This window comes from Craterilacuibacter sp. RT1T, from assembly GCF_023502145.1.
In the GTDB taxonomy this organism is placed as follows: domain Bacteria; phylum Pseudomonadota; class Gammaproteobacteria; order Burkholderiales; family Chromobacteriaceae; genus Craterilacuibacter.
Genome location: NZ_JAMFLI010000001.1, coordinates 56,718 through 283,098, shown reverse-complemented (window position 1 = coordinate 283,098; position 226,381 = coordinate 56,718). Strand labels below are relative to the sequence as shown.

At 58.7% G+C, this 226,381-nt stretch carries 228 protein-coding genes, 7 tRNA genes, 1 pseudogene and 3 riboswitches (2 of these 239 only partly in view); of the genes and pseudogenes, 109 read left to right on the top strand and 127 right to left on the bottom strand.

Annotated features, from left to right (window positions below):
* Positions 1-85: the 5' portion of an exonuclease domain-containing protein gene (locus M3P88_RS01450; RefSeq protein WP_249614310.1), read on the bottom strand. 1,319 nt of this gene lie to the left of the window's left edge; only the first 85 of its 1,404 coding nucleotides appear in the window; its start codon is at positions 83-85; its stop codon lies off the left edge, out of view.
* A gap of 241 nt (positions 86-326) precedes the next feature.
* On the opposite strand from M3P88_RS01450, the gene M3P88_RS01445 reads away from it, so the two are divergent.
* The 5 genes from M3P88_RS01445 (at position 327) to M3P88_RS01425 (ending at position 2,105) form a co-directional block, all read left to right on the top strand.
* Positions 327-403 (top strand) — tRNA-Arg (locus M3P88_RS01445).
* A 5-nt stretch (positions 404-408) separates the two neighbouring features.
* Positions 409-483, top strand: a tRNA-Glu gene (locus tag M3P88_RS01440).
* A gap of 31 nt (positions 484-514) precedes the next feature.
* A tRNA-Arg gene (locus tag M3P88_RS01435) sits at positions 515-591 on the top strand.
* Positions 592-595: 4 nt separating this feature from the next.
* Positions 596-670: transfer RNA gene (locus M3P88_RS01430), tRNA-Glu, on the top strand.
* 142 nt (positions 671-812) lie between these two features.
* A complete protein-coding gene (locus M3P88_RS01425) occupies positions 813-2,105 on the top strand; it encodes an L-cysteine desulfidase family protein (RefSeq protein WP_249614309.1) in 1,293 nt (430 codons plus the stop codon).
* A gap of 38 nt (positions 2,106-2,143) precedes the next feature.
* On the opposite strand, the gene coq7 is transcribed toward M3P88_RS01425, so the two are convergent.
* A complete protein-coding gene (coq7, locus tag M3P88_RS01420) occupies positions 2,144-2,764 on the bottom strand; it encodes a 2-polyprenyl-3-methyl-6-methoxy-1,4-benzoquinone monooxygenase (RefSeq protein WP_249614308.1) in 621 nt (206 codons plus the stop codon).
* Between the two features lie 142 nt (positions 2,765-2,906).
* Between coq7 and ppa the strand changes: the two genes are divergently transcribed.
* Together ppa and M3P88_RS01410 are read left to right on the top strand one after the other, a co-directional pair.
* The gene (gene ppa / locus M3P88_RS01415; RefSeq protein ID WP_249614307.1) at positions 2,907-3,440 is read left to right on the top strand and encodes an inorganic diphosphatase; all 534 of its coding nucleotides are present in this window, start codon (positions 2,907-2,909) and stop codon (positions 3,438-3,440) included.
* Between the two features lie 116 nt (positions 3,441-3,556).
* The gene (locus M3P88_RS01410; RefSeq protein ID WP_249614306.1) at positions 3,557-4,207 is read left to right on the top strand and encodes a hypothetical protein; all 651 of its coding nucleotides are present in this window, start codon (positions 3,557-3,559) and stop codon (positions 4,205-4,207) included.
* A gap of 65 nt (positions 4,208-4,272) precedes the next feature.
* Here the strand turns inward: M3P88_RS01410 and M3P88_RS01405 are convergent, their stop codons facing one another.
* Positions 4,273-4,836, bottom strand: a complete 564-nt coding sequence (locus M3P88_RS01405; protein WP_249614305.1) for a phasin family protein — start codon at positions 4,834-4,836, stop codon at positions 4,273-4,275.
* A gap of 296 nt (positions 4,837-5,132) precedes the next feature.
* Between M3P88_RS01405 and minC the strand changes: the two genes are divergently transcribed.
* The 4 genes from minC (at position 5,133) to M3P88_RS01385 (ending at position 7,961) form a co-directional block, all read left to right on the top strand.
* Positions 5,133-5,831 carry a septum site-determining protein MinC gene (minC, locus tag M3P88_RS01400; RefSeq protein WP_249614304.1) on the top strand — a complete coding sequence of 233 codons (699 nt, stop codon included), beginning with the start codon at positions 5,133-5,135 and terminating at the stop codon, positions 5,829-5,831.
* Between the two features lie 32 nt (positions 5,832-5,863).
* Entirely contained in the window at positions 5,864-6,676 is an 813-nt protein-coding gene (gene minD, locus M3P88_RS01395; RefSeq protein WP_249614303.1) for a septum site-determining protein MinD, read from the top strand.
* A gap of 3 nt (positions 6,677-6,679) precedes the next feature.
* A complete protein-coding gene (gene minE / locus M3P88_RS01390) occupies positions 6,680-6,937 on the top strand; it encodes a cell division topological specificity factor MinE (protein ID WP_249614302.1) in 258 nt (85 codons plus the stop codon).
* A 97-nt stretch (positions 6,938-7,034) separates the two neighbouring features.
* Positions 7,035-7,961: a LysR substrate-binding domain-containing protein gene (locus M3P88_RS01385; protein ID WP_249614301.1), complete on the top strand. Its 927-nt coding sequence runs from the start codon at positions 7,035-7,037 to the stop codon at positions 7,959-7,961.
* Positions 7,962-8,340: 379 nt separating this feature from the next.
* Here M3P88_RS01385 and aspS read toward each other — a convergent pair whose 3' ends face one another.
* The 3 genes from aspS to M3P88_RS01370 are packed head-to-tail and all read right to left on the bottom strand — an operon-like array spanning position 8,341 to position 11,075.
* Positions 8,341-10,143, bottom strand: coding sequence for an aspartate--tRNA ligase (gene aspS / locus M3P88_RS01380; protein ID WP_249614300.1), 1,803 nt, complete (start codon positions 10,141-10,143; stop codon positions 8,341-8,343).
* A gap of 46 nt (positions 10,144-10,189) precedes the next feature.
* Positions 10,190-10,834, bottom strand: coding sequence for a DUF502 domain-containing protein (locus M3P88_RS01375; protein ID WP_249614299.1), 645 nt, complete (start codon positions 10,832-10,834; stop codon positions 10,190-10,192).
* A gap of 1 nt (position 10,835) precedes the next feature.
* Positions 10,836-11,075 carry an FmdB family zinc ribbon protein gene (locus M3P88_RS01370; protein ID WP_249614298.1) on the bottom strand — a complete coding sequence of 80 codons (240 nt, stop codon included), beginning with the start codon at positions 11,073-11,075 and terminating at the stop codon, positions 10,836-10,838.
* A 231-nt stretch (positions 11,076-11,306) separates the two neighbouring features.
* Here M3P88_RS01370 and fabI point away from each other — a divergent pair, with 231 nt between their 5' ends.
* The 3 genes from fabI to M3P88_RS01355 are packed head-to-tail and all read left to right on the top strand — an operon-like array spanning position 11,307 to position 14,177.
* Entirely contained in the window at positions 11,307-12,083 is a 777-nt protein-coding gene (fabI, locus tag M3P88_RS01365; protein WP_249614297.1) for an enoyl-ACP reductase FabI, read from the top strand.
* A gap of 10 nt (positions 12,084-12,093) precedes the next feature.
* The gene (locus tag M3P88_RS01360) at positions 12,094-13,026 is read left to right on the top strand and encodes a phosphate acetyltransferase (RefSeq protein WP_249614296.1); all 933 of its coding nucleotides are present in this window, start codon (positions 12,094-12,096) and stop codon (positions 13,024-13,026) included.
* Positions 13,023-14,177: an acetate/propionate family kinase gene (locus M3P88_RS01355; RefSeq protein ID WP_249614295.1), complete on the top strand. Its 1,155-nt coding sequence runs from the start codon at positions 13,023-13,025 to the stop codon at positions 14,175-14,177. The genes M3P88_RS01360 and M3P88_RS01355 overlap by 4 nt, the downstream gene beginning before the upstream one ends.
* A gap of 70 nt (positions 14,178-14,247) precedes the next feature.
* On the opposite strand, the gene rpsT is transcribed toward M3P88_RS01355, so the two are convergent.
* Positions 14,248-14,511, bottom strand: coding sequence for a 30S ribosomal protein S20 (gene rpsT, locus M3P88_RS01350; protein ID WP_124734128.1), 264 nt, complete (start codon positions 14,509-14,511; stop codon positions 14,248-14,250).
* Between the two features lie 129 nt (positions 14,512-14,640).
* Between rpsT and murJ the strand changes: the two genes are divergently transcribed.
* Positions 14,641-16,176, top strand: coding sequence for a murein biosynthesis integral membrane protein MurJ (gene murJ, locus M3P88_RS01345; RefSeq protein ID WP_249614742.1), 1,536 nt, complete (start codon positions 14,641-14,643; stop codon positions 16,174-16,176).
* Between the two features lie 59 nt (positions 16,177-16,235).
* Here the strand turns inward: murJ and M3P88_RS01340 are convergent, their stop codons facing one another.
* The 15 genes from M3P88_RS01340 to M3P88_RS01270 all read right to left on the bottom strand — a co-directional run bounded on the left by M3P88_RS01340 (position 16,236) and on the right by M3P88_RS01270 (position 34,735).
* Entirely contained in the window at positions 16,236-16,583 is a 348-nt protein-coding gene (locus M3P88_RS01340; protein WP_249614294.1) for a hypothetical protein, read from the bottom strand.
* 93 nt (positions 16,584-16,676) lie between these two features.
* Positions 16,677-19,793, bottom strand: coding sequence for an efflux RND transporter permease subunit (locus M3P88_RS01335; RefSeq protein WP_249614293.1), 3,117 nt, complete (start codon positions 19,791-19,793; stop codon positions 16,677-16,679).
* A 10-nt stretch (positions 19,794-19,803) separates the two neighbouring features.
* The gene (locus tag M3P88_RS01330) at positions 19,804-20,904 is read right to left on the bottom strand and encodes an efflux RND transporter periplasmic adaptor subunit (RefSeq protein ID WP_249614292.1); all 1,101 of its coding nucleotides are present in this window, start codon (positions 20,902-20,904) and stop codon (positions 19,804-19,806) included.
* A gap of 17 nt (positions 20,905-20,921) precedes the next feature.
* Complete coding sequence (gene mltA / locus M3P88_RS01325; RefSeq protein WP_249614291.1) at positions 20,922-22,178, bottom strand: murein transglycosylase A; 1,257 nt, start codon at positions 22,176-22,178, stop codon at positions 20,922-20,924.
* A gap of 207 nt (positions 22,179-22,385) precedes the next feature.
* Complete coding sequence (gene trxA, locus M3P88_RS01320; RefSeq protein ID WP_249614290.1) at positions 22,386-22,757, bottom strand: thioredoxin; 372 nt, start codon at positions 22,755-22,757, stop codon at positions 22,386-22,388.
* A gap of 132 nt (positions 22,758-22,889) precedes the next feature.
* A complete protein-coding gene (gltS, locus tag M3P88_RS01315) occupies positions 22,890-24,095 on the bottom strand; it encodes a sodium/glutamate symporter (protein ID WP_249614289.1) in 1,206 nt (401 codons plus the stop codon).
* A 43-nt stretch (positions 24,096-24,138) separates the two neighbouring features.
* Positions 24,139-25,089 carry a class I SAM-dependent methyltransferase gene (locus M3P88_RS01310; RefSeq protein ID WP_249614288.1) on the bottom strand — a complete coding sequence of 317 codons (951 nt, stop codon included), beginning with the start codon at positions 25,087-25,089 and terminating at the stop codon, positions 24,139-24,141.
* 164 nt (positions 25,090-25,253) lie between these two features.
* Positions 25,254-25,778 (bottom strand): pantetheine-phosphate adenylyltransferase, encoded by a 525-nt coding sequence (coaD, locus tag M3P88_RS01305; RefSeq protein WP_249614287.1) that lies wholly within the window; start codon positions 25,776-25,778, stop codon positions 25,254-25,256.
* 117 nt (positions 25,779-25,895) lie between these two features.
* Entirely contained in the window at positions 25,896-26,864 is a 969-nt protein-coding gene (locus M3P88_RS01300) for a peptide ABC transporter ATP-binding protein (protein WP_249614286.1), read from the bottom strand.
* Positions 26,861-27,838 carry an ABC transporter ATP-binding protein gene (locus M3P88_RS01295; protein ID WP_249614285.1) on the bottom strand — a complete coding sequence of 326 codons (978 nt, stop codon included), beginning with the start codon at positions 27,836-27,838 and terminating at the stop codon, positions 26,861-26,863. Before M3P88_RS01295 ends, M3P88_RS01300 begins: the two co-directional genes overlap by 4 nt.
* A gap of 10 nt (positions 27,839-27,848) precedes the next feature.
* On the bottom strand, positions 27,849-28,769 hold the full coding sequence (locus M3P88_RS01290) for an ABC transporter permease subunit (protein ID WP_249614284.1): 921 nt from the start codon (positions 28,767-28,769) through the stop codon (positions 27,849-27,851).
* 10 nt (positions 28,770-28,779) lie between these two features.
* Entirely contained in the window at positions 28,780-29,808 is a 1,029-nt protein-coding gene (locus tag M3P88_RS01285) for an ABC transporter permease subunit (protein ID WP_249614283.1), read from the bottom strand.
* 193 nt (positions 29,809-30,001) lie between these two features.
* Positions 30,002-31,594: an ABC transporter substrate-binding protein gene (locus M3P88_RS01280; RefSeq protein WP_283773053.1), complete on the bottom strand. Its 1,593-nt coding sequence runs from the start codon at positions 31,592-31,594 to the stop codon at positions 30,002-30,004.
* Between the two features lie 286 nt (positions 31,595-31,880).
* Entirely contained in the window at positions 31,881-33,476 is a 1,596-nt protein-coding gene (locus M3P88_RS01275) for an ABC transporter substrate-binding protein (protein ID WP_249614281.1), read from the bottom strand.
* A 137-nt stretch (positions 33,477-33,613) separates the two neighbouring features.
* Positions 33,614-34,735, bottom strand: a complete 1,122-nt coding sequence (locus M3P88_RS01270) for a beta-ketoacyl-ACP synthase III (RefSeq protein WP_249614280.1) — start codon at positions 34,733-34,735, stop codon at positions 33,614-33,616.
* A gap of 286 nt (positions 34,736-35,021) precedes the next feature.
* Between M3P88_RS01270 and iscR the strand changes: the two genes are divergently transcribed.
* From iscR to udk, 10 genes are all read left to right on the top strand, one after another.
* Entirely contained in the window at positions 35,022-35,507 is a 486-nt protein-coding gene (gene iscR, locus M3P88_RS01265) for a Fe-S cluster assembly transcriptional regulator IscR (RefSeq protein WP_249614279.1), read from the top strand.
* A 29-nt stretch (positions 35,508-35,536) separates the two neighbouring features.
* Positions 35,537-36,754: an IscS subfamily cysteine desulfurase gene (locus tag M3P88_RS01260; RefSeq protein WP_249614278.1), complete on the top strand. Its 1,218-nt coding sequence runs from the start codon at positions 35,537-35,539 to the stop codon at positions 36,752-36,754.
* A gap of 57 nt (positions 36,755-36,811) precedes the next feature.
* Complete coding sequence (gene iscU / locus M3P88_RS01255; protein ID WP_124734109.1) at positions 36,812-37,195, top strand: Fe-S cluster assembly scaffold IscU; 384 nt, start codon at positions 36,812-36,814, stop codon at positions 37,193-37,195.
* A gap of 9 nt (positions 37,196-37,204) precedes the next feature.
* Positions 37,205-37,528: an iron-sulfur cluster assembly protein IscA gene (gene iscA, locus M3P88_RS01250; protein WP_249614277.1), complete on the top strand. Its 324-nt coding sequence runs from the start codon at positions 37,205-37,207 to the stop codon at positions 37,526-37,528.
* A gap of 61 nt (positions 37,529-37,589) precedes the next feature.
* Positions 37,590-38,123 carry a Fe-S protein assembly co-chaperone HscB gene (gene hscB / locus M3P88_RS01245; protein ID WP_249614276.1) on the top strand — a complete coding sequence of 178 codons (534 nt, stop codon included), beginning with the start codon at positions 37,590-37,592 and terminating at the stop codon, positions 38,121-38,123.
* 42 nt (positions 38,124-38,165) lie between these two features.
* Entirely contained in the window at positions 38,166-40,025 is a 1,860-nt protein-coding gene (gene hscA, locus M3P88_RS01240; protein WP_249614275.1) for a Fe-S protein assembly chaperone HscA, read from the top strand.
* Between the two features lie 12 nt (positions 40,026-40,037).
* Entirely contained in the window at positions 40,038-40,379 is a 342-nt protein-coding gene (fdx, locus tag M3P88_RS01235) for an ISC system 2Fe-2S type ferredoxin (RefSeq protein WP_124734105.1), read from the top strand.
* Positions 40,380-40,401: 22 nt separating this feature from the next.
* On the top strand, positions 40,402-40,596 hold the full coding sequence (gene iscX / locus M3P88_RS01230) for a Fe-S cluster assembly protein IscX (RefSeq protein ID WP_249614274.1): 195 nt from the start codon (positions 40,402-40,404) through the stop codon (positions 40,594-40,596).
* A gap of 92 nt (positions 40,597-40,688) precedes the next feature.
* Positions 40,689-41,327: a glutathione S-transferase family protein gene (locus M3P88_RS01225; protein WP_249614273.1), complete on the top strand. Its 639-nt coding sequence runs from the start codon at positions 40,689-40,691 to the stop codon at positions 41,325-41,327.
* Positions 41,328-41,399: 72 nt separating this feature from the next.
* Positions 41,400-42,014, top strand: coding sequence for a uridine kinase (udk, locus tag M3P88_RS01220; protein WP_249614272.1), 615 nt, complete (start codon positions 41,400-41,402; stop codon positions 42,012-42,014).
* Positions 42,015-42,086: 72 nt separating this feature from the next.
* Here udk and M3P88_RS01215 read toward each other — a convergent pair whose 3' ends face one another.
* Entirely contained in the window at positions 42,087-43,616 is a 1,530-nt protein-coding gene (locus M3P88_RS01215) for a fumarate hydratase (protein WP_249614271.1), read from the bottom strand.
* A gap of 157 nt (positions 43,617-43,773) precedes the next feature.
* On the opposite strand from M3P88_RS01215, the gene M3P88_RS01210 reads away from it, so the two are divergent.
* The 6 genes from M3P88_RS01210 (at position 43,774) to M3P88_RS01185 (ending at position 49,750) form a co-directional block, all read left to right on the top strand.
* On the top strand, positions 43,774-44,376 hold the full coding sequence (locus M3P88_RS01210) for a TetR/AcrR family transcriptional regulator (protein ID WP_249614270.1): 603 nt from the start codon (positions 43,774-43,776) through the stop codon (positions 44,374-44,376).
* 90 nt (positions 44,377-44,466) lie between these two features.
* On the top strand, positions 44,467-45,561 hold the full coding sequence (nemA, locus tag M3P88_RS01205) for an N-ethylmaleimide reductase (protein WP_249614269.1): 1,095 nt from the start codon (positions 44,467-44,469) through the stop codon (positions 45,559-45,561).
* A 213-nt stretch (positions 45,562-45,774) separates the two neighbouring features.
* Positions 45,775-46,458: a type 1 glutamine amidotransferase domain-containing protein gene (locus tag M3P88_RS01200; RefSeq protein WP_249614268.1), complete on the top strand. Its 684-nt coding sequence runs from the start codon at positions 45,775-45,777 to the stop codon at positions 46,456-46,458.
* A 267-nt stretch (positions 46,459-46,725) separates the two neighbouring features.
* The gene (serB, locus tag M3P88_RS01195; RefSeq protein ID WP_249614267.1) at positions 46,726-47,583 is read left to right on the top strand and encodes a phosphoserine phosphatase SerB; all 858 of its coding nucleotides are present in this window, start codon (positions 46,726-46,728) and stop codon (positions 47,581-47,583) included.
* The gene (locus M3P88_RS01190) at positions 47,580-48,083 is read left to right on the top strand and encodes a PilZ domain-containing protein (protein WP_249614266.1); all 504 of its coding nucleotides are present in this window, start codon (positions 47,580-47,582) and stop codon (positions 48,081-48,083) included. The genes serB and M3P88_RS01190 overlap by 4 nt, the downstream gene beginning before the upstream one ends.
* A gap of 365 nt (positions 48,084-48,448) precedes the next feature.
* The gene (locus tag M3P88_RS01185; protein WP_283773052.1) at positions 48,449-49,750 is read left to right on the top strand and encodes a serine/threonine transporter; all 1,302 of its coding nucleotides are present in this window, start codon (positions 48,449-48,451) and stop codon (positions 49,748-49,750) included.
* A gap of 82 nt (positions 49,751-49,832) precedes the next feature.
* Here M3P88_RS01185 and mpl read toward each other — a convergent pair whose 3' ends face one another.
* The 16 genes and pseudogenes from mpl to ndk all read right to left on the bottom strand — a co-directional run bounded on the left by mpl (position 49,833) and on the right by ndk (position 66,671).
* On the bottom strand, positions 49,833-51,203 hold the full coding sequence (gene mpl / locus M3P88_RS01180) for a UDP-N-acetylmuramate:L-alanyl-gamma-D-glutamyl-meso-diaminopimelate ligase (protein ID WP_249614265.1): 1,371 nt from the start codon (positions 51,201-51,203) through the stop codon (positions 49,833-49,835).
* Positions 51,204-51,352: 149 nt separating this feature from the next.
* Positions 51,353-52,651: an adenylosuccinate synthase gene (locus M3P88_RS01175; RefSeq protein WP_249614264.1), complete on the bottom strand. Its 1,299-nt coding sequence runs from the start codon at positions 52,649-52,651 to the stop codon at positions 51,353-51,355.
* Between the two features lie 34 nt (positions 52,652-52,685).
* Positions 52,686-53,837, bottom strand: coding sequence for an ATP phosphoribosyltransferase regulatory subunit (locus tag M3P88_RS01170; RefSeq protein WP_249614263.1), 1,152 nt, complete (start codon positions 53,835-53,837; stop codon positions 52,686-52,688).
* 92 nt (positions 53,838-53,929) lie between these two features.
* Complete coding sequence (gene hflC, locus M3P88_RS01165) at positions 53,930-54,805, bottom strand: protease modulator HflC (protein WP_249614262.1); 876 nt, start codon at positions 54,803-54,805, stop codon at positions 53,930-53,932.
* 3 nt (positions 54,806-54,808) lie between these two features.
* Positions 54,809-56,032, bottom strand: coding sequence for an FtsH protease activity modulator HflK (gene hflK / locus M3P88_RS01160; RefSeq protein WP_249614261.1), 1,224 nt, complete (start codon positions 56,030-56,032; stop codon positions 54,809-54,811).
* Entirely contained in the window at positions 56,019-57,158 is a 1,140-nt protein-coding gene (gene hflX, locus M3P88_RS01155) for a ribosome rescue GTPase HflX (RefSeq protein ID WP_249614260.1), read from the bottom strand. Before hflX ends, hflK begins: the two co-directional genes overlap by 14 nt.
* Before the next feature lie 84 nt (positions 57,159-57,242).
* The gene (gene hfq, locus M3P88_RS01150; protein WP_249614259.1) at positions 57,243-57,509 is read right to left on the bottom strand and encodes an RNA chaperone Hfq; all 267 of its coding nucleotides are present in this window, start codon (positions 57,507-57,509) and stop codon (positions 57,243-57,245) included.
* Between the two features lie 256 nt (positions 57,510-57,765).
* A pseudogene (der, locus tag M3P88_RS01145) lies at positions 57,766-59,142 on the bottom strand (ribosome biogenesis GTPase Der); the annotation flags it as partial.
* 14 nt (positions 59,143-59,156) lie between these two features.
* The gene (gene bamB / locus M3P88_RS01140; protein WP_249614258.1) at positions 59,157-60,293 is read right to left on the bottom strand and encodes an outer membrane protein assembly factor BamB; all 1,137 of its coding nucleotides are present in this window, start codon (positions 60,291-60,293) and stop codon (positions 59,157-59,159) included.
* A 3-nt stretch (positions 60,294-60,296) separates the two neighbouring features.
* Positions 60,297-60,926, bottom strand: coding sequence for a YfgM family protein (locus M3P88_RS01135; protein WP_249614257.1), 630 nt, complete (start codon positions 60,924-60,926; stop codon positions 60,297-60,299).
* A 16-nt stretch (positions 60,927-60,942) separates the two neighbouring features.
* Positions 60,943-62,214, bottom strand: coding sequence for a histidine--tRNA ligase (gene hisS / locus M3P88_RS01130; RefSeq protein WP_249614256.1), 1,272 nt, complete (start codon positions 62,212-62,214; stop codon positions 60,943-60,945).
* Between the two features lie 40 nt (positions 62,215-62,254).
* The gene (gene ispG, locus M3P88_RS01125) at positions 62,255-63,532 is read right to left on the bottom strand and encodes a flavodoxin-dependent (E)-4-hydroxy-3-methylbut-2-enyl-diphosphate synthase (RefSeq protein WP_249614255.1); all 1,278 of its coding nucleotides are present in this window, start codon (positions 63,530-63,532) and stop codon (positions 62,255-62,257) included.
* Between the two features lie 7 nt (positions 63,533-63,539).
* Positions 63,540-64,355, bottom strand: a complete 816-nt coding sequence (locus M3P88_RS01120) for a helix-turn-helix domain-containing protein (RefSeq protein ID WP_249614254.1) — start codon at positions 64,353-64,355, stop codon at positions 63,540-63,542.
* A gap of 4 nt (positions 64,356-64,359) precedes the next feature.
* Entirely contained in the window at positions 64,360-65,094 is a 735-nt protein-coding gene (pilW, locus tag M3P88_RS01115; protein WP_249614253.1) for a type IV pilus biogenesis/stability protein PilW, read from the bottom strand.
* Positions 65,091-66,185 (bottom strand): dual-specificity RNA methyltransferase RlmN, encoded by a 1,095-nt coding sequence (rlmN, locus tag M3P88_RS01110; protein ID WP_249614252.1) that lies wholly within the window; start codon positions 66,183-66,185, stop codon positions 65,091-65,093. The genes pilW and rlmN overlap by 4 nt, the downstream gene beginning before the upstream one ends.
* A 60-nt stretch (positions 66,186-66,245) precedes the next feature.
* On the bottom strand, positions 66,246-66,671 hold the full coding sequence (gene ndk / locus M3P88_RS01105) for a nucleoside-diphosphate kinase (RefSeq protein WP_124734079.1): 426 nt from the start codon (positions 66,669-66,671) through the stop codon (positions 66,246-66,248).
* 132 nt (positions 66,672-66,803) lie between these two features.
* Between ndk and M3P88_RS01100 the strand changes: the two genes are divergently transcribed.
* Complete coding sequence (locus M3P88_RS01100; RefSeq protein WP_249614251.1) at positions 66,804-67,526, top strand: SPOR domain-containing protein; 723 nt, start codon at positions 66,804-66,806, stop codon at positions 67,524-67,526.
* Between the two features lie 10 nt (positions 67,527-67,536).
* On the opposite strand, the gene zapE is transcribed toward M3P88_RS01100, so the two are convergent.
* From zapE to cmk, 10 genes are all read right to left on the bottom strand, one after another.
* Complete coding sequence (gene zapE, locus M3P88_RS01095) at positions 67,537-68,691, bottom strand: cell division protein ZapE (RefSeq protein WP_249614250.1); 1,155 nt, start codon at positions 68,689-68,691, stop codon at positions 67,537-67,539.
* Positions 68,692-68,714: 23 nt separating this feature from the next.
* Positions 68,715-69,605 (bottom strand): cysteine synthase CysM, encoded by an 891-nt coding sequence (cysM, locus tag M3P88_RS01090; protein WP_249614249.1) that lies wholly within the window; start codon positions 69,603-69,605, stop codon positions 68,715-68,717.
* Positions 69,606-69,742: 137 nt separating this feature from the next.
* Positions 69,743-70,738 carry an ADP-glyceromanno-heptose 6-epimerase gene (gene rfaD / locus M3P88_RS01085; protein ID WP_249614248.1) on the bottom strand — a complete coding sequence of 332 codons (996 nt, stop codon included), beginning with the start codon at positions 70,736-70,738 and terminating at the stop codon, positions 69,743-69,745.
* A gap of 34 nt (positions 70,739-70,772) precedes the next feature.
* Positions 70,773-71,735 carry a D-glycero-beta-D-manno-heptose-7-phosphate kinase gene (rfaE1, locus tag M3P88_RS01080; protein ID WP_249614247.1) on the bottom strand — a complete coding sequence of 321 codons (963 nt, stop codon included), beginning with the start codon at positions 71,733-71,735 and terminating at the stop codon, positions 70,773-70,775.
* A gap of 11 nt (positions 71,736-71,746) precedes the next feature.
* The gene (pyrF, locus tag M3P88_RS01075; protein WP_249614246.1) at positions 71,747-72,493 is read right to left on the bottom strand and encodes an orotidine-5'-phosphate decarboxylase; all 747 of its coding nucleotides are present in this window, start codon (positions 72,491-72,493) and stop codon (positions 71,747-71,749) included.
* 26 nt (positions 72,494-72,519) lie between these two features.
* Entirely contained in the window at positions 72,520-73,680 is a 1,161-nt protein-coding gene (gene lapB / locus M3P88_RS01070) for a lipopolysaccharide assembly protein LapB (RefSeq protein ID WP_249614245.1), read from the bottom strand.
* A 32-nt stretch (positions 73,681-73,712) separates the two neighbouring features.
* Entirely contained in the window at positions 73,713-74,003 is a 291-nt protein-coding gene (locus M3P88_RS01065; RefSeq protein WP_124734072.1) for a lipopolysaccharide assembly protein LapA domain-containing protein, read from the bottom strand.
* Between the two features lie 129 nt (positions 74,004-74,132).
* A complete protein-coding gene (locus M3P88_RS01060) occupies positions 74,133-74,426 on the bottom strand; it encodes an integration host factor subunit beta (RefSeq protein WP_124734071.1) in 294 nt (97 codons plus the stop codon).
* Between the two features lie 8 nt (positions 74,427-74,434).
* Positions 74,435-76,138, bottom strand: coding sequence for a 30S ribosomal protein S1 (rpsA, locus tag M3P88_RS01055; protein ID WP_249614244.1), 1,704 nt, complete (start codon positions 76,136-76,138; stop codon positions 74,435-74,437).
* Between the two features lie 102 nt (positions 76,139-76,240).
* Positions 76,241-76,897, bottom strand: a complete 657-nt coding sequence (cmk, locus tag M3P88_RS01050; protein WP_249614243.1) for a (d)CMP kinase — start codon at positions 76,895-76,897, stop codon at positions 76,241-76,243.
* Between the two features lie 157 nt (positions 76,898-77,054).
* On the opposite strand from cmk, the gene aroA reads away from it, so the two are divergent.
* Both aroA and M3P88_RS01040 read left to right on the top strand, forming a co-directional pair.
* Entirely contained in the window at positions 77,055-78,350 is a 1,296-nt protein-coding gene (gene aroA, locus M3P88_RS01045) for a 3-phosphoshikimate 1-carboxyvinyltransferase (RefSeq protein WP_249614242.1), read from the top strand.
* A gap of 120 nt (positions 78,351-78,470) precedes the next feature.
* Positions 78,471-79,022 carry a cytochrome b gene (locus M3P88_RS01040; protein WP_249614241.1) on the top strand — a complete coding sequence of 184 codons (552 nt, stop codon included), beginning with the start codon at positions 78,471-78,473 and terminating at the stop codon, positions 79,020-79,022.
* A gap of 16 nt (positions 79,023-79,038) precedes the next feature.
* On the opposite strand, the gene M3P88_RS01035 is transcribed toward M3P88_RS01040, so the two are convergent.
* Complete coding sequence (locus tag M3P88_RS01035; protein ID WP_249614240.1) at positions 79,039-79,929, bottom strand: prephenate dehydrogenase; 891 nt, start codon at positions 79,927-79,929, stop codon at positions 79,039-79,041.
* A gap of 90 nt (positions 79,930-80,019) precedes the next feature.
* Between M3P88_RS01035 and M3P88_RS01030 the strand changes: the two genes are divergently transcribed.
* On the top strand, positions 80,020-80,310 hold the full coding sequence (locus M3P88_RS01030; RefSeq protein ID WP_249614239.1) for a DUF4936 family protein: 291 nt from the start codon (positions 80,020-80,022) through the stop codon (positions 80,308-80,310).
* On the opposite strand, the gene pabC is transcribed toward M3P88_RS01030, so the two are convergent.
* The 10 genes from pabC to M3P88_RS00980 all read right to left on the bottom strand — a co-directional run bounded on the left by pabC (position 80,307) and on the right by M3P88_RS00980 (position 88,781).
* Positions 80,307-81,116: an aminodeoxychorismate lyase gene (pabC, locus tag M3P88_RS01025; protein WP_249614238.1), complete on the bottom strand. Its 810-nt coding sequence runs from the start codon at positions 81,114-81,116 to the stop codon at positions 80,307-80,309. The two genes, M3P88_RS01030 and pabC, sit on opposite strands and share 4 nt — an antisense overlap.
* Positions 81,116-82,411: an aminodeoxychorismate synthase component I gene (locus M3P88_RS01020; protein WP_249614237.1), complete on the bottom strand. Its 1,296-nt coding sequence runs from the start codon at positions 82,409-82,411 to the stop codon at positions 81,116-81,118. Before M3P88_RS01020 ends, pabC begins: the two co-directional genes overlap by 1 nt.
* A 90-nt stretch (positions 82,412-82,501) precedes the next feature.
* The gene (gene fabF, locus M3P88_RS01015) at positions 82,502-83,743 is read right to left on the bottom strand and encodes a beta-ketoacyl-ACP synthase II (RefSeq protein WP_249614236.1); all 1,242 of its coding nucleotides are present in this window, start codon (positions 83,741-83,743) and stop codon (positions 82,502-82,504) included.
* A gap of 165 nt (positions 83,744-83,908) precedes the next feature.
* Positions 83,909-84,148: an acyl carrier protein gene (gene acpP / locus M3P88_RS01010; RefSeq protein ID WP_124734062.1), complete on the bottom strand. Its 240-nt coding sequence runs from the start codon at positions 84,146-84,148 to the stop codon at positions 83,909-83,911.
* A 105-nt stretch (positions 84,149-84,253) separates the two neighbouring features.
* On the bottom strand, positions 84,254-84,991 hold the full coding sequence (fabG, locus tag M3P88_RS01005; RefSeq protein ID WP_249614235.1) for a 3-oxoacyl-ACP reductase FabG: 738 nt from the start codon (positions 84,989-84,991) through the stop codon (positions 84,254-84,256).
* A 23-nt stretch (positions 84,992-85,014) separates the two neighbouring features.
* Complete coding sequence (gene fabD, locus M3P88_RS01000; RefSeq protein ID WP_249614234.1) at positions 85,015-85,944, bottom strand: ACP S-malonyltransferase; 930 nt, start codon at positions 85,942-85,944, stop codon at positions 85,015-85,017.
* Between the two features lie 61 nt (positions 85,945-86,005).
* Complete coding sequence (locus M3P88_RS00995) at positions 86,006-86,965, bottom strand: beta-ketoacyl-ACP synthase III (protein ID WP_249614233.1); 960 nt, start codon at positions 86,963-86,965, stop codon at positions 86,006-86,008.
* A gap of 1 nt (position 86,966) precedes the next feature.
* Positions 86,967-88,016, bottom strand: a complete 1,050-nt coding sequence (gene plsX, locus M3P88_RS00990) for a phosphate acyltransferase PlsX (protein ID WP_249614232.1) — start codon at positions 88,014-88,016, stop codon at positions 86,967-86,969.
* A gap of 56 nt (positions 88,017-88,072) precedes the next feature.
* On the bottom strand, positions 88,073-88,252 hold the full coding sequence (rpmF, locus tag M3P88_RS00985) for a 50S ribosomal protein L32 (protein WP_124734057.1): 180 nt from the start codon (positions 88,250-88,252) through the stop codon (positions 88,073-88,075).
* A 25-nt stretch (positions 88,253-88,277) separates the two neighbouring features.
* Positions 88,278-88,781, bottom strand: a complete 504-nt coding sequence (locus M3P88_RS00980; RefSeq protein WP_124734056.1) for a YceD family protein — start codon at positions 88,779-88,781, stop codon at positions 88,278-88,280.
* A gap of 56 nt (positions 88,782-88,837) precedes the next feature.
* Here M3P88_RS00980 and M3P88_RS00975 point away from each other — a divergent pair, with 56 nt between their 5' ends.
* The 3 genes from M3P88_RS00975 to pncB all read left to right on the top strand — a co-directional run bounded on the left by M3P88_RS00975 (position 88,838) and on the right by pncB (position 91,395).
* Entirely contained in the window at positions 88,838-89,422 is a 585-nt protein-coding gene (locus M3P88_RS00975; RefSeq protein ID WP_249614231.1) for a Maf family nucleotide pyrophosphatase, read from the top strand.
* Entirely contained in the window at positions 89,422-90,123 is a 702-nt protein-coding gene (locus M3P88_RS00970) for an SAM-dependent methyltransferase (protein ID WP_249614230.1), read from the top strand. Before M3P88_RS00975 ends, M3P88_RS00970 begins: the two co-directional genes overlap by 1 nt.
* 78 nt (positions 90,124-90,201) lie before the next feature.
* On the top strand, positions 90,202-91,395 hold the full coding sequence (gene pncB / locus M3P88_RS00965) for a nicotinate phosphoribosyltransferase (protein WP_249614229.1): 1,194 nt from the start codon (positions 90,202-90,204) through the stop codon (positions 91,393-91,395).
* 163 nt (positions 91,396-91,558) lie between these two features.
* On the opposite strand, the gene M3P88_RS00960 is transcribed toward pncB, so the two are convergent.
* The gene (locus M3P88_RS00960) at positions 91,559-92,440 is read right to left on the bottom strand and encodes a Rossmann-like and DUF2520 domain-containing protein (RefSeq protein ID WP_249614228.1); all 882 of its coding nucleotides are present in this window, start codon (positions 92,438-92,440) and stop codon (positions 91,559-91,561) included.
* A 77-nt stretch (positions 92,441-92,517) separates the two neighbouring features.
* On the opposite strand from M3P88_RS00960, the gene M3P88_RS00955 reads away from it, so the two are divergent.
* From M3P88_RS00955 to M3P88_RS00940, 4 genes are all read left to right on the top strand, one after another.
* On the top strand, positions 92,518-93,087 hold the full coding sequence (locus tag M3P88_RS00955; RefSeq protein WP_249614227.1) for a LemA family protein: 570 nt from the start codon (positions 92,518-92,520) through the stop codon (positions 93,085-93,087).
* On the top strand, positions 93,056-93,988 hold the full coding sequence (locus M3P88_RS00950; RefSeq protein WP_249614226.1) for an LSm family protein: 933 nt from the start codon (positions 93,056-93,058) through the stop codon (positions 93,986-93,988). Before M3P88_RS00955 ends, M3P88_RS00950 begins: the two co-directional genes overlap by 32 nt.
* Positions 93,989-94,007: 19 nt before the next feature.
* On the top strand, positions 94,008-95,276 hold the full coding sequence (locus tag M3P88_RS00945) for an O-acetylhomoserine aminocarboxypropyltransferase/cysteine synthase family protein (RefSeq protein WP_249614225.1): 1,269 nt from the start codon (positions 94,008-94,010) through the stop codon (positions 95,274-95,276).
* A 617-nt stretch (positions 95,277-95,893) separates the two neighbouring features.
* Positions 95,894-97,045, top strand: coding sequence for a porin (locus M3P88_RS00940; RefSeq protein ID WP_249614224.1), 1,152 nt, complete (start codon positions 95,894-95,896; stop codon positions 97,043-97,045).
* Positions 97,046-97,229: 184 nt separating this feature from the next.
* On the opposite strand, the gene M3P88_RS00935 is transcribed toward M3P88_RS00940, so the two are convergent.
* The 10 genes from M3P88_RS00935 to M3P88_RS00890 all read right to left on the bottom strand — a co-directional run bounded on the left by M3P88_RS00935 (position 97,230) and on the right by M3P88_RS00890 (position 110,373).
* Positions 97,230-97,892: a TetR/AcrR family transcriptional regulator gene (locus M3P88_RS00935; RefSeq protein WP_249614223.1), complete on the bottom strand. Its 663-nt coding sequence runs from the start codon at positions 97,890-97,892 to the stop codon at positions 97,230-97,232.
* A gap of 416 nt (positions 97,893-98,308) precedes the next feature.
* The gene (gene gcvP, locus M3P88_RS00930; protein ID WP_249614222.1) at positions 98,309-101,164 is read right to left on the bottom strand and encodes an aminomethyl-transferring glycine dehydrogenase; all 2,856 of its coding nucleotides are present in this window, start codon (positions 101,162-101,164) and stop codon (positions 98,309-98,311) included.
* Positions 101,165-101,245: 81 nt separating this feature from the next.
* Positions 101,246-101,632: a glycine cleavage system protein GcvH gene (gene gcvH / locus M3P88_RS00925; RefSeq protein ID WP_249614221.1), complete on the bottom strand. Its 387-nt coding sequence runs from the start codon at positions 101,630-101,632 to the stop codon at positions 101,246-101,248.
* 162 nt (positions 101,633-101,794) lie between these two features.
* The gene (gcvT, locus tag M3P88_RS00920; RefSeq protein ID WP_249614220.1) at positions 101,795-102,880 is read right to left on the bottom strand and encodes a glycine cleavage system aminomethyltransferase GcvT; all 1,086 of its coding nucleotides are present in this window, start codon (positions 102,878-102,880) and stop codon (positions 101,795-101,797) included.
* 33 nt (positions 102,881-102,913) lie between these two features.
* A riboswitch (glycine riboswitch) is annotated at positions 102,914-103,024 on the bottom strand.
* A gap of 18 nt (positions 103,025-103,042) precedes the next feature.
* Positions 103,043-103,132: riboswitch (glycine riboswitch) on the bottom strand.
* A gap of 70 nt (positions 103,133-103,202) precedes the next feature.
* A complete protein-coding gene (arcC, locus tag M3P88_RS00915; protein WP_249614219.1) occupies positions 103,203-104,153 on the bottom strand; it encodes a carbamate kinase in 951 nt (316 codons plus the stop codon).
* 93 nt (positions 104,154-104,246) lie between these two features.
* The gene (locus tag M3P88_RS00910; RefSeq protein ID WP_249614218.1) at positions 104,247-105,254 is read right to left on the bottom strand and encodes an ornithine carbamoyltransferase; all 1,008 of its coding nucleotides are present in this window, start codon (positions 105,252-105,254) and stop codon (positions 104,247-104,249) included.
* A gap of 102 nt (positions 105,255-105,356) precedes the next feature.
* Positions 105,357-106,586, bottom strand: coding sequence for an arginine deiminase (locus tag M3P88_RS00905; RefSeq protein ID WP_249614217.1), 1,230 nt, complete (start codon positions 106,584-106,586; stop codon positions 105,357-105,359).
* A 102-nt stretch (positions 106,587-106,688) separates the two neighbouring features.
* Complete coding sequence (locus M3P88_RS00900; RefSeq protein WP_249614216.1) at positions 106,689-108,014, bottom strand: amino acid permease; 1,326 nt, start codon at positions 108,012-108,014, stop codon at positions 106,689-106,691.
* 169 nt (positions 108,015-108,183) lie between these two features.
* Positions 108,184-109,083, bottom strand: a complete 900-nt coding sequence (gene gluQRS, locus M3P88_RS00895; RefSeq protein WP_249614215.1) for a tRNA glutamyl-Q(34) synthetase GluQRS — start codon at positions 109,081-109,083, stop codon at positions 108,184-108,186.
* Positions 109,084-109,194: 111 nt separating this feature from the next.
* Positions 109,195-110,373: a sensor histidine kinase gene (locus M3P88_RS00890; protein WP_249614214.1), complete on the bottom strand. Its 1,179-nt coding sequence runs from the start codon at positions 110,371-110,373 to the stop codon at positions 109,195-109,197.
* A gap of 170 nt (positions 110,374-110,543) precedes the next feature.
* Here M3P88_RS00890 and M3P88_RS00885 point away from each other — a divergent pair, with 170 nt between their 5' ends.
* From M3P88_RS00885 to M3P88_RS00845, 9 genes are read left to right on the top strand one after another with little or no spacing between them, the layout of a single operon-like run.
* The gene (locus M3P88_RS00885) at positions 110,544-111,491 is read left to right on the top strand and encodes a chemotaxis protein (RefSeq protein ID WP_249614213.1); all 948 of its coding nucleotides are present in this window, start codon (positions 110,544-110,546) and stop codon (positions 111,489-111,491) included.
* Between the two features lie 34 nt (positions 111,492-111,525).
* Positions 111,526-112,467, top strand: coding sequence for a chemotaxis protein (locus M3P88_RS00880; protein WP_249614212.1), 942 nt, complete (start codon positions 111,526-111,528; stop codon positions 112,465-112,467).
* A gap of 44 nt (positions 112,468-112,511) precedes the next feature.
* Positions 112,512-112,901 (top strand): chemotaxis response regulator CheY, encoded by a 390-nt coding sequence (gene cheY, locus M3P88_RS00875; protein WP_124734796.1) that lies wholly within the window; start codon positions 112,512-112,514, stop codon positions 112,899-112,901.
* Positions 112,902-112,932: 31 nt separating this feature from the next.
* Positions 112,933-113,670: a protein phosphatase CheZ gene (gene cheZ, locus M3P88_RS00870; RefSeq protein WP_249614211.1), complete on the top strand. Its 738-nt coding sequence runs from the start codon at positions 112,933-112,935 to the stop codon at positions 113,668-113,670.
* A 49-nt stretch (positions 113,671-113,719) separates the two neighbouring features.
* Positions 113,720-115,603 (top strand): chemotaxis protein CheA, encoded by a 1,884-nt coding sequence (locus M3P88_RS00865; RefSeq protein ID WP_249614210.1) that lies wholly within the window; start codon positions 113,720-113,722, stop codon positions 115,601-115,603.
* Positions 115,604-116,827: an EAL and HDOD domain-containing protein gene (locus tag M3P88_RS00860; RefSeq protein WP_249614209.1), complete on the top strand. Its 1,224-nt coding sequence runs from the start codon at positions 115,604-115,606 to the stop codon at positions 116,825-116,827.
* Positions 116,828-116,856: 29 nt separating this feature from the next.
* Positions 116,857-117,525: a tRNA (adenosine(37)-N6)-threonylcarbamoyltransferase complex dimerization subunit type 1 TsaB gene (gene tsaB / locus M3P88_RS00855; RefSeq protein ID WP_249614208.1), complete on the top strand. Its 669-nt coding sequence runs from the start codon at positions 116,857-116,859 to the stop codon at positions 117,523-117,525.
* Positions 117,522-117,962 carry a ribosomal protein S18-alanine N-acetyltransferase gene (gene rimI, locus M3P88_RS00850; protein ID WP_249614207.1) on the top strand — a complete coding sequence of 147 codons (441 nt, stop codon included), beginning with the start codon at positions 117,522-117,524 and terminating at the stop codon, positions 117,960-117,962. The genes tsaB and rimI overlap by 4 nt, the downstream gene beginning before the upstream one ends.
* The gene (locus tag M3P88_RS00845; RefSeq protein WP_249614206.1) at positions 117,959-118,765 is read left to right on the top strand and encodes a uracil-DNA glycosylase; all 807 of its coding nucleotides are present in this window, start codon (positions 117,959-117,961) and stop codon (positions 118,763-118,765) included. The genes rimI and M3P88_RS00845 overlap by 4 nt, the downstream gene beginning before the upstream one ends.
* Positions 118,766-118,843: 78 nt before the next feature.
* On the opposite strand, the gene rpmG is transcribed toward M3P88_RS00845, so the two are convergent.
* Positions 118,844-118,999, bottom strand: a complete 156-nt coding sequence (gene rpmG / locus M3P88_RS00840) for a 50S ribosomal protein L33 (RefSeq protein WP_012696028.1) — start codon at positions 118,997-118,999, stop codon at positions 118,844-118,846.
* A 15-nt stretch (positions 119,000-119,014) separates the two neighbouring features.
* Positions 119,015-119,248 carry a 50S ribosomal protein L28 gene (gene rpmB, locus M3P88_RS00835; RefSeq protein ID WP_124734789.1) on the bottom strand — a complete coding sequence of 78 codons (234 nt, stop codon included), beginning with the start codon at positions 119,246-119,248 and terminating at the stop codon, positions 119,015-119,017.
* A 279-nt stretch (positions 119,249-119,527) separates the two neighbouring features.
* Between rpmB and pyrG the strand changes: the two genes are divergently transcribed.
* The 5 genes from pyrG (at position 119,528) to M3P88_RS00810 (ending at position 125,602) form a co-directional block, all read left to right on the top strand.
* Complete coding sequence (gene pyrG / locus M3P88_RS00830; protein ID WP_249614205.1) at positions 119,528-121,162, top strand: CTP synthase; 1,635 nt, start codon at positions 119,528-119,530, stop codon at positions 121,160-121,162.
* 55 nt (positions 121,163-121,217) lie between these two features.
* On the top strand, positions 121,218-122,069 hold the full coding sequence (gene kdsA, locus M3P88_RS00825; protein WP_249614204.1) for a 3-deoxy-8-phosphooctulonate synthase: 852 nt from the start codon (positions 121,218-121,220) through the stop codon (positions 122,067-122,069).
* 93 nt (positions 122,070-122,162) lie between these two features.
* Positions 122,163-123,446, top strand: a complete 1,284-nt coding sequence (eno, locus tag M3P88_RS00820; protein WP_124734786.1) for a phosphopyruvate hydratase — start codon at positions 122,163-122,165, stop codon at positions 123,444-123,446.
* A gap of 12 nt (positions 123,447-123,458) precedes the next feature.
* Complete coding sequence (gene ftsB, locus M3P88_RS00815) at positions 123,459-123,758, top strand: cell division protein FtsB (protein WP_249614203.1); 300 nt, start codon at positions 123,459-123,461, stop codon at positions 123,756-123,758.
* A 62-nt stretch (positions 123,759-123,820) separates the two neighbouring features.
* On the top strand, positions 123,821-125,602 hold the full coding sequence (locus tag M3P88_RS00810) for a GGDEF domain-containing protein (protein ID WP_249614202.1): 1,782 nt from the start codon (positions 123,821-123,823) through the stop codon (positions 125,600-125,602).
* Positions 125,603-125,617: 15 nt separating this feature from the next.
* Here the strand turns inward: M3P88_RS00810 and M3P88_RS00805 are convergent, their stop codons facing one another.
* On the bottom strand, positions 125,618-125,926 hold the full coding sequence (locus M3P88_RS00805) for an RnfH family protein (RefSeq protein ID WP_249614740.1): 309 nt from the start codon (positions 125,924-125,926) through the stop codon (positions 125,618-125,620).
* The gene (locus tag M3P88_RS00800; protein ID WP_249614201.1) at positions 125,916-126,356 is read right to left on the bottom strand and encodes a type II toxin-antitoxin system RatA family toxin; all 441 of its coding nucleotides are present in this window, start codon (positions 126,354-126,356) and stop codon (positions 125,916-125,918) included. Before M3P88_RS00800 ends, M3P88_RS00805 begins: the two co-directional genes overlap by 11 nt.
* 116 nt (positions 126,357-126,472) lie before the next feature.
* On the opposite strand from M3P88_RS00800, the gene smpB reads away from it, so the two are divergent.
* Genes smpB through guaA form a run of 3 tightly spaced genes read left to right on the top strand, consistent with a single transcriptional unit; the run spans position 126,473 to position 128,899 of the window.
* Positions 126,473-126,949, top strand: coding sequence for an SsrA-binding protein SmpB (smpB, locus tag M3P88_RS00795; protein WP_124734781.1), 477 nt, complete (start codon positions 126,473-126,475; stop codon positions 126,947-126,949).
* 2 nt (positions 126,950-126,951) lie between these two features.
* Positions 126,952-127,296, top strand: coding sequence for a hypothetical protein (locus M3P88_RS00790; RefSeq protein WP_249614200.1), 345 nt, complete (start codon positions 126,952-126,954; stop codon positions 127,294-127,296).
* 25 nt (positions 127,297-127,321) lie between these two features.
* Entirely contained in the window at positions 127,322-128,899 is a 1,578-nt protein-coding gene (guaA, locus tag M3P88_RS00785; RefSeq protein ID WP_249614199.1) for a glutamine-hydrolyzing GMP synthase, read from the top strand.
* Positions 128,900-129,735: 836 nt separating this feature from the next.
* Here guaA and M3P88_RS00780 read toward each other — a convergent pair.
* Positions 129,736-130,479, bottom strand: coding sequence for a hypothetical protein (locus M3P88_RS00780; RefSeq protein WP_249614198.1), 744 nt, complete (start codon positions 130,477-130,479; stop codon positions 129,736-129,738).
* 413 nt (positions 130,480-130,892) lie between these two features.
* Between M3P88_RS00780 and M3P88_RS00775 the strand changes: the two genes are divergently transcribed.
* The 10 genes from M3P88_RS00775 to M3P88_RS00730 all read left to right on the top strand — a co-directional run bounded on the left by M3P88_RS00775 (position 130,893) and on the right by M3P88_RS00730 (position 138,087).
* Positions 130,893-131,210 carry an ElaB/YgaM/YqjD family protein gene (locus M3P88_RS00775; RefSeq protein WP_249614197.1) on the top strand — a complete coding sequence of 106 codons (318 nt, stop codon included), beginning with the start codon at positions 130,893-130,895 and terminating at the stop codon, positions 131,208-131,210.
* 3 nt (positions 131,211-131,213) lie between these two features.
* Positions 131,214-131,600 carry a phage holin family protein gene (locus M3P88_RS00770; protein WP_249614196.1) on the top strand — a complete coding sequence of 129 codons (387 nt, stop codon included), beginning with the start codon at positions 131,214-131,216 and terminating at the stop codon, positions 131,598-131,600.
* Complete coding sequence (locus M3P88_RS00765) at positions 131,597-131,875, top strand: hypothetical protein (RefSeq protein ID WP_249614195.1); 279 nt, start codon at positions 131,597-131,599, stop codon at positions 131,873-131,875. The genes M3P88_RS00770 and M3P88_RS00765 overlap by 4 nt, the downstream gene beginning before the upstream one ends.
* A 75-nt stretch (positions 131,876-131,950) precedes the next feature.
* Complete coding sequence (tadA, locus tag M3P88_RS00760) at positions 131,951-132,685, top strand: tRNA adenosine(34) deaminase TadA (RefSeq protein ID WP_249614194.1); 735 nt, start codon at positions 131,951-131,953, stop codon at positions 132,683-132,685.
* The gene (locus M3P88_RS00755; RefSeq protein ID WP_249614193.1) at positions 132,682-133,314 is read left to right on the top strand and encodes a L,D-transpeptidase; all 633 of its coding nucleotides are present in this window, start codon (positions 132,682-132,684) and stop codon (positions 133,312-133,314) included. The genes tadA and M3P88_RS00755 overlap by 4 nt, the downstream gene beginning before the upstream one ends.
* Positions 133,311-133,712 carry a DUF2721 domain-containing protein gene (locus M3P88_RS00750; protein ID WP_249614192.1) on the top strand — a complete coding sequence of 134 codons (402 nt, stop codon included), beginning with the start codon at positions 133,311-133,313 and terminating at the stop codon, positions 133,710-133,712. Before M3P88_RS00755 ends, M3P88_RS00750 begins: the two co-directional genes overlap by 4 nt.
* Positions 133,713-133,852: 140 nt before the next feature.
* Positions 133,853-135,283, top strand: a complete 1,431-nt coding sequence (locus tag M3P88_RS00745) for a circularly permuted type 2 ATP-grasp protein (protein WP_249614191.1) — start codon at positions 133,853-133,855, stop codon at positions 135,281-135,283.
* A 3-nt stretch (positions 135,284-135,286) separates the two neighbouring features.
* Positions 135,287-136,201, top strand: a complete 915-nt coding sequence (locus M3P88_RS00740; RefSeq protein WP_249614190.1) for an alpha-E domain-containing protein — start codon at positions 135,287-135,289, stop codon at positions 136,199-136,201.
* Complete coding sequence (locus tag M3P88_RS00735) at positions 136,201-136,980, top strand: transglutaminase family protein (RefSeq protein ID WP_249614189.1); 780 nt, start codon at positions 136,201-136,203, stop codon at positions 136,978-136,980. The genes M3P88_RS00740 and M3P88_RS00735 overlap by 1 nt, the downstream gene beginning before the upstream one ends.
* 378 nt (positions 136,981-137,358) lie before the next feature.
* Positions 137,359-138,087 carry a proteasome-type protease gene (locus M3P88_RS00730; RefSeq protein WP_249614188.1) on the top strand — a complete coding sequence of 243 codons (729 nt, stop codon included), beginning with the start codon at positions 137,359-137,361 and terminating at the stop codon, positions 138,085-138,087.
* Here M3P88_RS00730 and M3P88_RS00725 read toward each other — a convergent pair.
* From M3P88_RS00725 to M3P88_RS00710, 4 genes are all read right to left on the bottom strand, one after another.
* Positions 138,072-139,517 (bottom strand): aminotransferase-like domain-containing protein, encoded by a 1,446-nt coding sequence (locus M3P88_RS00725; protein ID WP_249614187.1) that lies wholly within the window; start codon positions 139,515-139,517, stop codon positions 138,072-138,074. The genes M3P88_RS00730 and M3P88_RS00725 overlap by 16 nt on opposite strands.
* Positions 139,518-140,070: 553 nt before the next feature.
* Positions 140,071-140,403 (bottom strand): YmgD family protein, encoded by a 333-nt coding sequence (locus M3P88_RS00720; protein ID WP_249614186.1) that lies wholly within the window; start codon positions 140,401-140,403, stop codon positions 140,071-140,073.
* Positions 140,404-140,435: 32 nt separating this feature from the next.
* Positions 140,436-140,798 carry a YMGG-like glycine zipper-containing protein gene (locus M3P88_RS00715; RefSeq protein ID WP_249614185.1) on the bottom strand — a complete coding sequence of 121 codons (363 nt, stop codon included), beginning with the start codon at positions 140,796-140,798 and terminating at the stop codon, positions 140,436-140,438.
* Positions 140,799-140,887: 89 nt separating this feature from the next.
* Positions 140,888-141,547: a Crp/Fnr family transcriptional regulator gene (locus tag M3P88_RS00710; protein ID WP_249614184.1), complete on the bottom strand. Its 660-nt coding sequence runs from the start codon at positions 141,545-141,547 to the stop codon at positions 140,888-140,890.
* 109 nt (positions 141,548-141,656) lie between these two features.
* Between M3P88_RS00710 and M3P88_RS00705 the strand changes: the two genes are divergently transcribed.
* The gene (locus tag M3P88_RS00705) at positions 141,657-142,589 is read left to right on the top strand and encodes a GGDEF domain-containing protein (RefSeq protein WP_249614183.1); all 933 of its coding nucleotides are present in this window, start codon (positions 141,657-141,659) and stop codon (positions 142,587-142,589) included.
* 62 nt (positions 142,590-142,651) lie between these two features.
* Here the strand turns inward: M3P88_RS00705 and M3P88_RS00700 are convergent, their stop codons facing one another.
* Positions 142,652-144,010, bottom strand: coding sequence for a TrpB-like pyridoxal phosphate-dependent enzyme (locus M3P88_RS00700; RefSeq protein ID WP_249614182.1), 1,359 nt, complete (start codon positions 144,008-144,010; stop codon positions 142,652-142,654).
* On the opposite strand from M3P88_RS00700, the gene M3P88_RS15865 reads away from it, so the two are divergent.
* Entirely contained in the window at positions 144,009-144,134 is a 126-nt protein-coding gene (locus M3P88_RS15865) for a hypothetical protein (RefSeq protein ID WP_283773050.1), read from the top strand. The two genes, M3P88_RS00700 and M3P88_RS15865, sit on opposite strands and share 2 nt — an antisense overlap.
* Before the next feature lie 101 nt (positions 144,135-144,235).
* Here M3P88_RS15865 and hemN read toward each other — a convergent pair whose 3' ends face one another.
* Positions 144,236-145,642 (bottom strand): oxygen-independent coproporphyrinogen III oxidase, encoded by a 1,407-nt coding sequence (hemN, locus tag M3P88_RS00695; RefSeq protein ID WP_249614181.1) that lies wholly within the window; start codon positions 145,640-145,642, stop codon positions 144,236-144,238.
* Between the two features lie 112 nt (positions 145,643-145,754).
* Between hemN and fnr the strand changes: the two genes are divergently transcribed.
* A complete protein-coding gene (gene fnr, locus M3P88_RS00690) occupies positions 145,755-146,501 on the top strand; it encodes a fumarate/nitrate reduction transcriptional regulator Fnr (protein WP_249614180.1) in 747 nt (248 codons plus the stop codon).
* Between the two features lie 46 nt (positions 146,502-146,547).
* Here the strand turns inward: fnr and M3P88_RS00685 are convergent, their stop codons facing one another.
* Both M3P88_RS00685 and M3P88_RS00680 read right to left on the bottom strand, forming a co-directional pair.
* A complete protein-coding gene (locus tag M3P88_RS00685; protein WP_249614179.1) occupies positions 146,548-147,423 on the bottom strand; it encodes a DUF1853 family protein in 876 nt (291 codons plus the stop codon).
* Between the two features lie 4 nt (positions 147,424-147,427).
* Positions 147,428-148,192, bottom strand: coding sequence for an RNA methyltransferase (locus M3P88_RS00680; protein WP_249614177.1), 765 nt, complete (start codon positions 148,190-148,192; stop codon positions 147,428-147,430).
* Between the two features lie 153 nt (positions 148,193-148,345).
* Here M3P88_RS00680 and M3P88_RS00675 point away from each other — a divergent pair, with 153 nt between their 5' ends.
* The 3 genes from M3P88_RS00675 (at position 148,346) to M3P88_RS00665 (ending at position 152,267) form a co-directional block, all read left to right on the top strand.
* A complete protein-coding gene (locus M3P88_RS00675; RefSeq protein WP_124734822.1) occupies positions 148,346-149,134 on the top strand; it encodes an inositol monophosphatase family protein in 789 nt (262 codons plus the stop codon).
* A gap of 110 nt (positions 149,135-149,244) precedes the next feature.
* The gene (gene mutS, locus M3P88_RS00670; RefSeq protein WP_249614176.1) at positions 149,245-151,788 is read left to right on the top strand and encodes a DNA mismatch repair protein MutS; all 2,544 of its coding nucleotides are present in this window, start codon (positions 149,245-149,247) and stop codon (positions 151,786-151,788) included.
* Between the two features lie 101 nt (positions 151,789-151,889).
* Positions 151,890-152,267: a hypothetical protein gene (locus M3P88_RS00665; protein WP_249614174.1), complete on the top strand. Its 378-nt coding sequence runs from the start codon at positions 151,890-151,892 to the stop codon at positions 152,265-152,267.
* Between the two features lie 74 nt (positions 152,268-152,341).
* On the opposite strand, the gene M3P88_RS00660 is transcribed toward M3P88_RS00665, so the two are convergent.
* A complete protein-coding gene (locus M3P88_RS00660) occupies positions 152,342-153,238 on the bottom strand; it encodes a LysR family transcriptional regulator (protein ID WP_249614172.1) in 897 nt (298 codons plus the stop codon).
* 113 nt (positions 153,239-153,351) lie between these two features.
* Here M3P88_RS00660 and aceB point away from each other — a divergent pair, with 113 nt between their 5' ends.
* From aceB to M3P88_RS00630, 6 genes are all read left to right on the top strand, one after another.
* The gene (gene aceB, locus M3P88_RS00655) at positions 153,352-154,947 is read left to right on the top strand and encodes a malate synthase A (protein WP_249614170.1); all 1,596 of its coding nucleotides are present in this window, start codon (positions 153,352-153,354) and stop codon (positions 154,945-154,947) included.
* Positions 154,948-155,274: 327 nt separating this feature from the next.
* The gene (locus tag M3P88_RS00650; RefSeq protein ID WP_249614168.1) at positions 155,275-156,240 is read left to right on the top strand and encodes an ABC transporter substrate-binding protein; all 966 of its coding nucleotides are present in this window, start codon (positions 155,275-155,277) and stop codon (positions 156,238-156,240) included.
* 109 nt (positions 156,241-156,349) lie between these two features.
* A complete protein-coding gene (locus tag M3P88_RS00645; RefSeq protein ID WP_249614166.1) occupies positions 156,350-157,252 on the top strand; it encodes an ABC transporter permease in 903 nt (300 codons plus the stop codon).
* A complete protein-coding gene (locus M3P88_RS00640; protein WP_249614165.1) occupies positions 157,249-158,043 on the top strand; it encodes an ABC transporter ATP-binding protein in 795 nt (264 codons plus the stop codon). The genes M3P88_RS00645 and M3P88_RS00640 overlap by 4 nt, the downstream gene beginning before the upstream one ends.
* A 99-nt stretch (positions 158,044-158,142) precedes the next feature.
* Positions 158,143-158,832 carry an SIMPL domain-containing protein gene (locus tag M3P88_RS00635; protein WP_249614164.1) on the top strand — a complete coding sequence of 230 codons (690 nt, stop codon included), beginning with the start codon at positions 158,143-158,145 and terminating at the stop codon, positions 158,830-158,832.
* A gap of 87 nt (positions 158,833-158,919) precedes the next feature.
* Complete coding sequence (locus M3P88_RS00630; RefSeq protein ID WP_249614163.1) at positions 158,920-159,531, top strand: glutathione S-transferase N-terminal domain-containing protein; 612 nt, start codon at positions 158,920-158,922, stop codon at positions 159,529-159,531.
* 53 nt (positions 159,532-159,584) lie between these two features.
* Here M3P88_RS00630 and M3P88_RS00625 read toward each other — a convergent pair whose 3' ends face one another.
* From M3P88_RS00625 to M3P88_RS00590, 8 genes are all read right to left on the bottom strand, one after another.
* Entirely contained in the window at positions 159,585-161,006 is a 1,422-nt protein-coding gene (locus M3P88_RS00625) for a GGDEF domain-containing protein (protein ID WP_249614162.1), read from the bottom strand.
* A 171-nt stretch (positions 161,007-161,177) separates the two neighbouring features.
* Complete coding sequence (gene xerD, locus M3P88_RS00620; RefSeq protein ID WP_249614161.1) at positions 161,178-162,062, bottom strand: site-specific tyrosine recombinase XerD; 885 nt, start codon at positions 162,060-162,062, stop codon at positions 161,178-161,180.
* A complete protein-coding gene (locus M3P88_RS00615; RefSeq protein WP_249614160.1) occupies positions 162,052-162,516 on the bottom strand; it encodes a methylated-DNA--[protein]-cysteine S-methyltransferase in 465 nt (154 codons plus the stop codon). Before M3P88_RS00615 ends, xerD begins: the two co-directional genes overlap by 11 nt.
* A 92-nt stretch (positions 162,517-162,608) precedes the next feature.
* Positions 162,609-162,977: a 50S ribosomal protein L19 gene (gene rplS / locus M3P88_RS00610; protein ID WP_124734750.1), complete on the bottom strand. Its 369-nt coding sequence runs from the start codon at positions 162,975-162,977 to the stop codon at positions 162,609-162,611.
* Between the two features lies 1 nt (position 162,978).
* A complete protein-coding gene (trmD, locus tag M3P88_RS00605; protein ID WP_249614159.1) occupies positions 162,979-163,746 on the bottom strand; it encodes a tRNA (guanosine(37)-N1)-methyltransferase TrmD in 768 nt (255 codons plus the stop codon).
* Positions 163,746-164,252: a ribosome maturation factor RimM gene (gene rimM / locus M3P88_RS00600; RefSeq protein ID WP_249614158.1), complete on the bottom strand. Its 507-nt coding sequence runs from the start codon at positions 164,250-164,252 to the stop codon at positions 163,746-163,748. The genes trmD and rimM overlap by 1 nt, the downstream gene beginning before the upstream one ends.
* 33 nt (positions 164,253-164,285) lie before the next feature.
* The gene (gene rpsP, locus M3P88_RS00595; RefSeq protein WP_124734747.1) at positions 164,286-164,537 is read right to left on the bottom strand and encodes a 30S ribosomal protein S16; all 252 of its coding nucleotides are present in this window, start codon (positions 164,535-164,537) and stop codon (positions 164,286-164,288) included.
* Between the two features lie 107 nt (positions 164,538-164,644).
* Entirely contained in the window at positions 164,645-167,320 is a 2,676-nt protein-coding gene (locus M3P88_RS00590; protein ID WP_249614156.1) for a bifunctional acetate--CoA ligase family protein/GNAT family N-acetyltransferase, read from the bottom strand.
* Between the two features lie 321 nt (positions 167,321-167,641).
* Between M3P88_RS00590 and nadA the strand changes: the two genes are divergently transcribed.
* From nadA to M3P88_RS00560, 6 genes are all read left to right on the top strand, one after another.
* Positions 167,642-168,559, top strand: a complete 918-nt coding sequence (gene nadA, locus M3P88_RS00585; protein WP_249614155.1) for a quinolinate synthase NadA — start codon at positions 167,642-167,644, stop codon at positions 168,557-168,559.
* A gap of 118 nt (positions 168,560-168,677) precedes the next feature.
* Positions 168,678-169,421, top strand: coding sequence for a 5'/3'-nucleotidase SurE (surE, locus tag M3P88_RS00580; RefSeq protein ID WP_249614154.1), 744 nt, complete (start codon positions 168,678-168,680; stop codon positions 169,419-169,421).
* The gene (locus tag M3P88_RS00575) at positions 169,406-170,074 is read left to right on the top strand and encodes a protein-L-isoaspartate(D-aspartate) O-methyltransferase (protein ID WP_249614153.1); all 669 of its coding nucleotides are present in this window, start codon (positions 169,406-169,408) and stop codon (positions 170,072-170,074) included. The genes surE and M3P88_RS00575 overlap by 16 nt, the downstream gene beginning before the upstream one ends.
* Positions 170,075-170,317: 243 nt before the next feature.
* Positions 170,318-171,220 (top strand): peptidoglycan DD-metalloendopeptidase family protein, encoded by a 903-nt coding sequence (locus tag M3P88_RS00570; protein WP_249614152.1) that lies wholly within the window; start codon positions 170,318-170,320, stop codon positions 171,218-171,220.
* A gap of 62 nt (positions 171,221-171,282) precedes the next feature.
* Positions 171,283-172,227, top strand: coding sequence for an RNA polymerase sigma factor RpoS (gene rpoS / locus M3P88_RS00565; RefSeq protein WP_249614151.1), 945 nt, complete (start codon positions 171,283-171,285; stop codon positions 172,225-172,227).
* A 197-nt stretch (positions 172,228-172,424) separates the two neighbouring features.
* Positions 172,425-173,390 (top strand): histone deacetylase family protein, encoded by a 966-nt coding sequence (locus M3P88_RS00560; RefSeq protein ID WP_124734742.1) that lies wholly within the window; start codon positions 172,425-172,427, stop codon positions 173,388-173,390.
* Positions 173,391-173,441: 51 nt separating this feature from the next.
* On the opposite strand, the gene M3P88_RS00555 is transcribed toward M3P88_RS00560, so the two are convergent.
* Positions 173,442-173,921 carry an Lrp/AsnC family transcriptional regulator gene (locus M3P88_RS00555; RefSeq protein WP_249614150.1) on the bottom strand — a complete coding sequence of 160 codons (480 nt, stop codon included), beginning with the start codon at positions 173,919-173,921 and terminating at the stop codon, positions 173,442-173,444.
* Between the two features lie 169 nt (positions 173,922-174,090).
* Here M3P88_RS00555 and M3P88_RS00550 point away from each other — a divergent pair, with 169 nt between their 5' ends.
* The 4 genes from M3P88_RS00550 (at position 174,091) to M3P88_RS00535 (ending at position 176,249) form a co-directional block, all read left to right on the top strand.
* Positions 174,091-174,870 carry a phenylalanine 4-monooxygenase gene (locus tag M3P88_RS00550; RefSeq protein ID WP_283773049.1) on the top strand — a complete coding sequence of 260 codons (780 nt, stop codon included), beginning with the start codon at positions 174,091-174,093 and terminating at the stop codon, positions 174,868-174,870.
* 15 nt (positions 174,871-174,885) lie between these two features.
* Complete coding sequence (hppD, locus tag M3P88_RS00545) at positions 174,886-175,962, top strand: 4-hydroxyphenylpyruvate dioxygenase (protein WP_249614739.1); 1,077 nt, start codon at positions 174,886-174,888, stop codon at positions 175,960-175,962.
* A gap of 112 nt (positions 175,963-176,074) precedes the next feature.
* A tRNA-Phe gene (locus M3P88_RS00540) sits at positions 176,075-176,150 on the top strand.
* A 23-nt stretch (positions 176,151-176,173) separates the two neighbouring features.
* Positions 176,174-176,249: transfer RNA gene (locus M3P88_RS00535), tRNA-Phe, on the top strand.
* Between the two features lie 77 nt (positions 176,250-176,326).
* Here the strand turns inward: M3P88_RS00535 and M3P88_RS00530 are convergent.
* Positions 176,327-176,929 carry a MarC family protein gene (locus tag M3P88_RS00530; RefSeq protein WP_249614148.1) on the bottom strand — a complete coding sequence of 201 codons (603 nt, stop codon included), beginning with the start codon at positions 176,927-176,929 and terminating at the stop codon, positions 176,327-176,329.
* A gap of 82 nt (positions 176,930-177,011) precedes the next feature.
* Complete coding sequence (locus M3P88_RS00525) at positions 177,012-178,352, bottom strand: THUMP domain-containing class I SAM-dependent RNA methyltransferase (RefSeq protein ID WP_249614147.1); 1,341 nt, start codon at positions 178,350-178,352, stop codon at positions 177,012-177,014.
* A gap of 111 nt (positions 178,353-178,463) precedes the next feature.
* On the opposite strand from M3P88_RS00525, the gene mutY reads away from it, so the two are divergent.
* From mutY to M3P88_RS00480, 9 genes are all read left to right on the top strand, one after another.
* On the top strand, positions 178,464-179,528 hold the full coding sequence (gene mutY, locus M3P88_RS00520) for an A/G-specific adenine glycosylase (protein WP_502798936.1): 1,065 nt from the start codon (positions 178,464-178,466) through the stop codon (positions 179,526-179,528).
* A 21-nt stretch (positions 179,529-179,549) separates the two neighbouring features.
* Positions 179,550-181,751 (top strand): RelA/SpoT family protein, encoded by a 2,202-nt coding sequence (locus M3P88_RS00515; protein ID WP_249614145.1) that lies wholly within the window; start codon positions 179,550-179,552, stop codon positions 181,749-181,751.
* 365 nt (positions 181,752-182,116) lie between these two features.
* Positions 182,117-182,551, top strand: coding sequence for a 50S ribosomal protein L13 (gene rplM, locus M3P88_RS00510; protein WP_124734735.1), 435 nt, complete (start codon positions 182,117-182,119; stop codon positions 182,549-182,551).
* Between the two features lie 10 nt (positions 182,552-182,561).
* Positions 182,562-182,954, top strand: a complete 393-nt coding sequence (gene rpsI, locus M3P88_RS00505; RefSeq protein WP_124734734.1) for a 30S ribosomal protein S9 — start codon at positions 182,562-182,564, stop codon at positions 182,952-182,954.
* A gap of 126 nt (positions 182,955-183,080) precedes the next feature.
* Positions 183,081-184,109 (top strand): N-acetyl-gamma-glutamyl-phosphate reductase, encoded by a 1,029-nt coding sequence (argC, locus tag M3P88_RS00500; protein WP_249614144.1) that lies wholly within the window; start codon positions 183,081-183,083, stop codon positions 184,107-184,109.
* Positions 184,110-184,199: 90 nt separating this feature from the next.
* A complete protein-coding gene (gene erpA, locus M3P88_RS00495) occupies positions 184,200-184,550 on the top strand; it encodes an iron-sulfur cluster insertion protein ErpA (protein WP_124734732.1) in 351 nt (116 codons plus the stop codon).
* A 65-nt stretch (positions 184,551-184,615) separates the two neighbouring features.
* The gene (locus tag M3P88_RS00490; RefSeq protein WP_249614143.1) at positions 184,616-185,491 is read left to right on the top strand and encodes a CheR family methyltransferase; all 876 of its coding nucleotides are present in this window, start codon (positions 184,616-184,618) and stop codon (positions 185,489-185,491) included.
* A 68-nt stretch (positions 185,492-185,559) separates the two neighbouring features.
* Entirely contained in the window at positions 185,560-186,759 is a 1,200-nt protein-coding gene (gene purT / locus M3P88_RS00485; protein WP_249614142.1) for a formate-dependent phosphoribosylglycinamide formyltransferase, read from the top strand.
* A gap of 1 nt (position 186,760) precedes the next feature.
* On the top strand, positions 186,761-187,147 hold the full coding sequence (locus tag M3P88_RS00480) for a group II truncated hemoglobin (RefSeq protein WP_249614141.1): 387 nt from the start codon (positions 186,761-186,763) through the stop codon (positions 187,145-187,147).
* Between the two features lie 34 nt (positions 187,148-187,181).
* Here the strand turns inward: M3P88_RS00480 and folB are convergent, their stop codons facing one another.
* Positions 187,182-187,541: a dihydroneopterin aldolase gene (gene folB / locus M3P88_RS00475; protein ID WP_249614140.1), complete on the bottom strand. Its 360-nt coding sequence runs from the start codon at positions 187,539-187,541 to the stop codon at positions 187,182-187,184.
* Between the two features lie 71 nt (positions 187,542-187,612).
* Here folB and plsY point away from each other — a divergent pair, with 71 nt between their 5' ends.
* Positions 187,613-188,242 carry a glycerol-3-phosphate 1-O-acyltransferase PlsY gene (gene plsY / locus M3P88_RS00470; protein ID WP_249614139.1) on the top strand — a complete coding sequence of 210 codons (630 nt, stop codon included), beginning with the start codon at positions 187,613-187,615 and terminating at the stop codon, positions 188,240-188,242.
* Positions 188,243-188,265: 23 nt separating this feature from the next.
* On the opposite strand, the gene M3P88_RS00465 is transcribed toward plsY, so the two are convergent.
* The 4 genes from M3P88_RS00465 to metK all read right to left on the bottom strand — a co-directional run bounded on the left by M3P88_RS00465 (position 188,266) and on the right by metK (position 192,580).
* Positions 188,266-188,790 (bottom strand): type IV secretion protein Rhs, encoded by a 525-nt coding sequence (locus M3P88_RS00465; RefSeq protein WP_249614138.1) that lies wholly within the window; start codon positions 188,788-188,790, stop codon positions 188,266-188,268.
* 67 nt (positions 188,791-188,857) lie between these two features.
* The gene (gene metF, locus M3P88_RS00460; RefSeq protein WP_249614137.1) at positions 188,858-189,688 is read right to left on the bottom strand and encodes a methylenetetrahydrofolate reductase [NAD(P)H]; all 831 of its coding nucleotides are present in this window, start codon (positions 189,686-189,688) and stop codon (positions 188,858-188,860) included.
* A 71-nt stretch (positions 189,689-189,759) separates the two neighbouring features.
* Positions 189,760-191,160: an adenosylhomocysteinase gene (gene ahcY / locus M3P88_RS00455; RefSeq protein ID WP_249614136.1), complete on the bottom strand. Its 1,401-nt coding sequence runs from the start codon at positions 191,158-191,160 to the stop codon at positions 189,760-189,762.
* Between the two features lie 67 nt (positions 191,161-191,227).
* Positions 191,228-191,291, bottom strand: a riboswitch (S-adenosyl-L-homocysteine riboswitch).
* Between the two features lie 119 nt (positions 191,292-191,410).
* Positions 191,411-192,580 carry a methionine adenosyltransferase gene (gene metK / locus M3P88_RS00450; protein WP_249614135.1) on the bottom strand — a complete coding sequence of 390 codons (1,170 nt, stop codon included), beginning with the start codon at positions 192,578-192,580 and terminating at the stop codon, positions 191,411-191,413.
* Positions 192,581-192,652: 72 nt separating this feature from the next.
* Here metK and M3P88_RS00445 point away from each other — a divergent pair, with 72 nt between their 5' ends.
* Both M3P88_RS00445 and M3P88_RS00440 read left to right on the top strand, forming a co-directional pair.
* A complete protein-coding gene (locus tag M3P88_RS00445; protein ID WP_249614134.1) occupies positions 192,653-193,546 on the top strand; it encodes a lysophospholipid acyltransferase family protein in 894 nt (297 codons plus the stop codon).
* Positions 193,543-194,415, top strand: a complete 873-nt coding sequence (locus M3P88_RS00440) for a lipid A biosynthesis lauroyl acyltransferase (RefSeq protein WP_249614133.1) — start codon at positions 193,543-193,545, stop codon at positions 194,413-194,415. The genes M3P88_RS00445 and M3P88_RS00440 overlap by 4 nt, the downstream gene beginning before the upstream one ends.
* Before the next feature lie 454 nt (positions 194,416-194,869).
* Here M3P88_RS00440 and M3P88_RS00435 read toward each other — a convergent pair whose 3' ends face one another.
* The 18 genes from M3P88_RS00435 to tpiA all read right to left on the bottom strand — a co-directional run bounded on the left by M3P88_RS00435 (position 194,870) and on the right by tpiA (position 210,985).
* A complete protein-coding gene (locus tag M3P88_RS00435; RefSeq protein WP_249614132.1) occupies positions 194,870-195,166 on the bottom strand; it encodes a DUF2818 family protein in 297 nt (98 codons plus the stop codon).
* A gap of 80 nt (positions 195,167-195,246) precedes the next feature.
* The gene (nuoN, locus tag M3P88_RS00430; protein WP_249614131.1) at positions 195,247-196,731 is read right to left on the bottom strand and encodes an NADH-quinone oxidoreductase subunit NuoN; all 1,485 of its coding nucleotides are present in this window, start codon (positions 196,729-196,731) and stop codon (positions 195,247-195,249) included.
* Between the two features lie 18 nt (positions 196,732-196,749).
* Positions 196,750-198,246, bottom strand: a complete 1,497-nt coding sequence (locus tag M3P88_RS00425) for an NADH-quinone oxidoreductase subunit M (protein WP_249614130.1) — start codon at positions 198,244-198,246, stop codon at positions 196,750-196,752.
* A gap of 40 nt (positions 198,247-198,286) precedes the next feature.
* Complete coding sequence (gene nuoL / locus M3P88_RS00420) at positions 198,287-200,332, bottom strand: NADH-quinone oxidoreductase subunit L (protein WP_249614129.1); 2,046 nt, start codon at positions 200,330-200,332, stop codon at positions 198,287-198,289.
* 29 nt (positions 200,333-200,361) lie between these two features.
* Positions 200,362-200,667, bottom strand: coding sequence for an NADH-quinone oxidoreductase subunit NuoK (nuoK, locus tag M3P88_RS00415; RefSeq protein WP_249614128.1), 306 nt, complete (start codon positions 200,665-200,667; stop codon positions 200,362-200,364).
* A gap of 22 nt (positions 200,668-200,689) precedes the next feature.
* Positions 200,690-201,328: an NADH-quinone oxidoreductase subunit J gene (locus M3P88_RS00410; protein WP_249614127.1), complete on the bottom strand. Its 639-nt coding sequence runs from the start codon at positions 201,326-201,328 to the stop codon at positions 200,690-200,692.
* 9 nt (positions 201,329-201,337) lie between these two features.
* The gene (gene nuoI / locus M3P88_RS00405) at positions 201,338-201,817 is read right to left on the bottom strand and encodes an NADH-quinone oxidoreductase subunit NuoI (RefSeq protein ID WP_124734714.1); all 480 of its coding nucleotides are present in this window, start codon (positions 201,815-201,817) and stop codon (positions 201,338-201,340) included.
* A gap of 22 nt (positions 201,818-201,839) precedes the next feature.
* A complete protein-coding gene (gene nuoH, locus M3P88_RS00400) occupies positions 201,840-202,886 on the bottom strand; it encodes an NADH-quinone oxidoreductase subunit NuoH (RefSeq protein ID WP_124734713.1) in 1,047 nt (348 codons plus the stop codon).
* A 3-nt stretch (positions 202,887-202,889) separates the two neighbouring features.
* Positions 202,890-205,217: an NADH-quinone oxidoreductase subunit NuoG gene (gene nuoG / locus M3P88_RS00395; RefSeq protein ID WP_249614126.1), complete on the bottom strand. Its 2,328-nt coding sequence runs from the start codon at positions 205,215-205,217 to the stop codon at positions 202,890-202,892.
* Between the two features lie 3 nt (positions 205,218-205,220).
* Complete coding sequence (gene nuoF / locus M3P88_RS00390) at positions 205,221-206,516, bottom strand: NADH-quinone oxidoreductase subunit NuoF (protein WP_249614125.1); 1,296 nt, start codon at positions 206,514-206,516, stop codon at positions 205,221-205,223.
* Entirely contained in the window at positions 206,516-207,016 is a 501-nt protein-coding gene (nuoE, locus tag M3P88_RS00385; RefSeq protein ID WP_249614124.1) for an NADH-quinone oxidoreductase subunit NuoE, read from the bottom strand. Before nuoE ends, nuoF begins: the two co-directional genes overlap by 1 nt.
* Entirely contained in the window at positions 207,016-208,269 is a 1,254-nt protein-coding gene (locus M3P88_RS00380; RefSeq protein WP_249614123.1) for an NADH-quinone oxidoreductase subunit D, read from the bottom strand. Before M3P88_RS00380 ends, nuoE begins: the two co-directional genes overlap by 1 nt.
* A complete protein-coding gene (locus M3P88_RS00375) occupies positions 208,262-208,855 on the bottom strand; it encodes an NADH-quinone oxidoreductase subunit C (RefSeq protein WP_249614122.1) in 594 nt (197 codons plus the stop codon). Before M3P88_RS00375 ends, M3P88_RS00380 begins: the two co-directional genes overlap by 8 nt.
* A 10-nt stretch (positions 208,856-208,865) precedes the next feature.
* A complete protein-coding gene (locus tag M3P88_RS00370) occupies positions 208,866-209,342 on the bottom strand; it encodes a NuoB/complex I 20 kDa subunit family protein (protein ID WP_124734707.1) in 477 nt (158 codons plus the stop codon).
* Positions 209,333-209,689: an NADH-quinone oxidoreductase subunit A gene (locus M3P88_RS00365; RefSeq protein ID WP_124734706.1), complete on the bottom strand. Its 357-nt coding sequence runs from the start codon at positions 209,687-209,689 to the stop codon at positions 209,333-209,335. Before M3P88_RS00365 ends, M3P88_RS00370 begins: the two co-directional genes overlap by 10 nt.
* 96 nt (positions 209,690-209,785) lie before the next feature.
* Positions 209,786-209,871 (bottom strand) — tRNA-Leu (locus tag M3P88_RS00360).
* 17 nt (positions 209,872-209,888) lie between these two features.
* Entirely contained in the window at positions 209,889-210,239 is a 351-nt protein-coding gene (gene secG, locus M3P88_RS00355) for a preprotein translocase subunit SecG (protein WP_249614121.1), read from the bottom strand.
* A gap of 5 nt (positions 210,240-210,244) precedes the next feature.
* On the bottom strand, positions 210,245-210,985 hold the full coding sequence (tpiA, locus tag M3P88_RS00350) for a triose-phosphate isomerase (protein WP_249614120.1): 741 nt from the start codon (positions 210,983-210,985) through the stop codon (positions 210,245-210,247).
* Between the two features lie 162 nt (positions 210,986-211,147).
* On the opposite strand from tpiA, the gene pstS reads away from it, so the two are divergent.
* From pstS to M3P88_RS00320, 6 genes are all read left to right on the top strand, one after another.
* Positions 211,148-212,185 (top strand): phosphate ABC transporter substrate-binding protein PstS, encoded by a 1,038-nt coding sequence (pstS, locus tag M3P88_RS00345; RefSeq protein ID WP_249614119.1) that lies wholly within the window; start codon positions 211,148-211,150, stop codon positions 212,183-212,185.
* An 84-nt stretch (positions 212,186-212,269) separates the two neighbouring features.
* The gene (gene pstC / locus M3P88_RS00340) at positions 212,270-213,232 is read left to right on the top strand and encodes a phosphate ABC transporter permease subunit PstC (RefSeq protein WP_249614118.1); all 963 of its coding nucleotides are present in this window, start codon (positions 212,270-212,272) and stop codon (positions 213,230-213,232) included.
* Between the two features lie 83 nt (positions 213,233-213,315).
* On the top strand, positions 213,316-214,152 hold the full coding sequence (pstA, locus tag M3P88_RS00335; protein WP_249614738.1) for a phosphate ABC transporter permease PstA: 837 nt from the start codon (positions 213,316-213,318) through the stop codon (positions 214,150-214,152).
* A gap of 9 nt (positions 214,153-214,161) precedes the next feature.
* Positions 214,162-214,926 (top strand): phosphate ABC transporter ATP-binding protein PstB, encoded by a 765-nt coding sequence (gene pstB / locus M3P88_RS00330; RefSeq protein WP_249614117.1) that lies wholly within the window; start codon positions 214,162-214,164, stop codon positions 214,924-214,926.
* A 206-nt stretch (positions 214,927-215,132) separates the two neighbouring features.
* Positions 215,133-216,707 carry an inorganic phosphate transporter gene (locus tag M3P88_RS00325; protein WP_249614116.1) on the top strand — a complete coding sequence of 525 codons (1,575 nt, stop codon included), beginning with the start codon at positions 215,133-215,135 and terminating at the stop codon, positions 216,705-216,707.
* Between the two features lie 215 nt (positions 216,708-216,922).
* Positions 216,923-218,386 carry an inorganic phosphate transporter gene (locus M3P88_RS00320; protein ID WP_249614115.1) on the top strand — a complete coding sequence of 488 codons (1,464 nt, stop codon included), beginning with the start codon at positions 216,923-216,925 and terminating at the stop codon, positions 218,384-218,386.
* Positions 218,387-218,591: 205 nt separating this feature from the next.
* On the opposite strand, the gene recG is transcribed toward M3P88_RS00320, so the two are convergent.
* The 8 genes from recG to dusA all read right to left on the bottom strand — a co-directional run.
* Positions 218,592-220,640: an ATP-dependent DNA helicase RecG gene (gene recG / locus M3P88_RS00315; protein WP_249614114.1), complete on the bottom strand. Its 2,049-nt coding sequence runs from the start codon at positions 220,638-220,640 to the stop codon at positions 218,592-218,594.
* 81 nt (positions 220,641-220,721) lie between these two features.
* A complete protein-coding gene (locus tag M3P88_RS00310; RefSeq protein ID WP_249614113.1) occupies positions 220,722-221,153 on the bottom strand; it encodes a DUF2147 domain-containing protein in 432 nt (143 codons plus the stop codon).
* A gap of 67 nt (positions 221,154-221,220) precedes the next feature.
* A complete protein-coding gene (locus M3P88_RS00305) occupies positions 221,221-222,060 on the bottom strand; it encodes a PhzF family phenazine biosynthesis protein (RefSeq protein ID WP_249614112.1) in 840 nt (279 codons plus the stop codon).
* Between the two features lie 112 nt (positions 222,061-222,172).
* Positions 222,173-222,559, bottom strand: coding sequence for a deaminase RidA (gene ridA / locus M3P88_RS00300; protein ID WP_124734695.1), 387 nt, complete (start codon positions 222,557-222,559; stop codon positions 222,173-222,175).
* Between the two features lie 4 nt (positions 222,560-222,563).
* Positions 222,564-223,751, bottom strand: coding sequence for a radical SAM family heme chaperone HemW (gene hemW, locus M3P88_RS00295; protein WP_249614111.1), 1,188 nt, complete (start codon positions 223,749-223,751; stop codon positions 222,564-222,566).
* Positions 223,748-224,341 carry an RdgB/HAM1 family non-canonical purine NTP pyrophosphatase gene (rdgB, locus tag M3P88_RS00290; RefSeq protein WP_249614110.1) on the bottom strand — a complete coding sequence of 198 codons (594 nt, stop codon included), beginning with the start codon at positions 224,339-224,341 and terminating at the stop codon, positions 223,748-223,750. Before rdgB ends, hemW begins: the two co-directional genes overlap by 4 nt.
* A 98-nt stretch (positions 224,342-224,439) precedes the next feature.
* Positions 224,440-225,510 (bottom strand): ABC transporter substrate-binding protein, encoded by a 1,071-nt coding sequence (locus M3P88_RS00285; protein WP_249614109.1) that lies wholly within the window; start codon positions 225,508-225,510, stop codon positions 224,440-224,442.
* Between the two features lie 90 nt (positions 225,511-225,600).
* Positions 225,601-226,381 carry the 3' portion of a tRNA dihydrouridine(20/20a) synthase DusA gene (gene dusA, locus M3P88_RS00280; protein WP_249614737.1) on the bottom strand. The gene runs 170 nt beyond the window's last position, so 781 of the gene's 951 nt are visible here — the last part of the coding sequence; the start codon falls outside the window, past its right edge; its stop codon occupies positions 225,601-225,603.

Here is a 226,381-nt window from a genome sequence, read left to right as displayed (position 1 = left end):
GGCCGATTTCGGTAATCCGGTCACGGGTGATGTGGCCTCCCGTCGTTTCCAGGTCGACAATTGCGTAAGCTTGTTCAAACAGCATGGGCAGATTCGCTTAAAAACCAAAATATTTTCCAGCCGGTGCGGCTAAAAACAAAGATTCACAAACCACTGACAAATAAGGCATTTTCAACGCGATACTGTCGGTAAATGGCAACAATAAGGTCGTATTCTAAACGACAGCGAACAATTTAATCAGAAAAAGTGTTGACGGAAAAAGAAGGCTTCCGTATAGTTCGCATCTCTCGCAGCAGACAACGCAGCGAGAGACAGCAAGAAACAGTGCACCCGTAGCTCAGTTGGATAGAGTATTTGGCTACGAACCAAAGGGTCGGGCGTTCGAATCGCTCCGGGTGCACCAGCGAAGTCCCTATAGTTTAGCGGTTAGAACACTGCCCTTTCACGGCGGCGGCCGGGGTTCGATTCCCCGTGGGGACGCCAGCATGACTTACTTGTAAAATGTTTTACCTATGCACCCGTAGCTCAGTTGGATAGAGTATTTGGCTACGAACCAAAGGGTCGGGCGTTCGAATCGCTCCGGGTGCACCACATAGTCCCTATAGTTTAGCGGTTAGAACACTGCCCTTTCACGGCGGCGGCCGGGGTTCGATTCCCCGTGGGGACGCCAGAATAAAAATAAGGCCACTATCACTCGATAGTGGCCTTATTGCATTTACGTCCCATTCCTGCACTGCATTTCTGTATACAATGTCCGCCATTTGCCTGCCCGCTCTCCGGCCGGGCCTGTTTTGCACAAGAGGCTGCACACCATGCGCAATCCGACACCACTCTGGGCCGAGTTTATCAAGGCCGTCAAACACGAAGTCATTCCGGCATTGGGCTGCACCGAACCCATCTCGCTGGCACTGGCCTGCGCCATTGCGCGTGAACAGTTAGGTGCCCTGCCCGAACGCATCGACGCCAAAGTCTCCTCCAACCTGATGAAAAACGGCATGGCGGTCACCGTACCCGGCACCGGCATGGTCGGCCTGGCCATAGCCGCAGCAGTCGGCGCCATTGGCGGCGACCCACAAGGCGGCTTGCAGGTACTGAAGAAACTGACCCCCGAACAGGTGGCGGCGGGCAAGGCCATGCTGGACGCCAAGCAAGTCAGCGTCAGCATCACCGATGTGCCCAACATCCTCTATAGCGAAGCAACACTCTACGCCGGGGAGGAATCGGTGCGCGTCTGCATTGCCAACGCCCACACCAATGTAATCCTGATCGAGAAAAACGGTGAAACCCTGTGGCAGGCCGCGAGCCAGGGCACAACCGCAGGCGGGCACTATTCGCTAGGCCAGGCCCGCATGCATGATGTCTACGAATTCGCCACCCAAGTGCCACTTGACGAGATCGAATTCATTCTGGAAGCCGCACGCCTGAACAACGCACTATCGGACGAGGGCATGAGTGGCCGGTACGGCCTGCATATCGGTGCAACCTTGCAGCGTCAGGTCAAGCAAGGCCTGCTCTCCCAAGGGCTGCTGACCGAAATCATGATGCGCACCACCGCCGCATCGGACGCCCGCATGGGCGGCGCGCCCTTGCCTGCCATGAGCAATTCCGGCTCGGGCAATCAGGGCATCGCAGCCACCTTGCCGGTCGTCGTCGTGGCCCGCCACCTGAATGCCTGCGATGAAAAACTGGCGCGGGCACTGATGCTGTCCCACCTGACGGCCGTTTACATCCATAGCAAGCTGCCGGCCCTGTCGGCACTCTGCGCGGTCACAACCGCCTCCATGGGCGCGGCCGCCGGCATGGCCTGGCTACTGGACGGCAAGGAAGAGTCGGTCAATATGGCGATTTGCAGCATGGTTGGCGACTTGGCCGGCATGATCTGCGATGGCGCATCCAATAGCTGCGCCATGAAAGTCTCGACCTCGGCCGCATCGGCCTACAAGTCGGTACTGATGGCACTGGACGATAGCCGCGTCACCGGCAACGAAGGCATTGTGGCGCACGATGTCGACGAGTCGATCAGCAATCTGTGCGCACTGGCCAGTCGCAGCATGCTGGAAACCGACCGCCAGATTATCGAAATCATGGTGCAAAAAGCGCGTTAAACAAAAGGGCGACCCACAATGGTCGCCCCAAACAAGCATCAGATGCGGTAGCTGGCGGCGGTCATCAACTTGGAGGAAAGCTTCATGCCCTGGCGCACCGGCAACGGCAAACGCGCAGCGCCCAGCGCATGCGCCATATCCGCGTGTCTGAGCTCGTCGTCACGCATCTGCGTTACAATAGCCCGGCTTTTGCCATCCTCTTCGGGCAGGCTTTGCAAATGACTATCCAGATGCGCGCCGACCTGATGCTCCGTCTCTTCCAGAAAGCCCAGATTCCAGCGGTCCCCCAGCAAACCCGCCGCCACACCTATCGCCAGCGAGCCGCCATACCATAAAGGATTCAGCACACTGGTGCGCCCGCCAAGCTCGCGGATACGCTGCTCGGTCCAGGCCAGATGCTCGACCTCCTCATGCGCAGCCTCTTTCAAGGCTTCACGGGCAGCAGGATCGCGCGCCGTCAGCGCCTGCCCCTGATACAACGCCTGAGCACACACCTCACCACAATGATTCACCCGCATCAAACCCAGCGCATGCTGTTTTTGCTCGTCACTCAAGGCCACCTCGTCCAGATTTTTACCGGGATGAGGACGCGAACTCAGCGCAGGCGCAAACAAGGTACGCAAACCCTTGTCAAACTCGACAATCAATTTATCAATCATGTGATGCCTTTTTGCCATATCCAATGAACATCATTATACCTTCACAGCACACGCTACGGATGCCTGCGATATAATCGGCCGACAGCAACACGCCTGCATCACGCCCAGCCATAAGGGCATATACAAACAAGGACCCGAGTCGATGAACCTGAACGCAATTTCCGCCGGCAAGGACATGCCGAACGACATCAACGTCGTAATCGAAATCTCCGCCAATGGCGCCCCTATCAAGTACGAACTGGACAAAGACTCCGGCGCGATCTTCGTTGACCGCTTTATGGGCACCGCCATGTTCTACCCGGCCAACTACGGCTTTGTGCCACAGACCCTGTCGCTGGATGGTGATCCGGTAGACGTTCTGGTCGTAACCCCGTTCCCGCTGCCGCCAGGCGTGGTCGTTCGCTGCCGCACCCTGGGCATGATCAAGATGGAAGACGAGTCCGGCATCGATGCAAAACTGGTGGCCGTACCCGTTGAAAAACTGTGCCCGATGTACAGCAACATCCAGAAACTGGAAGACCTGCCTGAGCTGCTGCGCAACCAGATGGTGCACTTCTTCGAGCACTACAAAGATCTGGAAAAGGGCAAGTGGGTCAAGGTACAAGGCTGGGGCACGATGGAAGAAGCCAAAGCCGAACTGGTGGATGGTATCGCGCGTCACCAGCAAGAAGGCTGATAGCCGGTCGCTCCGCTAAAAAAGCCGGCTTTGCCGGCTTTTTTAGCATAAGACAAGCAACAAGCGGAGAACCCCGATAGCCAGACCACACTATCCGTGAAAGAATCCGGCGTTGTTTGAAGACAAGGAAAAATGTGGACATCGTGGCGCACGGCGCAACGCCCGAGCATATCCTCAGGCGCTTGCAGCAAAAAGGCTATACCGTCAGCCGGCAATACGCCGCAGCAACGGGAGCCGCATGCCTAAGCCACCCTGATTTCACCCTTGATCTGTCCGGCCCCACCCCTGCACAGGCCAGGCAGCAAGCCCAGACCGGCGCTTATATTGATCTTGCCGGACACTGGCACCCAGCAGGCCAACATCTGGGTTATGTCCTCTATGCCGGTGGTAGCGATGCTGCCATTACCCTGGCACGCCCTCTTCTGGACGCACTAGCCCCCGTTAGCAGCGCCTGGCTGATGACCGGCCCCGCCGGCAGTGCAACCTTTATGCGCCAATATATGGATGCCCTAGGCTATAGCCTGCACTACGGACAGGCGGCACACGATATGCAGTTCACACCCGCCGATTTACTGCAGCGCCTGCAAGGGCAAGAACAGCTGCTCGAGCGGATCAGACAACTGGCACAGCGCTATCTGGCAAGCCACCCGGCCCCGGCTCCCGCAACATCCAACCTTCCGCCCGACCACAGACAGCCACACTTTGCCCAGGCCCTGGCTCAATGGTTATTACGGTTAAGCGACACATTCCCATCCGGACCCAATTAACAGCCCGTCACAACGACAAAACGGCCCGCAAGGGCCGTTTCCATATCGCAGAACAAAGACTCAGCTTAGGCAGCAGCGCCCGGCTTTTTGCGCGAAACAGCAGCGCCGGTCGCCTTGGCCGTGTTCGCCGCAGCTTCCGCGCTGGCCTCGGCAAAATCGCTACCCATTTTTTTCGCAGTCTTCGATACATTATCAAAAGCAGCGCTCGACGTGGTAATCAGCGTCTTGAGTGCATTAACAGCCACATCGGAGCCGGCAGGCGCGTTCTTGCTCAGCTTGTCCAGCGAAGTCAGTACTGCCTGGTTCGACTCGGAGACATGGTCTTCAAAAAAAGCGGTCAGTTCATTCTGGGTCTGAACGGCAGCATCATACAGATTGCGCGCCACATTCAGACTCTGGTCGATAGCCGGCTGTGCCTGGCTGGACTGATACTCGGCAAATGCCTTTGGATCCTTGATCTCGGCCAATGCCTTGACGGCCTGGGCATTATCGTTCAGCAGCTTGCGCGACAGTTCCAGCTGCAGGCTGGCCATGCGCTCGGCACCGGACAGCACGATGGAAGACAGACGCACTGCCTTATCGAGATTGGCCTGACCGTAGGCTGCAAAATCTTGTGCATTAGTAAACATGGAAGACTCCTCTTTCACAAAAAGTTCAGATCACAACAGCACCACAACCCATCAGCGCCAAACCGATGTTGCGCTGCAACAATGCAAATATTAGTCAGGCACTTGCACCCGGTCAAGGGAATGCTGCACTGCGCAATTACAGCCCCTTATTTTCGATGCATTTGTACAACACCCATCAATTTCACAACAGTAAATCAACAAAACAACATATTGCCAGTCCATACGCGTTGAAAGACCGCTATCAAAGATTTACACTCTGGTAATTGATTAAATCTATGCAGACTCAAGACATCACAATGAGCCAGACGGCCACTCCTCTCGAAATAAAGTCCGCCAGCCTGGACTTGCTGGCACTGCAACTGCGCAATTCCGATCCTGCGCAGATAGAAGCCGAACTGGACCATCGTTTTGGCCAGCGTTTCACCGATCAACATGAGGCTTTTGTACTTGATCTTGAGCTGCTGGCAGAACCTGCCGCACTGGATCTGGCATCGGTACTGGCCAACTGCAGCAAGCGCGGCATCCGCATTGTCGCCCTGCGCCACCCTGACCCGGCGCTGGAAGCACTGGCCCGGCAGCATCACCTGGCCTATACGGCATCGGGCACAGCAAGCCGCCCCCAGGCTCAAGCAAATATCGAGCCGGCACAGGTGGCGCTGCGCCACACCATGATCATCGACAAGCCGGTGCGTGCCGGCCAGCAAATCTATGCCAAGGATGGCGATCTGATTGTGCTGGCCATGGTCAGCGCAGGCGCCGAAGTCATTGCCGATGGTCATATCCATGTCTACGCCCCCCTGCGCGGCCGGGCATTGGCCGGTGCCCACGGCAATACGCAGGCGCGTATTTTTGTCCATGCCATGGAGGCGGAACTGGTTTCCATCGCCGGGGTGTACCGCACCATAGAACAGGCACTACCTGCTTCGATTCAGGGCAAGCCGACACAGATTTATCTGGAAAACGAACGCCTCGTCATTACCGCCATTGGCGAATGACCGGCCGACCATCTTCATCAAGGGATATAGACGTGGCAAAGATTATTGTTGTGACCTCAGGCAAGGGTGGCGTAGGCAAGACCACCACCAGCGCCAGCTTCGCCTCCGGCCTTGCTTTACGCGGCCACAAAACAGCTGTCATCGACTTCGATGTCGGCCTGCGCAATCTGGATCTGATCATGGGCTGCGAGCGGCGCGTGGTCTACGACCTGATCAATGTGGTGAATAACGAGGCTAGCCTCAATCAGGCACTGATCAAGGACAAGAACTGCGACAACCTATATGTATTGCCGGCGTCCCAGACACGCGATAAGGATGCGCTATCGGAAGAAGGCGTAGAGCGCGTATTGAAAGATCTGGCCGATATGGGCTTTGAGTACGTCGTATGCGACTCTCCTGCCGGCATCGAGCGCGGCGCTCTGATGGCACTGTATTTTGCCGATGAAGCCATCATCGTGACCAACCCCGAGGTTTCGTCGGTACGCGACTCGGATCGTATCCTCGGTATTTTGTCGTCCAAGTCCAAGCGCGCCGTCGAAGGACGCGAGCCGGTCAAAGAGCACCTGCTCATTACCCGCTACTCGCCAGCCCGGGTAGAAAAAGGCGAAATGCTGTCGGTGGATGATGTAAAAGAAATTCTGCGCGTACCGCTGATTGGCGCGATTCCCGAGTCACAAAGCGTACTGCAGGCATCCAACTCGGGCACACCCGCCATTCACATGAAGGGCAGCGACGCGGCTGAAGCCTACACCGATGTCGTATCCCGCTTCTTGGGTGAGAGTTGCCCGATGCGTTTTATCGAGCCCCCTAAGGTTGGCCTGCTCAAACGCCTGTTCGGAGGTTAATGGATGTCGCTGATTGATATGATTTTTGGCAAACGCCAGAAAACAGCTTCCATCGCACGCGAGCGCCTGCAGATCATTCTGGCTCACGAGCGCGGCGGTCGTGGCACACCGGACTATCTGCCGGCCTTGCAACGCGAACTGATGGAAGTCATTTCGAAGTACGTTGCCGTCAACCAGGATGACATCAAGGTTCAACTGGAACGTCAGGACAACTTCGAAGTACTGGAAGTTAACATCGTGTTGCCGGAAAAAAACCGCTGACACCGGCCAGGCTTGCGGCCCATGCCTCGGTGCATGGGCATGCGCTTCCTTTTGCCCGCCCTGCGAGGCACGCCCCAGGCGTAATTGACTCTTTTGTATGACGCTAACTGAACTTCGTTATATCGTGGCGGTTGCACGCGAGCGCCATTTCGGGCGCGCCGCCCAAACCTGCTTTGTCAGCCAGCCTACCCTCTCCATTGCCATCAAGAAGCTGGAAGACGAACTGTCGGTCACCCTGTTCGAGCGCGGTGGGCAGGAAGTCGCGGTCACCGAAATAGGTGAACGGGTGGTGGAACAGGCAAGACGGGTACTGGAAGAAGCCGAAACGCTGAAACATCTGGCCGGCGAACACCAGAACGAGCTGGCAGGCCCATTGAAGCTGGGCGTTATCTTTACCATCAGCCCGTACTTGCTACCCAAGCTGATCCCGGCGCTGCGTATTCTGGCACCCGACATGCCGCTCATTCTGGAGGAAAACTATACCGCGCGCCTGGCTGAAATGCTCAAACGCGGCGAAGTTGACGCCATTATTGTGGCCGACCCGTTTGACGAGCCTGGCACCCAATCCTGGCCACTATATGACGAGGCCTTTGTCGTGGCCACGCCCAAGGGACACCCGTGGGAAAAGCGCAAGCACATCAATGCCGATGAGCTGTCACACGAAAGCGTGTTGCTTTTGTCTGCCGGCAACTGCTTCCGCGATCAGGTATTGCAAAGCTGTAGCGAACTATCCATGCGCCAAGCTCAGGCAGGCGGACTAGCCAGTGCGGTGCAGGGCAGCTCGCTTAACACCATACGCCATATGGTCGCCAGCGGCATGGGCATCACCGTATTGCCCGCCACCTCGGTATCCGTCGCAGACGAAGGTCTGCTATCCATTATTCCATTTGCGCTACCGGCCCCCACCCGCCGCGTTCTGCTGGTGGCCCGCAAGCAGTTTTTCCGCAAGCAGGCACTGGACGCACTGCAGCAGGCCGTGTTCCGCTGTGGCCTGGAAAACGTCAGCATGCTGGAAGCCCCTTAAAATCGTCAGCTTGCGTGGGCCAGCCACCCCACGCAGCCTGACTTGGCCACAACTTGCAAATCCTTGGCATGCTGAACCCGATACCCGGCTACACGCGCACGGCTTGCCTCTACTCCGTACGATCCTCTTACCTCAATTCCCGTCCGCTGCGCGGCATACAGGCTAAAGAGGCCAGATGCGACCGGCCTCTTGCATCGCCAGCTCCCAAACGCTCGCGCAGCCTCAAAAACATAGCCACAGACCAAAGCACAGCCTGACGGAACCAGGTCGCTAAGGCATGAATAGCCCGCCACCGCGCCCTCCATACCCCCCCGGCGCAGGGCCTGAATCCAAAAAAAGGGTGCCCCAGGGCACCCTTCTCGGTCTTTACAGCCGCAGCTTAAGCGCTAGGCTCGGCCTTCTGGCGCAGGCGCAGGTTCAGCTCTTTGAGCTGCTTCTCGTCCACGGCATTTGGCGCATTGGTCAGCAGGCACTGGGCGCGCTGGGTCTTAGGGAAGGCAATCACGTCGCGGATCGACTCGGCACCCGCCATCAGCGTCACCAGACGGTCCAGACCAAAGGCCAGACCACCATGCGGCGGCGCACCGAACTTCAGGTTGTCCAGCAGGAAGCCGAACTTGTTCTGCTGCTCTTCCGGGCTGATCTTGAGCGCGGAGAAGACTTTCTCCTGCACTGCGGCCTGGTGGATACGGATGGAGCCGCCACCGATTTCCCAACCGTTAAGCACCATATCGTAGGCGCGCGCGATACAGGCGGCCGGATTGCTTTCCAGCAGGTCATCGTGACCCGGCTTAGGCGCGGTGAACGGATGATGCACGGCCACCCAGCGATCGGCCTCTTCGTCGTGTTCAAACACAGGGAAGTCCACCACCCACAGCGGACGCCATTCGCGCACAAAGAAGCCGCCGGCTTCGCCGCGCTCGTGGCCGATCTTGATGCGCAATGCACCGATCGCCTCGTTCACCACCTTGGCCTTGTCGGCACCAAAGAAGATGATGTCGCCGTTGTCGGCACCGGTACGCGCCATGATTTCTTCCAGCGCAGGCACGGACAGGAACTTGACGATAGGCGACTGCAAACCGCTGGTTTCGTCATTGGTGATCTGGGTCTTGTCGTTGACCTTGATATAGGCCAGACCCTTGGCACCATAAATGGACGCGAACTTGGTGTACTCGTCGATTTCCTTGCGCGAGATGGCTGCGCCACCCGGCACGCGCAGCGCCACCACACGACCGTTTGGCATGTCGGCTGCACCACGGAACACCTTGAATTCTTCGGTCTTCATCAGGTCGGTCAGCTCGGTGAACTTGAGGTTCACGCGCATATCCGGCTTGTCCGAACCGTAGTAGAACATCGCGTCGGCGTAAGTCATGCGCGGGAAAGCACCCAGCTCCACACCCATCACGTCGTTGAAGATCTGGCGCGTCATGCCTTCGGTGATGTCCATGATCTGGTTTTCATCGAGGAAAGACGTTTCGATATCGATCTGGGTGAACTCAGGCTGACGGTCGGCGCGCAAGTCTTCGTCGCGGAAGCACTTTACGATCTGGTAGTAGCGGTCGAAACCGGCCACCATCAACAGCTGCTTGAACAGCTGTGGCGACTGCGGCAGGGCGAAGAATTCGCCCGGATGCACACGCGATGGCACCAGATAGTCACGGGCACCTTCCGGTGTGGAACGGGTCAGCATCGGCGTTTCGATGTCGATAAAGCCCTGTGCATCCAGATACTGGCGCACGCCCATTGCCACGCGGTAGCGCATGCGCAGGTTTTTCTGCATCGGCGCACGGCGCAAATCAATCACGCGGTTGAGCAGACGCACGTTCTCGGAGATGTTTTCGTCGTCGATCTGGAACGGTGGCGTCGCGGCGGTATTGAGGATCTCGATTTCCTTGGCCAGGATTTCGATTTCGCCAGAGATCATCTTGCTATTGGCCGTGCCTTCCGGACGGGCACGCACGATGCCGCTAATGGACAGCACAAATTCGTTACGTGCGCTGTCCGCGGTCGCGAAGGCTTCCGGGGTATCCGGATCGATCACCACCTGCACCAGACCTTCACGGTCGCGCAAGTCGATAAAGATCACGCCGCCATGGTCGCGACGACGGTGAGCCCAGCCCTTGACGGTCACGGTCTGGCCCAGGTATTTGGTATCGATAAGTCCGCAGTAATCGGTTCGCATTATGTTCTGTTTCTTGAAGGGTTGAAGTGGGGTTCGCGCCGGATGCTTATCGCTTCTTGCCGGCCTGCTGGGGCGCGGCTGGCGCCACCATACCCATGGAAATTGCGTACTTGAGTGCCTCGTCGACAGTCATGCCGAGCTCGCGCGTCTCTTTCTTGGCCACCATCACAAAATAGCCCGAAGTCGGGTTAGGAATGGTCGGCACATACACGCCTATATATTCGTCGCCGAGATCCGCCAGCGACTGGCTGACGCTATCGGGTAAAGAGCCGGTCTGAAAAGCCACCGTCCATAAACCCTGATGCGGGAACTGAACCAGCAAGGGTTTCTTGAACGACTGGCCGGTATCGGAAAACAGCGTGTCGCTCACTTGTTTGACGCTGCTGTAAATGCTCTTGACCACCGGAATGCGCGACATCAGCGCATCCCAATAATCGAACAAACGCTGCCCCAATACATTGGCGGCCACCATGCCGGTGCCCAGCAGCACCAGCACCGACAGCACCACGCCCAAACCCGGAATATCGAAGCCGAACAGGCTATGCGGGCGCCAGGCATCCGGCAACAGCAGCAAAGTCTGGTCCAGCGTGCCGACTATCATGTCCAGCACCCACAAAGTCACCGCCAGCGGCAGCCAGATCAGGATGCCGGTGACAAGGTAAGCCCGGAGGGTCAGCTTGATATGTTTCATCTCAGCCACAGCCGCCACAAGCGCCGGTGCCGCAAGCATGTGCGGCGGCAGGCTTGCTACCGTTCTTGAAGTCGGACTCGTACCAGCCCGAACCCTTTAGCTGAAAGCCGGCACAGGTCAGCATCTTGCTGTAATCGGCACTACCGCACGACGGGCACTGGGCAATCGGCTCATCGCTGAGTTTTTGCAAGTGTTCGTGCTGTTTGCCACATTTTTCGCAACGGTATTCATAAATAGGCATCTTTTTTCCCCGAGTCGACGACGACTTGATGCAAAATAACTATATTGCATCGCAACAAAGATATTCGTCCGTAGATGATGGACATCATCCCGAACAAGCGACCCGCTAGCAAGAGCGAAGTTTTAGCCGGGCATTATATCCGATTGCAGGGCAACACAAAAACGCCGCATCAATATAGCGGCAACAATCGCATGCAAGCATAGCGCCCACAACGGCACACAAAGGAAAACCATGAACATCAATAAGCAGTTTTTGGCCGGCAAAAAAGGCCTGATCGTCGGCATCGCCAATGAGCACAGCATTGCCTATGGCTGCGCCAAGAGTCTGCGCGAGGCCGGTGCCGAACTCGCGATTACCTACCTCAATGCCAAGGCGGAAAAATATGTACGCCCTCTGGCCGATCAGGTCGATGCCCGTCTGGTCATGCCGCTGGACGTGGAAGAACCCGGCCAGATGCAGGCGCTGTTCGATGCGATTGCCGGGCAATGGGGACAGCTGGACTTCGTCATTCACTCCATCGCCTTCTGCCCGATGGATGATCTGCACGGCCGCGTCACCGACTGCTCGCTCTTGGGCTTCCAGCAGGCGATGCGCGTTTCCTGCTACTCCTTTATCGAGTTGGCCAAACAGGCTGAACCCCTGATGAAGCAAGGCGGCACCTTGCTGACCATGAGCTATCACGGTGCCGACAAAGTCGTCGAAAACTATAACATTATGGGCCCGGTCAAGGCGGCGCTGGAAAGCACCACCCGCTATCTGGCCCATGAACTTGGCGCCAAGGGCATACGCGTACATGCCGTCTCGCCCGGCCCGCTGAAAACCCGTGCCGCCAGCGGCATTGCCCACTTTGACGCCCTGATCGACGACGCCACCCAGCGCGCACCACAACACCGTCTGGTTGATATCGAAGACGTCGGTGCGACCTGCACCTTCCTGGTGTCCGATGGCGCACGTTCCCTCACCGGCCAGACCATCTATGTTGATGGCGGCTGCAATATCATGGCCTGAGGAATAAAACATGACACATGACGACAATGCATTCGCCAACATCATGGCGCAGGCCCACCGCAACGGCCCGATACCGATGGCGGTGGCTCACCCTTGCAGCCGCGAAGCCCTGCAAGGCGCAGTCGAAGCGGCTGACAATAATATCGCCACCCCGATTCTGGTCGGCCCGGTAGGCAAGATTCGCAAACTGGCCGACGAGATGGAGCTGGATCTGGGCGACTTGCCGATCATCGATGTGCCGCACAGCCATGCGGCAGCAGAAAAAGCGGTCGAACTGGTGCGCAATAGCCAGGCTGACATTCTGATGAAGGGCAGTCTGCATACCGACGAATTTATGCACGAGGTACTGGACCGGCGCACCGGCATCCGCACCGACCGCCGCATCAGCCACACTTTTATCATGAAGGTGGAGAGCTATCCGCGCTATCTGTTCATTACCGATGCCGCCATCAATATCGAGCCGGACCTGACCACCAAGCTGCACATCTGCCAGAACGCCATTGATCTGGCGCATGCATTGGGTATCAGCCAGCCCAAAGTGGCCATTTTGTCGGCAGTAGAAACCGTGACCCCGGAAATCCGCTCCACCATTGATGCCGCTGCCCTGTGCAAAATGGCCGAGCGCGGCCAGATCACCGGCGCTTTGCTTGATGGCCCGCTGGCTTTCGACAATGCCATCTCCCATGCCGCTGCCGACACCAAGGGCATCCACTCCATGGTGGCGGGTGAACCGGACATCCTGCTGGTGCCCGATCTCGTCTCCGGCAATATGCTGGCCAAGCAGCTGACCTATCTGGCTGCCGCGTCGTCCGCCGGCATCGTCATGGGCGCGCGCGTGCCCATCGTGCTGACCAGCCGCGCCGATGACGCACAGGGTCGACTGGCCTCGGCGGCGGTCGCCAATGTGCTGGCGCGCCACCGCCGTGTACGGGATCACGTATGACGCGCGTGCTGCTCGCCGTCAATGCCGGCTCGTCCACACTCAAGTTTCGCGCCTATCAAAGCGGCAGCCAGACCCTGCTGCTGCAGGGTCTGCTGGACCGCTTCGGCAGTGAGCAGGCACAGTTGAACATTCGCGACCCGCATGGCCAAAGCCACAGCCACGCGATTGGCAAGGCGGGACGCGAAGCCGGCGTCGCCGCCATGCTTGCCGCGCTGGCGCAGCATGCGCTGATACCCGAAGGCGTCGTGCACCGCGTGGTGCATGGCGGTGCACGCTATCAGCAAGCAACCGCCATCACGGCTACGGTACGCAGCGAGCTGGAAACTCTGATTCCGCTGGCACCGCTACACCAGCCGGCGAGTCTAGCCGTGATTGATGCGTTTAGCGCACAGAATGCTGCCTTGCCGCAACTGGCCTGCTTCGACACCGCATTTCACGCAGGACAAGACAGTGTAGCCACCCGCTTCGCCATTGCCCGCCACTGGCACGACGAGGGGGTGCGCCGCTACGGCTTTCACGGCCTGTCCTACGCCGCCATCAATCGCCAGCTGCCGGCACTGGGACTCGCGGCAGCACGCACCGTGGTCTGCCATCTGGGCAGCGGCGCCAGCGCCTGCGCCATCCATGCCGGGCGCAGCATTGCCTCCAGCATGGGCTTTTCCGCGCTGGACGGACTGATGATGGGCACCCGACCGGGCAATCTGGACCCGGAGGTGGTGCTTTACTGGCAGGAAAAGCACGGCATGAGTGTGGCCGCGGTCAGGGACGAGCTATACAAGCGCTCCGGATTGCTGGGGGTCTCCGGCATTTCGGCCGATATGCGTGAACTCTTGGCCAGCACGCAGCCCGAAGCGGCGCAAGCCATCGAGCTTTATTGCTGGCGCGCGGCACGCGAAGTGGCCTCGCTGGCGGCGGCCATGGAAGGGCTGGATGCGGTGGTGTTTACTGCAGGCGTAGGTGAACACGCGGCAGAAATCCGGGCGCGCATACTTGCCCGGCTTGGCTGGCTGGGTTTCGAGCTCGACACCCAAGCCAATAATACCCGGCAAACGCGGCTCACGAAGGCAGACAGCCCGCGCCACGCCTATGTCTTGGCTACCGATGAGGAAGGCGAGATGGCCAGGCAAGCGGCCGTTTTTTTTACCCGCTAAACAAAATCGCCCAAAAAGCAAAAGCCCCGCTAATGCGGGGCTTTTGCGTATTCTGTTCGATCGCTTGGGATCAGGCCATAGCCTTGATCTGGGCGGACAGGCGGCTCTTATGGCGAGCGGCCTTGTTCTTGTGGAACACACCCTTGTCGGCGATACGGTCGAGAACCTTTACGGAAGCCTGGAATACGTCTTTAGCTTCGGTTTTGTTGCCGGCTGCGATTGTCTTAAGCACTTTCTTGACTGCGGTACGGAACGCAGTACGCAGGCTGGCGTTATGCGCGCGCTGCTTGAGAGCTTGGCGTGCACGCTTGCGAGCTTGTGCGCTGTTAGCCATGGATCTATCTCCTGATGAGCGGAATCTGAAACCCGCGATTCTAAGTGTTAAGCACTGGTTTTGCAACAACAATCCCGCGCGCGTAAACTGGCGGGCTATTGCCAACAGAATAACAAGTCGTCACTCCCCATGAATCTGCTCAAGGCGCTGGCTACGGTCAGCAGTTTTACCCTGGTTTCCCGCATTCTCGGTTTCGTGCGCGACGCCATTATTGCCCGCGTATTCGGCGCCGGCTTTGCGACAGACGCTTTCTTTGTCGCCTTCAAACTGCCCAACCTGTTGCGGCGCATCTTTGCCGAGGGCGCCTTCTCGCAGGCTTTCGTGCCGGTGCTGGCCGAATACCGCCGCAACAAGACCGAAGAAGAAACCCGCGCCTTTCTGGCCGATATTTCCGGCTTGCTGGGTTTGGTGCTGCTTGTAGTCACCGCGCTGGGCATGCTGATTGCGCCGTGGATTATCTGGGCCTCCGCGCCGGGCTTTGCCGGCAGTCCGGAAAAATTTGCGCTGACGGTGGATTTGTTGCGCATTACTTTCCCCTACATCCTGTTTATTTCCCTCTCGTCGCTAGCCGGCAGCGTACTCAATACCTGGCGCCAGTTTTCGGTGCCGGCCTTTACCCCCACGCTATTGAATGTCTCGTTTATTGCCTGCTCGCTGCTGCTGGCCCCCTACTTCGATCCGCCGGTGCTGGTGCTGGCATGGGCCGTCTTTATCGGCGGCATCGCCCAGTTGGCCTACCAGCTGCCCTACCTGAAAAAGATAGGCATGCTGGTCTGGCCGCGGCTGAATCTGAAAGATGCGGCCGTGTGGCGCGTGATCAAGCTGATGGGGCCGGCCATCTTTGGCGTGTCCATCGCGCAGATTTCGCTGGTGATCAACACCATTTTTGCCTCCTTCCTGATTTCGGGCAGCGTATCGTGGATGTACTACGCCGACCGCCTGATGGAGTTTCCGACCGGCATTCTTGGCGTGGCGCTAGGCACCATTCTTTTGCCCTCGCTCTCGCGTCATGCGGCGGAAAAGTCGCCGGAAGAGTATTCAAAGCTGCTGGACTGGGGCATACGCCTGTCGCTGTTGCTGGCGCTGCCGGCATCCATCGGCCTGGCGGTGATGTCCAAGCCGCTGATCGCCACCTTGTTCATGTACGGCAAATTCTCGGCACACGACGCACTGATGACGCAGCAAGCGCTGATCGCCTACTCGATCGGCCTGACCGGCCTGATCCTGATCAAGGTACTGGCACCCGGCTTTTACGCGCGCCAGGACATCAAGACCCCGGTCAAGGTCGGCATCTTTACCCTGGGCATGACCCAGCTGATGAATCTGGCCTTTATCTGGGAGCTGCGCCATGCAGGCCTCGCACTGGCCATCGGTCTGGCGGCGCTGATCAATGCGCTCACCTTGCTGATCTTGCTGATCCGGCGCGGCATCTATCAGCCACAAACCGGCTGGGGCGGGTTTACCGTCAAAGTCACACTGGCTTCGCTTGTTATGGCAGCGGTCCTGCTGGCACTGGAGCAGTGGCTGCCGGGCAACTGGCATGGCCATGCCTGGCAGCGGGCCATGTGGCTAAGCGGACATATACTGCTCGGTGCCATCGCCTACTTCGGCCTGCTGTTCGCCATGGGTTTGCGTCCGCGCGAATTTATGCGCCGCGAGATGTAAGCGCAGCAGACGCACAAAAGCCGGCACAAAGCCGGCTTTTTTACATCAAGGCGCCACACTTAATCGCGATAAAAACGGCGCCATTCGCTTTGCTTGAGCAGGCTGCGGCATTCATAGCGGTTCAGGCGCTTACCCATAAAACGGCCGCTGTGATAAGCCTGATCCCCCGCTTCGATGGCACGGCGTCGCTCACGCCGCGACATATCATCCACTTCGCGCGCCACCCGCTGACGCGCTCTTTTATAACTCCATTCTTTTTCTTCGTAGCGGTCAGCGCAGTATTTCATCGCGCCGGCAAACGAGCCCAGACGCTGCGGACTGGCGGCGTGTACCGGCGCCGCCAGCACCAGCGCCGTCAGTACACCAGCCAGCACAACGCCAACCTTATTTCCCGGGAACATTTTCATGGTGAATCTTTCTTGCCAAGCCTGAATAATGCAAGAAAGATACTTTACGCTACCAAAAATGGCAAGAAGCTATCTGTTGCCAATTGTTGCGCATTACGCATCCGTCTGAGCCTTGGGCTTGCCTGCCAGCAAACGATGCAGACGCGTACGCAAACCGTCCAGATAGGTATACACCACAGGCACCACAATCAGCGTCAGCAGGGTCGAAGTCACCATGCCGCCGATAATGGCCTGTGCCATCGGGCGCTGCGTTTCCGAACCTTCGCCACTAGACAGCGCCAGCGGCAGCATGCCAAAGATCATGGCCAGACTCGTCATCATAATCGGGCGCAGCCTCACCCTGCCCGCTTCGACGATGGCATCCAGCCGGCTCATGCCCTCGCGCCGCGACTGGCCGATAAAATCGACCAGCAAGATACCGTTTTTAGCCGCCAGCCCCATCAGCATCACGATGCCGATCACCGAGAACATATTCAGCGTCGAGCCCCACAACCATAAGGCGACAAAGACGCCGACAAAAGCCAGCGGCAACGACACCATAATGGTGACCGGCAGGGTAAAGCTGCGAAACTGTGCTGCCAGAATCATGTAAATAAAGATCACCCCCAGCGCCAAGGCCTGCACCGCATAGGACAGCGACTCCTGCATATCCTGTTTCTCGCCCTGCTGCGATAGCGTAATGCCCGGCGGCAGGCGACTCGAGGCCAGCACCTTGTCCAGATCGGCAAACACCGCCGCCGGTGAGCGGCCACTGATATTGGCGCTAATCCCCACCTCGCGCAGCATGTCGACCCTCTCTATCTGGCGCGGACTGTTTTCCGGCTCTATACGGGTCAGCGCCGACAGCGGCACCATCTGGCGCGTCCCTTGCGCATCATTACGCCCGGCCACACTCAGCACATCCAGCAGTTCGCGCTGGCGCTCCGGCTGCGGCACCTGCAAGGTCACATCATAGTTTTCACCATCCGGTGCCTCCCAGGTGGTGACGGTACTACCGGCCAGCAGCGTCGACAGCGTTTCGCCTACGCGCGCCAAATCCACCCCCAGACTTGCCGCCGCATCGCGCTCCAGACTGATGCGCAAACCGGGATCGGCTTCGGACAGGCTGGATTGCACATCACTCACGCCGGGAATGGCGGAAACTTTTTTCACCAGTTGCGCCGCAGTGGCTTCCAGCTCGGCAATATTGCCGCCACGCACACCGACATTCAGCGGCTTGCCGCCACCGCCGTGCTGGCCCGAGGCAGAAACGGCGTCCACTTCGATACCGGCCACGCCCGCAGCGGCCAGGCGTGCTTCATCCATCAGCCCCTCCAGCGCCCGCGTACGGCCGGCCTTATTGCCGACATCGACCGTTAATCTGGCCTCGGTCTTGCCGGCGCCAAAGCGGCCGCCGGCAATCTTGATGGCGATGGACTTGACCTCGGGAATATGGCGCAAACGCGTCTCGACTTCGCGCGCCTTCGTCTCGGTGTAAGCCAGCGTCGCCCCCGGTGCCGTTTTCAACACCACGACAAACTCACCCTTGTCGGCGCGCGGCATAAACTCGCCGCCGATGAGCGGCACCAGCATAAAGCTGCCGACCAGCGCAGACAGCGCCAGCAACAGCACGCTCTTGCGCCAGGCCAGCGCCAGGCGGATCAGGCGCACATACGCCTCGCCCAAGCGGTCCAGCGAAGACTCGAACCAGTCCAGCATCCGGCCCAGCGGCCCCTTATGCTGGTCACCATGGTGGTGCGGATCGTGCCAGACGGAGGACAGCATCGGGTCCAGCGTAAAGCTCACCAGCATCGAAATCAGCACCGCCACCGTCACCGTCAGGCCGAACTGGTGGAAAAACTTGCCGATCACCCCTTCCATAAAACCCACCGGCAAAAACACCGCCACCACGGTCAGGGTCGTCGCCAGCACCGCAAGACCGATCTCGTTGGTACCATCCAGCGCCGCCTGAAAATGGCTTTTGCCCATGGCGGCATGGCGCACAATGTTCTCGCGCACCACAATGGCGTCGTCGATCAACAACCCGATGGAGAGCGACAAGGCCATCAGCGTCATCAGATTAAGGGTAAAGCCCAGCGCCCAGATGGCAAACATGGTGCCGATCAGCGAAATCGGCAGCGTCAGTCCGGTAATCACCGTGCTACGCCAGCTACCCAGAAACAGGAACACAATCAGCACGGTCAGCGCCGCGCCCTCGAACAGGGTCTTTTGTACGTCGGCGAGCGAATTTTTCACATCCAGCGACTTGTCGCTGCTGATGGTGACCCGGGTGCCGGCCGGCATGCCGTCCTTCAATGCCGCCAAGACTTTTTTTACGCCATCGGCCACTTCGACGATATTGGCGCCACGCGCGGCGCGCACATCCACCCCGACCCCGGGTGCGCCATCGATCAGCGCCACGCTGCTCTTTTCCGCCTCGCCATCCCGCACCTCGGCCACATCGGCCAAGCGCACATCGCCGCCGTCACGCTGCGCCACAATCAGGCTGGCAAAGTCGTCCGCGCTTTTTAACTTGCCGGCCAGACGCAAGCTCAGCTCGCTGCTGCCGCGCGTCAGTTGCCCGCCCGGGTAGTCGCGGTTGGCGGCACGAATGGCATCGGCGACCTCGGGCAGGGACAAGCCCAGCGCCTCCAGCCGCAGCGGATCGACATCGATGCGAATCTCGCGCCGTACCCCGCCCACCACCTTGACTTCGCCCACGCCGGACACCGTCTGCAAACGCTTTTTCAGCGTATTGTCGACCCAGCCGGTCAGCGCGCGCGCGCTGACATCCTTGCTATTAAAGGAAATGCTGAGCAAGGGCTCGTCATTGGGATTGAACTGCGACACGGCCGGCGTCTGTATTTCACGGCGAAAGCTGCCCTGCACGCCGGAGACGCGGTCGCGCACTTCCTGTGTCGCCAGATTGGGATCAGTCGACAACTCAAACTCGACCACCAGCGTCGACATGCCCTGCATCGAATAGGAGCGGATATGCTTGATGCCGGCGATGGTATTGATCGCCTCTTCCAGCGGGCGGCTGACTTCACTTTCCACCACCTCGGGCGAGGCGCCCGGGTAACTGGTGGAGACCGCAGCAACCGGAAAACGGATATCGGGAAACTCTTCCACCGCCAGACGCTGCCAGGCAAACAGGCCCAGCACCGTCAAGGCAATCATCAGAACGGCGGCAAAATAAGGATTATTGACGCTAACGCGGGTGAGCCACATGGCGGGCGCCTTAAGGGACAGGAGTGAGTTTGACCGCGTCGCCGGCATGCAAACCCGCCAGCGCCGAACTCAAGACGATTTCACCATGCTGAAGCCCGGCAACGGCGGCCTGACGCTCGGCCATGGACAGCAGCTTGATTTCGACATTGCGCCGCACAAGCTTCCCCTTGCTGACCAGCATCACCCAGGGACGGCTTTCCCGCTCGCGCAAGGCGCCCAGCGGCAGGCTCACCAGCGTATTTTCCTGCGCCAGCACGATGCCGCCCTTGGCAAACTGCCCGGCCTTGAGTACGCCTTGGGGATTGGCCACGCGGATATACACATTGAAACTGCGGGTACCGGCATTGGCCACCGGATTCATGCGCACCACCTCGCCCGTCACCATCTCGCTCCCGCCTTCCAGCTGCAACAGCACGCTTTGGCCTGGCTTGACCTGGGCAATCAGGCGCGAGGGCACACTGGCCACCGCCTCCAGCACCGACAAATCGGCCACCGCCAGCACCTTCTGGTTGCGGGCCACCATATCGCCCGCATGAATCTTGCGCTGGTACAGCACGCCGGAGATCGGCGCACGCAAACGGGTATCGGCCAGGCTGCGCGCCGCGCGCGCCAACTGTGCCGCCTGCGCCTTAAGCTCGCCCTCGCGTATCCGGTAATCGCTTTCCAGCTCGTCTATCGCCAGCTTGGAGATAAAGCCCTGGGCAAACAGCTCGCGCTGCTTATTCAGCTTGATGCGCGCCAGCGCCAGCCTAGCCTTTTGATTATCCAGTTGCGCCTGCTGCTCCTTGACCGACTCGCCCAGGCTTTCGCTGTCCAGAACCGCCAGCACCTGGCCCGCCTTAACCTGCTCGCCTTCGCGTACGCGCACTTCGCGCACCCGCCCGTCAACCTCGGCGGCCATTTCACTGAAATTCAGCGCGGCCAAGGTCGCCGTCACCGGCAGCGTGTCGCGCACCATGCCATGCTCCGCCCGCAGCACATCGCCAGGGCTTAAGCTACGCACCACAACCGGGGCCGAAGCGGCCTGCTTGCTGTGTGTCTCTACGCCTTTTTCGCCACAAGCGCCCAATAGCAGCAAGGCCAGCAAACAGACTCGTCGGTCAATGTGCATCCCATCCCTCTTTTTGATTAAGTGGCCGACGCCGGTGGCGCTACGCCTTTAGGCAGCAATAACCACAAGCTGCCTTTTTGTTTCATCCGCCCGGCGTACATGCCGGCTTCGGTGCCGAAGCCCCAGAAAAAATCGGCGCGGATCGCGCCGCGAATCGCCCCGCCGGTATCCTGCGCCAGCATCACGCGCTTAAGCGGCTGCTCGGACAGGGGCCAGGTAGTGCTCAGAAAAACCGGAGAGCCCAAAGGAATAAAGCGCGGGTCGACCGCAATACTGTAGCCATCGGTCAAAGGTACGCCCAAAGCGCCCAGCGGGCCGCCATCGGCACTGCCCAACACCCGGAAGAATACATAACTCGGGTTCACATTGAATAGCTCATTCATGCGATTAGGATTTTTTTTAATCCAGTCCTGTATACCCTGCATCGAGGCATTGGCCATGGTCAGCTCGCCCTGATCGACCAGATGGCGGCCGATCGAGACATAGGGATAGCCGTTCTGCTCGGCATAACCGACGCGCAGCATACTGCCGTCTTCCAGCTGAATACGGCCCGAGCCTTGAATCTGCAGGAAAAACAGCTCCACCGGGTTTTCTACCCAAGCCAGAATCTGGCTGCCCGCCACCCCCTTGCCGGCGCTGATCTCGCTACGCGAGTGATAAGGACGGAACTGATTACCCTCGATACGCCCCTTCAGGCGGTTGGTACGGCTATCAATGGCAAACTCGGACAGTTTTGCGACCAGCTCGCCCTCCCCCTCTACGACCTGTAGGCGGTTGCCGCCCACTTTACGCAAGTTCAAGCTCGTGCGGCTGCGCTGCGCCGGCGTCACATCCGCCACCACCAAATCCGGCGGCACCCCGTAGACCGGATAAGGTGTACGGGCGCTCTGGCTACGCGAACCGTTGAGCAAGGGTTCGTAATAACCGGTAATCAGCCCCTCGCCGGCACTGCCGTCCAGAATGCGCCAGGCAGAAAAATCCTGTTCGAAATAACGCCGTACGGCGGTGGTGTCGGTCTCGTTAAGCGTCTGCGCCCGGCTACAAGCCTCGCCCCAGCCCGCTCTTTTCTGCAATACGCGGCAGCTGGTGCGCAAGGCTTCCAGCGAGCGCGTCAAGGCGGCATCGTTCCAGCCGGGTACGGCGGCAAGTGACGCCGCTTCATACCGCACATTGCCCTGAGCAGGCGTGGAGCCGGTAGACGTGGATGGCGGCGTCACGCTGGAGCAGGCCGCAAGCCAAAGCAAGGGAAGACCGAGCAGGAATCTTGATTTCATAATGATTTAAGCCGCAACAGGCATGGCATCTGCCACCCGGCTGCATGAATGGGAGAAAGGCGGGATTGTGCCTATCGGCATGCAATGCCACAAGACAAGACACGCCTGTTCCGGCAATAAATAAGACACCAGCCCCATAAAAACAAGGCCGTAAAAAAGCGCCCGCCGTTTTAAACGGCGGGCGCTTTTTGTTTTTAAGCGGCCGGTTTAATCTTGGGCAGCCTGCTCGGCGGCGATTTCGGCGCGCACCTTGTCCATATCCAGATCCTTGACCGCCTGAATCAGCTCGTCAAACTGCGCGGCCCGCATGGCACCGGCCTGATTGAAGACCATAATGCCGTCGCGCATCACCATCAGGGTTGGAATGGAGCGGATATTGAAGTGGCCAGCCAGCTCTTGCTCGCTCTCGGTATCGATTTTGCCGAATACGATCTCCGGGTGCTTGTCAGCGGCCGCCTCGAATACCGGGCCGAACTGTTTGCACGGGCCGCACCACGGCGCCCAAAAGTCGAGGATCACGATGCCCTCGGGCGTCACGGTGTCATTGAAGGTGTCGGCAGTAATATTCAGATAAGCCATCTTGTTCTCCCTTTAAGCATGAAGGGCAAGCCTAGACCGCTGCCCTGATGGCATCACAGATGGGCACAATCCGCAGCGCCACAAGGGCGGCTGCGGATTGTATTTGCCGATCAAAGCGATAAAACGCGGCTATCAGCCCCCGACAAAAGGCAAGGCGAGGAAGAGCTTGATGGTGATGGCGTTGATGATATCGATAAAGAAAGCACCCACCATAGGCACCACCAGGAAGGCCAAGTGCGACGGGCCGAAACGCTGGGTAACGGCCTGCATATTGGCAATCGCCGTGGGAGTGGCTCCCAGACCAAAGCCGCAATGACCGGCGGCCAGCACCACCGCATCGTAGTTTTTACCCATCATGCGGAAGGTAATAAAGTAGGCATACAAGCCCATGGCGGCAGCCTGGGCAATCAGCAGCACAAAGATGGGCAGCGCCAGCGCGGCCAGATCCCACAGCTTCAGCGACATCAGCGCCATCGCCAAAAACAGCGACAGGCTGACGTTACCCACCAGCGACACCTCGCGCTCGAACACCTTGTGTACGCCCATCACCTCCAGCCCGTTGCGCAGGATGACGCCGATAAACAGCACGCAGACAAAGGTTGGCAATTCGAACGGCGTACCCTTGATCAACGCCCCCAAGGCAGTGCCACCCAACAGGCTGATGGCGATCAGAGCCAGCGTTTCAATAAAGCTGAACTGGGTAATCAGGCGCTCTTGGTTGGGCTGTTCGAAACCCTGCGGCTCGTCGTCGGCATTATGCTCGGCCCCCGGCGCCTTGACTTTGCGCATCAGCAAATTGGCAACCGGACCACCGATCAGCCCCCCCAATACCAAGCCGAAAGTCGCGGTGGCAACCGCCAGTTCGGTAGCAGAGGCCAGCTGGTATTTATTGGCAAATACGGCACTCCATGCCGCGCCGGTGCCGTGGCCACCCGACAGGGTGATCGAGCCGGCCAGCAGGCCCATCAGCGGATCCAGCCCCATCAGCATGGCCAGCGAAATACCCAGCGTGTTCTGCACTACCAATAAGCCGGCCACAATCAGCAAGAAGCGCCCGACCATCTTGCCACCGGTTTTTAGCCGCGCAAAATCGGCAGACAAGCCGATGGAGGCAAAAAAAGCCAGCATCAACGGCGTCTGCATGGAGAGGTCAAACTGAACCTGCACCCCCATACCCTGGCGCAGCGCCAGCAGGATAATGGCCACCAGCAAGCCGCCGACCACCGGCTCGGGAATGTTAAACGTACGCAGCAGCGAAGTGCGCGCCACCACCATGCGACCGATCAGCAGCACCAGCGATGCCGCCACCAAGGTTCCGTAGAAATCGAGTTGGATCATTAAATCTCCCTTTAGTAAGACGCGGCCTGCGCGTCAGTCTTGTTCAGACCTCCTGATGCCGGATTTGCCAGCATTGGTGTATTTTTTTGTTGCGAAAATCTTCCGGTACCGAAGACGCGCTGATATCGCGTATCCGGTAGCGTGCAGCCAAGGCCGCATCCAGCGTAAAGCTGCGCAGATTATTGGAGAAATACAGCACCCCGTCCGGCTTAAGCAAACGCATGGCGCCATCGACCAGGCGCGCCTGATCACGCTGTACATCCAGCACTTCCATCATTTTTTTCGAGTTGGAAAAGCTGGGCGGATCCATCACGATCAGATCGAAAGCCTTGCCGTGATAAGCCGCATCCTCCAGATACTGGAATACATCGTCGCGCACGAGTTGGTGCTGCTCCAGATCCAGACCGTTAAGAATGAAGTTGCGGCGCGACCAGTCCTGATAAGTATTGGACAAATCCACCGTTTCCGATGCCACAGCTCCGCCTGCTGCTGCATAAACCGTGAAACTGCCGGTATAGGCAAACAGGTTCAAAAAGCGTTTGCCGGCCGCTTCATCGCGCACCCGGCGTCGCGTATTGCGATGGTCGAGAAACAGGCCGGTATCCAGGTAATCATCCAGATTGACCCAGAATTTTTCACCTTGCTCGGTCACGACAAAGTTATTGCCGAACTGGCCAACTTTTTCATACTGGTCCAGCCCCTTCTGGCGGCGGCGCGTCTTCAGCGAAATACCATCGCGCGCGCAGCCGGTCACACTGGCGATCGTGTCCAGTACCGCGGCAATCCATGCGTGATACTCGGTGTCTTCCATCTGCCAGCCGGTGTCGTACTCTTGCAGATGCACGCGCGTGCCATAGATATCGACGGCAAAGGGAAACTGCGGAATATCCTTGTCGTAGACTCGCCAGGCCTCGGTTGGCTGGCGTTTAGCCCACTTGGCAAGATGCTTGAAATTCTTGGCAAGACGGTTGGCAAAAGGCGTGATGTCGACCATTTTCGTCCCCCTTGGTGTGTACAAAACGCGCCAGTATAGCGCAGCTTGCCGCCAAACTCCCGCCAGCCGGCCTATAGCAGCGCCAACAAGACCATCAGGCAAGACAAAAAAATCGGGCCTGCTATCTTAAAGCAGGCCCGACATCGGTGTGGTACAAGAAAAAATCAGCCCTCTGTCCCGTATAAAGCCACCAGTTTGCGGTAGACCGACTCCGCCACATATTGACGTATCACTTTCTCCCAGCCATTAGGTCCCACCAAGCCTTTAACCATGGTTGACGACACTTCGGCATACTCGCGCGGCGGCAGCAGAAAAACCGTGGTGATATCCGGATGCAGATCGGAATTGATATAGCGCATAGTGCGCTCATACTCATAGTCACTGGCGGTGCGGATACCGCGCACAATATAGTTGGCATCTACGCTTTGCGCGTAATTGACCAGAAACTGGTTCTCGAATACCTCCACCCGCATCTTACCCAGCCCCTGCGTCACTTCTCGCAGCATTTCGGCACGCTCTTCCACGCTGAAAGTGCAGTGCTTTTCCGGGTTGACCCCGATCGCCACCACGACTTCGTCAAATAACTCCACTGCCTCGCGTATCATCCACAAGTGCCCATTCGTCACGGGGTCGAAGCTTCCTGCGTAGACGGCTCGTTTCAACGGCTCAATCCTTTTGCCCGAGGGCATAAATAAACAGATGACTAACTTTAGCGTGCAGCAGCCGGAGGGACAAGGTTTTCTGCTGCAATGCAAAAAAACCCCGCCTCAGGCGGGGTTTGCGTTAACAATAAACCACACTACGGTTTAATTAATCTCTTCGGCGCGGTGGCATGCGACCTGATGCCCGCCCACTTCACGCAACAGCGGCTCTTCTGCCGAACAGCGCGCCTCGGCAAACGGGCAACGCTTATGGAAGGCGCAACCCGATGGCGGGTTCAGCGGGCTGGGCAACTCGCCATGGATCTTGATCTTGATCTTGCGGTCTTCCGGATGGATGGACGGTGTCGCCGACAACAAGGCCTTGGTATAAGGATGCAAGGGTGTCGCGTACAGCGCCTGCTTGCTGCCCACTTCCACGGCCCGCCCCAGATACATCACCATCACATCATCGGCCACATGCTCTACCACCGACAGGTTATGCGACACAAACACATAAGCCGTGCCCAGTTCCTGCTGCAAATCCATAAACAGGTTCAGCACCTGCGCCTGAATGGAAACATCCAGCGCCGAAGTCGGCTCATCCGCCACCACAATCTTGGGCTTAAGCATCATCGCGCGCGCAATCGCGATACGCTGGCGCTGTCCACCGGAGAACATATGCGGATAGCGGTAGTAATGCTCGGGACGCAGGCCGACGATGCTCATCATCTCCTTGACCCGCACCTCGCGTTCGGCCGCCGTCATATGGGTATTGATCAGCAAGGGCTCGGACAATTGGGCGCCAATTTTCTGGCGCGGATTGAGCGAGGCGTAGGGGTTCTGAAACACCATCTGCACCTTGCTGCGCATGGCCTTGATATCGCCCTTGCTACCCGAAGCGACATCCACGCCATCCAATACCAGTGCACCGGCAGTCGGCTCTTCGATCAGGGTCAAGGCACGCGCCAGCGTACTCTTGCCGCAGCCCGACTCTCCCACCACCGCCAAAGTCTTGCCGGCAGACAGATCAAACGAAATACCATTTAGCGCCTTGACCACGGCCTGCGGCTTGAGAAAGCCTTGCGACACCGTGTAATGGCGGGTCAACTCGCGCGCACTCAGAACCGTGCTCATAAAACAGCCTCCTTGGCTAGCAGGGGGAAGTGACAGCGCACCACGCTGTTGTCGATCGCAGTCAGACCCGGGCGCTCGCTACGGCAGCGCTCGGCAACATACGGACAACGCGGCGACAACAGGCAACCACTTGGGCGGTCATACTGCCCCGGCACAATGCCGGGCAAAGTATTCAGGCGCGCCGCGCCCTGGCTGTGCTCGGGAATGGAGGCGAGCAAAGCCTCGGTATAAGGGTGCACCGGCGTACGGAAGATGCCCGGTACTTGCCCCAGTTCGGCCACTTGCCCGGCATACATCACCGCTACGCGGTGCGCGACCTCGGCAATCACCGCCAGATCATGGGTAATCATGATCAGCGCCATATTCTGGCTTTGCTGCAAAGACACCAGCAGCTCCATGATCTGCGCCTGAATGGTCACATCCAGTGCCGTAGTCGGCTCGTCGGCAATCAACAGCTTGGGCTTGCACGCGATCGCCATCGCGATGACCACACGCTGGCTCATCCCGCCGGAGAGTTGGTGCGGGTAGGCATCCAGCCGCGAGGCCGCCGCCGGAATTTCCACCATTTCCATCAGCTCCAGCGCGCGCGCCTTAAGCGCCGCACCGCGCAAACCCTGGTGCACTTTCAGGACTTCCATAATCTGGTAGCCGACGGTATAGCTGGGGTTCAGCGACGTCATCGGGTCCTGAAAGATCATGGCAATATCCTTGCCTACAATCTTGCGGCGCTCGCGCGCACTGATGGTGAGCAGGTCCTTGCCGTCAAAGCGCAGCGTGTCGGCCACGATGCGGCCCTGCCCTTCGAGCAGGCCCATCATCGCCATCATGGTCACCGACTTGCCCGAACCGGACTCGCCGACGATACCGACAATTTCGCCGGCGGCAACCGACAGATCCAGCCCTTCGACCGCATTAAACGGCTTGTCCTTGCTGCCAAACTGCACAGAGAGGTTCTTGATTTCCAACAGACTCATCACGCTCTCCTTAGGCTGCACGTTTGAGTTTAGGGTCAAGCGCGTCACGCAGCCCGTCCCCCATCAGGTTGATCGCCAGCACCGAGAACAAAATGGTCAGGCCCGGCATGGTCACCACCCACCACGCGCGTTCGATGTAATCGCGCGCGGAGGCGAGCATGGTGCCCCACTCCGGTGTCGGCGGCTGCACCCCCAGACCCAAGAAGCCCAGTGCCGCAGCTTCGAGAATGGCCGAAGAAAAACTCATGGTCGCATGCACGATCAAAGGTGCCATGCAGTTGGGCAAAACCGTGACAAACATCAGGCGCAGCTTGCCGGCGCCGGCCACACGGCTGGCGGTCACATAGTCGCGGTTAAGTTCGGTCAAGGCCGAGGCGCGGGTCAGGCGCACATAGCCGGGCAATGCCACCACCGCGATGGCAATAATGGTGTTGATCAGACCGGGTCCCAGAATGGCAACAATGGCCACCGCCAGCAGCAAGGCAGGCAGCGCCATCATCACATCCATCAGCCGCATAATGGCCGGCCCCAGCACCTTGGGAGAAAAGGCCGCCACCAGGCCCAGAATCACACCGGGAACCAAGGATGCCAGCACCGATACCACACCGATAAACAGCGACATGCGCGCGCCGTAGACCAGTCGCGACAGAATGTCGCGTCCCAACTCGTCGGTGCCAAACAGATAAGCCATGCTGCCGCCCTCGCTCCAGGCCGGCGGGGTCAACAGATGGTCGCGGAATTGCTCGATCGGGCTATAAGGTGCGACCCATGGCGCAAAAATGGCGGCCAAAAAAACCACCACCATAAAAGCGAGACCGGCAACGGCGCCCTTGTTAAAGGAAAAGCCCTGCCAGAACTCGCGCAAAGGACTGGGGTAGTGCTGTACCGGCTCGTCGGCGGCCGGCAGGATGGTGCTGTTGTTTTGGCTCATGGCAGCTTCCTTACTTGGCATGACGGATGCGCGGGTTGGCGATACCGTACAGAATGTCGACGACAAAGTTGGTCAGGATCACCAGTGTGGCAACGATCAGGATGCCGTTCTGCACAATGGGGTAATCACGGCGACCGATGGCGTCAATCAGCCACTTGCCTATCCCCGGCCAGGAGAAAATGGTCTCGGTCAGCACCGCCCCGCCCATCAACACCCCCACCTGCAGGCCCATCACGGTCAGGACCGGAATCAGCGCATTTCTGAGGGTATGAACAAAAATCACCCGTGCCGGCGACAAGCCCTTGGCGCGCGCGGTGCGGACATAGTCTTCCTGCATCACTTCCAGCATCGACGAACGCGTCATGCGAGCAATGACCGCCAGCGGGATGGTGCCCAGCACGATGGATGGCAGAATCAGATGCATCAGCGCATCTTTAAAGGCACCGGCGTTGTACTCGGGGTCGGCCGCCTCGGCGCGCCAGGCATCGATCAGCATAAAGCCGGTGTCCGGCGGAATGTCGAACATCAGATCCAGACGGCCCGACACCGGCGTCCAGCCAAGCGTCACCGAGAAGAACATGATCAGCACCAGGCCCCACCAGAAAATCGGCATGGAAAAACCGGTCAGCGCCAGCCCCATCACGCCATGATCGAATAGCGAACCGCGCTTGATCGCAGCCAGTACGCCGGCCAGCAGGCCTAACACACAGGCAAACAGCATGGCGCACAGGGCCAACTCCAGCGTGGCGGGGAATAAGGTGGTGAATTCGGTCCAGACGCTTTCGCGCGTGACCAGCGACTCGCCCAGATTGCCCTGAAACAGATTGGCCAGGTAGTCGAAATACTGGGCATACAAAGGTTTATCCAGCCCCAGACGGTGCAGCGCCTCGGCGTGCATCTGCGGGTCGAGCGAACGCTCGCCCATCATGACCTCGACCGGATCGCCGGGAATCATGCGTATCAGTCCGAAGGTCAGCAAGGTAATGCCGAAAAAGGTCGGAATCAACAGACCCAGACGGCGCAAAATGAAGGTAAACATCGTTTTTCCACTCCCGATGTCCGGCATACCGGCATCGTTGTCAGCCCCCAACGCCAGAGCCTAAGCCCCGGCACTTTAAAATGACCCGATGAAGCTGGCCATAAAACCGCAGCCTGAAGGTGTTGCTCTTAACAGGCGCCATCCCTCAGGCTGCGCCCTGCCGCGACTGCCGGCAGGGATTTAAACGCGATGATTACTTCACACCCACGCCATAGAACGCATTCAGGCCAAACGGGCTGACCTTGAAGTTTTCTACATTCTTGCGTACCGGCTGATTGATCGTCGAGTGGGCAATCGGCGTGATCGGCACTTGCGACTTGAGAATCTCCTGTGCCTTGGCGTACAGCTTGCTGCGCTCGGCGACATTGGTGGTGACCTTGGCCTTTTGTACCAAATCGTCAAACGGCTTGTAGCACCACTTGGAGTAATTGCTACCGGACACCGAATCGCAACCATACAGATTGTTCATCCAGTTATCCGGATCCCCATTGTCTCCGGTCCAGCCGATCAGGATGGCGTCATGTTCGCCCTTCATGGCGCGCTTCATATACTCGCCCCACTCATAAGTGACGATCTTGGCCTTGACGCCGATTTTGGCGTAGTCCGCCTGCATCATCTCCGCCATCAGTTTGGCGTTGGGGTTATACGGACGCTGTACCGGCATCGCCCACAAGGTCATCTCGAAACCATTCGGGTAGCCTGCTTTGGCGAGCAAAGCCTTGGCCTTGGCCGGATCATAGGCGCTGGACTTGATGGCCTTGTTGTAAGACCACTGGGTCGGTGGCAATGCGTTATCGGCCTTTTGCCCGGCCCCCTGATAAACCGCCGTCAGGATCGCATTCTTGTTGATCGCCATATCCAGCGCCTGGCGTACTTCCAGCTTGGCCAGTTGCGGCTTTTTCACGTTGTAAGCCACATAGCCCAGGTTAAAGCCCGGCTTGGAAATAACGGCGATTTTCGGGTCGGCCTTGATCGATGGCAAATCGGCCGGACGCGGATAAACCGTCACTTGGCACTCGCCTTTTTTAAGCTTCTGGGCACGCACCGACGGGTCGGTCACGATGGCGAACACCAGATTGTCCAGCTTGACATCGGCCGGCTTCCAGTATTGCTTGTTGCCGCTGTAACGGATCTGTGCATCCTTCTGATAGCGGCGGAATACGAAAGGACCGGTACCGATCGGTTTCTGATTAAGATCCGATGCCTTGCCCGATTTCAACAACTGGTCAGCGTATTCGGCAGACTGGATAGACGCAAAGCTCATCGCCAGGTTCTGGATGAAAGCCGCATCAACACTCTTCAGCGTAAAACGTACGGTCTGCGGGTCGACCTTCTCGACTTTGCTGATATTGCCGTCCAAGCCCATATCGGTGAAATAAGGGAATTCGGTCGGGTAGGCCTTGCGGAAAGGATGGTTCTTGTCGAGCATGCGCTGGAAAGTAAACAGCACATCGTCAGCGTTAAAGTCGCGCGCTGGCTTGAAGCTGTCGTTGCTGTGGAACTTCACGCCACGACGCAGCTTGAAAGTGTAGACCTTGTTATCCGGGGAAATAGTCCACGACTCGGCCAGACCCGGAATCACCTTGGTACCGCCGCGCTCGAATTCGACCAGACGGTTGAAAACGGTTTCGGCCGAGGCATCGAAATCGGCGCCCGACAGATACTGTGCCGGATCAAAACCACTCGGACTACTTTCCGAGCAATAAATCAGTGTTCCCGCCGCCTGGCTGGCTGCGGCGCTGGCCAGCAAGCCGGCAGCGATCAGTAATTTCCTGGTTTTTTTCATGATCAATTCCACTTCTCTTTTGGATAGGATGGCTGCAGTCTGATTACGCACGCTGCATTCAAAATACATTATTTAATTACAATGAGATTGACAAGTGGTTGCCGCAGAATAATATCAAAAATATGCCATTAGGAATTAAAACCTCGCAATTTAATGCCATAAAAGATAAGCAACTGATTATTATCAATATAACGATTACGAATGATTGCTGTTCTAACAAAACAGCCCCCGGCAAATCATGCAGGGGGCTGGGCAGTTCAAGGGCGCTCGCGCCCTCGCAGCAGACTTACTTCACGCTGACATTCTGGAAGGTGTAGTCACCGAACGGACTGATCTTGAAGCCGTTCACTTCCTTGCGCATAGGCTGGTTGACGGTCGAATGGGCAATGGTCGACCACGGCATGTCACGCTTGAACACTTCCTGTGCCTTGGCATACAGCTTGGTGCGCTCGGCCAGATTGGTCGACTTGCGCGCCGCCAGTACCAGCTGATCGAACTCCTTGCTGCAATAGCGTGCATAGTTGGAGCCACCTACCGCTTCGCAAGTCAGCAGCACGCCGAGGAAGTTGTCAGGCGAGGCGTAGTCACCGGTCCAGCCAATCAGGCCGGTATCGTGCTCGCCGTTCTTCATGCGCTTGAGGTACTCACCCCACTCGTAACTTTGGATCTTGGCCTTGACGCCAATCTTGGCCCAGTCGGCCTGAATCATCTCGGCCATCAGCTTGGCATTCGGATTGTATGGGCGCTGCACCGGCATCGCCCACAAGGTGATCTCGAAACCATTGGGGTAGCCGGCCTTGGCCAATTCTGCCTTGGCTTTGGCCGGGTCAAATGCCGGATTTTTCAGCGACTTGTTATACGACCACAAGGTCGGCGGAATCGGATTGGATGCCTCAATGCCCTGGCCCTGATACACGGCATCAATAATGGCCTTGCGGTTGATCGCCATATCCAGCGCCTTGCGCACCGCCGGATTCTTCAATTGCGGCTTTTCTACGTTGTACGACAGATAGCCGATATTAAAGCCCTGCGAACTCGTCATTTTGAGCTTGGGGTCCGCCTTCATACCGGCAAGGTCGGTCGGCTTGGGATAAGACATGATCTGGCACTCGCCGGCCTTCATCTTCTGGTAGCGCACCGATGGGTCGGTGGTGATGGCGTAGACCAGATTGTCGATTTTGACCGCGCCCTTCTTCCAGTAATCCTTATTGGCGGCGTAGCGGATCTGTGCGTCTTTCTGGTAACGCTTAAGCACGAACGGACCGGTACCGACCGGCTTCTGGTTGATGTCGCCGGCCTTGCCCGCTGCCATCAACTGGCCCACATACTCGGCAGACAACACCGACGCGAACGGCATGGCGATCTTGGCCAGCAAATCGGCATCCGGTTCTTTTAGCGTGAAGCGCACCGTGTTTGGATCCACCTTTTCGACCGAAACAATATTGGCGTCCAGACCGGTATCGGAGGCGTACGGGAACTCGACCGGATAGGCTTTACGGAAGGCGTTGTTCTTGTTGACCATGCGGTCAAAACTCAGCACCACATCGTCGGCGTTAAAGTCGCGTGTCGGCTTGAAGTTTTCGGTGGTGTGGAATTTGACGCCTTTTCTGAGCTTGAAGGTATAGACCTTGCCGTCAGGGGATACGGTCCAGCTTTCCGCCAGACCTGGCTGCAGTTTGGTCGAGCCTTGTTCGAATTCGACCAGACGGTTGTACAGCGGATGACCGGAAGCATCAAAGCTGTTGCCACCGGTATATTGGGCATTATCAAAGCCTTCAGGACTGGCTTCAGAGCAGTAGATCAGCGTGCCACCTGCAGCATGGGCCAACTGGGCACCGGCGATCAGGCCGGCAGCGAGCAAAACACGTGTCATTGTCTTCATGGTTTCTCCTCATGATTCCCGTGTGTGGAAAGTACCCGGCGCATACGCCGGGCACATAGAGAAGAACACTAAGCAACAATGATGTCATTTGCAACAAAATACTTCGCGCCAAATGTATTTTGTATACTTTTGATGAGTCAGATTTTACGCAGCACCACACTGCCCACCGAGTAGCCGGCACCAAAGGAAGACAATACGCCAACCTCACCTGCCGCCATATCGGCGTGGTAAAGGTGAAAAGCGATCACCGAGCCGGCCGAACTGGTGTTGGCATAGCGGTCCAGAATCACCGGCGCTTCGTCCAGTGTGGCCTCGCGGCCGAGGACGCGGCGCGAGATCAGCTGATTCATCGCCAGATTGGCCTGATGCAGCCAGAAACGGCGCACCGATTCCGGCGCGATCGCAAGGTTCGCCAGATGAGACACAATATGCTCCCCCACCATAGGGCACACTTCCTTGAATACCTTGCGTCCCTGCTGCACAAACAGCTTGTCCGGCGCACCAATGCCGGCCTCGTCGCAGCGGTTCAGGAAACCGGCATTATTGCGGATATTATTGGAGAACTGGGTCGCCAGTTTGCAGCCCAGAATCTCGAAGCGCTGGGCTGAAGTGGCCAGATCGGCACGCTCCAGCACCACGGCGGTGGCTGCGTCACCAAAGATGAAATGGCTGTCACGATCGCGGAAATTCAGGTGGGCCGAACAGATTTCCGGATTCACCATCAAGACCGCGCGCGCAGCGCCGGCCGAGATCGCATTGACGGCCGCCTGAATGCCGAACGTCGCCGACGAGCAAGCCACATTCATATCATAACCGTAGCCGGCTATCCCCAAAGCCTGTTGCACCTCGACCGCCATGGCCGGGTAAGCACGCTGCATATTGGAGCAGGCCACAATCACCATATCGATATCGGCAGCCGTTTTCCCGGCATTCGCCAGTGCTTCGCGCGCGGCAGCCACCGCCATTTCGGCCTGGATGGACAGCTCGTCATTGCTGCGCTCGGGCAAATGGGGCGTCATACGCGCAGGATCGAGTACCCCGTTTGCATCCATCAGATAGCGCTGGTGAATGCCGGACGCCTTGATAATGAACTCGGCACTAGACTCGGCCAATGCCGCCACGCGGCCCTCGGCAATCGCGGCCTGATTTTCAGCATTAAAAGCCTGTACATAGGCATTGAATGCGGCCACTAGCTGCTCATTACTGACGGCATTGGGCGGCGTAAACAGACCGGTCCCGCTGATCACAACCTTGTTCATGCAAAAAGCTCCATGGCCGGCACAACAACGCCTGCCGTTATCAATGTTATACACAAGTATTATCTGAGCGATAATACACCACGCCTTGCAATAAACAGCAATAAAACCCTCCCGGAACAGCATTATTCCTAGTAAAATTATCGGGTTTCCAGTCTTCCCCTGCCTTATACAGCGCGCATAAAAACTTTCGCAGTCAATACTTGACCAAAACACTCGGGTATTGGCATAATCCGCTTGGGATTGCGAAACTATATAAAAGCAGCAAAGACAGGGAGAACACCACACCATGCGCCTGACTACCAAAGGACGCTTCGCCGTCACCGCCATGCTCGATCTCGCCATGCGCGAAGCCGGCGGGCCGGTCACGCTGGCCGGCATCAGCGAGCGCCAAGGCATTTCCCTGTCGTATCTGGAACAATTATTCGGCAAGCTCAGGCGCTCTGAGCTGGTTGAAAGCACGCGCGGACCGGGCGGCGGCTACACACTGGCTCGTGAGGCTGAGAGTATTTCAGTCTCCCAAATCATCGCGGCCGTGGATGAGCCGGTCGATGCCACCCAGTGTGGCGGCAAGGAAAATTGTCGTGGCAGCCAGCGCTGCATGACGCACGACTTATGGACCGAACTGAACGCCACCTTATACGACTACCTGTCCAAAATCAGCCTGGGCAGTCTGGTCGACAAGCAGCGCGCCAAAGAAGTCAATGTAATGCAGGACCAACGCGAGTCGCCAAAGCACAGGGCGCATGCCGAGGCCACAACCAGCGCCCTTTAAGCGCCGGCACCCATTCGGAGAATTCAAACATGAGCCAGCTCAAGCTTCCCATTTACCTCGACTACTCCGCCACCACGCCGATAGACCCGCGTGTGGCCGAGGTGATGATTCCCTACCTGACCGAAAAATTCGGCAACCCCGCTTCGCGCAGCCATCCTTTTGGCTGGGAGGCTGAAGCGGCGGTAGAGAACGCACGGGTCGAAGTGGCCAAGCTGGTGGGTTGTGACGCCAAGGAAATCGTCTGGACCTCGGGCGCAACCGAGTCCAACAATCTGGCCCTCAAGGGCGCGGCCCAGTTTTACAAAACCAAGGGCAAACACCTGATTACGGTCAAGACCGAACACAAGGCCATTCTTGACACCATGCGCGAGCTGGAGCGTCAGGGCTTTGAGGTCACTTACCTCAATGTGCTGGAAAATGGTCTGATCGATCTGGAGGCTCTCAAAGCCGCGATCCGTCCGGACACCATTTTGGTGTCGGTCATGTTCGTCAATAACGAAATCGGCGTCATTCAGGACATCCCCGCCATTGGCGAGTTGTGCCGTGAAAAAGGCATCCTGTTCCATGTCGATGCGGCGCAAGCCACCGGCAAGGTTGATATCGATCTGGACAAACTCAAGGTCGACCTGATGAGCTTCTCGGCGCACAAAACGTATGGGCCTAAAGGCATCGGCGCCCTGTATATCCGCCGCAAACCGCGCGTCCGTCTGGAAGCGCAGATGCACGGCGGCGGCCATGAGCGTGGCTTCCGCTCCGGCACCCTGGCCACACACCAGATCGCCGGCATGGGCGAGGCTTTCCGCATTGCCCGCATGGACATGCACGCCGAAAACGAACGCATCCGTATGCTGCGCGACCGTCTGTGGCACGGCATTCAGGATATGGAAGAGGTGTATATCAACGGCGACGTCGAACAGCGTGTGCCGCACAACCTCAATGTCAGCTTCAATTTTGTCGAAGGCGAAAGCCTGATTATGGCGATCAAGGATCTGGCCGTATCCTCCGGCTCGGCCTGTACCTCGGCTTCGCTCGAGCCTTCCTATGTGCTGCGCGCACTGGGACGCAATGACGAGATGGCGCACAGCTCCATCCGCTTCACCATCGGCCGCTTTACCACCGAAGAAGAAATCGACTACGCCATCAAGCTGCTCAAAGAGAAAATCGGCAAACTGCGCGAATTGTCCCCGCTGTGGGAAATGTTCAAGGACGGGGTGGATCTGAATACCGTCCAGTGGGCTGCACACTGACATCGACGGACACGGGCCGGCAAATAGCGGCCCGAACCGGCAACAAGGAGAAATACCATGGCTTATAGCGAAAAAGTCCTCGACCACTATGAAAACCCGCGCAATGTCGGCGCCTTTGAAAAAGGCGACGACACGGTCGGCACCGGCATGGTCGGTGCACCGGCTTGCGGCGACGTGATGAAGCTGCAAATCAAGGTCGGCGCCGATGGCGTGATCGAAGATGCCAAATTCAAGACCTATGGCTGCGGCTCTGCCATTGCCTCGTCCTCGCTCGTGACCGAATGGGTCAAGGGCAAGACGCTGGATCAGGCGATGGCCATCAAAAATACTGAAATCGCCGAAGAACTGGCCCTGCCACCGGTCAAGATCCACTGCTCGATACTCGCCGAAGACGCCATCAAGGCGGCCGTCAGCGACTACAAGCAAAAACACGGTCAATAAGGAGACATCATGGCGATTACCCTGACTCAAGCCGCTGCTGATCATATCCGCAACTTCATTGCCAAACGCGGCAAGGGTCTGGGCATCCGTCTGGGTGTCAAGACCTCCGGCTGCTCGGGCATGGCTTACAAACTCGAATTTGTCGATGTACCCAGCGAAGACGACATCACCTTCGAGAACGATGGCGTGACCGTGTTTACCGATGCCAAGAGTCTGGCCTATCTGGATGGCACCGAGCTTGATTTTGCCAAGGAAGGGCTGAACGAAGGCTTCAAGTTCAACAACCCCAACGTCAAGAACGAGTGCGGCTGCGGCGAAAGCTTTAATGTCTGACAGTGTATCCGGCCACGGCCGGATACACCCATAAACGGGGCTCGCGCCCTGCAGGACTGCCATGAATTCCGACTTTACCCAGGACTACTTTGCGCTGTTCGCCCTGCCGCAGCGCTTCGCGCTGGATCTGGCCTTGCTTGAGCGCAACTGGCGCACCATCGCCGCCGAAGTGCACCCGGACCGCTTTGCCAGCGCGCCGGACGCGGAGCGGCGCCGCGCACTGATGGTGGCGACCCGCGTCAATGAAGCCTATCAGACGCTGAAAAAGCCGATTTCGCGCGCACGCTATCTGCTGTCGCTCGCCGGCGTGGATACGCAGGAAGAAACCAACACCAGCATGCCGGCCGACTTTCTGATGTTGCAGATGGAGTGGCATGAGGCACTGGCCGATGCCAAGGCTGACAGCGATATCGAGGCACTGGAAAAGTTGTCGCGCGAGATTCAGAGCGATATGCGCGAACTGGAAACGGCACTGACACAAGGCATAGACAACGAACACGATCTGGAAGGCGCAGCGGTTTTAGTGCGAAAATTGCGCTTCCTGGAAAAAATCGAGCAGGACACCGGCGACGCCATCGAAGCGCTGCTGTACTAGAAACGCGGGTTTACGCTCGCACGACAAAGACCCGAAGACGCCATGGCCCTATTGCAAATAGCCGAACCCGGCCTGTCAGCAGCACCTCATCAGCATCGCCTCGCCGTCGGCATCGACCTTGGCACCACCAACTCCCTGGTCGCTACCGTACGCAGCGGCACGGCAACCGTCCTGCCCGATGCCCACGGCCGCAGTCTGCTGCCCTCGGTCGTGCGCTATCTGAGCGACGGCCAGAGCGTAGTCGGCATCGAGGCACAAGCCGAGCAAAGCCGCGACCCGCATAACACCATCGTTTCGACCAAACGCTTTATGGGGCGCAGCCTGTCCGATATCGCCGAAGCGGCGTCCCTGCCCTACCGCTTTATCGATACGCCGGGCATGTTGCAGATCCAGACCCATAGCGGCGCCAAAAGCCCGGTCGAAGTCTCGGCCGAAATTCTCAAGACCCTGCGCCTGCGCGCAGAAGCGAGCCTGGGCGGCGAGCTGACCGGGGCCGTCATCACCGTCCCGGCTTATTTCGATGATGCGCAGCGTCAGGCCACCAAGGACGCCGCTCGCCTGGCCGGCCTGCATGTCTTGCGCCTGTTGAACGAACCCACGGCGGCGGCGATCGCCTATGGGCTGGACAACGCTTCCGAAGGCACTTACGCCGTCTATGATCTGGGTGGCGGCACGCTGGACGTATCCATTCTCAAGCTGACCCGTGGCGTATTCGAAGTGCTGTCCACCAGCGGCGATGCCGCCTTGGGCGGGGATGACTTCGACCACCGCATCTATTGCTGGATACTGGCCGAAGCCGGCCTGTCCGGCCTGAATGCCCAGGATACCCGCTTGCTGCTGACCCGCGCACGCGAAGCCAAGGAACACCTGAGCGAACACAGCGATGCCCGCATTACCGCCATTCTGTCCGATGGCCAGGCGCTGGACCTTGTGCTGCTGCAGGACACCTTTCACAGCATCACCCGCACCCTGATCGACAAGACACTACTCCCCATGCGCAAGGCACTGCGGGACGCACGCATCGCGGCGGCCGATATTGCCGGCGTGGTCATGGTGGGCGGCGCCACACGCATGCCGGCCATCCAGCAGGCCGTCGGCCAGTTCTTCGGCCAGCCGCCACTGACCAACCTCGACCCGGACAAGGTGGTTGCGCTGGGCGCCGCCATTCAGGCCAATGTGCTGGCGGGCAATAAGCAGGGGGACGACTGGCTGCTGCTGGATGTGAATCCGCTGTCGCTGGGCATCGAAACCATGGGCGGGCTGACCGAGAAAATCATCCCGCGCAATACCACCTTGCCGGTCGCCCGGGCGCAGGAGTTCACCACCTTCAAAGATGGCCAGACGGCCATGAGCATTCATGTGCTGCAGGGCGAGCGCGAACTGGTGGCGGATTGCCGCTCGCTGGGCCGCTTTGTACTGACCGGCATTCCGCCCATGGTGGCCGGTGCCGCCCGCATCCGCATCAGCTTCCAGATCGACGCCGATGGCCTGCTGTCGGTGTTCGCCCGTGAACTCACCTCGGGCGTGGAGGCCAGCATCACCATCAAGCCGTCTTATGGCCTGTCGGATGACGATATCAGCCGCATGCTGACCGAGTCCATGGACCATGTGCAGGATGATATCCAGGCACGCAAACTGCGTGAGGCCATCGTCGATGCCCAAAGCCTGATGGATGTCACCCGCACTGCGCTGCAAAGCGATGGCGACTTGCTGGACGACACAGAGCGCGCACAGGTCGATACCTGCCTGAATGCGGTAGACAGTGCAATAACCCAGAGCCATACCCGCGCTATCAACGAAGCCACCGCCGCGCTGAACCGCGCGACCGATACCTTTGCCTCACGCCGCATGGATCGCAATATCCGCCGCGCGCTTAAAGGCCACAATATTGCAGAACTCTAAGGACTGACTGTCATGCCCCGTATTATCGTGCTCCCCAACGCCGACCTGTGCCCGGATGGCGCCGTACTGGACGATGTCGCCAACGGCACCAGCATCTGCGATGCCCTGTTGGCCCACGATATCGAGATCGAGCACGCCTGTGAAAAATCATGTGCCTGCACCACCTGCCATGTCATCGTGCGCGAAGGCGGCGAATCGCTGAACGAAGCCGACGAGCTGGAAGAAGACATGCTGGACAAGGCCTGGGGGCTGGAAGCGCAGTCGCGCCTGTCCTGCCAGGCACTGGTCGACGGACAGGATCTGGTGGTCGAGATCCCGCGCTACACCATCAACCACGCCCGCGAACACCACTGAGCCTACGACACTGGAGAGCGCCATGAAATGGTCTGACATTCACGACATCGCTGCCGAGCTGTACGACACCCATCCCGATGTCGATCCGAAAGCCCTGCGCTTTACTGACTTGCACAACTGGGTGGTCGCCCTGCCCGACTTTGACGACGACCACAGCCGTGGCGGCGAAAAAGTACTGGAAGCGATTCAGCAAGCCTGGATAGACGAGGCCGAGTAAGGCCGGCAGCAAGCGAATTTTGATTGACACCCCGTTCTGCACGGGGTGTTTTTTCATCTAGAATGCATTATTTGCCCACAGGAGCCTCCGCCATGTTCAGACTGGTTATCGCCGACAAGAATTTCTCCTCCTGGTCACTGCGTCCGTGGCTGGTTCTCAAAATGCTGGCCGAACCGTTCGAAGAAATTCCGTTGCGCCTGTACCAGCCGGACACACACGCGCACATCCTGAAGTTCAGCCCCAGCGGCAAGGTGCCGGCACTGCTCGACCACCAGTTGTGCATCTGGGATTCGCTGGCTATTTGCGAGTATCTGGCCGAGTGTTTTCCTGCTGCCGGCCTCTGGCCGCGCGAAGCCGCCGACCGCGCCACCGCGCGTGCCATTGCCGCCGAGATGCATTCGGGCTTTAGCGCGCTACGCCAGAACCTGCCGCTGAATGTGGTCGCGCAATATAGTGGCCTGAGCTTTGATGAGGCCACCCAGGCCGATATAAAGCGTATCAGTGAAATCTGGCAATCGCTGCGCCATGACCATCAGGATGGCGGTCCCTTCCTGTTTGGCGGCTTCACCATCGCCGACGCGATGTATGCGCCGGTAGCGCTGCGCTTTGCCAGCTATGGTGTAAGTCTGCCTCCGCTGGCTCAGGCTTACGCCGACCATATCCGGGCGCTACCGGCCATGCAGCAATGGATCGCCGAAGCCAGGGCCGAGCAGGATGGCAAGGATAGTTGATTTTTCCGCCAGGGGACGGCGCGCCATTCATTAGAGTTTGCTAAACTGTCGCGCTTATTCGGGAGCAGCATTATGAGTACACCCTTTATCATCGGCGTGGCCGGTGGCAGCGGTAGCGGCAAGACCACCGTCACCCGCAAAGTCGTTGAAACCATAGGCAGCGACAAGGCAGCCGTCATCATTCAGGACAACTACTATCGCGACCAGAGCCATCTGACGATGGAACAGCGTCTGCACACCAACTACGACCATCCGCACGCCTTTGACTGGCCGCTATTGATCGAACACATCGATGCGCTGAAAAACGGCGTCCCCATCGAGATGCCGATCTACGATTTTGCCAACCATACCCGTGCCCCGCAGACCGAGACCGTGGTCAGCGCGCCGGTCATCGTAATCGAAGGTATTTTTGCCCTGTACGATCAGGCGCTACGCGACCTGATGTCGCTGAAGATCTTTGTCGACACCGACGGCGATGTACGTTTTATCCGCCGCCTGGAGCGCGATATTGCCGAGCGTGGCCGCACCATGGCCAGCGTGATCGAACAATATCTGGGCACGGTACGCCCGATGCACAACCAGTTTGTCGAACCGACCAAACGCTTCGCCGACGTCATTCTGCCGCATGGCGTCAACGACCCGGCCGTCGACCTGATTACCGCACGGGTGGGCAATCTGCTGAAGTAAGGGTCTGCCTTGGGCAGGACACTACGCAAAAAAGCCGGAACGCATTCCGGCTTTTTCTATTTCACCCTTAGATCAGGCCGTCTTGAGCGGAATCTTGTTGCCGATCTTGACGCGCCACTCTGCCGGGCCGGTTGCGTGCACCGACGTGCCCTGGCTATCGACGGCCACTGTCACCGGCATGTCTTTCACCTCGAACTCGTAAATCGCCTCCATGCCCAGATCGGCAAAGCCGACCACATGCGAAGCCTTGATCGCCTTGGACACCAGATAGGCCGAACCGCCCACCGCCATCAGATACACCGACTGATGCTTCTTGATCGCCTCTATCGCTGCCGGGCCGCGCTCGGCCTTGCCTATCATGCCCAAGAGGCCGGTTTCAGCCAGCACCTGCTCGGTAAACTTGTCCATACGGGTCGCGGTCGTCGGGCCGGCCGGGCCAACGACTTCGTCACCGACCGGATCAACCGGGCCCACGTAATAAATAAAGCGGCCAGCCAGATCCACCGGCAGTCTCTCGCCCTTGTTCAGCATATCGACGATGCGCTTATGCGCGGCATCGCGGCCGGTCAGCATCTTGCCGTTCAAAAGCAGCACTTCACCCGGCTTCCAGCTGGCCACTTCCTCGCGGGTGACGGTATCCAGATTGACGCGGCGGCCAGCGGCGTTGTCATACGGAATATCCGGCCAGTCTTCCAGTTTGGGCGCTTCCAGCACGGCAGGACCGCTGCCATCGAGATGGAAATGCACATGGCGCGTGGCGGCGCAGTTGGGGATCATCGCTACCGGCAAGGAGGCGGCATGGGTTGGGTAATCCATGATTTTCACATCCAGCACCGTGGTCAAGCCGCCCAAGCCCTGTGCGCCGATACCCAGCGCATTGATTTTTTCCAGCAGCTCCAGACGCAGCTCTTCTACCCGGGTCAGCATCTCGCCACGGGCGGCTTTTTCCTTGACCAGATGGATGTCCACCGGCCCCATCAGGCTTTCCTTGGCCAGCAGCATGGATTTTTCCGGTGTGCCGCCGATACCGATGCCGAGGATGCCCGGCGGACACCAGCCGGCCCCCATGGTCGGAATGGTCTTGAGCACCCAGTCAACCAGCGAGTCGGACGGATTCAGTGCCACGAACTTGGACTTGTTCTCCGAGCCGCCGCCCTTAGCTGCGCAGATCACCTCAACGTGATCGCCCTCGACAATCTCGTAGTGCACCACGGCCGGGGTATTATCCTTGCTGTTGCTGCGCTTACCCGCCGGGTCAAGCAGCACCGAAGCACGCAGTTTATTGTCCGGGTTGAGGTAGGCACGGCGCACGCCCTCATTCACCATCTCCTGCACCGACAGGGTCGCGTCCCAGCGCACATTCATGCCGACCTTCAGAAAGACCACAGCGATACCGGTATCCTGGCAGATAGGACGATGGCCCTCGGCGCACATGCGGCTGTTGACCAGAATCTGTGCCATCGCGTCTTTGGCGGCCGGGCTTTCTTCCGCCAGATAGGCGGCGTACAGCGCGTCGATAAAGTCCTTGGGGTGGTAATACGAGATGTACTGGAAAGCGTCGGCAATGCTCTGGATAAAATCATCCTGACGGATAGGGCGCATCGGGTTTCTCCATGGTTTGGGCTTCAGACCGTTGCCCCGCAGCAACAGGGCACGGCCTGTTTCATCATTGGCCGCTATTGTAGAATGCCCATACGATATACGTCACGCCTGATTATGGCGCTTGCAATTAGACGACCGGTCTAATAAGATGCGTTTTATGTCCAGACACCCGCTTTACCCTGACACACAGGCCCATATCCTTGATACCGGCGAGATGCTGATCCAGCACCGCGGCTTTACCGCACTCGGCTTATCCGAACTGCTGCGCGAAGCCGGCGTCCCCAAGGGCTCGTTCTACCACTATTTCAAGTCGAAAGAAGACTTCGGCGTCGCCCTGCTTAGCCGCTACTTCACCGATTACGACGATCAATTGCAGCTTGGCCTTGGCGAGAACGCCCCCGGCAACCAGCGCGAACGTCTGCTGGCCTACTTTGCGCGCTGGGTCGAACGCGCCGAGAGCCACGACCACAGCAATACCTGCCTGGCGGTCAAGCTGTCAGCCGAAGTTTCCGATCTGTCCGAGCCCATGCGTGAAGTGCTCAAGCGCGGCATGGATCAGGTCATCGCTCGTCTGGCTCATGCCATTCAGGCTGGCATCGCAGAAGGATCTCTGGCCGCTCACCCCCAGCCGGCAGAACTGGCCGAATCGCTCTACGCCAACTGGCTGGGCATGGCTTTGCTCAGCAAGGTGGCACGCAACAGCACGCCGTTACGCCGCCTGCTAGCCGAAACAGCACACCGCCTGCAGCCTGAACCCTAAGAGATTCCCCCTTAAACCAAACTGCCAGCCATTTTTCGATGTACTGGCACACATAGCAACTAGCCGACCGGTCTAATCAAGGAAAAAAGCATGCAACTCGACAAACTGTTCACCCCGCTGACTATGGGTGCCGTCACCCTGAAAAACCGCGTTTTGATGGCCCCCTTGACTCGCTTGCGTAACACCGAGCCGGGCGATCTGCCAACGTCACTGGCACGCGACTATTATGTGCAGCGCGCCAGTGCCGGCCTGATTATCAACGAAGGCACCCATATTTCGCCCACCGCCAAAGGCTATGCCGGCGCGCCCGGCATTTATAGCGAAGCGCAGGTTGCCGCTTGGTGCGACATCAATCAGGCGGTGCATGCCGCAGGCGGCCTGATGGCCATCCAGCTATGGCACACCGGCCGGATTTCCCACGTCAGCGTACAGCCTGGCGGTGAAGCACCGCTGGCGCCTTCGGCCATCACCGCTCAAAGCAATACCAATATCCGCAATGAAAATGGAGAGCTGGTACGCGCGCCCTGCTCCACCCCGCGTGCCATGGAAACCGCCGAAATAGAAGACCTACTGGAAGACTACCGCCGCGCCACCGACAATGCGCGCCGCGCCGACTTCGATCTGGTCGAAATCCATGGCGCCCACGGCTATCTGCTCAACCAGTTTCTGTCGCCTGAAGCCAACACCCGCACCGACGCCTATGGCGGCAGTGTTGCCAACCGCGCCCGCCTCCTGCTGGAAGTGGTTGATGCCGTCGTCGCCGAATGGTCTGCCGATCGCGTTGGCATCCGCATCTCGCCGCTCGGGGTATTCAATGGCCTATCCGATGTCGATCAGGAAGAAATGGCGATTTATCTGGCGGACGAACTGGCCAAACGCAAGCTCGCCTACCTGCATATCTCCGAACCGGACTGGGCCGGCGGCCCGGCCTATCAGGACAGCTTCCGCCAGACGCTACGCGCGCACTACGCAGGATGCATTATCGGTGCCGGTGGCTACACTGCAGACAAGGCCGAAGCCTTGCTGGAGAAAGGCTATATCGATGCCGCCGCCTTTGGCCGCAGCTTTATCGCCAACCCGGATCTGCCGGCACGCCTGCAAGCTGGCGCCGAACTGAATGCGCTGAACCCGGCGACGCTCTACGGTGGTGGCGCCGAAGGCTATACCGACTACCCTGCGTTGTAAGAGCGTGTTCACGATCTCGCGAGCAAGGGCGAGACAAGGCGAAAACGGCTGAGAAAGCGGAATGTACAGGTGGTATATGAGCATTTCGAAGCTGTTTTTAACGCCGTATCGCCGATGTACAGCAGATCGTGAACAGGTTCTAAGCAACCGTGTCATCAATGCGTCACACCGTGCACGCAAGCTGACACGCCCCCCACTTTGAAGGAGAGCACGATGAAACGCGTTCTGTTTGTTCTGACCAGCCACGACAAGCTGGGTGACACCGGCCATCGCACCGGCTTCTGGATTGAAGAGTTTGCCGCGCCCTATTATCTGCTGCACGATGCCGGCGTCGAGGTGACGCTGGCCTCCCCCTTGGGGCTGCAGCCGCCGATAGATCCGAAAAGCGCCCTGCCCGAATTCCAGACCCCGGCCACGGTGCGCTTCAATGCCGACACCGTGCTGCAGGACAAACTGGCGCATACCCTCACCCTCAAGGAAATCGAGGCGGCCGACTTCGATGCCGTGTTCTATCCGGGCGGTCATGGCCCCTTATGGGATCTGACCAATAACGAAGCCTCCATCTTGCTGCTGCAATCCTTTGACCGTCAGGGCAAACCGATTGCCGCCGTCTGCCATGCACCGGCCGTACTGCTACATGCCAAGAAAAGCGATGGCACCCCCCTCGTCGCCGGGCGTCATGTGACCGGCTTTACCAATGGCGAAGAAGAAGCCGTCGGCCTCACCCACATCGTGCCCTTCCTCTTGGAAGATGCGCTGATCAATGAGGGCGCACTCTACGCCAAGGGCGCTGACTGGGGTGTCTTTACCCAGCAGGACGGCCTGCTCATCACCGGTCAGAACCCGGCCTCCTCCGAAGCCGTCGCCAAGAAACTGCTGGATCAGCTTCACGCCTGAGAGCGTATTCACAATCTCGCGAGCGAGGGCGAGACAAGGCGAAAACGGCTGAGAAAGCGGAATGTACAGGTGGTACATGAGCATTTCGAAGCTGTTTTTAACGCCGTATCGCCGATGCGCAGCAGATCGTGAACAGGTTCTAAGCCGGATAACGCGGCATGGCGCCTTCTCGCCCCATGCCGCTTCCTGCTGTTTTCACGCATGCCTTACCCTGCTCCCGATTTACACATGGCATAATCTGCACACAAACCTACTCGTGTGAGCACCATGTCCTACCACCTTATCGTCCAGGCTCCTCAACTAAACGATCAAGCCTTGCAACAGCTAGCCGGCCTTGCCGGGGCCCAGCACATAGCGCGCCTGTCCGCATCCCGCGCCCGTCTGTCACCCGCCTCCCCCGCAGCGCGCAGCGCGCTGATGGCGGCGGCACAGACACTGGCTGTCGACATTGCACTCATGCAGGATGGCCAGCACTTTTCCGACTTCGGCTTATTGGTGTCGGACATGGACTCGACGCTGATCACCATAGAGTGCATAGATGAAATTGCCGATATGCAGGGTCTGAAGCCGCAGGTCGCCGCCATCACCGAGCGCTCGATGCGCGGCGAAATGGATTTTGCCCAGTCACTGACCGAGCGCGTGGCCTTGCTTGAGGGTCTGGAAGAGGCTGCGCTTATGCGCGTCTACCATGAGCGCCTTAAACTGACCCGGGGGGCCCGCACCCTGCTCGCCGCCTGCAAAACACATGATGTGCGCTTTATGCTGGTTTCCGGTGGCTTTACCTTTTTTACCGAACGGCTCAAGGCGGAACTGGGGCTGGACTATGCCTACGCCAATGAGCTTGAAATTAGCGATGGCCGTTTAACCGGCCGCATCAAGGGCGAGATTGTCGATGCGGCAGCCAAACGCAGTTTATTGATGGAAAAACGCACCGCCTTGGGCTTGCGGCCAGAGCAGGTCATTGCCATTGGCGATGGTGCCAATGATTTGCTGATGCTGGGTGAGGCCGGCATCGGTATCGCTTTTGATGCCAAACCCGTGGTGCGGGCACAAGCCGATATCGCCATCAATCATGTCGGCCTGGAAGGCGTTATCGGGCTATTTGATACAAAGGATGAACGGTGAGACTACCCGAACTGGACACGGTGTCGTTCGATGCAGAACTGCCGCTGGCTCTGGCGCCACACAGCCACTATAACGCCAAGCTGGCACGCGAGACCCGCCTGGCCCTGCGTATTCTGGCCGCCCCAACCGAGCAGCGCAGCGATGCCGACCCGCAACTGCAGCGTCTGGAGGCCAAACTGGATCTGGCACTGGAAGTCGCCCTGCTCTCCCGCCATCCGGACAGTGCCCCCTTGCACCCCTGCCGCCTGGGCCTGAATAGTCTGGCCTGGCATAGCGAGCAAGACCAAAGCCCCGGCGCGAACCTTCTGCTGCAGTTAAGCCCGCATGCCGACTCGGCTCTCACGCTGTTCCTGCCGGCCACGGTATTGGCCTGCCAGAGCGAAGGGCCGCAAGGCTATACGATCACGGCCTCCATCGAGGATGCCTTAAGCGACAACACCCGTCCTTTGTGGGAAAAATGGATTTTTCGGCGTCATCGCGAACAAATTTCCCGACGTTAACAAGCATTCACTTCCGAACAATATAAACTCGTCCTCACCTGCAACCTCCAGACAAACGCTAGTAAACCATACAAATAGCCGCAAACGAACAAGCAAAGTCGTAAATCGAACAAAATAAAAACCATACGACATAAAATGAGCACCCGCATATTGCTTGCGAGTGCTCATTTTTTATTGATCTTAATAAATAAATGATAATAAAATGATCTTAATAAATAGAAACAATTCTAATTACGGGCATAAAACCCTAAATAAGCAGGCGGGCAAACAGCATTGACTGTCAGTAGCAAGTGATACTGACATCCAGCGCAGGCTTTATCGCCAAACAATAGCAACAACCATTTACGCATTACGGATAATCAAACATGACTCACGAAGCCGTCGCTACACCGGACAACAAACCGTCCGGCTCGCATGCCAAAGCCGCTCTGCCTGCTTTCCCGGCCTGGAATAGCCGCGATACGACCTGGATGCTCAGCCTGTTCGGCACCGCGGTCGGTGCCGGCATTCTGTTCCTGCCTATCAACGCCGGTATGGGCGGTTTCTGGCCACTGGTCCTGATGGCGCTCTTGATCGGCCCGATGACCTTCCTCGCCCACCGCGGTCTGTCGCGCTTTGTCTGCTCGTCGGCCAAAGAAGGCAGCGACATCACCGAAGTGGTAGAAGAGCACTTCGGCGTAGGCGCGGGTAAAGCCATTACCCTGCTCTACTTCTTCGCGATCTACCCTATCGTTCTGATCTACGGTGTCGGCATCACCAACACCGTAGACAGCTTTATCGTCAACCAGCTGGGTATGGAATCGCCACCGCGCGCTCTGCTGTCCATCGTGCTGATCATGGGCATGATGTCGGTCATGCTGGCCGGCGAAAAGCTGATGCTCAAGGTGACCCAGTTTTTGGTGTACCCGCTGGTCGGCATTCTGGCCTTTATGTCGCTGTATCTGATTCCTGACTGGAAAATGGATGCACTGATGGTGATGCCGTCCGCTGTCGATGCCTTGGGCACCGTATGGCTGACGATCCCGGTTCTGGTCTTTGCCTTTAACCACTCGCCTGCCATTTCCCAGTTCGCCGTCGCCCAGCGCCGCGAATACGGTGTGCATGCCCGTAAAAAGGCCGACCAGATCCTGCGCAACACCTCCTTCATGTTGGTCGGTTTCGTGATGCTGTTCGTGTTCTCTTCCGTGCTGTCGCTGACCCCGGCCCAGCTGGCGGATGCCAAGGCACAGAACCTGCCTATCCTGTCCTACCTTGCCAACGTACATAACAGCGGCTTTGTTTCCTACTTCGGCCCGCTGGTTGCTTTCGTTGCCATCGTTTCCTCCTTCTTCGGCCACTATCTGGGCGCGGCAGAAGGCATGAACGGCATCATCGTCAAGCAGATGCGCAGCCACGGCAAAACCCCGGACACCAAGAAGATCAACCGCTTCATCCAGGTATTCATGGTACTGACCATCTGGGCGGTTGCCGTGATCAACCCTAGTATCCTGGGCATGATCGAAGCACTGGGCGGCCCGATTATCGCCGCCATCCTGTACCTGATGCCTATGTACGCCATCAGCAAGATCCCGGCGATGAAAGAACATCGCGGCGCGATCAGCAATGTGTTTGTTGTCGTAATGGGTCTGCTGGCGATGACCGCCATCCTGTTCGACTTCATCAAGTAAGCGATATACGGCAGCGCACAGTGCTGATATGAAAAAAGGAGGCTCCGCAAGGGACCTCCTTTTTTACATCGCGCAGCACGCTTTAAGCGAGTGCGGCCAAAAGCTTGCCGTGTATGCCGCCAAAGCCGCCATTACTCATCACCAGGATCTGATCCCCCGCCCGTGCGTCGCTCACGACAGCGGCAAGCAAAGCATCCAGATCATCAAAACTGGCCGCCGCCTCTCCCAGAGGCGCCAGAGCCTGCGCCGGATCCCAGCCCAGATTGGCACCATAGCAATACACCAGATCGGCATCGCCCAGCGAGCCTGCCAGCGCGTCCTTCATGGCACCCAGCTTCATGGTATTGGAGCGCGGCTCCAGCACCGCCAGAATGCGCGCATTGCCGACCTTGGCACGCAGGCCGGCAACCGTGGTCGCGATCGCCGTCGGGTGATGGGCAAAATCATCGTACACGGTCACCCCGCGCACCACACCCTTCACTTCCATGCGCCGCTTCACATTCACAAAGCGCGACAAGGCATCGATCCCCTGCTTGACCGTTACCCCGGCATGACGCGCAGCGGCAATCGCCGCGATGGCGTTAAGCCGGTTGTGTTCGCCTAACAGACCCCAGTGCACCACGCCCTGCAACACGCCATCCAGCTTGACTTCAAAACTGCCGTCACTGTCGACATGGCCTACTTGCCAGTCCGTCTCGCCGCCAAAACGCTCGACCGGTGTCCAGCAACCGCGCGCCAGCACCCGCTCCAGCGCCGCCTCGCGGCCATTGGCCACGATCAGCCCTTTGGACGGCACGGTACGTACCAAGTGATGGAACTGGGTCTCTATCGCCGGCAGGTCGGCAAAAATATCAGCGTGATCGAACTCGAGATTGTTCAGCACGGCCGTGCGCGGGCGGTAATGGACAAACTTGGAACGCTTATCGAAAAACGCGGTATCGTACTCGTCGGCCTCGATCACGAAAAACGGGCTTTCGCTAGCCGGATCCTGCAGCGGCGCGCCCGGCAAGCGGGCCGAAATGCCAAAATTCTCCGGAATGCCACCAATCAAAAAGCCCGGCGCCAGACCCGCATCTTCCAGTATCCAGGCCAGCATGGCGCTAGTCGTCGTTTTGCCATGGGTACCGGCAACCGCCAGTACCCAGCGCCCCTGCAAGACATGCTCGGCCAGCCACTGCGGACCAGAAATATACGGCAGGCCGCGATCGAGAATCTCTTCCATCAAGGGCTTGCCGCGCGTCACCACATTCCCGACCACATACATATCCGGCTCCAGCGCAATCTGCTCGGCGCCAAAACCTTCGATAAGCTCTATGCCCATCGCTTCGAGCTGGCTGCTCATCGGCGGGTAAACATGGGTGTCGCAGCCGGTGACGCGGTGCCCCGCCTGCTTGGCGATGGCGGCAATACCGCCCATAAAAGTGCCACAAATGCCTAGGATATGGATGTGCATGGAAAACGTCGCGTAGATAAGGCCATAAGGCCGAAAAACGCAAGCTTACGCACGAAGCGCGTCGCCCTCAAGCATGCGACGCCCTTCGCTCACGCTGAAAATGCAAAAAGACCCGCCAAGCGGGTCTTTTTGTCGGTGCAAAACAGCGCTTACAGGCCGTAAGGATGTTGCAGCACGATGGTTTCTTCACGGTCAGGACCGGTAGACACGATGGCCACCGGCGCGCCGCACACTTCGGCGATACGGGTCAGGTAAGCCTGGGCATTGGCTGGCAGCTTATCCCAGGTTTTGGTACCGAAAGTCGTTTCAGTCCAGCCCGGCATCACTTCATAGATAGGCTCGCACTTGCTAACCGCATCCGAACCGAATGGCAGAATGTCGATCTTCTTGCCGTCAAGCATATAGCCCACGCACAGCTTGATCTCTTTCAGGCCGTCCATTACGTCCAGCTTGGTCACGCACAAGCCGGTTACGCCATTGATCTGGATGGAGCGCTTAAGCGCGGCAGCATCGAACCAGCCGCAACGGCGCGGACGGCCGGTCACCGAACCGAACTCATTGCCACGCTCGGCCAGAAAAGCACCGATTTCGTTTTCCTGCTCGGTTGGGAACGGGCCCGAACCGACGCGGGTGGTGTAGCCCTTAACAATACCCAGCACATAGCTGAGCATCTGCGGCGCAACACCGGCGCCCGGTGCGGCAGCACCGGCTACACAGTTGGACGAGGTCACAAACGGGTAGGTACCGTGATCGATGTCCAGCAGCGTGCCTTGCGCGCCTTCAAACAGCAGCGGCACGCCGGCGGCATTTTTGTCGTACAGCGTACGCGACACATCGGCCACCATAGGCTTGATGCGCTCGGCAAGCAGCATGGTCTGCTCGAGGATGGCCTCGAAGCTAACCGGATCGGCCTTGTGGTATTGGGTCAGCTGGAAATTGTAGTAATCGACATTTTCCTTGAGCTTGGCCGCAAAAGCCTCGCGGTCGAACAAGTCGATTACGCGCAGTGCGCGGCGCGCAACCTTGTCTTCGTAAGCAGGGCCGATGCCGCGACCGGTGGTACCGATCTTGCCGGCGCCCTTGGCCAGTTCACGCGCCTGATCCAGCGCAACGTGGTAAGGCAGGATCAGCGGGCAGCCTTCGGCGATCTTCAGGCGCTTGTCGACATCAACACCGGCGGCGAGCAGCTCGTCGATTTCCTTGAGCAAGGCTTCTGGCGACAACACCACACCGTTACCGATAAAGCACTCAACGCCGGCGCGCAGGATGCCGGACGGGATCAGGCGCAGAATGGTCTTCTTGCCGTTCACGACCAGGGTGTGACCTGCATTGTGGCCGCCCTGAAAGCGCACCACGGCTTCGGCGTGATCGGTCAGCCAATCGACGATCTTACCCTTGCCTTCATCACCCCACTGGGTACCAATTACCACTACGTTCTTGTTGGACATCGGAAGCAACCTCTTCTTCTCGGTCAAAATGAGTTCAATGAAACGGAACGATCTGCCAGCCTTCGCTCATTGCCACCAGTTCACGGTCGCAACCCAAGGCTTCGGCAGATTCGCCCAGATAATCCAGCACCACGATCTCGCCGCTCGCGCGTAAACGCGCGACTTCGTTGGATGCATCAGGCAACTGGCGTGCCGCCACCCGAATGCCGCGCGCAGGATGACGCGCAGGCAAAATACGTATCAAGTCGCGCAGATCCAGACTGAAACCGGTTGCCGGGCGCGCACGGCCAAAGCGCCGGCCGACATTATCGTAACGGCCGCCACGCGCCAGCGCGTCGGACCAGCCCGGCGCATAAGCGGTGAATAACAAACCGGTATGATAGAAACCGCTGCGCAATTCGGCCAGATCAAAGCTTAGCTCGACCTTACCCTGCAAAGCGCGGGCAATCGCCGACAGCTGCATCAAGCCCAGCTCGATCTCGGGCAGCGACGGCAGACGCGAGCGCGCGATTTCCAGCATGCTGGCCGGACCATATAGCTCAGGCAAGGCAATAAAAGCCGAGCGATAAGGCTCGGCCACGCCGGCCACCAGCTCGCGGATCGTAGCGCCATCCTTGCTTTGCAGCGCGCTAAACAGTTCGCGGGCACTCGCACCATCCAGCGCGGCGGCGGCAACCAGACCACGGAAAATCGCGATATGGCCAACATCCAGGCGGATATTCTCCACCCCGCCCAGGCGCAAGGCGTCCAGCATCAGGCCGATCACCTCAAGGTCAGCCTCAATACCGGCGTAACCATAAAGCTCGGCCCCCACCTGTAAAGGCTCGCGCGAGCTCATCAGACCATTCGGACGCGCATGCACCACACTGCCGGCGTAGCACAGGCGCGTGACGCCGGTACGCTCCGACAGCAAGTGAGCGTCGATACGCGCAACTTGCGGCGTGATATCAGCACGCAAGCCCAACTGGCGACCAGACAGATGGTCGTCCAGCTTGAAGGTCTTAATATCGAGCGCACCATCGTCTTCCGACACCAGTGCCTCGATATATTCGATCAAAGGCGGAGAGACCAGCTCATAGCCTGCGGTGCGGAACTGCTCCAGCATCGCCGCCTTGGCGGACTCCACCTGACGTGCGGTTGCCGGCAGGATGTCGGCAATATGTTCGGGTAACAGCCAGTTGCGCATATTTGAAATCGCTACACAATAAAAGGCGGGAGACACTCCCGCCTTGGCTTCAACGAATCAGCCGGTTGCCCGGCTGATAAAGGATGATATTACTACTTTCCAGCTGCCGCTGGGTTCTTGAAATACTTGAAGAACGCAGAGTCAGGCTGCAAGACCATCACATCGCTCTTGTTCTTGAACGATTCCTTGTAGGCCTGCATGCTACGCCAGAACGCATAGAACTCGGGATTATTGCCGTAAGCCTGGGCATAAATCGCCCCCGACTTGGCATCGCCCTCACCCTTGATCCGCTGCGCATCCTTGTAGGCTTGCGACAGGATGATCTCGCGCTGACGATCGGCATCGGCACGGATACGTTCGGCCTCGGCCGCACCTTCACTGCGCAACTGGCTGGCAACGGTCAAGCGCTCGGAGCGCATGCGCTCGTACACCGACGTGCTGATTTTATCCGGAAAATCGACGCGCTTTAAGCGTACATCGAGAATTTCGACGCCCATTTTACGTGCTTCTGTGTCAGCGCGCTGCTTTACGACCGCCATCACCTGTTCGCGCTTGCCGGAAATCACATCAGAAACATCCTTCTGACCGAACTCGGCGCGCAAGCCGTCATTAATGATCTGCTTCAGGCGTGCCACGGCAGCCAGCTCGTTGCCCCCCACGCTCTTATAGAACTGCTCGACATTGACTACGCGCCACTTCACATAGCTGTCGACCAATACGTTCTTTTTCTCGCGCGTATTAAAGAGCTCAGGTGCTTCGGCATCGATAGTCTGGGTACGCTTGTCAAAATAACGCACATTCTGCAGGAAAGGCACTTTGAACTGTATGCCCGGCTTGGAGATGATGCGAACCACCTCACCAAACTGGAACACCATTGCGTACTGGCGCTGATCCACGGTAAACATCGACATGGAAAGCAGCAACAGGCCCGCGACCAGCGCGACCAGGGTCGGTATCAGTTTATCCATGGTTTACTCCTCGCCCGTAGTTTCAGCAGTCCGCCCGGCGCGGTCTGTCAGGTCACGCCCGCTGCGCACGGGGGCAACGGCAGCCGGCTTGGCCGCCACGGCAGGGGCAGGCACGGCGGCAGGCGCGGCCTGGCCAGGGTTAGCTCCCGGCGTCGCTTGCTGCATCAACTTGTCCAGCGGCAGATACAGAAGATTACCGCCGCCTTTCTGGTCAACCACTACCTTGGAGGTATTGCTCATTACCTGCTGCATCATGTCGTAGTACATGCGATCACGCATGACCTTAGGTGCCTTGGTGTACTGAGACAGTACCGAAGTAAAGCGCGAAGCATCACCTTCGGCATTATCAACCACCCGCTGACGATAACCTTCGGCCTCTTCCATCAGACGCGAGGCCAGGCCCCGGGCTTTCGGAATCACATCATTGGCGTAGGCCTGCCCTTCGTTACGCAGCTTTTCCTTGTCCTGACCGGCCTTAACCGCGTCATCAAATGCTGCGCTTACGGCCTGTGGCGGTTGCACATCGTTGATGTTGACCTTGGCAATACGAATGCCGAGCTTGTAGCGATCCACAATCTGCTGGATTAGCGTCTGGGCTTCGACCGCAATCTGGGCACGCCCCTCGTTCAGCACAAAGTCGACCTTGTTGCGCCCGACCACCTCGCGGATAGCCGTCTCAGCAGCCTGCTTGACGATATCCTTGGCATCCTTTTCCCGTGCAGCATTATTGAACAGGAACTCCTTGGCATCCTTGATATCGTATTGCACCGAGAACTGGACATCGATGATGTTCTGGTCATCGGTCAGCATCAGCGCCTCTTCCGGGATACGGTTTTTAGCACTGCCGCGGTAGCCGATCTCCAGACTGCGCACCTCGGTCAGGTTGACAATCTCGACCTTCTCGAACGGGTATGGCAAATGCCAACCCAAACCCGGTCCGGTCGTACGCGAATAGCTGCCCAGACGCAAAACCACGCCTTCTTCACTGGCATCTACTACATAAAATCCGCTACCCAGCCACAGGGCAGCCGCCACCCCCACGATTGCCAGTGCGCCACCACGGAACATGCCGCTTGGCGAAACTTCGGGGCTAGGGCTACCACCGGCAACAGGTGGCTTGGCGCCCAGCAGGCGCGACAGCTTCTGATTCAGGCGGCGAAAAATTTCGTCCAGGTCAGGCGGGCCGTCATTACCTCCACGGCCTCGGTTCGGGTCAAATTGTGACATCGCAATCGGGGTCTTTTTGGTTAGGTTCTTGGGATAAATCATCTGAAACAAGTAGGGCAATAGCTGTACGCAAGAGTTCCAGCCCTTCTCCTGTCAATGCAGAAACACGAACTGAAACCGGTCGCCCGCTATCATCGTACTCGATTTCGGGCGGCAAACCACGTAAATCCGTCTTATTCCACACTATCAACTGTGGAATCGTATCCGCCGCAATTTCGGCCAGCACCTGATTGACCGCCGCTATCTGCTGCTCGCGCATACTGCTGGCAGAGTCCACCACATGCAGCAACAGATCGGCCTGCACGGTTTCTTCCAGCGTAGCGCGAAAGGCGGCCACCAGCGTATGCGGCAAATCGCGGATAAAACCGACAGTGTCCGACAAAACAATGGAGCAATCCTGATTCAGGAATAAACGCCGGCTGGTGGTGTCCAGGGTGGCAAACAACTGGTCAGCCGCGTAAATACGCGCCTTGGTCAGGCTATTAAACAAGGTCGACTTACCGGCATTGGTGTAGCCAACGATGGAAACCGAGGCAAAACCGGCACGGATACGGCCACGACGCTGGGTATGGCGCTGCTTTTGCACCTGAACCAGCCTGTCCTTCAGCATCTTGACCCGATTACCCAGCAAACGGCGGTCGGTTTCCAGCTGGGTTTCCCCGGGGCCACGCAGGCCGATCCCCCCTTTTTGCCGCTCAAGGTGGGTCCAGCCGCGAACCAGCCGCGTCGCCAGATGTGACAACTGGGCCAACTCGACCTGCAGCTTGCCCTCATGGCTGCGCGCACGCTGCGCAAAGATATCAAGAATCAAACTGCTACGATCTATCACCCGGCACTGCAGCACGCGCTCCAGATTGCGTTCCTGCCCAGGCGACAACTGGTGATTGAAAATCACCACATCGGCTTCGCTCGCCCTTACCAGAGCGGCCAGCTCCTCAACCTTGCCTTTACCGGCGAACAAGGCTGGATCGGGCCGGCTGCGCTTGCCGCGCAGCACGCCTTGAATGCTGACGCCGGCACTTTTAACGAGGTCGGTACATTCCTGCACCCCCTCCTCATAGTCGGCCTCACCAAAATCCAGACAAACCAGAATGGCCTGGTCGCCCTGATCGGGACGATCGAACACGGCTTTCCCGTCTTTAAAAAAGATAGGGGCTGAAGAAAACGCCTGCCGGCGGATCCGTCAGCCCTTATGACAGCAAAAACAGAATCAGCCTTCGGACTGGTTTTCTGCCTTGGTCGCGGCACCCGGGCCATCATGCGGAATGCTGACGGCACGAGCGGGTACAACGGTCGAGATGGCATGCTTGTACACCATCTGGGTCACGGTATTCTTCAGCAGCACCACATACTGATCGAAAGACTCGATCTGACCTTGCAGCTTGATGCCGTTCACCAGATAAATGGAAACTGGCACGTGCTCCTTGCGCAGAATGTTCAGAAACGGGTCTTGTAGCATTTGCCCTTTAGCGCTCATTTTTATTCTCCAAACTTCGTAAATTGTTTTCGTTCAAGATAAACACAACGGTGCCAAAATTCTTTTTAGCATAAAAAATACCGTCGTACTATTTCTTGGTTCGATTCTTGGCTACCGCCTTGCCACCGGTTTTGGCTGCAGGCTTAGCGCCAGGGCGGCCAAACGGCTTGACTGCCACCTTGCCATCAGCCTTGCCTTTGGCCGGCACACGCGCCTTGGCTGGCAGCTTTTCCTTCTCTTTGGCCTGCTCGCGCGCCTTGGCTTCCGCCTTGTTCGCGGCACGCTGTTTCAGCATGCTGAGCTTGCCGCCACTGGCTTCAACCTCATACGGGTTGACGCTGGACTTGTATTGTACCCTGAGCGGCGTACCTTGCAGCTGGAAAGCTTTACGATACAGGTTTTCCAGATAACGAGTGTAGCTATCCGGCACACTATCCAGCGAATTGCCGTGAATCACGATAATTGGCGGATTCATACCGCCCTGGTGCGCATAACGCAACTTAGGACGGGTCAAGCCTATCCGCGGCGGCTGCTGGCGCTCAATCGCCAGTTGCAGCAAACGGGTCAGCTTAGGCGTTGGCAGCTTGCTCATGGCGGCGTTGTAAGCGGCATCAATCGACTTGAATAGCTCCCCCACGCCCTTGCCTTCCAGCGCAGAGATATAGTGGAACTTGGCAAAATCAAGGAAGGCCAGCTTACGCGCGACATCGCGGTGGATCTTCTCTCTTTGCTCGTTGTCGAGGTGATCCCACTTATTCACCGCCACCACCAGTGCGCGCCCGGCCTCCAGCGCAAAGCCGGCAATGGTTGCATCCTGTTCGGACACATCCTGCTGCGCATCCAGCACCAGCACCGCCACATTGGCATCTTCAATCGCCTGCATGGTCTTGATCACCGAGAATTTCTCAATGGTTTCATTGACCTTGCCGCGACGACGCACGCCGGCGGTGTCGATAATGGTGTAGTTGCGGTCTTCGCGCTCGAAATCGATATAGATGCTGTCGCGCGTGGTACCGGCCTGGTCGAACGCAATCACGCGCTCTTCACCCAAGATGGCATTCACCAGCGTCGACTTGCCGACGTTAGGACGTCCGATAACGGCAAACTTCGGATGCTTGCTCGCCTCTTCTTCCGTCGCGTCGGGGAAACGCTCAAGCACGGTTTCGATCAGTTCGCGCACGCCATCGCCATGCGAGGCCGACAGCGCATACGGGTCCCCCAGAGCCAGTTCATGGAACTCGGCGGCAGCCATGGCAGGGCTCATGCCCTCGGCCTTATTCACCACCAGAAAAATCGGCCGCTGGCTCTGGCGCAGACGGTTAGCAATCAGCTTGTCCTGCGGCGTCAGGCCGCTACGGCCATCGACCAGGAACACAATGGCGTCCGCCTCGTCCACAGCCTGCAGGGTCTGGCGCGCCATTTCCCACAGAATGCCATCGTCGACTACCGGCTCAAAGCCGCCGGTGTCGATCACCAGATAGGGCTTGCTGCCCATGCGGCCATGACCATAGTGACGGTCACGGGTCAGACCGGGCTGGTCGGCAACCAGCGCGTCACGGGAACGCGTCAGGCGGTTAAACAGGGTTGACTTGCCCACATTGGGACGGCCAACCAGTGCGATTGTCGGTTTCATTAATTCAGACTTGGTTAATTCAGTACGGCCAAACGGCCGTTGCGACCTTGCACATAGGCAGCGTCACCCAGCGACACAGGCTGGCTGAGGGTTCCTTCGGCTCCGGTACGCGTGCGGCCGATCAGGCGGCCGTCCTCGCTGGCAAGAAGGTGAGCGTAACCTTCGCCATCCAGTACCAGAATATTCTTGCCCAGCATTACCGGTCCGCTGACATCACGGTAGCGCAGGGCATCGTTTTTCCACAAATTGCGTCCGGTCTCGATATCAAACGCCCAGATCGCGCCATCTTCACCGGTGACATAGGCCGCGCGACTGTCCAGCGCCAGCCCCCGGCTACTTGCCACCTCCCGCGCCCAGACCAGATTGCCACCGCGCGCATCAAAGCATGCCACACGGCCCTGATAGGCCACGGCGCAGACGCGGCGACCATCAAACTGTGGCTGGCTGACCACATCGGTCACACGCTCAAGCTCGCTCCCGCCGCGCGGCGAAGCAACCGTAGCTTCCCACAACGGTGCTCCGGACTGCAGATTGTAGACGGCCAGCTTGCCACCGGCTATCCCGGTGACCAGAACCTCCTTGCCTATGGCCAGCATCACCGGCGTGGTGGCGCGTACCATCAAGGAAGGCGGTGCCTGCCATTGCGTCCAGATGGACTTGCCGTCCTTGGCATCAAACGCGGTCAGACGACCATCTGCAGCATGCGTCACCACCAGGCCGGCAGCCAGTACCGGCGGTTCGGACAGTACGCTGGTTAACTTCTGACGCCACAACACCTTGCCCGTTGCGTCCACGGCAAGCAGTTCGCCCTTGTCGTTACCGACAAAATAGCGCCCCTCCCCAGCCGCAACACCGGCGCCCAGTGTTTCGCCCTTCACGCGGAATTCGGCATTTTTCTTGCCGGTTAGAGCGTCAAGCAGCACCACTTCACCATTATTACCACCAGCAGCCAGTACCCCCTGATCATGAGCGGGTACAAATAACCCCTGACTCGCCTCGGGTACTCGGGTCTGCCATTTCAGGTTGAGCGCATGGGTCTGCTCAATTTTGGCAAGCGGGGTCGGCTCGTAAGCTTGGGCGCCTTCAAACCAGCTGGCACAACCAGCCAAAAGCGAAGAAACGGCAACAGCGGCAAAGGTATGGCGTAGCATCAATCAGCTCCCGATCGCATCAATTTTGGCTTGCACGAATTCCCGCATCGGGTCTTCTGCGCTTTGCTTGGCCAGTGCAGCCTTATAAGCATCCATCGCCGCCTTCTGGTCGCCACGGGCGAACAGAACATCCCCCTTCATATCGAGAAAGAAGCTGTCAAAACCCGCCGGATGCTCTGCATTTAGCTCGGCCAGTGCGGCATCATATTGCTTGAGATCCAGCAATACCGCAGCGAGGCGCAGATGAGCAATGGCCAGCACCGAAGCTTCCTTGGTATTGCCAATCACCCATTTAAGCTGGCTTTGCGCCATCGCCAGATCATTTTTTTCAAACGCCAGCTTGGCAGCCAGTAGCGAAGCGCGTGGCGCATAGGATGTCGAGCCGTACTCCTGCTGCAAACTGGTGGTAATCGAACGGATCTTGGCCAGATCACCGCCAGGCGCGGCACTTTCCAGCTGGGCAAATACGGCCGAGGCTTTTTCTGCACGCTCCCCCTGATACAGATGCCAGCCCTTGAAACCAAGATAAGCCGCACATGCAGCCAGCACGGCAGCGGCCAGCCACTTGCCCCACTGTTGCCAGAAGGTACGCATCGTGTCTATCTGTTCCTGCTCCTGCAAGTCGAACGCCATGGCGCCCCTCCCCTATTTATGATTTCAGACGTGCCAGCGTCAGCGCAAGCGCATCCACCGCCACCACTTCCTGTGCCAACTCGGTACGCAGCGGCTTCACCGCTACGGTACCGGCTGCCATCTCGTTCTCACCGACGATCAGCGCAAACTGCGCACCCGAGGCATCGGCCTTTTTCATTTGCGACTTGAAGCTGCCATCGCCCAAATGCTGGACGACCGAGTAACCCGCCTCGCGCAAGCTGCGTGCGACGCGCATGCCGTACATGGCGGCCCCCTCACCCTGCTGGACCAGATAGACATCCACTGCACGCGCCTTGGGCAGCAAATCCTTGGCGGCCAGCAGCAGCAAGACACGCTCCATGCCCATGCCAAAACCGATACCCGGAGCCGGCTTGCCCCCCAGCTGCTCGGTCAGCCCGTCATAACGGCCACCGGCACAGACGGTGCCTTGCGCACCCAGCTCGGTCGTGACCCATTCGAACACGGACTGGTTGTAATAATCCAGGCCACGCACCAGGCGCGGGTTTTCCACGAAGCGGATACCCAGCGCAGAAATCATTGCCTTCCATCCCTCGTAATGGGCACGGGAAGCTTCGCCCAGGTAGTCGATCAGGCGCGGCGCGGCATTCGCCATAGCCTGCAAGGCAGGATTTTTGGTATCCAGCACGCGCAAGGGATTGCTGTACATGCGGCGCTTGCCATCTTCGTCGAGGATGTCCGCATGCTGCTCAAGATAGGCGACCAATGCTTCGCGATGCGCCGCACGTTCTTCCTTATTGCCCAGCGTATTGATTTCCAGCTGCACACTGTCCTGCAAGCCCAGACGCTGCCACAAATCCGCCGTCAGCAGGATGATTTCGGCATCGATATCCGGCCCGGCAAAACCCAGCGCCTCGATACCCACCTGATGGAACTGGCGATAACGTCCTTTTTGCGGACGCTCGTGGCGATACATCGGCCCCTGATACCACAGTTTCTGCGTGGCGTTATACAGCAGATTGTGTTCGACCACGGCACGCAAGGTGCCGGCCGTACCTTCCGGACGCAACGTCAGGCTGTCGCCATTCAGGGCATCGGTGAAGGTATACATTTCCTTCTCGACGATATCGGTCACCTCGCCGATAGAGCGCACAAACAAGGGCGTCGCTTCGACGATGGGGGTGCGGATATTCTGGTAGCCATAATCGGCCAGCAACTTGCGCAACACCCCTTCAAAATATTCCCACTGGTGCGACTCGGCCGGCAGCACATCGTTCATGCCGCGAATCGCCTGAATTTTCTGAGCCATGATCTTTTCTTGTTAAATCAAACCACTGTGGCAGGGCGGATCAAACCGCCGCCCTGATCGGAATCACTTTCGGGCCGGAGGCGTGGCGTTTGCTGCCACCCTCGCCATAACGGCTGGCGACATAGTCATCGACCAGCGCCTTGAATTCGGCGGCAATAGACTCGCCCTTGAGCGTCACGGTTTTCTCGCCGTCCACATACACCGGCGCGACCGGCACTTCACCGGTGCCGGGCAGCGAAATACCGATATCGGCCAGTTTGCTCTCGCCCGGGCCATTGACCACACAGCCCATGACCGCCACCTTCATCTCTTCCACGCCGGGATACTGCAAGCGCCATACCGGCATGGACTCGCGCAAATAGGTCTGGATACTGTCGGCCAACTCCTGGAACACGGTACTGCTGGTACGGCCACAACCGGGGCAAGCGGTCACCAAAGGCACGAAGCTGCGCAAGCCCATGGTCTGCAGCAACTCCTGCGCCACAATCACTTCGCGCGTACGCGACTCGCCCGGCTGCGGTGTCAGCGAGATACGGATGGTGTCGCCTATGCCCTCTTGCAACAGCACCGCCAAAGCGGCACTGGAGGCGACAATACCCTTGCTGCCCATGCCGGCCTCGGTCAGGCCCAGATGCAGCGGAAAATCGCAGCGGCTAGCCAAGTTACGGTAAGCGGTAATCAGATCCTGCACATGGCTGACCTTGCACGACAGGATGATATTGTCGGCGGGCAGCCCCAATTCCATCGCCTTGTCGGCACTCTCCAGCGCCGACACGATCAGCGCCTCGCGCATCACCGCATCCGGCGGCAGCGGCTGGGTCAAGCGTGCATTGTGGTCCATCATGCGTACCACCAAGGCCTGATCCAGGCTGCCCCAGTTCACACCGATACGCACCGCCTTATCCAGCTCCATCGCGGTACGCACCATAAAGGCAAACTTCTCGTCGCCACGCGCGCCCTTGCCCACATTGCCCGGGTTGATGCGGTATTTGGCCAGCGCGCGGGCGCAGTCCGGATAGTCTTTCAGCAGCTTATCGCCATTGAAATGAAAATCGCCCACCAAGGGTACACGGCACCCCAGATCATCCAGCCGCTGCCGCACTTCGGCGACGGCAGCCGCCGCTTCCGGACTATTGACGGTAATACGCACCACTTCCGAGCCGGCCTCGGCCAGCTCATACACCTGAGCGGCCGTTGCCGCCGCATCGGCGGTATCGGTATTGGTCATAGACTGCACCAGCACGGGTGCATCGCTACCTGTGATCAGGTGGCCGATACGAACCTGACGCGTTACGCGGCGGGGAATACCATAATCCATAGATGCCTCAATCCAGCTTGAGCGTGGCGGTCGAGCCACGAATCTTGCCGGTCATATCCACCGGCTGTCCCTTATAGATCACCGTCACATGGCTTGCATTGCCGATGCGGACGCGGTAAGGCGGCGTGCCTGCCAGTGTTTTTTCTTCACCCGGCAGCAGGCTGCCAAACATCAGCTTTTGTCCCTTGGCATCCGTCACCGAAACCCAGGACTCCTGCGTACTGGACAAGCGCAGACCGGACTCAGGCGACACTGCAGGCTCTACCTTGACCGCAACAGGCGCAGAGGCGGCAGGCTTGGCGGCGACGGGTACCGATGCCTGCGGCACTTCTTCCGTTACAACATCGACTGCAGCGGGCTGCTCCACGGTCAGCATGGGACTCAAGTCCCCCGGGCTTGCCGGTGCCTCTTCACTACCCGGCTGGCTCGAGAACCACCAGCCTGCGCTGGCAATGGCACCAGCGGCCAGCAATGCCAGCACAAGGCGGGGGGCACTCCAGCGACTGCCATCCGCATCGCCCTGCTCCACCGATGGCGCAATCGCGACCTCGGCCGCCAGCGGAGGAAAGATATCATCCAGCAAGTGCATCAACGGCACTGCGTCAAGCCCCAGAAAACGAGCGTAATTGCGCACGAAACCACGCACAAAAGTCGGCCCGGGCAAAAATGCGTAATCATCGCGCTCGATGGCCTCAAGCTGACGCACCGACAGTTTCAGACGCTCGGCCACATCCCCCAGACTCAGTTGCTGTGCCTCGCGTGCCTGCTTTAGCTGCACACCGACAGAGACGGTCTCTTCTATTCGCTTATCAGCTGGTTCCATCAGCTCAATTTCCACTCAGATAGTGTTGGGTTTCGACCGAGTCAGGGTAGCTAGCCAAAAGCGTATCACCCAGACGTTTTTCTGCTGCTTTGTCTGCCTGCAAGCGCGCCAGACGCACGCCTAACCACAAATCGGCAGGGCCGGGCGTCGCGACTTCACGACGCAGGCGCTGGTAGTAAAAAGCGGCCAGTTTTGCGTTACTGCCCTGCAGCTGCAGACGCGTCATTTCACGCAAGGCCATCACGTCACTGCCGTTAAAACGCAGCACGGCCAACAAATCGGTATTGGCCTCATCCAATTTGTCCAGTTTCATCAGGCACAGACCGCGATTCAACTGCGCAGTTTGCGGCTTGTCATACAAAGGGTCAGCCAGTGCCCGGGTAAAATAGGTAATGGACTCGGCCGCGCGCGTACCCTTGCACAAAAACCAGCCGTAATTATTATTCACTTCAGGGTTGGTCGCATCAATGGACAGTGCCTTGCGAAAAGCGCCTTCAGCCTCTTTATCCATCCCCAATTGCATCAGCACCAAAGCACGGATCAGCTGGCCATTTTGATAGCTGCTATCGGCCTTGACGGCCTCGTCAGCCGAATCCAGCGCCGCACGCATATTACCGTAACGCATATATTCGACGGCCAGTTGCGCCCGGGTCTGCGCCAGCTCAAGCGAGCTGGCAAATGCCATGACCGGCAGACATAAGCATGCCAGACACAAACCCCAGCGCCGCATTCGCATCATTGCTTGCCTTGTTCAATAATTTGCGTCCACTTTGCCTGGCGACGCGTCTTGTCCTGCACTTGGCCGGCCAACTGCCCGCAAGCGGCATCGATATCATCGCCACGGGTCTTGCGTACGGTCACGACCAGCCCGGCCTCTTGCAGCAACTCGCGGAAAATATGAATCGCGTTATTGCTGGAACGACCGTAACCCGAATTCGGGAACGGATTAAATGGAATCAGGTTGAACTTGCACGGCACATCACGCACCAGCTCGATTAATTGACGAGCATGTTCCGGCCTGTCATTGACGCCGTCAAGCATCACATATTCGAAGGTCACAAAGTCGCGCGGCGCTCTTTCCAGATAGCGCCGGCATGCTGCCATCAGCTCCTTCAGCGGGTACTTCTTGTTGATAGGCACAATCACGTCCCGCAAGGCGTCGTTAGGCGCATGCAGCGACACCGCCAGCGCCACCGGACAATCTTCGCGCAAACGGTCCATCTGCGGCACCAGGCCCGAAGTCGACACCGTCACCCGGCGCCGGCTCAAGCCGTAAGCATGATCATCCAGCATGATGTTCAGCGCCGACACTACATTGTCGTAGTTGGCCAAAGGCTCGCCCATGCCCATCATCACCACATTGGAGACCACTCTTTCCTCTTTCGGCGTCACGCCCAGCGCCTTATTCGCCCACCACAGCTGACCGATGATTTCGGCAGTGCTGAGGTTGCGGTTAAAACCCTGACGCCCGGTCGAGCAAAAAGTGCACTCCAGCGCACAACCGACCTGAGATGACACGCACAAAGTGCCGCGCTCGTTCTCGGGAATGAACACGGTTTCAACACCGTTGCCCGTCCCTACATCCAGCAGCCACTTGCGGGTACCATCGCCGGACTCCTGCCCCATCATCAGCGCCGGCACGCGAACTTCCGCGGTTTCGTGCAGCTTGGCACGCAAACTCTTGGCGATATCGGTCATCGCATCGAAGTCGGACTGTGCCATCTGGTGCATCCAGCGCATCACCTGCTTGGCGCGAAAAGGCTTCTCGCCCATTGCGGCAAAGTGTTGGGTCAGCTGATCCAGATTGAAGTCGAGCAGGTTGGTCTTCATGAGTACCTCAGAAAAAACGGCAGCCACCGAAACAGGCGGCTGCCGTTTCAAAAAACAGAATTAACGCGCGCTGATTTCGGAAGCAGCGAAGAAGTAGGCGATTTCAATCGCGGCATTCTCCAGGCTATCGGAACCATGGACGGCATTGGCGTCGATGGAGTCGGCGAAATCGGCACGAATGGTGCCGGCATCGGCTTTCTTCGGATCAGTCGCACCCATCAGTTCACGGTTTTTCAGGACGGCGTTTTCGCCTTCCAGCACCTGAACCATCACCGGACCGGAAATCATAAAGCTGACCAGATCGGCAAAGAAAGGGCGTTCTTTGTGTACGGCGTAGAAGCCTTCGGCTTCAGCGCGCGACAACTGCTTCATGCGTGCAGCAACCACTTTCAGACCGGCCGATTCGAAACGGTCATAGATCTTGCCGATGACGTTTTTAGCAACAGCATCAGGCTTAACGATGGACAGAGTACGTTCAATTGCCATATAAATCCCCTTATTACCTAAGACAGACGCATTGACTGATCAGAAGTCAGCCTTGCGTCGGGTGAGTGAGACCAATCGAAGAACCACATATTTTACCAGCCTTCTCAAGCCTTTGCTGCAGATAATGAATCCATGACCACTTTGCCACCTTCTGAAAAACAGGCTACGGACGGCGTCAGCCCCAAGACCAAAAAACGCATCGCCATTGCGCTAAGCCTGATCGTGGCGGCACTGGCCGTCATTCCGCTGATGAATATGCTGAAATCCAAACCACAAATCACCGATGCCAGCAGCGGTAAAATCAGCGGCACCTTGCTCCCAGCCCAAACCATAGTGCCCGAGGCGCCCGTTACCGACATTGACACCAGCGCGCCGGCAGCCGAGTCTACACGCCCTGCCAGCCCTGATCTTGCGGCCACACCCGGCATGAGCGCCCTGCCCAAATTAATGGTCGAAGCAAATGTTCCTCCTCCTCACCTGCCCAAGCCGGCCAGCCCCATGCCGAAACAGGCGGCGGCTCCGCTACGCGAGTCGACTGCCGCCTTGCAACACAAAGCTGCCTTGCCAAGCGATCAGCCCAAGCCGCGCGCCGCAGAGCAGGCCGCCCCGGTTACGCCGCCAGCGCCCGCCAGACCACAAGGCAGCTCTTTCGGCTACAACGTGCAACTAGGCTTGTTTTCCAGCCCGGACAATGCCGAGAAACTGATGGATGAACTCAAAAAGCGCGGCATCAATGCCCGCAGCGAGACCAAGGTACAACTAGGCCCGTTCAAGAGCCGTGCAGAAGCAGAAGAGGCCATGGCCGAGCTGCGCAAGCTGGGCTACATTCCGCTACTGGTTCCGCTAGGCCAATAAACCGGCCAGTTCAGGTCTCGACCACGCCGCTGAGGGTGGGTTCGCTAACGAGATGCGGCAGCGACAAATAGGTCTGCGACTGCATCTCGGTCAAACGGCTGGCGGTGCGGAAAAACTCACCGGCATGCACGCCTTCGGTGTAAATGCCTTCCGGCTCGATGGCGGACGAGGCCACCAGCTTGACACGGTGATCGTAAAATACGTCGACCAGCCAGGTAAAACGCCTGGCCTCGGATGACTGGGCCGCACCCAGCTTCGGAATGCCAGACAGGAATACGGTATGGTACTCGCGGGCAATCTCCAGATAATCCGTCTGGGCGCGCGGCCCGCCGCACAAGGTGGCAAAATCGAACCAGATCACACCCAAGGTGCGCCGCTGTGACTTGATGCGCCGACCCAGCACCTCGATCTGCGGCGACAACAAGCCGGCACCGCCAGAAATACGGGTAAACATTGCGTCCAGCCTGGCATGCGCGGATGCATCATCCGGCACCAGAAACAAGGGTTCGCGCACCAGTTCGCGTAGGCGGTAATCATGTCCGCCATCCACATTCAGCACCTTCAACTGCTGCTTGAGCAGGGCGATGGTGGGCAGGAAGTTTTGCCGCTGCAGCCCATTAGGATAGAGATTGTCCGGCGCATAGTTTGAGGTCATTACCATAATCACCCCGCGCGCAAACAGCGCCTCCAGCAGACGCCCCAACAGCATGGCATCGGCAATATCGCTGACGTGAAACTCGTCAAAGCACAACAGGCGCGTCGTACGCGCCATACGCTCGGCCAAGGCGATCAGCGGGTCCTTCTCCGAGGCCAGTTTCTTAAGTTCCTTATGCACGTCTGCCATAAAGTGATGGAAATGCACGCGCTTTTTGCGCGAATAGGGCACACAGGAAAAGAAGGCATCCATCAAAAAGCTCTTGCCGCGCCCCACCCCGCCCCACAGATACAAACCCTGCGGCACCGCAGGCTTCAGCAAGGAGCGGCCAAGGAAGCGGTTGCGTCTTTTTTTAAACTCGACCAGCTGTTGCCATAAATCATCCAGTTGCCCGATGGCGGCAGCTTGCGCCTCGTCACGGATAAAACCTTTTTGCTGGATAGCCTGCTGATACCATGCCTGCGGACTCAACTGACCAGCGACCTCGGGGGAAAATTCGTGTTGCGACATAAAACGGGAAACCTGCGCAAGAATCAGGCAAAAAGCCCGGTGGAAAGATAGCGATCGCCACGATCGCACACGATGGAGACAATCACGGCGTTTTCCAGCGTCGCATTCAGGCGCAAGGCAACCGCCAGCGCGCCGCCGGATGATGGCCCGGCCAGAATGCCTTCCTCGCATGCCAGACGCCGCGCCACCGCTTCGGCCTCGGTCTGCGACACCAGCTGCAAATCATCGATGCGCGAATAGTCGCAAATCTTGGGCAGATAGGCGTCTTCCCACTTGCGTATACCCGGAATCTGGCTACCTGGCTCGGGCTGCACACCGATAACGCGCACCGCCGGGTTCTGCGCCTTCAGATAGCGGCTCACCCCCATAATGGTGCCGGTGGTGCCCATACTGGAGACAAAATGGCTGACCGTTCCGGCCGTATCGCGCCAGATTTCGGGCCCGGTACTGTCATAGTGCGCCTGCGGATTATCCGGGTTGGCAAACTGGTCGAGGATGCGTCCGACGCCCTCCTGCTCCAGACGGCGCGCCTCGTCGATGGCACCGGGCATGGACAAGGCGGCCGGCGTCAGACGGACGTCGGCACCATAGGCACGCATGGTCTGCACCCGCTCCACACTGGAGTTCTCCGGCATCACCAGAATCAGCCGGTAACCCATCATGGTGGCCGCCATGGCCAGGCCAATGCCGGTATTGCCGCTGGTCGGTTCGATCAGCGTGTCCCCCGGCCGGATATCACCGCGCGCCTCGGCGTGGCGAATCATGGATAACGCAGGCCTGTCCTTGACCGAGCCGCCGGGATTGTTGCCTTCGAGTTTCAGCAACAGCACATTGGAAGTGTTGCCAGGCAGGTGTTTGAGCCTGACCAGCGGGGTATTGCCGACAAAGTCTTGCAGATATTTGAATTCGGGCACGGCGCGCGTCTCTTGCCTGATAACAGGCAGCCATTATACCGTCTGCCCCGATAAAATCAGCCGCGATGACAAAAGGGTTGAGAGCCCCGGATACAACAAGGCCCGCCTAACGCGGGCCCTGACTCATACCGCAACGCTTAACGCGTCATCAGGAAGTCGACATAACGGTCTACTCCCTCTTCCACGCTTAGCATAGGCTCGGCGTAACCGGCCTCGCGCAGTTGGGTGATATCGGCCTGGGTAAAGCTCTGGTACTTGCCCTTGAGCGCGTCGGGAAAGTCGATATATTCGAGCACGCCCTGCTCGACCAGTTCGGCCAAAGACAGCGCCGGCTTGCCCTCGTGGCGGCGGCAGGCATTGACCGTGGCAACGGCGACATCATTGAAAGGCTGGGCACGGCCCGAGCCCAGATTGAAGATGCCGCTTTGCTCCGGGTGATCAAGGAAGTGCATATTGACCTTGACCACATCCTCGATCGAGACAAAGTCGCGGCTTTGCATGCCGTCAGCCCAACCATCCCAGCCGCCAAACAGTTTGACCTTGCCGCTGGTGCGGTACTGGTTGAAGTTGTGAAACGCCACCGAGGCCATGCGTCCCTTGTGCTGCTCGTGCGGGCCGTAGACATTGAAATAGCGAAAACCCACTGCCTGCGCGGTCAGGCCTTCGGCCATACGCTGGCGCAAGACTTGGTCGAACAGGAACTTGGAGTAACCATAGACATTCAGCGGGCCTTCAAACTCGCGGCTCTCGCGAAACACTGTACCGCCACCGTACACCGCAGCGCTGGACGCAAACAGGAAGGGAATTTCTTCCGACTGGCAGTAATCGAACAATGCCAGCGTGTACTGGTAGTTGTTCTCCATCATGAATTTGCCATCGTGGTTCATGGTGTCGGAGCAGGCGCCCTGATGCAGGATGGCGCTGATCTCGCCCTCGTACTCGCCTTCCAGCAGCAAAGCCAGAAAATCGCTTTTGTCGAGGTAGTTGGAGATATTGCAATCCACCAGATTCCTGAACTTGTCGCCCTCGGTCAGATCGTCGACCGCAATAATGTCGCTAAAGCCGCGCTCGTTGAGCGCCTTGACCAGATTGGAACCGATAAAGCCGGCCGCGCCGGTAACCACAATACTCATAAGTGTCTCCTGGGCCGGCGTCGCCGCGACCCGTTTAAAGTGCGAACAGTTCCTGCTGCGTACACACGGCGGTGCCCAGCTTGGCCACCACGATGCCGGCCGCGGCATTGGCCAGCGTCACCGCCTGCGCCATGGGCAAGCCTGCGGCCAGCCCTAAGCCCAGTGTTGCGATCACCGTGTCGCCGGCACCGGATACATCGAATACCTCGCGCGCAAACGTAGGCTGATGCAGGGCACCATCAGCCTGGAACAAAGTCATCCCCTCTTCGCTGCGCGTCACCAGCAAGGCGCTGAGCGCCAACTCCGTACGCAGCGCCTCGGCCTTGGCACACAGTTGCGCCTCGTCCGACCAGCGCCCCACCACTTGGCGAAATTCGCTGCGGTTGGGGGTCAGCAAGGTGGCACCGGCGTATTTACTGTAGTCCTCGCCCTTGGGATCGATCAGCACCGGGCAGCCGGCAGCATTAGCCAGCGCGACCATACGCGCCACATGGGTCAAGCCGCCCTTGCCGTAATCCGACAGGATGACCACATCGTGCGCGGCCACAATGGCGGCAAACTCGTCCAGCTTGTCCGCCAATATCTCGTGACTGGGCGTATCTTCGAAATCAAGGCGGATCAGCTGCTGCTGGCGTGCAACCACTCGCAGCTTGATGGTGGTCGAGATACTCGCATCGCGCTTGAGCGACGTTTTGACCCCCGCGCCCAGCATCAAACGCTCCAGCGCATCCGCCGCCTCATCATCGCCCACCACCGACAGCAAGGTGGCCTGCCCGCCAAGACTGGCGATATTACGCGCCACATTGGCGGCGCCACCGGCACGCTCTTCCATTTTCTCGATGCGTGCTACCGGCACCGGCGCCTCCGGCGAGATCCGCGTTGCGTCGCCAAACCAGTAACGGTCCAGCATCACATCACCCACCACCAGCACGCGTGCGCCCTGCAGCCGGTCGCGCAAAACATCTTGGGTCAAGCCCAGCGATTGAATCAATTGCATACGCCGCCTACCTAGACCGTCTGCGCCTGAAACGCACGAATGTCATTATTAATCGCAGCCAGCACGGCCAAAGGATCTTGCGCCTTGGTAATCGGTCGGCCAATCACCAGATAATCCGCCCCGGCCGCCAGCGCAGCCGTCGGCGTCATCACCCGGCGCTGGTCGTCAGCCACCGCATCAGCCAGGCGTATACCCGGCGTCACCAGCTTGAAGTCATCCCCGCAGGCGGCGCGCAAGCTGGCGGCTTCCTGCGCCGAGCTGACCACCCCATCCAGACCGCTGCTTTGCGCTAGCCGCGCCAGACGCAGCACCTGCTCCTTTGGGCTCAGACTGATGCCGATTTCGGCCAGATCGGCCGCTTCCATGCTGGTCAGCACGGTAACACCGATCAGCAGCGGGCGCTGACTGTAAGGCGCAACCGCCTCGCATGCGGCCTCCATCATGCGCCGGCCGCCCGAGGCATGCACATCCACCATCCACACCCCAAGCTCGGCCGCCATCTTGCAGGCATGGGCAACGGTATTCGGAATATCGTGGAACTTCAGGTCGAGAAATACCTGAAAACCACGGGCGACCAGTGCCTCGATCAGGGAACGACCGGAGGCGGTAAACAATTCCTTGCCCACCTTGACGCGGCAAGCAGCCGGATCCAGACGGGCGGCAAACGACAAGGCCGCCGCGGCATCATCAAAATCAAAAGCGACAATAACAGGAGACAACGGCTGCACGGGCAGGCCGGCACAAACCAGCGGATTCATCAGACAACATCCTTGTACAAAATTATTCAGCCTTCGCTGCGGTTGGGACTGAAGCTTTCCCACTCGCCACAGGCGGGGCAATGCCAGAAAAAGGCGCGCGAACGGAAGTTGCAACGGCGGCAACGATGCTGGGTCAGGCGTTGCGCATACTTGAGCACCAGCCCTCGCACCAGCTCGGCATCCGAACGCCCTTCCTGCGTCAGCAAGCCGCCCATTTGCGCTTCGATCAGGCGGTAAGCACCGGTCAGATTGGGGCGCGCATGCACGGCTTCACGCGTCACGCTCAGCGCACGCGCCTCCCCTTCGTAGGTCGCCACCTTCTCGTACAGCAGGTCGGTCAGCTCCAGCTGCGGGAAGGTTTCGCTATAGCCCTTGATCAGCGCAATACCCTCGGCCGGCTTGCCCAGTTTTTCATAGGCGTCAAACAGGCGCTCGGCGGCCATGGAAAGGAAGGCGTAGTTCTGTTTTTCTATCTTCTGCCAGGCCGCAATCGCAGCCGGGTAGTTTTCCAGCGCAAACTCGATATCGCCCAGAATCAGGCTGGCACGAACACACTTACGGTTTACCGCCAGAGCTTCGGCCACATACTCGCGCGCCTTGTCGCTATTGGAGCGATACAGCTCGCCTTGAGCCAGCTCGCAATAAAACTGCGCGACTTCATGCTGGAACGAGTGCGCATCGGTACGCAGTTCGCGCGCGGTTTCGATCGCTTTTAACCAATCCCTATCCTGCTGGTAAATGTCCAGCAACTGCTGGCGCGCAGACAGCCCCATATTGCCGGACAGCAAGCCCTGCAGGATTTCTTCGGCCCGGTCGACCAGACCGGCCTTGTGAAAGTCCTGCGCCAGCTCGAAACGCATGCGCTCGCGCATTTCGGGCGAGATATCGGGCGCATCCAGCAAAGACTGATGCAGGCGGATGGCACGATCATTCTCGCCGCGCTTGCGATACAGCTTGCCCAGCGTCAACGACAAGTCGAACGACTGCGGCTCTTGGCGCACCACTTCGGCCAAGGCCTGCGATGCGACATCGGTTTTGTCGTCAACCAGCGCATCCAGCCCTTTAAAAAAGCCTGCCGGCAAGGCCTTGGCCTGTTTGAGCACCGTGCGCATATCGACACGCGCAGCCAGCCAGCCCAGCGCAAAAAAGGCCGGGAACAGCAATAACCACCAAAGATCTAGTTCCAAAGATAAACCCCGGGGGAAGTCAGGGCGCGCACTCAGTCGGCCAGTGCGTCGCTGGGATCAGCCGACACACGTCCGGCCTGACGGTTTCTCAACTCTTTCTTGAGCTGGGAAAGCTCGCGGCGTACGCGCAAATAATAGGAGAAAGTTGAAATCAGCCCGATCACCGCCCCGGCCACAAAGAACAGCAGCAGGAACAGGATCAGTGGCGCATGCCACGACTGACCGAAAAGCAGTTTGAACTCGACAACGGCACTATTCTGGACGGTAACGGCGACCAGAATGACCAGCAGGATGATTTCGATCAGACGGATAAAATAGCGCATGGGCTCACTCACGACGATTTATGGCCTGAAGTGTAAACGAATCCGCCCCCTGCCCCCAAGCACCACCGCACAAAAGAAAACGCCGCACCATGAAGGTGCGGCGTTTTTTAGAGCAAGTCAAAGCAAGTGTCAGCTTGTCTGTTCGGACAAATCGACACGTTCACGCAGTTCCTTGCCCGCCTTGAAATGAGGCACGTACTTCTCAGGAACGGCAACGCTGCTACCCGACTTGGGGTTACGACCAACCCGCGGCGGACGATAGTTCAAATCGAAACTACCGAAACCGCGGATTTCGATCCGCTCACCCTGAGCCAAGCTGCCGGCCATCGCATCCAGTATGGTTTTGACGGCCAGCTCAGCGTCTTTGGAGACCAACTGAGGATAACGCTCTGACAGCCTCGCAATCAGCTCAGACTTGGTCATGACGCAACTTATTCGTTGTTGCTACCGGACAGCTTAGCCTTCAGCAGCGCGCCCAGGCTGGTGGTACCAGCGCTGACGTTAGCTTCGGAAGTGGCAGTCAGGTTACGCATTGCTGCGGTTTCGTCCTGTGCATCCTTGGCTTTGATCGACAGGCTGATCGAGCGGGTCTTGCGATCCACAGCGATAATCAGCGCCTCGACGGCATCGCCTTCCTTCATCACGGTACGCATGTCTTCGACACGGTCACGCGAAACTTCGGAAGCACGCAGGTAGCCTTCAACATCGCTGTCCAGCGCAATCACGGCGCCCTTGGCATCGATAGTCTTAACCACGCCATTCACCAGCGCGCCCTTGTCGTTCATGGCCACGTAGTTGTTGAACGGATCGCCTTCGAGCTGCTTGATACCCAGCGAGATGCGCTCTTTCTCAACGTCGATGGACAGAACAACAGCCTCGACTTCGTCACCCTTCTTGAAGCGGCGAACAGCTTCTTCGCTGGTTTCGCTCCAGGACAGGTCGGACAGGTGAACCAGACCGTCGATGCCGCCTGGCAGACCCACGAATACGCCGAAGTCGGTGATCGACTTGATGGCGCCGGAGATCTTGTCGCCCTTCTTGAAGTTCTGTTCGAACTCGTCCCAAGGGTTAGCCTGGCACTGCTTCATACCCAGGCTGATACGACGACGCTCTTCGTCGATCTCGAGGATCATGACTTCAACTTCGTCACCAACCTGAACAACCTTGGATGGGTGAACGTTCTTGTTGGTCCAGTCCATTTCGGACACGTGAACCAGACCTTCGATACCCTGTTCGATTTCAACGAAAGAGCCGTAGTCGGTCAGGTTGGTCACTTTACCGAACAGGCGGGTGCCGGACGGATAGCGACGGGACAGACCAACCCATGGATCATCACCCAGCTGCTTCAGGCCGAGGGATACACGGTTCTTCTCTTGATCGAACTTCAGTACCTTGGCTTCAACTTCATCGCCAACGGCCAGAACTTCGGATGGGTGCTTCACACGACGCCATGCCAGGTCGGTGATATGCAGCAGGCCATCGATGCCGCCCAGATCAACGAATGCACCGTAGTCGGTGATGTTCTTGACGATACCTTTAACCACAACGCCTTCGCGCAGGGTTTCCAGCAGCGCCTTGCGCTCTTCGCCCAGGGTCTCTTCCAGCACGGCGCGACGCGAAACAACGACGTTGTTGCGCTTGCGATCCAGCTTGATCACCTTGAACTCAACCTGCTTGCCTTCGTATGGCGTGGTGTCCTTAACCGGACGCACGTCAACCAGCGAGCCTGGCAGGAAGGCGCGGATGCCGTTAACCATAACGGTCAGGCCACCCTTGACCTTGCCGCTGATCAGACCGGACAGGATCTTGCCGGCTTCCAGAGCCTCTTCCAGATCAATCCAGGCCGCCAGACGCTTGGCTTTTTCACGCGACAGCTTGGTTTCACCAAAGCCGTTTTCGATGGCATCGATCGCAACGGTGACGAAATCACCGATCTTGACTTCGACTTCACCGTTGTCGTTCTTGAATTCTTCGACCGGAACCAGCGACTCGGACTTCAGGCCGGCGTTCACGGTTACAAAGTTGGAATCAATGCCGATAACTTCGGCAGTGATCACTTCGCCAATGCGCATTTCCTGGAGTTCCAGGGATTCTTCAAACAGTTGGGCGAAGTTTTCCATAGCGGAGGTAGTCATTAAGATTACTCACACGTGCATGCCTTGCGACACGCGGGGTTAGGGTTGGTCAAACGCCTGGCCGACATCGGACAGACGGGTACTACAAACTCAATGGCCGGATCAGACCGACTGCTCGAACCAGCCCAGCACTGCCGCCACTGCAAGGTCGACTGTCATTTCGCTGGTATCGAGAAGACGGGCATCCGGCTCCTGCCGCAGCGGCGCCACAGTGCGGGCCGCATCGCGTGCGTCCCGCTCGGTGATGTCCTGCAGAATGCGCGGCAGATTAGCAGAATCTTCCTTGCTTATCAACTGTTTATAGCGCCGCTCGGCTCTGACTTCGGCGTCTGCGGTCAGGAAAACCTTGAGGCTGGCATCGGGAAAAACCACCGACCCCATGTCGCGGCCATCGGTCACCAGGCCTGGCGCCACCCGGTAGGCACGCTGGCGCTCCAGCAAAGCGGCACGCACCAAAGGCAGGGCGGCAATGGCGGAGGCACCCATACCGATTTCCTCGGCCCGGATCGCATCGTCCACCGCTTCGCCAGCCAAATACACCGCGCCATCACGAAATTCAGCCGGCAAAGTGCGGGCCAGCGCCGCCACCCCCGCCTCGTCGCTCCAGCTTGTGCCGCTGCGCTGCGCATAAAGTGCCGTCAAACGGTATAGGGCACCCGAATCCAGATAGGCAAAACCCAGTTTTGCCGCAACCAGGGCAGCGACCGTACCCTTACCCGAAGCGGATGGACCATCAATAGTGATGACAGCAATCGTCATGATCGTTTAACTTCTTTCCTGCGGAGCCGCCATCAATGCGCGCTCCGACCTGACTAAAAAGAAGATTCTAGCCCAGCGAAGCACCGGACGGCCACATTCCGGCACCCGCTCGCCCTTACTAACCGGCACCGCCACTACCAGGATTTTGCATCTCGCCATGAAACAGCTTCATCTTGCACCGATAGCCCGTATCGCCGGAACCGTCGAATTGCCCGGCTCCAAAAGCATTTCCAACCGCACCCTGCTGCTGGCCGCGCTAGCGCACGGCAGCACGCGCGTGCGCGGCCTGCTGGACGCAGACGACATCAGCCATATGCTGGGCGCTCTTGGCCTGCTGGGTGTCAAGATCGAACGCCAAGGCGAAAGCCGCGACTTTCTGGTACACGGTGCGGATGGCGAGTTTCCGGTCAAGAATGCCGAACTGTTTTTAGGCAATGCCGGTACTGCCTTTCGCCCGCTGACGGCCGCACTGGCCTTGATGAACGGCCACTATCAGCTGTCGGGGGTTGCGCGCATGCATGAGCGCCCGATAGGCGATCTGGTCGATGCCCTCAAGGTTGCCGGTGCCGATATCCGCTATCAGGGCAGCAAAGGCTATCCGCCGCTGGCCATCTCCCCGGCCCGTATCGACACGCATGCGGTGATTCCGGTCAAAGGCAATGTGTCCAGCCAGTTTCTGACTGCGCTCTTGATGGCGCTGCCGCTCACCGGCAACACGGTCACGGTCGAAGTCATCGGCGAGCTGATCTCCAAGCCCTATATCGAGATCACGCTCAAACTGATGGCGCGCTTCGGCGTCGTGGTTGAACGCAAAGCCTGGCAGCGTTTCACCATCGCCGGCGGACAAAGCTATCTGTCTCCGGGCGAAATCCATGTCGAGGGCGATGCCTCCAGCGCGTCGTACTTCTTGGCGGCCGGCCTGCTAGGCGGCGGCCCGGTGCGGGTGAGCGGTGTCGGGCGCAACAGCATACAGGGCGATGTAAAGTTTGCCGACGCACTCTCACAGATGGGAGCCCAGATCAGCATGGGCGACAACTGGATAGAAGCTGCCGCGCACGGGCCGCTGCAAGCCATCGATCTGGATGTCAATCATATTCCGGATGCAGCCATGACGCTGGCGGTGGCTGCGCTGGCGGCCGAGGGCACAACCACCTTGCGCAATATCGAGAGCTGGCGCGTCAAGGAAACCGACCGCCTGAGCGCGATGGCCACTGAACTGAGAAAACTCGGTGCCACGGTGGAAGAAGGACAGGACTTCATCCGCATTACGCCGCCAGCAAAGCTGACACCCCATGCCGAAATCGACACCTACGACGACCACCGCATGGCCATGTGTTTCTCACTGGCGGCGCTAATGGATACGCCGGTCACCATCAATGATCCGGACTGCGTCGCCAAGACCTTCCCCGGCTATTTTGACGCACTGGCTCAATTGGCAGAAAGCAGGCTCTGAGCCCCGCCACACACTGGCGCCAGCCCTGAAAAACGGCTGGCGCACAAATTCTGTGCGGCAGCGGCGGATGGCAGATGCTTTACTGATAAATACCATCAGGGTTTAACGAGGACATCTGCCATGCTTTTCAATAGCCGCCATAGCTACGGCAGCGTAGCCCGTGCTTTTCACTGGCTCAGTGCACTAGCCGTGATCATTGTGCTTTCACTGGCACAGATCAAAGATCTCTTCCCCAAACAGTCGGAAGCACGGGTCGAGTTGTGGCTGTGGCATATCAACTTCGGCATCATCATTTTCCTGCTGGTGCTGCCACGCATTGTATGGCGCTTGGGCAATAAGCTGCCGGCCATCACCCCGTCTCCCAGCGCACTGGACACACTACTGGCCCATATCATCCACTGGACGCTCTACGCGCTGATGGTCATCACGCCCATCTTCGGCCTGTGGTCCTTGCAGGCCGGCGATGCGACCGTCCACTTATTCAGCCTGCCGCTGCCGCAATTATTCGGTGTCGACGACGCCCTGTCCCACGACATCAAGGAAATACACGAGACGCTGGGCAATGTGGTGTTGTGGCTAGTGCTGGCGCATATCGCGGCCGCACTGTGGCATCACTACCGGATCAAGGACGACACCCTTAGCCGCATGGGCGGACCGCAAAAACCGGACTAAACGGCAAGCTCTGGCATCAGCTGCCACGCACAAAACGCTGATGCCAGGCAAGGCGGGCACTACGCGCCCGCTCGAACAATTGCTGCATGGCGTCGGCGTCGGCATCCGCAATCAGCGTCTGAAGCCCTGCCAACTGCGCCTGATAGTCGGCCAACTCGGCCAGCAGGGCATCGCGGTTAGCCAGTGCGATATCGCGCCACATCTCGGGGTGGGAGCCAGCGATACGGGTGAAATCCCGAAAGCCGGTGGCGGCAAAATCAAAACGGCGCGCCGCATCCGGGTGCGCCGCAATCATGTCGACAAAGGCAAAAGCCAGCACATGCGGCAGATGTGACACGCTGGCAAATACGCTGTCGTGCTCGGCCGCGCTCATTTCATGCACACTGGCACCACACGCCTGCCACAGTTCACGCACAGCCTGCAGCACTGCCACAGCCGTTTCCGGCAAAGGCGTCACCACCACCTTGCGGTTCTGATACAGGCCATATTGCGCCGCCGCCGCTCCCGACAAATCCGAGCCGGCAATCGGGTGTGCCGGTACGCATTGCGCAAGCTGCGCCGGCAGGCAGGCACGCATCAGCGCCGCCACATCGCCCTTGGTACTGCCGGCATCGGTCACGATGGTATGCGCGGGCAGTACCGGCGCCATCGCATGCATCAGCGCGGCCATCTGCCCCACTGGCGTAGCCAGGAGCACCATGTCGGCACGCGCGCAAGCCTCGGCGATATCGTGGCTCACCTCGTCCACCACGCCCAGCTCCAGCGCACGCTGCATATTGGCCGGCGAGCGTCCGACGCCGATCACCCGACCGACCCGGCCGGCATGACGGGCCGCCAGCGCCAGCGAGCCGCCGATCAGGCCGACCCCGGCCACCACCAATGTTCCTATCGCCCCTTGTTCTGCCACGCTATCCCCGTTTTGCCACTGGCACCTTCACAAGTGCGCCATCCGATGATTGAATGCAACCTATGATAAGCGAATTATTGGCAGGCGACGATGGCATCCCTCTACATCTACTACCGGCCGCTTGAGGCTACGGCCGCACTGGCGCAAAAAATAAGCACCATGCAGGCGGCGCTGGCACTGGAAAGCGGCATACACGGCCAGTTATTGCGCCGCTGCGACGATGGCCACACCTGGATGGAGGTGTATCCGGGGATTAAACAGCGCGAAGCATTCGGGCACGCACTGGCACAGCTGCTGGCCTGCCACGGGCTAGACGAAGCCTGTGGCGAACGCCACACGGAATGGTTTGAATGCTGGCCGCTGGCGGGCGCAGAAAATTAAGGCGCGCAGGCAAGGCGCGCCTGCAGGCGCTGCGCCAGCGCAAAATCATCCCACACGCGCGCATCCAACCTTGCCAGCGGCCAGATGCCGATCAGGCTATTGCATAGAAAAACCTCGTCCGCCATCAGTACATCCTGCGGCAACAGGCGCACCACTTTCGGCGAGTAACCCAGCGCAGGCAAGCTATCCAGCAGCCAGGCACGCAGCGCGCCGCTCACTCCGCAGCGATCCAGCGCCGGGGTCAGCACCTCGCCGCCACGAAGCACAAACAGATTGCTCATGGTGCCCTCCACCACATAGCCCTCGCTATCCAGCATCAGCCCCTCGCGTAACGCCGGGTCTTGCCACTCCGAGCGGGCCAGTACGTTCTCCAGCCGGTTCAAGTGCTTGATGCCGGCCAGGCGTGGCTGGATGGCCAAACGCATGGCGCACCAGCGCGCTGCCACCCCCTCTTGCGCACACGCGGGCGGATAACCGCCCCATGCACTCACCGCCACCACCCGGCTACCCGCAGCCGCCATCGGGATGGCGTAGCCGCGCAAGCCCTCCCCCCGGCTGATGGTGACCTTGGCCACCGCGCGCGCCAGGCCGCTTGCGGCGCGCGCAAGCTCGCCCAGCAACACCGCCTCGTGCGGACAGGGCAAGGCCAGCGCCGCACAATCCGCCTGCAAGCGCGCCCACTGCCACGGCCATAGCCGCGGCTGTCCGCCTACCAGCTCCAGCGTGCGATAGATACCATCACCATAAGCCAGCGCGCGGTCATGCACACTCAGGGCGTCGGCGGGTTCGCCATTGACCAGCACCATCAGGCGTGCTCCACGCCCAGCGCCCGCAACAGGCCGCGCGCCTTGTGCCGCGTCTCCTGCAATTCGCGCTCGGGGTCGGAGTCGGCCACGATGCCGCCCCCCGCCCGAAAGCGCAGTTGCTGCTCTTGCTGCATAAAGGTGCGGATCAGGATATTCAGGTCCAGCGTGCCGTCATGGTTCAGATAGCCCAGACTGCCGGTGTAGGCACGGCGTGCGCTGTTCTCCAGCTCGCGGATAATCTGCATGGTGCGCACCTTGGGGCAACCGGTGATGGTGCCACCGGGAAACAGCGCCCGCAGCACCTCCACCGGGGTCACATCGGGGCGGATGCGCCCGCGTACATTGGATTCGATATGATGCACATAGGCGTAGCTGGCAATCGCCATCAGCTCGTTCACTTCCACCGTACCCGGCTGTGAAATCCGCCCCAGATCGTTGCGCTCCAGATCGATCAGCATCACATGCTCGGCGCGCTCCTTGCTGCTGTCAGCCAGACGCTGCTTCAGCGCGGCATCCTCGGCCGCATCCTTGGAGCGCGGATGGGTGCCGGCAATTGGCCGCGTATCGGCCCAACCGTCGCGTACCCGCACCAGACGCTCGGGCGAGGAACTGACAATCTGGGCTTCCCCCAAGTCGGCCAGCGCCGAAAAGGGCGCGGGATTGGCCAGACGCAAGGCGGCATACAGATCGGCGGCGCGGACTTCGGTCGCCAGTTCGGCACGCCAGCCACGCGAAATATTCACCTGGAACACATCGCCTTCGACGATATAGTCCTTCAGGCGCACGACGGCATCGGTATACCAGTGCGGCGGATCTTCCTCCAGCGCAGCCAGCTGTACCGGCCGGGCGGCAAAAGCCGGGCACGCCTGCACCCGCGCCTGCAATGCCTCCAGCAACTCGGCGCTTTCCGCCATCAGCGTCGCCTGACCGCTGCTGCGCTCGAGCAAAACCGCTGCCGGAATACGCGACAATGCAGCTAACGGGAAGCTATCGGCCAGCGCCGGCGCAACCGAAGGCTCGAACTCGGACAGCAAGTCATAGCCCAGATAAACAAACCAGCCGCCGCTAAAAGGCAGCTGTTGCGCCGGCAGGGACGCATCCACCGGCAAGGCGCGCAGATCGGCAACAAAATCCGCCCCCTCCCCGCCCTGATAGATGCGGGTCTCTTGTGGCAGGGCAAACAGAATGTCCCAACCGCTGTCGCCGGAAGACTGCAACAAATAAGGGAACGTGGCCCGGTCGGCGGCATAAAGCGCCAGAAGATCAGGGGCTGAATCGAGTAATCGGCTAAACATGTATCGTCCGCAAGGTGGCGCAGGCTGAAAAAAAGAAAACCGCCGCGAGTGTATCGCAGCGGTTTTTTCCGTCAAGGCCGGACAGTCCGGTCAGATTTTGCGGAATACCAGCGTGCCGTTGGTGCCGCCAAAACCGAAGGAGTTGGAGATGGCCACATCGATCTTCATATCGCGCGCGGTATTGGCCACATAGTCGAGGTCGCAACCGGCTTCGAAGTCCTGCTCCTGCAGGTTGATCGTCGGTGGCGACACCTGATGATGCAGCGCCAGAATGGAATAGATCGCTTCCACCCCGCCCGCGCCACCCAAGAGGTGACCGGTCATCGACTTGGTCGAGTTCACCACCAGCTTATGCGCATGGTCGCCGAAGACAAGCTTGAGCGCAGCGGTTTCGTTGGCGTCGCCCAGCGGCGTCGAGGTGCCGTGTGCATTGACGTAATCAACTTCATCAGCATTGACGCCGGCATCCTTGAGCGCGTTTTTCACGCCGCGTGCCGGGCCTTCCGCATTCGGTGCCGTGATATGGTAGGCGTCCGAGCTCATGCCGAAACCGGCAAGCTCGGCATAGATGGTCGCCCCGCGCGCCAGCGCGTGCTCATACTCTTCCAGCACCAGTACGCCAGCGCCTTCACCCATCACAAAGCCGTCGCGGCCCTTGTCCCAGGGACGGGACGAAGCAGCCGGATCATCATTGCGGGTGGACAGCGCCTTCATGGCGGCAAAGCCGCCAACCCCCAGACGGGCAATCGCGCATTCGGCACCACCGGCCACCATCACATCCGCGTCGCCGTACTGGATCACGCGCGCCGCGTCACCGATGCAATGCGCACCGGTTGTGCAGGCCGACACAATGCCGTAGCTCGGGCCCTGATAGCCCTTGAGAATGGAGACATGGCCGGCAATCATATTGATCAGCGAGCCGGGGATAAAGAACGGACCGATTTTGCGCGGACCGCCCTCGATCAGGGCCACACCGGTATCCTCGATCAGCGGCAAGCCGCCGATACCGGAGCCGATATTGACGCCGACGCGGGTCTTGTCCAGACGCTCGTGCGCATCCAGACCGGAATCGGCAATGGCCTGCAAGGCGGCAGCGATACCGTAATGGATGAAAGCATCCATACGGCGCGCATCCTTGGCAGGAATATATTGGGTGATATCGAAGTCTTTGACTTCACCGGCAATCTGGCAAGCCAGATCACTGGCATCGAAACGGGTAATACGACCAATGCCGCTCTTGCCAGCCAGCAGCGTGGCCCATGCACTAGCCACATCGTTACCGACCGGGGACACCTGACCGAGGCCGGTGATTACGACTCTGCGTTTTGACACAGGGACTCTCCATTGAAAGAGAAAAAAGCTGTCTTGCGTGATCCTGCCACTGTCCCAACTGATACAGGACAGTCAAACACACGTTTGGGCAGTAAAAACTGAAAGACCCCTGCGTGGTGAGCCATGGCCACACCGGCAGAGGTCTTGGGCAATCCCGTGAAGGGATTACTTGTTCAGGTGGGCAGTGACGTAGTCAACAGCCTGCTGCACGGTGGTGATCTTCTCGGCATCTTCATCCGGAATTTCGCACTCGAACTCTTCTTCGAGCGCCATCACCAGTTCCACGGTGTCAAGGGAGTCCGCACCCAGATCGTCAACGAAGGAAGATTCGATCTTCACTTCGGCTTCGTTCACACCCAGTTGCTCAGCGACGATTTTCTTGACGCGCGCTTCGATATTTTCCATTTGTAACCCTTCGCCTTTCTGTTTCGGGACAAGCTGAACCCGAGTATTCTACAAAAAAAAATTAGAGTAGCCCAACTAAAAATTTATGATTCATCATAAATTCATTCAGGGCATCAACATCCCGCCATTTACATGCAAGGTCTGACCCGTGATATAGGCCGCCTTGTCCGATGCCAGAAACACGACGGCATCGGCAATATCTTGTGCATCGCCCAAGCGCCCCAGTGCGATCTGGCCAACCAGAGCCTCACGCTGCGCCTCGGGCAGCGCACGGGTCATATCGGTGTCGATAAAGCCTGGCGCCACGCAATTCACCGTAATGCCGCGACTACCCACTTCACGCGCCATCGACTTGGTAAAGCCGATGATACCCGCCTTTGCCGCGGCATAGTTAGCCTGACCCGCATTCCCCATCACGCCGACGACCGAGGCAATATTGATCACCCGGCCAGAGCGCGCCTTCATCATGGCGCGCAGCACGGCTTTGGATGCCTTGAATACCGACTTGAGGTTGGTATCCATAATATCGTCCCAGTCGCTGTCCTTCATCCGCATCAGCAGGCCGTCACGGGTGATGCCGGCATTGTTGACCAGAATGGCGATGGCACCATGTTGTTTTTCTATCACAGCCACCAGATTCTCGATCGCGTCGTCGGCGGTGACATTCAGCTCCATGCCCAGACCGCCAAACTCGGCCAGCCGTGCCGAAATCGCCACGGCACCGGCTTCCGATGTCGCCGTTCCAATCACGATCGCGCCTTCGCGCGCCAGCGAGTCGGCAATGGCGGCACCGATGCCGCGCGATGCCCCGGTGACCAGTGCCACTTTACCCTTCAAGCTCATAGCATCCCCTTCCCTGCAATATGTCAGAGCAGTTCGCTGCGCGCAGCTTCCAGCGCAGCAGCATCCACCAACGCCAGACAGCGCACACTGCTGTCGATGCGCTTACCCAAACCGGCCAGCACCTTGCCCGGACCACATTCGGCCATCAGCGGCAGGCCATCGGCCACCAGCTTCTGCACCGTTTCGGTCCAGCGCACCGGACTATACAGCTGGCGCGTCAGCGCATCACGAATCTGATCCGCATCCTGATAGCTCGCCACATCGGCGTTATGCAGCACCGGGATGGCCGGCGCATTGATATGCACGCTCTTGAGCGCCACGGCCAGTTGCTCGGCGGCAGGGCGCATCAGCGCGCAATGCGAAGGCACGGAGACCGGCAGCGGCAAGGCGCGCTTGGCACCCTTGTCCTTGCACAGTGCCATGGCGCGCTCGACGGCAGCCTTGTTCCCGGCAATCACCACCTGCCCTGGCGAATTGAAGTTCACCGGCTCGACCACCTCGCCCTGCGCCGCTTCGGCGCAAGCGGCGACGATATCGGCATCCGCCAACCCCAAAATGGCGGCCATAGCCCCCACGCCGGCCGGCACGGCCGCCTGCATCGCTTCGGCACGCAGGCGCACCAGCTTGATGGCTTCGGCAAACGGCAAGGCGCCCGCCGCCACCAAGGCGGTGTACTCGCCCAAGCTATGACCGGCCAGCGCAGCAGGCTGAACACCGCCCAGCTCCTGCCACGCGAGATAGGTTGCGTAACCGGCCGCCAGCATAATCGGCTGGGTATTGACGGTTGCGTTGATGGCGTCGGCCGAATCGGCGTTCAGCATGGCCCACAAATCCAGCGACAAAGCATCGGATGCTTCGGCGAAGGTATGCCGGACAACAGGCAGACCTTCGAAGCCGGCCATCATATTGAGGCTCTGCGAGCCCTGACCGGGAAAAACGAAAGCAAAAGCCATAAACCGCCCCCTTGAAGATGTCGCGCCTAGCGCGCAATGTCCGCCGGCATCGCCGGCAGACTCAGTACGTCAGCAATACGGCACCCCAGGCAAAACCACCGCCTATGCCTTCCAGCAAAACAGTCTGCCCACGCTGGATACGGCCATCGCGTACGGCGGTATCCAGTGCCAGCGGAATCGATGCCGCCGAGGTATTACCCTGCTCGGGCAAGGTCACAATCACCCGCTCCATCGGCAGTTTCAGATGCTTGGCCGTCGATTCGATAATGCGCAAATTGGCCTGATGCGGCACCAGCCAGTCCACCTCGCTCTGCGCCACGCCCGCTTCGGACAGCGTCTTGTTGGCGATATCGGCCAGCGCCTTAACGGCAAACTTGAATACCGCCGGACCATCCATAAACAGATAAGGCATGCCCTGAATCTTGCCGCCGGAAATCTGTGCCGGCGTATTCAGGATGTCCTTGTAACGCCCGTCGGCAGCCAGCTTGGCGTGACGGATGCCGGGCGTATCGGATGCGCCCAGTATCACAGCGCCAGCACCATCGCCAAACAGCACGCAGGTGCGGCGGTCTTCCCAGTCCAGGATGCGCGTCAGCACTTCGGCGCCGATCACCAGCGCCTTGGTCGCCAGACCGGCCTTGATATAGGCATCGGCGGTCACCAGGGCATACATAAAGCCGGCACATACCGCCTGCACATCAAAAGCCGGGCCGCCATGAATGCCCAGCTTTTCCTGCAACAGGCAGGCTACGCTGGGAAACACCATATCCGGCGTGGTGGTGGCAACAATAATCAGATCGATCTCATTGCGGTCTATGCCGGCGCTGGCTATCGCCGCTTCGGCAGCATGCAGGGCAAGATCGCTGGTTTTCTGATCGGGGTCAGCAATACGACGCTCGCGGATACCGGTACGGGAGACAATCCATTCATCGGAGGTCTCCACCCGTTCGGCCAGCGTCGCATTGCTTAGCACCGTAGATGGCAGATAGCTGCCGGTGCCAAGAATGCGGGAATAAATCATATTATGCAGGAACCTGATTCGCTTGGGCCTCGGCGCGCTGTCTGTTCTCTTGGTGCAGCGCGACCTGGTCGGTAATGTGGCCTATTACGTCGGAGTCGACTTCCTCGCAAGCCTGCTCCAGCGCAAAACGGAATCCTATCGCGTCGGTTCCACCGTGGCTCTTCACCACAATGCCCCTCAAGCCCAGCATGCTGGCACCGTTATAACGACGGGTATCGACGCGCGACTTGAAGTGTTTCAGCACCGGCATTGCGGCCAGCGCACACAGGCGCGTCCACCAGGTGCGGGTGAACTCTTCACGCAGGAAAACGGAAATCATGTGCGCCAGACCTTCGGAAGTCTTGAGCGCGACATTGCCGGTAAAGCCGTCGCATACCACCACATCTACCGTACCCTTGTAGATATCGTCGCCTTCGACATTACCGTAAAAATTCAGTTCGGACGCCCGGAACAGCTCGGCGGCCAGCTTGATATTGCCGGTGCCCTTAATCTCTTCGGAGCCGATATTCAGCAAGCCCACAGTCGGACGTGCTTGATGCGACACGCTGGCGACCAGTTCGGCCCCCATCATGCCAAATTGCAGCAGTTGCTCCGGCGTGCAATCGACGTTGGCGCCCAGGTCCAGTACGCAAGTGGTGCCGCGAACGGTAGGCATCAGCTTGGCAATGGCGGGACGGTCGATACCCGGAATGGTTTTCAGGACAAATCTGGCGGTTGCCATCAAGGCACCGGTATTGCCGGCGGAAACACACGCCTGAGCGCGGCCTTCCTTGACCAGATTAATAGCCACCCGCATCGACGAATCTTTTTTGTTCTTGAGTGCAAGCTGGGGCGCTTCATCCATGTCTACGACCTGAGTCGCATGCTGGATCTCGATGCGCGAACGCAACTGCGGCGCGCAAGAATGCAGCCCGGCTTCGATGGCCGTGCTGTCACCCACAAGAATCAAGGTATTGTCGGGATGGTCGTGCAGAAATTGGATGGATGCGGGAATGGTGACCTTGAGTCCAACGTCACCACCCATGGCATCCACCGCTACGGTGATACTCATCAGCGTCTTCGGTAGTCAACTACCTGTTAGCTTGCACAGGCAGTCAAGGTGAACGATTACTCGCTCTTGGCCTTCACAACCTGGCGACCGCGGTAGAAACCGTTAGGGCTGATGTGGTGACGCAGATGACGCTCACCGGTCGTCGCTTCAACAGCCAGCGAAGGAGCGGTCAGGAAATCGTGGGCGCGGTGCATACCACGCTTGGATGGGGATTTTTTGTTCTGCTGAACGGCCATGATTGACTCCTAAAAAATTCAAACTTTATTCGGACTTGGGTTTCTTGAGCGCAGCCAGCACCGCGAACGGATTCGGCTTTCCGGCTTTGCCGTGCTCAAGCAACTCGTCACCGCACTGATCGTGTTTGGGTGACAAGGACAAGCCCATGATGATCTCGTCTTCGACCAGCGCGATCACGTCCAACTCTTCCTCGGCCATAACAGCATCGAGTTCTTCGTTGTCCTCGACAGCGGCAGCCAGTTTCTCTTCGTCCCGGAAGAACGTCAGTACGGCTTCACTCTCTATGGGATATTCCATAGGCTCCAGACAACGCTGACAGATGACATTAACTGTCCCTGTCACCTTGAGCCGGAGAGACGGGCGGCGCGAGCCATCCATAAAGCCTTCAGCCGTAAACTGAACCGCCCCGCTGTTGTCAGCGAGGTTTTCCAGTACACGTTCATCCAGGTCGGCGATGGTGCGGCGACCATTGCGACTTTGGCCATCACGGCCAAACGCGAGCGGATCGATCAAAATCGGGTTAGACATAAACGCGAGATGATATAATTGCCGCCACGGATTTGTCAAAGCAATCAAGCCTCAACATGCAAAAAGCCATCGTACTTGCCTCCACCTCGCGCTACCGGCGCGAAATCGTCGAACGTCTGGGCCTGCCCATCCATTGCGCCGCACCCGTTTGCGACGAAACACCGCTCGCCGGCGAAAGCGCACTGGAAACGGCGGTGCGTCTGGCACGCATCAAGGCCATGTCGCTGGCCGACGCCCATCCCGATGCACTGATCATAGGCGGCGATCAGGTCGCCCTGCTGGACGGCCAGCAGATAGGCAAGCCCGGCAGCTTTGAAAACGGCGTCGCCATGCTGCAATGGATGAGCGGGCGCACCGTCGTCTTCCACTCGGCGCTGGCGCTTTATAACAGCAAAAGCGGCCGTCTGCAGGAAAACGTCGGCCTGACCCGCGTTACCTTGCGCCCGTTAAGCGAAAGCCAGATCCGCCATTACCTGACGCGCGAGCCGGATGCCCTGCACTGCGCCGGCGCAGCCAAAAGCGAGGGTCTGGGCGGTGCGCTGCTGCAAAGCGTCGAATCCGACGACCCCAACTCCCTGATCGGCGTTCCCCTGTTCGCCCTGATCAGCATGCTAATCAACGAAGGCATAGACATACTCTGATGACCGGCACCCTTTACCTGATCCCGACGCCGCTGGGCGATGAAAACACCCCGTGGCTGCCCGAGCACGAACGCCTGCGCGTCATCCACATCACCACCTTTGTGGTCGAGGCCGAAAAAACCGCGCGCAAGCACCTCAAGGCGCTGGGCGTGACGACGCCGATACGCGAGCTGACGCTCAATACGCTGAACGAACACACGCCAGAAGCGGATGTCGCCGCACTATTGCAGCCTTTGCTGGACGGGCAGGATGTAGGCCTGGTATCCGAAGCCGGCTGCCCGGCGGTGGCCGACCCCGGCGCGCAACTGGTGGCACTGGCCCACGCCAAGGGCGTGCGGGTGGAGCCCATGATAGGGCCGTCGTCGATTTTGCTGGCGCTGATGGCCTCCGGCGCCAATGGCCAGTGCTTCGCCTTTCACGGCTATCTGCCGGTTGATGGCGGCGAACGCAGCCATGCCATTCAGGCACTGGAAGCGCGCTCGCGCCAGAATAAGGAGACGCAGGTCTTTATCGAGACGCCTTACCGCAACAACACCATGCTGGCCGAGCTGAGAAAAACCCTCGCGCCATCCACACGCCTGTGTGTAGCGGCCGATTTGACCCTGCCTAGCCAGACCATCGTCAGCCTGCCGCTTGCCGACTGGCCCAAGGACGCACCCGACTTTCACAAGCGCCCGGCCATCTTTATCGTACACGCATAAAAGCAGCGCCGCGCCGGCATACGGCGCGGCCGCTTAAGCCCATCCTTATCAAGCGGACACCGCAGCCCTATGCCGGCCATGCCCCCCATCATCACCTCCTTGCTCGACACCGACCTGTACAAGTTCACCATGCTGCAGGTGGTGCTGCACCAGTTCCCCGCCGCACATGGCGAATACGCCTTTAAATGCCGCAACACTCCGCAGCGCCCGCTCGCTGCACTAAAAGACGAACTCGAAGCACAGCTGGATGCGCTGTGCGCGCTGCACTTCACTCAGGACGAACTGGGCTATTTGCGCAGCCTGCGCTTTATCAAGAGCGATTTTGTCGACTATCTGGAGCTGTTCCATCTGCAGCGGCGCTTTATCCGCGTCAGCGAACAGGGGGATGAACTGCTGGTCAGCATCAAGGGGCCGATGATACAGGCGATGTTCTTCGAGATTTTCGTGCTCGCCATCGTCAACGAGCTCTATTTCCAGCCGCTGGACAATAGCGTCGTACGCGCCGAAGGCCAGCGCCGGCTGCAAGAGAAAATCGCCCGCCTGCAAGCCTTCAGCCAGAGCGCACGCCCTGGCGAGCACAGCCCGCTGCTGATGTCCGACTTCGGCACCCGCCGCCGCTTCTCGCGCGACTGGCACGCCCATGTTGTCGCCAGCCTGCACCGGGAAGTCCCCGCTATTTTTCGCGGCACCAGCAATGTCTATCTGGCGTGGCAGCTGGGCATTACGCCAATCGGCACCATGGCGCACGAATTTTTCCAGGCGTTCCAGGCGCTGGGCGTGCGCCTGCGCGACTTTCAAAAGGCGGCACTGGAAGCGTGGGTGCAGGAATATCGTGGCGATCTGGGCATTGCCCTGACCGATGTGGTCGGCATGGAGGCCTTTCTCGCCGACTTCGATCTTTATTTTGCCAAGCTGTTTGACGGGCTGCGCCACGACAGCGGCGACCCTTATCTCTGGGGCGAGAAGGCCATTGCCCACTATCAGGCACTACGCATTCCGCCGCACAGCAAGATGCTGGTCTTTAGCGATGCACTCAACGTAGACAAGGCGCTGGCGCTGCACCAGCATTTCAGCGAGCGCATACAGGTGAGCTTCGGCATCGGCACCAACTTCAGCAACGATATGGGGCTCACCCCCTTGCAGATCGTCCTCAAGCTGGTCAGCTGCAACGGCCAACCGGTCGCCAAGCTGTCCGACAGCCCGGGCAAAACCATGCCCACCGACGCCACCTTCCTCGCCTACCTGCGGCAGGTGTTCGGGATCAGGGAATAAGAAACGGGAGTGGGGAGTGACGCCGGTTCCCGTTTATCGGGGATTTGGGATTTGGGACCCGTTACCCGCTCCCGGCCCCCTACTCCCTACTCCCTACTCCCTACTCCCTACTCCCTACTCCCTACTCCCTACTCCCTACTCCCTACTCCCTACTCCCTACTCCCTACTCCCTACTCCCTACTCCCCACTCCCCACTCCCCAGCTCCTCACGCAAAGCCTGCTTCTGCACCGCGTCCAGCCTAGCCCCGGCCAGCGTGACCGTAGCCTGCCCCAGCGCGCGATACAAATCGCCCTGTTCCGGTTCCAGCACCGCCAGATGCGACGCCACGGTCGCGACATCACCACGCACAATAGGGCCGGTCAGCGCCGCCTCCGGCCCCAGTGCCAGCGCATTGTCCAGCGACTGGCGCATCAGCGCGCCCAACAGGCACCGTGCAACCGCAGGCTCGATACCCGCCTGGATCGCCACGCCTTCAGCCAGCGCCACCAGCGTCACCAGATAATTGGAAGCGATACTCAAGGCCGCGTGATAGCCGGCCTTGCCCTCGCCCGGCAAATAAAACGCCTCGCCGCCGATAGCCGCCACCAGTTGCGCCAGCCGCTCGCACGCCAAGGCCTCGCCCTCCAGCGCACACAAGCTGCCGGCAAAGGTTTGCCGCGCGCGCTCGGGCTCGGCAAAAGAAAACGCCGGATGCAGGCTGGCGACCTGCGCGCCCTGCTGCGCCAAAGGTGTCAGCAAGGCCGAGGAACAAGCGCCGCTGGCATGAAAAACCACAGTACCCGGGCGCACCACCTTTGCCTCCGCCAGTGCTTGGGCAACGGCAGCAATCGCGCCATCGGGCACCGCAACCAGGGTGAGGTCGGCCGGAGGCAGATCGGTCAGCGTATCCACGGCCTGCACCGCGCCAATAAATGCGGCAGCCTCCAGCGCATGCGCGCGCTCGCGGCACAACACTGCCGCCACCCGATAACGTCCCGAGTCTTGCGCCAGTCGCCCCAGCACCTTGCCCAGCCGCCCCGCGCCCACAATATTCAAGCTCAGCATCGCTCTATCACCCTTGTTTTATTGACGCGCCCCGCGCCGGATATCATCATGGCATGACTAGTTCAAGGAGCGCGATCATGTATCTATGGATTTTGCTGGCGGTGTTTGCCGCCCTGCTGCTATACGCCGTCAGCCTGTATAACGCACTGGTACGCATCAAGCACGAAGTCAGCCGCAGCTGGGCCAATATCGATGTCTTGCTTAAGCAGCGCCACGACGAACTGCCCAAACTGGTGGCGGTGTGCCAGCAATATGCCCAGTTCGAGCAGGCGACACTGACCCGCGTGATGGAAGCGCGCGCCGCCATCCGTAATGCCAGTCGCGGCGGCGACATCACCCGCATCGGCGAGCTCGAAGGCAGCCTGCGGGCCTTGCTCGGCCAGATCTACGCCGTGGCTGAAGCCTATCCCGAACTCAAGGCCGATCAGCAGTTTTCCCTGCTCAGCGAGCGTATCAGTACACTGGAAAACGCCATCGCCGACCGGCGCGAACTCTACAACGAAGCGGTCAATATCAACAATGTCCGCATCGAGCAATTCCCCGATGTGCTGATCGCAAAAGCCATGGGCTTTGCCAAGGCCAGCCCCTTGCGTTTCAGCAGCCAGGACAAGGCCGATGTGGACATTGCCGCACTTTTTGGCCGCTGAACTATTACCCGGCGCAAAGACCGGCGCCTCGCAGCGCCTGAGCGCGCTGCTGGCCTACCCCGTCCTGCTGTGGTGTGTCTGGCAGCTGCGCTTTTTACCATTTTTGCTGCCCGCCGCCGCGCTCATCCTGGTTTACGCGCTGGCCTTATGGCACATCAACTACCGCCGCTATCGCGCCATCGCCGACACCCCGACCGCCCGCGCCCGCAGCGCGGCACTCGGTTACACCGAGCTCTATGGCTATGCGCTGGGTCACGAACAGGCAGCGCTGTTTTCTTCGCTGTCCGGCCGCCCCTGCGTCTGGTACCGCTGGCATAAAGAGTGGCAAGGGCGCAGCGTGCTGGGGAAGCGTAGCGAATCGGCACAAAGCGAAGCCAGCTGGCGTTTACGTGATAAAAGCGGCGGCGAAGTCATCATCCATCCCGAAGGCGCCACCATCCACAGCGCCCACCGCCGCGTCACGCGGGAAGACGGCTGGCGCATCACCGAAGAATGGATAGCCGAACACGACCCGCTCTATGTACTGGGCCATCTCTCAAGCCTAGGCGGCGCCCCGTCCGCCGCCGAGCATCACAGCGATGTCAAAGCGGCACTGGAACAGCTCAAACAGGATAAAGCCACCTTGCTGGCGCGCTTTGATCGCAACCGCGACGGCCAGATCGATATGGAAGAATGGGAAGCGGCGCGGCGCGCCATTCATGGCGAAATCAGCCGCGAACATGCCGAATTAGCGGCTGCCCCGCTCACCCACCATCTAAGCGCGCCCGGCGACGGGCGCCATTTCATTATCAGCCACCGCGCGCCCGCCCACGCCGCGCGCCACTTTCGCCGTCTGGCCTGGCTGCATCCGGCCGCCGCCGGCCTGAGCCTGTGGCTGCTGAACATCATCGCCCGCCATTAACCCTTCCCAAGGAGAAACCATGAAAATAGAAACCCTCGCCGTTCACGCCGGCTATAGCCCGGAGCCGACCACCCATGCAGTGGCCGTGCCGCTATACCAGACCGCCAGCTACGCCTTTGACAGCACCCAGCACGCGGCCGACCTGTTCGACCTTAAGGTGTCGGGCAATATCTACACCCGCATCATGAACCCGACCACCGATGTGCTGGAACAACGCGTCGCCGCACTGGAGGGCGGCATCGGTGCACTGGCGGTCGCCTCCGGCATGGCGGCGATCAGCTACGCCATCCAGACCATCGCCGAAGCCGGCGACAATATCATCGCCACCAGCACCCTGTATGGCGGCACCTACAATCTGTTCGCCCACACCTTCCCGCAACTGGGCATCCAGGTGCATTTCGTCGACCACCGCGACCCGGGGGCCATCGCCCAGTATGTGGACGCGCGCACCAAGGCGGTATTCTGCGAATCGATCGGTAACCCGCTGGGCAATGTGGTCGATTTCGCCGCCTTTGCATCGGAAGCGCACAAGCACGGCCTGCCGCTGATTGTCGACAACACCGTACCCTCGCCTTATCTGTGCCGCCCGTTCGAACACGGCGCCGACATCGTGGTACACAGCCTGACCAAATACCTAGGCGGCCACGGCACCAGCATAGGCGGCATCATCGTCGACTCCGGCAAATTCCCGTGGGGCGCACACGCCCAGCGCTTTGTGCGCCTGAACACCCCCGACGTCAGCTATCACGGCGTCAACTATGTCGAGGCACTGGGCGCAGCCGCCTATATCGCCCGCGCCCGAGTGGTGCCGCTCAGAAACATGGGGGCAGCGATCTCGCCGTTTAACGCACGCGAAATCCTGCTCGGCATCGAAACGCTGGCGCTGAGAATGGACCGCATCTGCGACAACACGCTGAAAGTCGCGCAACATCTGGCCAGCCACCCCAAGGTCGAGTGGGTCGAGTACGCCGCACTGCCGGGCAACCCGTCCAAGGCGCTGGTCGACCAATATATGGGCGGCCGCGCCTCGGGGATTTTGTCCTTCGGCGTCAAGGGCGGCATCGAAGCCGGCGCGCGCTTTATCGATGCGCTGCAACTGATCACCCGTCTGGTCAATATCGGCGACGCCAAGAGCCTGGCCTGCCATCCGGCCAGCACCACCCACCGCCAGCTCTCACCGGAAGAACAACTCAAAGCCGGTGTACGCCCGGAAATGGTGCGCCTGTCCATCGGCATCGAACACAGCGACGACATCCTGGCCGACATCGAGCAGGCACTGCAGGCGTAAACACCTCATCTCAAAGGGTTGAACGCAAGGGGGTCGTCATCACCCGGAGACCCCACACCTGCTGCACCAGCCCATGGCGGGTTACGGCCTACGGCCTAACCCGCCCTACCCCAAATGTATAAACAGCAAGCAATTCCGATCAAACAAAACAACAGCCGGATAATATTTTATTTACATAGCCTTCGCTCGCAACTAGAATGACTTTCGACAGATACGCTTGCTCATGAGTCTTTCTGTTGTTTCGAGATTAGGTATTGCGCCCATCCCCTGCGGATGGGCTTTTTTTGTGCCTGGCATGCCAGCCACCACCCCTCATCAAGCTCAAAAACCGGCATAAAGCGTTAATAAAAATAATAACAGCGGCAAATAAAGCCAAAATAGCCACAAAAACAGCAGAAACAGACATCACGATAGTCACGCCTACACATCAGAATATTTTAATAAACAAATCAATAACTTACATCAGAAAACCAGCAAACACCACCACATAAAAAGCAATCTACCACCCGCAAAGTGTTACAAAAAAGCAACAGTTTGCATTCTAAATGTTGCAAGGCACCCAGCATGGACGTTAGCATTTACTCGCAAATTTCTTCTACGTACAAGGAAGTTTAAACATGAAAAAAGTACTGATCGCTGCTCTGGTTTCCGCTCTGCCAGCTGCTGCTATGGCTGATGTAACTGTTTACGGCATCATCAAAGGTGGTGTTGAATCTGCAGACAACGGCACCACTACCAAGACCCAAATCGACGACTTGGGCTCGCGCATCGGCTTCAAGGGCGCAGAAGACCTGGGCAACGGCCTGAAGGCTATCTGGCAGGTTGAAACTGGTGTCGCTATCGACAACAGCGACAACAGCGGCAACTGGGCTAACCGTCAGTCTTTCATCGGCCTGACTTCCGACTACGGTACTTTCCGTCTGGGCAACCTGTCCAACTTCGGCGACTCCGACATGGGCACCGTTGACCCGTACGAATACGGCAACGAAGCGCTGGGCCTGGGCATCTTCACCCGCGACAACAGCCGCGTGAAAAACGCTGTCCGTATCGATAGCCCGGAATACGCTGGCTTCAAGGCTTCCTTCCTGTACGGCACCAAGGAAGACAAGTCCCGTAAATATGAATTTAAAACCGAAGTAGATGGCACCACTGGCTACTACGATGGTGTTCGCGGCGCAGACACCGATCGTGAAACCTACAACCTGGGCCTGAGCTACGACTACGCCAACTTCTTCGGTAAGTACAGCTACACCTACGAAAACGCACTGAGCGGCACCGTGTACGGCAAGGATACTGACGGCGTCTACGAAGCAAATGTACAACTGCCACATAACCAAAAACATCAGCTGGAAGTTGGTTACGATGCCAACAATCTGTTCGTAGGTCTGGGCTACAAGAACAGCAAAGGCGACTTTAGCGTGACCCCGCTGTCGTTCTACGCTGATACCGCAGTTGCCACCTTCATTGGTGACAACAAGAAGTTTGAATCGCAAGAGTACGCTCTGACTGCTGCCTACACCATGGGTGCCATTACTCCTAAGATCACCTACGCTCAGGGCCTGGACATCAAGTATGATGGCGTTAAGCAAAACAATACCGACTACAAACAAGTCGTTATTGGTGCTGACTACGCACTGTCCAAGCGCACCATCGTTGGTGCCCAATACGGCCAGATCAAGTTCGGCTCCAATGCTGCACTGATCGCCGGCTTGGAAAAAGGCGAAGACACCATCAACGCCTTCGGCGTGAACATGATCCACAAGTTCTAAGCTTAGGCTTACAACGCAAAAAACCGGCGCCTCGCGCCGGTTTTTTTTACGCCTAAATATCGCCAGGCAAACAAAAACCGCCAAGCTCGCGCCAGCGGTTTTTTTTACTCCCTACTCCCCACTCCCCACTCCCGCAAGATGGGTTGCGCTACGCTCCACCCATCCTACGCTCCACCCATCCTACTCACGCCTGTGGCAAGCTGGCCAGATCGTACACCGGGTTAACCGTGTCGGCGCCTTTTTTGGCCAGACGCGCCAGCTCCTGACGCAGGATGGATTGCAGCCACTGTTCGCGCAGCGGCGAGGACTCGACTTCGCGGCTCATGGTGCGGTAGAGCGACATGCCGTGGTAAGTGGTCATCATGGTCAGCGCCATGGCGACGAATTCGCTATTGCCGGCGTAGCGCGGGAAATAGGTGCCGAGCAAGGCGATAAAGCGGTCGCGCTGGCGCAGGCCATCGCGGGCAATCAGGCCGGACAGCTCGGGCTGGGTACGCGCCGCCATCATCAGTTCCATCAGCACTACATAATGCACGTCAGCCACCAGCGAGCGCATCAGGCACACCATTTTATCCTCATCCGAGGCATCCGCCGGCAAGGCCACCAGATCGGCGGCAGCGCGGTCAAACAGCAAATCAATGGTGCTGTTGTACACCAGCTGCATCAGCTCGTTTTTGGTGGCGAAGTGGCGGAACAGCGCGCCTTGCGACAGCTCGGCACGCTGGCAAATGATCTGCACGCTGGCGCCTTGATAGCCCAGCTCGTTAATGCAATCGATGGCGGAGGCCACCAGTTTACCGATGGTGCCTTCGCGGCGGCTTTGTTGGGTTCTTCGTGTCGGACTCATTTTTTTATCTCGCTTTAACGTGTGCGTGCCTGATGTCGCGGATCATAACAGCAAAATACCAAACGGGTAACTTGATGCATGATGCACTCGCTCGCATCCTGCCTGAACGGCATGGGCAACACTAAGACACCCATCCCGTACCAATCAAAACAATCATTAAAATTCAATGACTTACAAAAATCCGTGTGCAATATAGACTGAACAGCACAGCAAGTACAATAGGGGAAACACCCTATCTAATATTTACCAACCCCTTCGTCATGTCGCATTTATCCAACAGCAGCTTACGCTTCAATAAAAAAGCCCGCAAGCTTTAGCTCGCGGGCGCTTTCTTTCACTATAGCAAAACATCACATTCTCGCCACCGGGACAGCTAAGCAGCGAAGAGAAGAATGCACCTGCCCCAAAAGGACAACTTACAAATAATCCGCCGTTGCCGGGCAGCTGCACACCAGATTACGGTCGCCATATACATCATCGATGCGGTTGACCGCCGGCCAGAACTTGTTGTCCAGCACATAAGGCAGCGGGAACAAACCCTGCTCGCGGCTGTATGGGCGCGCCCACTCAGCAGCGATGTCAGCCTTGCCGTGCGGTGCATTGACCAGCGGATTATTGTCCGCCGGCCAGACGCCATCCTCGACCGCCTGCACTTCCGCCCGTATCGCCAGCATGGCGGCGATAAAGCGGTCGAGCTCGGCCTGATTCTCGGACTCGGTCGGCTCTATCATCAGTGTGCCGGCGACCGGGAAGCTCATGGTCGGTGCGTGGAAGCCGTAATCCATCAGGCGCTTGGCAATATCGACTTCGGTGATGCCGGAGGCAGCCTTAAGCGGACGCAGGTCGATAATGCACTCATGCGCCACCCGCCCTTGCCTGCCGCTATACAGCACCGGATAGTGCGGCGCGAGTCGGGCGGCGACATAGTTGGCGTTCAAGAGCGCGTGCTCGGTGGCCAGCTTCATGCCCTCGGCGCCCATCATGGTGATATACATCCACGAGATCGGCAGGATGGAGGCCGAGCCGAATGGCGCAGCGGATACCGCCCCTTGGCCAGCCGCAGCACCCGGCACTTCGCTCACCACATGGTTGGCCATAAACGGTGCCAGATGCGACTTCATGCCGATCGGGCCCATGCCCGGGCCGCCGCCGCCATGCGGAATGCAGAAGGTCTTGTGCAGATTCATATGCAGCACATCGGCGCCGATGTCGGCCGGACGGGTCAGCCCCACCTGCGCATTCATATTGGCGCCATCCATATAGACCTGCGCCCCGTAGCCATGCACCAGTGCGCAGATATCGCGAATGCTTTCCTCGAACACGCCATGGGTAGACGGGTAGGTAATCATCAGCGCACCCAGACGTTCGGCGTGCAACTCGGCCTTGGCTTTGAGGTCGGCGAGATCGACGTTACCCAGCTCGTCACACTTCACCACCACCACCTGCATGCCCAGCATCTGTGCAGTCGCCGGGTTGGTGCCGTGCGCCGATTGCGGGATCAGGCACACAGTGCGCCCATCCTCGCCACGGCTTTCGTGATAACGCAAGATGGCAAGCAAGCCGGCGTATTCGCCCGAAGCGCCGGAGTTGGGCTGCATCGAGATGGCGTCAAAACCGGTAATCGCCATCAGCTGCGCTTGCAAGCCGGCAATCATTTCGTGATAACCCACGGCCTGATCAGCCGGGCAGAACGGATGCAGTTCGGCAAAAGCAGGCCAGGTCACCGGCAGCATCTCGGCTACGGCGTTCAGCTTCATGGTGCACGAGCCCAGGCTGATCATCGAATGGTTCAGCGCGAGGTCGCGGTTTTCCAGGCGCTTGAGATAGCGCAGCATGCCGTGTTCGGTGTGGTACTGGTTGAACACCGGATGACTCAGAATGGCCGACTCGCGCTTAAGCGCCGCCGGAATCGCATCGGCCGCTGCCGCGTCCAGTGCGGCAATATCAGCCGCCTGGCCGGTAAAGAGCGTAATCAGGAAGGCCAGATCTTCGCCACTGGCCTGTTCATGGAACGCCACCGCCAGCACGCCCTCACCGACACGGCGCAGGTTGTAACCGGCGGCAAGCGCAGCGGCGTATACGCCAGAGGCCTTGTCACCCAGTTCGACCTCGACCGTATCGTAGAAGCGGTCATACACCAGCTTGCCGCCGGCCGCCTGAACCGCATGGGCGAAAATCGCGGCCAGACGGTGAATGCGGGTGGCGATGCGGCGCACGCCTTGCGGGCCGTGATACACGGCATACATGCCGGCCAGGTTGGCCAGCAAGACTTGCGATGTGCAGATATTGGAGTTGGCCTTCTCGCGGCGGATATGCTGCTCGCGCGTTTGCAGTGCCATACGCAGCGCGGTCTTGCCGCGGGCGTCGACCGACACCCCGATAATGCGCCCCGGTGCCGCGCGCTTCATGTCTTCGCGGAAGGCAAAATACGCGGCGTGCGGGCCGCCAAAGCCCATCGGCACACCAAAGCGCTGGGTATTACCCACCGCCACATCGGCGCCCATCTCGGCCGGCGACTTGATCAGCACCATGGCCATGATGTCGGCGGCGACAATCGCCACCGCACCGCGCGCCTTGGCCGCGGCAATCGGTGCACTCAGGTCCAGCAGATCACCGCCGGCACCGGGCAACTGGAACAAGGCACCGAAGTAGTCGGCATTGCCCGCCTCTTCCGGGTGGCCCAGCACCAGCTCGAAGCCGAAATACTTGGCGCGGGTGCGGATCACATCCAGCGTCTGCGGCAAGACGCGGCTGTCGATAAAGAAGGCCTCGGACTTGGATTTGGATACCCGGCGCGCCAGCGTCATCGCTTCGGCGGCAGCGGTGGCTTCGTCCAGCATGGAGGCGTTGGCCATCTCCAGACCGGTCAGGTCGATCACCATTTGCTGGTAGTTAAGCAGCGCTTCCAGGCGACCCTGGGCAATCTCGGCCTGATACGGGGTGTAGGCGGTATACCAGCCGGGGTTCTCCAGCACATTGCGCAGGATCACGTTCGGCAGGCGGGTCGGGTGGTAACCCAGACCGATAAACGACTTATTGATAATGTTTTTGTCGGCAATCGCCTTGAGCTTGGCCAGCGCCTCGGCTTCGGTCATCGCGTCCGGCAAATCCAGCTTGCGCCCGAAACGGATGGCGGCTGGCACGGTTTGCCCGACCAGCTCGTCCAGATTGGCGACGCCCAGCGTCGCACACATGGCGGCGCGCTCGGCATCGTCCGGGCCGATATGGCGGCCGATGAATTCCTGATGGTTGAACAGTTGTTCTAGCGACATAGCGCTTCCTTTTTTGGCCGGGATGGGTTGGGCACGGCAAAAAAAACCCCTGACCGGTCATGCGGCAGGGGTTAGGTTGAATCAGGCGCCGATTTCGGCGGCGTAAGCGTCGGCACTCATCAGAGCATCAAGGTCGGCGACATTGGCCGGACGGATGCGGAAGAACCAGCCCTCGGCATAAGGCGCGGAGTTGGCCAGCTCAGGCGTGCCTTCCAGCTCGGCATTGACTTCCAGCACTTCGCCGGCAATCGGGCTGTAGACATCGGATGCGGCTTTGACCGACTCGACCACACCGGCTTGCTCGTCCGCGGCCAGCACGGCACCGGCTTTAGGCAGCTCGACAAACACCACATCACCCAGCAATTCCTGTGCGTGTTCGGTGATGCCAACGGTCACGGAGCCATCGGCTTCCAGGCGCAGCCATTCATGGCTGGAGACGTATTTCAGTTCGGTCGGGATATGGCTCATGGTTGGGGCTCCTGTGTTGATGGGGCGGCGAGTAGGGCGTGGGGAGCAGGGACTCGGGATCGGGGATCGGGGATCGGGGATCCGGGAGCGGGGGAAGTTACTCCCTACTCCCTACTCCCTACTCCCTACTCCCCACTCCCTACTCCCTGCAGCCTGTCTCCCTTACTCGAATACTTTCTTGCCGTTACGTACAAACGGCATCTTGACCACGCGCACCGTCGTCAGGGTGCCACGCAGGTCGACTTGGGCGTGTTCGCCGGTCGCAGCCGGCACGCGGGCGATAGCGATGGAGTGTTTAAGGGTTGGCGAGAAGGTACCGCTGGTAATAATGCCTTCGCCCATGCCCTCGACCACGACCTTCTGCCCTTCGCGCAGCACACCGCGCCCTTCGAGCACCAGCCCGACCTGGCGCATGGCGACACCCCCATCCTTTTGCGCCTGCAGAGCGGCGCGGCCGATAAAGTCGCGGTTGTCTTTCATCGCCAGCGTCCAGCCCATACCGGCTTCCAGCGGCGAAACCTGCTCGTCCATATCGTGGCCGTAGAGGTTCATGCCGGCTTCCAGACGCAAGGTGTCGCGTGCGCCCAAGCCTATCGGCGCCACGCCGGCTTGTTGCAATTCACGGAAGAAAGCATCGGCTTCGGCGGCGGGAATCATGATTTCCAGACCATCTTCACCGGTGTAACCGGTGCGGGCGACAAACCACTCACCAAAAGGCAGGCCCTGAAACACTTGCAGCGCAGCAATGCCCTCGGCCCACTCGGGCTTGACGGCACAGACTTTGGCAATGGCATTGGGCCCTTGCACCGCCAGCATGGCCAGATCGCGGCGCGGACGCAGCGTGACATCGAAGCCGTCAAGATGGGCATCCATCCACGCCAGATCCTTGGCGGTGGTGCCTGCATTGACCACCATGCGGTAGCCGTCTTCAGCCAGATACACGATCAGATCGTCCACCACGCCGCCTTGCTCATTCAGCATGCCGGAATACAGCGCCTTGCCGACAAAACCGAGCTTGGCCACATCGTTGGCGATCAGTTGCTGCAGCCAGCGCTTGGCATCGGCACCCTGAATATCGATCACGGTCATATGCGAAACATCGAACATGCCGGCATCGCTACGCACGATTTCATGCTCTTTCAGCTGCGAGCCGTAATGGATGGGCATGTCCCAGCCGGCGAAATCGACCATCTTGGCGCCGGCGTCTAGGTGTGCTTGATACAAGGGGGTACGTTGGGCTGCCGTCATGGTGATCCTTAACATAGGGGAGATATCAACTATCTACACCCCTCTGTCCGGTCACCTGAGATTTTCCGCAAGCACGCCATCAGCGCGTTGCGTTAGCCCCTTCGGTGGATGCCGCATCGGGCATCGCTCTCCAGAGTCGGTGGGCCAATCCGTGTTACCGGCCCGTATGATGCAGTCCTTTTGCCTGAGCGATTGCGGGTGCGCTTGCGCCTTCGGCGGCGGCATAAAGCCGCTCTCTCCTGCATGATGTCGCGATTATCGGTGGAGATGCGAGAGAAGTAAAGCTGGGAGCAGGGATAGATTCCCACTCCCTACTCCCTACTCAGTACCAGACAATACCGTTGACTTCGGTGGTGATGATGGTACCCGCATTGCCCTTGACGATTTCTTCAATGTCTTCCAGCGCACCGATAACCGCACGCTTGCCGGTCAGGCGGGCAAATTCGCAGGCTGCCTCCACCTTAGGTCCCATGGAGCCGGCGGCAAAGCCCAGCTTGTCCATTTCATCCGGGTGCGCCATCTTGATGGCTTTGGCGTCCGGTGTACCCCAGCCGACAAACACGCTAGCCACGTCGGTGGCGATGACAAAATAGTCGGCTTCGATTTCACGCGCCAGCAGTGCAGAAGACAGATCCTTGTCGATCACCGCCTCGACCCCGACCAGCGTTTTGCCGGTCTCGTCATACATGGTCGGAATCCCGCCACCGCCGGCCGCCACTACCACCACACCTTTTTCGATCAGCCATTTGATTGGCAGCATCTCGAAAATACGCTTGGGCTTGGGACTAGGCACAACACGGCGGTAATAGTCGCCGTCGGCCTTCACCGTCCAGCCCATATTGGCCATCAACTTGTCGCCCTCTTCCTTGGTGTACACCGGCCCCACAAACTTGGTCGGATTGGCAAAAGCCGGATCTTTCGGATCAACCTCGGTCTGGGTCAGGATGGTGGCAATCGGCACCTCGAATGGCAATTCGTTACCCAATTCCTGCTCGATCATATAGCCGATCATGCCCTCAGTCTGCGCGCCCAGCACATCCAGCGGATACGGGGTCACCGTGGCATCCACATGACGGGCATAGGCATCGTTTTGCAGACCCAAAAGTCCGACCTGCGGGCCGTTGCCATGGCACATCACCAGGTTGTGCCCCAAGCGCGTCACCGCTGCCAGCTGCTTGGCTGCAATCTTGACGTTGGCACGCTGGTTGTCGGCGGTCATGGCTTCGCCACGACGTTGCAGGGCATTACCGCCCAAAGCGACTACTACACGCATGATGTTTACTCTCCTAGCCGGCTACGCCCGGCAGCAAGGCAAAACAAAGGCCGACCGCCCTGAGGTCGTGTCGGCCGTCTGGCGCTGAGAAACTCAGCTACCGATGGTGGCAACCATAATGGCCTTGATGGTGTGCATGCGGTTTTCCGCCTGCTCGAAAGCAAGGCAGGAAGTCCCTTCAAACACCTCGTCGGTCACCTCGATGCCGTCGGCAAACTCCGGATACTGGGCAGCAATCTGCTTGCCGACCTTGGTCTTCGAGTTATGGAACGCCGGCAGGCAGTGCAGGAACTTGACGTTAGGGTTGCCGGAAGCCGCCATCAGCGCAGCATCGACACGGAACGGCTTGAGCAGCGCGATACGCTCGCCCCAGCGCTCGATCGGTTCGCCCATCGACACCCACACGTCGGTGTGGATGAAGTCGACACCCTTGACCGCGACTTTGGGATCATTGGTCACGGTCAGACGCGCGCCGGTTTGCTTGGCGATTTCATGACACTGCTTGACCAGTTCGGCATCCGGCTCCAGCCCTTTAGGACCGGCAATACGCACGTCCATCCCCATCAGGCAGCCGATCACCATCAGCGAGTGGCCCATATTGTTGTGGGCATCGCCTACATAGGCATAGGCAATCTGCGACATCGGCTTGTCGCAATTTTCGGTCATGGTCATCACATCGCACAGCATCTGGGTCGGATGCCACTCATCGGTCAGGCCGTTGAATACCGGCACGCAGGAGTACTTGGCCAACTCCTCCACATCGTCCTGGGCAAAACCGCGAAACTCGATGCCATCGTAAAAACGGCTAAGCACGCGTGCCGTGTCGGCAATGCTTTCCTTATGGCCCAGCTGCGAGCTGGAAGGATCGATATAGGTCACATGCGCGCCCTGATCGTGGGCGGCGACTTCGAACGAGCAGCGGGTGCGGGTCGAGGTTTTTTCGAAGATCAGCGCAATATTCTTGCCGACCATGCGCTGTTCTTCATTGCCGGCGTATTTGGCTCGTTTAAGGTCCCGCGCCAGATCCAGCATGTACTTGATCTCACGCGGAGTGAAATCCAGCTCTTTCAGAAAATGACGACCTTTGAGGTTGAAAGCCATTTGATGCTCCTGAAAATAAAGACTGCTATCACGCCCTCCTCCTGCACAGCATAAACATGCCGGAAGAGGGTACATACAACGAAAAAAGAGGAAGTCTGACGCTTAAGGGGTGATGGCGTCGCGCACCAGCGGGCAGGTCATGCAATGGCCACCGCCACGCCCGCGCCCCAACTCGGATGCGGGAATCTCGATCACCTCGACGCCGGCGTCACGCATGCGCTTATTGGTATAGGTATTGCGGTCGTAGGCCACGACCACAGCGCGGTCCAGTGCCACGACGTTATTGCCGTCGTCCCACTGCTCGCGCTCGCGCTGGAAGGCATCGCCGCCGGTTTCGAGTACACGCAGCTTGGACAGCCCCAAAGACTGGGCAACGACTTCAAGGAAAGGCTGGCTATGGCGCTCGAACTTGAGCTCGCCGGGTTTGTCACCCGCAGTAATGCTGGTGCAGACGATTTCGTTCACAACGTCGGGGAAGACGGAAACGAAATCGTAATCGAGGAAGGAAAATACGGTGTCCAGGTGCATGGCGCCGCGGCTCTTGCCCATCTGGCAGGCAATTACCTTGGTCGGGCCATCCGGATGTCCGATCGCATTTTTGGCCACCTGCACGACCGCTTGCGGCGTTGTGCGTTCGCCCATGCCGATCAATGCCACACCATTGCCGATTGGCATGACGTCGCCGCCCTCCAGTGTGGCTGGACCATGATCGACGTCGCTATTACCCCACCAGGAATGCACCTTGCCGGCAAAGTGAGGATGGAAATTGTAGATGGCCTCCATCAGCAGCGTTTCCTGACGCCGCGCCGGCCAGTACATCGGATTGAAAGTCACCCCGCCATAAATCCAGCACGAAGGGTCGCGCTGGAACAGCATATTGGGAACGGGCATGGTGACGAAGTCGGACTGATCCAGATAACCACCGAACAGGCCTTTGGCATCGAAGGGAAGCTCGAATTTGGCGATGCCGCCAACCAGATGATCGGCCAGCAGCTTGGATGGCATTTCGTCCAGCCAGCTTCTGAGATCAGCCAGCATGCCGACCCCGACGGTATTGGGACGGATCTTGCGATCCAGCACCCATTCGCGCGCCAGCTTGTCGTCCATGGTTTCGGCAAGCAAGTCATGCGCTTCCAGCACTTCGATACCACGCGCGCGCATCTGGCCGGTAAAGTAATCATGATCCTGCTGGGCGCGCTCAACCCAGATCACATCATCAAACAACAAGTCGTGACAATTGCCTGGAGTCAGGCGCTTGTGTGCCAGATTGGGCCGGCACACCATCACGCTATGCAGCTTGCCACACTCGGAGTGAACACCAAATTTGCTCATGACGCTTCCCTTTTCCATCACAAAAAAATGGAGACCGGGAAGACCTATCTTGCCCGGCTACCGCCTTGGTTATAGCAAAGCGGTAGCCATAAACCGGACAATTTACTGGGCGTCTGCACGTTCCTTAATTTGCCATACATACACCGGCAAACCGAGCAGCAGCAGGATGATGCCCCACATCACAACTTCAGCACCCGAGCCGTAAATAGCCCACAGCGAATATAGAAAACCGACAGTCGAAAAGGCCAGCGGCGCGATCCAGTCCCGCGCGGAAAATTGCTTGCGACGCTGCAACATCACTGCCAGCAAAGCCATAGCGCAAAAGGCATACGGCAGCAAAGTCGTTGCAGTAGCCAACAAAATCACGAACTCAAAAATCTTGACCCCGCCATCTCCACCGGCATATTTCAAAGCCAGCAGTACGGTCACCAGCGAGCTGGACAGCACCAGGCCGAAGCTTGGCACCCCTTTAGCATTGTGACGCGAAAAAGCCTTGGGAAAGAGCCTGTCCTTGGCTGCCGCTGCCGGGATGTGCCCCTGCATCAGGCACCAGCCATTCAGCGCACCGAAGCAGGCGATAATCGCGCCACCACCGACGGCATAATAGGCCCAGTCACCCCACAGCAAACGCGCAGCATCGGCAAATGGCGCAGGCGAACTGGCCAGTGCATGCGCAGGCATCAAGCCCATCAGCGCAATCGTGCTCAGCATATAAAGACCGGCCGCCAGCAAGGTGCCGATCACCGTGGCGCGCGGAATGGTTTTTTCCGGATTCTGCACATTACCGGCCGGCACCGAGGCCGACTCCAGGCCAAGAAAGGCCCACAAGGTCAGCGCCATGGTCGCCGCCACCGAGCTCATCACCGGCTTGCTTTCCGGATTAAACACCAGATTGTCGGTATTCATATGGATGAAACCGAAAATGGTGACCGCAGCCAAAGGCACCAGCTTGATAAGGGTGGTCACCACCGCGACCACCCCCGAGCTTTTGGCACCGTTCAGGTTGATCAGCGTCACGATCCACACCAGCAAAATAGCGGAGGCACCGGCAAACAGATTGCTTCCGCCTACCGCCGGAATAAATACCTGCAGATAGCTGGCCGCCGCAACTGCCAGCGCGGCATTACCCGCCCATAGTGCAATCCAGTAGCCCCAGGCAATCCAGAAGCCGGCAAAATCGCCAAAGCCCTCATGGATATAAGCATAAGGCCCGCCCTCTTTAGGGATGATGGCGGCCAGGCGGGCAAACACCAGCGCGAGACAAATAGCACCGGCCGAGGTAATCGCCCAGCCTATCAATGAGATGCCGCCATAAGGCGCAAGCGAAGCCGGCAAGAGAAAAACACCGGAACCTATCATATTGCCCAGCACCAGCGCCGTGCACATCCAGACACCCAGCACCCGCTTGTTTTGCTTCACACTACTCATAACTGCTCTCCGCAGGCAGGCTGCATGCAGCCTGTCTTGAAAACTTGTACACCGGTAGGTGCACACAGAATGACCTGACGGGGGCCAGACATCGGCCATGCCCCCAATACGGGATACATGCATAAAGCCGACATAGATTCCCCCTTATAAAAGTGAATGTGTTGGTAAGTCATGCGCCACCGCCAAGCAGTACAGGTCCGGCAGGCACCCGCGATAGCGACCAGTTTTCCCGCGCCCATTGCCACAATGAGGCCAGATCCATCCCGCTTTCGGGTGGCGCATGCCCCAGCCGCGTCAAAGCCTGTGAAAGTTCGGCGGCAGCATGATGGCTATTGATAGCCGGTGCCAGTGTCTGTTTGGACAACTTTTCACCCGCATCATTAACCAGCAAAGGCAAGTGCACATAACGCGGCACCGCCAGACTCAAGGCCTGCATCAGGGCAATCTGGCGCGGCGTAGATACCAACAGGTCGGCACCACGCACCACATCGCTCACCCCCTGCGCCGCATCGTCCACCACCACCGCTAACTGGTAAGCCCAGAAACCGTCCGCGCGCTTCAGGACAAAATCGCCAATCTCGCGCGACAAATCCTGAGCATAGTGCCCTTGCCGCCCGTCAACAAAAGCAACGCGCCCTTCGGACACGCGTAATCGCCATGCGCGCCCTGCTACGCCAGCCGGCAAACCCGTGCGGCAAGTACCCGGGTAAACATAGCCTTCTATGCCGCGCTGCGCATGGGCGGCAATCTGCTGCCGCGTACAGGCGCAGGGGTAGGCATGGCCCTGCGTTGCCAGTTGCGCCAAGGCGTCCTGATAAAGCGCATGGCGCCTGCTCTGGTAAACCACCTCGCCGTCCCACTCAAAACCGAACGACGCCAGTGTGGACACAATCGCATCGGCAGCGCCCGGCATTTGCCTTGCCGTATCCAGATCCTCGATACGCAGCAACCATTCCCCGCCGCGCGTGCGCGCCTCCAGATAGCTGCCCACAGCGGTCGCCAGCGACCCTGCATGCAACAAGCCGGTAGGGCTGGGGGCAAAGCGCCCACGATAAACGGATCCGCTCATAAGGCAATGTGCTTGCAACATGTCAAAGCAACACGACACGCCACTATAAAATACAAAAAAAGGGGGTCTTTTTAACCGAAGTGCCGCACCGAGTAAACATAGAAAGCGGATTTAAGCATTATCCAGCCTGCTTTTTGCCGGCAAATTGAAGCGCATTTCAAAGCGCGCGCCCTCCCACTGGCTACGTCCAACCCAGACTTGCCCGCCCATTTCATCCGCCACTTTTTTAACAATGGCCAAGCCCAAACCCGTCCCGCCTACCCGCCCGGAAAAGAAAGGCTCGAAAATACGCGCACGGATCTCGTCGGCAATGCCGGGACCCGAGTCTTCCACGGCAAAAACCAATACACCCTCGCTTATTTCCAGCGTCAAACCCAGTCGGCCAGCAACCGGGGTATGGGACAAGGCATTTTCCGCCAGCGCGACCCAACTGGAGAGTAAAGCCTTACGCTCCCCTGCCAGCACCACATTCATCTGTGGCGCGCGCATGCAATGCAGCGTCAGCTGCCGCACTTCGCACTGTGGCCGCAACATGGCTTCAAGTTCGTCAAACAGTTCGGCCACCGACACAGGCTCGGTCAGGGTCGAGCTACGGACAAAACCCAACATATTCTGGATCAGCCCCTCCAGCGCACGCAGGCGGTCGACTATTTTTCCGGAAAATCGCTGGCGCTCGGCATCGGGCAAATCCGCATGCTGCAAATTGGCGGCATACAACATCGCGGTTGCCAGTGGCGTTCTTAGCTGGTGTGCCAGCGAAGCAGCCATCCGCCCCATGGACGCCAGTTTTTCCTGTGTAGACAAGGCGGCATGCAATTGATGCAAATGCGTCACATCATGCAACAGCAGCAAACTGCCGTCCGGCAGTACGCACTGCTGGATTGTGATGCGCCGTGTAGATGTAGCAGCCTGCACTTCAAAAGTGTCATCGGCACCCACGCTATGCAATAAGCGGTCGTGTAAATCCGGCCAGCACGCCCCCTCCGCCAAGCCGGGCAGCATGGACATGGACGCAGGATTGGCCATCACCACCTGATTGTTGCGATCAATCTCCACCACGCCAGCCGGCAAGGACTCAAGCAGCAAAGACAAACGCCCGGCCAGCGCGCCGTTTTCCGCCGCACGGCGCAATAGCTCATCATTGGCCGCAGCCAGCTTGCCATTCAATACCGCAACCTGCTCTTCGAGTAACTGGTAAGCACCAATCAGCTCGCCGGAAACCTGATTGAACTGGGCAAAAGCGGCCTCGAGCCGGCTCTTTTCGCTAAAGACTGTAACTTTATCTGTCATTTACTCAGCTTCAGTTTGTAAAATTTGGTTTAACCGTAGGATAATGCGGCTAGTTCCACGTACTAAAAAAGGACACCAGCCTGAACAATTGCAATATGGCTGGATGCTTTTTCCGCCCCCGGGCGGGAATACCGGAAAATCAGCAAGCTATATCAGTACCGGAGGTTTTTGTGTCTGAGTTACTTAAAAAAATCGATGCCCGAACCAAACTGGCCGGCACGAACAAGCTGGAGATCCTGCTTTTTTCACTGGGCATAGATCAGCGTACCGGACGTAAAGAAACCTTCGGCATCAATGTATTCAAGGTGCGCGAGGTGATGCGCACACCGGAAATCACCTCGGCGCCGGAAATGCCAAGCTCGGTCGAAGGCATGGTCAGCCTGCGCGGCACACTGGTGCCGGTCATCGACCTGGCCAAATACGCCGGCGTGATTAGCGAAAAACGGCCGGAAATCATGATCGTGACCGAATACAATGGTCACACGCAAGGATTTCTGGTCGAGGCAGTCGACACCATCCTGCGCCTGGACTGGTCTGCCATGCGCGTCCCGCCGGACATGATCACCAACCGCATGGGCGGTCTGGTGACGGCAATCACCGAGCTGGACAAGGGCACGCTGGTCATGATGATGGACGTAGAAAAGGTGCTGGCCGAAACCGCCATGTCCGAAGACAACGACAGCCATCACTTTGCCAATATCGAACCGGTTCAGCACGACTGCATGGTGTACTTTGCCGATGACTCGGCCGTGGCACGCCGCCAGATCGAACGCACGCTAAAAGCGATGGGCGTGCGCTTCAGCTTTGCCCCCAACGGCATGCAAGCTTGGGAAGACCTGCAAAAAATAGCGACACAGGCCGAACTAGCCAACAACAAAGTCAAAGATAGCGTGCAGCTGATCCTGACCGATGTGGAAATGCCGGCGATGGATGGCTATATGCTGACGCGCATGGTCAAGACCGACCCCCGCTTTGCCGGCATCCCGGTGCTCATGCACTCCTCGCTGTCAGGCAACTCCAACCAGAAGCTGGGCGAGTCCGTTGGCGTCGATGCTTATGTCTCGAAATTCGAGCCACAAAAGCTGTCGATGAAGATTCGTGAAATGCTCAAGCTTTGAGCCCCGGCTAGACAAACGGATTGAGGGAAACAAATTGACCTTATCAGCGACAGACGCCTCCTTGCTTGCTTCGGTGGATGCACGCACCAAGCTTGCCGGCTCCAACAAGATGGAAATCCTGCTGTTTTCGCTGGGCACGCGCGAAACCTTCGGGATCAATGTATTCAAGGTGCGCGAAGTCTCGCAAACGCCGCATATCACCAAGACGCCCAATATGCCGCAAGGCGTGGAGGGTGTTATTTCGCTGCGCGGCAATATCATCCCGGTGATCTCGCTGGCAAAATTCATCGCCAGTGGCGACACCACGCGCAAATATGAAACCATGATCGTGACCGAGTTCAACCGCAGCACCCAGGCTTTTCTGGTGGACTCGGTAGACCGCATCATTCGTGTTGACTGGGACAAGGTGCGCGCACCGGAAAACATGTTCAATGCCAGTGCGCAAACACTGATCACGGCGGTGACCGAGCTGGAAGATGGCAAACTGGTCTCCATCCTCGACGTCGAGCAGATTCTCGCCAGCGCCATCGGTGAAACCAAGGTGCCGGATGTTCCGCAGGCACAGACCAGCAGCGAGCAATTCGCCTTTTTCGTCGATGACTCTGTGGTGGCACGCAAGGAAATCACCAGTGTGCTGGACAAGATGCGCGTCAAATACCATCAGGCCACCAATGGCCGCGAAGCCTGGGACAGGCTGCAAGCCTTTGCCAGCCGCCGCTTTGGCGAAGGCGAGTCGCTGCATGACTCGCTCAAGCTGATTCTGGTCGATGCCGAAATGCCGGAAATGGATGGCTATGTGCTGACGCGTCTGATCAAGGCGGATCGCCGCTTTGACGGCATTCCGGTCGTGATGCACTCCTCGCTGTCATCCAATGCCAACCGGGCGATGGGCGCCAGTGTCGGTGTTGACGCTTATGTGGCGAAATTCGACCCCGTTGTTTTGGCCGACACGCTACTGCCATACCTGCAAGGGTAGTAAGATAGCCCGCACTATTAGATTTGATCAGGACTTAAGCACTCATGGCAGATAAGAACACTCGTTTCCTCGTCGTGGATGATTTCTCCACGATGCGACGCATCGTCCGCAACCTGCTCAAGGAGCTCGGCTTCACCAATGTCGATGAAGCCGAAGATGGCCAGGTCGCCCTGCACAAACTCAAGAACCAGAGCTTCGACTTTATCGTCTCCGACTGGAACATGCCGAACATGACCGGCATTGAGCTGCTAAAAGCAGTCCGTGCCGATGCCCAGTTACGCCACCTGCCCTTCATGATGATCACCGCCGAAGCGCGGAGGGAAAACATCATCGAAGCGGCTACGGCGGGTGCCAGTGGCTATATCGTCAAACCGTTTACCGCCGCCACGCTGGAAGAGAAGCTAGGCAAAATATTCCAGGCTATGGGCAAGTAAGTCACGCGCAGCCTGTTTGAGGAGTCAGAACGTGTCGGAAAATTTATTGGAAAGCGGCGACTCGCCGGATCTTGAAGCACTCTTTGACAGCATCGCCAGCCAGCATCAGCAGTGGCAGGCCCCTGCCGATAGCGCAGCCCCCCAGCCGACGGCCACGCTGGATGCCCAGATAGAAATCTATGCGCAGATCGGCCAGATCACACGCAAACTGCATGATACCCTGCGTGAAATGGGCTACGACAAGTCGCTGAGCAAAGTAGCCGAAGCCATTCCCGATGCCAAGGGCCGTTTGTCCTATATCGCCACGCTGACGGAAAATGCGGCCGAGCGCGTACTGAACGCGACCGATATTGCCCGCCCGATCCAGGACAGACTGGAAAAAGACGCGCGCGACCTCAGTGCACAGTGGGATCAAGTGTTTGCCAACCAGATGCCGGTCGAAGACTTCAAGCGTCTGGCGGCTAGCACCCGCGACTACCTCAATCAGGTGCCACAACATACCGCTGACACCAATACCCAGCTGCTTGATATCGTAATGGCGCAGGACTTTCAGGATCTGACCGGTCAGGTGATCAAGAAGGTCATGGAAATGGTCAAGGTACTGGAAAGCGAACTGATCTCGGTCCTGATCGAGCACTCGCCGGCAGAGAAAAAAGTCGACCTTGAACCTTCGTTGCTCAACGGACCGGTCATCAACCCTGAAAACCGCAGCGATGTGGTGACGAATCAGGAACAGGTTGACGATCTGCTTGAAAGCCTGGGCTTCTGATTCCGGGCAATACCCGAACAAAATAACGCAAACAAGGAAGGAAGCCGCAATGAGCGAGTTTGCCGGCATGGAAGAACTGCTTCAAGACTTCCTGCTTGAGTCCTCCGAGCTGCTCTCGGACGTTGACAACAAGCTGGTCGAGCTGGAAAAGCACCCTAACGACAAAGCGCTGCTGAATGATATTTTCCGCGGCTTCCACACCATCAAGGGCGGCGCAGGCTTTCTGAATGCCGCCCCCATGGTGACCTTGTGCCACCGTACAGAAAATCTGTTCGACAAGCTGAGAAATGGCGAACTGACCCTGTCGCAGGGCTTGATGGATATCATCATGGACTCGACCGGTGCCGTGCGCGATATGTTCGGACGCATGGGTCAAGGCATCATGCCCGCCTCGCCCGATGCGGCTTTGTTGTCCGCCCTCGATGCGGCGCTGGCTGGCCAGAATGTCGACCGTCCGGCGCATCACTCGGCGCCCCCTCCTGCCGTGCAGGCCGTAGCCGTGCCGGCGCCCAACAGCCCGGACTGGGCACTGCTGCACAGCGCGATCACGCAGGCCGCATCCCCGCTGCGCACCGAGGCAGCACCAGCTGTGCAGGCCGCTCCACCTGCGGCTCCCGCTCCCGTGCCGGTTCATGCTCCGGCCGCCGAGCAGGTTCCCGCACGCCAAGCGATCAAGCAGCAGCCTGCGACCGGCAATGCCATGCCGCAACAGCAGGAAAACACCATCCGTATCGACACCGTGCGTCTGGATCAGGTACTGAATCTGTCCGGCGAGATCGGCCTGACCAAAAACCGGCTGACCACGCTGCGTACCGAAATCCTGCAAGGCAATACCGAGGCACACACGCTGCGTTCGCTGGATGAGGCGATCAGCCAGCTCGACTTACTGGTTGGCGACCTGCAAAACGCGGTGATGAAAACCCGCATGCAGCCTATCGGCCGCCTGTTCCAGAAATATCCGCGTCTGGCGCGCGATCTGGCACGCCAGCTGGGTAAAGAAGTCGAACTAGTGATTACCGGCGAAGAGACCGAGCTGGACAAGACCATGATCGAGGATCTGAACGATCCGCTGGTGCACTTGGTGCGCAATGCAGTCGATCATGGCGTCGAGTCGACCGAAGAGCGCATTGCCGCAGGCAAGAGTCCGCAATCCGCCGTTCACCTGTCGGCGGAGCAGGTTGGCGATCACATCGTGATTTCCATTACCGATGACGGCAAGGGCATGAGCGCCGAGATGCTGCGACGCAAAGCGATTGAAAAGGGTTTGATCGATGCGGAAACGGCCAACGCGCTGGATGAAAAACAATCGCTGCAACTGATTTTCCTGCCCGGCTTTTCCACCAAGGACCAGATTTCCAGCGTGTCCGGTCGTGGCGTCGGCATGGATGTGGTGCGCACCAATATCCAGAAGCTTAATGGCCGCATCGATATCAACTCGATCCAGGGTGAAGGTACGCGCATCAGCATCTCGTTGCCGCTGACGCTGGCCATCCTGCCGGTACTGGTGGTACGCGTCTGCGATCAACCGTTTGCCGTTCCACTGGCCATGGTCAGGGAAATCATCCCGATCGAATCCTCCGCCATGCAGGAGGTTTCCGGCCGGCCAACCATCGTCGTACGCGATGAAATCCTGCCGCTTAAAACGCTGACCGGCCTTCTGGGCTGGGCACCGACCCAGGTGCCCGCTTTTGGCGTACTGATGCAGTCGGCTGAGCGCGCTTTTATTCTGGCTGTTGACTCTTTTGTCGGCCGCGACGATGTCGTAATCAAGCCGCTGGAAAACATCCGCCCCAAAGGCGTCGCCGGTGCCACACTGTCTGGCGATGGCTCGGTCGTTCTGGTGCTGGATATGGAAGACCTGCTTAAAGCACAGCAAGAAGCCGCCGTTGCACAAGGCGCCACTGCTCGTCACCTCGACTTATTAACTTATTGAATGAATTCAACTTCCACCTTTATCGGCCGCCAGCCTATTACCGACAGGCAACAGCAGATCATTGCCTATGAACTGCTGTTCCGGCGCGATGAAAACAGCACCGACAGCGGGCAATTTTCGCCACTGGAAGCCGACACCCGCGTACTCACCGGCATCCTGGGGGATATTGGCAGCGGCAAACTGCTCAAAGACAAGCTTGCATTCGTTAATGTGGGGGAAGCCATGTTGATGAGCGAGCTAATCGAATTGCTACCCGCACGCAAGATCGTACTTGAGCTACCCAGCGATCTGCCCCCTTCACGCGAGATACTCGACCGCATGCGCATGCTGCGCGGTCAGGGCTTCAGCTTTTCACTCGATTGCACCGGACTGGAGTCTGGGAATGAAGCCTACTTCGACCAGATTCGCTATGCCAATATCGATATCCAGCATGAAACACCGCAGCAATTCATGCACATGAATGCGCAGCTCAAGAGCTACCCTATTCTGCGTATCGCCAAACGGGTAGAAACGCCGGCGCATTACAGCATCAGCCGCGAGCTGGATATGGATGCCTATCAGGGCTTTTATTTCGCCAAGCCGGAAACCATCAGCGCAACAGCCATCCACCCCAGCATGGTCAATACGCTGCGCCTGCTCAATCTGGTGCGCAACGATGCCGATGCGGACCAGATTGAGGCCATTCTAAAAACCGATCTGGCGCTTTCCTTCAAGCTGCTGCGCTTTGTCAATTCCGCCGCTGCAGGCCAGCCGATGCGGATCACCTCGTTTTCGCATGCGATCACCATGCTGGGCTACCGCAAGCTGTATCGCTGGCTGACCCTGCTGCTGGTCAGCAATGATGAAAACGGCCGGGTCAGTCCTTGCTTACAAAGAACCGCGATTATCCGCGCCCGCCTGATGGAAAACATAGGCCGCCAGCAAGGTCTGAATCAGGACAGTTGTGACCTGCTGTTTATCAGCGGCCTATTTTCCCTGCTGGACGTCATCCTGAAGGTTCCGATGCTGGAGGCTTGCCGCCATTTGCAACTGCCGCAGGAAGTTGAAGCGACGCTGCAAGGCAAGCCTGGTACCGGTGCTTCGCTTCTCTCACTGGTCAGGGCACTGGAAGCGCCGGAACTCGGCAAAATAAGCTATTTAGCCGATGCCATATCTATACCTGCAGCACAATTAAACGAATTGCACATCGAGGCACTCGGTTGGGTCGAGGATCTGGGTTTATAATCGGCGTTTTGCCGCCCGATCCGCTTGCAATGAACCTACTGTCCATCGACACCACGACCGACTATCTGTCGCTTGCCATTCGTTACCATGGCAAGCATGTCCTGTTTCATCAGCAAGTTGGCCAGAAACACGCCGAACTGCTGCTACCCACACTGGACACTTTACTGGCCGAGCTGGGTATAGGGCTGCAGCAACTGGACGCCATTGCCTTCAGCCAGGGGCCGGGCTCGTTTACCGGCATCCGCATAGGCTGCGCCATCGCCCAGGGACTGGCCTTTGCCAATGCCCTGCCCATGATGGCCATTCCTACACTGGATACCATCGCGATTCAGGCCAGTGGCGCGCCCGCGCTGGTGTGCATGGATGCACGCATGGGACAGGTTTATTGCGCGAAGTATGATGCGCAAGCACAGCGCATCGATGCCATCCGCGTGTGCGACCCGCAAGACGTCATGCTGGAAGACGGCCAGTGGAATGCGCAAGGCGACGGTTTCAGCCACTACGCCGATGCCCTGCTGCCACGCCTGGCGGCACGGATCAATAGCGTCGATGCCACACTGCGCCCCCACGCCAACGCGCTGCTTACACTGGCAGACAGCGGGCGCTACCCCCTTCAGCCAGCACAGCACAGCGAAATCCTGTATGTGCGCAATAAAATCGCCCTGACTACCCGCGAACAGCAGGCACGCCGCACATGAGATGCATACGCGCAGCCACGCCGGCCGATATGGCACAACTGGCCCGGCTCGAAGCCGAGGCCAGTCCGCATCCGTGGCATGAGCGCGACTACCAGGACTCGCTGCAAGCCGGTCATCAATTTGCCTTATGTTGCGAGCAGGACGAGATTCTGGCCTGGGCAGTCAGCATGACCATACTGGATGAAGTACACCTGCTGAATATTGCGACCAGCCTGCCCCATCAAGGCCAAGGCCATGCCAGACATTTACTGCAGGCCGTTATGCATGACGCCAAGGCACAAGGCGCATACCGCATGCTACTGGAAGTGCGCGAGAGCAATCATGGCGCACGCCAGCTTTACCTGAAAACCGGCTTCAGCCAGAACGGACTGCGCAAGCATTACTACCCTGCGGAAAATGGCCGCGAGCACGCCATTTTGATGGAGGCCATGCTATGAGCCGGCGCCTGAGCCTGGTCGAAGCCATGGGTCTGGGGCCGCTCTGGCAAAGGCGCGAGGTGGAATATGTCTATATCGACAGTCCGGCGATAGAAACCGCCCCCGTGCTGCAGGCGGAAGTGCAAGCAGCAAGCGCGCCCGCCGCCACCATCGCACCGACTGCCCCGCCCCCAAGCACCACGCCCCCCACAGTCTTGCCACTGGATGCCGTCGCCCTAAACGATACAAAAAACCTGCAGGGTTTAAGCCTGAGCGAACTCAAAGCCAAGGTCGCCCGCTGCCAGGACTGCCGGCTTAGCAATACGCGCAACCAGACCGTATTCGGTAGCGGCAACCCGCAGGCGCGCTGGCTGTTTATTGGCGAGGCACCCGGAGAAAACGAGGATTTGCAGGGCGAGGCTTTTGTAGGTGCGGCCGGCATGCTGCTCAACAATATCTTGCAGGCGGCAGGACTGGATCGCGAGCGCGATGTCTATATCACCAACATCCTGAAGTGCCGTCCGCCGATCAACCGCAACCCGCAGGTGGATGAAGTGGCTGCCTGCCAGGTATATCTGGCCGCCCAGATCGCCTTGCTTAAGCCCGAACTGATCGTAACGCTCGGGCGTTTTGCCAGCCAAACCTTATTGCAAAGCAAGGCCAGCATCGGCCAACTACGCGGACAGGTGCACCACTATCAGGGCATTCCCTTGATTGCCAGCCTGCATCCGGCCTATTTGCTGCGCAACCCGCAGGAAAAAGCCGCCGTATGGCGCGATCTGCTACTGGCCAAAAAGACATTACAGACCAGCAATCAAAGCTAAACAGAAAACGCAGATAAAAAAAACCCTTCGCCGTGCACCAGCGAAGGGTTCTTTACGATCAAGTCAAAGATCTCAAGCTTACTTAAGCTTGGTTTCCTTGTAGATCACATGCTTGCGGACAACAGGATCAAATTTCTTGATCTCCATTTTCTCAGGCATAGTGCGCTTGTTCTTGGTCGTGGTGTAAAAGTGGCCAGTGCCAGCAGTCGATTCGAGCTTGATCTTGTCGCGCATGATGATCCTTCGCTATCAGATTTCGCCGCGCGCACGCAGATCGGCCAGAACGGATTCGATACCGTTCTTGTCGATGGTACGCAGGGCTGCATTGGAAACGCGCAGGCGCACCCAACGGTTTTCGCTTTCGACCCAGAACTTGCGGTACTGCAGGTTCGGCAGAAAACGACGTTTCGTCTTGTTATTGGCGTGGGAAACATTGTTCCCGGTCATCGGACGTTTGCCGGTGACTTTGCATACTCGCGCCATGGTTAATCACTCCCAAAACCGGTAAAGACCGGCTTTATATCATAAAAACAAGCAGATAAGCAAGCTAGATGGCGGACAACAAGGGGCAAGCCCCGGTCCGCACAAAACCGGCAGCCATTTTAACGGATTTAACTAAGAGCGCCAGCAGTTTTTTCCGGCAAAACAGCCGATTTGCATTTTACCCGTACCAGCGACAAGCATAACAAGAGTTCTGAATAGCGTGTTCATTTGTGGCGCGATTCAGGTTAAAATCCCGGATTCCCACAGAGTAGTACTCCCATGACCAAGTACATCTTCGTGACCGGTGGCGTCGTATCTTCCCTGGGCAAGGGCATTGCTGCTGCGTCTATCGCTGCTATCCTCGAATCGCGCGGGCTTAAAGTCACCATGCTTAAGCTCGATCCTTATATCAACGTCGACCCGGGCACCATGAGCCCGTTCCAGCACGGCGAAGTCTTCGTGACCGAAGACGGTGCGGAAACCGACCTTGACCTCGGCCACTACGAGCGTTTCATCCGCTCGCGCATGAAAAAAAGCAATAACTTCACCTCTGGCCAGGTTTACGAATCCGTAATCGCCAAAGAGCGTCGCGGTGACTATCTGGGCGGTACGGTGCAGGTGATTCCGCACATTACCGACGAAATCAAGCACAAGGTGCGTGAAGGCGCCGGCGATGTAGATGTTGCCATCGTCGAAATCGGCGGCACCGTCGGTGATATCGAATCGCTGCCCTTCCTGGAAGCCATCCGTCAGATGCGCTCCAATCTGGGCCGCAAGAATACGCTGTACGTGCACCTGTCTTATGTGCCGTATATCGCCACGGCCGGCGAAATCAAGACCAAGCCGACCCAGCACTCGGTAAAAGAGCTGCGCGAAATCGGCATCCAGCCGGACATCCTCTTGTGCCGTATGGATCGCGAACTGCCGGAAGATGAAAAGCGCAAGATCGCACTGTTCTGCAACGTAGAAGAAAACGCCGTCATCGGCTGCTACGATGCCGACTCCATCTATAAAGTGCCGTCCATGCTGCACAACCAAGGCATAGACGACATCATCTGCGAACACTTGCAGCTGGACCTTCCTAAAGCCGACCTGTCGGCCTGGGACAATATCATCGATGCCATCGAGCACCCGGAACACGCGATCAAGATCGCCATGGTCGGCAAATATGTCGATCTGACCGAGTCGTACAAGTCGCTGTCCGAAGCGCTCAAGCATGCCGGCATCCACAACCGCACCCAGGTCGACATCGTTTACATCGACTCGGAAGAACTAGAGCGTGAAGGCGTGGCCTCCTTGCAGGGCATGGATGCGATTCTGGTACCGGGCGGCTTCGGCAAGCGCGGCGTGGAAGGCAAGATTCTGGCGGTGAAGTATGCCCGCGAGAACAACATTCCTTACCTGGGCATTTGCCTGGGCATGCAGATTGCACTGATCGAATACGCACGCGACGTAGCCGGCATGACTGGCGCCAACTCGACCGAATTTGATCTGGCCACCGACTACCCGGTAGTGGCCCTGATCGACGAGTGGGTCAACCACGACGGCAAGATCGAAACCCGCGACGAAAACTCCAATCTGGGCGGCACCATGCGCCTGGGCGGACAAGCGTGCGAACTGGCCGCCGGCTCGCTGGCCGCAACCGTTTACGGTGCCAGCGAAATTACCGAACGCCATCGCCACCGCTACGAAGTCAATAACTACTATGTTCCGCGTCTGGAAGCAGCCGGTCTGAGCATCAGCGGCCGTTCGGCCGGTCACGAGAAGCTGGTGGAAACCATCGAGCTGAAGGGCCATCGCTGGTTCTTTGCTTGCCAGTTCCACCCGGAGTTTACCTCCACCCCACGTGACGGCCATCCGCTGTTCAGCGCCTATGTGAAGGCAGCCCTCGGCTACCAGGCCGAAAAAGCCTGATTTGTACCGCAACCGGGGCGGCAATGCCCGCCCCGGTATTTCGTGGAGACACAGCATGCAACTCACCGGATTTGAAGTCGGCTTAAACCATCCCCTTTTCCTGATTGCCGGCCCTTGCGTGATCGAGAGCGAACAAATGGCGATCGATACTGCCGGCGCGCTCAAGGAAATCACCCTGGAGCTGGGGATCCCGTTTATTTACAAATCCAGCTTCGACAAAGCCAACCGCTCCTCCGGCACCTCGTTCCGTGGTCTGGGCATGGAAGAAGGCCTGCGCATTCTGGCCGAAGTCAAACGCCAGATCGGCGTACCGGTGCTGACCGACGTACACAATGAATACGAAGTGCCGCATGTCGCCGCCGTGGTCGACGTGCTGCAAACGCCCGCTTTTCTCGCGCGCCAGACCGACTTTATCCGTGCCGTCGCGGTAAGCGGCAAGCCGGTCAATATCAAGAAGGGCCAGTTTATGGCACCGGGCGATATGAAGCATGTACTGGATAAGGCACGCGATGCGGCACTGGCAGCCGGCCTGTCGGCTGACCGTTTTATGGCGTGCGAACGCGGTGCCTCCTTCGGCTACAACAATCTGGTGTCCGATATGCGCTCGCTGGCCATCATGCGCGAGACCGGCTGCCCGGTCGTGTATGACGCGACCCACTCGGTGCAATTGCCTGGCGGCCAGGGCACCTCGTCCGGCGGACAGCGCGAATTCGTACCGGTACTGGCGCGCGCTGCCGTGGCAGCGGGTGTGGCCGGCATCTTTATGGAAACGCATCCCAACCCGTGCGAAGCTCTGTCGGATGGCCCGAATGCCTGGCCGCTGGGACGCATGAAAGAGCTGCTGAGCACGCTGCGTGATATCGATACCCTGGTCAAGGCAACGCCTTGGCCCGAGCATTCGCTCTGACAATAAAAGCTTGAAACGCTCGGCCAGACACCTGTCTGGCCGAAGCTTTAACTGGTAAGAATCAACCACTGCAATGGAAATAGGGGATACACCATGAGTTCGATCATCGATGTCATCGCACGCGAAATTCTGGATTCGCGCGGCAATCCGACTGTCGAGTGTGACGTACTGCTTGAGTCCGGCGTAATGGGACGCGCTGCCGTTCCCTCCGGCGCCTCCACCGGCGAAAAAGAAGCACTGGAACTGCGTGATGGCGACAAGGGTCGCTACTTCGGCAAGGGCGTGCTCAAGGCGGTTGAAAACATCAACACCGAAATCTGCGAAGCCATTATCGGTCTGGATGGCTCGGATCAGGCTTTCATCGACCGCACCCTGATCGAGCTGGACGGCACCGAAACCAAAGGCCGTCTGGGCGCCAATGCCATGCTGGCCGTATCCATGGCGGTCGCCCGCGCGGCGGCCGAAGATGCCGGCCTGCCGCTTTACCGCTACCTGGGTGGCGCAGGCCCGATGGCGCTGCCGGTGCCGATGATGAACGTCATCAATGGCGGCGCACACGCCAACAACACGCTGGACATCCAGGAATTCATGATTATCCCGGTCGGTGCCAGCACCTTCCGCGAAGCGCTGCGTTGCGGCGCCGAAGTGTTCCACACCCTGAAGAAACTGTGCGACAGCAAGGGCTATGCCACGACCGTGGGTGATGAAGGCGGCTTTGCCCCTAACCTGGAAAGCCATGAAGACGCGATCAAGCTGATTCTGGAAGCCATCGATGCCGCCGGCTATGTTGCCGGGCAAGACGTGGTACTGGCACTGGATTGCGCCTCCAGCGAATTCTACCGCGACGGCCGCTACCACCTGACCGCCGAAGGCCTGTCGCTCTCCTCGGCCGAGTTTGCCGACTACCTGGCACGTCTGGCCGACACCTACCCTATCATCTCGATCGAAGACGGCATGAGCGAGCACGACTGGGATGGCTGGAAGATTCTGACCCAGCGTCTGGGCGAGCGTATCCAGCTGGTTGGCGACGATGTCTTCGTCACCAACCCGGCTATCCTGGCACAAGGCATTCAGGGCGGTGTCGCCAACTCGCTGCTGGTTAAGGTCAATCAGATCGGCACCCTGTCCGAGACTCTGAAAGCCGTCGATCTGGCCAAGCGTTCGCGCTACACCAGCGTGATGAGCCACCGCTCGGGCGAAACCGAAGACAGCACCATTGCCGACCTGGCGGTTGCCACCAACTGCATGCAGATCAAAACCGGCTCGCTGTCGCGCTCGGACCGTATGGCCAAGTACAACCAGCTGCTGCGCATCGAAGAAGAACTGGGTGATGCCGCTTGGTACCCAGGTCGTGCCGCTTTTTACAATCTGAAATAAATCGGAAATATCATGCGTGCTCTGACCCTGACGCTGGTCGCCCTGATTCTCGCCCTGCAATGGCCGTTATGGCTGGGCAAGGGTAGCTGGCTCAGGGTCTGGCAGCTTGATAAGCAAGTGCAAGAGCAAAAGGAGGTCAACGTCAAGCTGGCCCTCCGCAACACGGCACTGGATGCAGAAGTGCGGGATCTCAAGCAAGGTTCGGCCGCAATTGAAGAGCGCGCACGAAATGAGCTTGGCATGATCCGCCCAGGTGAGGTATTTTTCCAGCTACTGGATCATGCCAATAATAAAATTGGCACACCAAACTAAGCACGTAAGCATTCTCTACTGTAGGCGATATGGCTGTTCAACAACGTAAACGGGCTTGGCCGATGACCACACAAAACCCGACCGATCTTGCCCGAGAAACCCTTAAGCAGCTGGCCAGCCGCCAGCTGCTGCCTACGCCGCACAACTTCTCGCGCATCTATGCCGAAGTTTCCGGCGACGAAGTCTCTGGCAAACACCGCCTGGCCGAACTGATGACGCAGGCGTTTACCAGCCTGACACCACAGAACCACAGCTATCGGCTGGGACTGGCGCGCCTGAATAAAGCACTGGATGACGAAGCGTGGGAGCAGGTTCCACAGCAATGCATAGACCTGATCACCCTGCACCTGCGCGAACGCGAGTTGGCCGACAGCTGGGGCAACCTGATCCTGTCCTTGTTGCGTCAATGGGAAGTCCGCCACCCCGACCTGTCGCAAAACTACAAGCAAAGTGCACTTGAGCGTCTGGTTATCAATTTCGGCAACCAGCCCGAAGCACTCAATGAAAAGCTGCACAAACTATTGCAAGACTGGAGCCGCGGCCAGCGCGAGGCACAGCCCGCCGAAGAGCCCGCCAGCAGTGAAAAACCGCTGGTGGCAGACCCGGATGGCCATGCTGGCCTGAGCAGTGCCCTGATGCTGACGCTCAAGTACGGCGTCGAGCCGCGCTTGGTGCACTACCCGGATCTGCTGCAAAGTTATGAGCCATTACTGCAGCAACTGGGCACGCTGGAGGATAGCGCCGCCGCCAGGCTGGCTTTTAGCGCCCAGCTGCGCACCTTCCTGATCAAGCTTGAGCTGCAAAGCCAGCAAGACGAGCGTCTGGTGACCGGCCTCAGTAATCTGCTACGCCTTTTGCTGCAGAATATCGCCGAGCTGCATGGCTCGGACAGCTATCTGGTCGGGCAAATCGCCTGCCTGCAGGACATGCTGAGTGCACCTTTGCAATCGGTACAACAGATCTACCCGCTGGAAGCCAAACTAAAAGAAGTCATCCACCAGCAAGGCCTGTTGAAAAGCTCGCTGGATGAAGCGGCCCACTCATTGCGTGCGCTACTGGGCTCATTCCTCAGCCAATTGTCGCAAATGAGCAGTGAAACCGAAGTGTTTCAGGGGCGCATTGCCAGCTATAGCGGCAAACTGCAACACGCAGCCAGTCTCACCGAAGTCAGGCATATCGCTGACGAGCTGTCCCAGGATACCGACACCATGCAGCACACGCTGCAACACTCGCGAACCGCCTTGCTGGCGGCACAAGGGGAAGTAGAAAACGCCCAGCAACGTATTGCCGACCTGGAGCAGGCACTGGAGAGCGCCAGTTCCAAAGTCAAAGAAGACCCGCTGACCGGTGCCTATAACCGGCGCGGACTGGACGAGCACTTCGCCCGCGAACTGAGCCGGGCCGAGCGCACCGGCTCGCCGCTATCGGTCGCGCTGCTGGACGTAGACAACTTCAAGCAGCTGAATGACAAATACGGCCATCTGGCCGGCGACCATGCCTTGCGCTTTCTGGTCGATGCCATCCGCCAGTTGCTGCGCCCATCCGATATCTGCGCCCGTTTTGGCGGGGAAGAGTTCATCATTTTGCTGGCCGATACGCCACATGACGAGGCGCTCCAGACCATACAGCGCCTACAGCGCGAACTGACCCGCAGCTTTTTCCTCACCAATAACGAGCGCCTGATCATTACCTTTAGTGCTGGCGTCGCCCTATGGCATCTGGGGGAAAGGGACTGTGACGTCATCGACCGCGCCGACCGTGCCATGTATCAGGCCAAGCTAAACGGCAAAAACCGCACGGTGTCGGCGGAAAACAGCACCGAGCCCGCTCCTATTCTTGTCTGAGCATCAGGCGGCGATTCAGCCGCCTTTTTTCATCACCTTGCCAGCCTCGGCCCGGGCGCGGCGCACCGCCTTGGGGTCGGCCAGCAGCGGGCGGTAGATTTCGACCCGGTCCTTGGCCCGCAGTACGGTGTCGGGTTTGACGGCTTTGCCGAAAATGCCGAGTTTCAGGCTGGACGTATCCGGCAAGTCATCGGGAAAAGCCTCCAGCACGCCCGAGCGCAGCACCGCATCCAGCGCGCTTGCGCCTTGCGCCAGCTTAAGCGCCACCAGCATCTGGCGCTCAGGCCGGGCAAACACCACTTCGACTTCTATTTCACTCGTCATCGCCATAGACCCGATCTGCTTCCCTGATAAAGGCATCGACCAGCGTGCCAGTCACATGACCGAAGACCGGCCCGATCACCTTCTCCAACAGCGTGCTGGAAAACTCGTAATGCAAACAAAACTCGACCTTGCAGCCAAAGTCGCCCAAGGGCGAAAAAGACCAGCCCCCGTGCAGCGATTTGAATGGCCCGTCGACCAGTTCCATCGAAATCGACGCCGGCGCCCGGTGCAAATTACGGGTGGTGAAATGTTGACGCACTTTGAGATAATCGATGTGCAGGCTGGCCAGCAGATGCTCGCCGTCGTAATCAACGACTTCGGCGTGGCTGCACCAAGGCAGGAAACGGGGATAATGCGCAAAATCGGACACCAGCGCATACATTTGCTCGGGCGTATGCGCCACGAGAACTTTTTTTTCGACGGCCTGCATGAGTCGTATGGGTTTTTTTTAAAGCGCCACAATACACGAAGCGCGGCAAGCGCGACAAGACATGCCCCAGACAGCAGACGGCGCTAAATTTTGGCACAGCCGCCTGATCTGCTAAAATGGCGGATTCCGAAAGGCAGATACGTATGAGCATCATCCAGAACCGCAAAGCCTTCCACGACTACTTCATCGAAGAACAACTCGAGGCCGGACTCGTACTGGAAGGCTGGGAAGTCAAGGCCATCCGCGCCGGCCGCGTGCAGATCAAGGAAAGTTACGTCGTCTGGCAGAACGGTGCATTCTGGCTGATAGGCTGCCATATCACCGCCCTGCAGTCGGCCTCGACCCACGTCAAGCCCGATCCGGTCAGAAGCCGCAAGCTCTTGATGTCGCAAACCCAGATGGATCGTTTCATCGGTAAAGTCGAGCGCGCCGGTTACACCATGGTCGCACTTGACCTGCACTACACCCGCGGCAATATCAAGGTGCAAGTCGGCCTGGCCAAGGGCAAGAAGCAGCACGACAAACGCGATAGCGAAAAAGACCGCGAATGGCAGCGTGAAAAGCAGCGCATCGTTAAAGAGAACAGGCGTTAAGCATGCGGCCCGGTGCAACTTTCCCGCTGATCCTGATTCTGCTGGGTAGCCTGTGGTTTTTGCACAGTACCGCCCTGCTGCCAGACAGCCACACCGTCTTGGCCCTGCTCCTGGCCGGCACCGGCGTAGCGCTGCTGTTCATCGACGGCTTCAACAAAAGCACCCTGGTCAGTTGCCCTTTGCTGGTATACGCAGGCGCCGCCGTCTGGCTCTACCATGAAACGATACTGCGCCTGTCCCATGTCCTGTCGCTGGGCATGGTGCTGGCCGGCTTGCTGCTGCTGATCGCACGCAGTCACCACATACCCGAAAAAAGCCAGGGGCTAGGCCGGCATGATGCCTCCTAGCCCCTCACTACACCCAAGGACCGCCATGGACAAGATCCTCATCCTCGACTTCGGCTCGCAAGTCTCCCAGCTGATTGCCCGCCGCGTACGCGAAGCCCATGTTTATTGCGAACTGCACTCGTTCGATATGCCCATGGATGAAATCCGCGCCTTCGCCCCGAAAGCCATCATCCTCTCCGGTGGCCCGAACTCGGTCTACGAATCCGATTACCAGGCTGATCCGGCCATCTTCGAGCTGGGCATTCCGGTACTGGGCATCTGCTACGGCATGCAGTGGATGGCACAGACCCTGGGCGGCAAGGTTGAAGCCGGCGATACCCGCGAATTCGGTTATGCCGAAATCAAGGCACGCCACCACTCCAAGCTGTTTGAAGGCCTGCAAGACCGCATCGACGACGCCGGCAACGGCTACCTCGATGTATGGATGAGCCATGGCGACAAGGTGTCCAGCCTGCCTGCCGGTTTCCATATGATTGCCGAAACGCCATCCTGCCCGGTCGCCGCCATGGCTGACGAAGATCGTGGTTTCTACGGCGTGCAGTTCCACCCGGAAGTCACCCACACCAAGCGCGGCAGCGAAATGATCCACCGCTTCGTGCTGATGGTGGCCGGTGCCAAGCCATCGTGGACCATGCCCAACTACATCGAAGAAGCGGTGCAGAAGATACGCGAGCAAGTCGGTGACGAAGAAGTCATCCTCGGCCTGTCCGGCGGCGTCGACTCCTCCGTTGCGGCCGCGCTGATCCATCGCGCCATCGGCGACCAACTCACCTGCGTCTTCGTCGATCATGGCCTGCTGCGCCTGAACGAAGGCGAGATGGTGATGGAAATGTTTGCGAAGAACCTGGGCGTGAAAGTCATCCGTGTCGATGCCGCCGCACAGTTTATGGACAAACTGGCCGGTGAAAGCGATCCGGAGAAAAAGCGCAAGATCATCGGCGGCGAATTCGTCGACGTGTTCCAGCGCGAATCGGACAAGCTCGTCAACGCCAAGTGGCTGGCACAGGGCACCATCTATCCGGACGTAATCGAATCGGCCGGCGCCAAGACCAAGAAGGCGCACAGCATCAAGAGCCACCACAACGTCGGCGGCCTGCCGGAAGACATGCAGCTCAAGCTCTTAGAGCCGCTGCGTGACCTGTTCAAGGACGAAGTGCGCCAGCTGGGCGTCGCGCTCGGTCTGCCACACGATATGGTGTACCGCCACCCGTTCCCGGGCCCGGGCCTGGGCGTGCGCATCCTGGGTGAAGTGAAGATGGAATTCGCCGACCTGCTGCGCCGTGCCGATGCGATCTTTATCGAAGAGCTGCGGGGCACCGTCGACGAGAAAACCGGCAAAAACTGGTACGAGCTGACCAGCCAGGCCTTCGCCGTGTTCCTGCCGGTCAAATCGGTCGGCGTGATGGGCGACGGGCGCACCTACGACTATGTCGTGGCACTGCGCGCCGTAGTCACCAGCGACTTCATGACCGCGCACTGGGCCGAGCTGCCATACAGCCTGTTGGGCCGCGTCTCCAACCGCATCATCAACGAAGTACGCGGCATCAACCGCGTCTGCTACGACGTCTCCGGCAAGCCGCCAGCAACGATCGAGTGGGAATGATTCCGCGTCTGGCAATAGCTGGCACGGACTAGCACTAACTACCCCTGAAACCCGCATTCGTGCGGGTTTTTTCGTGTCTGCGCTGGGCAAGCGTTGGCAATACCAGCGGTCGCTAAGGGGAGGCCGCGCGTTCACCCACGAACAAAATTAACTATTGACTGTTGCACTTACTTTTTGAACCCGCGTAGTAACTAACCTGCGGATCAACATCGTCGGCTTTTGCTGTTGCCGAAACATCGACCCAATTAACTCCTTCATCATCGACCGAGTAGCCGATGTTGTATCTTTCTCCAGATGCCAGCACGACTTCCTTGTTCGCAAGAAATTGATATACCGTTGACGTCGTTTCTGGGGTAAAGGAGTGAAGAAACCTGCCACTTAAATGGGGCACTATCTTATAGTTCGAAACGATGAGGACAGGAGTTGTCAGTAGGTCTCGCGATTTCATGACTTCCCTTAAGGTGAGTATGTCTAACCCTCCGGTTCAGCGGCGGGGTGCCGCGCCGTCCGCTGCAACCGATTGTTGTGCGCTCCTCATTGCGATCGAAGCACCCGATACAAAGCCCAAGCCAATAGAGTTCCCAGAATCGGCCAAATAACAAGCAGGTCGAATCGTATATCCGCTTCCGGTGTTTTGGTCTGAACGAGCCACTCCCATGCGGCGTAGATTCCCCATGCGACTGACCCGACAAGAAATGGCCTGAAACGACGCTGCTTGGCTGGTGTGGTGAACCGTGGAACGAGATAGGCCAGTAAGAATGCAATGGACACGATCAGTATGTTCGCTGGCTTCCCCACTAGCAGTGACGTAAGCATCTGAATTCCGCCCACGGACTTCATCCCCCCTGCACAACCGCTTCGGGAATCGTGTAGTGCTCGTAGTCATTTACCTCGATCTCCCAGTCGTACCCCTTTTTCACCGCCTTCAATTTGTCGCGAGGGTCGGTGGTGACCTTGTCGCCCATGAAGGTCAGCACGCGCTTCAGGCCGCCCGGTGGAGTGATATGCACCTCGGCATTACCCGGTTTACCGCGGATGACGCCGAATTCGCACTGAATCGGCTTGTCGTTGCCCATATGGCACGGCAGTGGGCCGGTGGCGTGGTAGCGGGTGCCCTTGACCTTGGCGTCGCTGGCCGGGGCCTTGCCCAAGTCGACAGCCTTGGCGGCACCGGTAATGCCGACCGTCAGCGTGTAGTTCGCCACCTCGTTGCGCCGCGCCGCGCTGCGCATCAGATAGACGCGCACCTTGTATTCACCCTCGTCCGGCAGGACGCCCGTCCATTCGTTGCCACTGCTGGAGCCGACGAATAGCGCCTCATCGTTGCTGCCGGGAGGCAGTACATTGAAATAGTTGGCACCGTTCTTCGTCGCCAGCTTCACGCTCATGGTCTGGCCGGCCCGGGCACGCAGCGTGTAGTCGATGGTCAGGTCGCCCTTGATCGTGTCATTGATCGTTGCTGAAGACTTGCCTTTGGCAAACTGCACGGCACGGGTCTCGATGTCGTACGCATAAGCAATGGAGGACATCATCAACAACAGGGAAGCAAATAGGGTCAAGAGCATACGAAAGGGTTTCATGGTGTTCCTCTAATGAAGTACTGGGAAACCGACAGCCGGCCTCCCTAACAGCAGTTGTCGCCCAACGTGAAATATACACCTGTACAGGTGTATATTTTTTTCTATGTGCATTACCGAGCATGTCAATCGCATTTGACATGACTCTTCAAGTCGTTGAGGTTGCCATGCCAGAAAGTACACGGCAGGATGAGACGTCGAGTACCGACGCGCCAAGAGCGCGCGACACGGGTCAGCAGATGGGCACGTGAGCGCGGATTTTTACCGCCTTTTTTTGCAGTACATCAAAAAAAACCCGCTTTTCCTCGGTCAAACCACATATTAAGCATTAACATGGTAGCCAATGCTTGCAAACGCCATGTTTGCCCGCTACTGTTTTAGTTCGTTCCGTTCCGACCACTGCACAGGAGACCGTCATGGCTGACAACAACACCCTCAACGCCGACAAAGAACAACTGCTGGACGAAGTCCGCAGCGTACTTAACAACACCGAAGAGTTGCTGGCCTCGGCCGGTGACAACGGCAGTGAAAAGGCGCGCGAGCTGAACCTCAAGCTGCAGAACAATCTCAAGCTGGCCAAGTCGCGCCTGCTGGACGCGGAAAAGATTGCACGCGGCCGCGCCAAGGATGCCGCCAAGGCCACCGACCACTACGTCCATGAAAACCCATGGAAAGCCATCGGCATCACTGCCGCCGTGGCCTTCCTGCTCGGCCTGCTGGTTTCGCGCCGCTAAGGCATGACGGGCCCACGCACCGCACGTCCGGGCAGCCTGCGCTCCATGCTGGAGGCGCTGGTTGCCTTGCTGTTTACCCGTGCCGAGCTGATGCGCATCGAGGTGGAAGAGCAGCAGGAACGGTTGGTAGCCAATATCATGCTGCTGGCCGCTGCCTTTATTCTGTTCTTTATCGCCATCATCACGCTGCTGCTGTTTATTATGCTGGTGCTGCCGGAGTCGGCCCGGGTGCTGGCGGCCGGCCTGATGGCGCTGGGCTTCTTTTTCGCCGCCCTATTGCTGTTGCTGCAGCTTAAGCGGCGCATGGCGCATGCACCCAAGGCGTTTGCCCTGACGATGGCTGAAGTCAAGAAAGACTGGCATGCAGTGTCGGGTAAGGAGTCGCCATGAAGCGGCATGAGCGCGAGCTGAAAAAACAGCTGCTGCTGATCAAGGGCGAGGCGCTGCGTACCCGGCTGGAGCTGGAAACGTCGCAATGGAAAAACCCGCTGCAACTGGCCAGGGGTGGTGTCTCGGCACTGCTTGGCAGCTCGCGCGGCCTCAAGGCCGGCGTCGCGCTCACCGCGCTGGTTTTTCCCAAGCTGGCACAAAAAAGCCTGTTTAAGCGTCTGCTGGGGCTAACCCTTGCCGCCGTGGCCATCCGCCGCTGGCTGATGCGCCGCTAATCATCAAGCTGGCTGCCCCATCCCGATCAGGCCACCGTATAATGGTGGCCTTGTTTTTTGCCTGCCCCCAGCCCCGTGAGCACAGCCCTGACCACCCCGCCCTTGTCCCCTGCCACCCTGCGCCAGCTGGCGGCACTGGGTATCTGCAGCCGCGAAGCGCTGGCGCAAACCGGTGTGGTCAAGGCGTTTTTACAGCTTAAGGCCGCTGGCCACGATGCCGGCAAGCGCGTGCTATATGCGCTGGAAGCGGCACGGCGCGGCGTACACTGGCAGGCGTTAAGCCCCGGCGACCACACGGCTTTACTCGAGGCGCTGGCCGCGCACCCGCCGGTACACAACCCGCCGCAAGCGGGCGAGCTGGCCGTGTATATGGATGCGGCGCTGGCGCTGGCAGCGCAGGCGGCAGCGCAAGGCGAAGTGCCGGTCGGTGCCGTCATCGTCAAGGACGGCCACATCATCGGCCGTGGCAGCAACCGCCCGATCGCCAGTTGCGACCCCACCGCCCACGCCGAAATGCTGGCGCTACGCGAAGCGGCCCGCCAGCTGGGCAACTACCGGCTGGAGGGCTGTGATCTGTATGTGACGCTCGAGCCTTGCGCCATGTGTGCCGGCGCCATTATGCAGGCGCGTATCGCGCGTCTGATCTATGGCGCTCACGAGGCCAAAACCGGCGCGGCCGGCAGCGTGACCGACCTGTTTGCCCTCAAGACCCTCAACGCCCATACCGCAGTCTTTGCCGGCGTCGAACACGCGCGCTGCGCACACCAGCTATCGGCCTTTTTCGCGCAACTGCGCCACAAGCGCACATGAAGCCATCCGCCCTGCCCCTGCTGCTATTGTGTGCCGGCCTGCTGTCGTCTTGCGCCACGACACAACCCCCGCCGGCCCCGACCGCCGCTGCCGCCCGCGTGCCGGATGGCCTTCACCCCAACCCGAAAACACCCGGCCAGCCATGGATACGGGTCGACAACCAAAAGCAGAGCCTGACGCTGTTTGATGGCACAGGACGGGAAATGCGGCATTACATCGTCTCGACCGCCAAAAACGGGCTGGGGGAAAAGGCAGGCAGCCTGCAAACCCCGCGCGGCTGGCACCGGGTGTGCGACAAGATCGGTGAAGCTGCAGGCGAGAACACCATTATTTACCGCCGTGCTGTCACGCCATGGCAGTACAGCCCGGCACTGCATGCCGAGTATCCGGACAAGGACTGGATACTGACGCGCATTTTATGGCTGTGCGGCATGGAGCCCGGGCGCAATCAGGGCGGCGATGTCGACAGCTATGATCGCGCCATCTATATCCACGGCGCGGGCAGCCATGTGCCTTGGGGCAAGCCCAGTTCGCGCGGCTGTGTGCGCATGAAAAGCCCTGATGTGATTGAGCTGTTCCGGCTGGTGCCGCTGGGCACCGATGTTTTGATAGAGGAAACCACTGGATGATTCTGGATTTGACCACGCCCGGCCTGCTGTTCCCGGCCATTTCTTTGCTGCTGCTGGCCTATACCAACCGCTTTTTGGGTCTGGCGGCCACCATACGCAATCTGTACAACGACTATCGGCGGGCACCCGACCCCAAGATTTTGCTGCAGATCTCCAGCCTCAGGCGCCGGGTATCGCTGATCCAGCAGATGCAGTTTCTTGGCGTAGCCAGCCTGTTTCTCTGTGTCGTGGCCATGCTCAAGATCTACCTGGGCTGGGAAACGCTGGCCCACTACAGCTTCGGCGCCAGCCTCGCACTGATGATCGCCTCGCTGGGCGTCTCCCTGCTGGAGCTCAAACTGTCGTCCGGCGCACTGAATATCCTGCTGGCCGATATCGAAGACACCCGCCGCCGCTGATGCGCTGCGCCGCGATGGTGCATCGCCCTTGCCATGCACCACGATCGCGCCCCGTACCGCCCGCCGTGGTGCTGCGCCCCGGCTAATAGCTGGCATGGCGCTTGCTGAACTCCTGGTCAAGAGCCAACCGGGAGCACACCATGCACGCGCTGACCCTGCCCGAGCCCGGGCATCACGATGAAATGCTGCTATCCAGCGGTGCGGTACGCAGCCATTACCAGCACTTTGCCAACTGGCTGCAGGCCCAGCCTCCCGAAATGCTGGCGCGAAAACGGGAAGAAGCCAACCAGCTCTTCCATCGCGTCGGCATCACCTTCGCCGTCTATGGTGACGACTCCGGCGCCGAGCGCCTGATTCCGTTCGATACCGTCCCACGCGTGATTCCGGCCGCCGAATGGCGCCAGCTGGAGGCCGGGCTGGCGCAGCGGGTGCGTGCGCTCAATGCTTTTCTGGACGATATCTACCACGACCACCAGATCATCAAGGCCGGCCGCATTCCGGCCGAACAGGTGTTTGCCAACGCCCAATACCAACCCTTGATGCAGGGCATTTCCCTGCCGGACGGGATCTGGGCACATATCACCGGCGTCGATCTGATCCGCCACGCCGACGGCAACTATTACGTGCTGGAAGACAACCTCAGGGTGCCCTCCGGCGTGTCTTACATGCTGGAAAACCGCAAGATGATGATGCGGCTGTTTCCCGAGCTGTTCGCCCGCCACGCCATCGCACCGGTCGACCACTACCCGACCCTGTTGCTGGCCACGCTGCGTCACGCCAGCCGTCAGGAAAACCCGACGGTGGTGGTGCTCACCCCCGGCCAGCACAATAGCGCCTACTTCGAGCACGCTTTCCTCGCCCAGCAAATGGGGGTCGAGCTGGTGGAGGGCCGCGACCTGTTCGTGCGCGATGAGCAGGTCTATATGCGCACCACCGCCGGGCACAAGCGTATCGATGTGATCTACCGCCGCATCGACGATGCCTTCCTCGACCCGCTGGCGTTCCGCGCCGATTCGATGCTGGGCGTGCCCGGCCTGATGCATGCCTACCGTCAGGGCAATGTGGTGCTGACCAATGCCATCGGCACCGGTGTCGCCGACGACAAGTCGATCTATCCCTATGTGCCGGAGATGATCCGTTTCTATCTGGGCGAAGAACCCATTTTGCACAATGTCGAAACATTCCAGTGCCGCAACCCGAGCGAGCTGGATCATGTGCTGGCCAATCTGGACAAGCTGGTGGTCAAGGAGGTACACGGCGCCGGCGGCTACGGCATGCTGGTCGGCCCGGCCGCCAGCCGCGCCGAGATCGAAGCGTTCCGCGCGCGCCTGATCGCCACGCCGGCCAACTATATCGCGCAGCCTACGCTGTGCCTGTCGTCGTGCCCGACCTTCGTCGAGTCGGGCATCGCGCCGCGCCATATCGATTTGCGCCCTTTCGTGCTGTCTAGCGGACGCGAAACCACCATGGTGGCCGGCGGGCTGACCCGCGTGGCACTCAAACAAGGCTCGCTGGTGGTGAATTCGTCGCAAGGCGGCGGCACCAAAGACACTTGGGTACTGGAGGACTGAATCATGATGCTATCGCGCACTGCCGATCAATTGTTCTGGATGGCCCGCCAGATGGAGCGCGCCGAAAATCTGGCCCGCTTACTCGATGTCAGCCTTGCGGTCTCGCTGCTGCCCGCCTCGCGCGCCGGCACCGATATTTCCGCGCCCCTGGCACTCACCGGCACCCTGGAAGCGTATCAGGCCCGGCACGGCCAGATTTCCGCCTCCGACGTGCTGGCCTTTATGAGCTATGACTTGGGCAACCCGTCCTCCATCGTGTCCTGCTTCAAAAGCGCCCGCGACAACGCACACGCGGTACGCGGCAAGATCACCGCCGAGATGTGGATGTCGATCAACAGCACCTGGCTGGAAGCGCGCGAGCTGGCCGCTGCCGGCTGCGGCTACCAGACCTTTTTCGACTGGGTCAAAGAGCGCTCCCACCTGTTCCGCGGCGCCACCCACGGCACCTGCCAGCGCACCGATGCCTTCTCCTTTATCCGCTTGGGCACGTTTATCGAGCGCGCCGACAATACCGCCCGCCTGCTGGATGTGAAGAGCCAGCTGCTGGGTGACAGCGACAGCGCCGACTACTACGCGTGGAGCGCCCTGTTGCGCGCGGTCGGCGCCTTCGAGGCCTACCATGCCCTCTATCGCGATGCGCCGTCGGGCCGGCGCGTGGCCGAATTGCTGCTGCTAAGACCCGATATGCCGCGCAGCCTCCGCGCCTGCTTTGACGAAACCTACAAATGGCTCTCGCGCATCGAGGGCGACAATGGCCGCGCCGCCAAGCGGCTGGCGGCCGAGCTCAGGGCAGCACAGGCCTACACCAGCGTTGACGAGGTCTTCGAGATCGGACTGCATGACTATCTGGACAAAATGCTTGCCGATATCACCCGGCTGGGGGCGCTGGTACAGCAGGCCTATCTGGAGGCGGCATAATGCGACTGTCCATCCGCCATGTAACGCATTACCACTATGCCGAGCCGGCCCTGCGTAGCGCACAGCTGCTGCGCCTGACTCCCGCAGATGATCCCTGCCAGACGGTGCGCCACTGGCATCTGGATTTGCCTGCCGCCGCCAGCTCGGGCCTAGACGGCTACGGCAACCGCTACCATCTGATGATGCTGGAAGGCACGCACGACAGCATCCGGCTGCTGGCCAGCGGAGAAGTCGAGACGCAAGCGCGTACCCCCTGCCCCCTGCCCGGCGCGCTGGATATACGGGTGTTTCTGCGCCATACGGCGCTCACTGCCGCCAGTGCCGCCCTGACCGAGCTGGCACACGCCGGCGCAGGCGCTGGCACTTTACTCGAGCAGCTGGGGCGCAAGGTGCTGGAGGCCATGCCCTATACGCCGGGCGCGACTCAGGTACACACACCGGCCGATCAGGCGCTGGCGCTGGGCGCAGGTGTGTGCCAGGACCATACCCAGGTTTTTATCACGGCCTGCCGCATCCTCGGCCTGCCTGCGCGCTATGTCAGCGGCTATTTGCTGAACGAAAACGAAGAGCATGCCGCCAGCCATGCCTGGGCCGAAGTCTGGCTGGATCATGCCTGGTATGGCTTCGATGTCAGCAATGCCCGCCCGCCCGACGCCCACCACCTTAAACTCGCTTGCGGACTGGATTATCTGGATGCCTGCCCGGTACGCGGCGTACGTCTGGGTGGCGGACAGGAAATCCACAGCACCCGCGCCGACGTCCAGCTTATCGAGAGCTGAGCTGGTACAAGCAAAGGCGGTGTCCCAATAACAGGTGATTGTTGACGGCATGTAATGCACGCTATTGATGCGTCAGCTACCCATCCCCGTTAGGCTCGCGCCGGTGCAAAAGTCGCTGGCGAGGTCTTAAGCTGGCCCTTGTTTGAGCGATTCGACGGTAGCGAATCGCGAGTTGGCCAGCGCCTCGCCAGCGACTTTTGCACAGGGGTCTCGCGAGACTTCGGGGGCGCCGGGGATGCAAGGGGCCGGGCGCATCCGGCCCCTGCCCGCATGCCGCGCGGAAGCGGCAAGTAAAAAGTACGTCCGCCTAGCGGACACAAAATCCAAAACTCCCCTGTGCCAACTCGTAACTGGTACATAGCCCAGACAAAGGCTGACATGACTTATTGCGTCGCAATCCGCCTGGCCCAAGGCCTGGTATTCGCATCCGACACCCGCACCAATGCCGGCGTCGACCATGTCGCGACTTTTCGCAAGATGCGGGTATTTGAAAAACCGGGGCAGGCGCGCATGGTGCTGCTCTCGTCCGGCAACCTTGCCACCAGTCAGAGTGTGGCCAGCCTGCTGGAGTTGTCCTGCCGCCATCACGAGCCGGCACGCAACCTCCTGCAGGTCGCATCCCTGTACGATGCGGCCGCCATGGTGGGTGCAACCTTGCGCGAAGTGGTCGCACGCGATGCTGATCCGGCTTCGTCCATCGACTTTTCCAGCCACTTCCTGCTTGGCGGGCAGGTTGAGGGCGAAGCCATGCGCCTGTTCCACATCTATCCGCAGGGCAATTTCATCGAAGCCAGCCGCGATACGCCCTACTTCCAGATCGGAGAGGCCAAGTACGGCAAACCCATACTCGATCGCGTGCTGGACTACGACACGCCACTGGCGCAAGCCATCCAGTGTGCGCTGATTTCACTCGACTCGACCATGCGTTCCAACCTGTCGGTTGGTGCGCCGATTGATCTGGTCTGGCTACGCCCCGATGACGCGGCGCCGCTGGCACCGGTCAGGCTGGCCGAAAAAGATCCCTACTTCAGTGTCTTGCGTCAGGCCTGGAGCAAAGGACTACGCGAAGTCTTTGCCACTTTGCCCGCACCTCACTGGCCGTTGTGAGTACGGCTTCGCATCAACCTTGCCAGCTCGCACAGTGCCTCGTCGATCTGAGATGAAAATGGGGTACCGCAATTGATACGTAAAAAGTGCTCAAAGCGCCGGGTATTGGAAAACAAACAGCCGGGAGTGAGATGGATGCCCTGCTCCAGAGCCTGATAAAAGAGTTTTTCAGACGACACGTAGTCAGGCAACTCGACCCATAATGACAAGCCGCCCTCCGGCACACTCAGGCGCGTACCTTCCGGAAAATGGCGGGCGATAGCTTCGGCATGGGCATGACGCTGCGTATTCAATGCACCACGCAAGCGGCGCAGGTGGCGGTCATAGTGGCCAGACTCGATAAAATCTGCGACTGCCCGTTGTGCCAGCGTTTCATTGGAGCGCGACTGGGCGTATTTCAGCATTTCCACTCTGGCCTGCCAGCGCCCGGCGCTCATCCACCCCAGCCTGAGCCCCGGCGACAAGGACTTGTGCAGAGACGCACAGTGAATGACATTGCCGCTGTGATCCCACGATTTGAGCGCACTCAGATGTTCATCCCGGCTGCCCAACATCGCATAGGTGTCATCTTCAATCAGTGCGATCTTCATCGCCTCGCACCATGCAACCAAGGCACGCTTGTTTACATCGGACATCACGCAGCCCAGCGGATTTTGCAAATTCGGTACCACCACCAATGCACGTAGCGCAGGGTGCATATCAGCCGCTAGCTGCAATGCTTCAAGAGAAATACCGCTGTGAGGACTCGTTGGGATTTCCAGGGTTTTCAAGCCAAGGCTCTCGAGCACCTGCAACAAGCCAAAGAAAGTTGGAGACTCCACCGCGACAAGATCTCCTGGCTGCGTAACCGCGCGTAATGCAAGGTTCAGCGCCTCAATACAGCCATGGGTAATCAAGATTTCCTCAGGAGCCAGAACCATGCGAGCGGCCAGCGCCTGATGTGCCAGCGCAGCGCGCAGGCGCATGTCGCCATTGTGGGCAACCGCTTGGCCAAACAGCAAATCATCCTGTCTGAGCACGCGCTGCATTGAATGGCGTAACGCTTCATTTGGATACAATTCCGGTGCGGCTCTTGCACACGATAGGCTGATGCGAGCGGGTACCCGCATCGTGCTGGCAATAATGGCACTGACACGAGGATGCACACCACTGTACTGCGCCGCATCGGGTACTTGCACCTCCGGTTCGCGGGCGGCCTGCAGCGGCAAACGACTACCCGCCCTAACAAAATAGCCAATTCGGGGACGAGCCTCCAATACCCCGCGCTCTTCCAGATGGCGACATAGCTGGAGTGCCGTAGACAAACTGACACCATGACGTGCCATCAGCGTACGCAAGGAGGGCATGCGCTCACCGACCAGCAAAGAGCCTTGTCGGATAGCACTCAGGTAGTGCTCGGCAAGACGCTGGTAGAGAGCAGGATGATTCATGCGCACGATTATGCACAATAAATTGAGGCAATGACAGATACAGATTGCCCTGCCCTGTGACGTAACAGCCCCCTATTGCCTACGCTGTTATCTTCCTTTTTAGCTTGGCCTGTACCTGCCGATTTCTACACGCATCTTTTAAGCTGGGTCTCCGTCTTTCAGGTTTTCAGGAGTACCGCACGATGCATACCTCCGCTTCGCTTACGATGCAGCTTATCCGTGGTCACCACTACCCGCTGGATACTCACAGAAGTATCCATCTCCACTTGGTCAATGGCCAACTTGAGATCGTCTCGGCTGGCCAATGGCTGGCGGAGTCGGTCATGACATCACAAAAAACGCTGTTTTCCGGTGATTATTTATGCATAGAAAAGGGAAGCTTTGCGCGGCTCCATCCACTGACATCTTGCACTTTGCGCTTGGTCTCGGATTGAAAATCAAAGCCTTAAAATATGGTCAGGGTGCAAGGGCAGTGACTACCCGGTGTAAAAAGAATCAAAAAATGCCAAAAAAAAAACCCGCACAAGTGCGGGTTTTTTGACAAGGCGGATGCTTACTTGGCGGCAACCGAGCGCATGGCGCTGTCGACTGCGTTGAGCAACAAGCCGTCCGGGTCTTTCTTGCAAACCGCGCCCATGGCCTTAACCACCTTGGCATCCAGATCCTTGGATGGGGTGATTTTCAGATTGCGCGCTTCCACGCTGGCGTTCCCCATGCTGGCAACCAAAGCGGAGACAAAACCGGCATCGGTCTTGGCTTCTTCATTAGCTTCGGAGCAGGTGATCATGTAGTCAGCAGACAGACCACCAGGAGCGGCAGGAGCAGGAGCGGCAGCCCAAGCAGCGGAGCTGGTCAACAGGGCAGCAATAATAGCCAGTTTTTTCATTTTGTCATCCATCCTAAATATTCAGTGTGTGATCAGTTGTAACGGCCAAGAATGGCACCACCGGCGCCACCGACAACCGCGCCCTTGATCGCGCCATCAATACCATTACCCGACAGCAAGCCTACGCCTGCGCCCAGCAGCGCGCCCTTTTGCGCGCCCTTGACGGCTCTGCGGCCCTTGCGGCCATTTTCGGTCAGCGCGCCAACGCCGCCGCCAATCACGGCACCACCAATGGCGCCCTTGATGCCGTTGCCGCTCAGCAGGCCGATACCGGCACCCAGAATGGCTGCATTCTTGGTACGGTCAGAACGCTTATAAGCGTGAGCAGAAGCAGGCACGGCCAGCGCAGCCACGGTCGCTGCCAGCACCATGGTGCGAATAAAAATCTTACTCATGTCGCAAACCCTCCGGAATTCATTGGCACGCAGTCTAAAACAGCCATTGCTTATTTAACAAGGCCCTGTGCGAAAGCGCACATCAAGAGTTAAAAGCGTTCGGGCAAGGGCTTGGCGATGACAATCCCGCCCTCTTCATCCAGCTGGATATAACCGCCGGTACGCAGCGCCTTAAGCATGCGGTTAACCATCTCCCGACTCAGCCCTATACGCTCCCCCAGTTCGCGCTGGGTCAAATGCAAACCCGGCGCAGCCGGATGCGCTTGCGCATGCTGCTCCAGTGCTTCCAGCACCCGCTTAAGCCGGCTATAACCATCCGGCTCGGACAGCATGGAAACAAAATTCAGCAAATGGTGCACGGCATGCGTCATCAATTCGGCAACCGCGCGCCAAGCCTGCGGCCTGGCATCCAGCGCCTGCACCAAAGCATCCCGCGGCAGGCTAAAACCACGCGTGTCGCGTAACGCTTGCACCGCCACGCCAAAAGGTCGCCGCTCGAACAAGGCATGCAGGCCGATAATGTCGCCGGGCACAATATAACCGTAGCAGAAGGGGCGGCCCGCACGTTTGCCCGGTGTATAAGCCGTCATCAGTCCGTGACTGATAAACAACACCTCATGTACGGTTTGCTGCATGGAAATAATGTCGCTACCAGCCGCAAATGTCACCACACGCCCTTGTGATAGCAGGGCCCGGCGTTCTTCTGCGGGCCACTGGGAAAAAAGCGGAAACAGCAACGATATATCCATGGGTATTCCACTTGCCCCCTCAACACTACATTCCATCAACATACTTATTACTTCTCCTGCAAACATTACTGCACAGTCTAGACTACCAAAATGACAGGAGGAATTAAGCATGCTGGCAGACGAACGCGCATTTCAAGCCCTGATCGATACCGTGCAGGGCGCTCTGGTGCTGGTCACTCCGGCTGATGGCAAAATATTTGCCGCCAACCAGTTGGCCGCTATCTTACTGGGTATCCCGCGTACTGACCTCATCGGCCAGCCATTTTTTGGCCATCTGGCCGATCCGGCCGATGAAGCAAGCTTAATCACCCGCCTCGCACAGCAAGGCATGCTGTACAACGAAGAGGTCATGCTCAAGGCCAAAGGCGGCCATCAGTTCAACGCCCAATTATCATTACGGGAAGTCGATTTTCTGCGTCCGGTTTTGGCCATCAGCTTTTCCGATCGCAGTGAAACCGTGATGATGGGCCGCCTGCTGGAAAGCGAACGGCAGGTCTGCGAGCGCGTACTCAAGCTGGCCAAAGAGCTCAAGCATGAGCCACGCATCACCGATGCCGATGATTACCTCAGTGGCGTACTGGGCATGCCGGCACTGTTGTCTGGGCTGGCCCATGAGGTCGGCCGCGCCAACCGCTACGGCCACTCGCTGTCTGCGCTGCTGATTTCCATTGAAGGCATACCCAACTTCAATCATGAGCTGGATAAAGATACCGCAGGCTATATCCGCCGCATGACCGGCAGCTTGTGCATGCAAAGTGCCCGTGACTGCGACCTGATTGCCAGGCGCGAAGACGGCTGTCTGCTGCTGGTTTTACCCTATACCCCGATGCAAGGTGCGACCCGCGCCGCACGGCGCCTGATCGCCAGCCTGAGCCTGCAGCAATTCCAAGTTGCAGGTGAAAACCGCTCGGCGGCCGCCTGTGTCGGCTTGTCATCCTTGCGCAAGGGCGAAAGCTCACACAAGCACCTGCTCGCCCGCCTTGATCTTGCCCTGACACGCTCCCGTGCCCAAGGCATCAATACACTGGCACGCCAGCCCTGAATGCTGGCGTGCGCAAAAGAAAACGGCCGGTCAAACCGGCCGCTTTTCATGGCAGACACAGATCAGGCCATCACCTGTGGCAAACGGGCGAGCGCCGCAGCAATCGCCTCCTGCGGATACTCATAGTCTTCAAGCGCACCGCTCAGATACTTGTCGTAGCTTGCCATATCGAAGTGGCCATGGCCTGACAGATTGAAGAACAGGGTTTTCTCTTCGCCGCTTTCCTTGCAGCGCAAAGCCTCATCGATACAGGCGCGGATGGCATGGCAGGACTCGGGCGCCGGAATAATCCCTTCGGCACGGGCAAACGCAACGCCCGCCTCAAAGGTCGCCAGCTGCGGTACGGACACCGCCTCGATCAGCCCCTCATGATAAAGCTGAGAAACCAGACTGCTGGCGCCATGGTAACGCAGGCCCCCGGCGTGGATGGATGGCGGCATAAAGTCATGCCCCAATGTGTACTGTTTCATCAGCGGCGTCAGGCCGACCGAGTCGCCAAAATCATAAGCATAATGGCCACGGGTCAGGCTGGGGCAAGAGCTGGGTTCCACCGCCACCAGACGAACCTGCTTGCGCCCTGCCGCATTATCGGCAAAGAATGGGAAAGCCACGCCGCCAAAGTTGGAGCCGCCACCGCAAGGCGCAAAAATCATGTCCGGCCAGGTACCAGCCAGTTCGAACTGCTTGCGCGCCTCCAGCCCGATCACGGTCTGATGCAGCAAGACATGGTTCAATGCCGAGCCCAGCGCATAATGCGTATCCGGGCGACTGGCCGCCTCTTCGACCGCCTCGGCAATCGCCAGCCCCAAGGAGCCGGGGTTATCTGGATTCTCGGCCAGGGCCGCACGCCCCGCCGCAGTCAGGCTGCTTGGGCTGGCCAGCACCTCGCCGCCCCAGGTCTGCATCATCGAACGGCGGAACGGCTTTTGCTGGTAGCTGACATTTACCATATAGATGCGGACATCGATACCAAACATCTCGCCGGCCAGCGACAAGGAGCTCCCCCATTGCCCGGCGCCGGTTTCGGTGGTCAGCCGGGTAATGCCCTCTTGCTTGTTGTAATACGCCTGCGGAATGGCCGAGTTCAGCTTGTGCGACCCGGCCGGACTTGCGCCCTCGTACTTGAAAAATATCTTGGCCGGCGTACCCAATGCCTCTTCCAACCGGCGCGCGCGCACCAAGGCGGTCGGACGCCACAGACGGTACAGCTCGCGGACTTCTTGCGGAATTTCGATCCAGCGCTCACGGCTGACCTCCTGTTCGATCAATGCCTGCGGAAAAATAGCAGACAGCGCGTCAGGGGTGAGCGGCTGGCCATCTGGGCCCAGCACCGGCTCGGGTGGCCTTGGCATATCGGCCACCACGTTGTACCAGTGGGTCGGAATCTCGTTATCGGGAAGCAGGAACTTGGTCTGTAGCATGGGCGGTATCCTCGTCAGTCTAAAAGCGGTGCAGGCAAATCACATCATGGGCAAAGCCCGGCAGATGAAAAAGGCAGCAAGTCATGGGAAAAATCCGGTAAAAGCACCAAACCAGACTACATGACATTCAACTTTCAGTGCAAGCCGCCCGCGTCTTGCTCAAAGGCTGGACAAAAAAAACCGCCGGGCTCAAAAGCCGGCGGCTGATATCGGGCATGACACCCGTCAGATGGTCTTGGAGTAACGCGCCTGCGTCTTGCGCTCGCGCAGATGGCGGTCGAACACCATGGCGATATTGCGGATCAGGAAACGTCCGCGCGGCTCGACCATAATGAAATCGCCGTCGAAACTCAGCAGTCCCAACTGCTGCAAAGTCTCCAGCTGCGGCAGTTCGGCGGCAAAATACTCACGGAAATTAATGCCGTAAACCTCTTCTATCGCCGACACCGACAGCGAGAAGCGGCACATCAGCGCCTGGATAATGGCACGGCGCAGGATATCGTCGCTGTCCAGCATATAGCCGCGCATCACCGGCAAATGTCCGCCGTCCAGTGCCGCGTAATACTGCTCGATATCCTTCTCGCTCTGCACAAAGCTGGCGCCCACCTTGCCGATAGAAGACACGCCAAGGCCTATCATGTCGCAATCGGCATGCGTGGAATAGCCCTGGAAATTGCGCTGCAAACGCCCTTCCGCCAGCGCGCGCGACAAATCATCCTCGGGCTTGGCAAAGTGGTCCATGCCGATAAACACATAGCCGGCATCGGCCAGTTGCTTGACCGAGCTTTGCAGGATGTCCAGCTTGGCCGCCGCCGAGGGCAGCTCGGCTTCATTGATACGGCGCTGCGGCATAAACACGGTCGGCAGGTGCGCATAGTTATAAAGCGCAACCCGGTCCGGCGAAATCTCAATCACCTTGGCCAAGGTGGCTGCCACCGAGGCCGGCGTTTGTAGCGGCAGGCCGTAGATCAAATCCACACTCACCGATTTGAAACCGGCTTCGCGCGCCGCGGCAATCACGGCCAGCGTTTCTTCCTCGCTTTGCACGCGGTTTACCGCCTGCTGCACGGCAGGATCGAAATCCTGAATGCCGACGCTCATGCGGTTAAAGCCCAGCGCCGCCAGCTTGAAGACTGTTTCGCGTCCGACCTTGCGCGGATCGATCTCGATCGAATACTCGCCTTCAGGCTTGAAGTCGAAATGCGCCTTGAGCATGCCCATCAGCCGCTCCAGCTGCGCATCCGACAAAAAGGTTGGCGTACCGCCACCGAAGTGCAGCTGCACCAGTTGCTCGCGCCCACCCATGGCGGCAGCGACCAGCTTGATTTCCTTTTCCAGGTAATCGAGATAGAGATCGGCGCGCGCCTTATCCTTGGTAATGATTTTGTTACAGCCGCAGTAGTAGCAAACAGTGTTACAAAACGGAATATGCACGTACAATGATATGGCTTTGCGGTTGGCACCGATGCGGCGCTGACTCAACACGCGCAGATAATCCGCCTCGCCAAAGGCCGGACCAAAACGATCCGCCGTCGGGTAGGAGGTATATCTGGGGCCGGAGCCGTCAAGTTGTTCGATCAGCTTGCGGTCAAACTCGAAACGGGATGGCGAAAAAATTTGGGCGGCGCTCATAATATCCGATACCGGTGGTCAATCTATTGGCAGAGTGGTAAATTCGCACAGCAATGTCTACCCCGCTTTGACAAGCGTCAAGCTTCTCCTGAAAGAGCATTGAATCTTACGTATGCCTGAACAGAACAACAGTCATCTGCACGCCCTCAAGGTTTCCTGCTCTAACTGCACGTTGCGTGAACTGTGCCTGCCTGTCGGGCTGAACCGCGACGAGCTTGCCCAACTGGATGCCGTGATCCGTCAAAGCCGGCGCCTCAAGCGCGGCGAGTATATGTTCCGCAGCGGCGAAGCATTCAAATCGCTGTTTGCCATACGTACCGGCTTTTTCAAGACTTGCATGTCCAGTCAGGACGGGCGCGAGCAAGTCACCGGCTTTCACATGTCGGGCGAGCTGTTGGGTATGGATGGCATCTCGGCCAATGTGCATGGCTGCGACGCGATCGCACTGGAAGACAGCGAAGTTTGCGAGCTGCCGTTTTCCCGCATGCAAAGCCTGAGCCGCGACATTCCCAGCCTGCAGCACCATTTTTACCGTCTGATGAGCCGCGAAATCGTACGCGACCAGAGCATTATGCTGCTGTTGGGCAATATGAAAGCCGACGAACGTCTGGCGGCATTCTTGCTGAATGTCTCCTCGCGCCTGGCAACGCGTGGTTTTGCCGCCAACGACTTTATCCTGCGCATGAGTCGCGAAGAAATCGGCAGCTTCCTTGGTCTTAAGCTGGAGACGGTCAGCCGTACCCTGTCCAAATTCCAGCAGCAAGGCTGGATCAAGGTCGATCACAAGCATATCCAGCTATACCAGACCGATGAGCTGAAGAACCTGATCTCAGGCTGCATTCACGCGCACAGCCATTAAGTGATGGCGCTGCCTGATTCAAGGCAAGCCATCACCCCCTTTCAACTCATATCCGCGCCAGCAATGCGTCCAGTCGCGCAAGGTCCGGCCAGGCTTGAGGCATCACAAAACCGCGCGCCACTTCGATCCAGACCCCGCCACGGCCCTGCTCAAGCTCGGCCAGTAGTTGCGGTGCCTGCGCCACTTGCAAGAGCCGGCGCAAATCGGCCTCCGCCTGCGTGTCTTCTTCCTGCACCCGAGCTGGTGCCAGCCAGCGCTCGCGCGCCAGATGGACCCAGCGCGTAGCACCATGGGTGCGCGGCCAGGCTTCATCCAGCGGCGCACACCAGCCCCGCGTCAGCCCCGTATCCTGCGGCATGCAATCAGGCGGATAGAAAAACCAGCCCGCCAGCAACAGCTCGTGCCGGCAGGTCGCAAAATCGGCCGGCAACCGCCCTTGTGCACAGGCATGACCTGACAGCGCCAGCTGCTGCGTGAGTTTATATGCCTTAAGCGGCCAGGCATCATTCAGCCCCGGCCCGATCCAGACGCCCCCGGCCTGCGGCGCTTGCAAATAGAACTTGCTGGCGGTTTCCAGATGCCAGGGCTCGCCGTCCACACGCAACAAAAAATCGAACTCACCCAGCGTCAGCCCTGCCGGGTCGCGCAAGGCTAGCCCATGCGCGACCACTTCGATATGCGGCAGCAGATGAAACCAGAACAGCAAAAGTTGCTCGGCGTAATGCCCCAGACGCAAGCGCGGACTCGCCGCCAGACAAGAAAGCAAGGCCGCAGGATCGCGATCCAGTTCCGCCAGATAGGCCAGCCCCTGCCCCCCCAACAGGCGGGCACGCGGACAAGGCGGACCGAAATGCAGCGGCGGCGGTGCGCACAGCAAGAAAGCCAGATCGCGCACTGCCGGCTGCGCGTAAGGCAGAGTCAAGGAACTAGCTGCGCTCGATCTTGCCATGCTCGGCTGCCACCCGCTCGATCTGCTTGCAAAAGCCGCGCAGGATATCGATTTCATCGCGCTCAAGCGCGGCACGGCCAAACAAGGTGCGCATGCGCCGCATCAGGCGCTCGCTATTGCGGCGGCGGAAGTAGCCGATATCATCCATCGCCTGCGCCAGATGGCCGCACAGACCCTCCACCTCGTCCAGCGTCGCCGGCTCGCCGGCGGGTTTAAGATAGTCCATCTCGAAGCCGCTGTGACTGAACAACTCGTAACACATCACCTGCACCGCCATGGCCAGATTCAGCGAGAAGTAATCCGGGTTGCCGGCAATGGTCACCAGCCGGTTGCACTGCTCGACTTCGCCTATCGACAGGCCGAAGGTTTCGTTGCCGAACACCAACGCCACCTGCTCGCCGGCCTGGGCACGCGCCACCAGTTCCGGTGTCGCCTCGCGCGGCACCGCCAAAGGCGTCGTCAGTTCGCGCCGGCGGCTGGTCAGCGCACAAGCGACCGTCACACCGCTTAGCGCCTCGGCCAGCGTCGCAACCACGGTGGCCTGCTCCAGCACATCGACGGCGCCGGAAGCCAGCGTATCCGCCTCGGGGCTGGGAAAGACTTTGGGTTCAACCAGATAGAGCCGGGTCAGGCCCATGGTTTTCATCGCGCGTGCGGCCGAGCCGATATTGCCCGGGTGGCTGGTACGGGTCAGAACGACCCGAATGTTCTTCAAAAAATCAGGGACTTGGGGTTTATTCATCAGCTGTTTACGAGTAGAATGCCGGCCATTATGAAACCCCGCGCAATGCGTCGGGGTTTTTTGTTCCTTAACCGAAATTGTTAGTGGCAGGCACGGCGCGCGTTGGTGAGCCGCGTGCCTGTTGCGTCCAGATTGTAGAGGCCGTCCATGCAAATGCATCCGATGCTAAATATCGCGGTAAAAGCTGCCCGTCGTGCAGGTAGCGTGATTCAGCGCGCATCGCACAATATCGACATCATTCGCGTCGAGAAGAAGAGTGCAAACGACTTCGTGACCGACGTGGATCGTGCCGCCGAGCAGGCCATTATCGACGTCATTCTCGAGGCTTATCCGTCGCATGCCATTCTAGCAGAAGAGTCCGGCGCGAAAGGCATGGGCGCCTCCGAATACGAGTGGATCATCGACCCGATCGATGGCACCACCAACTTTCTGCACGGCCACTCGCAATACGCCATTTCCATCGCGCTGGCCCACAAAGGTCAGGTGCAGGAAGCCGTCGTCTACGACCCGAGCCGCAACGACCTCTACACCGCCAGCCGCGGCGTAGGCGCCTTCCTCAACGAGCGCCGCATCCGCGTTTCCAAGCGCATCCAGCTGAACGAATGCCTGATTGCCACCGGTTTCCCCGTGGTCGACCAGAGCATGATCGACACCTATCTGGCCATCCTGAAAGACGTCATCGCCAAGAGTGCCGGTGCCCGTCGCGAAGGCGCAGCCTCGCTGGACCTGTGTAATGTGGCTTGCGGCCGCGTGGACGGTTTCTTCGAATTCAACCTCAAGCCGTGGGACATCGCGGCAGGCAGCCTGATCGTACAGGAAGCCGGCGGCATCGTGACCGATATGAAGGGCGAGCAGACCTGGCTGGAAAGCGGCGACATCGTTGCTGCCAGCCCTAAGGTGTTGGCGCAGCTTCTGCACATCATCGCACCGCATGTAGCCTGAAGCGCGCACGCCGGATGACGACCTTGCCGGCTTGACGTAAAATCAGCACGCCCAACGCCCCGCCAGTCGGGGCGTTGTCGTCTTTGTCACCCCTAGCCCAGAAGACCAGCATGAGCGCAGCCCACACCCCGATGATGCAGCAGTACCTCTCCCTCAAGCGCGACCACCCGGACAAGCTGGTGTTCTACCGCATGGGCGACTTTTACGAGCTGTTTTACGAGGATGCGGAAAAGGCGGCGCGCCTGCTGGATATCACGCTGACCACGCGCGGCGCCTCGGCCGGCACGCCGATCAAGATGGCCGGCGTGCCCTATCATGCCGCCGAAGGCTATCTTGCGCGTCTGGTCAAACTGGGCGAGTCGGTTGCCATCGTCGAGCAGATCGGCGACCCGGCCACCAGCAAAGGGCCGGTCGAACGCAAAGTCATGCGCATCGTCACCCCGGGCACGCTGACCGATGCCGCGCTGCTGGACGACAAGCGCGACAACCTGGTGCTGGCACTGAACAGCATCAAGGGCGTGCTGGGCATGGCCTGGCTATCGCTGTCCAGCGGCGAATTCCGCATCATGCAGGTGCCGGTCGACGAGGTGATGAGCGAGCTTGAGCGCCTGCGCCCATCCGAGCTTTTGCTGCCCGACGATCACGCCATCGCCCTTTTGGATACGCTGGCCATTCCGCGCAAGAAACTGCCGTCCTGGCAGTTTGATAGCGAATCAGGCCAGCTCACCCTGACCCGCCATTTCGGCACGCGCGATCTGGCCGGCTTCGGCGCGGAGAACAGCCCGGTGGCGGTCGGTGCGGCCGGCGCCCTGCTCGAATACGCCAAACAGACCCAGGGTGCGCATCTGGCCCATATCGCCAGCCTGAGTGTGGAGGACACCCGCGAACTGGTGCGCATGGATGCCGCCACCCGCCGCAATCTGGAACTGACCGAGACCCTGCGCGGCGAAGCCAGCCCGACGCTGGCCTCCTTGCTTGACCATTGCAGCACCAGCATGGGCAGCCGCCTGTTGCGCCACTGGCTGCACCATCCGCTGCGCAACCATGCCCGCCTGCGCGAACGGCTGGATGCGGTCGCCGCCCTCGCCGACCAGCATCAGGCGCTAGGCGACACCCTGTCCGGCGTCGCCGATATCGAACGCATCACTGCCCGCATCGCCTTGCGTAGCGCCCGCCCGCGCGACCTGTCCTCGCTGCGCGACTCGCTTGCCCGCCTGAAAGACGCCCGCCATCAGGCCGCCAGCCTGAACAGCACGCTGCTGGATACGCTGGCCAGCTACCTGCCGGAAAACGCGCCGGCCGAAGCGCTGCTGCGGGCGGCGATTTTGCCCGAACCATCGACCTTGCTGCGCGACGGCGGCGTGATCAACCACGGCTACTCGGCCGATCTGGACGAGCTACGCGACATCCAGACCAACTGCGGCGAATTCCTGCTGCAACTGGAAGCACGCGAGCGCGAGCGTACCGGCATCAGCACGCTCAAGGTCGAATTCAACCGGGTACACGGCTTTTACATCGAAGTATCACGCGCCCAGTCGGACAAGGTGCCGGACGACTATCGCCGCCGCCAGACACTGAAAAACGCCGAACGCTATATCACGCCGGAACTGAAAGAATTCGAAGACAAGGCACTGTCGGCCCAGGACAAATCACTGGCGCTGGAAAAGCAATTATACGAAGCACTGCTGGACGCGCTGATCCCGTATGTCGGCGCGCTGCAGCAGGCGGCACAGGCGGTTGCCACGCTGGATGTGCTGGCCAACTTTGCCGAGCGCAGCGCAACCTGCAATTACGTCGCCCCCGAATTTGTCGGCAGCAACCGGCTGGAGATTATTGAAGGCCGCCATCCGGTCGTGGAAGCCGGCGTCGAACGCTTTATCGCCAACGACATCTGCCTGTCGGACGCGCGCAAGCTGTTGCTGATTACCGGCCCCAATATGGGCGGTAAATCGACCTATATGCGCCAGACGGCCCTGTTGACGCTGATGGCACATATCGGCTGCTGCGTGCCGGCACAAAGCGCGGTCATCGGCCCGATCGACCGCATCTTTACCCGTATCGGCGCCTCCGACGATCTGGCCGGCGGCCGCTCCACCTTTATGGTGGAAATGACCGAAAGCGCCAACATCCTCAACAATGCCACCGCCCACAGTCTGGTACTGATGGATGAAGTCGGTCGCGGCACCTCCACCTTTGACGGTCTGGCGCTGGCCTGGGCGATTGCGCGGGCGCTGATCGAAAAAAACCGCAGCTACACGCTGTTTGCCACCCACTACTTCGAACTGACACGACTGGCACACGACTATGCCGGCGTTGCCAATGTCCATCTGTCGGCGGTCGAACACAAGGAAAGCATTGTGTTCCTGCATCACGTGGAAGAAGGCCCGGCCAGCCAGAGCTACGGCCTGGCCGTGGCGCAACTGGCCGGCGTGCCGCCCAAAGTCATACGCGAGGCAAGGCGCCATCTGCTGGATCTGGAAAACCAGTCGGTCGCCCGCCAGCAGCCTGATTTGTTTACCCAAGCGAGCGTTTCCCAGCCGGAGGTGCTGCCGCATCCGGCGCTGGAGATGCTGGAAGACGCCGATGTAGACAGTCTGAGCCCGCGCGAAGCGCTGAGTCTGCTCTATGCACTCAAGGCAAAACTGGCGGAATAATCCGCGGCATGGCGAATAAATTTTCCTTCCAATGCCATTGAATATTTTCTATATTGATCACTTGAAAATCACTTGATAAAAGTCAAAGGAAAGGACTGGCCATGAACAATGCTGATGACCCTGCCCAGAGCAGTCTGCAAAAACTTTTCAATCTGCCGGGGGACGCCGAGGCTTTACCGCTGTCGGCGATCCGGCAGCGGGCTGGAAACCGCCTGAGCGAATTTGCCATTTATGCGCAGGATGCACTCGCCGGCATGGACATCGCCATCCCGCCGGCAATCAGTTTTGTCAGTTGCCCCAACTGCGCGCTGGAAGTCAACAGCACCCACCCGAAATCGGCAGAAATACAGGCATGGCTGGATGGCAGCCTCGGGGCTCAGGAGCGATTCAAGAAAGTAGAAGTGTTGTATGAGCTGATTCACGCCAGCGAAAATGCGGCGAAACACTCGCCGCCGACATCTGCTTTCATGTCGGTTTAAGCAGCATCGGCCCGATCGCCTATTTCGAACGCTTTACCGCCCGCCACTGCGCACACTAACCCGTAGCACAAGGTCTAATCCCAATAGCCCGGCGCGCTGTAACAGGCGCGCAAATGCTCGATAAAGTGACGTACCCTGAGCGGCAGCAAACGCCGCGCTGCCACCACCGCATACACCGGATAGTCGGGTGAAGCATATGCGTCCAGCACCGTCACCAGCCGCCCTTCCGACAAATCATCCTTTACCTCCCATAGCGAGCGCCAGGCCAGACCCAGCCCGCGAATCGCCCAGTCATGCAGCACGGCGCCATCGTTGCACTCCAGCACGCCCGACACCTTGAGATTGACCAGCTCACCTTGCCGCATAAAGCTCCAGCCGCGGCTCTGGCTTTCACCCAGCGACAGGCAATTGTGGCCCGACAAATCTTCCAGACGATACGGAATGCCATACTCGGCCAGATAGGCCGGAGACGCGACCACCACGCGGCGGTTTTCAGCCAGACGCAGAGCCACTAAAGAAGAGTCGGCCAGATCGGAAATCCGTATTGCACAGTCGATGCGGTCGCGCACGAAATCCACTAGCCGATCGGACAAATCCAGCGTCACCTTGATATCCGGATGCATGCGCTGGTAGCTGGCCACATGCGGCGCGACATGGCGCCGGCCAAAGCCTGCCGGTGCCGACAGGCGCAGATGGCCGCGCACGCGCCCGCTGCCCGAAGCCACCGCCGCTTCGGCATCCGCCAGCTCGCCCAGGATGCGCAACGCATCTTCGTAAAAAGCCGTGCCCTCCTGCGTCAACGTGATGGAGCGCGTCGTGCGCACCAGTAGCCGCACGCCCAAACGCTCTTCCAGCGCATCCAGCCGCCGCCCTATCATCGCCGGCACCACGCCTTCTTGCCGGGCGGCTGCGCTCAGACTCCCCAGCGTCACCACCGCGACCAGCGTTTCCATCTGCTTGAAGCTGTCCATTAGCATACAAAAAGTAAAAGGATTAATGCCATTTTAGGGCTTTTTCTATAATCCATGCTCACCTAAACTGGCAAACAGCATAATTCAGACCGATAAACCCCAGGAGAAACCAGATGGCCATGACCTTGCCGCAAGGTGTTGAAATTCTCGCCCCGCTGAATGCGGAATACGAAACGATCCTCACCACGGAAGCACTTGCGTTTGTGGCCAAGCTGCACCGCAAATTCGAAGGCACCCGCCGCGAACTGATCGCGCGCCGCGTGCTGCGCCAGGCCGAGCTGGATGCAGGGCGTTTGCCGGACTTCCTGCCGGAAACTGCCGCCGTGCGCGCAGGTGACTGGCAGATCGCGCCGCTGCCGGCCGACCTTCTGGATCGCCGTGTCGAAATTACCGGCCCGGTCGAGCGCAAGATGATGATCAATGCGCTGAACTCCGGCGCCAAGAGCTTCATGGCCGACTTTGAAGACTCGAACTGCCCGAGCTGGGACAACCAGATCAGCGGCCAGATCAATGTGCGCGACGCCTATCGCAAGACCATCTCCTTCACCAGCCCCGAAGGCAAGCAATACGCGCTGAACGACAACATCGCCACCTTGCTGCTGCGCCCGCGCGGCTGGCATCTGATGGAAAAGCACCTCACCGTCGATGGCGAGATCGTCTCCGGCGCACTGTTCGACTTCGCGCTGTCCTTCTTCCACAACATCCACTACCTGCTGGAAAACGGCCGCGCCACCTATTACTACCTGCCGAAGATGGAAAGCCATCTGGAAGCACGGCTGTGGAATGATGTGTTCGTGTTTGCACAGAACGAACTGTCCGTTGCGCAAGGCACGATCAAGGCCACCGTACTGATCGAGACCATCCTCGCCGCCTTCGAGATGGATGAAATCCTGTATGAGCTGCGCGAGCACAGCTGCGGCCTGAATGCCGGGCGTTGGGACTACATCTTCAGCTGCATCAAGAAATTCAAGAACAACAAGGATTTCTGCCTGGCTAACCGTGGCGCCATCACCATGACCGTGCCGTTTATGCGCGCCTATGCGCTGCTGCTGCTCAAGACTTGCCACCAGCGCCAGGCACCGGCCATCGGCGGCATGGCCGCGCTGATCCCGATCAAGAACGATCCGGTAGCCAATGAAAAGGCCCTGGGCGGCGTGAAGGCCGACAAGGATCGCGATGCGGGTGACGGCTACGATGGCGGCTGGGTTGCCCACCCGGGTCTGGTACCGATTGCGATGGAGTCGTTTAACGCCGTGCTGGGCGATGCGCCTAACCAGATCGGCAAGCAGCGCCCCGACGTGAATACGACGGCGGCCGACTTGATGACTTTCCAGCCGGAAACTCCGATTACCGAAGCCGGCATGAAGCTGAATATCGACGTCGGCATCCAGTATCTGGGGTCATGGATCTCCGGCAACGGCTGCGTACCTATCCACAACCTGATGGAAGATGCCGCCACCGCCGAGATTTCGCGCGCTCAGATCTGGCAGTGGATACGCTCGCCCAAAGGCGTGCTGGAAGACGGCCGCAAGGTGACGCAGGAATTATTCGCCCAGTTCCACGGCGAAGTGGTAGCCGACCTGAAAGACAAGCTGGGCAGCCGCTGGACACGCCAGTATGAAGACGCGGCGCGCATGTTTGCCGAGTTGACCAGCAGCGACGACTTCGTCGAGTTCCTGACCCTGCCAGGCTACGACTACCTCGACTAAGATCCTGCATCTCTGGCGGCAAGCCAGAGAACACGCAACGGCCACAGCAAATCTGTGGCCGTTTTTCTTTGTCGATATCCAGCGCACACCCGGCTTCAGCCGCATCCCATTCTTGTCGCAACGCAGCAATAAATTAACCATCATATTTCAAGCCAACGCAAAAATCACAATATTTATCGCGCAAAATGCAAATCAACAGCAATTTTATTAAAAATATTACGCATTTATAAGCATGAAAAATCAATAAACAAAAAACAGTGCCTGTCGTTTTGCCATAAGATTGCAGACAAAATCCAATCTTTATTTGTTTATAACGAGATCAACACCATGCGCCTATCCCTTCGCCCCCTGCTCGTTTCCCTGCTCGCCATCGGTGCACTCGGCTCGGCCAGCGCGGCCGATATGAAATCGGTTGCCGTCACCGCCATTGTTGACCATCCGGCGCTGGATGCCGCCCGCAAAGGCGTGGAAGACGAACTCAAGGCCGCCGGCTACCAGAACGGCAGCAACCTCAAACTGCAATACCAGAGCGCACAAGGCAATACCGCAACCGCAGGCCAGATTGCACGCAAATTCGTCGGCGACAAGCCCGACGCCATTGTCGCAATCGCCACGCCGAGCGCACAGGCCGTTGCCGCCGCAACGCGCAATGTCCCCGTGGTCTTTATTGCCGTTACCGACCCGGTCGCCGCCAAGCTGGTGCCGTCATGGAAGGCTTCGGGCAGCAATATCACCGGTGTATCCGACCGCTTGCCAATCGCAGCCCAGGTTGATCTGATCCAGAAAATCCATCCGGCAGCCAAAAAGATCGGCATGGTCTACAGCCCGGGCGAAGTCAACTCGGTCATTGTGGCGCGCGAGCTGAAAACCGAATTGGGCAAACGCGGCATGACGCTGGTGGAGTCGGCCGCCGCGCGTAGCGTGGACGTCGCCCCTGCGGCCAAGAATCTGGCCGGCAAGGTCGATGCCATCTACACCAGCACCGACAATAATGTGGTGTCGACTTACGAGTCGCTGGTGGCCGTTGCCAACCAGAGCAAGATCCCGCTGATTGCTTCGGATCCGGATTCGGTCAAGCGCGGCGCTATCGCCGCACTGGGACAGAATTACTACGATATCGGCCGTCAGGCCGGTCGCATCGTGGTACGCATTCTCAAGGGCGAAAAAGCCGGCAGCATCGCACCGCAAATGGGCAATAAGCTGTCGCTGACACTCAATCCGCTTGCCGCACAAAAGCAGAACGTCAGTCTGAACCCGGCTTTGCTCAAGAGCGCCGCCGAAATCGTCAAATAAGCGCCAGCCGTAGCCGCCCATTTCCTGCGGCTACGGCTAAAACCGTTTCTGCCTGCGCACGACAAGCCATGCCGCAGAAGCATGGCAAACACAAAGAAAGCCCCCAACCATGTCCGTCATTGCCCTGATGGGTGCACTGGAAATCGGCCTGATCTTCGCCCTAGTTGCACTGGGCGTGCTGATTTCCTTCCGCATTCTGAATTTTCCCGACCTGACCGCCGATGGCAGCTTCCCGCTGGGCGGCGCCGTTGCCGCCACCTTGATCGCCGGCGGCCATGATCCTTACAGCGCCTGCGCCTTTGCCATGCTGGCCGGCGCTGCCGCAGGCTGGACGACAGCCTGGCTCAATGTGCGCCTGAATATCCTGCAATTGCTGGCCAGCATTCTGGTGATGATTGCCCTGTATTCGATCAATCTCAGAATTATGGGAGCGCCGAATATTCCGCTGATCGGTGAAGCCACCGTATTCTCCGCCCTCATTGGCGACGATTTTGATCGTGCCATGACGGTGCAACCAGCCGTACTTGCCGCCATTATCGTGCTGGCCAAGCTGGCGCTGGATGCTTTCTTTGCCTCGCAGGCCGGCCTTGCCATGCGCGCCACCGGTGCCAACCCGCGCATGGCACGCGCCCAAGGCATTTCCACCGACCGCATGGTGCTCTTTGGCATGGCACTCTCCAATGCGCTGATCGCGCTGGGTGGTGCGCTCTATGTGCAGACTCAGGGCGGTGCTGATATCTCGATGGGGATCGGCACCATCGTGGTCGGGCTGGCAGCGGTCATTATCGGCGAAACGCTGATTCCGTCGCGCAAGCTGTGGGTGATCACACTGGCGACGGTATTGGGCGCCCTGCTCTATCGCGTACTGATCGCACTGGCGCTCAACGCCGACTTTATCGGTCTGGCGGCGCAGGACCTTAACCTGATCACCGCGCTGCTGGTTGGCTTTGCCTTGGTGCTGCCGCTGATCAAGGCCAAATTCAAGCTACTGTCCGGAGGATTGGCCAAATGATGCGCGCCGACAATCTGCAAAAAACCTTCAACCCGGGCACGCCGGTCGAAAACCATGTGCTGCGCGGCATGTCGCTGACCATAGAAACCGGCCAGTTCGTCACGGTGATAGGCAGCAATGGCGCCGGCAAGTCGACACTGCTTAATGCCATCTCCGGTGATATACAGCCCGACTCCGGCCGCCTGTTTATCGACCAGCAGGATGTGACCCGCATGGATGCCTGGCAGCGTGCCAAACTGGTGGCACGGGTCTTTCAGGATCCGATGGCCGGCACCTGTGAAGGGCTGAGCATAGAAGAGAATCTGGCGCTGGCCTGGCAGCGCGGAGAGAAACGCGGTCTGGGGCTGGCGGTTAAAAAAGCGCAGCGCGAATTATTCCGCGACAAACTCGCGACGCTGAAGCTGGGGCTGGAAAACCGCTTATCCGACCGCATGGGGCTGCTGTCCGGCGGACAGCGCCAGGCCATCAGCCTGTTAATGGCCTCACTGCGCCCCTCGCGCATCCTGCTGCTGGATGAACACACGGCGGCGCTAGACCCCAAAACCGCCGCTTTCGTGCTGGAGCTGACCGACCAGATCGTGCGCGACAATCAACTCACCGCGCTGATGGTGACCCATTCCATGCGTCAGGCGCTGGACCATGGCGACCGTACGGTTATGCTGCATCAAGGTCAGGTAGTGCTGGATGTAAGCGGCGAAACACGTAGCCAGATGCAGGTTGCCGATTTGCTGTCCATGTTCGAAAAAACCCGCGGCGAGGTCATCGATGATGATGCCTTGCTACTAGGCTAGCGCAACGGGGCAGGGCATATCTCCGCCACCACAACCTTTATTGCATATCTGGGCTATGATTCACAATATGAATGATTGCCTTGCCCTGAAGGTTGCCCGATGAAGATATTGTCCTGTCTGTTTACCCTGTTCTGCCTGCTCGCGCCTGCGGCACAGGCCGAGGGCGTGATGCTGAACCTGAATGCCAGCGCCGAGCGCGAACTGGCCAATGACGAGTTTCAGGCCACACTCTATATCGAGGACAAGGCCAGCGACCCCGCGGTTCTGGCCGAACGCCTGAACCGCCAGCTTGCCCGCGCCGTCACTATCGCTAAAGGTTTTCCTGCCGTTAGCAGTCGCAACAGTGCTTACAATAGCTGGCCCGAGTACGATAAGAACGGCAAGCTGCAGGCATGGAGCGCACGCGCATCGCTCAGCATCCAAAGCCGCAATATGCAGCAAGCCGGCGAGCTGACCGTACAACTGCAGCGCTTTATGCTGCTTTCCAGTGTGGACTTCCGCGTCTCGGAGCAACTCAGGCGCGAAACCGAACAACAATTGATTCCGCAAGCCATTCATAGCTTGCGCACACAGGCGCAGATCGCCGCCCGCGCTTTGGACAAAGCGCAGATCGCGGTACGCGAACTCAGCCTGGGGCAAAATACACCGCCGCCCTCATTCCGCCCTGTCATGCTCAAGTCTGCCGCAATGGATGCCGCAATGGATGCCGCTGCCCCCTCCAATCCCGACTGGCAATCCGGTGTTAGCCTGCTACGTCTGGAAGTATCCGGCAAGGTAGAGCTACTTTAGATACACAACGCTTTCGTCTTGCTGTTCATTAGGTTACAGTTCGACATTGAATCATTGGCTTTGCAGCCAACCTAACACCGACAGACTATGAAACTGCTTGCTTCACCCACCAGTCCCTTTGCACGCAAAGTACGCATCGTACTGGCCGAAAAAAAAATAGAATGTCCGATCCAGATCGAGCAGCCTTGGCAGGCCGACAGCCACATTAGCGACTACAACCCGCTGGGCAAGGTACCGGCTCTTGAGCTGGATGATGGCAGCGTGCTGTTCGACTCGCGGGTTATTGTCGAATATCTGGATAGTATTTCGCCCGTTTCCCGCCTTTACCCGCAGGAAAGACGCGCACTGATAGATACCCGGCGCTGGGAAGCGCTGGCCGACGGTCTGTGTGATGCGGCCGTTGCCATCGTGATCGAACGCCGCCGCCCTGCCGACAAGCAAATGGAAGAATGGGTCCAGTACCAGCATGCAAAAATTAGCCGTGCACTGGCGACCATGAGCCGCGATCTGGGTGAACGCTTGTGGTGCAACGGCGAGGCTTACAGCATTGCCGACATTGCAGTGGGCTGCGGCTTGGGCTATCTGGCGCTGCGCTTTCCCGAACTTGACTGGCAAGCCGACTATCCCAATCTGGCCGCTTTGCAGGACAAGCTATCTCTGCGAGCATCCTTTACCGATACCCAGCCCGCCTGCGTGTAATCTTCCTTCATCGGCAACAGTCCAAAAGACTCAGCACCGACCGACCCGGCCGCTTATGCGCCCGGGTCGCATTCTATGCGGTTACGCCCGCCATTTTTTGCCCGGTACAGTGCGCGGTCGGTTCGCTCGATCAGCCAGTCCAGATCCGGCTCGGCCACGCGGGACTCCGCCACCCCCAGACTGACCGTCACCCGCAAGCTGGCGGGTAAATCGGGATAGGTCTGCACTGCAATCGCCTGACGTATACGCTCGGCAACCTCCTGCGCCTCGTCCAGCGGCGTATGCCTGAGCAAGACCACCAACTCCTCCCCGCCATAACGCGCCGCCAGATCGCTGGGACGCAGCAACACCGGCAGCAGGCGCCCCAATATGCGCAGAACCTGATCGCCGGCCAGATGACCATAGTGATCATTGACCCACTTGAAGTGGTCGATATCGATCAGCAACAAAGAGCAAGGCATGCCATGCCGCTCGGCATTGGCCAGCTCACGCTTGGCCATCGCCATGAAATGGCGGCGGTTATACAAACCGGTCAGTTCATCGGTTAGCGCAAGCTCGGCCAATTTCTGATTCAACAGGCGCAACTGGCTGGCCGTACGTTTAAGCGTCCCCGTCCAGTGCTGCAATATCTGATAAAAGAAATAGGCGATAAACACCACCAGCACCGACAGCACGATATGAATCACTTGCAGTACTTGCAAGGCAGACAGCGCTACCGTAGGCCAGCCAATGCGGTCAAAATGGAAAAAGGCCTGCTCGACATAAGCACCATGCAATCTGACCGCCAGAAAAACATAAAGCAATAAGGCAAACAACAGCAGCGCCGTTGTCCATAGGGAATATGTCAGGCGCACCCTGCGCCGTGTCAGCCATGACAGCGTATCGAGCGCATGCTCGATACGCCGCCCGTAGCGCCAGAGCAATGGCACCAGCAGTACAAAATTAGCCAGCAGACCTAACCAGCGACCAAGCCATAAGTTCAACAGCTCGGCATAGCCGGCATGGCGGGCGTAAATGCCAACCAGCACATCCAGCGAGGCAAATGTCGCACTCACCGTCACCATCATCAAAAAAAACAGCAGATTCTTGCCAGAGGAAAGATCGGGGCGCATGGGCACGGCCCGGTAACCCAGATACAAGATCAGCAGTGCCAGCAAGTGGGTCGCACCGGCCAGTAAGATAAACGGCAGCGAAAAATGCATCATCCATGCGGCAAACAGCGCACTGAGCAAAGCCAGCATGCCCCCCAGCGCAATGCCGAACCAAAGCGTCCACAAGATAGCCAGCAACATGGCAGGCGCCAGCACCAGCGGCAGCACCTCTGCACGCCAAGGCAAAGACAGGCTCAGCCAGGACTCTGCGACTGGCCAGCCCACCGACAACAAGCACAGGCTCAGCGACAAAAACCAGGCCAGCGCCAGACGCCGGACAATGCCCCGCTTGGCCTCAGGGCGCAGCAAACGAAAACGCAGCATGCGCGCACCAGAGTCCACCTCCGCTTGAGCATCAAGCAAGGAAGAAGCGGACAGATGGCCGGTCCCCTCATTCGCGACAGGGGAGAAAATATCTGCGTCATTTGGCATGCCATCAGACTAGTTGATGGCCGATGTAATCGCCACGCAGGTCAACATGAGTAGATGCCGAAATCAGCCGCGCGGGTGGTGTGCCCGGTGCAACTGACGCAAACGCTCACGGGCGACATGGGTATAGATCTGGGTCGTCGAAATATCGGCGTGGCCGAGCAATAACTGTACCACGCGCAGATCGGCACCATGGTTGACCAGATGCGTGGCAAAAGCATGGCGCAAGGTGTGCGGGCTGACATGACTCAAACCCAGTTGCGTCGCGTAGCGTTTAATCAGAAGCCAGGCCATCTGCCGCGTCATACGGCTACGCCTGACGGTCACAAACACATCATCGCAAGCCGCCCCCGCCAGCAAGAGCGGCCGTGATTCGTTCAGATAGCGCAATAACCACTCCTGCGCGACCTCACCCATGGGCACCAGCCTTTGCTTGTCGCCCTTGCCTATGGTGGACACGACGCCGGATACCAGATCCAGCTCGCCCAACTGCAAGGACACCAGTTCGGACACGCGCAGCCCGGTCGCATACATCAGCTCGAACATGGCCCTGTCCCGCAAGCCCAGCAAACTGGCGGTATCGGGTGCCTCCAGCAAGGCCTCCACATTGGCTTCCGACAAAGGACGCGGCAAGGCGCGTACCGGCTGCGGCCCTTTCAGGCGCTTGAGCGGGTCATTGCGGCGCACACCGCTTTCCAGCAGATGACGAAAAAAACGCCGCGCTGCCGAAATCAGCCGCGCACGGGTCGCCGCACTCTCTTGCGCTTGCGGCAGCAGTACCTGCGCCAGCACAGCCTCATCGACAGCAACCAGATTCGTCTCCAGAGCCTCAAGACGCTGCGCCAGCTTGCACAGATCGCGCCGGTAAGCATCCAGCGTGTTGCGCGACAAACCATCAGCCAGCAAGCACCGGTCCAGAAAGGCATCAATCAGCTCAAGACTAGCGTTCATGGGCAAGCAGCCAGCGCTTGATCGCCAGCATCTCGTGACCGGTCGACAGGTTGAAACCACCCAGACCGTTTTTTGCCAGCACCCGGTGGCAAGGAATAATAATGGGTAAAGGATTGCGTCCGCACGCTCCGCCGACCGCGCGCGCAACCGATCCTATATTGGCGGCAAGCTGCTGGTAACTGAGTGTCTGCCCGGGTGGAATGGCGGCAATGGCCTGCCATACCCGCATCTGGAATGGCGTGCCCTGCAAGCGGTAGGGCAAGTCGAAACAAAAGGCGGCATCCAGCAGCCACGCCTGCAACTGTCGGGTGACTTCGGCGGCCAGCGTGCCGGAGCCTGCCGTCTGCACCATCGTACCAGCGGGCAGAAAATCGATCCCTTGCAAGTGTTGGGTCGAACAACGGATGCCCAGCCTGGCAAAGGGCGCGGGAATAATGGCGGAATAGGAGGTCATCTTAGAAACGAAAAAAAGCGCAAGGAATGCCTTGCGCTTCATCATGACGGCAAAGCCGTCGTTTGGCCAGCGGACATCCTGTCCGCGGTCAATTAGCGTGCCTTGCGTGCTGGCAGCTTTTCCTTGATACGTGCGGACTTGCCGGTCAGGCCGCGCAGGTAGTACAGCTTGGCGCGACGAACGTCACCACGACGCTTGACTTCGATGGTAGCCAGCAGCGGGGAGTAAGTCTGGAAAGTACGCTCAACACCTTCACCGGCAGACATTTTGCGCACGATGAAAGAGCTGTTCAGGCCACGGTTACGCTTGGAGATTACGACACCTTCGTAAGCCTGCAGACGCTCGCGGTTACCTTCCTTAACTTTAACCTGGATGACAACGGTGTCACCTGGTGCGAATTCAGGAATGGTCTTGCCCAGACGGGCAATTTCTTCTTGCTCGAGTTGTTGAATCAGATCCATGTTAATGCTCCGCTTTCTGGGAATCTTGTTCCTGCTGATACTCTGCCAGCAGCCGAGATTCCTGTTTTGATAATGTACGGCCCTGCAACAAGTCGGGGCGGCGTAACCAGGTACGGCCCAACGACTGTTTAAGTCGCCATTTTGCAATCAGGGCATGATTACCGGACATCAATACGTCCGGCACCCTCATCCCCCGGTACTCTTCCGGTCGTGTGTAATGCGGACAGTCCAGCAGTCCGTCGGCAAACGAGTCTTCACTCGCCGACTGCGCGTCACCCAGCACGCCGGGCAACAACCGCAACACCGTATCCATCAGCACCATCGCCGGTAACTCGCCCCCCGACAGCACATAGTCGCCGATGGAAATTTCCTCGTCGACTTCGCTCTCGATCAAACGCTCGTCGACGCCTTCATAGCGCCCGCACAAGAGAATGAGACCCGGACGTTGCGACAACTCGACCGCCTTGCGGTGATCCAGTGCCCGTCCTTGTGGCGACAAATAAACGACATGACTCGTTGCGGCGCCCTGTGCCTGCTGCCTTGCCCGTGCCGCGTCAAGCGCAGCGACTAAAGGCTCGATCAGCATCAGCATGCCGGGGCCACCGCCATAAGGCCGGTCATCTATCGTACGATAGTTATTGCTAGTGAAGTCCCGCGGATTCCACGCGGAAAAATCACAGATGCCCAGCTCCACCGCGCGCCGGCTAACGCCGAAACGGGTGACTGCATCGAACATCTCGGGAAACAGCGAGATCGCGTCTATCTGCATCAGAAATCGACGCCCCAGTCGACCGAAATACGGCCGGCTGCAAGGTCAACATTCAACACAACCTGATCGACGAAGGGAAGCAAACGCTCTTTCCCGTCATCCGCCAGCACCAGCACATCATTGGCACCGGTTTCCAGCAAGTTTTTTACCTTGCCCAGCGTCACGCCTTCCTGGTTGACGACTTCCAGACCGATCAGATCGGACCAGTAGTATTCGCCCTCTTCAGTTTCAGGCAGTTCCGCACGCGGCACGGCAATTTCGCATCCACGCAAAGCGTGGGCAGCATCACGCCCTTCAACACCAGCCAGTTTGGCTGCCAGTGCCTTGGGATGAACTGCACCCTCTTCGAAGGTATACGCTTTAAAGCTACCATTTTTGCCCAGCCACCAGACCGGGTAGTCAAACAGGCTATCGGCGTATTCGGTGTCGGCATGGACTTTCACCCAGCCGCGTACACCAAACGCACCACTGACATAACCCATGATGACCAGATCTTCGCTGCGCATAATGTCCTTACCCGCTAGTTGAATCACCAACGGTTAAGCAGCAGCCTTAGCCTGCTCCTTGAGCAGCTTGGCTACGGTGTCGGACACCTGAGCACCCACGCCAACCCAATGGTTCAGACGATCCATGGTGAAGCGCACGCGCTCTTCTTTTTCGTTTGCAACTGGGTTGTAGAAGCCAACGCGCTCGATAAAGCGGCCATCACGACGGCTGCGGGAATCGGTAACAACGATGTTGTAGAACGGACGGTTCTTGGAACCACCGCGAGACAGACGAATTACTACCATTGTCGATAGTCCTTGAATGAAATCGGAACGTAGAAAAGCGTGCAATTCTAGGGCAATTTTTCTTTATCTGGCAAGTGTTTATTCCTGCATCACCCCCTTGCCCGCCCTCATAACACCTTGCTGACCAGCGTCAGCGCCCTGTCTTCCGGATGCACCGTGACTTCAAAGCCCAGCTTTTGCATCAGTTTCAGCATCCCTTTATTCGCCGCCAGCACCTCGCCATGCATGATTTTCAGCCCTTGCATACGCGCGGCATCAAATAATGCATCCATCAGCACATAGCCTATGCCTTTGCCTTGCCACGAGTCGCCAACCTCCAGTGCAAACTCGCACGACTCCATATCCGGGTCGGTAATAAAACGGGCAACAGCCAGCATTTCTTCGCTGCCATCCCGTTCGCGCACCATGGCCAGCGCCATTTCGCGGTCGTAATCAAGCTGGGTGAAGCGCACCAGCACCTGCTGCGATAGCTGCTTGATACTGGACAGATAGCGGTTGTAGCGACTCTCTTCCGACAGATTGCGCACAAAGGCTTGCTGCATATCCGCATCTTCCGGGCGTACCGGCCGGATAAGGACCTCGGTTTCATCCTTCAGGCAGACCTGCTTCACCATATGGGTCGGGTAAGGCATGATCGCCATATGCTGATAGCGTTTACGCCCGACAGGCACCGCGTGCAGGATAATGCTGGCATCCAGCACCATCACCCCGTGTTCATCCACCAAGAGCGGATTGATCTCCAGTTCGCGCACTTCGGGCAGTTCGCAAACCATCTCCGACACCCGCAGCAAGACATTATGCAAAGCATCGTGATCGACCTCGGGCAGATTGCGGAAAGGACCGAGTACTTTACTAACGCGGGTTCTGGCAATCATGCGCCGCACCAGATAGGCATTCAAAGGCGGCAAAGCCAAGGCGCGATCCTGCAACACCTCGACGGCGATACCGCCGGCACCAAAAGCGACGACTGGGCCAAACACCGAATCATGCGCAACGCCGACCATGACCTCGCGCGCATAACGGTATTTTTTCATGGCCTGCACCGACACCCCGGCGATGCGGGCATCCGGCTTGACCGCTTGCGCCCGCTGCCAGATGGAGACAAAAGCCTGGCGCAATGTCGCCTCGTTGCTGATATTCAGCTCGACACCACTAACGTCCGATTTATACATAATGTCGGGCGAATCGATCTTAAGCACGACCGGATAGCCGATGGCCGCAGCCAGGGCGACCGCTTCATCTTCTGTCGTCGCCAGCAATGTCGGGTTGACCGGAATACCAAAGCTTGCCAGCACAGCCTTAGACTCGCGTTCCGACAAGACGGCTCTCCCCTGCGCCAACACATCGGCAATCACGGCGCGTGCCGCAGCCACATCCGGCTCATGCAGCGCCCCCTCCAGCGGACCTGGCGTTTGCAATAGCAACTGCTGGTTATCGTGATAGGCCGCCAGATTGCGGAATACCTCGACGGCGAATTCAGGCGCGCGAAAATGTGCGCATTTGGCCTTGGAAAACAGCTCCCGGCTCTCGGATACCTTGGCATCCCCCAGCCAAGACAAAAATATCGGTTTGGATGACTCGCGCTGCAAGCCCACCATTAGTTGCGCCGTAGTCAAATGATCAGTTCCGGCTTGCGGCGTAAAAATAACCAAGACGCCATCCACCCCAGGGTCATCCAGACACGCTTTAACCCCGCTACGAAAACGCATGGGCGAAGCATCGCCAATAATATCGACCGGGTTTGCCCGCGACCAGTTACGGGGCAACACATCATCCAGCTGGCTTAATGTTTGGGCCGACAACTGAGCGAGTTCGACGCCATAAGTCCAGGCACTATCAGCAGCCAAAATTCCCGGGCCGATGCCATTGGTCACAATAGCCAGACGCCTGCCGGAAATACGGTATTTAGCCGCCAGCATCTTGGCCGCAGTAAACAACTGGGCAATGGTTTGCACCTGCAACACACCGGCGCGCGACAAGGCAACATCGAAGACATCATTGCCATCAATCAAATGACTGGATGCCAGTACCCCCGCCTCCTGGCTTTCATAGCGGCCAGACTTGATCACCACCACCGGCTTGGTACGCGCAGCGGCACGCAGAGCGCTCATAAAGCGCCGGGCATCATGAATATGATGCACATGCAACAAGATGCCTTGGGTAAACGTGTCTGCGACCAGATAGTCCAGTATCTCGCCAAACTCTACGTCCAGTGCCGTGCCGACCGATATCACACTGGAAAAACCGATTCCTTTGCTGTCGGCCCAGTCCAGCATCGCGGTACATAGGGCGGAAGACTGCGACACCAGGGCCAAATTGCCCGTTTTCACCTTACTGGTGTAATTCGTGGCATTAAACCCCGCTACGGGGCGCATCAGCCCCAGCACATTCGGCCCCAGCACACGGATGCCGTAATGACTGGCAATAGACATGGCCTCGGCCATGATTTCACGCTCGATCTGCTCGCTGTCGGAAAACTCCTTGGCCAGCAGCATTGCTTTTACGCCTTTCTTACCGCAATCCTTCATAATTGCCGGCAAGCTGCGCAAGGGAGTCGTAACCACCGCCAACTCCACATCCGGCTCGATCTGACGCACAGACGCTACGGCGGCGATACCGCCTACCGTCTTATGGTTCAGATTGACCGGATAGAGTTTTCCCTGAAAATTTCCAGCCAGCAGATTGGCAAAAACGGCCTGCCCAACCGAGCCTGGCGTATCGCTGGCACCGATGACCGCCACACTGCGCGGAGAAAACAATGAAGTAAGATAGTGGGGCTTCATGGGACTCTTCTAAAAAAACCCAGCAAAATAATGGCCTCATGCCGCTGTCAAGGGCGACACGCGGGATATAAATGCATATGCGAGGTGGCATCGAAAAAACCGCCTTCGTGCAATCACATAGCTTGGCCGACACCGGTTTATGATTATTGACTACACCGACAAGCATGAACCGATAACATTCATCGCAACAAGTGGTACTTGCCACAGCTAGCCTAGCGCCCGCAAACTTGTTACGCTCTTCCACTTTCACCTTGGATATTGCGCCGCAACAAAGCCCGCGTCGAGTGTTGTGCGGTAGTCACCGGAGTATATAAAGCCATCATGACGAAACGAGTCGTCACACTAGCCCACTACTACACCCAACCGGAAATCCAGCAGATGGCTGATAAGGTGGGGGACAGTCTGGAGCTGTCGCTGTTTGCACGCGAAGCCGAGGCTGACATCATTGTTTTTGCCGGCGTGCGCTTTATGGCGGAAACAGCCAAAATCCTCAATCCGGCCGCAACCGTTATTTTGCCGGACGCAGGCTCGACTTGCTCTCTAGTCACCCAGACCGATATTGTGGCGCTCAAACGCTGGCGGGAGAGCCACCCCGACCATGTCCATGTGTCGTATATCAATTCGAGCGCGCAACACAAAGCACTGTCAGACTGGATTGTCACCAGCCGTAATGTTGACGATATCATCGCGCATCTTTATGCCGAAGGGAAAAAAGTCATTTTCTCGCCGGACCGCAATATGGGTGCCTACCTGAATTACCAATACGGCTACGATATGCCGCTTTGGTCGGCAGTCTGCGAAGTACACGACAAATTCAATGAAGCGGCGTTAACTGAGGCATTCAATGCCGTTTCGGGCAAAAAATTCCTGATCGCCCACCCGGAAAGCCCGCTGCCGGTATTGCAAAAAGCCGATTATGTCGGCTCGACATCCGGCATGCTCAATTGGGTCAAAGCCTATGCCGATGACCCGAAAGCCGTGATTTTTGTCGCGACCGAAGATGGTATTCTGTACAACATGGGGCTGGCACGTCCCGACCTCGACCTGCGCCAAGCGCCGATCTACGCCGGTTGCCAGTGCAACTCCTGCCCCTATATGAAAATGAACACCATAGAGGCCGTGCGCCGGGCACAGCAAGGCGAAGGACAGGAAATAGATTACCTGAGCGAGGCGGAAATGGCGGCAGCCCGCCTGCCGATAGAACGCATGCTCGACTTCAGCCAGCGTTATTACGCCTAAGCACCCTTGCCTTTATACCTATGCCTGTTTTACAACAGGTTGCTTGCTTACCGTCGCTCTGTGCTGTTGTGACGGTAAGCAGCAAGGATACAATCAGGCGGTCACTCGGAGAATTTGCATGAAATTTCTCATCAGCAACGACGACGGTTATTTTGCCCCCGGCATCGCCGCGCTGGCATCTACGCTGGCACGTCACGGCGAGGTTGTCGTTGTCGCTCCCGAGCGTGACCGTAGTGGAGCCAGCAATTCACTGACACTGGATCGGCCACTTAGCGTGCGCCAAGCAGGCAACGGTTTTTTTTACGTCAACGGAACTCCCACCGATTGCGTCCATCTGGCAGTAACCGGCCTGCTCAACTTTCGCCCTGATATCATCTTCTCCGGCATCAATCATGGTGCCAATATGGGAGATGACACGATTTACTCCGGCACTGTCGCCGCAGCGACCGAAGGCTATCTGCTAGGCATCCCTTCGGTTGCGGTTTCTCTATGCGGTCGCTCGGGCGATAATTTTGCAACGGCAGCCCATGTCGTCGACGAGTTGCTTGAACGCCTATGTAGCCGTCCCTTCTCCCGCCCGACCCTGCTCAATGTCAACATACCCGACATTCCACTTGACGCACTGCAAGGCAGCTTGGTCACCCGCCTAGGGAGACGCCACCATGCCGAACCCGTCGTTCAGAGCGTCAGCCCGCGCGGTGACAAGGTTTACTGGGTCGGCACGGTAGGGTCTGCCCAGGACGCGGGAGAAGGAACGGACTTCTACGCAGTGGCCAATCACCATGCCTCAATCACACCGCTGATGATAGACCTGACAGCCTACGACCAGCTGGACGGGATCAAGTCATGGCTACAGCCGTAAGTCAGCCCACTGCAGCTTGGGGCATGCTGTCCGAACGCACGCGGCTGCGCATGAGCGAACGCTTGCGCCAGCGCGGCATTTGCGATGAGCGCGTATTGACCGCGATGAGTCAGGTGCCACGCCACCTGTTTGTCGATGAAGCACTCGCCAGTCGCGCCTATGATGACGTTTCCCTGCCTATCGGGCACGGACAGACCATATCGCAGCCCTTTACCGTAGCCCGCATGACCGAGCTACTCATCACCGGACGCGCCCCCGGACGCATTCTTGAGATCGGTACCGGTTGCGGCTACCAAAGCGCCGTGCTGCTGCAAACCGGTGCCGAGGTGTATTCAATCGAACGCCAGGGTGCCTTGCTGGAAAAAGCCAGACGCAATCTGCGCGCGGCACGGCTGATCCATGCACGCCTTCTGCATGGCGATGGTCATGCAGGCCTGCCGGAAACGGCGCCATTCGATGGAATCATCATGACCTGTGCCGCCAGCACCGTTCCGGCATTACTACTGGAGCAGCTGGCGGAAAACGGACGGATGATCATGCCACTGGGTGAGCAAGAGCAGCATTTACTGTTGCTTGAAAAAACGGCAAGCGGCATCCGGCAAACCCGGCTGGATCCCGTAAAATTTGTCCCCCTACTCCCCGGACGGATTTAACGCAGACGCACTGGCACAAAAACGACAGTCTGCCGTCTAGATTATTTACACCGAAAGCCATACGGCATATAAAGAATCATGCAGAACAAGATGCACAATAGAATAAACCGAAACTTAACAATATTAGGCACCTGCTCTTCGTTACTACTGAGCGCATGTGCACAAACATCACATAGCCCGGCTCCCATTATTTCCGCACAGGAGACAAGAAGCACACAAACGCTCCCCTCCCGTGCGGTCAATGTGGAAAATGCCGAAACAACGCCATTGGCGATGCCCGGCAATAGCGCCAAACCAGTAACGATCAACCGCAGCGGAGAATCGAGCCACACCGTACAGGCGGGTGAAAACCTGTACCGGATTTCCCTTAACAATGGTTTGCGCCATCAGGATGTCGCCCAATGGAACGGTCTGGATGGCTTTGATATCAAGGTCGGACAAGTCTTACGCCTGAGCCCACCGGGCACCATGACTGCCGATGCGGGCATCAGACAAGTCGGTAGCGGCAATACCAGCACGGCAGTGACACCCACAGACAGTGCCACGCTCAAACGCTACCCCAAAGCCTTGAAATTGCCTTATAGCGAGAATGCACTTAAGGAGCTGGGGCAAAAAAGCGAAGGACAAATGGCAGCAACGGCAGCTGCAACGGTCAGCACACCGGTCATCAAAACACCGGTCATCGCGCCGCCAGCGGCCAAGGTCGTGCCACCCGTCGCCAAGCCTGCTGTCGCGGCAACGGAACCCGCGGCCAGTGCAAACAGTAACAAACCGGCACTGGACAGCAGCATAGGCTGGATCTGGCCAACCGAAGGCAAAGTCGTTCGCCGCTTTTCCGAGCAAAACAAGGGCTTGGATATTGGTGGAAAACTGGGACAAAACGTGATTGCCGCCGGCGATGGCAAGGTGGTCTATAGCGGTAGCGGACTCAAGGGCTATGGCAAGCTGATTATCATCAAGCATGACAAGGTTTTCCTGTCGGCCTATGCACACAATGACGAGTTGTTGGTCAAGGAAGGGCAAAGTATCAAAAAGGGGCAAAAAATAGCCACCATGGGCAATACGGATACGGATCAGGTCAAGCTGCATTTCGAAATCCGAGAATACGGTAAACCGGTAAATCCTGAAAAATATCTGGCCAATTAAGCCTGAAGCAGCGGTTTCTTCCTGCTTTGGTGAATAAAAGCCGTAGTAAAGCGGGAGGGAACATGAAAGACACGCTAGATACCATCGAAGACAGTGGTGATGAAAACGAACTGCTGGATGCCGAGGAAAAGCAGGCCGATGCGGAAGAAGCGACCAGCGAGGCCGCAGAGCATGAAGACGTTGCCGATGTTACCCAGATTTACCTCAATGACATCGGCAGCAATGCACTGCTGACCCCGCCGCAGGAGCTGGCGCTGGCACGGCGTGTCGTACAGGGCGACTTCGAAGCACGGCAGAAGATGATTGAGCACAATCTGCGCTTGGTGGTCAACATTGCCAAACACTACATTAACCGCGGGCTTACCCTGCTCGACCTGATCGAAGAGGGGAATATCGGATTGATGCATGCGTTGGAAAAATTCGACCCCGAACGTGGCTTTCGTTTTTCGACCTATGCCACCTGGTGGATACGCCAGAGCATAGAGCGCGCAATCATGAATCAGTCACGCACCATCCGGCTGCCGGTTCATGTCATCAAGGAGCTGAATGTTTATCTGCGCGCCTCACGCCACCTAGAAAGCAAAAGGGGGCGCGAGCCTACGGTAGAAGATATCGCCCTGCATGTAGGTAAACCGGTAGAGGACGTGCGGCGCATCATGAGCCTGAACGAGCGCATGGCCTCGCTTGATGCGCCACTGGACATCGATCCCATGCTTTCCATTGGCGAGTCGATTCCGGATGAGCAGCATGAAGAGCCGGATATCCAGTTGCACAATCTGCAAGTGGAGAAATATGTCCATCACTGGCTGGCACAGCTATCAGACAAACAGCGCATGGTTATTGAGCGCCGCTACGGTCTGGATGGACATGAGATCTGCACACTGGAAGAGCTCGCCAGCTCCCTCAATCTAACGCGGGAACGCGTACGCCAGATACAGATAGAAGGGCTGGAGCACTTGCGTCGCATTCTGCGTCGCCAGGGCGTAGCCAAAGATCTGCTTATCTAGCCATAAGGCCGGCACACGGGCAAAAACAAGCTCCTCCGCTTGTTTTTGCCTTCTTTTTTCCTGCCTAGCCGCTCATCGCCCATGTCCGCACATACCAAAGTTGCACGGCAAAACGTTTGCATTTAAGCCTTGTTTCGCGCACACTTTATTTAAAAGTCATAAGTATAATTCGAATCGGAAGCAAGAAGGGTAATCTCGTGTTCTCTTGGCTAAAAAACCGCTGGCACCGTACCGGACTGACCGCCTATATCACCCACTCCGATTGCTTGGGACACAATATGGGGGTCGGCCACCCGGAATGTCCTGAACGTCTGATCGCCATCCGTGACCAACTGATGGCCTCCCAGATTTTCGACACCCTGCAAGAGATCGACGCACCGCTGGTCACCCCGCAGCAACTAGCCCGCGTCCACCCACCCCGCTATGTCGACTATATCGAAGCCTGCACGCCACAGGTCGGCACTTTCCGCATAGACCCGGACACGGCCATGTCGCCAGGCACGCTGCCCGCAGCGCAACGCGCAGCAGGCGCAGTGGTGAAAGCCGTGGAGCTCGTCTGCGAAGACAAAGTACCCAATGCATTTTGCGCCATCCGCCCTCCTGGACATCATGCAGAGAGCGCCAAATCCATGGGGTTTTGCTTCTTCAACAATATCGCGGTCGGCGTAGCGCACGCGATGTCTGTCTACAAATATGAACGCGTTGCAATTGTCGATTTCGACGTTCATCACGGCAATGGCACCGAGGAAATCTTCAAGGATGACCCGCGCGTCCTGATGGCTTCAATGTTCCAACACCCCTTCTTCCCTTACTGTGGCGACACGCCCGCTGGCAGCAACCCTCATATGCACAATGTGCCGATGAAAGCCGGTTCGGGTAGCCGCGAGTTTCGCGAAGCCGTCGAAACCGTATGGCTGCCGGCGCTGCATGACTTCCAGCCGCAAATGCTGTTTATCTCGGCCGGCTTTGACGCGCACCGGGAGGATGATATGGGCTCGATGGGACTGACCGAGTCGGACTACGAGTGGGTCACCCGTCATCTGCTGCAAATCGCCGACCTGTACTGCCAGGGCCGGGTGGTATCGGTACTGGAAGGAGGTTATGACCTGTCATCGCTGGCACGCAGCGTAACAGCCCACCTGCGTGCGCTGTCGGACACCTGATGAAAGGAGCGGGAAACCCCAAAGCGGTTCAGGCTTTCGGGTTTCCTGCCATCACGCGGCCAGATGGCTTAAAGGCAATGCCGTGGTCTGTTTGAAATCCTTAAGCACAAAACTCGACTTCACATCCTCGACGCCGGGATGCTGCAACAACTGATCCATCACAAAACGGGAAAAGTGCGGCAAGTCCTGAAAGTAAACCTGTAGCAGATAATCCATATCGCCCGTCATCGCATAGCAATTCACCACCTCCTGCCAGCCCTGCACCGCCTCGATAAAAGACTTAAGATTACCCGCCCGCTTCTCTAGCTTGACCCGTACAAAGGCATGCAAGCCAAGCCCCAGGCAAGCCGGATCCAGCAAGGCCACATACTGGCGGATCACGCCAGACTCCTCCAGCTGCTTAAGCCGGCGCAAACAAGGTGAAGGCGACAAGGCCACCTTTTCCGCCAGCTCTACATTCGATAAGCGCCCATTCAACTGCAGCGCGGCCAGCATTTTCAAATCCGTTTTATCCAGAACCAGATTCGGCATGGTTTCTCCTTTTTCGATAATTTATTTGTAATTTTTATCTTTATTTCAATCTGATGCAGCCATAGAACGCACACAAATTGCCGTCTGCTTACTCTAGAATGAAATGCCAAAATCAGTCCAGATATTAGCGTCAGATTGCCCGCTTTAGTGTTGTAAGAGAGGAACTACGATGCAAAGCACCGACTTTCCAGTCTCAACAAGCAAGACTAGCTTACCGCATGTAAAAACTGATATTCAGCACACGCCGGTGCCGACATACAGCACATGCGAGCGCGAAACATGGCGACTCCTGCTCTCGCGCCAGCAAACACAGTGGCCGGATCGCGCCTGCAAGGCGTATCTGGAGGCACTCGAAGCCACCGGTTTATCCCCGGCAAGCATTCCGCGGCTTGCCGATATCAGCGAGCGTATCCAGCAACAGACCGGTTGGACTATTGAGCGGGTCGACGGCATCGTGCCCGACCAGATTTTCTTCGCCATGCTGGCCGCGCGCGTGTTTCCATCGACCGACTTTATCCGCAAACCGGAAGATATCGACTACACCCCGGCACCCGATATGTTCCACGACCTGGTCGGTCATGCCCCGCTACTCACCCACCCGCGCTTCAGTGACTTTTTCCAGCGCTTCGGTGCAGCCGGCAGCGCCGCCTTTGCCCAGAATCACCCCGCCCGCGTATGGCTGGCACGAATTTACTGGTATAGCGTCGAGTTCGGCCTGATACGCAGCCCGCAAGGGCTGCGTATCTACGGTGCCGGCATTCTGTCCTCGCATCAGGAGGTGAGCTACAGCCTGTCGGATGCCACGACCAAGCATCGTTTCGATCTTGATCACATGGCACAAACGCCTTACGACGTGTGGCACATGCAGGACACCTTGTTCGTCATCGATAGCTTTGAGCAGCTGGAAAATGAGTTTGCCCGTTGGACCGCCCGCCACGGTTTGGCTTGATAACAAAAAAAGGAGATCAAGATGGAGACCGATAACATCAACCCGCTAGGCTGTGATGGCTTTGAATTTGTCGAATACACCGCCCCCGATGCAGCCGGCGTCGAGCAACTGAAGCAACTTTTTGCCACCTTGGGTTTCAGTGAAGTAGCGCGCCATCGCCATAAGGCCGTCAGCCTCTATCGTCAAGGGGGTATCAACTTCATCCTCAATGCCGAACAACAACACCCTGCCCGGCTGTTTGGCGAGCAACATGGAGCCTCTGCCTGCGCCATGGCATGGCGGGTCAAGGATGCCGCAGCCGCCTATGCCTACGCGCTGGCACAAGGTGCCAAACCCTATACCCGTCCCATCGGCTATATGGAGCTGAATATTCCGGCCATTGAAGGCATAGGCGGCTCTGCCCTCTATTTCGTCGACCGTTACGGTCCCAAGCATGATATCTACGACGTCGATTTCATTCCGCTTGCCGGTGCGGATCCGCATCCGCAAGGTGCCGGTCTCAAAAGCATCGATCATCTCACCCACAATGTCCGGCGCGGCCAGATGAAGCACTGGGCCGATTTTTACCGCAAGATCGGCAACTTCCGCGAAATCCGTTACTTCGATATCGAGGGCAAACTGACCGGCCTTAAATCCATGGCCATGACCAGCCCCTGCGGCAAGATCCGCATTCCCATTAATGAATCTTCCGATGACAAAAGCCAGATTGAAGAATTTCTGGCGGCATATCACGGCGAAGGCATTCAGCACATCGCCCTGTCCAGCGATGATATTTACGCCAGTGTGGAGCAACTCGCCGCCGGCCTGCGCTTTCTGGATACGCCGGACACCTATTACGCACGCGTAGACCAGCGCCTGCCCGGGCACGGCGAGGACTTGTCGCGCCTGCAACGCAATCACATTCTGATTGATGGTGCGCCTGGCGAAGGCGGCGGCATCCTGCTGCAGATTTTTACCGAAACCGTCATTGGCCCGATCTTTTTCGAGATCATTCAGCGCAAGGGCGACGAAGGCTTTGGCGAGGGCAATTTCAAGGCTTTATTTGAATCCATAGAGGAAGATCAGCTGCGCCGTGGCGTGCTGCAAGCATGATGAAAGTGGCGGCCGATTTGTCAAAATCGGCTTTTATGGAAATTCACCCTTGACTCGGTGGCTTTCGTCTGGTTAAATGCACGCCTCTGAACGCGATGCAGCACAGCGTGAAGGCCTGTTAGCTCAGTTGGTAGAGCAGCGGATTGAAAATCCGCGTGTCCTTGGTTCGATTCCGAGACAGGCCACCAGCACTTTATTGCACCCCGACAGAGGCCTGTTAGCTCAGTTGGTAGAGCAGCGGATTGAAAATCCGCGTGTCCTTGGTTCGATTCCGAGACAGGCCACCAGATACCGAAAAAGCCCGAATCCATGATTCGGGCTTTTTCCATTTCACCGCCCGGCTACGCCTTGCGCAAAAACCGGCTCAGGAAAACTGGCGGATATAAGCGGCCACACCACCTAGCAGCATCTCAATCGAAATAGCAGTCAACACCAAGCCCATCAGCCGCTCCAGCGCCGTAATCGCCTGCTCGCCCAGCCACTTTTGCAGACGGTTGGAAAACAGGAACACCACGGTGGTCACCAGGATGGAAATCAGCAAGGCGCCAACCCACTCCAGCATACGGTCAGGCTCGCGGGTTGCCATTAGCAAAACCGTTGCCATGGCAGAAGGCCCGGCAATCAGCGGAATGGCAATCGGCACAATAAACGGCTCTCCGCTCACCTTATCCCCGCCCAGGACACCACCCTCGCCAGGAAAAATCATCTTGATGGCAATCAGGAACAGAATCACGCCACCGGCCACGCTCAAAGACTCGTCGCTCAGGTGCATGACCTTAAGAAAGGTCTGCCCGCCGAACATAAATGCCAGCAAGACACAAAAAGCAATCAGACATTCGCGATAGACCACACGCCGCCGCCGCTCCGGCTTGACCTGCTTGAGCGCAGAAATAAACAAGGGGATATTACCCAGCGGATCGGTAATCAGGATCAGCAGAATGGTGGCGGAGATAAACGTGGATTCCATGGCAACACCATTCCTGACAATAAAATGATAAAGGCGTACGAATTATCGCACGCCTTTATCACAAACAGGGCAAAACCGCGCCTTATCCGCTCACACCCTCCTTGGCTCGATTGGAGCCGGCCACCATGGGAATGACAAACAAGCGGCAATCCAGCGCACCGTTAAATAGCGGCATGCGCTGTTTGGGATTCAGCCGGATCAGCTTGGCCAGACGCAAATCCCCGGTAAAGAAGTTAGCCGTCCAGCCGGAAAAATACTGCTTAAGCCAGGCGCCCAGCTGCGGATACAGCAGTGCCAGATCTTCCTGCTCATCCAGACGCACACCATAAGGCGGGTTGGTGACAATCAGACCTGTTTCAGCATGCGGACGGGTATCCAGCACATCGCTTTGCGCAATCTGCACCAAACCATGCAAACCGGCCTGCTTGAGATTGTGCCGCGTCTTCACCAGCATCTGCACCGACACATCCGAGCCACGGATAGGCAAAGCCGTCAGCGGCTTCTCGGCCTGACGTGCCCGCGCCTGTACACTTTCCCACTCGACCGCATCAAAACTGCGCAAATCGCGGAAAGCAAAGTTGCGCAAACGCCCCGGTGCCCGGTTCAATGCAATATCGGCAGCCTCAACCAGAAAAGTCCCGCTGCCCATCATTGGGTCAAGCAAGGCCTGCGAGCCGTCATAGCCGGCCAAGAGCAAAATGCCTGCCGCCAGATTTTCACGCAGCGGTGCTTCACCGGTGTCCTCGCGCCAGCCGCGCTTAAATAGCGGCTCGCCGCTACTGTCGATATACACCGTGGCCTGATCGGCGGATAAAAACACATGAATACGCACATCGGGGTAACGGGTATCTACGCTAGGACGCCCCAGATCGGCCTGACGAAAACGATCGCACACCGCATCCTTAACCTTGAGCGAAATGAAATCCAGGCTGCGCAAAGCCGAACCAACACCATCGGTCTTGACCTTGATCGTCTTGCCAACGGCAAACCAGCGCGGCCAGTCTATGGTCAGAGCCAGCTTGTATACATCCTGCTCGCTACGATAAGGCCCTTGCGCCAACTGGATCAGGATACGGCTGGCGGTACGCGACTCCAGATTGGCACGCATCATCACGGCGTTGTCACCGCAAAAAGCCACGCCGTTATTGCGCTTATCAATGGACGTCGCCCCAAGCGCGGCCAATTCTTCGGCCAGCACACCTTCTAGGCCGCGCGGGCAAGGTGCAAACATGGCGCTGACACGCTCGGCGCGTATGGCAACCGGCGCGCGCCCGTGCGCTCGTGCCTCGGGTGCCGCCGGCGTACGGGAAGGCGCTGCAACGGGCGCAGCGGCCGGCGCTTGAGGCTCGGTCCCAGCCTCGTCAAGCGGACGTATAAAATGACGGCTCGATTGCGAGCGCTGGCGGGATCGGAAACTGGACATGCCCACTCCTTATTAGCAATCCCGCATCTTAGCGGATTTTGTGCCTGCGTTCTTGGTGAGCACTCAGGCTTTGGGCTACCATCGCCGGCTTGATGGAAGGAAAATGGCATGATTGCGCGTGAATTTGCAGAAAAACTGCTCAACTGGCAACGCCAACATGGTCGCCACGACCTACCCTGGCAAGTCAGCGACCCATACCGCGTCTGGCTGTCCGAGATTATGCTGCAGCAAACTCAGGTCAGCAGCGTGCGGGTCTATTACGCCCGCTTTATCGAACGCTTTCCCGATGTGCACACGCTGGCCCAAGCCTCGGTCGACGAAGTATTGACCCTGTGGAGTGGCTTGGGCTATTACAGCCGGGCCCGCAATCTGCACAAAGCCGCCGTAATGGTGTGCGAAGAATTCGGCGGCGCCTTCCCCGAACAGCCGGCACAGCTCATACGCCTGCCCGGCGTAGGGCGCTCGACTGCAGCGGCCATTTCTGCCTTTGCCTTCTCGCACCGCCATGCCATTCTCGACGGCAACGTCAAACGGGTACTGGCGCGCGTATTCGGCATTGCCGGCTGGCCGGGCGAAAAAAAGATAGAAAACAGCATGTGGCAGTTGGCCGAGAGCCTGCTCCCGGCAACTGCAAGCGATATGCCGGCATACACCCAAGGCATTATGGATCTGGGCGCAACGCTATGCTCCCGCGGCAAGCCCGCTTGCGAGCGCTGCCCGATGCAACTGGACTGCGTAGCACACCTGGAGGGACGCAGCAGCGAACTACCCACAGCGCGCCCGAAAAAAGCCATTCCTACCCGTTACGCCACCTTGCTGATGGCCATACACGACGGACAAGTATTATTGCAACGCCGTCCACCTGCCGGCATTTGGGGCGGCCTGCTCTCCCTGCCTGAGCTGGGTGCAACCCACAGTGCGCAAGACTGGCTGGAACAGGCCGGTGAAGGCGACATCCTGCCGGCCTGGCCCGAGATCGAGCATGTTTTCACCCACTTCCGCCTGATCATCACACCGCTGCCCGTCAGCCTGAGCGCACTGCACACTCAGGCTCAAGACAGTGCGGCATGCTGGCTGCCCTTAGGCGATGCGGCCGATGCTGGCGTACCCGCGCCGGTTAAACGCATGCTGAAGCACTTGGCAGAGAGTTCCGGTAAACTCCCCCCACCCCTTTGAAAAGCTAGCTGAAAACGCCGTATGGTTTCCGTTGTCCGCCCCGTTGCCGATACTCTTGCCAATGCTGCCGACCCGGCACTTTGGCTTGAGCAACTTTCTGCCGCACTCACACCCGAAGAAAGCGGCATGCTGGCACGCGCCTTCGCCGAGGCGCGCGCACTTTATCAAGAGCGCCACCTGCCACTCACCGGCGAAGACGTATTCAGTCATGCTGTCGCAGCGGCGGCCATCGTCGCCGACCTGAACTTGCTGCCGGACGCCATCGCCGCCACGCTGCTGTTTGCCGCCCCCGACTATCGGGAAGATGCCGGCGTTTGGCTGGCGCACCATTTCAACCCTACCGTGGCCATGCTGGTGGAAGGCGTAGGCAAGGTGCGGCGCCTGACCGAACTGGCACGCATCGACCAGCTCGATACGCCTGAAGAGCGTGCGCGTCAGGCCGAAACCATGCGCAAAATGTTGCTGGCCATGGTCACCGACATTCGCGTGGTGCTGATCAAACTGGCTTGGCGCACCCAGACCATGCACTATTTGGCCGAAGTACCGGACGAGAGACTGCGCCGCCAGCTCGCCAATGAAACCATGGAAGTCTTTGCCCCCCTGGCCAACCGCTTGGGGGTGTGGCAAATCAAATGGGAGCTGGAAGATCTGGGCTTTCGCCATCAGGAGCCGGAGAGCTACAAAAAAATTGCCCGACTGCTGGATGAAAGGCGGCTGGAGCGGCTCGACTATATCGAACGCATTTTGCAAGTCTTGCGCGACGAGTTGGCCAAGGCAGGCATCAAGGGAGAAGTCGCCGGCCGCCCCAAGCACATCTATTCCATCTGGAAAAAGATGCGCAAGAAAAAGCTCGACTTCTCCGAGCTGTACGACATCCGCGCCGTACGCGTACTGGTCGAGCGCATGCCGGACTGCTACACGGTGCTGGGCCTGATGCACAATATCTGGCAGCCGATTCCGGGGGAATTTGACGACTATATCTCGCACCCCAAGCCAAACAACTACCGCAGCTTGCACACGGCCGTCATCGGTCCGGAGGATAAGGCGATCGAGGTTCAGATCCGCACCTTTGACATGCATGAGCATGCCGAATTCGGCGTGGCGGCACACTGGCGTTACAAGGAAGGCGGCAAAGGCGATGCCGCGTACGAGGAAAAAATTTCCTGGCTCAGGCAGCTACTCGACTGGAGGGAAGAAATTTCCGACAAAGAGGGTCTGGCTGACGCCTTCAAGACCGAACTGTTTGCCGACACCCTGTACGTGCTGACCCCGCAAGGACGCGTTCTCTCCCTGCCGACGGGGGCGACCCCCATCGACTTCGCTTACGCCATCCACAGCAGCCTGGGGGATCGCTGCCGTGGCGCCAAGGTCGAAGGACACATTGTCCCGCTATCGACCCCGTTACAAAACGGCCAGCGCGTCGAAATTCTGGCGGCCAAGGAAGGCGGCCCCAGCGTCAACTGGCTGCATGAGGGCTGGGTCAAAAGCAACAAGGCCATCACCAAGATCCGCCAGTATATTCGCCAGCAAAATGCCGACTCGGTACGCGAGAGCGGTCGCCAGTTATTCGAACGCGAACTGGCGCGCCATCCCAACCATCCCAATCTGGGCACACTGACCGAAAAACTGGGGTATGCCAAACTGGAGGATGTTTTCGGTGCACTGGGGCATGGAGAACTGTCACTCAGAGCGGTCAGCACCGCCATCGCCAGCTTTACGCCACCTCCGGCACAGGACATTACCGCGGACGACCTGATCAAGCGCAGCAAAGGCGGCCACGACGCGGGCGGCATCCTGATTGAAGGGGTCAACAACCTGATGACGGTATTGGCCAAATGCTGCAAGCCGGCCCCTCCCGACTCCGTCGCCGGCTTCGTCACCAAGGGGCGCGGCATTTCGATTCACCGCAGCAACTGCCTGACCCTGAAACGCCTGTCGGCAGAAGCACCGGAACGCCTGATCAGCGCCGACTGGGGCGAACAGAAAAACAGCGTCTTCCCGATCGACCTTGAAGTCAGCGCGCGTGACCGCCCCGGGCTGCTACGAGACATTTCCGATGTTTTGTCACGCGAAAAGCTCAATGTAATTGCAGTCAACACACAGACCCGCGACCACAAGGCCAGGATGTGCTTTACCGTGGAAGTGCGCAGCGTACAGGAGATCAGCCGGGTCATTAATCATGTAAATGAAATCAATGGCGTACAGGACGTCAGGCGCGCCTGACGGGCATACTTACCACAACGCCCGGCAAGAACAGATGCGGCATTGCAACATTTTTTGTGCTCTGCACAAAAAAACCTTGCCAAGTCAGGTTTCACTGCGGATAATTCGAATCGCATCATGACGTTGCATTACTATGTGCGTTTTGGTGTTGTCTCCTCCATCCTCCTTATTTAGGTGGAACTTGGCGCGATCATTCACATGATTGCGCTTTTTTTTGCCTGAATTTGCCTGTTTTGCGAGCATAAGCGCGCCTGTTTTGCACACACAGGAGCGAGTCTATTTATTGTTATCGCACAATGGTTTGACAGCAGGGCTTCCCTACAATAGAATCCGGAACTTTCAAGAATTTACGATGGAAGAGCTCCATGAAGACCTTTTCTGCCAAGCCGCATGAAGTAAAGCGCGAGTGGTACGTGGTCGACGCCTCCGACAAAGTGCTGGGTCGTGTAGCGGCTGCAATCGCTCACCGTCTGCGTGGCAAGCACAAGCCGGAATACACCCCGCACGTTGACACTGGCGACTACATCGTAGTCGTTAACGTTGACAAGCTGCGCGTCACCGGTGCCAAGGCCCTAGACAAGAAATACTACCGTCACACCGGCTATCCGGGCGGCATCAAGGAACGCAACTTCACCGAACTGCAACAGCAGTTCCCTGAACGTGTTCTGGAAAAAGCTGTCAAGGGTATGCTGCCTAAAGGCCCACTTGGTTACGCAATGATCAAGAAGCTCAAGGTATACGCTGGTAGCGAACATCCGCACGAAGCCCAACAGCCGAAAGTGCTGGAAACTGATTTTTGAGGCAAGATAGATGAACGGTAAATATTACTACGGTACCGGCCGCCGCAAGAGCTCGGTTGCTCGTGTGTTCATGCAAAAGGGTTCCGGCCAGATCATCGTTAACGGCAAGCCTGTTGACGAATACTTTGCTCGCGAAACCGGCCGCATGGTCATCCGCCAGCCACTGGCTCTGACCGAGCACACGGAATCGTTCGATATCAAAGTCAACGTTATCGGCGGCGGCGAAACTGGCCAAGCTGGTGCAATCCGTCACGGCATCACCCGTGCACTGATCGACTTCAGCGCAGAACTGAAACCAGCTCTGTCTGCAGCAGGCTTCGTCACTCGCGATGCCCGTGAAGTTGAACGTAAGAAAGTCGGCCTGCGTAAAGCACGTCGCGCCAAGCAGTTCTCCAAGCGTTAATTCGCTACCCTGCTATCGGAAAGGCCACCCTCGGGTGGCTTTTTTCTTGCCTGCAATTTATTGCATTGCAATAGCCTCCTACCGTATATTCATCCTTGCGACATTTTTTTACAAAAAGGCAAGCATATGATCAAGGTTGGGATTGTTGGCGGGACGGGATATACCGGTGTTGAATTACTACGCTTGCTGGCCAGCCATCCGCAAGCACAGGTCACCGCCGTCACTTCGCGCAAGGAAGCCGGCATGCAGGTTGCCGACATGTTCCCCAGCCTGCGCGGCCACATCGACCTTGCCTTCTCGACGCCTGAACAAGCCAAGCTCACGGCTTGCGATATCGTCTTCTTCGCCACCCCCAACGGCATTGCCATGCATGATGCGCGCGAACTGCTCCAGGCTGGTGTCCGGGTCATTGATCTGGCGGCCGACTTCCGTATCCGCGATGTGGCCGAATGGGAAAAATGGTACGCCATGCAACATGCCGCCCCCGAACTGGTGGAAGACGCGGTTTACGGCCTGCCCGAACTCAACCGCGCACGCATACGCGATGCCAAGCTGGTTGCCAACCCCGGCTGTTATCCGACCGCCGTCCAATTGGGCCTGCTGCCGCTACTGGAAGCTGGTGTCATTGATTGCAGCCATATCATTGCCGACTGCAAGTCCGGCGTCTCCGGTGCGGGGCGCAAAGCCGAACTTGGCAGCCTGTTTGCCGAAGCAGGCGACAACTTCAAGGCTTATGCCGTGGCGGGCCACCGCCACTTGCCGGAAATTCGCCAGGGGCTGCACAGCATGGCCGGCGAAGCGGTAGGCCTCACCTTCGTTCCCCACCTGACACCCCTGATACGCGGCATTCACGCCACACTCTATGCCCGTCTGACCAAAGACTGCGACTTGCAGGCCTTGTTCGCAACGCGTTATGCGCAAGAACAATTTGTCGACGTACTGCCAGCGGGCAGCCACCCGGAAACGCGCTCGGTACGCGGCGCCAACACCTGCCGTCTTGCCGTGCACCGCCCGCAAGGCTCCGATACTGTTGTGGTGCTTTCGGTGATAGACAATCTGGTCAAAGGTGCCGCCGGTCAGGCCATACAGAATATGAATCTGATGTTCGGTCTGGACGAAAAATCGGGACTGAATCAGGTGCCGCTACTGCCCTGACACTTGAACACTCGCCACAGCACCCCAATCCTGAGTAAAATACTAGGATGAATGCCGCTTTTGGCACACTGTTTGACGAGGCGAGAAACCATGACTGCGACTACCGAAATGCCGTCCCCGATCAACTTCACCGATAGCGCCTGCGCCAAGGTGCGGGATCTGGTGGCCGAAGAAGGCAATCCGGAGCTCAAGCTGCGCGTATTTGTTACCGGCGGCGGCTGCTCGGGCTTCCAGTACGGCTTTACCTTTGACGAAATCGTCAACGACGACGATACCGCGATCGAACGCGACGGCGTGACCTTCCTGGTTGACCCGATGAGCTACCAGTATCTGGTCGGCGCAGAGATCGACTACCAGGACAATCTGGAAGGCTCCCAGTTTGTGATCCGCAATCCGAATGCGACCACCACCTGCGGCTGCGGCTCTTCCTTCACGGTTTAAGGCTGAACGGTTAATATGAAAGGCTCGGGTTGATACCCGAGCCTTTTTTTTGCCGAGCCTTACTCATGATCACACTACCGCCTGTTGCCCTGCCCAAAATCGACTTTAACCGGGAGTTCAATTTCAGCGACACGGACTTCGAACGGGTGCGTAAGCTGATTTACCAAAATGCCGGCATCGCCCTGAACCCGACCAAGAAGGACATGGTTTATGGCCGTCTGGTACGCCGGATACGGGAATTGAAGCTGAGCGGCTTTACCCCCTATCTGAATCTGGTCGAATCCAGCGCAGGGCGCGGCGAGTTTGAACAATTCGTCAATGCGCTCACCACCAACCTCACCTTCTTTTTTCGCGAAGAGCATCACTTCCCGCTCTTAGCCAGCCATTTGAAGCAATCCGGGCGCAATGAGGTCAACATCTGGTGCGCAGCCTCCTCCACCGGAGAAGAAGCCTACTCCATTGCCATCACGGCTCTGGAAGCCCTCTCCGGCACGACGCGCCCCGCTATCAGCATCCTGGCCACCGACCTGGACACCAGCGTACTGGAGACCGCCAGACGCGGCATCTACGCCGCCGACAAGATAGCCCGCCTGCCTGCCGGCATGGCCGCCAAATACTTCGACAAACTCGCCGACGGCCAGTATCAGGCCAAGCCTCAGTTACGCAATATGATCAGCTTCCAGCGCCTGAACCTGATCGACACAAGCTGGGGCATACACAAAACCTTTGATGCCATCTTCTGCCGCAACGTCATGATCTACTTCGACCGCGACACGCAAGGGCGCATCCTCAAACGCTTTGCCCCCTTGCTCAAGGCAGATGGCCTGCTGTTTGTCGGTCATTCGGAAAATTTCTACTTCGCGGCAGACCTGTTCCATCTGCGCGGAAAAACCGTGTACGAGCACGCAGCACACGCCCCCTCCAAAACCATACGTGGATAAAGTCTGCATCCGGCCATCGGCATGGCATGTTAAGATGCGCGCGATTTCTTATAGCGAGGAGAAACAGCGTGCGTATCGGAACCCCCCACAGCCCTAGCGCCACCAAAGTCATGCTGCTGGGCAGCGGCGAACTGGGCAAGGAGGTCGTCATTGCCCTGCAACGCCTTGGCGTCGAAACGATTGCCGTAGACCGCTATTCTGACGCTCCCGCCATGCAGGTCGCGCATAGCAGCCATGTGATCAATATGCACGACGCGGCGGCCTTGCGCGCCCTGATCGAGGCGGTCCGCCCGCATTACATCGTGCCGGAGATTGAGGCCATTGCCACCGAGGAGCTGCTGAAGATAGAGCATGAAGGCCTGGCTACCGTGGTGCCCAGCGCGCGCGCCGTCAACCTCACCATGAACCGCGAAGGCATACGCACCTTGGCCGCCGCCGAACTGGGACTACCGACATCGCACTATGCTTTTGCCGGCTCGCTGCAAGAAATGCAGGCAGCCACTACCACCATCGGTTTTCCCTGCTTTATCAAGCCGGTGATGTCCTCCAGCGGCAAAGGCCAGTCCTTTATCAAGAGCGCAGCTGAAGTCGAAGCGGCTTGGGACTATGCGGCCAGCGCCGGGCGTGTCGCCAAGGGTCGCGTCATCGTTGAAGGCCTGGTGGATTTTGACTACGAAATCACCCTGCTCACGGTACGCGCCAGTGACGGCAAAGGCGGCGTCGCCACCCATTTCTGCGAACCCATCGGCCACCGCCAGCAAAACGGCGATTATGTCGAAAGCTGGCAGCCACAAGCCATGCGTCCAAGGGCACTGGCGCGCGCGCAAGAGATGGCGGCAAGCGTAACCGCAGCCCTGGGCGGGCTGGGGCTATTCGGCGTCGAACTCTTCGTCAAAGGCGATGAAGTCTGGTTTTCCGAAGTCAGCCCGCGCCCGCACGACACCGGCCTGGTCACCCTGGCCAGCCAGCGCTTCTCCGAATTCGAATTGCACGCACGCGCCATTCTCGGGTTGCCGGTCGATACCCGCCTGAATCAGCCCGCTGCCTCCGCCGTCATCTACGGCGGCATGGAAGCGACAGGAATCGCTTTTGACGGCATTGAGGCCGCGCTCGCTACCCCAGGCTCCGACCTGCGCCTTTTCGGCAAGCCAGAGAGCTTTATGCGCCGCCGCATGGGGGTTGCCGTTGCCTACGCTGACCATATCGACGAAGCACGGGAACGTGCACGCACGGCCGCGACTCTGGTCAAGCCGGTCAAGGGAGAATGAAATGGCAGAAATGACGCCTTATGAGCTGATGGGCGGCGCGGGTGTCGTGCGCCATCTGTGCCAGCGCTTTTACGCCATTATGGATACCGATCCCTCGGTAGCCGAACTCCGAGCCATGCATCCGGCAGACTTGGCCGGCTCCAGCGAAAAGCTGTATATGTTTTTATCCGGCTGGCTGGGCGGGCCGGCGCTTTATATGGAAGCCTTCGGCCATCCACGTTTGCGCCAGCGCCATATGCCGTTTGCCGTAGACAGCAGCGCGCGCGATCAATGGATGCACTGCATGCAGTTGGCGGTAGATGAACTGGTGCTGGAGGACTGGCTGAAAGCCAAGCTGATCGAGGCGTTTTACAATACCGCCGATTTCATGCGCAACCAGCCCGAATGAACGCTAGCCCCGCATTGTGCGGGGCTATCTTTTTTCAGCGCGGGCGCTGACCACGCTCTATGGTCACCCCAACCTTGGCCACCTCGGGCAGGATACCGGGCTTGGTGATCGACACCCGCACCCAAGCCGCGCCAAACTCGCTACGAATCAGATGGGCGATATGTTCGGCCAGCGCCTCGATCAGCAAAAAATGCTGCTCGGCCAGCGATGCCCGCACGCGCTCCACCACCTCACCGTAATGAATGGTATCGACAATATCGTCACTGTGGCACGGCACTTCGCTCGGAATGCCGATATCCAGATCGATCTCAAGGGTCTGGGGCGCTTCGCGCTCCCAGTCATACACGCCGATCAGGGTCGCCGCGCGCACTTCTCGCAGAAAAATAATGTCCATCTGTGCTGACGGCGTTGGGAAATGCCGCTCGATACCGTAAAATCCAAACCCCGCATTCTAGTGTATTAACCATGACCACGACAGCCTTTGCCTTCATCGCCGTCGCCTATCTGATAGGCTCGCTCTCGTTTGCCGTGATCGTCAGCCGCGCCATGGGCATGGCCGACCCCAGAAGCTATGGCTCCGGCAACCCTGGCGCCACCAATGTACTGCGCTCGGGCAAGAAACTGGCCGCCGTCCTGACCCTGCTGGGCGACGGCATCAAAGGCTGGGTGGCCGTTGCACTGGCCGCATGGCTGGCACCACGCTACGGTCTGGGACCGCGTGAAGTTTCCATGGTCGCGCTGGCGGTACTGGTTGGCCATATGTGGCCGATATTTTTCGGCTTCAAAGGCGGCAAGGGTGTCGCCACTGCCGTGGGCGTGCTGTTCGGCTTTAATCTGTGGCTGGCAATGGCGGCCATCGCCACCTGGCTGTTTATGGCGCTGGTCGTCAAGATTTCGTCACTGTCGGCGCTGACGGCCTGCGTACTGGCACCGGTCTTCGCCTACTTCATCATCGGCCCGCAAAGCCCGTTTTTCGGCACCTGCATCATCATTGCCATTCTGGTGGTTCACCGCCACAAGTCCAACCTTGTCAATCTGCTCACCGGGCAAGAAGGCAAGATAGGCGAAAAGTCTTCCAGCGAAGACAAATCCTGACCCAGGGGCCTATGGCCCCTTTTTTACGTCACCAAGCGCCGGGAGAGCGGCAATAAGCGTCTGTCGCCCGCATCGGCCAGAAAGCCCTGCAACACCATCTGTAGCCATGGCAGGCGCGGCAGCAAGGCGGGCAAGCCCAATAGCGCCGCGCCATGGTAGTGCGACACCAGTTCAGCTTGCTGCTCGAAATTAAAGTCCCGGAATTCGGCACCCGGCCGCTGCGGATAGGCGTAAGCATCTCGCCAGCCATAGCCGCCTTGCGCCAGCAGACACAAGGCAGCCAGACGCAGACGGTAACCGCGCTGGTATTGCCAGACATGCGTCATCTCGTGCACGAACAAGAGCTGTAGTGCGGCTCCCTCCTGCGAGTAATCATCGGCATACAGCCCGCTACACGCAGGCAGATAAAGCTGCCCGTTCGACGCCATTGCGCGCGCGCCCTGCCATGGCAGATAAGGCCGGCCATGCACGCGCACCAGATGGTAATTCAGCGCATCGCCAAACAGGCGCCGGCACAAGCTGACCTCCCCTGCACACAAGCTTCGCATACGGTCCCCTGACGAAAAAAGGCGCAGCGGCCAAAACCGGTGCGCCTTTTACTATGGCATGGCCGCGCTACAAACCCAGACGCTGCCAGATGGTGGACACCAGCCCCGCCTGATTCAGCGTATAAAAATGCAGGCCCGGCGCGCCGTTACTGAGTAGCCGGTCGCATAGCTCGGTCACCACATCCAGCCCCAGCGCCCGTATCGATGCGCTGTCGTCCATATAGGCCTGCATCCGCAGACGCAGCCAGCGCGGCACTTCTGCGCCACACATATCGGAAAAGCGCACCAACTGGCCGAAATTGGAAATAGGCATAATGCCCGGCACCACAGGAATGCTAATGCCGCGCGCCTGCACTTCGTCCACAAAGCGGAAGTAGGCATCGGCATTGAAGAAATACTGGGTCATGGCCGAATCGGCACCCGCCTCGACCTTGCGCACAAAGTTGGCCATATCCTCTTCCGCCGAACGTGCCTGCGGATGAAACTCGGGATAGGCGGCCACTTCGATATGGAAATGCGCGCCATGCTCGGCACGGATAAAGCTCACCAGCTCGTTGGCGTAACGGAACTCGCCAGCCTCGACCATGCCCGAAGGCATATCGCCGCGCAGCGCGACAATATGGCGGATGCCATGTTCACGGTATTCGTTCAAAACCGCGCGGATATTGTCCCGGGTCGAGCCGATGCAGGACAAATGTGGCGCAGCGGCCAGGCCGGCATTACGGATATCCTGTACTGCCGCCAGAGTGCCCTCGCGCGTCGTGCCACCGGCACCAAAAGTCACCGAAAAAAATTCGGGCTTGAATTGAGCCAGCTGGGCGCGGGTATTGCGCAGCTTGGCCATGCCCTCATCCGTCTTGGGCGGAAAAAACTCGAAACTGAAATTGCGCTTGTTCATGGTTTCCCCTTGTCGACTGCAAGGTGGTAGCCCGGCTGCTCTTGGCGGCATGACGGGCTACCGCTTAACGCTTAGTAGCGGTAGTGCGCCGGCTTGTACGGACCATCCTTGGGCACGCTGATATACGCAGCCTGCTCGTCGGACAGCTCGGTCAGGTGCGCACCAATGCGTGCCAGATGCAGACGGGCGACTTTCTCGTCTAGATGCTTGGGCAGCACATACACTTCGCGGCCATATTTTGCGCCGTTGCAGAAGATCTCGATCTGTGCCAGCACCTGATTGGTGAAGCTGTTGGACATCACGAACGACGGGTGGCCGGTACCGCAGCCCAGATTCACCAGACGGCCTTCGGCCAACAGGATGATGCGTTTGCCGTCGGGGAAGATGATGTGGTCGACCTGCGGCTTGATATTGTCCCACTGGTACTGGCGCAGGCTGGCGACTTCGATTTCGGAGTCGAAGTGACCGATATTGCACACGATGGCGTTGTTGCGCATCTTCTGCATATGCGCGTGCGTGATCACGCCGACGTTGCCGGTCGTGGTTACGAAGATGTCGGCTTCGCCGGCCACCTCGTTCATACGCACCACGCGGTAGCCTTCCATCGCCGCCTGCAGCGCGCAAATCGGATCGATCTCGGTCACCCATACCGTAGCGCCCAAGCCGCGCAGGGATTGCGCGCAGCCCTTGCCCACATCGCCATAGCCCAGCACCACCGCCACCTTGCCGGCGATCATCACGTCGGTCGCGCGCTTGATGCCGTCAACCAGCGATTCGCGGCAGCCGTACAGGTTATCGAACTTGGACTTGGTCACCGAGTCATTGACGTTGAATGCCGGGAACGGCAGCTGGCCATCCTTTTGCATCTGATACAGGCGATGCACGCCGGTGGTGGTTTCCTCGGTCACGCCCTTGATATGCGCCAGACGCTTGGAGTACCAGTGCGGATCCAGTGCCAGATGCTGCTTGATGGACGCGAACAGCGCGGTTTCTTCCTCGTTGGACGGGTGACCCACCACGCCGATATCGCGCTCGGCACGGCTACCCAGCATCAGGAGCAGGGTCGCATCGCCGCCATCGTCCAGAATCATATTGGCCGGCTCGCCTTCCGGCCATTCGAAGATGCGGTGCGAGTACTCCCAGTACTCGTCCAGACTCTCGCCCTTGAACGCGAACACCGGAATGCCGGCGGCGGCAATCGCGGCGGCGGCATGATCCTGGGTCGAAAAGATATTGCACGAGGCCCAGCGCACATCTGCACCCAGTGCCACCAGTGTCTCGATCAGCACGCCGGTCTGGATGGTCATATGCAAGCTGCCGGCAATGCGTGCACCGCGCAGCGGCTGGCTGTGCTTGTACTCTTCGCGCAGCGCCATCAGGCCGGGCATCTCGGTCTCGGCAATCGCCAGCTCTTTGCGGCCCCACTGCGAGAGATTGATGTCGGCGACGAGGTAATCGTTGAATTCAGCCATCGTGTAGTCCTTCACGAAGGCCGGGAGGGATGCGGCTCACCCGACATCCCGTGCCCGGCACGGGTTGCATAGGTGAGTGCGGTTGAAGCGATCCGGGCCTGGGGGAAAACCTTGCAGCACTCCCCGGAATGGACAGATTATAGCCAAAAAATAAATCCATGGCATTTTAAAATGCCGAATGCAAAAAACGGACTACAAAAGTAGTCCGTTCTGATACGCAGAGAAAATACCTGCCAACAAACGCTAAGGCTTACAAGCCGGCGTCAGCGCGCAGCGCTTCGACCTTGTCGGTGCGCTCCCAGGTGAACTCGGGCTCTTCGCGGCCGAAGTGGCCGTAGGCGGCGGTCTTGGTGTAGATCGGGCGCAACAGGTCGAGCATCTGCACAATGCCCTTCGGGCGCAGGTCGAAGTGGCGCTTGACCAGCTCGACAATGCGTTCGTTCGGGATGGTGTTGGTGCCGAAGGTATCGACCGCGATCGAAGTCGGCTGTGCCACGCCGATGGCGTAGGAAACCTGGATCTGGCACTGGCGCGCAAGGCCGGCGGCGACGATGTTCTTGGCCACATAGCGCCCGGCGTAAGCGGCCGAACGGTCAACCTTGGACGGATCCTTGCCGGAGAAGGCTCCGCCGCCATGCGGCGCAGCGCCGCCATAGGTATCGACGATGATCTTGCGCCCGGTCAGGCCGCAATCGCCCATCGGGCCGCCGATGACAAAGCGCCCGGTCGGGTTGACCAGATAACGGGTGGCGGCGGTGATCATGTCTGGCGGCAGCACCGGCTTGATCACGTCTTCGATAATGGCTTCGGTCAGCGTCTTGTGGTCGATGTCCGGGCTATGCTGGGTGGACAGCACCACGGTATCGATGGATTTGGGCAGGCCGGTAGCGGAGTCATACACGCAAGTGATCTGCGATTTCGCATCCGGGCGCAGCCATGGCAGGCGGCCATCCTTCCTGAGTTCGGCCTGGCGCTGGACCAGACGGTGCGCGTAGTAGATCGGGAACGGCATCAGGGTCGGGGTTTCGTCGCAGGCATAGCCGAACATCAGGCCCTGGTCGCCAGCGCCTTGATCCAGATCCATGCCCTCGCCTTCGTTCACGCCCTGGGCGATATCGGGAGACTGCTTGTCGTAAGCGACCAGCACCGCGCAGCCGCGGTGATCGAAGCCCAGTTCCGAGTCGTCGTAACCGATGCGCTTGATGGTTTCGCGCGCGACCTTGATATAGTCGACATTAGCGTGAGTGGTGATTTCACCGGCCAGCACGACGAGGCCGGTGTTGACCAGCGTTTCGGCTGCAACGCGTGCCTTGGGATCTTCACGGAAAATCGCATCAAGGATGGCATCGGAGATCTGGTCGGCAACCTTGTCTGGATGGCCTTCGGATACGGATTCGGAAGTAAAGAGATATTCGCTCATGGATGGTTCCCAAAGAGAAGGCTTCACGTTGATGGTAGAATGACCCGTTTTGACCCGAACGCTAGGACGACCATGTCCCGACTCGCTCAAATCCTGCTCGCCGCCCTTGCCCGTCTGCCGCTACGCTGGCTACAGGCACTCGGTGCGTTACTGGGCCGGATTGTCTACCATACCTCCCCGCAATATGCAGCGAGGATCAAGGAAAACCTGAAAAAAAGTGGTATTTGCCGCAATTATCAGGTTTATCAAGAATATGTCAAAAAAAGTGTTTCCGAAACTGGAAAAGGCACGCTGGAACTGGCCATTGCCTGGACACGTGATTCGGCTGACATCTGCGCGCAAATCAAGTCCTGCGATGGCTGGGAGCATGTCGAACAGGCACTGGCCGAGGGCCATGGCATTATCTTTGTCACCCCCCATCTGGGCGCCTACGATATAGCCGGGCGCTACATCAGCTCGCGCCTGCCATTTCCGCTGACAGCCATGTACCGTCCGCCCAAGCTTGCCTGGCTGGAGCCGGTGATGCAGGCCGGACGCATGCGGGATGGCGCCAAAACGGCACCGGCGACTCCGGCCGGGGTGCGCTTGGTGATGAAAGCATTGAAAAACGGCGAGGCGACCATTATTTTGCCGGATCAGGTACCCGGTAGCGGCGATGGAGTCTGGGCGCCATTTTTCGGCCGCCCGGCCTATACCATGACGCTGGTGCCGCGTCTGGCACGCATGGCGAAAGTCACGACCCTGATGTTTTATGGAGAGCGCCTGCCCAAAGGGCAAGGCTTTACCGTGCATATCAGCCCGCTAGCCGAAGCATTTGACGGCGACAAGACCGAGGATGCAGCACGGATGAATCGTGCAGTAGAAAGCTTGATACGCCGCTGCCCCACCCAGTATCTGTGGAGCTACAACCGTTACAAAACACCGGCCGGCGCCAGCGGGCCACACACGGAAAACCCGACTCCATGAAGATTGCTTTTGCCCTACTCTGGCTGATTCGCCTGTCGCCTGTTTGCCTGATTTCACGACTGGCACAGGTACTGGGCGCCGTGGCCTATTTTTTGGCCGGCGAGCGCCGCCGCATAGGCCTCACCAATTTGCGCCTGTGTTTTCCCGCCATGAAACAGGCCGAGCGCGTACGCATGCTGCGCCGCCATTTCGGCCATATGCTGCAACTGGTGCTGGAATACGGCATTTGCTGGTGGAGCAGCCCCAAGCGCATCAAGCAATTGGTAACGCTAAAAGACCTGCACCATCTGACCGATATCAGGAATGCGGGCGAAGATGTGATCTTGTTCTATCCACACTTTGTCGGCTTCGAACTGGCCGCATTAAGGCTGAATCTGGAAGTGCCGCTGGTCAGCGTCTACTCGCACCAGAAGAACAAGGCGATGGATGCCAAGGTGTACGCCGGACGCAACCGCTTCGACAATGCCTTTATCGTGTCGCGCCAGGAAAGCCTGCGCGCCATTATCAAGGCCATGCGCAAAGAGCATGCGCCCTTCCTCTATCTGCCCGATCAGGACTTCGGCCGGCGCGACTCCATTTTTGTACCTTTTTTCGGCGTGCAAACCGCCACCGTACCAGGTTTGTCGCGCATTGCAGGGCTGGCCAAGGCGAAGATCGTACCGGCGATTCCGGTGCGTACCCGGCATGGAGTCACGCTGACCTTTTACCCGGCCTGGGACAACTTCCCCAGCAACGATCTGGAAGCCGATACCCGGCGCATGAACGAGTTTCTGGAACAGCGCATACTCGAAGCACCTGAACAGTATTTCTGGCTGCACAAGCGCTTCAAGACCCGTCCCGAGGGTGAGGCATCGTTCTATACGCGCTAAGGCAAGGATGAGCCCTCATCCGGCATGCCCTCATCCGGCGCTGCGCGCCACCTTCTCCCGCAAGCAGGAGAAGGAATATCGAGTACGGCGAGGCTGATTCGGCGCTGCCCGCCACCTTCTCCCGCAAGCGGGAGAAGGAATATCGAGGCTGGCTCGGCGCTGCCCGCCACATTCTCCCACAAGCGGGAGAAGGAATATCGAGGCTGGTTCGGCGCTGCCCGCCACATTCTCCCACAAGCGGGAGAAGGAATATCGAGGCTGATTCGGCGCTGCCCGCCACCTTCTCCCGCAGGCGGGAGAAGGAATATCGAGGACGGCGAGGCTGATTCGGCGCTGCCCGCCAGCTTCTCCCGCAGGCGGGAGAAGAAATTAGCAGCAACAACGGCTGTGGAGACAGGCACCCTCTCCCGCTGGCGGGAGAGGGTTGGGGTGAGGGCAAGACGAGTCCATTACTTTATCGGCGGGCGCCGCGCCAGAAGTAGCAGGCGACGAAGCCGGGGAAGGCGAATACCGCGAATAGGGCCAGCGTGGTGACGTAAAACTGCCAGTTTTGTGCATGTACCGGCATCTGCTGCGCTTCCAGCAGCCGAGCCAGCAGGCCGACCAGCACATACAACACCAGAAACTCCAGAAATTGCCAGCCAAAGTGTTTGCGTTTGACGGCAAAGACACCGGCGATGCGCGGCAGAATAAACGGCAGGTTGGCCGCGACCAGGGCGAGCACGAGCAGGACGATGACGCTGGATTCCATTTTATTTCCTGTCACTTCAATAAAAACGGGCGTGTTGCGCAGCTTCGCAACACGCCCGTCCGGTTTTTAAGACGCAGCTTTTACAGAACGGCCAGTGATTGACGCATGGCTTCGATACAAAGTTCAATCAAACCCTGCGGCAACACACCCAGCACCAGCAAAGCCAGCGCATTGACCGACAGCAAAACCTTCATTTCGCCGCGCACCACAATCGGTGCATCGCTCTGTTTGTCGTCAAAATACATATTCTTCACGACGCGCAGATAGTAGAAGGCGCCAATCAGCGACATCATCACCGCAAACACCGCCAGATAAAGCGCGCTCACCATGCCGAAGCCCATATTGACCGCACCCAAATCGACGACCGACTTGATCACGGCAAACTTGGCATAGAAGCCGGCCAGTGGCGGAATACCCGCCATGGAGAACATCACCAGCAGCATCAGGAAGGCGTACCAGCTATTGCGCTGGTTCAGGCCTTTCAGGTCTTCCAGCTTCTCGCATTCAAAACCGGCATGCGACAGCGCCAGCAACACACCGAAGCCGGCCAGCGTGGTCAGTACATAGACCATGGCATAGAACATGGCCGAGGCGTAGCCCTGTTCATTGGCGGCCAGCAAGCCCAAGAGCAAAAAGCCCATGTGCGAGATGGTCGAGTAGGCCAGCATGCGCTTGATATTGGTCTGTGCGATGGCGGCAACGTTACCGATCATCATCGACAGCGCGGCGATCAGCACCAGCATGCCCTGCCAGTCACCGGACAATTCGCCCATGCCCTGCACCAGAATGCGGATGATGAACACGAAGGCCGCCAGCTTGGGTGCAGCACCCAGCATCAGCGTCACGGCAGTCGGCGAGCCCTGGTAAACGTCAGGCACCCACATATGGAAAGGCACGGCGCCCAGCTTGAACGCCAAGCCGGCCACCAGGAACACCAGACCGAATACCAAGAGCACCGCATTGCTGTGGCCGGAGGCAATCGCCGCCGCGATTTCGCTGATAGACAGCGAGCCGGTCGCACCGTACACCATGGACATGCCGTACAGCAGCATGCCCGAAGCCAGCGCACCCAGCACAAAGTACTTCATCGCTGCTTCGGTACCGGCCGCCGAATCACGGCGCAGCGCGATCAGCGCATACAGTGCCAGCGACAACAGTTCCAGACCGATATACAGCGTCAGGAAATGCGAGGACGACACCATCACGTTCATGCCCAAGAGTGCGAACAGCGACAGGGTGTAGTACTCGCCGCGGAACATGTCGCGATCGGCCACATACTGGCGGGTATACACCAGCACCGCCGCTGTCACGCCATACATCGCGACCTTGATGATGTCGGCCATCGGGTCATCGATGAACATGCCGGAGAAGGTGGTGGTGGCAAACGGCTCGAAAGTCGCCAGCTGCAGCGCCGCGCAACCCGCCAGGGTCAGCAGCGACAAGCCATAGGTGACATCGCGCTTTTCATCCGGGATGAAAAGGTCGAGTACGAGGATGAACGACAGCGCCGCGAGCAGGAAGATCTCGGGCAATGCCGGCATCAGATTAAGATCAGCCCAATTCATTACGTTTTCCTTGTGGCCTTACAGCTTGCTTTGCGCAACATGCGCGATCAGGTCATTCACCGACAGGTGCATCTTGTCGACGAAGGCTTGCGGATACAGGCCCATGCCCAGCACGGTCAGCGCCAGCACCGCCAGCACCAGGAACTCGCGCTTGTTCACGTCCTTGAGCTCTTCCACATGGTGGTTAGCCACCTCGCCGAAGATCACGCGCTTGACCATCCACAGGGTATACGCCGCGCCGAAGATCAGCGTCAGCGATGCCAGTGCAGCGACCCAGAAGTTCACCTGCACCGCACCCATGATCACCATGAATTCACCGACAAAGCCCGAGGTCGCCGGCAGGCCGGAGTTGGCCATGGCGAACAGCACCATAAAGGCGGCGAAGATAGGCATCTTGTTGGCGACACCACCGTAGTCGGCGATATTGCGGCTATGCACGCGGTCGTACATCACGCCGATACAGAAGAACATCGCGGCCGAAACAAAGCCGTGGCTGACCATCTGCACAATCGCGCCTTCTACCGCCCACACATTCAGCTCGTTGCCGGCAAACAGGAAGAAGCCCAGGGTCACGAAGCCCATATGCGAGATCGACGAGTAGGCCACCAGCTTTTTCATATCGGTCTGCACCAGTGCCACCAGGCCGATATACACCACCGCCACCAGCGACAGGCCGACGATGATGGGCGCCAGTTCACGCGAAGCATCCGGCAGGATAGGCAGGGCAAAACGCAGGAAGCCGTAAGCACCGATCTTCAGGGTGATGGCAGCCAGCACCATGGAGCCGCCGGTTGGCGCCTCGACGTGCGCGTCCGGCAGCCAGGTATGCACCGGCCACATCGGCACCTTCACCGCAAACGACATAAAGAAGGCGATAAACAGCAGGATCTGCACATGCAGCGGGATGGCCATCAGATCCTGGAAAGCCAGGATGGAGAAGGTCTTGCCGGCGGCGAAATACAGGTAGATGAACGCGACCAGCATCAACAGCGAACCTAACAGCGTGTACAGGAAGAACTTGATCGACGCATACACGCGGCGCGGGCCACCCCAGACACCGATGATCAGATACATCGGGATCAGCATCGCCTCGAAGAACACGTAAAACAGAATTGCGTCCAGCGCGGCAAAAGCGCCGTTGATCAGGCCGGACATGATCAGGAAGGCGGCCATATACTGCGCCACGCGTTTCTGGATCACTTCCCAGCCGGCCAGGATCACCATCAGGGTGATAAAGCTGTTGAGCACGATAAACAGCATCGAGATGCCGTCCACGCCCAGGTGGTAGTTGATATTGAGCGCCGCAATCCATGGGCGCATCTCTTCGAACTGCATGCCCGCATTGAGCACGTCGAAATTCAGGAACAGCGGCAGTGACACCAGGAAACCCAGCGCCGCGCCCGCCAGCGCCAGCCAGCGGGCGAGAACAGCACGCTGATCCCCCCCGGTAGCCAGAACCAGCAAGCCGGCGGCGATAGGCACCCAGATCACCAGACTTAACAGATTAGATAACATAGTCAAAACCTATTTGTTATTTCAATCCCGGACAGCGCGCTCATCCGAAGATGAGTTGCGAGAACCAGATGGTGATCAGGGCCAGTACACCGACAATCATGGTGGTGGCGTAGCTGTAGATAAAACCGGTCTGCAGGCGGCGCACCACACGCGAGAACGAAGCCACCAGCTTGGCCGAACCATTGACGATCAGTCCGTCGATCAAGAGCATGTCGCAGATCTTCCAGAAGAAGGTCCCCAAGGCGCGGCTGCCCTTGGCAAACACGGCAAAGTAGATCTCGTCCAGGTAGTACTTGTTTTCCAGCAGGGTATTCACCGGTGCAAAAGTCTTCTTGATGGCCGCCGGAATCTGTGGCGCCTTCATATAGAACACCCAGGCCGTCACCACACCGGACAGCGCCAGCCAGAACGGCAGCGTCACAAAGGCGTGCATGCCCATTTCAAAGGCGTGCTCGGCATGTGGCACGACAGCAGCCAGGCCCGGATGCGCAGCCAGATTGGTGAAGATCACGCCGTTGAAGAAGTCGCCGCCAACCAGCGGGCCAACCGCAAAGTAACCGATGATCACCGAAGGAATCGCCAGCAGCACCAGCGGCAGGGTCACCACCCATGGGCTTTCGTGCGGCTTGTCATTCGGGCCCAGACCGTGGTGGTGGTCGTGATCCGGCTCTTCGTCGGCATGGTCGCCATGATGGTTGACCGGGTGCGCCGCATCCATCCAGCGCTCCTTGCCGTGGAACACCAGGAAGTACATGCGGAAGCTGTAGAACGCCGTGACGAATACGCCGGCCAGTACCGCGAAGGTGGCGAAACCGGAAGCGGCCAGATTGCTATGCTCGACTGCCAGGATAATGGAATCCTTGGAGTAGAAGCCGGAGAAGAACGGCGTGCCGATCAGCGCCAGGCTACCCAGCAAGCTGGTGATCCAGGTGATAGGCATGTATTTGCGCAGGCCGCCCATCTTGCGCATGTCCTGCTCGTGGTGCATGCCGATAATGACCGAACCGGCGGCAAGGAACAGCAGCGCCTTGAAGAAGGCATGGGTCATCACATGGAACATGGCCACCGAGTAGGCCGAAGCGCCCAGCGCCACGGTCATATAACCCAGCTGCGACAGCGTGGAGTAAGCCACCACACGCTTGATGTCGTTTTGCACGATGCCCAAAAAGCCCATAAACAGCGCGGTAATCGAACCGGTGATCATCACGAAGTTCAGCGCGGTGTCCGACAGCTCGAACATCGGGCTCATGCGCGACACCATAAAGATACCGGCGGTCACCATGGTTGCCGCGTGGATCAGCGCCGAGATCGGCGTCGGGCCTTCCATCGAGTCCGGCAGCCAGACATGCAGCGGGAACTGGGCCGACTTACCCATCGCGCCGACAAACAGCAAGATGCAGGTCACGGTCATCAGCGACCAATCCACACCCGGGATGATCTGGATGGTCTGGTCTTTCACCTCTGGCAAGGCGGCAAATACGTCGGCGTAGTTGAGCGAGCCGCCAAAATGCGCCAGCACCAGGCCGATACCCAGCAGGAAACCGAAGTCACCCACGCGGTTGACCAGGAAGGCCTTGAGGTTGGCGTAAGTCGCCGTCGGGCGCTTGAACCAAAAACCGATCAGCAGGTAGGACACCAGGCCCACCGCTTCCCAACCGAAGAACAGCTGCACGAAGTTGTTACTCATCACCAGCATCAGCATGGAGAAGGTAAACAAGGAGATGTAGCTGAAGAAACGCTGGTAGCCCGGATCTTCTGACATATAACCGATGGTGTAGATATGCACCATCAGCGACACCGAAGTCACCACCACCAGCATCAGCGCGGTCAGGCTGTCGACCAGGAAGCCGACGGAGAACTCCATGCCGCCGACGGTCAGCCAGGTGTAAACCGTTTCGTTAAAGACTGCTCCACCGTTAAGAAAACCGTAGAGCACCTTGAGCGAGAGGACGGCCGAAACCGCCACACCCGCGATGGTCACGACGTGTGCGGCGCGGCGTCCTATCGCCCAGCCAAACAAGCCTGCAATGATGGCCCCCGCCAGCGGCGAGAGGGCAATCAGCAGGTATAAGCTCTTCATATCCATTTTCTGGCTTCTCGTTTGTTGGTATCTGCTTAGCCTTTGAGGCTATCCAGGTCTTCAACGTTGATGGTGCCCTGGTTGCGGAACAGCACGACCAGGATGGCAAGGCCGATAGCAGACTCGGCTGCGGCCACCGTCAGGATGAAGAACACGAAGATCTGCCCCGCCGTATCGGAGAGGTAGTGCGAAAAGGCGATGAAGTTGAAATTCACGGCCAGCAGCATCAGCTCGATTGCCATCAAAAGAACGATCACGTTCTTGCGGTTGAGGAAAATCCCCATCACGCTGATGGAAAACAGCACGGCAGCCAGCACGAGAAAGTGTGTCAGAGTCAGCACTTTGCTTTCCTTTCTTGCGGGCTCAAGCCTGCGGCTCGTTGGTTTCGTTTATCACCGGCTCGTCGCGTACGGCGGCCATTTTCACAATGCTCAGGCGGTCAGCAGCCTTCACCTCGACCTGCATGGCCGGGTCGACATACTTGCCGTCCTTGCGCTCGCGCTGGGTCAGCGCAATCGCCGCCACAATCGCCAGCAGCAACAGCACGGCCGCCAGCTCAAACGGCATCAGATAGGTGGTGTAGATCTGCAGGCCCAGCGCCTTGACGTTGCTGGCATCGGCCGCCAGCGGCGCAGCCGCTTCGTAGCCGGCCAGATGCGCTTGCGGGCTGGCCAGAATCAGCACCATCTCGGCCACCATAATCAGGCCCACGGTCGCCGCCAGCGGGAAGTGCTGCCAGAAGCCGGCGCGCATCTTCTCGATGTTGATGTCCAGCATCATCACCACGAACAGGAACAGCACCATCACCGCGCCGACGTAAACCAGTACCAGCGCGATGGCCAGAAACTCGGCCTGCAGCAACAACCAGTGACCGGACGAAGTAAAGAAGGCCAGCACCAGCCACAGTGCGGCATGCACCGGGTTCTTGGCGGTCACGACCTTAAAGGCCGAGAACAGCAAAATCGCCGAGAGTACGTAAAAAACTATCAATGGAAAGCTCATGTTCCCCCCTTAGCGATACTTGGCGTCGGCGGCCTTGTTCTTGGCAATTTCGGCTTCGTACTTATCGCCTACTGCCAGCAACATCGGCTTGGTGTAATACAGGTCGCCGCGCTTCTCTCCGTGGTATTCGAAGATATGCGTCTCGACGATGGCGTCGACCGGACACGCTTCTTCACAAAAACCGCAGAAGATGCACTTGGTCAGATCGATGTCGTAACGGCTGGTGCGGCGGGTGCCGTCATCACGCTGTTCCGACTCGATGGTGATCGCCATCGCCGGGCATACCGCCTCGCACAGCTTGCACGCGATACAACGCTCTTCGCCATTGGCGTAGCGGCGCTGGGCGTGCAGGCCGCGAAAACGCGGCGACATCGGCGTCTTCTCTTCCGGGAACTGCACGGTGATCTTGCGCGCAAAGAAATAGCGCAGCGTCACCGACAGGCCCTTGAGCAGCTCCAAGAGGAAGAAGGTCTTGAAAAATTTATTCATATTGTTTCTCCGGTCCCCGACCTTATTGCCACAAGGACAGCGGGCTCATCATCCACGCGCCGACCACGACCACCCATACCAGCGTCACCGGAATGAAGACTTTCCAGCCCAGGCGCATGATCTGGTCGTAGCGGTAGCGCGGGAAGGTCGCGCGGAACCACAAGAAGCAGAACAGCACCAGGCTGATCTTCAGCGCCAGCCAGATAAAGCCGGACGCACCCAGCAAGCCCCACGAAGCCGGGAATGGCGACAACCAGCCACCCAGGAACATCAGCGAAGTCAGTGCCGCAATCAGGATCATATTGGCGTATTCGGCCAGGAAGAACACCGCGAAGGCCATGCCCGAGTACTCGACATGGAAGCCGGCCACGATTTCCGATTCGCCTTCGGCCACGTCAAACGGTGCACGGTTGGTTTCGGCTACACCGGCAATCAGGTAGACGATGAACATCGGAAACAGCGGAATCAAGTTCCACGACAAAATGGAACCGCCGCCCATGCCCCGCCCTTGCTGGTTGACGATCTCGACCAGGTTGAGGCTGCCCGACACCATCAGCACCGTCACCAGGGCAAAACCCATGGCAATCTCGTAGGACACGATCTGTGCCGCCGAGCGCATGGCGCCAAGGAAGGAGTACTTGGAGTTGGCCGCCCAGCCGGCGATGATCACGCCGTACACACCCATCGACGTCACCGCCATGATGTACAGCAGCGAGGCATCAATATTGGCCAGCACCAGCGTGTCGGTAAACGGCACCACCGCCCACGCAGCCAGAGCCGGTGCGATCGACAGGATGGGGCCGATAATGAACAGCGCCTTGTTCGACTTGGCAGGCAGGATGATCTCTTTCAGCAAGAGCTTCACGCCGTCGGCAATCGGTTGCAGCAGGCCGTAAGGACCGACCCGGTTCGGGCCGATACGCAGCTGCATATAGCCGATCACCTTGCGCTCGGCCAGCGTCAGGTACGCCACCGCCAGCATCATCGGCGCCACAATGGCAACGATCTTGAGCAGGGTCCAGACCACCAGCCCGGCTTGCTCACCCAGCAATCCTTGAATGAATTCCATGGCTTACCCCCGCTCGATTTGAATGCTGTCGAACATGCCGCCCAGCATCGCTGTTTCGGCACGCGCCACCGCCAGACGCACCACACCGGCCGGCAAGCCGGCATCCAGGTGCGCAGGCACACGCAGCGTCGCGCCGCCCTGCGTCACCAGCGCCAGCTCGCCCTCGGCCAAAGCGGCCGCGGCAAAGACATCGGCCGCGACGCGCGCAACCGGCGCAGCGGCCAGTGCAGTGGCCTGCAAGGCAGGCGCATGACGGCAGATGGCATCCGTGCTGTAAACCGGCACTTCACCCACCCGCACCACACCGGTCTTGGCGGCAGTATTGGCGGCGATGCTGCTTAGGCTGTTGTTCAGACGCTGGGCGATATCGCCCTTGGCCAACAGTTCGCTGCGGACTTCTTCGGCGCTGTTAAAGCTAAAACCGTCGAGGCTCAGCATATTGCCCAGTACACGCAACACCTTCCACGCCGGACGCGCCTCGCCTTGCGGCTTGGTCACGCCGTTGAATGCCTGCAGACGGCCTTCCATATTGACGAAAGAGCCGGCCGTTTCGGAGAACGGTGCCACCGGCAGCAGCACGTCGGCGTAGTCGAGCAAGCCTTCGCTCTGGTAGGCAGTCAGCGCGATCACGGTCGCCGCCTGCTTCATCGCCGCCACGCTGGCGGCGCTGTTGTAGCCGTCGAACTCGGGCTCGGTATTCAGCAGGACATAGGCCTTGCGTGGCGAGGCGATCATCTCGCCGGCGCTCATGCCGCCTTGCGCCCATGCACCAACCAGTTCCGCCCCCACGCTATTGGCCGCTTCGGACAAGACACCGAAACCGGCACCGCTTACGCGGGCGATTTCCTGCGTCAGTGCCAGCAGTTCGCTGTAAGCAGGGTGATGCTGGGCAACCGCGCCCAGCACGATGCGTGCACTGTCACCGGCACACAGGCTGTCGGCGATGGCTTGCGCCTGGGCCGACACCTCCACCTGCGCCAGATCCAGCGTGCTGTCGCCACCCTTGATCGCCACGACCGCCTTGAGCACCTGCGCCAGCGCATTCACCAGCGCCAGAGGCGAGGCAATCAGCTTGGCGTGGACGTTCATCAGCAGTTCATCGTCGGCGACATGGATGATATTGAGCGCCATGCCCTTCTTGCTGGCCTGACGAATGCGCGAAGCCAGCAAAGGCTGTTCGCTGCGCAAGCTCGAGCCGATCACCAGCAAGGACTTGGCGGCGGCCAGTTCGACAATGCTCGAACCCAGCCACTCGGCGCCCTGCTTGGCCGCATCGGCACGGAAATCGCTGCGCGCGCTGCGATAGTCGATATTGTTGACGCCGAAAGCACGCGCCAGCTTCTGCGCCAGATAAAGCTCTTCGGTGGTCGAATGCGGGCTGGTCAAAAAGCCGATGGCGTCCTTGCCGTGATCGGCCGATACGCCGTTCAGACCCTTGACCACATAGGCCAGCGCGGTTTCCCAGTCGGTATCGTGCCAGCGTCCGTCAAACTTGATCTTCGGCGCCTTTAGGCGCTGGTCGCTGTTCAGACCCTGATAGGAGAAGCGGTCGCGGTCGGCGAGCCAGCACTCGTTGATCTCTTCGTTTTCCAGCGGCAGCACGCGCATCACTTCATTGTGCTTGACCTGAACAATCAGGTTGGCACCCAGACCATCATGCGGGCTGACCGACTTGCGGCGCGACAGCTCCCAGGCGCGGGTGCTGTAGCGGTAAGGCTTGGAAGTCAGCGCACCGACCGGACACAGATCAATCACGTTGCCGGAGATTTCCGAATTCACCGTCTTGCCAAGGAAAGGCAGGATCTCGGAGAACTCGCCGCGATGGGCCATACCGATTTCCTGGAAGCCGCCGATTTCTTCGGTGAAGCGTACGCAGCGCGTGCAGTGGATGCAGCGGCTCATTTCTTCGGCCGAGACCAGCGGGCCCATATCCTTGCCCGGCACGGCGCGCTTTTCTTCCTGATAGCGCGAAACACCGTTGCCGTAACCGACCGCGATGTCCTGCAGCTGGCATTCGCCGCCCTGATCGCAGATTGGGCAATCCAGCGGGTGGTTGATCAGCAAGAACTCCATCACCCCGGCCTGGGCTTTTTTCGCCAGATCGGAGTGGGTATGGATTTTCATGCCGTCTGTCACCGGCGTGGCGCAAGCCGGCAGCGGCTTGGGCGCCTTTTCCACCTCGACCAGACACATGCGGCAGTTGGCCGCAATGGACAGTTTCTTGTGGTAGCAGAAGTGCGGAATATACGTCCCGATCGAATGGGCAGCTTCCATTACGGTGCTGCCTTGCGGGGCCGTCAGTTTTTTACCGTCGATTTCGATTTCAAGCATCGCTCAACACCATTTGTGATCCACCAGCGGCTTACCGTGTTCGATCAGGTACTCGAACTCATGACGGAAGTGCTTGGTGAAGCTGCGGACCGGGAACACGGCGGCATCAGCCAGCGCACAGATGGTGCGGCCAGCCATATTGTTGCCAACGGAATCCAGCAATTCGAGATCTCCCGGACGGCCTTCGCCATTCAGGATGCGATGGATGATGCGGTACAGCCAGCCGGTGCCTTCGCGGCACGGCGTACACTGTCCGCACGATTCCTCGTGATAGAAGTAAGCCAGACGCTCCAGCGCGCGCACCATGCATACGTCTTCGTTCATCACGATCACGGCGCCCGAACCCAGCATGGAACCGGCCTTGGAAATACTGTCGTAATCCATGGTCACGCCCAGCATGATCTCGGCCGGCAGTACCGGTGCGGACGAGCCGCCCGGAATCACCGCCTTGAGCTTTTTGCCGTCACGCATGCCGCCGGCCATTTCCAGCAGTTCGGTAAACGGCGTGCCCAGCGGCACTTCGTAGTTGCCCGGACGGTTCACATGGCCGGACACCGAGAACAGCTTGGTGCCGCCATTGTTGGGCTTGCCCGCTTCCAGAAACTTCTGCGCGCCGTCCTTGATAATGAACGGCACCGAAGCAAAGGATTCGGTGTTATTGATGGTGGTCGGTTTGCCGTACAGGCCGTAGGACGCCGGGAACGGCGGCTTGAAGCGCGGCTGGCCTTTTTTGCCTTCCAGCGATTCCAGCAAGGCCGTTTCTTCGCCGCAGATATAAGCGCCATAACCATGCGCCGCATACAGCTCGAAATTGAAACCGCTGCCGAGAATGTTCTGCCCCAGCAAGCCGGCGGCACGCGCTTCATCCAGCGCCGCTTCGAACTGCTCGTAGGCTTCGAAGATTTCGCCGTGGATGTAGTTGTAACCGGCGCGGGTGCCCATAGCGTAACCGGCGATGATCATGCCTTCGATCAGCGCATGCGGGTTGTAACGCAGGATGTCGCGATCCTTGAACGTACCCGGCTCGCCCTCGTCGGTATTGCACACCACGTATTTGTCGCCGGGGAAGCTGCGCGGCATGAAGCTCCACTTCAGGCCGGTCGGAAAACCGGCACCACCACGCCCGCGCAAGCCGGAGTTTTTCACTTCGGCAATCACCTCGTCCTGCGGCATCGCGCCTTGCAGGATATTTTTCAGGGCGACATAGCCGCCACGCGCCTCGTAGGCGGCCAGACGCCAGGCATTTGCGTCCTGGGTGTCCACGCCTTCGAAAATCACACCACTTTTGAAGATCGCCATTATTCGAGCTCCGCCAGTTTCTGGTCTATCGCTGAGGGCGACATATGGCTGCACATCTTGTGGTTATTCACCAGCAAGACCGGTGCGTCACCGCATGCACCCATGCACTCCCCTTCCAGCAGGGTGTACTTGCCGTCGGCCGTGGTTTCGCCGATGGCGATGCCCAGCTTTTCCGACAGGTATTTGGCGGCAGACACGCCACCGGACAGGGCGCACGGCAAATTGGTGCAGACGGTGATCTTGTACTTGCCCACCGGCTTCATGTCGTACATGTTGTAGAAAGTGGCCACTTCGTATGCGGCAACCGGAGCAATCTCCAGATAATTCGCCACATACTCGATCACCTCGGGCGTCAGACAGCGCGCCTGTGGCGTCTGGCCCAGTTCGCGACGTTCGGTCAGCGCGATCCTCAGCGCAGCCATGACCGCCGACCGCTTCTGGTCGACAGGGTACTTGGCAACCTCGCGGTCAATACTTGCAAGCGATTCTGCGGACAACATCAGCGGTCAATCTCCCCAAACACGATATCCTGCGTACCGATGATCGCGACCACGTCGGCAATCATGTGACCGCGTGCCATTTCGTCCAGGCCCGCGATATGCGCGTAACCCGGGGCACGGATCTTCAAGCGGTACGGCTTGTTGGCACCGTCGGACACCATATAGATACCGAACTCGCCTTTCGGGTGTTCGGTACCGACATAGACTTCACCCTCGGGTACATGCATGCCTTCGGTAAAGAGCTTGAAGTGGTGGATCAGCTCTTCCATATTGGTTTTCATGCCTTCGCGCGACGGCGGTGCCACCTTGTGGTTCTCGGTAATCACCGGACCGGGGTTGGCTTTCAGCCACTGCACGCACTGGGCAATGATGCGGTTGGACTGGCGGAACTCTTCCATCCGCACCAGATAGCGGTCGTAGCAGTCGCCGGTCTTGCCGACAGGAATGTCGAAATCCATCTCGGCATACACGTCGTAAGGCTGGGTCTTGCGCAAGTCCCACGCCACGCCGGAGCCGCGCAGCATCGGGCCGGTAAAGCCCAGCTGCAACGCGCGCTCGGGGCTGACCACGCCGATGCCGACGGTACGCTGCTTCCAGATGCGGTTATCGGTGAGCAGGGTTTCATACTCGTCGATACAGGCAGGGAAGCGGCGGGTGAAGTCCTCGATAAAGTCCAGCATCGTGCCCTGACGGTTTTCGTTCAGGCGTGCGACTTCACGGGCATTCTTGATCTTGGACGCGGTGTACTGCGGCATGCTGTCCGGCAGATCACGATACACACCGCCCGGGCGGAAGTAGGCCGCGTGCAGACGCGCACCGGACACCGCCTCGTACAGGTCCATCAGATCCTCGCGTTCGCGGAACGCGTACAGGAACATGGTCATCGCGCCGATGTCGATCGAGTGCGCACCGATCCATAGCAAGTGGTTCAGGATGCGGGTAATCTCGGCAAACATCACGCGGATATACTGCGCGCGCAGCGGTACGTCGACCCCGGTCAGCTTCTCGATCGCTAGGCAATAGGCGTGCTCGTTGCACATCATCGACACGTAATCCAGACGGTCCATATACGGCAGCGACTGGAGATAGGTCTTGGATTCGGCCAGCTTCTCGGTGCCGCGGTGCAGCAGGCCGATATGCGGGTCGGCACGCTGTACCACCTCGCCATCCAGCTCCAGCACCAGGCGCAATACGCCGTGGGCAGCCGGGTGCTGCGGGCCGAAGTTCAGCGTGTAATTGCGGATATCAGCCACCGTAGTTCTCCTCGCGAATAATGCGCGGGGTGATCTCGCGCGGTTCGATGCTGACCGGCTGATAGATCACGCGCTGCTGGCTTGCGTCGTAACGCATTTCCACAAAACCCGTCACCGGGAAATCCTTGCGGAACGGGTGACCGACAAAGCCGTAGTCGGTCAGGATGCGGCGCAAATCCGGGTGCTGGTCAAACATCAGCCCGAACAGGTCAAACGCTTCGCGCTCGTACCAGTTGAGGCAGCTCCAGACACCGGTCAAGGTAGGCAGGACGGGGAAGTCGTCATCCTCGGCAAAACAGCGCAAACGAATGCGCTGGTTGTGCTTGAGCGACAACAACTGATACACGGCGGCAAAGCGCGCTCCGTCCCAGGGGCTATCCTGGTACGTGCTGTAATCCATGCCGCACATGTCTATGCATTGTTCAAACGAAAGCTCGGCCGCATCGCGCAACTTTGTCGCGACTTCGACCAAGCAATCAGACTTGCATACGATAGTCAGCTCATCAAATGCAATTGTGCTATGCACAATATGCGGCGCGAGCAGACTCTCGACGCTCGATTTGAGCGCTTCCATTTTGGAGGCCATGGCTTCTCCCTCAGCGGGCGATAGTATTGGTGCGTTTGATCTTGTTCTGCAGCTGGATGATGCCGTACAGCAAGGCTTCGGCCGTTGGCGGGCAGCCCGGTACGTACACATCGACAGGCACGATGCGGTCACAGCCGCGGACCACCGAGTACGAGTAATGGTAATACCCGCCTCCGTTGGCACACGAGCCCATGGAAATCACCCAGCGCGGTTCGGCCATCTGGTCGTAGACCTTCCTGAGGGCCGGAGCCATTTTGTTGCACAGGGTACCGGCAACAATCATCAGGTCGGACTGACGCGGACTGGGACGGAATACGATGCCGAAGCGATCCAGATCGTAACGCGCCGCACCGGCATGCATCATTTCCACCGCACAACAGGCCAGACCGAAAGTCATCGGCCACATGGAACCCGTGCGCGTCCAGTTGATCAGGGTGTCAGCCGTAGTGGTGACAAAACCCTTCTCGAGAATCCCTTCTATTCCCATTCCAGCGCCCCTTTTTTCCATTCATAGATAAAGCCGATCGTCAGAATGGCCAGGAAAACCAGCATGGCGCCAAAACCGAACATGCCGATTTCCTTGAGCACGACAGCCCAAGGGAATAGGAAAGCGATCTCGAGATCGAACAAGATAAAGAGAATTGCAACGAGGTAGTAACGCACATCAAAACGCATGCGCGTGTCTTCGAAGGCCTCGAAGCCACACTCGTATGGTGACAGTTTCTCAGGGTCGGGCCGATTGGGGGAGACGAGCTTACCAAGAACGATAGGCCCGACACCGACCATAAGGCCGACAATGACAAACAGCAAGATGGGGAAGTAATTCTGCAGCATTTTCCCGAACACCCCTAAAAAAGAAAGGCAAGCCTTTCTATTGCTCCAAAAAAAAACAGGTCACCGGAATCCCGGTGACCTGTTTTTTAGATATTGTGGTGCCGACAGTGAGACTCGAACTCACACAGCCTATGGCCACTACCCCCTCAAGATAGCGTGTCTACCAATTTCACCATGTCGGCACTGAACAAACCTTGGTTTACTCCGGTACTACTGGACCGGTTTTATTATTATCAGCCGCACCGCTCGGGACTTGCGAAGCAGGCTGTTCAACACTATGACCCATCACGCCCAAGTCATTCTGTCTCTCAGTGGACAGATAGGACAAGACCAGACAGGTAGAGAAGAATACAACAGCTGCAAAAGCTGTCGTTCTACTCATAAAATTCGATGAACCCGATGCACCAAACAAACTTCCGGAAGAACCGCCGCCACCGCCAAATGCCGCCCCCATGTCTGCGCCCTTACCGTGCTGCATCAGCACAAGAACGATAATAGAGACTGCGGAAAGCAGGTTTACAATCCAGATCAGTGTTTTCAGGAGTTCCATTTTATCTACTTTTCAACGGTCTGGCAAATTAATTCAAACGTACTAGCATCCAGCGAAGCCCCACCAACAAGCGCACCATCAACACCAGGCACTGCCATGATGACCTCAGCGTTGTCTGCCTTGACGCTGCCGCCGTAGAGGACGCGAATATTATCAGTGCCCCCCAGCGTTTGCAATAGCCATTTTTTTATTTCAGCGTGGATTTCGCTAATTTGTTCAATATTCGCGACTTTTCCCGTACCTATCGCCCAAACCGGCTCATAAGCCACAACCAGCTCCTGGCCGGCAAAGCCGCGCAAAACTTCAAGCTGGGAAAAAATCACCGACAAATACTCACCGGCCTCGCGCTCGGCCAGCGTCTCGCCCACGCAGAACACCGGCACCATGCCCGCATCCAGCGTCGCCTGCAGTTTATCGACCAGACACGCTCCGGCCTCGGCAAAATACTGGCGCCGCTCGGAGTGGCCAATCAGCACATAGCGACAGCCCAGATCCGCCAGCATGGCCGCAGACACTTCACCAGTATACGCACCATCTACAGCAAAACGGCTCACATCCTGGGCACAAACCTGAATGCCGGAGCCTTCACACAGCGCAGCGATCTGCGCGATATAAGCCGCGGGGGCGGCAATGCCTGCGCCACTACGCGTAATCGCCGGCATAGACAGCATGGCACGCAGCAGTTGTTCATTAGCGGCCAGCCGCCCGTTCATCTTCCAGTTACCGATTACCAGCTTGGTACCCATTTCCGACTCCAGTATGTCTTGCAAGTGCCGCATTATTCAGAGGGTCACGGCCGAGCGTCAACCCGCAACGCCGATTGATGACAGTGAATGTAATATTTCTGAAAAGAAAGCAGGCTACGATGCGCCCATCGAAACTTTCTTGACGCACAAACCGGAGTCAGCATGAAACATACCGTACGCCTCGCTGCCACACTGACCCTGACGGGTGCCTTTATTGCGCCAGCCTTTGCTGCCGACATTACCGGCGCCGGCGCAACTTTCCCCTACCCGCTATACGCCAAGTGGGCAGAGGCTTACAAAGCCAAGACAGGCAACCGCGTCAACTATCAGTCGATAGGCTCCGGCGGCGGTATCAAGCAGATCGAATCCAAAACGGTAGACTTTGGCGCATCCGATATGCCACTCAAGCCGGAAGATCTGGCCAAAAAAGGTCTGGTACAGTTCCCGACCGTGATCGGCGGCGTCGTACCGGTCGTTAACCTGCCCGGCATCAAGCCTGGTCAGCTGAAGCTGACCGGCCCGGTACTGGCCGACATTTATATGGGCAAAGTCAGCAAATGGAACGATCCGGTCATCGTCAAGCTGAACCCGGGCGTGGCATTACCTGACCAGAAAATCACCCCGGTGCGCCGCTCCGACGGTTCGGGTACGACCTTTGTCTTTACCGACTATCTGTCCAAGGTTTCTCCGGCATGGAAATCCGCCATCGGTGCCAACACTTCGGTGGCGTGGAAAGTCGGCGTAGGTGGTAAAGGCAATGAAGGCGTGGCCAACTACGTTAACCGCATCAAAGGCTCGGTCGGCTATGTTGAATACGCTTACGCCAAGGTCAACAAGATCCCGCATGCCGCCGTACAAAATGCATCCGGCAGCTTTATCCAGCCAGACGACAAGAGCTTTGCCGCGGCAGCCGCCGGTGCCGACTGGAAAAATGCCCCCGGCTTCTACCTGATTCTGACCAATGCTCAGGGCAAAGAGAGCTGGCCTATCTCCAGCGCGACCTTCATCCTGATGCAGCAAAAGACCGACAAGGTTGAAGGCAGCAGCGAAGCGCTGAAGTTCTTCAACTGGGCCTATCAGGATGGTGGCAAGATGGCGCTGGATCTGGACTATGTACCACTGCCTGCTGTCGTACAAAACCAGGTACGCAACGCGTGGAAACAGATTGCCGCCAGCAACGGCCAGGCACTCTGGAAATAAGCCCGGCCACCACGGATCTGTGCGGCAGATGGCCGGGGAGTCTCTCCCCGGCTTTTTGCCTGACTAAGCCCGAGTAGATTGAGTATGGAAAAATATAAGAACACCGCGCATCTGAAACGCCAGATGCAGATAGATGCCCTGTTCCGCATCAGCACGCGATTTTTCGCCTTCTTTGTGCTGGCAATGCTGTTGGGTATTCTGTTTTCACTGCTGGTCGGCTCGCTACCGGCACTCAAGCACTTCGGCTGGGGGTTTCTGACCAGTACCGAGTGGGATCCCGTTGCCGAAAATTTTGGTGCGCTCGTGCCGATCTATGGCACCTTGATGACTTCCTTTATTGCCCTGCTGATCGGCGTGCCGGTCAGCTTCGGCATTGCACTTTTTCTGACCGAACTATCTCCGCCGTGGCTTAAGCGCCCGCTGGGCATCGCCGTCGAGCTTCTGGCCGGCATTCCGTCGATCATCTACGGCATGTGGGGCCTGTTTGTGTTTGCCCCCTGGTTTGGCGACCATATCCAGCCCTGGATTATCGACAATATGGGCGAGTTGCCGCTTGTCGGCTTCCTGTTTCAGGGCGCACCGATGGGCATAGGCATCTTCACCGCCGGCCTGATTCTGGCCATTATGGTGATTCCGTTTATTGCCTCGGTCATGCGCGACGTGTTCGAAGTGGTGCCCCCCATGCTGAAGGAGTCGGCCTACGGGCTAGGTGCCACCACTTGGGAAGTGGTGCGCAATGTAGTGCTGCCCTACACCAAAACCGGTGTCATCGGCGGCATTATGCTGGGGCTGGGGCGCGCACTGGGCGAAACCATGGCGGTGACTTTTGTGATCGGCAACTCCACCATCTTTGCCTCCGGCCTGTTTGATGCCGGCAACTCGATTGCCTCTTCACTGGCCAATGAATTTGCCGAAGCGACCAGCGAACTGCATTTGTCGGCGCTGATCTCGCTCGGTCTTATCCTGTTCTTCATTACTTTTGTCGTGCTCGCCTGCTCCAAGCTGCTATTGCTACAGCTCAAGAAGCAGGAAGGCCATCACTCCTGATGAGCGCCCCCCGCATGGAACAATCATTGACCCGCACCGGCAAGGCTAATGCAGTGAAAGATAAAAGCTTCTCCCGCAACAATATGGTCTACCGCAAGCGGCGGCTGATCAACATTTTCAATATGGGCGCATCCACGCTGGCCATGGTGTTCGGCCTGTTCTGGCTGTTCTGGATATTGTGGACGCTGCTGCGCTTCGGCATAGAAGGCATGTCGACCGAGGTGTTCACCCAGATCACCCCGCCGCCCGGCTCGCAAGGCGGCTTGGCCAATGCCATCGCCGGCTCCTTGCAGATGACCTTTTTCGGCACCCTGATCGGTACGCCTATCGGCATTCTGGCCGGCGTTTATCTGGCCGAATACGGCAGCCGCGGCTGGCTGGCACCGGCCACGCGCTTTATCAACGACATTCTGCTGTCGGCGCCCTCTATCGTCATCGGCCTGTTTATTTATGAGGTCTATGTGATTTCGGTCGGCCACTTCTCCGGCTGGGCCGGATCGCTGGCGCTGTCCTTGCTGGTGATACCGGTAGTGGTACGCACCACCGAAAACATGCTGCGTCTGGTGCCCAACAGCCTGCGCGAAGCGGCCATTGCACTGGGCGCACCACAGTGGAAAGTGACCATGTATGTCACCTTGCGCTCGGCCAAGGCCGGCGTGATTACCGGCATTTTGCTAGCCGTGGCCCGCATCTCGGGCGAAACGGCCCCGCTGCTGTTTACCGCACTGAACAACCAGTTCTGGAGCGATATGAGCCAGCCTATGGCCAACCTGCCCATCGTGATTTTCCAGTTTGCCATGAGCCCGTATGAAGACTGGCATCGTCTGGCCTGGGCCGGCGCCTTGCTGATTACCCTCAGCGTACTGACCCTGAACATCGTGGCCCGCTGGATGGGTCGCCAAAAAACACAATCGCACTAAGGCAGCACCATGACTGAAAACGCAAGCAAACTGCAAGTCAAAGACCTGAACTTCTACTACGGTAACTATCAGGCACTCAAGGGCATCAATCTGGAGATCCCGGCCAATCAGGTGACCGCCTTTATCGGCCCGTCCGGCTGCGGCAAGTCCACGCTGCTGCGCGTGTTCAACCGCATGTTTGAACTGTATCCGGGCATGCGCGCCGAAGGCGAAATCCTGCTGGACGGCGACAATATCCTGGCGCGCGATGTAGACATCAACCTGCTGCGCGCCAAGATAGGCATGGTGTTCCAGAAGCCGACACCGTTCCCGATGTCGATCTACGACAACATCACTTTCGGCGTAAAGCTGTATGAAAACCTGTCGCGCATCGATATGGATGAGCGGGTGGAATGGGCGCTGAAAAAGGCTGCGCTGTGGAACGAGGTCAAGGACAAGCTCAAGCAGTCCGGCAACTCGCTCTCCGGCGGCCAGCAACAGCGCCTGTGCATCGCCCGCGCCGTGGCCACCCGCCCCGAGGTCGTGCTGCTGGACGAACCGACATCGGCGCTGGATCCGATTTCTACCGCCCATATCGAAGAACTGATACATGAATTGAAGGCGGACTACACCATTGCCATCGTGACCCACAATATGCAGCAGGCGGCCCGCGTATCGGACTACACCGCCTATATGTATCTGGGTGACCTGGTCGAGTTCGGTGAAACCGACGGCATTTTTACCGCGCCCAAGAAAAAGGCCACCGAAGACTACATTACCGGCAAGTTCGGTTAACCCACATAGGGTTAAAAATACAAACAACAAATACCAAAGGCAACAAAGCAACCCCGATCTGTCCCGATCGGGGTTTTTCTTTTTTATCAGTGCCTTGCTATGGGTTTTTCGCCTCTAAAATGAATGTTATTATGCGAGCGCCCGATACCAGCCTGAACTAGACAGCGTCAGGCTTTTTTTGCTTTTGCATCAAACAGGATTAAGTCGTGGACTTACAAGACTTCAGTGATATCACCAAAGCAGCCGACAAAGGCCGCAATGACTTTATGCGTCTCGGTCTGGCGCTGCTCTTTATCGTCGGTGCCGTGATCTACAGCACCACCTTGGGACACGTCAGCCTGCCGATGATGGTCGCGGCCGGCATCGGCGCCTATATGGCGATGAATATCGGTGCCAACGACGTAGCCAACAACGTAGGCCCGGCCGTCGGCTCCAAGGCGCTGACCATGGGCGGCGCGCTGATCATCGCCGCCATCTTCGAAGCAGCCGGAGCCCTGATTGCCGGTGGCGAAGTGGTCTCCACCATCCGTAGCGGCATCATTGACCCCAGCCTGATTCCGGACAAAGCCGCCTTTATCTGGATCATGATGTCGGCACTGCTGGCGGGCGCCTTGTGGCTGAATATCGCCACCATCGTCGGCGCGCCGGTGTCGACCACCCACTCCATCGTCGGCGCCCTGCTGGGCTCTGGTGTCATGGCCGCCGGCTTCGGCATCGCCAACTGGAGCAAGGTCGCCACCATCGCGGCCAGCTGGGTCATTTCACCGCTCTTAGGCGGCATCATTGCTGCGGCCTTCCTCTATTTCATCAAGCGCAGCATTACCTATCAGACCGATATGAAAGGGGCAGCAGCGCGCATCGTGCCCATTCTGATTGCGCTGATGGTCTGGGTCTTCACCAGCTATCTGCTGCTTAAGGGGCTGGCACGCGTCTGGCCCATGAGCTTTGCCAGCGCCATGGGCGGGGGCGTCGCAGCCGGCGTGCTGAGCTATCTGGTATTGCGCCCGCTGATTGCCCGGCGCGCCGCAGCCTCCGAAAACAATAAGCAAGCCATCAACCGGCTCTTTACCGTGCCGCTTATTTTTGCCGCGGCCTTGCTCAGCTTTGCCCATGGCTCCAACGATGTGGCCAATGCCATCGGCCCTCTGGCCGCCATTGTCGACGCCCTGCAAAGCAGCGGCGACAGCATAGGCAGTTCGGCCGGCATCCCGCTGTGGGTGATGATGGTCGGCGCACTGGGCATTTCTATCGGTCTTGCGCTCTTCGGCCCCAAGGTGATCCGCACCGTAGGCAACGAGATTACCGAACTGGATCAGATGCGTGCCTACTCGATTGCCATGTCGGCAACCATGACGGTGATTTTTGCCAGTCAGCTGGGTCTGCCGGTGAGCTCGACCCATATCGCGGTGGGTGGCGTATTCGGCATCGGCTTCTTGCGTGAACACCTGAAAAACCGCTACGCCATCATGATTGCCCAGATCAAGGCGCATCATTCCGAAGACGAGCAACCGGCAATCGATGCCTTTATTACCAAGTTTTCCCAGGCCAGCGTCGCGGAAAAAGGCCAGTTGCTGCAAGACCTCAAGCTGCGCATGAAGACCTTGCAGGATCCGGCCCACTTCTCCAAGCGCGAGCGCAAGGAGTTGCGTCAGGTCTATCGCACCGAACTGGTCAAGCGCTCACTGATCATGCGCATTGCTGCCGCCTGGGTCATTACCGTCCCTGCCTCTGCCGTTTTGTCGGCCGGTATTTTCTATCTGGTACGCGACCTCAGCTTCTGAGCGCCGCGCGTGCTTTAAGCCGCAAATCAGACAAAACGGGCAGCACCCAGACTCGGGATGCTGCCCGTTTTTTTGCACCCGTTACGACGCAAAACCGCGCCAATCAAGCATCGGCAAAAACGCCATATGATGCTGCGCAATATAATTACCATATCCGCTTGACGCGCTTTGTTTTGCCCCCAACAATCGCGCCTTTATGACAACAAATAACCGTCATGTTTGACCTTTTTACCGGCCTCGCGCCCGTCGTTATTCTCACCCTGGTCCTGTCTTTGGGGCTGGTACTGGCCTTCGAATTCATTAACGGTTTCCACGATACGGCCAATGCGGTCGCCACGGTGATCTACACCCAGTCGATGAAGCCGCAACTGGCCGTGGTCGCCTCGGGCTTTTTCAACTTCATCGGCGTGATGACCGGCGGGCTGGCGGTTGCCTACTCCATCGTACACCTGCTGCCGGTCGATTTGCTGGTTTCGGTCAATAGCGCGCGCGGCATGGCCATGGTGTTCGCCCTGCTGGTCGCCGCCATCAGCTGGAACCTCGGCACCTGGTACTTTGGCCTGCCGGCCTCCAGCAGCCATACGCTGATCGGTGCCATCCTCGGCGTCGGCGTTGCCAATGCTTGGATGAATAATGCGCCGCTAACCCAGGGCGTCAACTGGAGCAAGGCGATTGACGTCGGCTCCTCGCTGTTGTTATCTCCGCTGATCGGCGGCGTCGTGGCCGCCGTCCTGCTATTGCTGCTGGCGCACTTTCGCCCGCAAAGCAATATCCACCGCACCCCGTTCCAGCGCCAGCAGGTTGAAGGCCGCAAGCATCCGCCGTTCTGGACCCGCTTTATGCTGATACTGTCGTCGATGGGCGTCAGCTTTGCTCATGGCTCCAACGACGGGCAAAAGGGCGTAGGCCTGATCATGCTGGTGCTAATCGGCATCGTACCGGCCAAGTTCGTATTGAACCTGGACAGCACGCCTTACCAGATTGAGCGCACCCGCGATGCGGCGCTGCATCTACAGCAATTCTATGCACGCAAAGCACCAGAAATGCAGATGCTGCTGGCCAAACAGCCGGTCAAAGCGACCAGCGGCAAGTTCGACTGCAAGCCGCTGGACACCGCAGGCACGGCCGACTCGCTGCTCATGACGCTGGGCACCAATGACTACCACCTTTTGAATGCCGAGCAGCGCTGGAATATACGCGCCGACCTGTTGTGCCTGGACAATGCGGCTAAAACCGCCCTTAAGCTGCCCGGCCTTAGCAGCAGCGAAAAGCAGCATCTGACCGGCTTGCGCAAGGACCTGACTGCCACCACCGAATATGCACCGACCTGGGTGATTGTCGCCATTGCGATGGCCTTGGGTCTGGGTACGATGGTGGGCTGGAAGCGAGTAGTGAAGACGGTAGGTGAAGGCATAGGCAAAAAAGACATGACCTATGCCCAAGGTGTGTCGGCGCAGGTAACGGCCGCGACCTCGATCGGTCTGGCCAGCGTATTCGGCTTCCCGGTCTCGACGACACAGATCCTGTCCAGCGCGGTTGCCGGCACCATGGTTGCCAATAAGTCCGGCCTGCAGATGTCGACCATACGCAATATCTTGCTGGCCTGGGTGTTTACCCTGCCGGTGTCGATGGGGCTGTCGGCCGGCCTGTATATTCTGGGGACACGCTTGTTTGGCTGATAAAAAAGCGGCAACAAAGGCAGAAACCGATAAAAACTTGACGCAGATCAATAGCCATCACCCCCCGGGCTATTGATATGTAAACGGTTAAATACTAATATAAATACCGCTTCATATGGTTTCTCCTTTGTTGTTTGCAGCAATATCCCATTCGCTCCGGCTCCTCAGCCGGAGCCTTTTTTTTGCCCGTCAGACCCTGCCCCGCTTAGGCCTTAAGAAAATGCTCGCGCCCGGCCAGCCAGCGCGCCAGATGGGCGGAGGCTAAGGCCGGCGATTTTTCCAGCAGCACGGGTGCCAGTTCGCGCGCCGACTCCAGCAAGGCGACATCCTCCTCCAGATTGGCAAAGCGCAGCATGGGCAGACCGCTCTGGCGCGCGCCCAAAAATTCGCCCGGACCACGGATGAGCAAATCCTGACGCGCAATCTCGAAGCCGTCGGTGTGTTCGAAAATCACCCGCAAACGCGCCTTGGCCAGATCCGACAATTTGGATTCAAACAGCAGCACGCACGTGCTTTTGGCTGCGCCGCGCCCGACCCGGCCACGCAACTGGTGCAACTGCGCCAGCCCCATGCGCTCGGCGTGCTCGATCACCATCAGGCTGGCATTGGGCACATCAACACCCACCTCGATCACCGTCGTAGCCACCAGCACCTGCGTTTCGTTACGGGAAAACGCCGCCATCGCCTCGGCCTTTTCTGCCGCCTTCATGCGGCCATGCACCAAGCCCACCTGCCACTGCGGCAAATCCTCGCTCAGGCCAAGGTGGGTATCGACTGCGGTTTGCAGCTCCAGCGTCTCGCTCTCCTCGATCAGCGGGCATACCCAGTACACCTGCTGCCCCTCGCTACAGGTCTTGTTGACATAGGCCACCACCTCGTCGCGACGGGCGGCACTGATCAGCTTGGTGACGATGGGGGTACGCCCCGGCGGCAACTCATCGATCACCGATACATCCAGATCGGCGTAAAAGCTCATGGCCAGCGTGCGCGGAATCGGCGTCGCCGTCATCATCAACTGGTGCGGCTCGGCACCCTTACCCTGCAAGGCCAGGCGCTGGCCCACGCCAAAGCGGTGCTGCTCGTCGACAATCACCAGCCCCAGCTTCTCGAAGCTCACCTCGTCCTGAAACAGGGCATGCGTCCCCACTGCCAGACGCGCCGCGCCCGAGGCAATCAGCGCATTCATTTCGCCACGCGCTTTTTTGCGCAAGCTGCCAGATAACCAGGCGACCTTTACTCCCAGCGGCTCCAGCCAGGCCGACAGTTTGGCGTAATGCTGCTCGGCCAGAATTTCGGTCGGTGCCATCAAGGCCACCTGAAAACCGGCCTCGATCGCATTAAGGGCCGCCATGGCCGCCACCACCGTTTTGCCGCTACCAACATCGCCCTGCAGCAGGCGGTTCATCGGATGCGCCAGCGCAAGGTCGGCGGTAATCTCGGTCAGCACTTTTTGCTGGGCGCCGGTCAAGGCAAACGGTAATTGGCTGATCAGTTGCTGGCGCAGCGACTGGTCGCCCACAATGACCGGCGCCTTGCCCGAGCGTCGTGCGCGATAGGCCAGCCGCATCGATAACTGTTGCGCCAGTAATTCATCGAACTTCAGCCTTTGCCAGGCCGGCAATAAGGGGTTGCTGAGCGCCTCGGCCGATAGCTCGGGCGGCGGTGCATGCAGCAGGCGCACCGCATCGGCAAACGGCACCAAACCTAGCCGCGCAAGCAGCGCCGCCGGCAGGGTCTCGTCCAGCGACTGCGCCTTGAGTTCGCTCTGTATCATGCGCCGCAGCACCGGCTGGGTCAGCCCGCTCAAGGTCGGATAAATGGGTGTCAGACTGTCGGCCAGCGCCTCGTCCGCCGCCACTTCGCGCAGCTTGGGATGCACCATCTCGTCGCCGTAAAAACCACGCCGGACTTCGGCCAGCGCCCGTACCCGCTTGCCCTTGGCCAGTGCTTTTTGCTGGCTGGGGTAAAAGTGGATAAAGCGCAATATCAGCGTGCCGCTGCTGTCCTCGATCTGTACCACCAGCTGCCGGCGCGGCTTGAACTGCACCTCGCAAGAGATCACCTCGCCCTCGACCAGCACCGCCTTGCCATAAGGCGCGCTGGCAATCGGGTAGACATGGGTTTCATCTTCGTAACGCAAAGGCAGATGCAGGATAAAGTCGAAGCGGCGGCGGATACCCAGCTTTTCGAGCTTCTTGAGAGTGGCCGGGGCGGCCAGCGGCACTTGGCTGGCGATATCGATAGGGCTAGGCATAGTCGATGATTGTACCCAAAAACAAAAAGCGGAAAGCTGTCGCTTTCCGCCATGGTGCATCACCTTAAGGTAAAACCGCGCTTAATTGCGCTCCCAGACCTGGGTGCGGCCCAGCAAAGCCATGCCGATAAAGCCGCGCACTTCCAGCTTGTTATCGCCTTCCAGCTTCATCTTGGCGCTGTAGACCTTGCCCGATTTCGGGTCGAGAATCTTGCCGCCGGTCCAGCTCGTACCGTCTTTCTTCAGACCCCACAGGATATTCATGCCCACCACCGGCTTATCCTTATTGGCGCCTTCGCACTTGTCGCATACCGCTTCCGGCTTGTTGAACAGCTTGATTACCTTGCCGGAGAGCTCGCCGCTAGCCGATTCCGAGATCTGCACCAGCGCCTTGGGCTGCTTGGTTTCGTCGTCTATCGTTTTCCAGGTGCCGACCACGCCGGCGGCCAGTGCCGAGCCGGAAACCAGCGTTGCCAGCAGAACCAGCGCGGACTTTTTCCACATTGCTTTCATTATCCCCCCTCGTCTTCAAACGTGTGTTTGAGTGAAGACTCCAGAATGCCAATCTATGCAGATGGCGTCAAGCGTAGAAAACGCCCTGCCCCATCATCTGCACCCGCCCGCCTACCTCGACTTGCCCGGCCCCATCGACATCCAGATACAGGATATTGGGCCGACCGATAGCCTCGCCCTGCAGCACACGCCACGATAAGGGTGCCATACCGGCTTCGGCACACCAGGCGCCCAGATTGGCGCAGGCCGAACCGGTGCCCGGGTCTTCCAGCACCGCGCCGCCCTGAGCGTAAAACAGGCGCACCGTCGCCACTGTATCCGCGGCATGCCACAGGTAAGCCACCGAGCGCCCGGGAAACAGGGTCGCACCGGCGGCAAACAGCAATGGATCGGGTTTGGCCGCCAGCACCGCCTCGCGGCTGGCGGCGCGTATCAGCAATTGCTCGGAGCCGGCATTGACCCAGACCGGTTCGCCGCAGATATCCGAACCCTCCAGACCCAGCATCGCCGCAGCGGTAGCCCAATCCAGACCCGTCGCACGGTGCGTCGCCGGGCGGGCACACAGACGGTAGATGCCCTCCTGCTCGCGAATGGCGATCTCGCCGGCACGGGTATTCAGCTTGAAGTGCGCGGGTAAGCCCAGCAATTGTTGCAGCACGGCGGCACTGCCCAGCAGCGGATGGCCGGCAAAGGGCAGCTCAAGCGCCGGGGTAAAAATGCGCAAGGCCGCGGCGCAAGCATCCGTCCCCGGCAAGACAAATACGGTTTCCGACAAATTGAACTGCCGGGCCATCGCCTGCATATCGGCGTCGCAAAGCCTTGCCGCATCGGTAAACACCGCCAGCGGATTGCCACCCCAGCGGCTTTCGGCAAAGACATTCACCAGCTGATAGGAAAACGCCGTCATCGCAGCCCTCCGGCAAAAATCAAATACGCATTTCAACACAGAGGCCGCCACATGCAAAACGCCGCCGGATTTGACCCGGCGGCGCTTAGGCAATCTGGCAACAGGCGCAAGATTATTCGCCCAGCACCATCACGCCTTCGGCTTCCACCAGCACGCCGCGCGGCAGCGAGGCCACGCCAACGGCAGCGCGCGCCGGATAAGGCTCGGCCATGAATTCCGCCATCACTTTATTGAAGGTGGCGAAATTGGACAGATCGGTCAGATAGGCATTGAGCTTGACGATATCGGACAGCGAACCGCCGGCAGCTTCGCACACGGCCTTAAGGTTGGTGAAGACCTGGCGGGTTTCGGCTTCGAAACCGCCTTCAACTACGGCCATGGTAGCCGGGTCGAGCGGGATCTGGCCCGACAGGTAAACGGTATTGCCCGCCTTGACGGCCTGGGAGTAAGCGCCGATTGCAGCGGGTGCCTTGTCGGTGTGGATAATTTCTTTTGCCATGCTGTCAGTCTCCATCGTTCAAAAACAGGGTAAGCAGATCATTCAAAAAACGCTGCCCCTTGAGGCTAGGGCGAATCAGGCCGCCCGTGCGTTCCAGCAGGCCGTTTTGTTCGGCCTGTTTCAGTTCGCGCGCAATCAACACCAGCGGCAAGCCGGTGCGCTCGGCAAACAGTTCTTCTTCAAAACCACCGGTCAGGCGCAGCGCATTCAACATGAATTCGAACGGCAGATCCTGCCGCCCGACCTTATGCGCTTCCTGCACCGGCTTGCCGGCGGCGACCGCCTTCAGATAGGCCGCTGGCTGCTTATAGCGCGCCTCGCGCAATACGCCGGCGTGCGAGCTGATTTTGCCATGCGCACCGGCGCCGATACCGACATAGTCGCCAAAGGTCCAGTAATTGCGGTTATGCCGGCACTGGTATCCGGCTCTGGCAAAGGCCGAGGTTTCATAGTGCTCGAAACCGGCTGCGGCCAGCCGCGCTTCTATCGCTTCTTGCATATCGGCCGAGCGTTCGTCGTCCGGCAAATTGGCCGGCGTATAGCGGGCAAACAGGGTATTGGGCTCGATGGTCAGGTGATAAGCCGACAGATGGGTGATGCCGTAGCCCAGCGCGGTATCGATATCGGCCAGTGCTTGCGCCGGCGTCTGCCCGGGCAGCGCATACATCAGATCGAGGTTGACGTTGTCAAAATGCGTCAGCGCAATGTCGACCGCGCGGCGCGCCTCGTCGCCATTGTGGATGCGCCCCAGTCCTTGCAAAAACGCCGGATCAAAGCTTTGCACGCCGATGGACAGGCGGTTGATGCCGGCCGCGCGATAGCCCTTGAACTTGTCGCTTTCAAAGGTGCCGGGGTTGGCCTCCATGGTGATTTCGGCATCCGGATGCAGGCGTACCCGCGCGCGTATGCCGCACAGCAAGGCATCCATCGCCGCCGCCGAAAACAGACTCGGTGTGCCGCCGCCCATAAAGATGGTCGTCACCGGCCGTCCCCAGATTTGCGGCAGGCTGCTTTCCAGATCGGCCAGCAAGGCCGCCACATAAGCCATTTCGTCGAAGCCGTTTTTGGCCTCGTGCGAATTGAAGTCGCAATACGGACACTTGCGCACACACCACGGAAAATGGATGTAGAGCGACAAGGGCGGCAGCTCTTTCAAGCCACCGCTGAGCGCCGAGATATCAATCACGCTCATGCAAAGGCCTTGAGTTTGGCCAGCAGCGCCTGCATCGCCTGCGCGCGGTGGCTGACGCGGTTCTTCTCGTCGGACGGCAGTTCGGCCACGGTGCAGCCATACTCGGCCAGCCAGACATAGGGGTCGTAACCGAAGCCGCCCTCGCCAGCAGGCGTATCCACCACTTCGCCCATCCACACTGCGTCGGCAATCAAGGGCTGCGGATCATCAGCGTGGCGCACCAGCACCAGCACGCAGGTATACCAGCAGCGGCGGTTGCTCTCGCCCTGCAGTTTCTCGACCAGGAGCGCGTTATTGCGCGCATCCGACTTGGGCTCGCCGGCAAAGCGTGCCGACAGCACGCCGGGAGCGCCACCCAGCGCCGCCACACAGATGCCCGAGTCGTCGGCCAGTGCCGGCAGGCCGGTCACGCGGCTGGCGTGACGCGCCTTTTCCAGCGCGTTCTCCACAAAGCTGTGAAACGGCTCCTCGCACTCGTCCACCCCCAGCTCGCGCTGCGGAATCAGGGTGATGCCCAGCGGCGCAAACAAGGCGGAAAACTCGCGCAGCTTGCCGGCGTTATGACTGGCAAGAACCAGTTTGTCGAACATGTTTTTTTACCTTTATAAAAGCGGGAGTGGAGAGTGGGGAGTAGACTCCCTACTCCCTACTCCCTACTCCCTACTCCCTACTCCCTACTCCCTACCCCTCACTTCCCCGCTTTGACCTCGGTCCACAGGCGGTTCATCAGGCGGCGTTCGCGCGGGCTTTGCTCCTTGAGCACCGTCCACTTGGCCACGGTTTGCGGGTTTGGATTGATCACCGCATTGGCCTTGAGGTCGCTACGGAAATAAGGCTGGGCGGTTTTAACCGGATTGGTTGCGCCATTGAGATTGGTCAGCTCGGCCGCGTTCTTGCCGTCCAGCATGAAGTTGATGAACTGGTGCGCCAGATCCGGGCGCTTGGCGCTGGACAGAATGGCCATGGTATCCACCCCCAACTCGTTACCCTGACGCTGCGGCGTCATCGCCAGCACAAACGGGCGCTTGGCCTGCTTGGCGTCTTCTATCGCCTGATAGAACTCGGTCGAATAACCCAGCGAAGCCCAGATATTGCCCACGGCCAGCTCTTTTAAGTAGCTGGCGTTGGAAAAGGCGGCCCAGTAAGGCTTGGCCTGGGCGATCACCTTCTTGGCGGCGCGATAATCGGCCTCGGTCGCCTGATTCGGGTTTTTGCCCAGATAGAACAGCGCGGCGGTAAACACTTCGCGCGGGCTATCCAGCACCGTCACCTTGCCCTTGATCTTGGCCAGCACCTTGGGGTCGAAAATCACCGACCAGCTCGTCGGATCCACTCCCAGCGCCTTAAGCTTGGTCTGGTTGTAGCCGACACTGGTCAGGCTCAATACGGTTGGTACTTCATAGCGGTTGCCCGGATCGTAGCTCTGGTTGAGGTAGGCCGGGTCGACATTCCTGAAATTGGGAAGCAACTGTTTGTTCAGCGGTTGCAACAATTTTTGCTTGACCATGGGCTGGATCACAAAGGACGACGGAAACACCACGTCGTAGCCCTTGGCACCTGCCGCCAGCTTGGCCAGCATTTCTTCGTTGTCACCGTAGTAATCCTGTACCACCTTGCAATCGCAACTTTTTTCGAAGCGTTTGACAGTAGCATCCGACAGGGAACCGCTCCAGTTATACAAATGGAGCACGTCGTTCGGGCCCGCCAGCACGCTGGCAGAAGCCAGCGCAGACAACAGAGTCACAGTCAGCTTGTTCAATTCAGGTCCACCTCCACAAAGTACACGACGGCAAACAAGCAGTTTGCCGCCAAAAAAATCGGGCCGGCGCTTAGCGCCCCGGCAGTTTGCTCAATTGCTCAGCAGGCCGTAGTTGGCCGGCGGAATGGCCTGCAGCAACAGCTTTTCGTCGGCAGCGGCAAGCAGGCCGGCATCCGACAGCATGCGCCGCCACTGGCGTGCACCGGGCACGCCCTGATACAGGCCGAGAATATGGCGCGTGATATTGCGCAGCTTATTGCCTTCGGCCAGTTCGCGCCGGGTATAGTCCAGCATCGCCGCCACCACCGCCTCGCGCTCCGGCGCCGCCGAGGTAGCACCGTAATAACGCGCATCCCAGTTCGCCATCATCCACGGATTATGATAGGCCTCGCGCCCGATCATCACTCCGTCCACATGCGCAAGATGCAGATCGATTTCGGCCTGGGTCTTGATGCCGCCATTAAGCAGGATTTCCAGATCGGGGCGCTCACGCTTGAGGCGGTAGGCGTAATCGTATTTCAGCGGTGGAATATCGCGGTTTTCCTTGGGGCTGAGGCCCTTGAGGATGGCATTGCGCGCATGCACGATGAAAGTCTGGCAGCCGGCTGCGGCCACGATATCGACAAACTCGCGCAAAAAGTCATAGTGCTCGACATCATCGATGCCGATACGGTGCTTGACCGTCACATCGATATCGCAGGCGTCGCGCATGGCTTTCACGCAATCGGCCACCAGATGCGGCTCGGCCATCAGGCAGGCACCAAACGCCCCCTTTTGCACGCGCTCGGACGGGCAACCGACATTAAGGTTGACCTCGTCGTAACCCCACTCTTGCGCCAGACGCGCGCATTTGGCCAGATCGGCTGGGTCG

Bases quoted from the DNA above. Each gene is read 5' to 3' on its own strand.
- M3P88_RS01425 (WP_249614309.1), top strand. From the start codon at position 813: ATGCGCAATCCGACACCACTCTGGGCCGAGTTTATCAAGGCCGTCAAA.
- coq7 (WP_249614308.1), bottom strand. From the start codon at position 2,764: ATGATTGATAAATTGATTGTCGAGTTTGACAAGGGTTTGCGTACCTTG.
- ppa (WP_249614307.1), top strand. From the start codon at position 2,907: ATGAACCTGAACGCAATTTCCGCCGGCAAGGACATGCCGAACGACATC.
- M3P88_RS01405 (WP_249614305.1), bottom strand. From the start codon at position 4,836: ATGTTTACTAATGCACAAGATTTTGCAGCCTACGGTCAGGCCAATCTC.
- minC (WP_249614304.1), top strand. From the start codon at position 5,133: ATGAGCCAGACGGCCACTCCTCTCGAAATAAAGTCCGCCAGCCTGGAC.
- minE (WP_249614302.1), top strand. From the start codon at position 6,680: ATGTCGCTGATTGATATGATTTTTGGCAAACGCCAGAAAACAGCTTCC.
- M3P88_RS01385 (WP_249614301.1), top strand. From the start codon at position 7,035: ATGACGCTAACTGAACTTCGTTATATCGTGGCGGTTGCACGCGAGCGC.
- aspS (WP_249614300.1), bottom strand. From the start codon at position 10,143: ATGCGAACCGATTACTGCGGACTTATCGATACCAAATACCTGGGCCAG.
- M3P88_RS01375 (WP_249614299.1), bottom strand. From the start codon at position 10,834: ATGAAACATATCAAGCTGACCCTCCGGGCTTACCTTGTCACCGGCATC.
- M3P88_RS01370 (WP_249614298.1), bottom strand. From the start codon at position 11,075: ATGCCTATTTATGAATACCGTTGCGAAAAATGTGGCAAACAGCACGAA.
- fabI (WP_249614297.1), top strand. From the start codon at position 11,307: ATGAACATCAATAAGCAGTTTTTGGCCGGCAAAAAAGGCCTGATCGTC.
- M3P88_RS01360 (WP_249614296.1), top strand. From the start codon at position 12,094: ATGACACATGACGACAATGCATTCGCCAACATCATGGCGCAGGCCCAC.
- M3P88_RS01355 (WP_249614295.1), top strand. From the start codon at position 13,023: ATGACGCGCGTGCTGCTCGCCGTCAATGCCGGCTCGTCCACACTCAAG.
- rpsT (WP_124734128.1), bottom strand. From the start codon at position 14,511: ATGGCTAACAGCGCACAAGCTCGCAAGCGTGCACGCCAAGCTCTCAAG.
- murJ (WP_249614742.1), top strand. From the start codon at position 14,641: ATGAATCTGCTCAAGGCGCTGGCTACGGTCAGCAGTTTTACCCTGGTT.
- M3P88_RS01340 (WP_249614294.1), bottom strand. From the start codon at position 16,583: ATGAAAATGTTCCCGGGAAATAAGGTTGGCGTTGTGCTGGCTGGTGTA.
- M3P88_RS01335 (WP_249614293.1), bottom strand. From the start codon at position 19,793: ATGTGGCTCACCCGCGTTAGCGTCAATAATCCTTATTTTGCCGCCGTT.
- M3P88_RS01330 (WP_249614292.1), bottom strand. From the start codon at position 20,904: ATGCACATTGACCGACGAGTCTGTTTGCTGGCCTTGCTGCTATTGGGC.
- mltA (WP_249614291.1), bottom strand. From the start codon at position 22,178: ATGAAATCAAGATTCCTGCTCGGTCTTCCCTTGCTTTGGCTTGCGGCC.
- trxA (WP_249614290.1), bottom strand. From the start codon at position 22,757: ATGGCTTATCTGAATATTACTGCCGACACCTTCAATGACACCGTGACG.
- gltS (WP_249614289.1), bottom strand. From the start codon at position 24,095: ATGATCCAACTCGATTTCTACGGAACCTTGGTGGCGGCATCGCTGGTG.
- M3P88_RS01310 (WP_249614288.1), bottom strand. From the start codon at position 25,089: ATGGTCGACATCACGCCTTTTGCCAACCGTCTTGCCAAGAATTTCAAG.
- coaD (WP_249614287.1), bottom strand. From the start codon at position 25,778: ATGCCCTCGGGCAAAAGGATTGAGCCGTTGAAACGAGCCGTCTACGCA.
- M3P88_RS01300 (WP_249614286.1), bottom strand. From the start codon at position 26,864: ATGAGCACGGTTCTGAGTGCGCGCGAGTTGACCCGCCATTACACGGTG.
- M3P88_RS01295 (WP_249614285.1), bottom strand. From the start codon at position 27,838: ATGAGTCTGTTGGAAATCAAGAACCTCTCTGTGCAGTTTGGCAGCAAG.
- M3P88_RS01290 (WP_249614284.1), bottom strand. From the start codon at position 28,769: ATGAGCCAAAACAACAGCACCATCCTGCCGGCCGCCGACGAGCCGGTA.
- M3P88_RS01285 (WP_249614283.1), bottom strand. From the start codon at position 29,808: ATGTTTACCTTCATTTTGCGCCGTCTGGGTCTGTTGATTCCGACCTTT.
- M3P88_RS01280 (WP_283773053.1), bottom strand. From the start codon at position 31,594: ATGAAAAAAACCAGGAAATTACTGATCGCTGCCGGCTTGCTGGCCAGC.
- M3P88_RS01275 (WP_249614281.1), bottom strand. From the start codon at position 33,476: ATGAAGACAATGACACGTGTTTTGCTCGCTGCCGGCCTGATCGCCGGT.
- M3P88_RS01270 (WP_249614280.1), bottom strand. From the start codon at position 34,735: ATGAACAAGGTTGTGATCAGCGGGACCGGTCTGTTTACGCCGCCCAAT.
- iscR (WP_249614279.1), top strand. From the start codon at position 35,022: ATGCGCCTGACTACCAAAGGACGCTTCGCCGTCACCGCCATGCTCGAT.
- M3P88_RS01260 (WP_249614278.1), top strand. From the start codon at position 35,537: ATGAGCCAGCTCAAGCTTCCCATTTACCTCGACTACTCCGCCACCACG.
- iscU (WP_124734109.1), top strand. From the start codon at position 36,812: ATGGCTTATAGCGAAAAAGTCCTCGACCACTATGAAAACCCGCGCAAT.
- iscA (WP_249614277.1), top strand. From the start codon at position 37,205: ATGGCGATTACCCTGACTCAAGCCGCTGCTGATCATATCCGCAACTTC.
- hscB (WP_249614276.1), top strand. From the start codon at position 37,590: ATGAATTCCGACTTTACCCAGGACTACTTTGCGCTGTTCGCCCTGCCG.
- hscA (WP_249614275.1), top strand. From the start codon at position 38,166: ATGGCCCTATTGCAAATAGCCGAACCCGGCCTGTCAGCAGCACCTCAT.
- fdx (WP_124734105.1), top strand. From the start codon at position 40,038: ATGCCCCGTATTATCGTGCTCCCCAACGCCGACCTGTGCCCGGATGGC.
- iscX (WP_249614274.1), top strand. From the start codon at position 40,402: ATGAAATGGTCTGACATTCACGACATCGCTGCCGAGCTGTACGACACC.
- M3P88_RS01225 (WP_249614273.1), top strand. From the start codon at position 40,689: ATGTTCAGACTGGTTATCGCCGACAAGAATTTCTCCTCCTGGTCACTG.
- udk (WP_249614272.1), top strand. From the start codon at position 41,400: ATGAGTACACCCTTTATCATCGGCGTGGCCGGTGGCAGCGGTAGCGGC.
- M3P88_RS01215 (WP_249614271.1), bottom strand. From the start codon at position 43,616: ATGCGCCCTATCCGTCAGGATGATTTTATCCAGAGCATTGCCGACGCT.
- M3P88_RS01210 (WP_249614270.1), top strand. From the start codon at position 43,774: ATGTCCAGACACCCGCTTTACCCTGACACACAGGCCCATATCCTTGAT.
- nemA (WP_249614269.1), top strand. From the start codon at position 44,467: ATGCAACTCGACAAACTGTTCACCCCGCTGACTATGGGTGCCGTCACC.
- M3P88_RS01200 (WP_249614268.1), top strand. From the start codon at position 45,775: ATGAAACGCGTTCTGTTTGTTCTGACCAGCCACGACAAGCTGGGTGAC.
- serB (WP_249614267.1), top strand. From the start codon at position 46,726: ATGTCCTACCACCTTATCGTCCAGGCTCCTCAACTAAACGATCAAGCC.
- M3P88_RS01185 (WP_283773052.1), top strand. From the start codon at position 48,449: ATGACTCACGAAGCCGTCGCTACACCGGACAACAAACCGTCCGGCTCG.
- mpl (WP_249614265.1), bottom strand. From the start codon at position 51,203: ATGCACATCCATATCCTAGGCATTTGTGGCACTTTTATGGGCGGTATT.
- M3P88_RS01175 (WP_249614264.1), bottom strand. From the start codon at position 52,651: ATGTCCAACAAGAACGTAGTGGTAATTGGTACCCAGTGGGGTGATGAA.
- M3P88_RS01170 (WP_249614263.1), bottom strand. From the start codon at position 53,837: ATGCGCAACTGGCTGTTACCCGAACATATTGCCGACATCCTGCCGGCA.
- hflC (WP_249614262.1), bottom strand. From the start codon at position 54,805: ATGGATAAACTGATACCGACCCTGGTCGCGCTGGTCGCGGGCCTGTTG.
- hflK (WP_249614261.1), bottom strand. From the start codon at position 56,032: ATGTCACAATTTGACCCGAACCGAGGCCGTGGAGGTAATGACGGCCCG.
- hfq (WP_249614259.1), bottom strand. From the start codon at position 57,509: ATGAGCGCTAAAGGGCAAATGCTACAAGACCCGTTTCTGAACATTCTG.
- bamB (WP_249614258.1), bottom strand. From the start codon at position 60,293: ATGCTACGCCATACCTTTGCCGCTGTTGCCGTTTCTTCGCTTTTGGCT.
- M3P88_RS01135 (WP_249614257.1), bottom strand. From the start codon at position 60,926: ATGGCGTTCGACTTGCAGGAGCAGGAACAGATAGACACGATGCGTACC.
- hisS (WP_249614256.1), bottom strand. From the start codon at position 62,214: ATGGCTCAGAAAATTCAGGCGATTCGCGGCATGAACGATGTGCTGCCG.
- ispG (WP_249614255.1), bottom strand. From the start codon at position 63,532: ATGGATTATGGTATTCCCCGCCGCGTAACGCGTCAGGTTCGTATCGGC.
- M3P88_RS01120 (WP_249614254.1), bottom strand. From the start codon at position 64,355: ATGGAACCAGCTGATAAGCGAATAGAAGAGACCGTCTCTGTCGGTGTG.
- pilW (WP_249614253.1), bottom strand. From the start codon at position 65,094: ATGATGCGAATGCGGCGCTGGGGTTTGTGTCTGGCATGCTTATGTCTG.
- rlmN (WP_249614252.1), bottom strand. From the start codon at position 66,185: ATGAAGACCAACCTGCTCGACTTCAATCTGGATCAGCTGACCCAACAC.
- ndk (WP_124734079.1), bottom strand. From the start codon at position 66,671: ATGGCAATTGAACGTACTCTGTCCATCGTTAAGCCTGATGCTGTTGCT.
- M3P88_RS01100 (WP_249614251.1), top strand. From the start codon at position 66,804: ATGACCACTTTGCCACCTTCTGAAAAACAGGCTACGGACGGCGTCAGC.
- zapE (WP_249614250.1), bottom strand. From the start codon at position 68,691: ATGTCGCAACACGAATTTTCCCCCGAGGTCGCTGGTCAGTTGAGTCCG.
- rfaD (WP_249614248.1), bottom strand. From the start codon at position 70,738: ATGAGTATTGTGGTTACCGGCGCGGCCGGCTTTATCGGTTCCAATCTG.
- rfaE1 (WP_249614247.1), bottom strand. From the start codon at position 71,735: ATGCAATTGATTCAATCGCTGGGCTTGACCCAAGATGTTTTGCGCGAC.
- pyrF (WP_249614246.1), bottom strand. From the start codon at position 72,493: ATGAATCCGCTGGTTTGTGCCGGCCTGCCCGTGCAGCCGTTGTCTCCT.
- M3P88_RS01065 (WP_124734072.1), bottom strand. From the start codon at position 74,003: ATGCGCTATTTTATCCGTCTGATCGAAATCATCCTGCTGGTCATTCTG.
- M3P88_RS01060 (WP_124734071.1), bottom strand. From the start codon at position 74,426: ATGACCAAGTCTGAGCTGATTGCGAGGCTGTCAGAGCGTTATCCTCAG.
- rpsA (WP_249614244.1), bottom strand. From the start codon at position 76,138: ATGACTACCTCCGCTATGGAAAACTTCGCCCAACTGTTTGAAGAATCC.
- cmk (WP_249614243.1), bottom strand. From the start codon at position 76,897: ATGACGATTGCTGTCATCACTATTGATGGTCCATCCGCTTCGGGTAAG.
- aroA (WP_249614242.1), top strand. From the start codon at position 77,055: ATGAAACAGCTTCATCTTGCACCGATAGCCCGTATCGCCGGAACCGTC.
- M3P88_RS01040 (WP_249614241.1), top strand. From the start codon at position 78,471: ATGCTTTTCAATAGCCGCCATAGCTACGGCAGCGTAGCCCGTGCTTTT.
- M3P88_RS01030 (WP_249614239.1), top strand. From the start codon at position 80,020: ATGGCATCCCTCTACATCTACTACCGGCCGCTTGAGGCTACGGCCGCA.
- pabC (WP_249614238.1), bottom strand. From the start codon at position 81,116: ATGGTGCTGGTCAATGGCGAACCCGCCGACGCCCTGAGTGTGCATGAC.
- M3P88_RS01020 (WP_249614237.1), bottom strand. From the start codon at position 82,411: ATGTTTAGCCGATTACTCGATTCAGCCCCTGATCTTCTGGCGCTTTAT.
- acpP (WP_124734062.1), bottom strand. From the start codon at position 84,148: ATGGAAAATATCGAAGCGCGCGTCAAGAAAATCGTCGCTGAGCAACTG.
- fabG (WP_249614235.1), bottom strand. From the start codon at position 84,991: ATGAGCTTGAAGGGTAAAGTGGCACTGGTCACCGGGGCATCGCGCGGC.
- fabD (WP_249614234.1), bottom strand. From the start codon at position 85,944: ATGGCTTTTGCTTTCGTTTTTCCCGGTCAGGGCTCGCAGAGCCTCAAT.
- M3P88_RS00995 (WP_249614233.1), bottom strand. From the start codon at position 86,965: ATGATTTATTCCCGCATTCTTGGCACCGGCAGCTATCTGCCATCTACG.
- plsX (WP_249614232.1), bottom strand. From the start codon at position 88,016: ATGAGTATCACCGTAGCGGTGGATGCCATGGGTGGTGACGTTGGACTC.
- rpmF (WP_124734057.1), bottom strand. From the start codon at position 88,252: ATGGCCGTTCAGCAGAACAAAAAATCCCCATCCAAGCGTGGTATGCAC.
- M3P88_RS00980 (WP_124734056.1), bottom strand. From the start codon at position 88,781: ATGTCTAACCCGATTTTGATCGATCCGCTCGCGTTTGGCCGTGATGGC.
- M3P88_RS00975 (WP_249614231.1), top strand. From the start codon at position 88,838: ATGCAAAAAGCCATCGTACTTGCCTCCACCTCGCGCTACCGGCGCGAA.
- M3P88_RS00970 (WP_249614230.1), top strand. From the start codon at position 89,422: ATGACCGGCACCCTTTACCTGATCCCGACGCCGCTGGGCGATGAAAAC.
- pncB (WP_249614229.1), top strand. From the start codon at position 90,202: ATGCCCCCCATCATCACCTCCTTGCTCGACACCGACCTGTACAAGTTC.
- M3P88_RS00960 (WP_249614228.1), bottom strand. From the start codon at position 92,440: ATGCTGAGCTTGAATATTGTGGGCGCGGGGCGGCTGGGCAAGGTGCTG.
- M3P88_RS00955 (WP_249614227.1), top strand. From the start codon at position 92,518: ATGTATCTATGGATTTTGCTGGCGGTGTTTGCCGCCCTGCTGCTATAC.
- M3P88_RS00950 (WP_249614226.1), top strand. From the start codon at position 93,056: ATGTGGACATTGCCGCACTTTTTGGCCGCTGAACTATTACCCGGCGCA.
- M3P88_RS00945 (WP_249614225.1), top strand. From the start codon at position 94,008: ATGAAAATAGAAACCCTCGCCGTTCACGCCGGCTATAGCCCGGAGCCG.
- M3P88_RS00940 (WP_249614224.1), top strand. From the start codon at position 95,894: ATGAAAAAAGTACTGATCGCTGCTCTGGTTTCCGCTCTGCCAGCTGCT.
- M3P88_RS00935 (WP_249614223.1), bottom strand. From the start codon at position 97,892: ATGAGTCCGACACGAAGAACCCAACAAAGCCGCCGCGAAGGCACCATC.
- gcvP (WP_249614222.1), bottom strand. From the start codon at position 101,164: ATGTCGCTAGAACAACTGTTCAACCATCAGGAATTCATCGGCCGCCAT.
- gcvH (WP_249614221.1), bottom strand. From the start codon at position 101,632: ATGAGCCATATCCCGACCGAACTGAAATACGTCTCCAGCCATGAATGG.
- gcvT (WP_249614220.1), bottom strand. From the start codon at position 102,880: ATGACGGCAGCCCAACGTACCCCCTTGTATCAAGCACACCTAGACGCC.
- arcC (WP_249614219.1), bottom strand. From the start codon at position 104,153: ATGCGTGTAGTAGTCGCTTTGGGCGGTAATGCCCTGCAACGTCGTGGC.
- M3P88_RS00910 (WP_249614218.1), bottom strand. From the start codon at position 105,254: ATGGCTTTCAACCTCAAAGGTCGTCATTTTCTGAAAGAGCTGGATTTC.
- M3P88_RS00905 (WP_249614217.1), bottom strand. From the start codon at position 106,586: ATGAGCAAATTTGGTGTTCACTCCGAGTGTGGCAAGCTGCATAGCGTG.
- M3P88_RS00900 (WP_249614216.1), bottom strand. From the start codon at position 108,014: ATGAGTAGTGTGAAGCAAAACAAGCGGGTGCTGGGTGTCTGGATGTGC.
- gluQRS (WP_249614215.1), bottom strand. From the start codon at position 109,083: ATGAGCGGATCCGTTTATCGTGGGCGCTTTGCCCCCAGCCCTACCGGC.
- M3P88_RS00890 (WP_249614214.1), bottom strand. From the start codon at position 110,373: ATGACAGATAAAGTTACAGTCTTTAGCGAAAAGAGCCGGCTCGAGGCC.
- cheY (WP_124734796.1), top strand. From the start codon at position 112,512: ATGGCAGATAAGAACACTCGTTTCCTCGTCGTGGATGATTTCTCCACG.
- M3P88_RS00865 (WP_249614210.1), top strand. From the start codon at position 113,720: ATGAGCGAGTTTGCCGGCATGGAAGAACTGCTTCAAGACTTCCTGCTT.
- M3P88_RS00860 (WP_249614209.1), top strand. From the start codon at position 115,604: ATGAATTCAACTTCCACCTTTATCGGCCGCCAGCCTATTACCGACAGG.
- tsaB (WP_249614208.1), top strand. From the start codon at position 116,857: ATGAACCTACTGTCCATCGACACCACGACCGACTATCTGTCGCTTGCC.
- rimI (WP_249614207.1), top strand. From the start codon at position 117,522: ATGAGATGCATACGCGCAGCCACGCCGGCCGATATGGCACAACTGGCC.
- M3P88_RS00845 (WP_249614206.1), top strand. From the start codon at position 117,959: ATGAGCCGGCGCCTGAGCCTGGTCGAAGCCATGGGTCTGGGGCCGCTC.
- rpmG (WP_012696028.1), bottom strand. From the start codon at position 118,999: ATGCGCGACAAGATCAAGCTCGAATCGACTGCTGGCACTGGCCACTTT.
- rpmB (WP_124734789.1), bottom strand. From the start codon at position 119,248: ATGGCGCGAGTATGCAAAGTCACCGGCAAACGTCCGATGACCGGGAAC.
- pyrG (WP_249614205.1), top strand. From the start codon at position 119,528: ATGACCAAGTACATCTTCGTGACCGGTGGCGTCGTATCTTCCCTGGGC.
- kdsA (WP_249614204.1), top strand. From the start codon at position 121,218: ATGCAACTCACCGGATTTGAAGTCGGCTTAAACCATCCCCTTTTCCTG.
- eno (WP_124734786.1), top strand. From the start codon at position 122,163: ATGAGTTCGATCATCGATGTCATCGCACGCGAAATTCTGGATTCGCGC.
- ftsB (WP_249614203.1), top strand. From the start codon at position 123,459: ATGCGTGCTCTGACCCTGACGCTGGTCGCCCTGATTCTCGCCCTGCAA.
- M3P88_RS00810 (WP_249614202.1), top strand. From the start codon at position 123,821: ATGACCACACAAAACCCGACCGATCTTGCCCGAGAAACCCTTAAGCAG.
- M3P88_RS00805 (WP_249614740.1), bottom strand. From the start codon at position 125,926: ATGACGAGTGAAATAGAAGTCGAAGTGGTGTTTGCCCGGCCTGAGCGC.
- M3P88_RS00800 (WP_249614201.1), bottom strand. From the start codon at position 126,356: ATGCAGGCCGTCGAAAAAAAAGTTCTCGTGGCGCATACGCCCGAGCAA.
- smpB (WP_124734781.1), top strand. From the start codon at position 126,473: ATGGCGGATTCCGAAAGGCAGATACGTATGAGCATCATCCAGAACCGC.
- M3P88_RS00790 (WP_249614200.1), top strand. From the start codon at position 126,952: ATGCGGCCCGGTGCAACTTTCCCGCTGATCCTGATTCTGCTGGGTAGC.
- guaA (WP_249614199.1), top strand. From the start codon at position 127,322: ATGGACAAGATCCTCATCCTCGACTTCGGCTCGCAAGTCTCCCAGCTG.
- M3P88_RS00780 (WP_249614198.1), bottom strand. From the start codon at position 130,479: ATGAAACCCTTTCGTATGCTCTTGACCCTATTTGCTTCCCTGTTGTTG.
- M3P88_RS00775 (WP_249614197.1), top strand. From the start codon at position 130,893: ATGGCTGACAACAACACCCTCAACGCCGACAAAGAACAACTGCTGGAC.
- M3P88_RS00770 (WP_249614196.1), top strand. From the start codon at position 131,214: ATGACGGGCCCACGCACCGCACGTCCGGGCAGCCTGCGCTCCATGCTG.
- M3P88_RS00765 (WP_249614195.1), top strand. From the start codon at position 131,597: ATGAAGCGGCATGAGCGCGAGCTGAAAAAACAGCTGCTGCTGATCAAG.
- M3P88_RS00755 (WP_249614193.1), top strand. From the start codon at position 132,682: ATGAAGCCATCCGCCCTGCCCCTGCTGCTATTGTGTGCCGGCCTGCTG.
- M3P88_RS00750 (WP_249614192.1), top strand. From the start codon at position 133,311: ATGATTCTGGATTTGACCACGCCCGGCCTGCTGTTCCCGGCCATTTCT.
- M3P88_RS00745 (WP_249614191.1), top strand. From the start codon at position 133,853: ATGCACGCGCTGACCCTGCCCGAGCCCGGGCATCACGATGAAATGCTG.
- M3P88_RS00740 (WP_249614190.1), top strand. From the start codon at position 135,287: ATGATGCTATCGCGCACTGCCGATCAATTGTTCTGGATGGCCCGCCAG.
- M3P88_RS00735 (WP_249614189.1), top strand. From the start codon at position 136,201: ATGCGACTGTCCATCCGCCATGTAACGCATTACCACTATGCCGAGCCG.
- M3P88_RS00730 (WP_249614188.1), top strand. From the start codon at position 137,359: ATGACTTATTGCGTCGCAATCCGCCTGGCCCAAGGCCTGGTATTCGCA.
- M3P88_RS00725 (WP_249614187.1), bottom strand. From the start codon at position 139,517: ATGAATCATCCTGCTCTCTACCAGCGTCTTGCCGAGCACTACCTGAGT.
- M3P88_RS00720 (WP_249614186.1), bottom strand. From the start codon at position 140,403: ATGAAAAAACTGGCTATTATTGCTGCCCTGTTGACCAGCTCCGCTGCT.
- M3P88_RS00715 (WP_249614185.1), bottom strand. From the start codon at position 140,798: ATGAGTAAGATTTTTATTCGCACCATGGTGCTGGCAGCGACCGTGGCT.
- M3P88_RS00710 (WP_249614184.1), bottom strand. From the start codon at position 141,547: ATGGATATATCGTTGCTGTTTCCGCTTTTTTCCCAGTGGCCCGCAGAA.
- M3P88_RS00705 (WP_249614183.1), top strand. From the start codon at position 141,657: ATGCTGGCAGACGAACGCGCATTTCAAGCCCTGATCGATACCGTGCAG.
- M3P88_RS15865 (WP_283773050.1), top strand. From the start codon at position 144,009: ATGGGCGGTATCCTCGTCAGTCTAAAAGCGGTGCAGGCAAATCACATC.
- M3P88_RS00700 (WP_249614182.1), bottom strand. From the start codon at position 144,010: ATGCTACAGACCAAGTTCCTGCTTCCCGATAACGAGATTCCGACCCAC.
- hemN (WP_249614181.1), bottom strand. From the start codon at position 145,642: ATGAGCGCCGCCCAAATTTTTTCGCCATCCCGTTTCGAGTTTGACCGC.
- fnr (WP_249614180.1), top strand. From the start codon at position 145,755: ATGCCTGAACAGAACAACAGTCATCTGCACGCCCTCAAGGTTTCCTGC.
- M3P88_RS00680 (WP_249614177.1), bottom strand. From the start codon at position 148,192: ATGAATAAACCCCAAGTCCCTGATTTTTTGAAGAACATTCGGGTCGTT.
- M3P88_RS00675 (WP_124734822.1), top strand. From the start codon at position 148,346: ATGCATCCGATGCTAAATATCGCGGTAAAAGCTGCCCGTCGTGCAGGT.
- mutS (WP_249614176.1), top strand. From the start codon at position 149,245: ATGAGCGCAGCCCACACCCCGATGATGCAGCAGTACCTCTCCCTCAAG.
- M3P88_RS00665 (WP_249614174.1), top strand. From the start codon at position 151,890: ATGAACAATGCTGATGACCCTGCCCAGAGCAGTCTGCAAAAACTTTTC.
- M3P88_RS00660 (WP_249614172.1), bottom strand. From the start codon at position 153,238: ATGGACAGCTTCAAGCAGATGGAAACGCTGGTCGCGGTGGTGACGCTG.
- aceB (WP_249614170.1), top strand. From the start codon at position 153,352: ATGGCCATGACCTTGCCGCAAGGTGTTGAAATTCTCGCCCCGCTGAAT.
- M3P88_RS00650 (WP_249614168.1), top strand. From the start codon at position 155,275: ATGCGCCTATCCCTTCGCCCCCTGCTCGTTTCCCTGCTCGCCATCGGT.
- M3P88_RS00645 (WP_249614166.1), top strand. From the start codon at position 156,350: ATGTCCGTCATTGCCCTGATGGGTGCACTGGAAATCGGCCTGATCTTC.
- M3P88_RS00640 (WP_249614165.1), top strand. From the start codon at position 157,249: ATGATGCGCGCCGACAATCTGCAAAAAACCTTCAACCCGGGCACGCCG.
- M3P88_RS00635 (WP_249614164.1), top strand. From the start codon at position 158,143: ATGAAGATATTGTCCTGTCTGTTTACCCTGTTCTGCCTGCTCGCGCCT.
- M3P88_RS00630 (WP_249614163.1), top strand. From the start codon at position 158,920: ATGAAACTGCTTGCTTCACCCACCAGTCCCTTTGCACGCAAAGTACGC.
- M3P88_RS00625 (WP_249614162.1), bottom strand. From the start codon at position 161,006: ATGCTGCGTTTTCGTTTGCTGCGCCCTGAGGCCAAGCGGGGCATTGTC.
- xerD (WP_249614161.1), bottom strand. From the start codon at position 162,062: ATGAACGCTAGTCTTGAGCTGATTGATGCCTTTCTGGACCGGTGCTTG.
- M3P88_RS00615 (WP_249614160.1), bottom strand. From the start codon at position 162,516: ATGACCTCCTATTCCGCCATTATTCCCGCGCCCTTTGCCAGGCTGGGC.
- rplS (WP_124734750.1), bottom strand. From the start codon at position 162,977: ATGGATCTGATTCAACAACTCGAGCAAGAAGAAATTGCCCGTCTGGGC.
- trmD (WP_249614159.1), bottom strand. From the start codon at position 163,746: ATGCAGATAGACGCGATCTCGCTGTTTCCCGAGATGTTCGATGCAGTC.
- rimM (WP_249614158.1), bottom strand. From the start codon at position 164,252: ATGCGCAGCGAAGATCTGGTCATCATGGGTTATGTCAGTGGTGCGTTT.
- rpsP (WP_124734747.1), bottom strand. From the start codon at position 164,537: ATGGTAGTAATTCGTCTGTCTCGCGGTGGTTCCAAGAACCGTCCGTTC.
- M3P88_RS00590 (WP_249614156.1), bottom strand. From the start codon at position 167,320: ATGAAGCCCCACTATCTTACTTCATTGTTTTCTCCGCGCAGTGTGGCG.
- nadA (WP_249614155.1), top strand. From the start codon at position 167,642: ATGACGAAACGAGTCGTCACACTAGCCCACTACTACACCCAACCGGAA.
- surE (WP_249614154.1), top strand. From the start codon at position 168,678: ATGAAATTTCTCATCAGCAACGACGACGGTTATTTTGCCCCCGGCATC.
- M3P88_RS00575 (WP_249614153.1), top strand. From the start codon at position 169,406: ATGGCTACAGCCGTAAGTCAGCCCACTGCAGCTTGGGGCATGCTGTCC.
- rpoS (WP_249614151.1), top strand. From the start codon at position 171,283: ATGAAAGACACGCTAGATACCATCGAAGACAGTGGTGATGAAAACGAA.
- M3P88_RS00555 (WP_249614150.1), bottom strand. From the start codon at position 173,921: ATGCCGAATCTGGTTCTGGATAAAACGGATTTGAAAATGCTGGCCGCG.
- M3P88_RS00550 (WP_283773049.1), top strand. From the start codon at position 174,091: ATGCAAAGCACCGACTTTCCAGTCTCAACAAGCAAGACTAGCTTACCG.
- M3P88_RS00530 (WP_249614148.1), bottom strand. From the start codon at position 176,929: ATGGAATCCACGTTTATCTCCGCCACCATTCTGCTGATCCTGATTACC.
- M3P88_RS00525 (WP_249614147.1), bottom strand. From the start codon at position 178,352: ATGTCCAGTTTCCGATCCCGCCAGCGCTCGCAATCGAGCCGTCATTTT.
- M3P88_RS00515 (WP_249614145.1), top strand. From the start codon at position 179,550: ATGGTTTCCGTTGTCCGCCCCGTTGCCGATACTCTTGCCAATGCTGCC.
- rplM (WP_124734735.1), top strand. From the start codon at position 182,117: ATGAAGACCTTTTCTGCCAAGCCGCATGAAGTAAAGCGCGAGTGGTAC.
- rpsI (WP_124734734.1), top strand. From the start codon at position 182,562: ATGAACGGTAAATATTACTACGGTACCGGCCGCCGCAAGAGCTCGGTT.
- argC (WP_249614144.1), top strand. From the start codon at position 183,081: ATGATCAAGGTTGGGATTGTTGGCGGGACGGGATATACCGGTGTTGAA.
- erpA (WP_124734732.1), top strand. From the start codon at position 184,200: ATGACTGCGACTACCGAAATGCCGTCCCCGATCAACTTCACCGATAGC.
- M3P88_RS00490 (WP_249614143.1), top strand. From the start codon at position 184,616: ATGATCACACTACCGCCTGTTGCCCTGCCCAAAATCGACTTTAACCGG.
- M3P88_RS00480 (WP_249614141.1), top strand. From the start codon at position 186,761: ATGGCAGAAATGACGCCTTATGAGCTGATGGGCGGCGCGGGTGTCGTG.
- folB (WP_249614140.1), bottom strand. From the start codon at position 187,541: ATGGACATTATTTTTCTGCGAGAAGTGCGCGCGGCGACCCTGATCGGC.
- plsY (WP_249614139.1), top strand. From the start codon at position 187,613: ATGACCACGACAGCCTTTGCCTTCATCGCCGTCGCCTATCTGATAGGC.
- M3P88_RS00465 (WP_249614138.1), bottom strand. From the start codon at position 188,790: ATGCGAAGCTTGTGTGCAGGGGAGGTCAGCTTGTGCCGGCGCCTGTTT.
- metF (WP_249614137.1), bottom strand. From the start codon at position 189,688: ATGAACAAGCGCAATTTCAGTTTCGAGTTTTTTCCGCCCAAGACGGAT.
- ahcY (WP_249614136.1), bottom strand. From the start codon at position 191,160: ATGGCTGAATTCAACGATTACCTCGTCGCCGACATCAATCTCTCGCAG.
- metK (WP_249614135.1), bottom strand. From the start codon at position 192,580: ATGAGCGAATATCTCTTTACTTCCGAATCCGTATCCGAAGGCCATCCA.
- M3P88_RS00445 (WP_249614134.1), top strand. From the start codon at position 192,653: ATGTCCCGACTCGCTCAAATCCTGCTCGCCGCCCTTGCCCGTCTGCCG.
- M3P88_RS00440 (WP_249614133.1), top strand. From the start codon at position 193,543: ATGAAGATTGCTTTTGCCCTACTCTGGCTGATTCGCCTGTCGCCTGTT.
- M3P88_RS00435 (WP_249614132.1), bottom strand. From the start codon at position 195,166: ATGGAATCCAGCGTCATCGTCCTGCTCGTGCTCGCCCTGGTCGCGGCC.
- nuoN (WP_249614131.1), bottom strand. From the start codon at position 196,731: ATGAATTGGGCTGATCTTAATCTGATGCCGGCATTGCCCGAGATCTTC.
- M3P88_RS00425 (WP_249614130.1), bottom strand. From the start codon at position 198,246: ATGTTATCTAATCTGTTAAGTCTGGTGATCTGGGTGCCTATCGCCGCC.
- nuoL (WP_249614129.1), bottom strand. From the start codon at position 200,332: ATGGATATGAAGAGCTTATACCTGCTGATTGCCCTCTCGCCGCTGGCG.
- M3P88_RS00410 (WP_249614127.1), bottom strand. From the start codon at position 201,328: ATGAGCTTTCCATTGATAGTTTTTTACGTACTCTCGGCGATTTTGCTG.
- nuoI (WP_124734714.1), bottom strand. From the start codon at position 201,817: ATGAATAAATTTTTCAAGACCTTCTTCCTCTTGGAGCTGCTCAAGGGC.
- nuoH (WP_124734713.1), bottom strand. From the start codon at position 202,886: ATGGAATTCATTCAAGGATTGCTGGGTGAGCAAGCCGGGCTGGTGGTC.
- nuoG (WP_249614126.1), bottom strand. From the start codon at position 205,217: ATGCTTGAAATCGAAATCGACGGTAAAAAACTGACGGCCCCGCAAGGC.
- nuoF (WP_249614125.1), bottom strand. From the start codon at position 206,516: ATGGCGATCTTCAAAAGTGGTGTGATTTTCGAAGGCGTGGACACCCAG.
- nuoE (WP_249614124.1), bottom strand. From the start codon at position 207,016: ATGTTGTCCGCAGAATCGCTTGCAAGTATTGACCGCGAGGTTGCCAAG.
- M3P88_RS00375 (WP_249614122.1), bottom strand. From the start codon at position 208,855: ATGGCCTCCAAAATGGAAGCGCTCAAATCGAGCGTCGAGAGTCTGCTC.
- M3P88_RS00370 (WP_124734707.1), bottom strand. From the start codon at position 209,342: ATGGGAATAGAAGGGATTCTCGAGAAGGGTTTTGTCACCACTACGGCT.
- M3P88_RS00365 (WP_124734706.1), bottom strand. From the start codon at position 209,689: ATGCTGCAGAATTACTTCCCCATCTTGCTGTTTGTCATTGTCGGCCTT.
- secG (WP_249614121.1), bottom strand. From the start codon at position 210,239: ATGGAACTCCTGAAAACACTGATCTGGATTGTAAACCTGCTTTCCGCA.
- tpiA (WP_249614120.1), bottom strand. From the start codon at position 210,985: ATGGGTACCAAGCTGGTAATCGGTAACTGGAAGATGAACGGGCGGCTG.
- pstS (WP_249614119.1), top strand. From the start codon at position 211,148: ATGAAACATACCGTACGCCTCGCTGCCACACTGACCCTGACGGGTGCC.
- pstC (WP_249614118.1), top strand. From the start codon at position 212,270: ATGGAAAAATATAAGAACACCGCGCATCTGAAACGCCAGATGCAGATA.
- pstA (WP_249614738.1), top strand. From the start codon at position 213,316: ATGGTCTACCGCAAGCGGCGGCTGATCAACATTTTCAATATGGGCGCA.
- pstB (WP_249614117.1), top strand. From the start codon at position 214,162: ATGACTGAAAACGCAAGCAAACTGCAAGTCAAAGACCTGAACTTCTAC.
- M3P88_RS00320 (WP_249614115.1), top strand. From the start codon at position 216,923: ATGTTTGACCTTTTTACCGGCCTCGCGCCCGTCGTTATTCTCACCCTG.
- recG (WP_249614114.1), bottom strand. From the start codon at position 220,640: ATGCCTAGCCCTATCGATATCGCCAGCCAAGTGCCGCTGGCCGCCCCG.
- M3P88_RS00310 (WP_249614113.1), bottom strand. From the start codon at position 221,153: ATGAAAGCAATGTGGAAAAAGTCCGCGCTGGTTCTGCTGGCAACGCTG.
- M3P88_RS00305 (WP_249614112.1), bottom strand. From the start codon at position 222,060: ATGACGGCGTTTTCCTATCAGCTGGTGAATGTCTTTGCCGAAAGCCGC.
- ridA (WP_124734695.1), bottom strand. From the start codon at position 222,559: ATGGCAAAAGAAATTATCCACACCGACAAGGCACCCGCTGCAATCGGC.
- hemW (WP_249614111.1), bottom strand. From the start codon at position 223,751: ATGAGCGTGATTGATATCTCGGCGCTCAGCGGTGGCTTGAAAGAGCTG.
- rdgB (WP_249614110.1), bottom strand. From the start codon at position 224,341: ATGTTCGACAAACTGGTTCTTGCCAGTCATAACGCCGGCAAGCTGCGC.